The sequence below is a fragment of the Aggregicoccus sp. 17bor-14 genome (assembly GCF_009659535.1).
In the GTDB taxonomy this organism is placed as follows: Bacteria; Myxococcota; Myxococcia; order Myxococcales; family Myxococcaceae; genus Aggregicoccus.
The window spans coordinates 171,246-399,015 of sequence record NZ_VJZZ01000004.1 but is presented as its reverse complement, the minus strand read 5'-3'; the positions used below and the strand labels follow the sequence as shown (position 1 = coordinate 399,015).

Below are 227,770 nucleotides of genomic sequence, written 5' to 3'. Positions count from 1 at the left end.
CTACCAGGTGCAGCGCGCGGCGCTGAACCAGACGGCGGCCTCCACCGCGTGGGGCAATGCCACCCTGGGCGCGAGCAGCGTGGAGGCGGCCTCCCGCACGGCGAGCTTCTGCGGCAGCGCGAGCACGGACAACGTGGTGGCGGGCTTCTCGCTGGACGGCGCCACGAGCTGTCCCATGGCCTCGGGCCCCGCCCAGGACTTCGACTTCCGCCAGGGCCTGGAGGTGCGCTGCGGCCAGGATGCCGCCGGCAACTACGCGTGCCGGTACACGGACCTCTCGCAGCTCAACGAGCTGGGCGACACCAGCGTCACGCCCACGGCGGCACGCCTCGCAGAGCTCGGCCGCAACCGCTTCTACGGCGTGTGGGTCTACGGCAAGCGCTCGGACCGCATCTTCGACGAGGGGCTCATCGCGCAGGAGACGGGCAAGAAGACCGTGGCCCAGTTCGACGCCGCCCGCCTCACCGACCGCGGCGATGCCGCGCACCCGGCAGAGCTGGTGGACGTCACGCGCACGAGCTGCACGAGCACGAGCTGCTCGGGGAACGCGGGCGCGGAGACCGGGCTCGGCTGGTTCCTCGAGTACGAGGACACCGCCGGGGCGCCCACCGTGGCCTCGCTCGAGCACAAGACGGCCGGTGGCGCTGCGCTGCTGGGCAGCTGCGTGCTCTGGAGCACCGTGTACCCGGTGACCACGACCGCCACCTGCGCCGCTCCGGCCAACGCCCGCAGCTACGGGTACCAGGCGGACTTCGTGACCGGCCAGCCGAACTGCGCGCTGGGCTTCCTGCGGGCCGATGCGACCTACGATCGCCGCAAGGGGCGCGACGTGCTGGCCCCGCCTCCGGAGCCGGGCACCGCCATCCAGGTCTCGCGCAGCGGCCAGGTGCGCTACAGCGTGGCCTTCCTCGAGCCGGGCACCACCGAGGCGACCAAGTTCAATGTGAGCTCGGGCGGAGACCTCCTCCAGTCCATCTACGAGCTGCCCGTGTCGCGCGCCCTGCACGCGTGCCGCCACGAGGACCCGAAGAACTGCTACCCGGCGGCGCCCTGAGCGGGGCGCGGGAGGGCGAGGCGCGCTGACGCCCTCCTCGCGCTCAGGCGCAGCCGGAGCCTGCGGCCCGCGGCGGGACCGCGAGGCGCCCGGCACGGGCGCGCGGCCCGTACGTCGGGAATCCGCAGCGTGCGCCTCGGGAGCCTGCAGCGCGCGCTGTGGGAGGCCTCGGCATGCGCGGTGAGCGCCCGCAGGCCCGCACCGCGGGCGGCTCCCGCCGAGAGCCTCCCGGCGCCCGCCGAGGACTCGAACAGGAAGGGCGCGCCAGGGCGCACGCAGAGAAGCCCGGCATGGTGGATGCGGGGCCTCGCGCTCCGGCAGGAGTCTCCGTGGCGGCCCTGGCATTGCGCGCGGGAAGCCTCGTCGGGTGGCTTCGCCGTCTTGCGCGCAGGCAGAGCCCGGGCGTGAAGGCCGTCCCGGACTCGCGCCGGGCCGGGAGCCGGACGCAGTGGCCCCCGGACTCTCTGCGCAGACCGCAGTCCCGAAGGAGGGGCAGTGCCCGGTGGCGGGCGCGTGCGGCGGCCCTACCTACTCCGCGGCGCGCCCGGTCGGCGCGCCACGGAGCGGGGGTAGGTCAGTTGCAGTTCGTGCCGTTGTGGCGGCAGTCGTGCACGTTGCGCGGGACCTCGAGCCAGTGGATGGGGCCCATGAGATCGCCGGCGCCCACGGACACGGACATGGGCGGAGCGCCGGGCTCGATGGACACGCCGCTGTAGAGGATCTCGCCCGTGTTCGCGTTGACCGAGATCACCGGGGCCGGCTGCTGCGGCGCGATGTAGGTCGTGCGCTGCACGGAGCGGGCGGTCGCCGTGTAGGTGGAGCCACCGGCGGTGCCGCACGAGATGGCGCCGGTGATCGCATCGGCCTGGTAGATGTAGGCGGTGTCCGGAGGCAGCGTGGTCTGCCCGCACGCGATGGTGGTGTTCGCGTTCGGCACCAGCGTGTTCCACAGCACGCACCCGCCCAGCAGCAGCGCCGAGCTCGCCGTGCGCTCGTCGCCCACGTAGCTCGCGGTGTTCGCGTTGCTGTGGTCCAGGTACCAGCCGTCGTCGCTCGCGGAGGAGACCTGGCTCGCCGCGTTCTTGAGCGTCGAGTCCGACAGGGCGTAGTCGTCGTAGGTCTTGGCCTGCGTGGCCGTGGTGAAGCGCGCGCGGTTGCCCGTCGTGTCGAAGAGCTTCAACGAGTAGAAGCGCGTCTTCGTCACGGTGTTGGCCACCGTCTCGACCTTGGTGCCCAGCGGGCGGCCGGTGTCCACGGGACACTGGACGCCACCGTCCGTGCCGCCCCAGTCGCAGTACGCCGGCGCGGCGTAGGTCGCCGAGCCGCCGTCCAGCGTGGTGCTGCAGGTGATGCCGTAGTTGATGTTCACGTCCACCACGTCACTGCAGCTGGCGCTCGGGCTGCTGGCGCTGTCCTTGCTGAAGCTCCCCGACGGCACGTCCGTGGAGCCGGCATCGAGGCTCCAGCTCCCGGTGGCGTAGTGGCCGCTGGTGCCACCCGTGGGCGAGCTGCCGAACCGGTACTTCGTCGCCTGGACGGAGACGCTGCAGCCCTTGCGGATGCAGGCCGTGAGGTTCGCGAGGCCGCACGAACCGCCGTTCGGGTCCTTGATCTGGTCGCGGTTGCCCGAGCCCACGAGGATGCGCAGCTCGCCGGACGGCAGGCTCGCCACCACGGCGCGCTGGAAGAAGGGGCTGCGCTGCGAGTAGGAGCTGCCCTTGAGCTGCACGAAGGCGCGGGCGCCGTACCAGTTGGTGTACAGGCCCGCAGTGTTGGGCGTCCCCGGGGCCTTCAGGTTCATCACCCAGATCTGACCGCCGGTGTCACCCACCACGGCCAGGTCGAAGAGCCCGTCCTGGTCGCTGTCCACGAGCGAGGGCGGCGCGGCCACCGGCATCAGGCGCTGGCGCACCTCGTCCGTCCCCGCCCCGGCGTCGCTTCGGGCGAAGCGGTACACCTGCGCCCCGGTCCAGGCGTCGAGCATGTGGACCGAGCGGCCGCGCAGGTACGCGGGGTCGAAGCCGCCGCCCACCGCCACGATGTAGCGCTCGATGGCGGGGGTGGTGCCCACGCTGAAGGGCGCGGTCCCGGTGCCCGTGTAGGCCTGGGCGATGGGCCCGATCGGCGCGGCGCCCGGGCCCAGGTCGTTCCAGGACTCGCCCATCTCCAGCGACTCGGTGGTGCCCGGGGTAGGGGAGGACCAGAGGAAGCGCGGGGAGGTGGGGTCGGTGACGTCCAGCGCGAAGTAGCCACGGCCACCCTCGCGCTTGCCCACGATCGCCACGGTGTGGAACTCGTCCGCCTGCTTCAGGTTGTCCTTCGTGGTCGTGCTGCCGCTGCCGTCCGCCCAGATGTCGCGCACCATGGGCGTGCCGTCCACCAGCAGCTCGTGGCGCTCGCCGATGATGTAGCGGATGAGCTTGGGGAGCATGTCGGGCGGGATGAAGGCCCACAGCTCGTCGCCGGTGCCGAGGTCGAAGCTGCTCACGCCGCCGTCGGTGGTGGCCGCCTGGTAGTTGCCCGCGTTGAAGGCGTGCAGCATGCCGTCGTTGGCCGCGACCAGCACGAACTGCTGCCGCTGCGCCCACGTCGAGGCGTAGGAGTTGTAGGCCGCCACGCCGCCCGGCGTGAGCGTGGTGCTGTAGAGCGAGGGCACGCACTGGTTGATGAGGCCCGTGTCGCAGAGGAAGGTGGCCGCGGGCGGCGTCACCAGCACGGGCGTGGAGTGGAAGATGTCGCCGAGGATCTTGGGGCGCGCCCGCGGCGTGACGCTCCCGCCGTCCGCCAGCACCTGCAGCTGGCTCAGCACGTTCTCGCCATGCATGAAGCGGATCACGTCCGCGGTGCAGTCGTCGTCCGAGGTGTACGTGTGGCGCGTGAGCGCGCCGAGCGTCGTGCAGAGCTCGCCCTGGTACCCACCCAGCCTGAGCAGGGGCGTGATGTTGGCCCTGTTGGCAAAGGTGAAGTCCACGAGGCCGGTGCCGTAGCTGCCCACGCTCCCGCTGGGCGCGACCGTGAAGATGCGCCGGGCCGTCTGGGTGGTGGCGGCGCCGCCGTCCGCCGCCCCGAGCAGCGCCTCGGTGCGGGCGGTGAGGTTCGCGGAGGCCTCCCAGATGGGCGTCGCCGGGTAGTCGCCGCCGTCCGCCTTGGTCTTGATGGGCCAGCCGTTGGTGCCGTAGGGCTGGCTCGTGTCCAGCTCCACGAAGTCGCCGTTCGCGTTCTCACCCACGTACTTCCCGTTGCGGTCGCGCAGGTAGAGGTCCGCGCAGCTGCGGTTGCCGTTCGGGTTGAGGCCGCCGTCGGTGCCGTAGTTGGCGGCGGTGCAGCCGGCGGTGAACTCGTTGTACAGCTCGAAGCGGGTGAGCGTTCCGGACCACTGCGGGCCGTCCGAGGGGCGGAAGCGCGGGATGAACGCCGAGGTGGAGCCGCGCGTCTGCACCGAGGTGATGGCGGCGGCGGAGAACGAGGTGGCGCGCGAGATGATGCTCACCAGCACGTTCTTGATGTTGTTCTCCAGGTCCTCGAACTCGTCCGCGATGAGCGCGGACTGGGTGCCTCCCGCGGAGGCGATCTCGTCCAGGCCGAGCATCTCCCCGGCGGGGCTGCTGCGCTCGCCGATGCCCACCACGTAGGTCCTGATGCGCGGCGCCGGAGAGGCGCGCGTGTTGAGCCAGCGCGCCACGTCGTCCGCGAAGTCCATGTCGCAGGTATTGGTGGAGGACTGGCGGCTGCCCGCGCCCGTGATGCTCGAGAGCGCAGGCCAGGTCGGGTTGAGGAACTCGTTGCCGTCGTCCTCCGTGCCCATGCCCACCGTGGTGCACTGCTGCTCCGCGTTGCAGTAGCCCGGCAGGATGCCCAGGGCGTTCTTCGTGCAGCGCGGGTTCGCCGTATCTCCGCGCCCGTCGGTGAAGAGGACGATGAAGTCACCCGCGCAGCCGCCGGGGCAGGGGCCGCTGCTGCCGTTCGCCATGGCGGCGCCGGGAATGGTGGTCTGCGAGGCGCTGCTCGCCACGTACCAGCTGGAGGGCTGCCCATCCATGTACCAGCCCGTGTTGAAGAGCATCTCCGCCGTGGGGTTCGCGCTGCTCGCGTAGCTGAGCGAGTCGATGGCCCCGAGCTTCTGGTTCAGCGGACGGCCCTGGCCCTGGCAGGACTGGGGGAGCATCTTCTGCACCACCTGGCCGCCGGTGGCGCCGTTCGTGGCCACCACCGCCTCGCGCAGGGACGCGAGCAGCGGGCCGTTCACCAGGCGCTTGTAGGCGAGGCTCAACAGGGTCCACTTGGGCGGGTGGAAGCGCAGGAACTTGCCGGTGAACACGGCCTGCGTGGAATTGTCGGTCGGGTTGGGGACGGGGTTGATCCAGTAGCCGTTGCTGTCCAAGCAAGCGCGGCAGGCGTTCTTCTGCGACGAACCGCCGGCATTGGTGCACGCCGTGTCGAAGGTCTCACCCGCCGCCGAGCCGTTGGCCGGCCACGTGAGATAGCGGTAGGCGTTGCCCGGGGTGAGGCCATCGCTCTGGCCGCCGCCGCCCGCGTAGGTGGGGCCCGGGTCCGGGTAGCTGACGGTCGAGCTGTTCTTGTACGTGCCCTGCAGGGCCGCGGCACCCGTGGGCGGCGCCACGTTGGTGCTCATGAAGTAGGTGAGCCCGTTCAGGTACGTGTTCGCGCAGCCGGTGCCGGCCTGGCGGATGCTGTACATGCGGTGGGTGAACTGCTTCATCGACGCCTTGGCCGGGTAGACCAGCGTGACGTTGGTGTTGCTGCCCTGGGCCGAGGTGCCGGTGAAGAACTGGTTGTCACCGCGCTCGGGCGGGTTCGAGAAGAAGTCCAACCGCTCGACGTCGCGGTTCCAGCACGCGGTGTCGTCCTCGTTGGAGGCGAGCGCGGAGGAGGCGAGCAGCAGCGCGGCGGCGGCGGTGGTGAAGTGGAAGAGGCGTCGCATGGTGTCTGCCCTCACAGTCCGAAGCGGACCAGGTACTCGACTTCGCTCTGGCGGAACCCGCCGTCCGCGGTGCTGCCCGGCGCGCTACTCGAGCAGACCACCGTCATCCGGTACACCTGGCCGCCCAAGCCGGCCTTGGCGATGCGGTTGGACACGTCACTCACGCCGATCTGCGACTGCGCGGAGCCCGACGTGACGGCCACCACCGACGTCACCGTCGCCCCCGAGAGGTCATAGTGGCCGGTCGCCAGCGTGTGATCGTTCACGGACTCGCTGAGCGTCACCTGCGTGGGCGAGGCGCCGTAGGCGCTGAACTTGCTCATCAGCAGCTCGCGCGCGGTGTCCGCGCAGCTGACCGAGGCATCGTGGTGGCGCTTGGCCGAGACGGACTCGCCCTCGCTCGAGGCGCGGTTCGCGATGGCGAGCCCCACGATGGCGAGGACGAGGACCAGCATGACGGCGAGCAGCAGGGCCGAACCTCGCTCGGCCCGGCGCGCGCCCGGGAGGGGACTGCGCATGGGATACTCCAGGAACTAGAAGGTGAAGTTACTCCGCGATTCCATGTTGCGGAGCGAGACCTGGGTCTGGGCGGTGTAGAGCTTGCGGCCCTGGATCTGGACTGGGGTGGTGCGGTTCTCCGCGCCATCGAGCGAGTCGCCGGCCCAGGTGGCACCGCGGTTCGCGTCCGTGCGCACCGAGCGCAGCGTGAGGGTCACCCGGACGCCGCGCACGTTCGCCTCGTTCTTGGTGAAGCGGGAGAGGTCGGCGGCGGGGGTGGAGTAGGTGGGCGGGGCGTAGGTGGTCCCGCCCACCGTCACGCTGCCGTACGCCGGCTCCTCAGGGCCGCCGCTGTTTCCGATGATCCAGTCGGAGTTGGCGTCCGGGTAGTTGGTGACGCCGCCGGTCGGCGGCACCATGTAGGCCACCTGCATGTCCACCACGTTGCGCGCGATGGGCACCCAGTCGGCCTCGTCCACGCCGGTGGCGGGCGAGGTGCCGTTGAGGTCCAGGCCCGTGTCGAGCATGAGCCAGGGATCCGGGCTGCCGTTGGGCGTCGCCACGAAGTAGCGGTAGCGGTCCACGAGGAAGACGCTCGCGGTGACCGCGCCGTGGCAGTTGTCCGCCTTCAGGTCCGTGAGGTTGTTGTAGGGAGCGCTGTCGACGGTGTCAGGGGTCAGGGTGACCGCGGTCGCGCTGGCGCCCGCGGAGTAGCGCGCCGAGAGCGTGAGCATCACGGGCTTCGTGGCGCCCTGGCACATCACCTGGACGACGCGCCCCTTCTCCAGCACCTGGTTCGCGCGCAGGGTGATGGTGACGGTGGGGGTGGTGGCGGTGAGGTTCGCGCTGTCCACCGGCCACGCATTGCCCCAGTAGCAGCTGCCGGTGGCGCCGCCACCGGTCGAGGGGGCCGTGCAGGTGCCGGTGTTGCTCTCCATCCGGTAGCTGGGGTTTCGCGAGACGAAGACCAGCTCGTCGGGGCCATCGGTCTTGTCGCGGCAGGGCGCGGTGGGGCACAGGTACTTGAAGTCGAGCGCGTTGCGCGGGTCGATGCCCCAGCCGGCGCTGCGCAGCGAGGTCTCCAGCTGCAGCAGCGCGTCGCGGCTGGACTCGCTCGCCACGCGCGACATGTCCATCGCCTGCAGGTTCTTGTTCTGGCTGAGGAAGGCCATGGACGCCATGCCGATCGTGATGAACATGATCGACGAGGCGATGATCAGCTCCAGCAGCGTGAAGCCGCGGGGACGCGAGGGGCGAGCACTCATTGGAAGACGGCCTGGGGGTTGGGCTTGTAGGCCATGGTGGTCACCTGGCGGAAGCCGAGGCCGGGCTCCTTCCAGCGCACGATGATCTGGATGAGCTTGCCGTTGGCCTGGCCACCGCCCGTGAGGTTCGCGGCGTACACGTTCCAGTAGCGGGTGAACTCCGCCGTCCCGTCGCGGTCCGCGTCCAGGGCCAGGCCCCGGTAGTTCGCGGCCGTCAGCACGCTGTCGGAGAACTGCGGGGTGGGGCTCGGGGTCGCGGCGCGTCCCAGGTCCCAGCCGCTGGTGAGATTGGTGTCGGCGAGCGAGGTGATGGCGGTGCCGGGAGACAGCCGGCTGTCCGCGTAGGGCCAGCCCCGCATGTTCTCGGCGAGCTCCTGGGCGACGGTGGTGGCCTGCGCCATGCGCTTGTTGAAGACGTTGGCGCGCGACGTGATGATCTGCAGCGAGGCGAAGCCCAGCAGACCCACGAGCACCACGCCCATGGCGATCATGGCCTCCACCAGCGTGGTGCCGCGCTGGGCGGCAAGGCGGCGCGAGTGCGTGCTCATTGCTCGAAGACCTCGATGACACCGGAGCGCCGGATGACGGCCACCGTGAAGGTGCGGGTGAGGTTGCCGGTGGTGCCCTTGATGCTGAACTGCTGGCCGATCACCGTCGGCGAGGAGGCGGCGCTCGCTCCGGCGAACGAGGCCGCGCCGTTCGAGGTGAAGAGCACCGCGCCGAAGCCCGAGTTCGTGCCGGAGGACTTGCAGAAGCTGCACGAGGCCAGCGAGGCCCCCTGCGCCGTGGTGACGGGCACCTGGGCGAAGGGCGCCGGGAGCGCCGCGTAGGAGGACGCCGCGAAGCTCACGTCCGAAGGCAGCGTGCCGGACGCGAGCACCGTGCCGGGCGCGGTCGGGTCGAAGGTGTCCAGGTTGAAGCCGGCCGCGGGCGCCTGCACGCCCCACCACCGCTTGCCGGTGGTGTCCACGACGAACGCCGTGGTGATCCCGCGGCCCACCGCCTCGGCGCGCATGCGCCGCAGCGCCTGGGCCACCTCGGTGGTCGCGTTCGAGTAGGTGGCGCGCTTCTTCATGTTGCCGAGCGCGGCGTAGCTGAGCCCTGCGAGGGTCGTGACGATCGCCAGCGCGATGGCGATCTCCAGCAGGGTGAAACCGCGTTGCATCTGCACTCTCATGGCACTCAAGGTGCCTGCAAGAGTAGTGCACCCTTCAACATCACGGAAATCGCTGGCTTCCGCCCGCCGAGACCCCTCCCGAGCAGGCTACTTCTTGCGAGGTACGCAAACGTTGCGAGGTAGGCGCGGGCCCACAGCGTGCGCTGTTGTGCGCGCCGGGGTGCGCACCGCGCACGCAGCACTCAACGCGTGGCGAAGAGGTCGAAGCCCGCCTCGCGCAGCATCCGCACCACGGTGAGCATGGGCAGCCCCTGCACGTTCGTGCGGTCGCCCTCGAGCCGCTGCAGCAGCGCCTGCCCCCGCCCCTCCACGCGGTAGCTGCCCGCGCAGCCCTCCCACTCGCCGGTGTCCAGGTAGTGCTCCAGCTCCGCCTCACCCACCGGATAGAACGAGAGCAGGCTCACCTCCACCGCCTGCGCGGCGTGCCCCGGCCCCAGCAGGCACACCCCGGTGCAGATGGCGTGCGTCCGGCCCAGCAGCTGGCCCAGCTGCCTTCGCGCGGCCTCGCGCGTGGGGGGCTTCGCGAGCACCTCGCCCTCCACCTCCACCAGCTGGTCCGCGCCCAGCACCCAGGCCTGCGGGTGGCGCGCGCTCACCGCCTGCGCCTTGCGCTGGGCGAGCAGTCGGACGGCCTCTCGTGCGCCGAGGGTGGGGGAGACGGCCTCGTCCACGCCGGGCGCCTCGGTGCGGTAGGGCAGCCCCAGCCCGTCCATCAGCGCGCGGCGGGCAGGGGAGGTGGAGGCGAGGATGAGCTCACGCATGGTGGGACCTACCGTAATCGTGCAGGCGGCCGGCGCCAACGGAGCGAGGGGGCAGGCGCCGCGCGCCCGGCCTTCCCCCAGCTTTCCCCCATCGACGCGATGCCGTAGCCTGCCGGGCCCTATGTCGACGCGCCGGCTCCGCGGCCCTCTCACCACGCCCAGGCGTGCCCTCGCCCTCGCCCTGCTGCTCGCCGCGGCGGGCTGCCAGCGCACCCAGCCGGAGGCTCCCCGCGCGGCCGCCGCTGCCGTCCCCGCCGCGCCCGAGCGCACGACGCCCGAGCGCACGCCTGAGGTCCGCGAGCCCCCGCGCGGCGAGCCGCACCCGCACGTGCAGCCGCTCGCGGTGTGCAAGGACGGAGGCGCCCCGCCGCTCGAGGCCGCGCGCGCCCACTACGACGCCCAGCACTACGCCGAGGCGCTCAGCTGCGCGGCGCGCGCCGCGGCGCTCGAGCCCGACAGCGCGGACGCGCACGCCGAGCGCGGCCTCGCGCTCGCGGCGCTGGAGCAGGATGCCGAGGCGCAGCTCGCCTTCGCGCGCGCGCTCGCGCTGGAGCCGGGCAACACCAATGCGCTGTGGGGCGCGGCGCACCTGTACATCGTCCAGCTCGCGAGCAGCCGCGAGCACGACGAGCTGGGGCTGCTCTACGCCGAGCGCGGCCTCTCCGAGTCCGTGAAGCGCCCCGAGCAGCTCGCGGACTTCGCGCTGCTCGCGGCCATGGCGCTCAACGACCTGGGCCGCTCGGCCGAGGCGCTCGAGCGCGCGGCGCTGGTGCTCGCGCGCGAGCCCAAGGACCGCGAGGCCGCGTACGAGCGCGCGCTCGCGCTCTTCGAGCTGTGCCGCTTCAAGGAGGCCAAGGCCGCCTTCACCGCGCTGCTGGACGACCCGGAGCGCGGCGCCCACGCGCACCATCACCTGGGCCTGCTGCTCGAGCGCGAGGGGAAGCTGAAGGAGGCGCAGGCCCACCTGGACCGGGCCCGCGCGCTCTCCCCGGACGAGTTCCCCGCGCCCCAGCTGCTCGGCGTCCCGGAGTTCCAGGCGGAGGTGGCGCGCGCCGTGGCGGCGCTGCCCGCGGACATGCGCAAGGACCTGGAGGGCATCCCGGTCACGGCCGAGGACGTGCCGGCGGATGCGGACCTGCTCTCGGGCGAGCCGCCGCTCTCGCCCACCATCCTGGGGCTGTTCCGCGGCCCTCCGCTCGATGAGCCCTGTGACGGGAGCGAAAGTCCTTGCCGCTCGGTGGCCCTGTACCGCAAGAACCTGGCGCGCGCCGTGACCAGCCGGGCGGAGCTGCTCGAGCAGATCCAGGTCACGCTGCTCCACGAGGTGGGGCACCTGCGCGGTGAGGACGACGAGGAGCTCGCCGCGCGCGGGCTCGAGTGAGCGCGCCATGTCGAAGTACAAGAAGACCGCCCTCGCACCGGAGCAGCTGCTGCCCACGGTGAAGGTGAGCCCCAAGGGGGCCAAGGGCCTGCGGGGCGCGAGCCCCTGGCTGTACCGCACGGAGGTCGTGGAGGCCCCGGAGGCCCTGCCCCCGGGCGCCGTCGTCCGGGTGGTGGACCTGCAGGGCAACCCCATCGGGCAGGCCTTCCACGCGCAGAAGAGCCCGCTCGCGCTGCGCCTGCTCACCCGCCGGAGCGCCGCGCAGGAGCCGGTGGACGAGGCCTTCTTCGAGCGCCGCCTGCAGCTCGCGCTCGCCCGGCGCTCGGCCCTCGGCCCGCGCGACGGCGTGCGCCTGGTGCACGGCGAGGCGGACCTCCTGCCCGGCCTCTTCGTGGACCGCTACGGCGCGGGCCTCACGCTGCAGACCCTGAGCGAGGGCATGGACGTGCGCAAGGAGGCGCTCGCGCGCCACCTGCTCGCGCTCACCCGCGAGCAGGGCGTGACGCACGTGGTGTGCCGGGACGACGCGAGCGGGCGCGACTTCGAGGGGCTGCCGCGCGAGGTGCGGCTGCTCGCCGGCGAGGCGCCCGCGCGCTTCACCTACCACGAGGGGCAGAACCGCTTCGAGGTGGACCTGCTCGGGGACATGAAGACGGGCGCCTTCCTCGACCAGGTGGACAACCACCTGCGCGCCGGCGAGCTCGCGCGCGGCGAGGCGCTGGATCTCTTCAGCTACCACGGCGGCTTCGCGCTCTCGCTCGCGCGCCGCTGCAGCCGCGTGCTCGCGGTGGAGCAGGACGCCACGGCGGCCGAGCGCATCGGGCACAACGCCCGCGCGAACGCGCTCTCGAACGTGGAGGTGCAGCACGGCAACGCCTTCGACGTGCTGCGCACCTTCGCCCAGGGCGAGCCGCGCTTCGACACGGTGGTGCTGGACCCGCCGGGGCTCGCCAAGCGCAAGGAGGGGCTCGGCACGGCGCTGCGCGCCTACCACGAGCTGAACCTGCGCGCCTTCAAGTGCGTGCGGCCCGAGGGGCTGCTGGTCACCTGCTCCTGCTCGGGCAAGCTCTCACGCGAGGCCTTCGAGGAGATGGTGCTCTCGGCGGCGCACGACGCGCGCCGCAGCGTGCAGATCCTCGAGCGGCGCGGCGCCGGGCTGGATCACCCGGTGCTCGCGGGGCTGCCGGAGAGCGAGTACCTCAAGGCGCTCTACCTGCGCGTGCTCTAGCGGCCGCGCGCAGGGCGCTACTCGATCCCCAGCTCCTTGCGCAGCCGGCCCACCACCTTGAAGTACTCGGTGCGGCCGAAGGCCACGTTGAGGATGTGGAAGTCCTTCTTGGAGAGCCCCACGCACCCGAAGCAGTAGTTGCAGTCCGAGAGGTTGCGGCACAGCACCAGGTAGGCGCTGGTGCTGCAGTTCTCGCACTGGATGCAGTACGCGCACGCGTTGCAGCTCTTCGCGTCCGTGCAGTGGCTGCAGTTGTTGCACAGGGTGCAGCGCGTGCAGTGGGTGCACTGGTAGCAGCTGTCGCAGTCGGTGCAGAACATGCAGTTCGCACAGCGCTGGCAGCCCTCGCACGCGTAGGAGCCGGGGTTGCCCGGGTCCGCCGAGAACTGCTTCGCCAGGCGGCCGAACTGCTCGAGGAACTCCCGCTTGCCCAGCTGCGCCACCGCCGCGCGCGCCGCCTCCACGTCCGCTGCGGACTCCGTCGCCCGCGTCCCTGCTCCCTTGCCCGACTCCTTGACCACGGTGCGGTGCTCCTTTTTTACCTGCCCCCGAGGGCGATGGGGGCCTGCGCGAGCCGCGACAGACCCGGTAGATCCATGCGCTGCAGCACGGCGCGCGCCTCCGCCGTGGAGCTGAAGCCGTGGCCCGTCACGGCCACCACGAAGCGCTCGCCTACCAATAGCATCGCCTCCACGCGCCCGCTGTCGTCCGGGCGGTGGCTCACGTAGCCCACCGCGCTGTCGAAGAGCAGGGGGCGGGTGGGCAGCGCGAGCACCGGGAGCCCCGCGGCGAGGCGGCTCGCCTCGGCGGCCTGGGCCTGCTGCGTGGTGGTGCGGATGGACTCCGCGATGCGCGCGTACAGCGAGGTGTCCACGATGCGCACCGAGAGCTGGCGCGCGCCGCGCTCGCCGCCCGGCCCCAGCTCCCCGGCGTCCAGGGCGCTGCCCGCGCTGAACACCTGCTCGGCCTCGCTCACCCGCACCTCGCCGTAGCGGCCCGTGGAGGCCACGGCGCGCAAGGGGCGGAAGCCCTCGGGCGGGGGCGGCAGGAAGGCCTGCAACGTGCGGAAGGGCATGCAGCCCTGCTCCGCACCCGCGGCGCTCGCGGCCGCCGCCGCGCGCGAGGCGGCCGCCGCCACGGCGCCCGCGTCCGGGGACCCACGCAGGCCCAGGTCCTCGCCGGACGCAGCGCTGCGGCCGCACCCGGCGGCAGGGAGCAGCACGACACTGAGTACTGCCAGCAGCGCCTGCACGGGTCGGTGGTTGCGCACGGTGAAATCAAAGAGTATCCCGGGCCGCCGCGCAATGGACCTCTCGAAGCTCAATCCGCCACAGCGCGAGGCCGTGACCACCCTGCAGGGCCCCCTGCTGGTGCTCGCCGGGGCCGGCAGCGGCAAGACGCGCGTCATCACGCACCGCATCGTGCACCTGCTCAACGAGCGCCCGGGCAACATCCTCGCCCGCAACATCCTCGCCGTGACCTTCACCAACAAGGCCGCCTCCGAGATGAAGGAGCGGCTGGTGCACATGGCGGGCCCTCGCGCCCAGGGTGTGCTGGTGTGCACCTTCCACGCCTTCGGCGCCGAGGTGCTGCGCGAGGACATCCACCGGCTGGGGTGGCCCAGGAAGTTCGCCATCGCGGACATGGGCGACCAGCTGGCCATCATCCGGCGCGCCATGCGCGAGCGCAGCATCGACGACCGCGCCTTCGATGCGCGCAAGGTGCTCACCCTCATCTCGCGCCACAAGAACGCGGGCCAGGAGCCCCAGCCCAAGGGCCTGGGCCCGGACGGCGAGGGGATGGGGGACGACTACGATCTCATCACCCACCTGGTCTTTCCCCTCTACCAGCTGAGCCTCAAGGCGCAGGGCTCGGTGGACTTCGACGACCTGCTGCTCTTGCCCGCGCGCCTGCTGCGCGAGTTCCCGGACCTGCGCGAGAAGTACACCCGGCGCTTCCGCTACCTGCTGGTGGACGAGTTCCAGGACACCAACTACGCGCAGCTGGACCTGCTCACGCTGCTCGCGGGCGACAACCGCCACGTGTGCGCGGTGGGCGACGACGACCAGTGCATCTACAGCTGGCGCGGCGCCGAGGTGAAGAACATCCTGCGCTTCGACCAGTACTTCCCCGGTGGGAAGGAGGTCCGGCTCGAGCAGAACTACCGCTCGAGCCAGGTGGTGCTGGACGCCGCCAACGCCGTCATCGCGCAGAACCCCGAGCGCAAGGCCAAGCGGATGTGGACCGACCGCGCCGGGGGCCAGCGCATCAAGGTGGTGACCTGCCCCAGCGAGGAGGAGGAGGCGCGCTACGTCGCGCACGAGATCCTCAAGCACCTGTCCGCGGGCATCCCCGCGGACGACATCGCGGTGCTCTACCGCACCAACGGCCAGGCCCACCCCATCGAGGAGCAGCTGCGCGAGAAGGGCATCCACTACGAGGTGGTGGGCGGCAGCGAGTTCTTCGACCGGCGCGAGGTGAAGGACGTCATCGCCTACTTCAAGGTGATCGCGAACCCGCAGGATGAAGTGAGCCTGCTGCGCATCGTGAACGTGCCGGCGCGCGGCATCGGGGACGTGACCATGGAGCGCCTCGCCGCCTTCGCGCGGGTGAAGGGCGTGCGCCTGCCGGACGCCATGGCGCTCGCCGCCGAGTGCGAGGACCTGCCCACGGGAGCGGCCGAGAAGGTGGGCGAGTTCCTCGCCCTCATCGAGCGCTACCGCCAGGCCTACACGCGCGGCAACCTCGCCGAGACGACGCGCCGGCTGCTCGAGGAGACGGGCTTCAAGGAGGCCGCGCGCGCGCTCACCGCGAGCGCCACCGTGGCGGACCGCAAGCTCAAGAGCATCGACCAGGTGCTGACGTCCCTGGACAACTTCGAGAAGCGCGAGGGCAAGAAGGCGAGCCTCCTCACCTACCTGAACCGCCTCTCGCTCGACACGCGCCAGGAGGAGGAGGAGCTGCCCACGGGGGCGAAGCGGGTGACGCTGATGACCCTGCACTCGAGCAAGGGGCTCGAGTACCGGCTCGTCTTCTTCATCGGCATGGAGGAGGACCTGATGCCCCACGGCGGCATGCAGGGCGAGGCGCAGAACCTCGAGGAGGAGCGCCGCCTCTGCTACGTGGGCATCACCCGCGCCAAGGAGCTGCTCTACCTCACGCGCGCCGGCACCCGGGTGAAGCGGGGCAAGGAGGTGCCCCGCACGCCCAGCCGCTTCCTCCAGGACCTGCCGGACGAGTGCGTGGAGCTGGTGGACCTGAGCGCGCCGCCCCCCGGGCCCCCCACGGAGAAGGAGAAGAACTTCTTCGCGGACCTCAAGAGCCGCTTCAAGGCGAAGACGGGCTAGGGGGCAGGGGAGGGAGCGCCTCCTGGCGAGGGGCGGGATGAGCGCGCGCCGCCCACCTGTCCTTGACTTCCCGTCCCCGTCGTCCTATCTCGCCCGCTTTCCGCCCGCCTGCCCGGCTCGTCCAGTAGAGGGTCGGAGGGTTGGGAACAGCTTGCGGCCCGCTGAGGGAGGCGCCGCAGATTCAAGCAGTTCTAAAGGGAGTTCACGCAATGTCGCAGAGGACCTACAGCGCGAAGCCCGCGGACATCAAGCGCCAGTGGCACGTCATCGACGTGTCCGACAAGGTGCTCGGCCGCGCGGCCAGCCAGATCGCCACCCTGCTCAAGGGCAAGCACAAGGCCATCTACACCCCGTCGATCGACACCGGGGATCACGTGATCGTGATCAACGCGGCGCAGGTGAAGGTGACGGGCAAGAAGGAGCAGCAGAAGCTCTATCACCGTCAGCCGCGCGCCGGCTTCCCCGGTGCCCTGAAGACCACGAACCTCGAGAAGCTGCGCGAGCGTCACCCCGAGGACGTCATCATCAACGCCGTGAAGCGCATGCTCCCGCGCAACGCGCTCGGCCGCCAGATGATGACGAAGCTCAAGGTGTACGCCACCGACGCCCACCCGCACGCCGCCCAGAAGCCGGTCGCGCGCGAGGTCGAGGCTTAAAGCCCTCTTCGAGAGAGACGACAAAACACAATGGCTACCTCTACTTACAACGGTTTCTACGCGACCGGCCGCCGCAAGGAGTCCACCGCGCGCGTGTGGCTCAAGGCTGGCGCTGGCGTCATCACCGTCAACGGCCGCGAGCTCAACGACTACTTCGGTCGCGAGACCTCGAAGATGGTCCTCAACCAGCCCCTCGAGATCCTCGAGCAGAAGGGCAAGATCGACGTCACGGTGAACGTGAAGGGCGGCGGGCTCAGCGGCCAGGCCGGCGCCATCCGCCACGGCATCGCGCGCGCCCTCTGCGCCTTCAACCCGGAGTTCCGTCCGGCCCTCAAGAAGGCCGGCTTCCTCACCCGCGATGCTCGCGCGGTCGAGCGCAAGAAGTACGGTCAGCCGGGCGCCCGTCGCCGGTTCCAGTTCTCCAAGCGCTAAGCCGCTCGGGAACACCGAAGCTTCGGAAGTACGCCAGCGGCGGAGGCCTCCCTCGGGAGCCTCCGCCGTTGTGCTTTTGCGGGGCCGCTGTGTGCGCGGCTCCCACGGCGCGCCCGCGCCCATGCGGGTGCTAGAGTCCGCGGCTCCCCTCCTCACCGGGTCGAGCCGGAACGGCGTCATGGAACTGAACGAGATTCTGCAGATCGCGCTGCGCGGCGGCGCTTCGGACATCCACCTCAAGGCGGGCCTGCCCCCGATGTTCCGGGTGGACGGCAGCCTCGTGCCCCTCAAGGACGGCAAGCGGCTGCCTCCGGAGGAGGTGGCGCGCATGGCGTTCGGGATCATGAACGAGTTCCAGAAGGAGAAGTTCAAGAGCTCGAACGAGGTGGACCTCGCCTACGGCGTGCCCGGCCTGGGGCGCTTCCGCGTCAACGTGTTCCAGCAGCGCGGCACGATCGGCGCCGTGCTGCGCGTCATCCCCTTCAAGGTGCTCTCCATCAAGGAGCTGATGCTGCCGCCCAGCCTCGAGAAGATCTGCCTCGAGGAGCGCGGCCTCATCCTGGTCACCGGCACCACCGGCTCGGGCAAGAGCACCACGCTCGCGGCGCTGATCGATCACATCAACTCGCACGAGACCAGCCACATCATGACGGTGGAGGACCCGATCGAGTTCCTCATCCGCGACAAGCGCTCCATCGTGAACCAGCGCGAGGTGGGCGTGGACACCGCCTCCTTCAGCGTGGCGCTCAAGAGCGCGCTGCGCCAGGACCCGGACGTCATCCTGGTGGGCGAGATGCGCGACCTGGAGACCATCGAGACCGCGCTCACCGCGGCCGAGACCGGCCACCTGGTGCTCAGCACCCTGCACACGCTGGACGCCACCGAGACCATCAACCGCATCGTCTCGGCCTTCCCGCCCTACCAGCAGAAGCAGGTGCGCATCCAGCTGGGCAGCGTGCTCAAGGCGGTGGTCAGCCAGCGCCTCGTGCCGCGCGCGGACGGCAAGGGCCGCGTGGCCGCGGTCGAGGTGCTCAAGTGCACCACGCGCGTGAAGGAGCTCATCGAGGACAAGGACCGCACGAAGGAGATCCCGGACGCCATCGCCCAGGGCCACCAGACCTACGGGATGCAGACCTTCGACCAGTCGCTCATGCAGCTCGTGCGCAACGGCCTGGTCAGCTACGACGAGGCGCACCGCCAGTCGACGAACCCGGACGACTTCGCGCTGCGCTTCAGCGGCATCAGCGGCACCTCGGACTCCAAGTGGGACGACTTCGACGCGCGCGCCGGCGAGGCGCCCGCGGTGCCCGGCACCCAGGCCTTCGCCCAGCGCGGTGCTCCGGCGGGCGCAGCGCCCCCGGCCGCCGCTGCGCGCGCGCCGCTGGCCGGCGGGCCCATCCGCCCGCCCACCGGGCCCGCGGCTCCCGCGCGCACCATGACCCCGGCCGCGCCGCGCCCCGCAGCCCCCGCGCCCGCGGCCCCTGCGCCGGCCGCCGTGCCGCCTGCGCCCAAGCCGGCGGGCGCGGACGACTTCGAGATCGAGCGCTTCTAGCTAGGCGTCGTCGTCGCCCAGCTGCGCGCGCAGGCGCACGAGGCGCGAGGGGCCGACCAGCCCCTCGCGCGCGAGCGTCTGCAGCCAGCCCACGAGCGCGGCGAGAGCCAGGCCCTGGGCCTGCTCGTCCTGCCCCTCGAGCTCGCCCTCCACCACGGACTCCACGTGCTCGGGGTTGATGGGGGCGGGGCCGTCCTCCCACGCCGCGTTCACCAGCGCGCGCGCCATGCGCTCGCGCAGGGTGCGCGCCTCGGGCGTGGAGCCCTCGCGCGCGTACGTGTCCACCAGCCCGTCCACGCGCTCGCGGCTCAGGGACGCGAGCGCGGGCACCTCGCCCAGCGTCTCGAGCACGAAGTCCGCGTCGAAGTCCGCGCCCTCGTCGTCGTAGCCGAAGGCCTCCTCCAGGAGGATGGAGGCGATGAAGGCGTCCGTCTCCTCGTCGCTCGCGCCCTCGGTGCCGAGCGCGGCGCGGGCGCGCGCCACGGCGGGCCCCAGCCGCGCGTCCTCCGCGAGCGCGCGCACGGCGGCGTGCGCCGAGAGCAGCACGAGCGCGGCCTGGGTGTCCGAGGAGAGGTGGCGCGCCGTGCGCGAGCCGGTGAGCACCGCGCGCTGCTCGGGGTGGGCCTGGGCGGCGGCGGCGAAGAGGGGCTCGGGCCCCTCCAGCGGCTCGCCCGCCTCCAGCTTGCGCAGGGTGTCTCGGGCGGCGTCGGGGTCGAGGAAGCGGGCGAGGACGGGGTGCATGACAGAGGGGGCTGTTAGCACCTTGTGGGAGGGCGGTGTAGAGGAGCGGTGCATGGCGTCCGACGACTCACAGGATGACTCCCGGGAAGGCTCTCCGGACGGCGGCCCGCGCCGCCCGCGCGCGAAGCGGGCGCCGCCGCCCCCCTCGGGCCCCGAGGCGCTGCAGGCCGCGCAGGACGCCTGCCTGCGGCTGCTGCGCGCGCGCGCCCGCAGCACGCGCGAGCTCGCGCTCGCGCTGGAGCGCCGCGGCTTCTCCGAGGCCACCCGCGACGAGGCGCTCGAGCGGCTTCGCGGCTGGGGCTACCTGGACGACGCGCGCTTCGCCCGCGAGCGTGCCGGGGCGCTGCTCTCCCGGGGCCGGCTCGCGCCCGCGGCGGTGCTGCAGCGGCTCGAGGCGCAAGGGGTGGAGGGGGCGGCGGCGCGCGCGGCGCTGGGGGAGGCGAGCGCGGAGGCCGGCTTCGACGCCCGCTCGGCCGCGCGCGCGCTCCTGCAGAAGCGGCGGCTGCTGCCCGGCGCCGCCCCGCTCGGGCCGAGGGACCGGGCGCGCGCCGCCCGCCTCCTGCTCGGGCGGGGCTACTCCGAGGACCTGGTGAACGAGCTGCTCGGTGCGGGAGCGCTGGACCCCCCTGGCGGGGAGGATTAGCGTGTCGCCCCCGAACATGCGCACCCTCCGCCTCGCCCTGTCCTGCTGCTGTGCCCTCCTGCTCGCTGCCGGCTGCGCCAGCACCCAGCACGCCCCGGTCAACTTCACCCAGGACGCCCGCTCCAACCTGGACAAGGGCAAGGAGGCGCTCGAGGGCAAGGAGTTCGAGGAGGCGCAGACCTACTTCGAGGAGGTGCGCACCAAGTACCCCTTCCTCGAGGAGGCGAAGGAGGCCGAGCTGCTGATGGCCGACCTGGACTACGCCCGCGAGCGCTACGCCGAGGCGCGCGACCGCTACCAGGCCTTCGTGAAGGCGCACCCCTCGCACCCCAGCGTGGACTACGCCGCCTTCCGCGCCGCCACCACGCACCTCAAGGACATGCCCACCGAGATCTTCTTCCTGCCCCCGGCCTCGGAGAAGGACCAGGTGGAGGTGAAGGGCGCGTACGAGGCGCTGCGCGACTTCCTCAAGGAGTACCCGGGCTCCAAGTACGAGGGCGAGGCGCGCAAGCTCTTCGACGACGTGCGCCGCCGCCTCGTGGACCACGAGCTGTACGTGGCGCGCTTCTACGCGAAGCGCGACCGCTGGGCCGGCACCGCGCGCCGCCTCGAGGGGCTGCTCGAGGCCTACCCGGGCTCCTCGAAGGAGGAGGAGGCCTTCTTCCTGCTGCACGAGGCCTACGAGAAGCTGCACGACACCGCGCGCGCCCAGGAGACGCTGCGGCGGGTGCAGAGCCGGATGCCCGGCACGCCCGCGGCCGAGCGCGCCCGCAAGCTGCTGGGCGCGTGAGCGCAGCGCAGGCCTCAGCCCGAGCCGAGGCCCGGGCGCGCAGGGCAGGGCTGCTCGTCGGCGCGCTCGCGCTCGCGCTGCTCCTCCTCTCGCCGCGCCTGCTCTCGCTCTCGGCGGGGCCGCGCGCGGAGATCCTCACCGCCCTCAAGTCGCTCGAGCAGCGCGGGCTCGAGCTCTCCGTGCCCGGAAGCCCCCAGCCGCTGCGCTCGCGCACGGTGCACTTCAGCCGCCTGAGCGTGGGGCCGGCGGATGGCGCCGGGCCCCCGGGCGCCGCCGCGCTCGCCCGCGCGACGCTGGACTTCGAGGGGGCGCTGGGCGCGACGAAGGTGAGCTCGGTGGGCGTGGAGCAGGTGCCCTTCGCCCCGGGCGCCTCCGGGAGCGGGGGCGTCGCGCGCTGGCGCCCGGTGGCGAGCGCCGCGCCGCGGCTCGTGGCGGTGGTGGCCGCGCTCGAGGCGCGCCGCCAGGCGCTCGAGGCCGGAGACCGGACCCGGCTCGCCGCCCTCTCGGCCGGGGGCGCTCCGCAGGGCGCGGCCCCGAAGGCCTCCGAAGAGGCGCTCGCGCAGGTGCTCTCCGTGCAGGACCGCGACTACCGCGCCGAGGCCTGGTACGTGCGCCTCGAGCGCGACGAGGCCTCGGTGGGGGAGCACTGGCACCTCACGGGCTCGGCGCCCGGGGGCAGCCGGGTGGACCTGCGGGGGGAGCGCCGGCTGCTGCTCGTTCGCCGCGGCGAGGAATTCTTCTTTTCCCCCGGGGTCATGTAGGCTCACCCCCCTACCCAGCAAGGTCGGGACATGGACGAGGCGCTCAAGCAGTTGCTGACCCTGGGGCGGGGCTACTTCGAAAAGAAGCAGTACGCCCAGGCCGAGCATTACCTGTCGCAGTTCGTCGAGCAGAACCAGGCGTTCGCCGACGTCTACAACATGCTCGGCATCATCCACCACGACCAGGGCCAGTTCGCCCGGGCGCAGCGCGCGTTCGAGGCGGCGCTGCGGCTCAACCCCGCGTACACGGAGGCGGCGCTGAACCTGGCCGTCATCTACAACGACATGGGGAAGTACCAGGAGGCGAAGGAGGTCTACCAGGCGGCGCTCGCGCGGCAGAAGAGCGCCCCCGGGGAGATGGACCCCTTCGTGAAGGGGAAGATCGCCAACATGTACGCCGACATCGGCGACGTGTTCCTCTCCAGCGGCGTGTGGGAGCAGGCCATCGCCGAGTACCGGCGCGCGCTCGCCCTCTGCCCCCAGTTCGTGGACATCCGGCTGCGCCTGGGTGACGCGCTGCGCGACTCGGGCGCCCGCGAGGAGGCCGTGGCCGAGTTCGAGCAGATCCTCGAGCAGAACCCGGGCTTTCTCCCGGGTCGCATCCACTACGGCATTGCGCTTTACTCTGCGGGCAGGCGGGCGGACGCTGTCCGCGTCTGGGAAGAGGTGCTCCTGCGCAGCCCTGGCAACAAGAGCGCCGAGATGTACCTGAACCTCGTCCGGGACGTGAAGGACCCGGCCAAGGTGGAAGATGCAGGCTGATGGTTTCGGCGTAGCTCCTCTGGGGGTCACAGGACCGTGAACACTCTCTCCAGCTCGGCGGCGAAGGCCTTCGCGCTCAAGTTCATCTCCGGCAAGTACCAGGGCGGCGAGTTCCCCCTGAAGACGGAGAAGCAGATCGTGATCGGCCGCTCCAGCGAGCTGGACATGGTGCTCGTGGAGGACATGGTCAGCCGCAAGCACGCCAAGATCACCGTGGCGGCCAGCGGCATCACCATCGAGGACCTCGGCTCCACCAACGGGACCTTCGTCAACGGCGAGAAGGTGAAGCAGGCGCAGCTCAAGGAGGGGGACCGCATCCTCATCGGCACCTCCATCCTCAAGCTCGTGCAGCAGGGCGCGGACAGCGCCCACGTCGACGAGTCCATGGCGAAGCGCAAGCTGGAGGAGGCCGCCGCCGCCCAGGCCGCGCGCACCTCCACCAAGGCCTCGTCCATGACGGGCAAGATCGAGGAGATCCCACTTCCGGACCTCCTCCAGCTCTTCCACACCTCGAAGAAGAACGGCGTGCTCGTGGTCAACGACGCGCACGAGGGCCGCGTCTACCTGCGCCAGGGCCGCGTCTACTACGCCGTCATCGACGACAACCACGACCTCGGCCCCCAGAAGAGCTTCAACCGCATCGTCACCTGGGAGCAGGGCGACTTCGAGCTGCGCCCCGCCGAGGCGCAGGAGTTCATGGTGGAGCTGGACTCCTCCACCGAGGCGCTCCTGATGGACGCGCTGCGCCAGCTCGACGAGCTCAAGCGCATCCAGAAGGACCTGCCGCCGCCCGCCGCGCGCCTCGCGCTCGCGCAGCCGCTCAGCGCGCCCCTGCGCGAGCTGTCCCCGGTGCAGCTGGACGTGCTGCAGGCCGTGCACAACCACGGCGCGCTGCAGCCCGTGCTGGACCACTCGCCCAGCGACGACGTCGTCACCGCGGAAGCACTCGTGCACCTGATGAAGAAGGAATACGTGCGCGTGGGCTAGCGCCTGGGGTAGGGAAGGGGCATGGACAAGCCCCTTCCTCCCAAGCGCCTCACCGAGCTGAGTCACTGCGCGGGTTGAGCGGCCAAGCTCCGGCCCTCGGACCTGGCGCACGTGCTGCGCCACATGAAGACGACGAAGGACAAGCGCGCGCTGGTGGGCTTCGGCACCAGCGATGACGCCGCGGTGTACCGCGTGGCCCCCGGCATGGCGCTGGTCAACACGGTGGACTTCTTCCCCCCCGTGGTGGACGACCCGTTCCAGTTCGGCGCCATCGCGGCCGCCAACGCGCTCTCGGACATCTACGCCATGGGCGCGAAGCCCCTCTTCGCGCTCAACCTGGTGGGCTTCCCCAAGGAGCAGCCGCTCAAGGTGCTCTCGCGCATCCTCGAGGGCGGCCAGTCCAAGGCGGAGGAGGCGGGCATCCCCATCCTCGGCGGCCACTCCATCCAGGACCCCGAGCCCAAGTACGGGCTCGCCGTCACCGGCACGGTGCACCCGAAGAAGGTGCTCACCAACGCGGGCGCGAAGGTGGGCGATGCGCTGCTGCTGACCAAGCCGCTGGGCTCGGGCATCGCCACCACCGCCATCAAGCGCGGGCTCGCCTCGCGCGAGCTGACGAAGCGCGCGGTGGCGCTGATGAGCACGCTGAACCGCGCGGCCGGCGAGGCCTTCGCCTCGGGGAAGTTCCGGGTGAACGCGCTCACCGACGTGACGGGCTACGGCCTGCTCGGGCACCTGCTGGAGATGATGGAGGGGGCGCGCACGCGGGCGCTCGTGGACCTGGAGCGCATCCCGCTCATGGCGGGGGTGCCCGCGCTCGCGGCGCAGGGCGTGGTGCCCGGGGGCACGAAGGCGAACCTCGCGCACGTGGCGAAGCGGGTGCGCTTCCCCGAGGGCCTGCCGGAGGAGATCCAGTGGGTGCTCGCCGACGCGCAGACCAACGGCGGGCTGCTCGCGAGCGTCCCCGCGCGCGACGTGCCCAAGGCGCTGCGCGCGCTCGAGAAGGCCGGCGTGGAGGCCGCCCTCATCGGCGAGGTCATCCAGGGCCGCCCCGGCATCGACGTGCTGGGCTAGCTCCCCCGCCTGCCGGGTAGAAGAGCGCAGCCGTCCCCTCTCCCCCTGGGAGAGGGGGCGAAGAACCACTACCATCCGCCTCCCGTGCGCCTCGCCCCGCTGCTGCTCCTGCTGCTCGCCGTGCCCACCCTCGCCGCCGAGCGCCGCGCGCGCGTGGTGATCGACCCGGGGCACGGCGGCGCGCAGGACGGCGCAAAGGGCGCGAAGGGCTACGCGGAGAAGCAGCTCGCGCTGCAGCTCTCGCGCCGCCTCGAGGCGCAGCTCACGCGCCAGGGCGTGCAGGTGACGCTCACGCGCACGGGGGACAAGGACGTGCCGCTGCCGGAGCGCGTGGCGGCGGCGAACCGCGAGGCGCCGGACCTCTTCGTCTCCCTGCACGCGAACTCCATGCCCACGCGCTCCCTGCGCGCGCGCACCGAGGGCATCGAGACCTACTTCCTTTCCGCCTCGGCCTCCGGAGAGGCGGCGCGGCGCACGGCGGCGCGCGAGAACGCGGAGGCGCCGGCGCGCGCGAGCAGCGCGGGCCAGGACACGCTCTCGCGCATCCTGCAGGACCTGGTGCGCACCGAGGCGCACGCGGACGCGAGCCGGCTCGCCTATGCCGTGCACCCGCGGCTCATCGCGGCCACGCGCGCGTACGACCGCGGCGTGCAGCAGGCGCCCTTCTTCGTGCTGATGGGAGTGGAGGCGCCCGCCATCCTGGTCGAGGTGGGCTTCATCTCGCATCCCGAGGAGGGGGCGCGCCTGGCCACGGCCGCCTACCAGGAGCGCGTGGCGGGGGCCATCGCGCAAGGGGTGCAGGCCTTCCTCGAGGAGACGCGCCGTCGCGACGCAGGCGGGCAGCCGCCGCCGGTCGCGCGCGAGAGCGCGCCCTGAGGGGCGGCCCGCGTGTGCTACACACGCGCAGGCCACCCGCCACCCACCTGAGACAAGGAGTCCCCTCCATGCGGTCCTTCCAGCGCGGCGCGCTCGACCTGCGCCCGGTCACCCTCACTCCTGGCGTCTCGCGGCACGCGGAGGGCAGCGTGCAGGTGGAGTTCGGGCACACCCGCGTGCTCGTCACCTGCTCTACCGAGGAGCGCGTACCGCCGCACCTGATGGGCAAGGGCACGGGCTGGGTGACGGCGGAGTACGGGATGCTGCCGCGCGCCACGCACACGCGCAGCCAGCGCGAGGCGGCCAAGGGCAAGCAGACCGGCCGCACGCAGGAGATCCAGCGCCTCATCGGCCGCTCCATGCGCGCCGCAGTGGACCTGCAGCAGCTGGGGCCGCGCACCCTCACGCTGGACTGCGACGTGCTGCAGGCGGACGGCGGCACGCGCACTGCCTCCATCACGGGCGCCTACGTCGCCCTCGCGCTCGCGCTGCGCACGCTGAAGCAGAAGGGCACCCTCACCAAGAACGTGAAGCTGCTGCCGCTCGCGGCGGTGTCCGTGGGCGTGGTCTCGGGCGAGGTGCGCGTGGACCTCGACTACGACGAGGACTCCAACGCCGAGGTGGACCTGAACCTGGTGGCCACGGCGGACGGGCGCATCGTGGAGGTGCAGGGCACGGCGGAGCACAAGCTCTTCGACCGCAAGGGCCTGGACGCGATGCTCGACGGCGGGCTCGCCGCCATCGCGCAGCTGTGCGCCGCGCAGGCGAAGGTGCTGGGAGAGGGCGGATGAGCGCCCCCCGCGTGCTCTTCGCCACCACCAACGCGGGCAAGCTGCGCGAGCTGCGCGGGCTGGTGGGTGACGCGCTCGAGGTGCTGGGGCTCGCGGACGTGGCTCCCATCCCCGAGCCCTCGGAGGACGCGGACACCTTCGAGGAGAACGCCCAGCTCAAGGCGCGCGCCTACGCGAGCGCGAGCGGGCTGCCCGCGCTCGCGGACGACTCGGGGCTGTGCGTGGACGCGCTCGGCGGGCGCCCCGGCGTGCTCTCGGCGCGCTACGCCCCGGGCGACGACCGCGCCCGCTACGAGAAGCTCCTGCGCGAGCTCGCGGGCGTGCCGGAGGCCCAGCGCACGGCCTCCTTCCGCTGTGCGCTCGCGCTCGCGCAGCCCGGCGGAGGGGCCATCCAGGTGGAGGTCGGCGAGTGCCGCGGCGCCATCGCGCACGCGCCCCGGGGGACGCATGGGTTCGGCTACGACCCGGTGTTCCTGCTCGCGGACGGCCGCCACCTCGCGGAGCTGACGTCGGAGGAGAAGGGGAGGCTCTCGCACCGCGGCGCCGCCTTCCGCCTCATGCGCCCGCACCTGCTCGCCCTGCGGGGGGCCTGAACTTGCCTTGCCTCCCCGCGGCGGATGGGCGAAGAATGCCGCCGCCCCGCTGCTCGGGGGACTTCAGGGAATTTCATCGGGACGTAGCGCAGCCTGGTAGCGCACCTGCCTTGGGCGCAGGGGGTCGGAGGTTCGAATCCTCTCGTCCCGATTCGTCGTAGCCGTACGGTGTGAAACGTCGGGCTCCGGTAGCTCAGCTGGATAGAGCATCGGCCTTCTAAGCCGAGGGTCGTGGGTTCGAGTCCCGCCCGGGGCGCCACCGTTTCACCCCGAAAAGGGCTTGAACCGCCCTGGCATCCAGGATAGGGAAGCGCGCCCCGCTCCGCTGCTCGGGAGCTGGGTGCGAGTCGTGACGGCGGCCATAGCTCAACTGGTTAGAGCGCAGGACTGTGACTCCTGAGGTTACCGGTTCGATCCCGGTTGGCCGCCCTTCTTCGCCCCCTCTGCTTCGCCCACTCTCAAGCGCCTATAGCTCAACTGGATAGAGCATCGGCCTTCGAAGCCGAGGGTTGGGGGTTCAAGTCCCTCTGGGCGCGCAAAAAAGGCCGTGCGAGGGACTTCCCCGCACGGCCTTTCGTCTTTGCGCAGCCTGGCTACGCCCTGGGACTAGGCGTCCGCCTTCTGGCCCGTGCCGTTGCGCGCGGAGGGGCTGACGACGCGGAAGCGCAGGTGCGTCTCCGCCTCGAGCGCGGTGAGGTTGTCGCGGATGGCCTTGGCCCACTTCGCCTTGGGCTGCTCCATCAGCTTCTCGTGCGCGAGCTCGATGGTCTCGCTCAGCTCCTCGTCGCTCAGCTCACCCGCGGTACGGCCCTTGTGCGGGCCGAAGGCCACGATCGTGCTGCTGGTGGCGTTCGCCGCCTGGGCGCTGCCCTCGCCGTCGGCGGCCTGCACCTCGATGACCAGCTGCTGCGTGGGCTGCACCTTCTCGGCCTTCGCCGCAGGGGCAGGGGCAGGGGCCGCCGCGGCCGGAGCCGAGGAGAAGGAGGCCTTGCGCGAGCCGCTGCCCTTGCCGCCCAGCACCTCGTAGGGGGCGCTGTCCGCGGCGTCGTCGTTGGAAGCGGAGGCAGACGCCGCGGCAGGGGCCGGAGCCGCCGCCGGAGCGCTGCGCTCGGCGTGGGCCGCGGGCGCGGGGGCCGCGTCCACGAACTCCTCCGCCGGCATCTCCTCGCGCACGTAGAGCCCGCCGAAGGCCTCGGGGTAGGCCTTGCGCAGCGCCGCGACGCGGGCGCACTTCTCGATCATGGTGGTGGGGATCTTCGACCACAGGGGCGACTGCTGCACGTAGCCCGCGAAGTCCAGCCACACCACGACCGGGAGCTTGCCCTCGCGCACCACGCGGCTCCACGCGCCGGCGAGGCTGCCCTTGCGCTTGGCGGGGTTGAAGCGGTGGGTGACCTCGCCCTGGCCCTGGTCCACGATGATCTCGTCCTCGGCGTAGACCGCGGACGCCTGGATGCCCTTGAAGTCCGGGAAGCGCTCGGCGCGCGCGAGCATGCCGGCCTCGGAGGGCTGGAACTCGTACTTGGTGGTCCAGTTGGGGCGCTCGCGGGTGCCCGTGTTCGCGCGGCGCGCGACGCAGAAGGCCTCCTTGAGCAGGGGGTCCAGCCCCGAGCGCTTGCACTGCTCGATGAAGAGGGCGAACTCGTCGTCCCCGATGCCCTTGGGGCAGATGGTGCGCTTGATCAGCTCCACCCGCTCGCGGCTCCACGGGTTGTTCGCGGCGCTGCTCTCGGTCGTCTTGGTCTGGTCGCTCACGGTGCTTCTCCTCGGCCTGCTTCGATAAGGGCGAACGGTTGCCGCCCGCCCACGGGGACTGCTTCACCTGAACACGATTTCAGGTGGGGCAGTTGTAACGCGCGACCCTGACCTCCACTTCGCGCCGGCAGGCACGCGGATCAGTCCCGGCCGGGGAGCAGGCGGGAGAGCACGCCGCCCGCCGGGCCCGCGCGCGAGGGCAGCGGGACCGGGTGTTCAGAGGAGAAATGCGGGGGAACAAAAAAGGGCTTTGACAGGCCAACACGCGGCATGTAGAAGCCGCGCCGCACTTGCCAAGCAGCAACGGGAGCGTAGCTCAATTGGCAGAGCAATGGACTCTTAATCCATAGGTTGTGGGTTCGATTCCCTCCGCTCTCAAGACCGGGGCCCCCTCAGCGATGAGGGGGCCCCGGTGTCTTTTCGGGGTATAGAGCCCGCTGTGCGAAGGCACCGCGCAAGCACCCAGGGGCGGGTGGCGAAACTGGTAGACGCGCCAGACTTAGGATCTGGTACCGCAAGGTGTGAGGGTTCGAGTCCCTCCTCGCCCATCCCAGCTTGCTGGACGAAGTGCCTCTGCCGCCTCCCGTTTCGCGTTGACCGAAGGGTGCCTAGCTCCTATAGGCCGCACCCTCCAACGCACACCCGTTCCACCCCCCGTTTCCACACTGCCGGCGCCGCCCTTCGAGAGCGGACGCGTCAGGCGAGCGAGGCCCGTCATGAAGGTCCAGGTCGAAGAGCTCTCTCCCATCGAGAAGAAGCTCTCCATCGAGGTCGACTCCGCGCGCGTGAGCCAGGAGCTCAACCGGGCGTACACGCAGCTCGGCACGCAGGTGAAGCTGCCCGGCTTCCGCCAGGGCAAGGTGCCCCGCCGCATCCTCGAGCAGCGCTTCCGCGCCCAGGTCGAGAACGACGTGGTGCAGCGCGTGGTGCAGAGCGCCTACATGGAGGCCATCCGCGAGCACAAGGTGGACGTGGTGAGCCAGCCCCAGGTGACCCCGAAGGAGCTCAAGGCCGACCAGCCCTTCAGCTTCGAGGCGCGCGTGGAGGTGAAGCCCAAGGTGGAGGCCAAGGACTACGACGGCCTCACCCTGCCCAAGGTGGAGAGCACCGTCACCGACGGCGAGGTGGACGCCCAGCTGGAGAACATGCGCCAGAGCGCCAGCCGGCTCGAGCCGGTCGAGGGCCGGGACGTGGCGGCCGCGGGCGACTTCGCCAGCATCGACTTCGAGGCCACCATCGACGGGGCGCCCTTCCCGGGCTCCAAGGCCGAGGGCATCACCGTGGAGATCGCCCCCGGTGAGCTCGTGGAGAGCAACATCGCGCAGCTCGAGGGCGTGAAGGTCGGCACCTCGAAGGAGATCGACTACACCTTCCCGGCCGACTACCGGGTGGAGGAGGTGAAGGGCAAGACGGCGCACTTCCGCCTCGACCTCAAGGGGCTCAAGAAGAAGATCGTCCCCGAGCTCAACGACGAGTTCGCGAAGGACGCGGGCCTCGGCGCCACCACGCTCGCCGAGCTGAAGGAGAAGCTGAAGGCGGACCTCACGCGGGCGCAGGAGAACAAGGCCCAGACCGAGCAGCGCGAGGCGCTGATCAAGGCCCTGGTCGAGCGCAACCCCTTCGAGGTCCCCCAGGCCATGGTCGAGCGCGCGCTCGACTCCATGCTCGAGGGGGCGCTGCGCCAGATGGCGCGCTCCGGCTTCGACCCGCGCCGTCTGAACCTGAACTTCATGCAGATCCGCGAGGAGATGCGCGAGCGGGCCCTGCAGGAGGTCAAGGGCACGCTGCTGTTCGAGGCGGTGGCGCTGAAGGAGAACATCGCGGCCTCGGACGAGGAGATCGAGAAGAAGATCTCCGAGCTGGCGACCGAGAGCGGCCAGCCCGAGAGCGCCGTCCGCAAGTTCTTCAAGGACCCGGAGGAGCGCTTCGGGTTGAGCCTCCGACTGCGGGAAGAAAAGACCGTTGAATTCCTCAAGGCCCGGGCGAAGTATTCCTGAGGCCGCAGGCGTTCTGAGCGGTCCATCCCGCACCTTCAGCTGAGGTCCTCGCAATGCCCTTCATGCCCGTTCCCTACGTCATCGAGCAGACCCACCGCGGGGAGCGCTCGTATGACATCTACAGCCGGCTGCTGAAGGACCGGATCGTCATGCTGGGCACGGAGATCGACGACGACGTGGCCAACGTCATCGTCGCCCAGCTGCTCTTCCTCGAGAGCGAGGATCCGGAGAAGGACATCAGCCTCTACATCAACAGCCCCGGCGGCAGCGTGACCGCGGGGCTCGCGATCTACGACACCATGCAGTACGTGAAGCCCCCCGTGTCCACCATCTGCATCGGGCAGGCGGCGAGCATGGGCGCGGTGCTGCTCGCGGCCGGTGCGAAGGGCAAGCGCTACAGCCTGCCCTCCAGCCGGATCATGATCCACCAGCCGCTGGGCGGCGCGCGCGGTCAGGCCACGGACATCGAGATCCAGGCGCGCGAGATCCTGCGCATGAAGGCCAAGCTCAACGAGATCCTCGTCAAGCACACCGGCCAGACGATCGAGCGCGTGGAGAAGGACACCGACCGCGACTACTTCATGGGCGCGGCCGAGTCCAAGGCCTACGGCCTCATCGACCAGGTCGTCGAGCGGCGCACGCTCGTGCCCGGAGTTCCCGGCGTGGCCGGCCCGGGTGTTTCCGGACCCGGGGTCGCCGGGCAGACGGCCTCCGACAAGCGGCGCGAGTAGCCGCACCCCCGCACGGCCTCCTCGAGAGCCGGAGCCGCGGGAATGTGCCCCCGCGCCTCCGGCTTTCTAGCGTCCTGCGCCGTGAACGGGGGGCTTGTTAAGTAGAGCCCAGGTTCATGGACGCGCCGGACCCGGGCTGACTAGATTGGATTTTCGGGTGGGGCCCGGGGCGTTTCAGCTGCTTCGCGGCCATGGGGGCAGCGGGTCGGCGCAGGGTCAGAGGGCACTCAGATGGCGGGAAAGAACGTGGAGAAGCGAGACAACCAGACCCTCTGCTGCTCCTTCTGCGGCAAGTCGCAGAAGGAAGTGAAGAAGCTCATCGCCGGCCCCACCGTCTACATCTGTGACGAGTGCATCGGGCTGTGCAACGACATCATCGCGGAGGAGATCGACCGCGAGGAGTCCAAGGACACCAAGCTGCGCATCCCGCGGCCGAGCGAGATCAAGGCCATCCTGGACGAGTACGTCATCGGCCAGGACCGCGCCAAGAAGGTGCTCAGCGTCGCGGTGCACAACCACTACAAGCGCATCGAGTCCAAGGTCGCCATGGACGACGTGGAGCTGCAGAAGAGCAACATCCTTCTGCTCGGCCCCACCGGCAGCGGCAAGACGCTGCTCGCCCAGACGCTCGCGCGCATCCTCAACGTGCCCTTCACCATCGCGGACGCCACCTGCCTCACCGAGGCCGGCTACGTGGGCGAGGACGTGGAGAACATCATCGTGAACCTGCTGCAGGCGGCAGATCACGACATCGAGCGCGCCCAGCGCGGCATCGTCTACATCGACGAGATCGACAAGATCGCCCGCAAGAGCGAGAACCCGTCCATCACCCGCGACGTCTCGGGCGAGGGCGTGCAGCAGGCCCTGCTCAAGATCATCGAGGGCACGGTGGCGAACGTGCCGCCCAAGGGTGGCCGCAAGCACCCGCAGCAGGAGTTCCTGCAGATCGACACCACCAACATCCTCTTCATCTGCGGCGGCGCCTTCGGCGGCCTCGAGCAGGTGATCGAGCGGCGTCTGGGTGGCAAGAGCCTGGGCTTCGGCGCGGACATCCAGACGAAGAAGCAGCGCAACCTCACCGAGCTGCTCAAGCACGTGGAGCCGGACGACCTGATGAAGTTCGGGATGATCCCCGAGTTCATCGGCCGCCTGCCGATCATCACGGCGCTCGAGGAGCTGGACGAGCCGGCGCTGGTGAACATCCTCAGCCAGCCGAAGAACGCGCTGACGAAGCAGTACAAGAAGCTCTTCGAGCTGGACGGCGTGAACCTCAAGTTCACCGACGGGGCGCTCAAGGCGATCAGCCAGGAGGCCATCCGCCGCAAGGCCGGCGCCCGCGGCCTGCGCTCCATCCTGGAGAGCGCCATGCTGGACGTGATGTACGAGATCCCCAGCCGCAAGACCGCGCGCGAGGTGCTCATCAGCGAGGAGACCATCCTCAAGAAGAGCGAGCCCGTGGTGCTGCACGCGAACGACAAGGAGCTGGCCGAGCCGAAGAAGGAATCGGCCTAGTCCCATCCGTCTGCTGCTGATCGAGCGCCGGGCTCTCCTCACGGGGACCCGGCGCTTTTTTCATGCGCGCGCCCTCGAGTTGGGTATCTCCTCGGGGCACATGAAGCCCACGAACCGACTGCTGCTCGCTGGACTCCTCTGCCTCACCGCGTGTGCAGGCAACAAGCCCGCGCCCGAGACCGCCGAGGGAGGCGCCTCGAAGCTGGACACCGTGGCGCGCGCCCCGGTGGACGTGCCGGCCCCCGCGCCGCGCGACCACCTGGACTACCCGCCCACGCGCCGCGTGGAGCAGGTGGACACGCTGCACGGGCAGCAGGTGGCGGACCCGTACCGCTGGCTCGAGGACGAGAAGAGCCCCGAGGTGCAGGCCTGGATGAAGGCCCAGGACACCTTCGCCCGCGAGCGGCTCTCGCAGCTGCCCGGGCGGGACGCGCTCGCCCGCCGCTTCACGCAGCTGTTCTACGTGGAGTCCGTCACCCCGCCGGTGAAGCGCGGCAACCGCTACTTCTACCTGCGCACCCACAAGGACCGGGAGAAGGCGGTGCTCTACGTGCGCGAGGGCGAGGCGGGCGCCGAGCGAGTGCTGCTGGACCCCAACGCCTGGAGCAAGGACGGCACCGTGTCGCTCGGCGAGTGGGTGCCCAGCGAGGACGGCACCAAGCTCGCCTTCGCGCAGAAGCCCAACGCCGCGGACGAGGCCGTGCTGCACGTGCTGGACGTCGCGAGCGGCACCTGGAGCGAGCAGGACGTCATCGAGGGGGCGAAGTACGCGAGCCCCAGCTGGACGCCGGACGGGCGCGCCTTCTACTACGAGTGGCTCCCGGTGGACCCCGCCATCCCGGTGGACGCGCGCCCCGGCTACACCGAGCTGCGCCGCCACGTGCTGGGGCAGGATCCGAAGCAGGACGCCGTCGTCCACCCGCGCACCGGTGACCCGGGCACCTTCCTCGAGGCGGACCTGAGCCGCGACGGCCAGTACCTCCTCGTGAACATCCTGCGCGGCTGGAGCGAGAACGACGTCTACATGAAGCGCCCCCAGGACAAGGCCTGGCGGCTGCTCGTGAAGGGGCAGGGGGCGAAGTACCAGGTGCAGGCCTGGCAGGGGCAGCTCTACATCCTCACGGACGAGGGCGCGCCGAAGCAGCGCCTCTTCCGCGTGAGCGCGAAGTCGCCCGCGCGCGCCGCGTGGAAGGAGATCGTCCCCGAGGACCCGAAGGCGAGCCTGCAGTCCTTCAGCATCGTGGGCGGGCGCCTCGTGCTCGAGTACCTGAAGAACGTGGCGAGCGAGCTGCGCGTGGCGGGGCTGGACGGCGCGGGCGTGCGCGCGCTGCAGCTGCCCGGGCTGGGCGCGACCGCGGGGGTGAGCGGCCAGGAGGACCAGCCGGAGCTGTTCTACGGCTACAGCTCCTTCACCACCCCGCGCCAGGTGTACCGCACGCGCGTGGACCGCGCCGAGGCGCCCGTGCTGTGGGCGAAGGTGGAGCTGCCGCTGGATGCGAACGCGTACACCGCGGAGCAGGTCTTCTACGAGTCCAAGGACGGCACCCAGGTGCCCATGTTCCTCGTCTACAAGAAGGGCCTGCGCAAGGACGGCAACGCGCCCACGCTGCTCTACGGCTACGGCGGCTTCGACGTGAGCCTCACCCCGGGCTTCAAGTCGAGCATCATCCCGTGGCTGGACGCGGGCGGGCTCTACGCGGTGGCGAACCTGCGCGGCGGCGGCGAGTTCGGCGCCGAGTGGCACGAGGCCGGGCGGCGCGAGCACAAGCAGAACGTGTTCGACGACTTCATCGCCGCGGGCGAGTACCTGGTGAAACAGGGCTACACGCGGCCGCAGCGCCTCGCCATCAACGGCGGCTCCAACGGCGGGCTGCTCGTGGCGGCCGCCATGGTGCAGCGCCCGGACCTCTTCGGCGCGGTGGTGTGCGCAGTGCCGCTCATCGACATGCTGCGCTACCACCTGTTCGGCAGCGGGCGGACGTGGATCCCCGAGTACGGGACGGCCGAGCGGGCGGAGGACTTCGCCTTCCTGCGTGCCTACTCGCCCTACCAGCAGGTGAAGGAGGGCACGCAGTACCCCGCGCTGCTCATGCTCTCGGCCGACCACGACGACCGCGTGGACCCCCTGCACGCGCGCAAGTTCGTGGCCGCCATCCAGAGCTCCCCCGGGAACACCGCCCCGGCCCTGCTGCGCATCGAGCGCAACGCGGGCCACGGCGGGGCGGACCAGGTGAACAAGGCGATTGCGTCCAGCGCGGACATGTTCGCCTTCCTCTTCGACACCTTCGGCGTGACCGTGCCCGGGATGGACGGGTCTGCCTCGGGGAAGCAGGGAGATGGGGCCGCGGGTTCGCAAGCGGACGCTTCGGGTCGCTAACGGAGCGGCCGTACGGGTAGGGCCCACACGCCCTCCCTTGATGGCAGCAGCGCGTTCCCCCACCTTCACCCGGGAACGCTTCGAAAAATCGCCGTGTTATAGCAACCGTTCCGCTCGGTGAGCCTTCTGCCCACCGAGCGACTTTCCAGGGGCCCGCTGGCTCGCACCAGCCGGCCGTCTAGGTGGCGCGCGCATGTTCTTCGGACGAGACGACAAGAAGGATGCTCAGAAGCGGGGACTCACGGTGCCGTTGCTCCCCCTCCGGGACATCATCGTGTTCCCGCACATGGTCGTCCCGCTCTTCGTCGGCCGTGAGAAGTCCATCGCCGCGCTGAAGGACGCGATGGCCCACAAGGGCCCGGACGACAAGGCCGTCATCCTGCTCGCCGCGCAGAAGAAGGCGAAGACGAACGACCCGTCCCCGGACGACATCTTCCACTTCGGCACGCTGGGCCACGTCATCCAGCTGCTCCCCTTGCCGGACGGCACCGTGAAGGTGCTGGTGGAGGGCGTGCGCCGCGCGAAGGTGAAGCGCTTCCAGCCCAACGACGCCTTCTTCATGGTGGAGGTGGACGAGGTCGAGGAGCAGGTGGAGAAGAGCGTGGAGCTCGAGGCCCTGGTGCGCAGCGTGCACTCGGTGTTCGAGGCCTTCGTGAAGCTCAACAAGCGCATCCCGCCCGAGATGCTCATGCAGGTGGCGAGCATCGACGACCCGGCGCGCCTCGCGGACACCATCGTCGCGCACCTCAGCCTCAAGCTGAACGACAAGCAGGCGCTGCTCGAGACGGAGTCTCCTGCGAAGCGGCTCGAGAAGCTCTACGAGCTGATGCAGGGCGAGATCGAGATCCTCCAGGTGGAGAAGAAGATCCGCACCCGCGTCAAGAAGCAGATGGAGAAGACCCAGAAGGAGTACTACCTGAATGAGCAGATGCAGGCCATTCAGAAGGAGCTGGGCGAGCGCGACGAGTTCAAGAACGAGATCCAGGAGATCGAGGAGAAGCTCAAGAACAAGCGCATGAGCAAGGAGGCCACGCTCAAGGTCAAGAAGGAGCTCAAGAAGCTCCGGATGATGAGCCCGATGAGCGCCGAGGCCACCGTCGTGCGCAACTACATCGACTGGATCATCACGCTGCCCTGGTACGAGGAGACGCAGGATCGCCTCGACGTGGTCGAGGCCGAGAAGGTGCTGGACGAGGACCACTACGGGCTCAAGAAGCCCAAGGAGCGCATCCTCGAGTACCTCGCGGTGCAGCAGCTGGTGAAGAAGCTCAAGGGCCCCGTGCTCTGCTTCGTGGGCCCTCCCGGCGTGGGCAAGACCTCGCTCGCGCGCAGCATCGCGCGCGCCACGGGCCGCAAGTTCGTGCGCCTGTCCCTGGGCGGCGTGCGCGACGAGGCGGAGATCCGCGGCCACCGCCGCACGTACATCGGCGCGATGCCGGGCAAGCTCATCCAGAGCCTGAAGAAGGCGGGCAGCAACAACCCCGTCTTCCTCCTGGACGAGATCGACAAGATGTCCACCGACTTCCGCGGCGACCCCTCGAGCGCGCTGCTGGAGGTGCTGGACCCGGAGCAGAACCACAACTTCAACGACCACTATCTGGACATGGACTACGACCTGTCCAAGGTCATGTTCATCTGCACCGCGAACACGATGCACAACATCCCCGGTCCGCTGCAGGACCGCATGGAGGTGATTCGCATCGCGGGGTACACCGAGCCGGAGAAGCTCTCCATCGCGCGGCGCTACCTCATCCCGAAGGAGCAGGAGGCCAACGGGCTCGCGGACGCGAAGATCGAGATCACGGACCCGGCGCTCAAGACGGTCATCAACCGCTACACCCGCGAGAGCGGCGTGCGCTCGCTCGAGCGCGAGGTGGGCGCGGTGTACCGCAAGCTCGCGCGCGACCTGCTCAAGAACGGCAAGCGCGACGTGAGGCTGGACCGCAAGGCGGTGATGAAGCTGCTGGGCACCCCGCGCTACCGCTTCGGCATGGCCGAGCGCGAGGACCAGGTGGGCATCGTGACCGGCCTCGCCTGGACCGAGATGGGCGGCGAGATCCTCACGACGGAAGCCACCGCGATGCCCGGCAAGGGCAAGATGATCATCACCGGCAAGCTCGGTGAGGTGATGCAGGAGAGCGCCCAGGCCGCCATGAGCTACGTGCGCAGCCGCGCGGAGCGCTTCGGCATCGACCGCAAGGTGTTCGAGAACATGGACATCCACGTCCACCTGCCCGAGGGCGCCATCCCCAAGGACGGGCCCTCCGCGGGCGTCACCATGTGCACCGCGCTCGTCTCCGCGCTCACCCGCATCCCGGTGCGCAAGGACGTGGCGATGACGGGCGAGATCACCCTGCGCGGGCGCGTGCTGCCCATCGGCGGCCTGAAGGAGAAGACGCTCGCGGCGCACCGCGCCGGCATCAAGACCGTCCTCATCCCCAAGGACAACCGCAAGGACCTCAAGGACATCCCCAAGCGCATCCGCCAGGCGCTGCGCATCGTGCCGGTGGAGTTCGTGGACGACGTGCTGCGCGAGGCGCTGGTGCTCGAGAAGCCCGAGGAGTTCGGCCGCAAGGACGGCGCCCGCGGCGACAGCCTGAAGGCCTCGCCCGAGGCCCCCGCCGGCGCCCCGGCGTAATGCGTCCTCCCTCTCCCCCGGGGAGAGGGATTGAAGAGGCCGCCCGTGCCACCGCGCACGAGGCGGCCTTCGCATTTTCCATGCGGGCCGCGGTACAACGCTCCCGCCCGTGCGCCTCCCGCTCCTCCTCCTCGTCGCGCTCTGCGCGTGCCGCTTCCAGCCGGACGCGGGCGTGAAGGTGGTGGTGCCGGCGATGCCCACCACGCTGGACCCGAGCTACTCGGACCCCACCAGCTGGGTGAACTACCCGGTGATGCTCGCGACCCTGTACGGGCTGACCACGCTGCGCGCGGACCACACGGTGGCGCCCGGGCTCGCGGAGCGCTGGGAGCGCGAGGAGGACGCGGCAGGCCACGAGCGCTACACCTTCCACCTGCGCGGGGACGTGCGCTGGTCGGACGGGGTGACGCCGCTCACGGCGGAGGACTTCGCCTTCGCGTGGCGGCGCGCGCTGCAGGGGCGAGAGCGCGGCGAGATGGCGGACCTGCTGGGCGCCGAGCGCGTGCTCGCGCTGCAGGAGCAGGGCGCCGGCGCGCAGGAGGTGCAGCGGGCGCTCGCGCAGGTGGGGGTGAGGGCGCTCGATGCGCGCACGCTGCAGGTGACGCTCGCGCAGCCGCGCAGCTACTTCCTCGCGCGCCTCGCCAACGTGTACCTCTTCTTCCCGGCGCCCTCGGCCCTGCTCGCGGGCAAGGACCCCGAGAGCGTGCGCGACTACTACGACCGCCCGCGCGACGGGCACCCGCTCGCGCTGGGCCCGTGGCGGGTGGAGCGCTGGGACCGCGCGGGCGAGCGCGTGCGCCTGGTGAAGAATCCGCACACCGCCTTCCCGCCGCCGCTCGGGCCCGGAGAGCAGCAGCCCGCGGTGGTGACCCTGCTCAAGAGCGAGATCGGCCCCGCGCTCTACGAGCGGGGCCGGGTGGGCTTCGTCTTCGTGGACAGCGCGCTCGCGCTGCGCGGCGTGCCTCCGCCGGACCTGCGCCGCGAGCCGCTGCTCTCCACCTACTTCCTCGCCTTCAATACGCAGGCCCCCGGGCTCGAGGATCCGGCGGTGCGCCGCGCGCTCTCCGCGGCGCTGGACCGCGAGGCGCTCTTGCGCGGGCTGTTGCCGGTGGCGCGTGCCTCGCACACGCTCCTGCCCCCGGAGCTGCCCGGCGCGGCCACGGCCGAGGAGGCGGAGCAGCTCCCGCACTTCACGCGGGGCCAGGCGCTGCCTGCGCTCGCGAGCCTGAAGCGCCCCCTGCGGCTCGTGTACCGCTCGGGGGAGTCCTTCGTGCCGGAGGTGGCCATCGCGGAGCGCATCGCCGCGCAGCTCGCGCGCTACGGCGTGCAGGTGCGGCTCGAGGCGCGCTCGGACTTCTCGTCCGAAGTGGCGCGCCGCGGGCCCGACGGGCGGCGCACGTGGGACCTGTACCTGCGCAGGCTGGGCGCGGACTACGCGCACCCCAACACCTTCTTCACCCTCTTCGAGCGCGAGGGCAACAGCCAGACGGGCTGGGAGACGGCCGGGGGCGGAGAGCCCATGGCCCGCTTCGAGGCGCTGCTCGCCCGCGCGGACGCGGAGGCCGACGCGGGCCGCGCGCGCGCCCTCTACGCCGAGGCGCAGGCGCTGCTGCTGGGAGAGCAGGCCGTGGTGGCGCCGCTCTACCACCCGGACCGCTACTACCGCGCGCGCGAGTCGCTGCACGGGCTGACGGTGGACCCCTTCAACTTCCTCAGCCTGCGCGCCCTGCGCGAGAGGGCTCCGTGAGCGCGGCCCGCGTCTTCCAGCGCCTCGGCCGCCAGCTCGCGCTGGTGCCGCTCGTCGCGCTCGCCTCGTACTTCCTGATGGCGGCGCTGCCCCTCACGCTCGAGGACGATGCGAAGCGGCAGGTGTCCGCGGAGCTCGCGGCGAGCTACCGGCGAGACCTGGGCCTGGGCGAGCCGCTGGGCTTCCTGCGCCCCTGGCAGAAGCTCGTGCGCGGCGAGCGCCTGGGGACGAGCGCGCAGGGCGTCACGGGAGGGGAGCTCCTGGAGAAGCTCGCGGGCAGCGTGGGTGTGGGGGCGATTGCGCTCGCGCTCGCGCTCGCGTGGGCGCTGCCCTACGCGCTCGTGCGCGCGCGGCTGCGCCGGGGCCGCTGGGGAGCGCTCGTGGAGGCCGTGCCCGCGCTCGCCTTCGGCACGCCCGTGTTCATCCCCGCGCTGCTGCTCGCCCCCGCGGTGGTGGAGCGCGGGCACTACCTGCCCGAGCTGTGCGCAGCCCTGGTCATCTCCGTGTGGCCCGGCGTGCTGCTGGGCAGCCTGCTCGCGGACACGCTGCAGGGAGAGCTCGCGCGCGACTACGTGCGCACCGCGCGGGGCAAGGGCTTGAGCGAGGGGCAGGTGCTGCGGCGCCACGTGCTGCCCAACCTGCTGCCCGCGCTGCTCGATGCGCTGGGGCCGCTCGCCGTCGCGCTGCTCGCGGGCTCCTTTGCGGCAGAGCGGGTGTTCGGCCTGCCGTACTTCGGGCAGCTCTACGTCCTCGCCGTGCTGCAGAAGCAGGTGGCGGTGGTGGTGGTGACGACGACGGCGTTCGCGGGGATGGTGGCGGCCGTGGGGTTTGGCGTCGAGCTGGTGCGGCTGAACGTGGACCCTCGGGCGAGGGACGGGGAGGCGCAGGGATGACGCACATCCCTCACCCCGACCCTCTCCCAGGGGGAGAGGGAGGACCATGACGCGCGCGCGCGTGGGACTCGCGCTGTTGCTCGTGCTCGGGGTGGGGAGCTTCGTGCTCGCCCACTTCGCGCCGGGCGCGCTCGTGCAGCACTGCCCGCTGGGGATGGATCTCGTGCGCCCGGACCGCAGCGTGTGCGAGCTCGCCTTCGGTGGACTCTGGGTCTCGCTCGCGGTGGGGCTGTGCGCGGCGCTGGTGTCCACGGGGCTGGGGCTGCTCGTGGCGGCGCTCGCGCGCGCGGTGGGCGGGGCGGCGGAGCGCTGGGTGCTGCGGCTCGTGGACGCCTTCTTCGCGCTGCCGGACGTGCTGGTGGTGATGGTGCTGCAGCTGGCCGGCCAGTCGCTCGCGGATGCGTACCCGCGCGCAACGCCCGGCCCCTTCGGACTCATGGTGGGCTCGCTCGCGCTCATCGGCTGGGCGGGTCCCGCGCGCATGCTGCGCAACCGCCTCGCCACGCTCGAGGGGCAGGAGTTCGTCGCCGCCTCGCGCGCGCTGGGCGCCCGGGGGCCGCACCTGCTGCGCGTCCACCTGTGGCCCGCGCTGCGGCCCTTCGCGCTCGCGGTGTTCCTCAGCCGCCTGCCCGCGGCCATCCTCGCCGAGAGCACGGTGAGCTTCCTCGGCATCGCGCAGATGGAGCCCATGTCCCTGGGGCGCTACCTGGGCACCAGCTACGCCGCGCTCATGTACGAGGGCGGCACGCGGGTCGTGCTGCCGGCCTGGGGCCTGCTCGTCCTCCTGGTCCTGGGGGCCTCGCTCGCCGCGCAAGGGCTGCAGCGGGCCTCGCACGGCCGCTCCTGAGGCAGGGGAGGGGGTGCGCGAATGTGGGGCGATGAGGGGGAATTCCCCTGCTGCGGCGGGGATTTGACCTTCACTGCACACTCTTCACGCCCGAGAGACACCACCATGTCGCTGACCACCGACGAGACCCCCGTGATGACCACCGAGACCCCTCTCGAGCGCGACGACGGCCTGAAGCTCGAGCAGGTGCGCGGCTCGGTGCTGGTGGTGGAGGACGACCCCACCAGCCGCGAGATCCTCGTGGAGATGCTCTCCGGCTGGGGCTACGAGCCGATGCCGGTGGGCAGCGCCGAGGAGGCGGAGTTCGCCGTGCGCAACAAGCGCATGGACGCGGCCGTGGTGGACGTGTTCCTGCCGGGCCGCAGCGGCGCCACCCTCATGTCGCGCCTGCGCGAGAAGTTCCCCAACGCGGTCCTCATCGGCGTGAGCGCCATGTCGGACGCGGCGATGGCGCGCAAGTGCAAGGGCCTGGGCGCGGACCTCTTCATCGGCAAGCCGGTGATGCCGGAGCGGCTCGCCGAGGCGCTGCAGTCGAAGCACACCAGCTGGCACTGATGCGCCCGTAGCTTTCTGCTCGGTGCGGCCGCCCTTGCCCAGGGGGCGGCCTGCGGAGCGCCGCCCGGCCGCGCCGCCGATTGCGGCGGGGCGCCGGACGGCCGATGCTCCCTCTGTGAAGACGCTCGCGCCCGGCTTCCTGCTGGCCATGCCCCAGCTCGGCGACCCCAACTTCCACCGCGCCGTGGTGCTCATGCTCGAGCACTCGGAGGCGGGGTCGATGGGCATCGTCATCAACCGCGCCACCCCGCTCGCGCTCGGTGACCTCGCGACGGGCCAGGGGCTGCCCTGCGCCCCGGCCCGCGCGAAGGAGCCGGTGTTCCTCGGCGGCCCGGTGGAGCCGCAGCGCGGCTTCGTGCTGCACGACGACGCCGAGGTGGCCGAGAAGCACACGCTGCTGCCGGGCCTCTACCTCAGCGTCACCATGGACGCGCTCACCCCGCTGCTCAGCGCGCCGGAGGCCCGGGTGCGCTTCTGCCTCGGCTACGCGGGGTGGGGGCCGCACCAGCTGGAGCAGGAGATGGCGCAGGGCTCGTGGCTGTTCACCGAGGCCGCGCGCGCGCCCGTGCTCGAGCTGTCGCCGGACGAGGTCTGGGATTCCCTCGTGCGCCAGATGGGGGTAGACCCCGCGATGCTGGTGATGGGAAAGGGACTCAACTGATGCTGGACCCCGAGATGATCCGCCGTCGCATCGGCGCGGCGCTGCCCGAGGGCTCCGAGGTGCAGGTGGTGGACACCACCGGCACCGGAGACCACTTCGAGGCGCGCGTGGTGAGCAGTGCCTTCGTGGGCAAGGGCATGGTGCAGCAGCACCAGATGGTCTACGCGCCCTTGAAGGACCTGCTGGAGACCGGCGAGCTGCACGCGCTCGCGCTCAAGACCTATTCGCCCGAGCAGTGGCAGAAGCTCGGCGGCGCCCGCTGAAAAGCGGCGCATTCCCCGTTACGGAGAGACGCATGACCCCCGAGCTCAAGAAGCGCTTCGACGACGAAACGCGCAACCACAAGATCGTCCTCTACATGAAGGGCAACAAGCTGTTCCCCCAGTGCGGCTTCTCCGCCGCCACGCTGCAGGTCCTGGCGCCGCTGGGCGACGTGCACACGGTGGACGTGCTCGCCGATCCCGAGGTGCGCGACGGCATCAAGCAGTACACGAACTGGCCCACCATCCCGCAGGTCTTCATCAACGGGCAGTTCGTGGGCGGCTGCGACATCGTGCGCGAGCTGGCCGAGCGCGGCGAGCTGCAGCAGATGGTGGCCGCGAAGTAGCCCTCCCTCTCCCTCTGGGAGAGGGTCGGGGTGGGGGAAGCGGATTCCCCACCCCGCGCCCATGAAGAACGAGCTCCTCGATTCAGACGCGCCCCTCGCGCAGCCCGTCTCCGCCCCGACGGCGAACGCGGTCGCTCCGGTCGTGCCCGCCCCGGCCGTCGAAATAGACCTCGAGGACCTCACCCCCACCGCGAAGACGCCCACGCTGGTGGACCGGGTGCAGGCGTTTCGCGCGGCGCACGCGCGCGCGGAGATCGCGCTCTTCTTCTTCGCAGGCTTCGCGTGGGACGTGCTCACGCTGGGGCGCATCGACAGCGCGGCCACGCTGCTGCAGCAGGGCGGCTACCTGCTGCTGCTCGGCGGGCTCCTGCTGCTCGAGCAGCGCTGGGGCAACGGCGAGACGCCGCCGAGGCTCATCGCGCGCGTGCACCGCTTCAGCGAGGACGCGCTGCACTTCCTCTTCGGCAGCCTGCTCAGCTCGTACACGCTCTTCTTCTTCAAGAGCGCCTCGGGGCTCACCGCGTTCGCGTTCCTCGCGGTGCTCTTCCTGCTGCTGCTGGCGAACGAGCTGCCGCGCTTTCGGCGCCTGGGCCCGGTGGTGCGCGTCGGGCTCTACAGCCTGTGCGTGACCTTCTACCTCGCGTACCTGCTGCCGGTGCTGGTGGGCTTCCTGAGCAGCTGGCTCTTCGCCGCGGCGGTGGGGGTGGGGGCGCTCGCGGTCTGGGGGCTCTCGCGCTTCGTCGCGCGCTGGCGGGGGCGCCCCGCGGCGCTGCGGCGGGTGCTGGTGCCGGGGCTCGGCGTGCAGGCGCTGCTGCTCGGGCTCTACTTCGCGCGCGCCATTCCGCCGGTGCCGCTCGCGGTGCAGGACATCGGCATCTACCACGGGGTGGAGAAGCTGGGCGCGGAGTACCGGCTGCTGCACCTGCAGCCGAGCTGGAAGCTGTGGCACCGCGGGGACCAGGACTTCGCGGCGCGCGCGGGGGACCGCGTCTACTGCTTCGTGCGCATCTTCGCGCCCACGCGCTTTCGCGACCAGGTGTACCTGCGCTGGACCTTCGAGGACCCGCGCCGTGGCTGGGTGAGCCACGACGCGATTCCCCTCACCATCTCGGGCGGCCGCGACGAGGGCTTCCGCGGCTTCGCCTTCAAGCAGAACTACCAGCCGGGCCACTGGCGCGTGGGCGTGGAGACGGCGGACGGGCGCGAGCTCGGCCGCATCGACTTCACCGTGCGGCCCGACGAGAGCGTCGAGCCGCGCGAGTACGGCGTGAACCGCGGCTAGGTGTAGGCGGCGCTACTTCTTCGCCTTCCACACCCGCTTCATCCACGCCTCCACGTCCTTCACCTTGCGCGGGATGTCGGCCGAGAGGTTCTTGCAGCCGCGCGCGGTGACGACCACGTCGTCCTCGATGCGCACGCCGATGCCGCGGTAGCGCGAGGGGACGGTGAGATCGTCGAGCTGGAAGTAGAGGCCGGGCTCCACGGTGAGCACCATGCCCGGCTGCAGCTTGCCGTACTTGTAGGCCTCTTGGCGGGCCTGGGCGCAGTCGTGCACGTCGAGGCCCAGCATGTGGCTCACGTTGTGGAGGCTGTAGCGCTTGTAGAACTGGTGCTCGTCCTTGAGCGCCTCCTCGGCCGTGACCTTGAGGATGCCCAGGCGGTGCAGGCCCTCGGCGAGCACGCGCATGGCGACGCGGTTGGGCTCCATGAAGTCGTTGCCGGGCTTCACCGCGGCGATCGCCTGCTCCTGCGCCTCGAAGACGAGCTCGTAGATCTCGCGCTGCTCCTTGGTGAAGGTGCCGGAGATGGGCAGCGTGCGGGTGATGTCCGCGGTGTAGAGGCTGTTGCCCTCCACGCCGGCGTCCAGCAGCAGCAGGTCGCCCTTCTTGAGGGGCCCGTCGTTCTTGGTCCAGTGCAGCACGCAGGCGTGGGCGCCCGAGGCGGCGATGGTGCCGTAGCCCACGTCGTTGCCCTCCACGCGCGCGCGCAGGCCGAACACGCCCTCCACGGTGCGCTCGGTCTTCGCCTCGCGCAGCCCCGCGATGACGTCCTCGAAGCCGCGGAAGGTGGAGGCGATGGCGGCCGAGAGCTCCTTCACCTCCTGCGCGTCCTTGAGCAGGCGCATCTCGCTCAGCGCCACCGCGAGCGCCTTGTCGCGCTCGCTGGCCGCCGGCACCAGGCCGTCCACGCGCTCGGAGAAGCTGCGCAGCACGCGGGTGGGGCGGGTGGCGCCCTCGCTCAGCGAGCGCAGGAACGCGGGCAGCTCGGGAAGGCCGCGGGCCTCGTCGACGGCGTAACGCGCCTCGCTCTCCTTCACGCCGAGGCGCGGGCCGACCCAGAGCTCGCCCTTGTTGCGGTCGGTGTAGAAGGTCGCGTCCGAGCGGCCCGGGTTGGGCTCCACGAAGAGCAGGTCCCGGTGCCCGCCGCCCTCCTTGGGCTGCAGCACCAGCACGCAGTCCGGCTCCACGTTGCCGGTGAGGTAGTAGAAGTCCGTGCCCGGGCGGAAGCGGTAGTAGGTGTCGTTGCTGCGCACCTTCTCGTGGCCGGTGGGGATGACGAGCGTCTCGCCGGGGAAGAGCTTGGAGAGGGCGCGGCGGCGCGCGGCGAAGGCCTCGTGTCCCTTGAGCTTCGGGGGCAGCTTGCCGCTCGCCGGCTTCCAGCTCTTCATCATGAAGTCGAGCAGGGCGGGGGGCGGCGTGGAGTCGTAGCTGTTCGTCTTGGGCTGCTGCGGCTCGGACGTGACGGGCTGTTCGGTCGGGGTCGTCATGGGGATGACTCTCGAACAGCCCCCCGTGGGCTTCAAGTCCTTCAAGGCCGCAGGAGGGCCATCTGTCCGAGGAGCACCGGCACGGCCGTCTCCACCCGCAGGATGCGGGGCCCCAGGCTGAAGGGGACGAAGCCACGGGCCTGCAGCAGCTCCACCTCGAAGGGGACCCAGCCCCCGTCAGGCCCCACCGCCAGCACCCGGCGAGGGGGCAGGGGACCGAGCGCGTGCAGGCCCTGCGTGGCGGGAGGGTGGGGCAGCAGCCGCGCCGCGCGCTCGCGGGGGCCGAACACCCCCTCCAGCTCGTCCTCCACGAAGGGCCGGAAGCGCTCGCGCACGAGCACCTCGGGGGCCACCGTGTCGCGCGCCTGCTCGAGCCCCTGCTGGAGGAGGTCCGCGACGAAGTCCGGCGCGAGCACCTTCGAGTCGAAGTAGCTCTTCTCCACGCGCGCCGCGTTCACCAGCACCACGCGGTCCACGCCGAGCGAGGCCACCGCGGGCAGCACCTTCTTGAGCGCCTTGGGCCGCGGGATGGCGAGCAGCAGGTCGATGCCTGCGCGCGGCGGGGGCGGCTCGGTGAGGTCCACGCGCAGGCGCAGGAGGCCCGGCCGGTTCTCCAGCACCTCGCCCGTGCCCACGAGGCCGCCCAGGCGCCCCACCCGCAGCGCCTCGCCCACCTGCGCCTTGAGCACCTCGAGCGCGTGGGTGGCCCTTCGCCCGGTGAGGGACACGGTGCCGTCCGCGAGGAAGTCGTCGTCGTGCAGGAGGAGCAGGTTCATGGGCGAGGGGCAGGGGACGCCGGCCGGCCGAGCGACCGCCGCTTGCCGGCCCTGGCGACCCTGCCATAAAGCACGCCCCGTGCGCCCCCTCTGTCTTCGCTGCCGCCGCCCCCAGTCCACCTGCTACTGCGCCCACCTGCCGCAGCTGGAGACGCGCACCCGCGTGGTGTTCCTGCAGCACCCGCGCGAGGCCCGGGTGGCCATCGGCACGGCGCGCATGGCGCACCTGTCCCTGCCCAACTCGGAGCTGTACCAGGGCGTGGACTTCAGCGACCTCGAGCGGCTGCAGCAGCTGGCGAAGGAGCCCTCGAAGGTGGCGGTGCTCTTCCCCGGCGAAGGAGCGGTCGCGCCCGAGTCGCTGCGCGGCGCGCCGCCCGAGGTCCTCATCGTCATCGACGGGACGTGGAACCAGGCGAAGAAGGTGGTGGCGCGCAACCCGCTGCTCTCCCAGCTGCCGCGCGTGGGCTTCACCCCGCGCCGGCCGAGCAACTACCGCATCCGCAGCGAGCCCGCGGAGCACTGCGTCTCCACCATCGAGGCGGTGGTGGAGACGCTGGGCGCGATGGAGGGGGACTTCCCGCGCTTCGACACCATGCTCAAGGCCTTCGAGCACATGGTGGACACGCAGCTGCGCTACACCGAGGACAGCGACGCGCCCCCGCGCCGCCGCCTGCGCCGCGCGCCGCCGCGGGTGCTGCCCCAGCTGCAGGCGCTGCGCGACGCCCGCGAGCGGCTCGTGCTGCTCTACGCCGAGGCGAACGCCCACCCGGAGGGCGCCGGCCTCGAGCCCGAGCTGATGCACCTCACTGCGCGGCGGCTCTCGAGCGGCGAGACTTTCGAGGCGGTGCTCGCGCCGCGCCTGCCGCTCGCGCCCTCCACGCCCCTGCACCTGGACCTGGCCGAGGCGCGCCTGCGCGCAGGCGAGGCGCTGCAGCCCGCGCTCGAGCGCTGGAGCCACTTCCTGCGCCCCGACGACGTCCTCGCCGCCTGGGGGCCCTTCTCGCTGCAGCTGCTGCTGCGCGAGGGCGCCGGTCCCCGTGAGCTGATCGACCTGCGCCGCCTCTACACGCTGGTGCACAAGCAGCGCGCCGGAGGCGTGGAGGATGCCGCGCGCCGCAGTGCGCCCGTGCCCGAGGCCCCGTGGACCGGGGGGCGCGCAGGAAGGCGCATCGTGGCGACGGAGACCGTGGCGCAGACGCTGCTGGGCTCACAGCAGGAGACCCAGGCCCCCGCTGCGTGAAGTCCCTCCTTGGCCGCTACCCCGCGCGGGACATGCGCGCCGCGGCAGTGACGCCCGCAGGAGGCAGCGAGGGCGCGCCGCGGAAGCTGAACACGCGCCGCTTCACGCCGCGCACGAAGGCGACGATGCCGTAGCTGCCCATCAGCAGCGCGAAGCCCACCGCGAGCGCCGCGGGCAGGCCCAGCGTGGGGCCCGCGCGCTCGGCCATGCCGGCGATGCCCGCCCAGCCGTACACCACCGGGATGTGCAGCACGTAGACCCAGAGCGAGCTGCGCCCCAGGGGCGAGAGCCGGCGGCTCACGAGCCGCGGCATGAGGCAGAGGATGCCGAGCACCACCAGGCCCTGGCCCACGCGGTACGCCACGAGCCAGGCGCTGGTGGGGGCCCAGTTGGGCGTGACGAGGTGGGTGAAGAGCAGCAGCGCGAGGCCCACCGCGCTGATGGCGAGCGACTGCGGCCAGCCGGGCAGCAGCTGGCGCATCAGGTGCGCCGCGAGCGCGCCAGCGAAGAAGAAGCCCGCCCAGGGGAAGAGGGGGAACTTGGTCTCGGGCGAGCCGAGCGCGTTGCGCAGCACCACCGGCGCGTGCTCCGCGAGGCCCCAGACACCGCTGCTCACCAGCGGGATGCCCACCGCGAGCGCCGCGAGCACCAGGGTGCGGCTGAGCGGTCCGTTCGCGAACATGAGCGCCGCGGCGCCCACCATGAGGCTGATGCCGATGCAGGGCAGGGCATCGAAGGCGAAGAGGCGGGCGAGCAGCGGCTCACCCCAGCCCATCTGCAGCACCGCGCCCCAGCCGGGCCAGGCGAGCCCGTAGCCGAGCGCGAGCAGCAGCAGGCCGCGGCGCACGCGCTTGCCGAAGCTGGTGCGCGCCGCGTCCGGGTGGCTGCCGAGCGCCGCCACCACCGCCCAGCCGGCGACGAGCAGGAAGAGCGGCGCGGTGATGCCGCGCAGCTCCCAGTAGCGCTGCACCCAGTAGCCGGAGCGGGCGGAGGTGGAGAGCACCGCGTCCAGCGTGTGCCCGAGCACCATCGCCACCACGGCAAAGCCACGCGCGCCGTCGAGGCCGGGATGCCGGGGTGGAGGGAGGGGACCGAAGAGGCCGGGGGAGCTCACGGCACGGCAGCATATGTCCCTTTGTCCAGCTGTCTAAATCTCGCGAACCCGGGAGGGGTGTGTATGTAGGTTGAAGTCGCCCCTGCGGCTGAAGGTGGCGAGCGTGATTCCGGCCTGCTCGGCCACGTCGATGGCGAGGCTGCTGGCCGCCGAGACGCTCACCACCACGGGGATGCGCGCGACCGCGGCCTTCTGGAGGATCTCGAAGCTCGCGCGCCCGCTGATGGCCAGGAGCACGGGGCGCTCGGGCTCGGGGACGGGCCGGTAGCCGGGGGCACGGGGCGAGCGCACGCGGCCCGCGTGCACGAGCGCGCCCACCACCTTGTCCACCGCGTTGTGGCGCCCCACGTCCTCGTAGCCCGCGAGCAGATTGCCTGCGGCGTCGAAGGCCGCGGCCGCATGCACGCCGCCCGTGTGCTCGAACACGCGCTGCACGCCGCGCAGCCGCTCGGGGGCCTCGGCGAGCAGAGAGGCGGGGAGCGTGGGGCCCTCGGGGACCACGCCGCAGAGCGAGAGCAGGTCGTCCACGCTGCGCCGCCCGCACACGCCGCAGGCCGAGGTGGTGAGTGTGCCGCGCCGGGTCGCCTGCACGCGCTCGATGTCCAGCGAGAGGCCGGCCGCAGGGATGACATCGAGCACGTTGCCGTAGCCCTCCTCACCGGGGCGCCCGCAGTGGCTCACGCTGCCCACGTCGTCGATGGAGCGCAGCAGGCCTTCCGCGAAGAGGAAGCCCACGGCGAGCCGCGCGTCGTCGCCCGGAGTGCGCATGGTGACGGCCACGCTGTCGCCGTTCACGCGGATCTCGAGCGGTTCCTCGACGGCGACCTCGTCAGAGACCGCTGCCCCGGTAACTCCGCTGCGGACCCGCACCACGTCCCGCGCCGTCCACCGCATCTCGCGCTCCCTCTGGGAGGCCATCGAGCCCATGCCCATGCGTGTCATTTAGTTGCTCGCACTGTCGGAAATTAAGACGCGGACGGCAGTCGCACGAAAAAGTCGAAGTCGGAGCCCATCGGCGTTCGTCTCCCATCACCTGCCTGACGAGCAGGTAGGCATGCTCCGTCGAGTCGTCGCCGGATGAGCACAACACGATCAGCCTGGACCTGCTGAGGTTTGGCAAGATGGCCATGGAGGCCTGCTCGACGGATATGTTCAATCGGATCCTGCTGGTATGCGTTGGCAACATCTGTAGGAGCCCGATGGCTGCCGCGCTTGCCGCGAGCCGGTGGTCTTCTCTCCAGCCGTCGCTCGTCGTCGAATCGGCGGGAGTCTCGGCGCTCGTCGGGAGCCCCGCTGATCCGCTTGCGCAGGAGCTGATGCTCGAGCGCGGGATCGACATCTCCGACCACCGCGCCCGTCAATTGACGGCCCAGATGGCCCACGACTTCGAGCTGATCCTCGTCATGGAAGGCGGGCACCAGCGTGCGGTCGAGAGCCTTGCGCCCAGCGCTCGCGGCAGGGTCTTTCCGCTCGGGAAGTGGGGGCGCTTCGATGTGCCTGACCCCTATCGGAGGCCACGGGAGGCCTTCGTGGAGGCACTCGAGTTGATCGAGCGAGGGCTCGTCGACGTCGAGAAGCGGATGGGCCTCGCCCGGTGATGAAGCTACCGCGCGCTGTAGTCGCGCTGGGAAGAGTGCTCGCACTGCTCGTTGCACTCGACTCCCACGCGGCGGAGCGACAGCAGCCTGTCGAGCTCATCGCCGATGGTGATTTCCACGCCACGCTCCTGTCCCCGTGGCGCTACCGCCGCGTCTCCTCGAACTTCGGAGACCGCAGCGACAGCCCCACCGGCTCTTCGCTGCTTCTCCGAAGCGCCCCAGCGCCGGATGATCCCACCTGGGCGTGGGGCATCCGCCAGCTCCTACAAGGCTCGATCGAGGAGAAAGACGTCATCGTCTTCCGCGCCTGGATGCGGAGTCAGGATCGCGTTCGGGTCTTAGTGGTCATGGAGGACTCGAAGGAACCCTACCGGAAGGAGCTACGGCGCCTGCTGAGGCTGTCTCCCGAGTGGAAGGAGTACACGCTCGTCCTGAAAGCCTCCCGGGCATTTGCCAAAGGAGACGCTCAGCTCAACATTCAGCTCGGTCTCGATCGTGGCACGGCCGAGATCGCCACTGTGCGGCTGGAGAACTACTCCCGAGATCCCCACCCCGTCCCGCGCGAGAACGTGGACCCCTTCGGAGGCGAGGCGAACCCGGGGGACTGGCGGCCCGCGGCGCTCTCCCGGATCGAGAGGATTCGCAAGGGCGAGCTGAACGTGCGTGTTCTGGACCGTCGTGGGAAGCCGGTTCCAGGCGCTTCCGTCGAACTGAAGCAGCTGCGGCACCGCTTCCACTTCGGCACGGCCGTTGTCGCCCGCAGGCTCCTCGGCTCCGACCCGGACAGCGTGCGCTATCGCGCCGAGATCGAGCGGCTCTTCAACACGATCGTGTTCGAGAACGAGATGAAATGGGAGCGTGCGAGCCCCGCCCAGCTCGCAGAGGTGCAGCAGGCCGTAGCCTGGGCCAGAAAACGGGGGTTCGACATCAGGGGACATACCCTCGTGTGGGGGGACTACGCGCACAGTCCAGGCGTCAGGGGCCTGAGCAAGGAGCAGGGCCGGCAGCGCGTGGAGCAGCGAGTCCAGGGGGCCGTCGCCGCCATGAAGGGCCAGGTCTACATCTGGGATGTCGTGAACGAGGCGGTGGGAAGCACGGAGCTCTGGGAGGACCTGGGGTGGTCCCTGTTCCCGGAGACCTTTCGAATCGCACGCCGCGCCGACCCGGCAGCACAGCTCTGTTACAACGAGGCCAACCTCGCGAACCAGAGCCTTGGGGAGCGGCCGCTTGCGGTGGCTACCGAGCGGGTTCGCGCGCTCATCGCTTCAGGCGCGCCGCTGGACGTGATTGGCGACCAGGCACACATGTCCCTGCCGTTGACGCCCATTCGAAGCGTGCTGTCCATATGGGACGGGCTCGCCTCCTTCCAACGCCCGCTCGAAGTCACCGAGTTCGACGTGGCTGTCGAGGATGATCTGCTGCACGCGTCCTACGTGCGCGACTTCCTGACGGCTGCCTTCAGCCACCCCGCGCTCCAGGGCTTCACGCTCTGGGGGTTCTGGGAAGGTCAGCATTGGCTGGCCACGAAGGGGGGCGCGATGTTCCGGAGGGACTGGTCGAAGCGGCCAGCCCAGGATGCCTACGAGCAGCTCGTGCTGGGCGCATGGTGGAGCCGCGAACACCGAAGCACTGCGGCGGACGGGGTCGCTCGAATGCGCGTCTTCTACGGCACGCACGAGCTCGTCGTCGTCCACGGACGTGCGCGAGAGCGAAGGGTCGTAACCCTCGAGCCGGGCAAGGACGGAACCTTCGAGTTCCGCCTCTGAGCGACCCGCCACACGGGCGTCCGCTACGGCGTCCGCGTGTATTGCGCGAGCTGCGCCACCAGCGCCTCGTCGGTCGCGCTGCGCGCGGCCGCGGCTGACCGCTCCGTGCGCACCATCCCCGCAGCGAAGTGGGCGAGCACGGACCAAGGCTCGACCAGGTAGCGGCTGCCGAGGCGCTTGGGCTCGGCGAGAAGCCTTCCGAGCCACTCCAGCCCGAGGGCCCCCATCCAACGAGGCGGCGTGGAAATCTCGCCGGCGAAGTAGTCCATGAAGGCGCCGAGGGTCCAGATCAACTTGGTGTTGATCCGGTGGGCATTCTGGGCGACCCATCGCTCCTGGCGTGGCATCCCCATTCCGACCAGCAGCACGTCGGCTCCCGAGGCGTTGATCAGGCGGATCAGCTCGGCGCTCTCGGCCGAGTCCACGCTGTCATCGAAGTAGCCGTGATGGGTGTGCGCGACAAGGTCTGGCACGTCCGCGCGGAACGCTTCAACGGCGCGCTCGGCGACCCCAGGCTTAGAGCCTACGAAGAACACGCTGCGTCGGTGCTCCGCGCATTGCCGCAAGAACGGCACAATCCAGTCGAGGCTCGTGTGTCGGTGTTGGCGCCCGACGGGATAGCCCGCCACCTTCCCCATCCAGACGAGGGGCATTCCGTCGATGTGAACGAGGCGCGCTGTCTCGTAGAAGGCGCGCATCGCGGGATCCCGGTGGAAGAGGTAGATGCTGTGCAGGTTGTGATGACCCACCACGATTTGTCCCCGCACATCTGACAGCAGCGCGGGCAACGCCAGGAGGTGCCCTCGCTCGAGCGCCTGAACCCGCACGCCGGCGACATCGATGGTCACGTTGCTCATCGCCGTGCCTCCGGCATGGCCGACGCTCCCCGGCTCGGCCAGAGCTTCTCCGAGATGGCCGCGAACTCGAGGGGAGACACGCCATTGACGGCCATTGACGCGTCCTCACCTCGTCCGTAGGCGAGCCGCTTGAGCAGATAGGTGGGCGTCTTCACGGCCGCGAGCCCGCCGTTCAGGAGCGCCTTCCCATAGGCGCGCTCGCCCATCGCCATTCCCGCCGCCCGCAGATGGCGACGGAAAAGAAGCTTCTTCGGATCCATCAGGCGGTCGAGCGCCGGCGCCGCCTGCTCGAGCGTCGACGGTGACAGCTGCCACAGGTGGGAGAGCAGCAGGTGCTGCACGAAGAGCATGTTCCGTTCCTGCCTCTCCAGGTTGCTGCTGCTCACGCTTCCGGTGTTGAGGCGGAAGCCGACTGTGGGCTCGGGAATCAGCGTGATCTCGTGACGGAGCGCCATCCGCCACCACAGATCGATGTCCTCGATGTGCAGGTCGAACCGATACCCGCCCAGCGCCACCGTCTTCTTCACATTCAGGGTTACCGTGGGGTGGCAGATCGCAAGCAGGTAGCCCGCCCGGGTTGCCAGCGTGAGCTGCGCGGGGCTGCCGCGCGAAGTGCGGAAGGTTCCGAGGCTCCTCCCCGCGCCGGTGTAGTCCGCCGGCGAATAGAACATCCCGGAGTCCGGCCGGGACGTGATCGCTTCCATGATGCGCTGAAGCCGCTGCGGGTAGGCCACGTCGTCTGCGTCGTGGCGAACGAGCCAGGGAGTGCGTGCCTCCTCGAGCATCCGATTCAGCGTGCCCGTGAGGCCACGGTTCGGTTGGCGGATGAGCCGAATCCTCGGGTCTTCGATCTTGGACAGGAACTCACCACTGCCGTCGGTGGATCCATCGTCGATGGCAAGCAGTTCGAAATCCCGGAACGACTGGCCGAGCAGGCTCCGAACCGTCTCGGCCAGGTACGGCATCGCGTTGAAGACAGGCAGACCGATGGTGAGCTGTGGCATGGGCGTGTGTCACGACCGACGAGGGCGGGAGGGAAGGGCGCGTTCCTTGAGGCGGAGCGCGGCATCCCGCAGCGACCGACGGAGTGGCTGTGGCGCCACCCACCAGGTGAGGTAGAGCGCGAGGTCGATGGGCCGCGGGGATCCGTGCTTGGAGGCTGTCCGCAGGAGCGACCAGAACGACGACCAAGCCCGCTCACGAGCGGCAAAGGATCCGACCTGGGTGAGGACGAACGCGGCAAATGCCCACGGCGTGACGAGCTCGCGGTTGTTCGAGATCCACTCGAGCGAGTACTTCCAGTTGCTGCCCTGGCTGACGGTCGCCCGTCGCTCCTCGATGTGCCAGATCGCGAGCGGCTCCATGACCAGGTCGATCCCGACGCCTGGCTCTCGTGCCGCGCGCAACATCCAGTCCCAATCTTGATGCCTGCGCAGACCCACGCGGAACGGCACCTTCTGAAGCAGCACGCGGGGAATCAGCAGGGTGGATGTCTGAAGCAGTCCCTCGCCTTGCGTGAAGCTGCGGCGCGCGAGCAGGTACTCGCTGATGGGCTCTCCCGGCTCCGGCTTGCGACGAGGCCAGACTTGGTCGCCGGTGGGGCTGCGGGCAATCACCTGGCAGGAAACGACCGGCCTTCTGCAATCCATCTGGGACGCGAGCAGCAGCTGCCGCTCCAGCTTCGTCGGCATCCACTCGTCGTCGTCGTCCAGGAACGCGATCCACTCACCCTGTGCCATGTCCACGCCCGCGTTGCGCGCCTGAGCCCCGCCTACGGACTGGTCGAGCACCTTCGTACGCAGCCGGGGATCCTCGATTTGCCCCAGGGCCTGCTGCGTTGCCGAATCGGGGCCGTCCACGACGACGATGGCCTCCACCGCCGGGTGGCTCTGGGCCAGCACACTCTGCACGGCCCTCACGACGAGGCTGTGGCGGTTGCGGGTCGGAATCACGACCGAGACCAGAGAGGGAGAGCGCATGAGATTCCGTGGTTGCTTCAGGGCGCGTGAGCAGTGGGGAACGTCAGGTGCGGGCGAGGAAGAGGTTCCTCTTCACGCTGTTGCCTCGTAACTCATGCCCTGTCGAGCACTTCAAGGTAGAGCTCTTCGAGCTGGCGCGTCTGCGTCGCGAGGTCGAAATTCCCGGTGACGTGCTGCCTGCCTGCAACCGAGAACGCACGCCACATCGCGTCGTCCTGGAGCAGCCGGCAGAGGTACTCCGCAAGGAGCTCGTCGTCGTGGGCAGGGGCCAGCAGTCCAGTCCGCTCGTGCTTGACCGCCTCCGAGATCCCTCCTGTATCGAAGCTTACGACGGGCACACCCATCGCCTGGGCCTCGAGGAAGACGATGCCGAGCCCCTCGGCATCCCCCGAGCTGCCGACGATGCTCGGCACGCTGAATACGCGCGCGCGCTCCAACCATGCCTGGACATTCTCAGGAGCCTGGACGCCCAGAAAGCGATGCCGCAGGCCGAGCGTACGGGCCTGGGCCTCCAACTCCTGCCGCAAGGGTCCGTCTCCAATGACCACGAGCTCTACAGCCGGGAGTCGGGCCTGGACCCTCGCCATCGCGCGAATCAGGTGACCACAGCCCTTCTTCTCGACCAATCGACCGACGAACAGGACGATCGGCTCTCGCTCCTGCCCAGAGCGAGCCTTGAACCGCTCGGTGTCCACACCGATGTAGTGCACCCGGATTTTGTTCTCCGGAAAGCCGCGCTCGATCATGGCCGAACGGATGAATCGGGAGATCGCGACGAGCAGTCCTGCCCGCTCGCCGAGCTGGAACTTGCACCGGAGGAACCTGCGCTGGGTGTAGCTCTGCTGGAGGTACTCATCGCGAACCGTGACGTCGTAGCCGTGGAAGGTGACGACGAGGGGGCAACGGAGCCGACGGGCTACGCCCAGCGCTTGAACCCCGTCGGGGCCGAAGTGGGCGTGCACGAGCTGGGGCTGAAGGCGCTCGAGCGCGCGGAATAGCCTGGGGGCGGTTCCCACAAGCCTGAAGGCAACGCCGGCCAGGCTGCGCTCGTCTCGCGGGTGGACCACGAAGGTGCGCTCTGCCGGAGTCGGGAGCCCCCGCACGGCCTGGGCCCCGAGATAGACGGGGGTGAAGCGCCGCAGCGCCTCGGCCTGCTGGAGAATGAACGTCTCCGACGGGGGCAGCAGGCGGTCGCGGTAGATCAGCACCCTCGGCGCCAGCGTGCTGGTGCTGCCTCGGGTGGTCACAGCGGCTCTGCTCCTGGCTGCGGCATCGGGTTGAATCGCGGGGCCTCCACCCAGCGATTCCTCCGCCCGGCGACCCCCAAGGAGACGGCGACATAGAGAACCCAGAACAGGTTGTTCTGTCGCAGAAACAGTGTCTCGGTCAGGTTGTACGCGACCAGGAAAGACAGGAACAGCAGGGGCCACAGTCCTTGTGCGGAGCGCTCGTGGCGCGCTACCCGCGCCGCGTCGACGAATGTCGACAGGAGGCCCGCTACGAAGAGCGCGAGGCCCACGGCTCCCACGTCGAGCCAGAGCTCGAGGAACCCGTTGTGTGAGTGCCGCACCTCCCAGCCCGAGGCCTCGCGGACGGCATCGACCGCCCCTCCGAACCCCGCCCAGAACGCGCCGTAGCCGTATCCCAGCCAGGGCCTCAACTGAATGGCTTCCCAGACAGAGGGCCAGATGGCCGTACGGCCGGTGAGCGAGAGGTCGCGCCCCATTCCTCCGAGCACCAGCTCGAAGTTGATGGCGAGTGCCAACAGGGCAGAGGCCAAGAGGACGACACTCAGGACGAGGACCGGGACGAGTACGCTCAGCCTCCAGCGGAGGCACTTGTACAGAGGCGTGAGAAGGACGAGGAACACGGCCATCGACAGCGAGGTCATCGACCGCGAGAGCACGAGCACCACCAGCGCGAGCGCCGCGCAGGCTCGCCAGCGCCAACGCGCGCGGCCCGCGGCCCCCTGGATGGCCAGCGTGAATGCGGCAAGCACGCTGATGCGCCCCAGGATGTTCTTCTGCGCATAAACGCCCTGCCAGGCGCCTTCATGCAGCTCCCTGTCGATGCCATAGCTGGGCAAGAACAGCGCGAACACCACGCTGAGCAGCAGGCTCAGCACGAGGGCCTCTGAGAGCCGCTGCAGCAGCTCCCTCCCGTTGAAGCGTCCCGCGAGGTAGGCACCGAAGAAGGTGGTCCCCGCGAGGATCAGCGCCTTGCGGAACGTGAAGGAGCCATCGAGAGACCAGGCCGCCGAGCCAATGGACAGCAGCGTCAGCCCCAGCACCGCCTTCCCCCGCCTGAAGCCCCGGCGAACGGTGCGCCAACGCAGGACCACGAACGTGGCGGTCACGCCGTAGATGCCGAGCCAGAGCATCATCTGGACCGGATCTCCCTCGCTGCCCTGCGAGGATCCACCCTGCTTGAGGAGCGGGATGAGCGCCTCTCCCAGCAGCACGAGCACGAGCACGACGAAGAGATGCTCGGCCCGCCGCAGCAGGCTTCTGGCTGTCGAGCGCGGCGCGCGCGCGTAGGCCAGGGCGTGTGGTGGGGACCAAGACTGCCTCATGCGTCGAGCCTTCCGTTACGGTATCGGCCGGCATAGACCTGCTGCAGCCAGACTTCGAGCGTGGCGACGCGACACAGGTACTCGGAGTGGTCCTCCCCGCCAAAGTGTGCTGCAAGGCGAGCGCGAACCGTGTCCGCCGAGACGTACTGCGCGTGGAGCGCCTCGGGGTGGGCCAAGAGGCGCTCGAAGAGCTCGCGCGCAGGGGCCTGCCGGATCCACGTGGGATAGTCCGTGTAGGCCTGCAGACTCACCTGCTGCCCCGTGATGCGGCCCAGTTCCCGACGGAGGCGGCCCCGAACGCGCCCGACGAAGCGCAAGGGACGGGTGACGACCCCGGGCCAGCCAATGGGCAGTCCGGTGTTCTGCCAGGGGATGGAGCGAAAATACTCGGGGAAGTGGCGTAGAAGCATCCGCCGATAGACCCGGGAGTTCGAGAGCAGCGGCCGAGGGAGGGCATACGCTAGCTCCATCAACCGGTTGTCGAAGAACGGAAGGCGGTTGTGGAAGTAGTTGTTCGTGAGCCGCGTGCCCTCGTTGATCAGGCGGCGTCCGCGCTGGTCGATCTTCTCGGGCAGCGTCCAGCGCTTGTCACCGAGGTATGAGCCCCCGAGGACGGCGTCCCCGAGGAACCCGTTGAGGTTGACCGCGTAATGGCTGCGCTGCTCCTGCGCGGAGACCAGCGCATGCATGTGGAGCAGATCCGCCTGTCCGTCGGTCCACCAGACGCCTTCCAGGCGGTGCTCGAGCCAGTTCTTCGATGTCAGCTCGACGAAGTGGTGGGTGCTGCCCCTGGCCTGCGCGACTCGTCGGGCGATGAGGTCGTCGGCACAACCTCGCGTACCGAAGGTGACGGTGTGCACGCTGCGACCTGCGGGGACCGCAGCCAGGAGTGCGCGCGAGTCCAGCCCTCCACTCAGGCTCACCCCCACTCCCCCCTCGTGGAGGGAGTGCCGGGCAACGGCAGCACGGAAGCGACTTCCCAACTCTTCGGCGACCTCATCCTCGGTCTGCACCTCGCCGAGTGGGCGGATGTCGTCCCAGCCCCAGTACCGGGAGATGCTCGGCTCCTGCATGCCCGGGCCCCATGACAGGAACGAGCCTGCCCTGAGCAGCGTGACGCCGGAGAACCAGGTGCGCTCTCCCAGCAGGAACCCCTCTCTCAGGAACTGCTCGACCGACTCCGGGTCGATGCGGGGCGTGAACTCGGGAATCGCGAGGAGGGCTTTGGGCTCGGACGCGAAGGCGAGCCGCTCCCCCTGCCGCGTCCAGTAGAGCTGGCGCAGGCCGTAGCGATCTGTGACGAGGTGGGTCGCGCCACTGCGGAGATTGTGCAGGACCGCCGCGTAGATCCCATCGATCCGCTTCAAGAAGGCGAAGGTGGGGTCCGCGAGATACAGGGCGCCGAGAAGATCGGCATCGCTTTGCTCTGACTCAGCCAGAGGCTTCTTGAGCGAGCGGCGCAGCTCCACCTGGTTGTAGAGCTCACCATCCAGCCAGACCCTGACGTGGCTCACCGTCCGCGGCTGGCGTTCGAGCTGGATCGCTCCGGTGTGGACCCGCGCCACAGCGAGCGCCGGTGTGAGGAAGCCGGCTTCCTTAACGTGGTGCGGAAGGTGGGCAACCAGATCCTGCATGCGTCCGAGGACGAGCTCGTCATTCGGCGCAGGATCCCGCTGTGCAAAACCCACTAGGCCGGGCATGGACGGAGCTCTTCCTTGGTCTGACGGCGGGTCGCCCAGACGACGGCCCACAGCGCACAGGCCAGCAGCCCATCGCAGATGATGCTCGTCACCAGCGCACCCTTCCACGAGAAGCGCGGGATGAGGACCAGGTTCAAGGCCACGTTTGCCCCGGCAACCAAGACCTGAACGAAGCTTCGGCGTCCCTGGTAGCCAGCACCCGACAGCGCATCACCGGCGAGGTGATGGAGGGTCTTGAACACCGGGATGATGGCGAGCCAGCGCACGGTGATCGCCGTGGTGGCGAACTGCGGGCCGAGGATGTGCGGGATGAGCGGGCTTCCAACCAGGAGGGCACAGAAGATTCCGACGCTCACGGCCAAAGCCACCGGGAGCAGTCGCTTCACGAACGCGAGCGTCCCGGCCAGCCCATCCGCACCGTGCTTGAAGAAGCGCGCATACGACGAGTACAGCAACGACCTAATCGGGGTGAACGCGACGTCCATGATGCGGTATGCCGAAGCGTAGATGCCCGTTGCGTCGAGCGTGGAGAAGCGCGCAAGCAGCGTCTTGTCGATGTCGTTGTTGATCGTGTGCGCGGAGATGATGGTCGAGAAGTAGAGGCCCTCCCGCAGCTCGCTCCAACCTGCCAGACCCGCGAACCGGGCTCGCCCCAGCTCTCGTTTCACGACGAGCAGTCCGTAGGCCGCCGTGGCCACGGCACCAGCGAGGTAGAACCAACCCCAGAGGCTCGGGGTGGGGCTTCGGACCACCATCCCGAGAGTGCCGATCCCGATCAGTCGCGCCACGTTCAGCAGCACCTGCAGGTAGACCGTGCGCCCCATGCGCTCCACGCCCTGGAAGGCCTGGCTGGTGAGTTCCGCGATCCGCGCGAACAGGAGGTCGGAGATGGCGACTGCCAAGATGAGCGACGTGGGGACGGTGACCGGAAGGACGAGGCGAGCCACGATCGCCACCGCGACCGTCAGCGCAGTCCCGTAGGTGGCGGTGGTCGAGAGCGCGCTGCCCCAGGCAGCAGAGAAGTCATCCGGAGCGGTCGCAACCCGCTTGATCAGCAGGTTGCCCGCCCCGAAATTGGCGAAGGGCGCGAAGATGGAAAAGAGGGCGGTGGCTGCTGCGAAGGCGCCGTAGCCGTCGGCTCCGAGGAGCCGGGCAACGAGCACGAAGTAGGCGCCCTGGACAAGCACACGACTGCCCTGGCCGGCGAGGGCCCAGAGGGTATTGCGCGCCAGGCCGTCTGAACCCCAACGAAACATGTTTACGCTCTGACCGGGTTTATCAGGGACATCGCCGAGCAGCGGTGCCTCGTGACTGCTCAGCGGCGCTGTTCGTGCCCGCGAAGCACATTCTTCTCGAGCAAGTCCGCAGGCCGGGTGTTCGAGACGCCGCTAACACCTCGGGCCCGAGGTACGATTCCCTGGACCGCTCAGCGCGCTCCCTTGCCCAGCAGGACCGCGGGGATCGTCTTGAGGAAGATTTTGAGATCGAGCCCCAGCGACCACTGATCGATGTAGGCGAGGTCCAGCTTCATCCAAGTCGCGAAGTCGATCTGGTTGCGGCCGCTGATCTGCCAGGTGCAGGTGATGCCCGGCTTCACGGACAGGCGTCGGCACTGCCAGCGCTCGTCGTACTGCTTTACGTCGAAGAGCGGGCGGGGGCCGACCACGCTCATGTCTCCGATGAGGACGTTCCAGAACTGAGGCAGCTCGTCCAGGGAGGTCCTGCGGATGAAGTGACCGATGCCCGTGATGCGCGGGTCGCGGTCGATCTTGAAGACGGGCCCGCTCATCTCGTTCTGGCTCGCCAGCTCCTTCAGGCGCGCCTCTGCATCGACCACCATCGAGCGGAACTTCCACAGGCGGAACTCGCGCCCGTTGAGGCCCGTGCGGCTCTGGCTGAAGAAGACGGGGCCCTTCGAGGTGAGCTTGATGGCCACCGCGATCGCCCCGAAGACGGGCGCTAGCAGCACGAGCGCCGTGAGGCTCACGATGATGTCGAAGGCGCGCTTGAGCACGAGCTCGAGCGGCTTGCCCGGCGCAGACGTGAAGGAGAGCGACGGCACCCCGTCGAGCTCCGAGAATCCCACCCGCGCGAAGCGATTCGGGAGGAAGGTGAGGCACAGGCGCGTGTCGAGCCCCAGGTCCTCGGCGGCCTGGAAGGCGCTCTGCACCTCGAACAGCGCCGTGCGGGGGACCGCGAAGATGACCTCGTCCACGATCTCGCGACGGAAGATGGCCTCGCTGTCGGCGAGGATGCCGAGGCGGCGAACGCCCGGCGGCACCGGAGTGTCGTGCTCCTCCGTGACCAGCCCGACCAGCTCCGCGCCGTGCTCGGAGCGGGTGCGCAGCATGCGGCAGATCGCTTCCGCCTGGGCGCCGCTGCCCACCACGATCACCCGGTGCGCTTCCTTCGGCTGACCCCAGCCGAAGATGCGTTGGAGGAGGCGGAAGGCGAGCGTCTGGCAGAGCGCGCTCAGCACGTAGAGGACGATGAGGGGACGGCTCTGCTCCAGCTTGAGGAGGAACGCGAGCGATGCGAGGACCAGGCCCGTGTAGAGGGTCAGGCGGACGAGGTGCTTCGCCTCACGCCAGAGCGACAGCCGGCGCCCGGAGTAGAGCCCCGACCAGTATCCGGCGAATCCCCACACGGACACCGCCACCGGGACCATCAGCACGTGGGGCTGCAGGTTACCCAGGAGAGGGAAGCCACTGAGCTGCTCGCGCAGCTGGAACGCCAGCGCGAAGGCGCTCACGAGCAGGAACGCGTCAATCAACGCGGCGAGGAGACCAAAGGAACGGCTGATACGGCTCACGACATGACCCCCGAGCGACGGCGGAGCCAGCTGCGGCGGCACCCAGAGTGGAATGCCCCGGACTGGCAGATCGTCCGTGCTGCAACGAATGGCGACCGGCGTGTATAGGCAGCGCTGCGGGAGATCGTCAAGCAGGCAAGCATTTTGCGGTGTGAGTGCAAACCCTTAAATGTCGGCAGCTTAGATTGACTAATCGCAGGTTGACTTACAGTATGCGCCTGGATTGCTGGAATCCAGGCGCGCGCGCTCAAGTCGCCGACAAGTGGTGGAAAGTATGCAGGCGGCCCGCGCGCCGCACTGGCGGACTTAGCGGTACTCGTACTGGTAGTGATACCCGTACCGGCCCAACCCGTACCCCTCGGGGCGGACTGGCACGTCGTTGAAGACGAAGCCCTGAGGCCGGGTTCCGTTCTGCTCCATGCGGCTCACCGCTGCCGTCAGTTCGCGCATCGGATGCAGGCCCGATCGGATGACCATCAGGTTCACGCCTGCGAAGCGGGCGAGGATGGCGGCATCCGTGACGGCGAGGATGGGGGGCGCGTCGATGAGCACGACATCGAAGTCGGCCTGGAGCCTCCCGAGCAGATCCTTGAAACGCTCGCTCGCGAGAAGCTCCGAGGGGTTCGGTGGGAGGGTGCCGGTCGGTAGGAACGACACGTTGGGCGTAGGAGTGCTGCGCACCGCGGTCGCCATGTTCACAGCCCCTCGGATGAGCTCTGAGAGCCCCGAGTCGCGGCTGCCGCCGAAGTAGCGGTGGAGCAGTCCCTTGCGCATGTCGGCATCGACGAGGAGCACCCGCCGGCCCGCGTCGGCCAGCACGTGCGCGAGGTTCACCGACACGAAGGACTTGCCGACGCCCGGCCGGGGGCCACCGATCACGATCGTGTTGTTGTCGCCCTCGGCGAGCGCGAACTGAAGGCTCGTGCGCAGGCTGCGCAGGCTTTCGATCGCAAGGTCCGAGGGCTCCACCACCGCCAGCGGCTTTACGTCCGTGGCCCCCCGCTGCTGGGCGCGCACCAGCTCCTCCTGCCGCGGGCTATGCGGCAGGCTCGCGTACACCGAGATGCCGAGCGTCTGCTCGAGAAGCTCGGGGTCTTCGACGCCCTGGCGCAGCGCCTTGCGCAGGAAGGTGAGCGCGACGCCGAAGGCGAGGCCCACAAAGAGACTGCCTGCGAGGATCAGCACCTTCTTCGGGCTCACCGGCTTCGACTGGATGCTGGCGTGGTCGAGCACCCGTACGTTGCCGATGGTGCCGGACTTCACGACGTTCAGCTCCTGGGCCTTGTTCTGCAGGAGCAGGTACAGCTCGTTGGCCACCTTCACGTCTCGCAGGAGCCGCACGGACTGCAGCTCCGCCTCCGGCATGCCCTTGATGCGATCGTTGACCTTTGCTTGCTGGCCGCGCAGCTGCTCGATCTGCTTCTTGAGCGCGACCAGCGCGGGGTGGCTGTCCGTAAAGCGCTGCCGAAGCTCCGCACGTTGGAGCTCCAGCGCCGTGAGCTGCTTCTCGGACTCCACGGTCTGATCGACGATGGCCTGGGCCTCGAGGTTGAGGTCCACGGTGCCGCGCTTGGAGCGGTAGGCGTTGAGGTTGGCCTCTGCCGTGTCGAGGTTGCTCTTGAGCAAGGGGAGCTGCGAGTTGATGAACTCCAGCGTCTTCTCGGCCGTCTCGGACTTCCGGTCCACGTTCTGCTTCACGTAGACCGCCATCACGTGGTCCAGCGCGGTCGTGATCTGCTCCTCGCTCTTGCCCTCGAGCGCGAGCTCGATGATGCCCGTGTTCTTGGTCTTCTCGCTGACGCGCAGGTCCTCCTGGAAGTCCTCCACGGCTTCGGCCCAGGGCTTCTTCACCAGACGGAACTCGGTACCGGGGCGCGCCACCAGCTCGGAGATGAAGGCCTCCACCTCTGCGCTGCCGTCACCCGCGACCTGCTCCACCGACGAAGCAGCGAGCTTCCCCACCTGGCCCTTGAGCAAGAGCTCCCCGTCTGGACCGAACAGCTCGTACGCGCCGCCCTCGCCGGCCACGAGCTTGAGCTTCTCGTCCTCCAGGAGCTTCGGCAGCTTCAGGCGCTTCACCTGGATGCGCTCACCGCCCCACGCGAAGCGGGAGAGGCCGAGCACCGGCGAGGCCAGTTGCAGCTGCTTGTGGTGCCGCGCAATCGCCCGGCCCACGAGCGGGAAGTAGCGGGGCTCCGCGATCACGTCGAGTCGCAGCTCGTCCACCACGGTGGCGACGATGGAGCGCGAGCGGAGGATCTCCACCTCGGTCTCTGCGGGCGCCTCACCGGTGAACATCGCGGTGAGGTCTTTGAGGTCGTCCAGCCCTGCGCCCTTCTCCTCCACCTGCACGAGCGCGTCCGCGCGGTACACGGGCGTCGCGGTGAACGCGTAGAAGAGCCCAAGCGCGCTGAGCACGAGCGCAGCGGCGGCGATGAGCCAGCGGCCGTCGTAGAGCGTCCCGATGAGCTGCCCGAGATCGAGATCGTCGTCGTCGGGCTCGGGCGCGCGCCCGCGCGGCACCGCGTGCAGCGGCGCGTCGGCTCCGGGCTGAGACACTCTGGGCGACTTCGCGGGGGATGGGCTCATGGGCTCGTGCGGAGAGGGGGCAGCCGGGCGCAGCGCGCCAAGACCGCGCGCTGAACGCTTCAGCGCGCGGAACTATTCGGCGAAGGGTCAGGGGGTAGGGATGATCCCTGCCCGATTGGTCAGGTCGAACGACTGCCAGAGCAGCTGCACCGTGGGCAGCAGCTGACTGATGATGCGGTTCCAACGTGTGAGGTTGTGCGCCGACACGTACACCACGTCGTGCGGCTTCAGCTGGAACTGCACCGCGAGCAGCATGGCGTCCGCCGAGGAGGCGTCGAGCTTGTAGACGGTGGGACGCTGGAAGTCGCCGCGGATGACGTAGACCTTGCCCGGGTTGGAGGTGACGGGGTCGAAGCCCTCGGTGTCCCCGATGGCCTCCGCCAGTGACATCCGCCCCTTCACCATCAGGCGCGAGGAGGGACGGCGCACCTCGCCCAGCACGAAGATCTTGTTCCGGCTGCGGTCCGGCACGAACAGGATGTCCCCGTCCTTGAGCAGCCAGTTCTGCGACGTCGCGCCCTGCTCGTTGGTGGCCTGCAGGTTGAGCGTGTAGGTCTTCCCGTCGCGCGAGAGCACCACGTTGGAGAGGTCCGCCTCGGGAGTGGGCCCGCGCGCCTGCGCCAGCGCATCCAGGGCGCGCATCGGCACGTCCGTGATGGGCAGGGTGCTCGGAGCCACCACGTCGCCGGTGACCTGGACCTTGTAGCCCCGGAACGCGGCCACCCTCACGTCCAGCTGCGGCTTCTGCAGCACCTTTCCGAGCCGCTCGGTGAGCAGCGTGCGCAGCTCCGGCAGCGTCTTGCCGGCCACCTGCACCACGCCGACGTAGGGATAGAAGAGCGAGCCGTCCGCATTCACCGGGTGCCCGGTGGCCTCGGCAGGGCGGAACTCGCCCGCCGGGATGGTCAGCTCGGGATGGTCCCACACGGTGACGCTGAGCACGTCGCGGGGGGCGACGTGGTACTCGTAGGTCGCTGCGAGGTTGCCCAGCGGATCCGGGTTGGGCACGAGCTGCTGCTGGCGCTCGCGCAGCTGCTGGGCCAGCACCGCAGGGGTGATGGGCACCAGCGTGACGTTGGGCTCCGCCCCCTCGCGCTCGTCCTGCGTGCGCTCCCGCAAGGCCGTCTCGTCCATGCGCATGCCGGGGCCGAGCGCGCAGCTCGAGCAGAGCAGGAGCACCCCCAGCAGGAACTTCAGGTTCGCCACGTTCTCCGACTCCCTCGAGTTGCAGCACCCCGGGCGCAAGAAACCACCCGGGCGCGAAATCGTTGCCTCTGCAACAGGCGGCGCGTTCTCTCGCAGGCGGGCGCCAGGTTCAAGGAAGAACCGTTGATCGGGACTTGCCTGCCTCCCCAGCAACGGTTACCTGCAACCACCTGATTTCACGGGGAGCCAATTCGGGGCTTGCTCGATTGCCCGGGCTATACAGCACCCCGGCGGATGCGGTACCAGCGTCGCCCCATGAACATTTCCGTCATCGGCAGCGGCTACGTCGGCCTGGTCGCAGGCACTTGCTTCGCGGACTCGGGCAACGACGTGACCTGCGTCGACATCAACCCGCAGAAGATCGAGAACCTGAAGCAGGGCAAGCTGCCCATCTACGAGCCGGGCCTCGAGGAGCTCGTCGAGCGCAACGCGCGCGAGGGCCGCCTCTCCTTCACCACGGACCTCGCCGCGGCGGTGAAGCGCTCGCAGGTGGTGTTCATCGCCGTGGGCACGCCCGAGGGCGAGAACGGGGATGCGGACCTCCAGTACGTCCTCGCCGCCGCCGAGCAGATCGGCAAGGCGATGGGCCAGTACACGGTCGTGGTGAACAAGAGCACCGTGCCGGTGGGCACTGCCCAGAAGGTGCGCGACGTGCTCGCGCGCACGACGAAGCACCCCTTCGACGTGGTCTCCAACCCCGAGTTCCTCAAGGAGGGGGCGGCGCTCGAGGACTTCATGAAGCCGGACCGCGTGGTCATCGGCTCGGACAGCGAGCGCGCGCGCGCCCTCATGGGCGAGCTCTACGCGCCCTTCGTGCGCACCGAGAACCCCATCCTCTACATGGACCCGCCCTCGGCGGAGCTGACCAAGTACGCGGCCAACTCGATGCTCGCGACCCGCATCTCGTTCATGAACGACATCGCGGCGCTCTGCGAGAAGGTGGGCGCGGACGTGGACCTGGTGCGCAAGGGCATGGGCTCGGACAAGCGCATCGGCTACCCCTTCCTCTTCCCGGGCGTGGGCTACGGCGGCAGCTGCTTCCCCAAGGACGTGAAGGCGCTGGTCTCGACCGCGCGCGACTACGGCATCGAGTTCGATCTGCTGCGCGCGGTGGAGCGCACCAACGAGCGCCAGAAGCGGCTGCTGCTGGCCAAGGCCACGAAGCACTTCGGCTCGCTCGCGGGGCTGCAGGTGGGCGTGTGGGGGCTCGCGTTCAAGCCCAAGACGGACGACATGCGCGAGGCGCCGGCCCTCGAGATCATCGAGGGGCTGCTGGGCAAGGGCGCCCGGGTGGCCGCGCACGACCCCGTGGCGCAGGAGGTGGCCCACCGCAGCTTCGGGGACCGCATCCGCTACGCGGCCAATCCCTACGCCGCCGCCGAGGGGGCCGATGCCCTCTTCGTGGTCACCGAGTGGAACGAGTTCCGCCACCCGGACTTCGACCGCCTCAAGAGCCTGATGCGCAAGCCGGTCATCTTCGACGGCCGCAACGTCTTCGATCCGGAGAAGATGCGCGAGCGTGGCTTCACCTACTTCGGCATCGGCCGTCGCTAGGCGCGTGCACCACTCCCTGCGCTCAGCGTGCGTCGCCCTCGCGCTCGTGCTGAGCACCGGGGCCTCGGGAGCCAATGCTCCGGGGGCCTCGGCGCTCCTCGAGCCCTCGCACTGGGCCGTGCAGGCCGTTCAGCGCCTGCATGACCTGGGGCTCGTGGACGGCTACCTGCCCGCGCAGAGCGCGGTGCCCCGGGCCGTCGTGCGCGCCGCGCTCGAGCAGGCGCTGGCGCAGGCCCCCGAGCGGGTCCCCCAGGCGGCAGAGCAGGCCCGGGGCTACCTCGCGCGCTTCGATGCGGAGTTCCAGCCGCACGCCGTTCCGGGAGCAGCCGCAGTCGTGCTGCAGCAGGCGACGGGCTCCCTGGGGTATCGCGCGGCGGATGCGCGCTACGGCGTGGCCGTGCCCCAGCCCCGGCCCGCGTTCATGGCGCCCGTAGACCCGGGCCCTCCTCTTTCCCTGAGCGCGGGCCTCGCCGCGAACGTCACCTCCTACCTGGGGCTCGCGGCCGCGCCGGAGCTCGACGTGGGGGCGCTGAGGCTGCCTCGCTGGGAGGCGGTGGTGGCACTCAACCCCGTGTCCCTCTCCTTCGGGCGCGGCACCGTGGGGTACGGGCTGCAGGGAGAGCGCGGGTTCGTCGTCGCCGGCGGCCAGACCTTCGATCGCCTCGAGCTCGCGACGACGCGGCCACTCTCGCTTCCAGGCTTCCTGCGCTACCTGGGGCCGGTGGCCTTCGAGGGCTTCGTCAGCCGCCTCACCGAGGCGCGGCACGCGGGGGACCCTTTCTTCTGGGGAGGCAACCTCCGGCTCCAGCCGCACCCGCGCTTCACGCTGAGCCTGCAGCGGGCGGTCATCGTCGGGGGAGGCCGCGTCGATCAGGGCACGCAGCTCAACCAGGTCTTCAAGATGCTGTTCGGGACGAAGAACCAGCCCGAGAACAACGTGGCCGGGCTGAGCCTGCGCTGGCGCCTGCCGACGGAGACCCTGCTGCCCCTGACGACCTACGCGGAGTGGGGGATGGACGACCTGGGGGGAGAGCTCGAGGCCCCGGGGCTGCTCTTCGGCGTGCGCACCCCGATGCTTCCCGGTGCGCCCCGGGTCTCGCTCGGCGCCGAGTTCGCCTTCATCGGAGCGCTCTGCTGTGCCGTGGAGCGCCCCAGCTGGTACCTGCACTTCAACCACGTGGGCGGCTGGGTGATGCAGGACGCTCCCATCGGCCATCCGCTGGGAGGCGATGGTCGCGAGTACCGGGTCTACGCTTCTGCGGATCTGCTGGAGGCGCGCCTGCGCATCGAAGGGGACGCGCTCCTCCGCCAGCGCTTCTCCCAGAACCTCTACGCACCCCAGCGGGACGGGACGAGCGTCGGCGTGTCCTCGCGCATCTCGTGGCGCGTCACGGAGCGCGGGGAGCTCGGGCTCAGCCTCTCGGAGGAGCGGGGCAACGCCTGGCGCGAGGGCACCGTGCAGGGGCGTGCGGCGCTCTTCTTCTGAGCCCCGCGCGGCGATTGGCTACTTTGGCGGCCGGTCCAGCGACATCGCCGCCGTGCACACGTTCCCCATGAAGTAGATGCCCCAGGAGCGGTGCACGTCCGGGGTGTCGCAGTCGAGCAGGTCTACGCCGTGGTCCACCTGCGCGTAGAGCCAGAGGTCGCCGCCCACGAGCGAGCGCTCCTTCGCACAGGGGACGCCCACGTTGTCGAGGAACCACTGCTGGTCGTGGCCCACCACCTCGCTCGGGCCCTCGATGCCCTGCGCGAAGCTCTGGATGGGCCCGCAGCCCACCGCCGCGGTGAGGAGAAGCGCCCCGACTGCCACACCCCAATGACGAAACGCTTCGACCATCGTCCGCCCCCGGCCTGACTCCGGGCAGGGTGGGGTGCGGTCGGCCGCGCGGCATCGATCTCGCGCACCAGGTCAGTGCACGCCAAAAGACGAAGGGCCCGGAACCTTTCGGCTCCGGGCCCTTCTTTTTCAGCGAGGAGTACGGGACTTGAACCCGTGGCCTCCGGCGTGACAGGCCGGCGTTCTAACCAACTGAACTAACTCCCCAAGACTTCACAACGTGTTGATGGGCGGAACAGGGATTGAACCTGTGACCATCGCCTTGTAAGGGCGCCGCTCTACCGCTGAGCTATCCGCCCTGAGCCGCCGTGACCAACGAGGCGCCTTCTACAGAGGGGCTCCGGACCTGTCAAGCACGCGCGAACCGGGCCCCGAACTTTCCTTCCGCGTGCAGGTCTTTGCCACTTTGCGCACGCGCGGCTTCGGGTACAAGCAGCGGCGCTCGCGCTCCTCGTGTCACCTGAAAGGGGAGCAGGTGAGCGTGACGCACGGTGTGGGAAAGCCGATTCCCTCACCCCGGCCCCTTCCCATAGGGAGAGGGTACTCAGCCCTCCCGGAGAGCCCACTTCGTGAACGACCGACTCCTGCGCGCCGCCCGCCGCCAGCCCACCGACACCACCCCCGTGTGGCTGATGCGCCAGGCCGGGCGCTACCTGCCCGAGTACCGCGCCATCCGCGGCACCATCGCCTTCCTGGACCTGTGCAAGAACCCGGACCTCGCCGCCGAGGTCACGGTGCAGCCCGTCACCCGGCTCGGCGTGGACGCGGCCATCATCTTCTCGGACATCCTCATCCCGGTGGAGGCCATGGGCATCCACCTGGAGCTCGGGGACAAGGGGCCGCACTTCCCCAACCCCGTGCGCACCGCGGCGGACATCGAGCGGCTGCGGGTGCCGGACCCGGTGGAGGGGACCGGCTTCGTGGCCGAGGCCATCCGCCGCACGCGCAAGGCGCTCAACGACTCCGTGCCGGTCATCGGCTTCGCGGGCGCGCCCTTCACGCTCGCGGCGTACATGGTCGAGGGCGGCGGCTCCAAGAGCTACATCGTCATCAAGCGCCTGCTCTTCGAGCAGCCGAAGCTCGCGCACCAGCTCTTCCAGAAGCTCACCGACACGCTCATCCCCTACCTCAGGATGCAGGTGGAGGCGGGCGCCAAGGTGGTGCAGATCTTCGACTCCTGGGGCGGCGAGCTCAGCCCCTTCGACTTCGAGCGCTTCAGCCTCCCGTACCTCACGCGCATGGTGAAGGAGCTGCAGGCCACCGGGGTCCCGGTCATCGTGTTCGGGACCTCCATGTCCACGCACCTCGAGCTGCTCAAGCGCACCGGGGCGGACGTCATCGGGCTCGACTGGCGCATCCAGGCGGACGTGGGCCGGCGCATCCTCGGGCCGGACGTGGCGGTGCAGGGCAACCTGGACCCGCTGCACCTCTTCCTGCCGCGCGAGGAGCTCGAGGCGCGCGTGCGCGACATCCTCACCCGCGCGGGCAACGTGGGGCACATCTTCAACCTCGGCCACGGCATCCTGCCGCCCAGCGATCCGGAGGCCGCGAAGTTCGTGGTCGACTGCGTGCACCGCATCGGCGCGGAGCTGCGCGCGAAGTAGGGGAGGGCAGGGCAGATGGAGCGGCTCGACAACGTCATCCAGCCCTATGCGTGGGGCTCGCGCACGGCGATCGCCGAGCTGCAGGGCCGCCCCAGCCCCTCGGCGGGGCCCGAGGCGGAGCTGTGGCTCGGGGCCCACCCCGGGGCGCCCTCGCGCGTGTCGAGCGGCTCGCTGCTCGAGCACATCCGCGCCGCACCCGAGCGGGTGCTGGGAGCGCCGGTGGTGCAGCGCTTCGGAGAGGGGCTGCCCTTCCTGCTCAAGGTGCTCGCCGCGGACACGCCGCTCTCGCTGCAGGCGCACCCCAGCCTCGAGCAGGCGCGCGAGGGGCACGCGCGCGAGGACGCGCTCGGCGTGGCGCGCACCGCCGCGCACCGCAACTACAAGGACAGCAACCACAAGCCCGAGCTCATCTGCGCGCTCACCCCCTTCGACGCGCTGTGCGGCTTCCGGCGCGTGGAGGACACGCTCGCGCTGTTCGCCGCGCTCGGGGCCCAGCGCCTGGAGCCGCTGCTCGCGCCCTTGCGCGCCTCGCCGGATGCGCGGGGGCTCGCGCGCACCTTCGAGGCGCTGATGACGCTGCCCGCGCAGGCGCGCGGTGAGGCGGTGGCCGCGGCAGTGGAGGGCTGCGCGCGGCTCGCGGCCTCGGGCGGCCGCTTCGGGGCCGAGGCCCGCTGGGCGCTGCGGCTCGCCGAGCTCTATCCGGGAGACCCGGGCGTCATCGGCGCGCTGCTGCTCAACCTCCTGCACCTGCAGCCCGGTGAGGCCATCTACCTTCCCGCGGGCAACCTGCACGCGTACCTGCAGGGCGTGGGCGTGGAGATCATGGCCAACTCCGACAACGTGCTGCGCGGCGGCTGCACGCCCAAGCACGTGGACGTGCCGGAGCTCTTGCGCGTGCTGGACTTCCGCGCGGGGCCGGTGGCGCCGCTGCGGGCCACGTCCGACGGCGTGGGCGAGGAGGTGTTCGAGACGCCGGCGCCGGAGTTCCGCCTCTCGCGCCTGCAGCTGCGGCCGGGTGCGCGGGTGAGCCCGGCGCGGCGCGGGCCGGAGATCCTCCTGTGCACGGAGGGGGAGGTGCGCGTCTCGCTCGCGGGGCAGCAGCTCGCGCTCTCGCGCGGCGAGTCTGCCTTCGTGGCGGCGGACGAGGGCGCGTACTCGCTCGAGGGCCAGGGCGTGCTCTTCCGGTCCACGGTGGGCGAGCTGTAATCCCTCACCCCGACCCTCCCCCAGGGGAGCGCGGGCGTTGACGCGGTGCGGCGACGTGCTTAGAACCTCCCGTCACCCCGCAGTCGGGAGAGGCTTGATGGCACGCGAGAACACTCAGGGCCGCCGCAGGGTGGCCATCGTCCGCGGCTTGCGGACGCCCTTCGTGAAGGCGGGCAGCGCCTTCGCGCAGCTCACGGCGCTGGACCTGGGGCGCATCGTGGTCCAGGAGCTGGTGCAGCGGGCGGACCTGGATCCGCAGGAGATCGACCAGGTCGTCTTCGGCCAGGTCATCCCCACCCTGACCGCGCCCTCCATCGCGCGCGAGGTGGTGCTCGCGGCGGGGCTGCCCAAGCGCATCGAGGCCTTCACGGTGGCGCGCGCCTGCGCCACCTCCATCACCGCGATGACCTCGGCGGCGCAGGCGATTGCGCTCGGGGACGTGGACGTGGCGCTGGCCGGCGGGACCGAGGCCATGTCGGACGCGCCCATCTTCACCAGCCGCCCGCTCGCGCACGCGCTGGTGGCGGCCTCCCGGGCGCGCAGCCTCCCGGAGAAGCTCAAGCCCTTCCGCAAGCTGCAGGGCAAGGACCTGCTCCCGGTTCCGCCGGCCATCGCCGAGTACTCCACCGGCCTCACCATGGGGGAGAGCGCCGAGAAGATGGCGAAGGAGAACGGCATCAGCCGCGCCGAGCAGGACGCCATCGCGCTCGCGAGCCACCACAACGCGGCGCGCGCCTGGCGCGAGGGCCGCTTCGCCGACGAGGTGATGCCCGTAGTGGTGCCGCCCGCCTTCGACCAGGTCACCGAGAAGGACAACATCGTGCGCGGGGACACCAGCCTCGAGGCGCTGGGCGCGCTCAAGCCGGTGTTCGACCGCAAGTACGGCACCATCACCGCCGGCAACGCGAGCCCGCTCACCGACGGCGCCGCGGCGCTGCTGCTGATGAGCGAGGAGCGCGCGAAGGCGCTGGGCTACGAGCCGCTCGGCTTCCTGCGCTCCTACGCCTACGCCGCCACCGACCCCGGCGACCAGCTGCTGCAGGGCCCGGTGTACGCGGTGCCCACGGCGCTCGAGCGCGCGGGGATGACGCTCGGGGACCTGGACCTGATCGAGATGCACGAGGCCTTCGCCGCGCAGGTGGCGAGCAACCTCCAGGCGCTCGCCTCGCCCGCGTTCGCGACGAAGGCGGGTTGGAGCAAGCCGGTGGGCGAGGTGGACCGCACGCGCCTCAACGTGAACGGCGGCTCCATCGCGCTGGGCCACCCCTTCGGCGCCACGGGCGCGCGCATCGTGACCCAGGCGCTCCGCGAGCTGGAGCGGCAGGACAAGAACACCGTGATGTGCACCGTCTGTGCTGCCGGCGGCCTGGGCGCCGTCGTGATCCTGGAGCGTGCGTGATGGCGGCCCCGGCGGACTTCCAGTACGCGGTGGAGGACGGCGTGGCCGTCATCACCCTGGACCAGCGCGAGAGCCCCGTGAACACGCTCTCACCCGAGACGGGCGAGGCCTTCGCCCAGCTGCTCACCCGCGCGATGGAGGACGCGGCCGTGCGCGCCGTGGTCTTCACCTCCGGCAAGAAGGACGGCTTCGTCGCGGGCGCGAAGGTGGACTACCTGCAGACCCTCACCACGGCGGCCGAGGCGGAAGCCGTGTCGCGCCGGGCGCAGGAGGGCTTCGAACAGCTCGAGGCGGCCGCGAGGACGAAGCCCGTGGTCGCGGCCATCCACGGCGCGGCGCTGGGCGGCGGGCTCGAGTGGGCGCTCGCCTGCAGCTACCGCATCGCCACCGACAGCCCGAAGACGCAGCTGGGCCTGCCCGAGGTGCAGCTGGGGCTCTTGCCCGGCGCGGGCGGCACGCAGCGGCTGCCCGCGCTCACCGGCGCGCAGGCGGCCCTGGATCTCATCCTCGCCGGCAAGACGGTGAAGGCGCAGAAGGCGAAGAAGCTGGGCATCGTGGACGAGGTGGTGCCCGCGCCCATCCTGCGCGCGGTGGCCCTGCAGCGCGCGCGAGAGCTCGCGGACGGCACGCGCGTGCCCGAGCGCGGGACCGCCCCGGCGAAGGACTTCGGCGCGCGCCTGCGGGAGCTCGCGCTCGAGGACAACCCGGTGGGCCGCCGCGTGCTCTTCGAGCAGGCGAAGAAGCAGGTGCTCCAGAAGACCCGCGGCAAGTACCCCGCGCCGCTCAAGGCGCTGGAGGCCGTGCGCGTGGGCCTGGAGTCGGGGCGCGAGAAGGGGCTCGCCGCCGAGGCGCGGCTCTTCGGCGAGCTGGTGGTCTCGGACGTCTCGCGCCGGCTGGTGGAGGTGTTCTTCGCCACCACCGCGCTCAAGAAGGAGAACGGCACGAAGAACCCCGAGGCGAAGGCGCGCGAGGTGAAGCGCGTGGCGGTGCTCGGCGGCGGCCTCATGGGCGGCGGCATCGCGTACGTGGCGAGCGCAGTGCAGGGCGTGCCGGTGCGCGTGAAGGACAAGGACCTCGCCGGCGCGGGGCGTGCGCTCAAGCAGGTGCAGGGCGTGCTGGACGAGCGCGTGAAGCGCCGCTCGCTCACGTGGCGCGAGGCCGCGGCGAAGAGCTCGCTGGTCACGGCGGGCACCGACTACGCGGGCTTCAAGGGCGCGGACCTGGTCATCGAGGCGGTGTTCGAGGACCTCGCGCTCAAGCACCGGGTCATCGCCGAGACCGAGGCGGTAACGCGCGAGGACTGCATCTTCGCCTCCAACACCTCGAGCCTGCCCATCACCGAGCTGGCGAAGGGGGCGAAGCGGCCGCAGAACGTGATCGGGATGCACTACTTCAGCCCGGTCCACAAGATGCCGCTGCTGGAGATCATCACCCACGCGGGCACCGCGGACTGGGTGACGGCCACCTGCGTGGAGGTGGGGCGGCGCCAGGGCAAGACGGTCATCGTGGTGAACGACGGCGTGGGCTTCTACACCTCGCGCATCCTCGCCCCGTACATGAACGAGGCGGCGTACCTGCTCGCCGAGGGCGCGGACATCCGCGAGCTGGACCGGGCGCTCACGGACTTCGGCTTCCCGGTGGGCCCCATCACGCTGCTGGACGAGGTGGGCATCGACGTGGCCCACAAGGTCGGCCCCATCATGCAGGCCGCCTTCGGCGAGCGCCTCGCGGCGCCGAGCGGGCTGGACGCCGTGGTGAAGGACGGGCGGCTGGGGCGCAAGAACGGCCGCGGCTTCTACCTCTACGGCGGCAAGGGCAAGAAGAAGGAGGTGGACCCGTCCGTGTACGCGCTGCTGCCGCACGGTGAGAAGCGGGTGCAGCTGGACCGCCAGGAGATGGCCGAGCGCTGCAGCCTGCAGATGGTCAACGAGGCCATCCGCTGCCTCGGCGAGGGCGTGCTGCGCAGCGCGCGCGACGGCGACGTGGGGGCCATCTTCGGCCTCGGCTTCCCGCCCTTCCTCGGCGGGCCCTTCCGCTACGCGGACAGCTTCGGCGCCGACAAGCTGCTGCAGCGCCTCGAGCACCTGCAGGAGAAGCACGGAGTGCGCTTCACCCCGGCGCCGCTGCTCGTGGAGCTCGCGCGCGCCGGGGGTCGTTTCTACCCGGCGGGTGAGGGCTGACCGCGCGCGGCTCGGGCTGCGCAGGCCTTCCTCTCCGGAAGCCCTGCGCTCCCGGACGCTCGTTGGCGTCCCTCGCTTCGCAGGGGCTCTCCGCGTAGAGCGGGCCCGACTTGACTCGCCGGTCGAACATGGACGATTCAGCCAGACGTGAAACGTTCTCCGCTGTACGTCGTGGCGCTAGCGGTTCTGGCGGCGACCCTGGGCTGTGCAGTTGCGGCAGGTGTGATGGCGGCGCGCCGGCAGCTGCTGGGCGGGGCGCCGCTGCCGGGCCCCATCGACGCGGTGCTGGACGGCTGGGCGGGCTGGGACTCCAACTGGTACCTGCGCATCGCGCGCGAGGGCTACTTCTTCCACCCGGGCGAGCAGAGCTCGGTGGCCTTCTTCCCGCTCTACCCGCTGACGCTGCGCGCGGTCTCGGCGCTGGGGCTCGCGCCCATCGTGGCCGGGGCGCTCATCAGCCTCGCTTCGGGCGTGGGCGCGGTGCTCGTCTTCACGCGCTGGGCGCAGACGCGCACCTCGCCCGAGGCGGCGCGTGACGCGGGGCTCTTCTACGCCTTCTACCCCTTCGCCTTCTTCCTCTATGGGGTGGTGTACGGCGACGCGCTGTTCCTGCTGCTGGTGGTGAGCGCCTTCCTGCTGCTCGAGCGCGGGCAGCTGCTGCTCGCGGTGCTGGTGGCGGCGCTCGCCACGGCGGCGCGGCCCGTGGCGCCCGCGCTGGTGCTGGGGCTGCTCGCGCGGCGGCTCGAGTGGAAGCGCGAGCGCGGAGAGCGCTGGAGCCTCGTGGACGCGCTGCCGCTCTTCGCCGCCACCGGCTTCCTGCTCTACGTGCTCTACCAGGCGCGCGCCTTCGGCGAGCCCTTCGCCTTCGTGGAGACGCAAGGGGCCCCCGGCTGGGAGCAGGCGCCCGGCTGGCACACTTGGCTCAAGGTGGTGTGGTTCCAGCGCATGTTCCCGCCGCACTCGGCCGGCATCGCGGTGCGCCAGCTCGCGCACGCGGGCGTCACGCTGGGGGCGCTCGCGCTGGTGATCCCCACGGTGAAGCGGCTGGGCTGGGGCTACGGGCTGTACGCGCTCGCGGTGGTGGGGCTGCCCGCGCTCTCGAGCAAGGACTTCATGGGCATGGGGCGCTACCTGCTCGCCGCCTTCCCGCTCTTCCTCACGCTGGCGCTGCTCGTGCGCGAGCGGCCGCGGCTGCGCGTGCCCCTGCTCGCCGCGTGCGCCGTGCTGCTCGTCTTCCTCGCAGGCGCCTTCGGCGCGGACGTGTACGTGTCATGAACGCTCGTCTCCAGCAGGCCGTGTCGCTGTACCGCGCGCTCCCGTGGCGCGAGCGCTTCCACGTGGAGGCCCGGGCGAGCAGCGCGCCGCTCGCCTCGCTCGTGGCGCGCACCCCCGCGGGCCGCGTGGCGGACGTGGGCTGTGGGCACGGGCTGCTCTCGGCCCTGCTCGCGCAGGACTCGGCGCGCCGCCAGGTGGTGGGCGTGGACCCGGACTCGCGCAAGATCCACTGGGCGCGCCAGGCCGCCGGCGCGCTGCCCAACGTGAGCCTGCGCGAGGGGCGCATCGAGGACCTGCTGCCCGCGGAGGAGGGGCGCTTCGACGCCGTGGTGGTCGCGGACGTGCTCTACCTGCTGCCGGAGGAGGCGGCGCGCAGCTTCCTCGCCGCCGCCTTCCGCCTCCTCAAGCCCGGCGGCCGCCTGCTGCTCAACGAGGCCGAGGCGGACGGGGGCTGGCGCGCGCTCAAGTGGCGCGCGCAGGAGTGGGTGATGGTGCAGGCGCTGCGCCGCACCCAGGGCAGCGGCGCGCTGGGACTGCTGCCGCGCGAGGAGCAGGTGGCGCGCCTCATCGCAGCGGGCTTCCGGGTGGAAGAGGTGCGCAGCCTCGCGCGCGGCTACAGCTCGCCGCACGTGCTGTTCAACGCCCAGCGCCCTGCCTGAGGGCGAGCGCCGGCCTCCCGCGTGACGCGCGCGCGGCCGGGCGCTAGGGTCCGGGGCCTCGCGCCGCGCCGGAGCGGCGGTCGCCCGAGCGGCGGAGCGACGGAAAGAGGAGGACTGCGGAATGGGGCAGGTGGGGTGGCGCGTGGCAGCGGCGCTCGCGGGGCTCACGCTCGCCAGCTGCGGCTGCTCGAGCGTGGGCTGCACCGACGAGGTGCAGGTGCAGGTGGTGGACGCGGCCGGCAACCCCGCGCCCGCCTTCTTCGGCCAGGCCTACTTCGGCACGGTGACCATCCCCTTCCTGTGCGACGAGGCGCTGGAGCCGGGGCCGGGCTTCCTCTGCACCGCGCCGGGCGAGGTGCGCTTCTACGGGGTGAGGCCGGTGGCGTTCGCCGTCTCGCTGCAGGCGCCGGACGGTCCGCCCACGACGCAGACGCTGCGGCCCTCCCCCGAGGACAGCGAGCCCAACGGCGAGCGCTGCGGGGCGGGCTGCCAGCTCGCGCGCGTCAGCGTGCAGCTGCCGTAGGGCCTTCGCGCGGGAAGAGCGCGCCGTAGCTCGTCAGCGCGATGCCGCGGGAGGCGAGCAGCGCGCGCACCCGCGGGCTGGTGAGCGCCGCGAGCTCCGCCTCCCAGCCGTAGCGCCAGGTGGGGTCCTCGGGCACCTGCACCTCGCGCGAGCCCGGGTGGCAGCCCAGCTCCCAGTCGCCCTCGGGCAGCCGCTCGAGCACGCCGAGCAGGGCGGGCTCGGTGAGCCTTCCCGCCTCGAAGAGCCCCACCGCGCGCAGCCGCGCGACGTCCGCGGGCAGCGCCCGGGCGAGCCCCGAGAGCAGCGCCGTCTTGAGCGCGGGGCCGGGCGCCGCGAGCCAGCGCAGGCGCGGGCGCTCCTGCGGCCAGCGCACCGGGAGGCCCTCGGCGCGCGCGAGCGCGTGCACGGCCGCCGCCACGCCCGGCAGCAGGTGCAGGTGCTGGTGCGCATCCAGGTGGTCCACCTCCGCGCCCAGCGCCCGCGCGCGGGCGAGCTGCGCGGCGAGCTCCAGCGCCACCTCGTCCGTGCGCAGGCTCCCGCGCGCCCACGCCGCGCTCAGCTGCACCCAGCTCGCGCGAAAGCGGCCGCCGGGCGCGAGGCTCGGCACGCGCGCGGGCGGCGCCGCCGGAGCAAGGCGCGTGGTGAGGCACAGGTGCACGCCCAGGGGGAGCCCCTGCGCGCGCGCCCGCTGCACCGCGCCTTCCGCGCTGGGGCCGGTGGCGAGCAGGGTCGCGCTCGTCACCACGCCCTCGCGGTGCGCGCGCAGGATGCCCGCATCGATGTCCGGGTGCAGGCCGAGGTCGTCCGCGTTGACGACGAGGCGCCGGGTGGCCACGCGCGTGCCCGCCCTAGCCGTGGTGCGACTTGGGAGGCTGGCGCGCCGCGGCCGACAGGGGCGTCACGCGCGCGGGCAGGCGCACCGGGTGCTCGGGCATGCCGGGCCGGCGCGTCTCCGGGTACAGCTGCCACAGCTCCTGCAGCATCTTCTTGATCACCGAGGGGCTCGCCAGCGTGCTCACGCCGCGGGTGCGCGGGAAGTAGTCCACGCCCATCTGGAACACGCGGAAGCCCTTGTGGATGGCCTTGGTCACCAGCTCCGCGTCGATGAAGGAGCCCTGGCTCTTGAGCTCCACGGCCTCGAGCACGCGGCGGTGCACGACCTTGAAGCTGAAGTTCACGTCCTTGATCGGGATGTCGAAGAGGTTGCGGATGAGCAGGTTGTAGGCGAACGAGTAGACGATGCGCTTGAAGCCCTCGCTCGTGCGATCGAAGCGGAACGCGCAGATCATGTCCGCCTCCAGGTAGCTCATCAGGTGCAGCGCCCGCTCGAGCTCCTGCAGGTCGAAGGGCAGGTCCATGTCCGAGTACACGACCACGTCCTTCGTCGAGGCGCTGAAGCCGGTGCGCATCGCGCCGCCCAGCTTCAGGTTCTGCGCGTGCGTGATGACCCGCACCTGCGGGTGGCGCGCGGCGAGCGCCTCGGCGAGCTCCTTCGTGCGGTCCGTGCTCGCGTCGTTCACCACGATGATCTCGAAGTCGTCCGTGAGGCGCGGCAGCACCGCGAGCGCGCGCTGCACCGCACGCTCCACGTAGTCCTCCTCGTTCCAAGCCGGAAAGAAAAGGCTGATGCTGGGGGATTTCGACACGGCGGTGACTCCTCGGCGGTGCACGCAGGACGGCGCGGGCAGTGGGTAGCAGAGGGGGGAGTGGGCTGGCAACCGGCTCGCTCTGCTAGGCTCTCGCCCGTGGAACGGGGGAGCACCGCGTGAGCGCAGAGCCAGTCAGCCCGAAGTCGCTGCAGTTGCAGGTCACGGCGTCCGCCACCGTCCTGCCCGGGGCGGTCCTGATCGTCGACGACTCGCGCGCCGCCCAGGAGGGGCTCGCGGCGGTGCTCGCCGGCGCGGGCGTGGGCACCCGCAGCGCGGCGGACGGCGCCGAGGCGCTGCGGCTCGCGAGCGCGGGTGCAGGGGTCGACCTCGTCATCCTGGACCTCGGGCTGCCCGGGATGGACGGGCTGCAGGTCCTGCGCATGCTGCGCGCGAGCGAGCGGCTGCGCCACGTGCCGGTGCTGGTGCTCACGGCGCGCGGGGACCGCGAGACCCGGCTCGCCGCGCTGCGCCTGGGCGCCGACGACTTCCTGCCCAAGCCCTGGGACGCCGAGGCGCTGCTCGCGCGCGTGGAGCGCTGCCTCGAGACGAAGCGGCGCATCGACGCGCTCACCGCCCAGGCGGCCGAGCTGCAGAAGCTCTCCACCACGGACGGGCTGACCCAGGTCCACAACCACCGCCACTTCCAGGAGCGGCTGCGCGAGGAGTTCCGCCGCGCCCAGCGCTACGGCGACCCGCTCTCGCTCATCCTGGTGGACCTGGACCACTTCAAGGCGGTGAACGACCGGCACGGCCACCTCGCCGGAGACCGGGTGCTGCGCGAGGTCTCCGGGGCGCTGCGCCAGAGCGTGCGCGACACGGACCTGCTCGCGCGCTACGGCGGCGAGGAGTTCGCGGTGCTGCTGCCGCACACCTCCGTGGGCGGCTCGCTCACGGTCGCCGAGCGCATCCTGCGCGACGTGGGCGCGCTCGCCGTGGCGCTCGAGGCCGCTGCGCAGCCCGCCGGCGCGCCGGTGCCCCCGCTGCGGGTCACCGCCTCGGTGGGGGTGAGCGCCCTGCCGCACCGCTCCATCGGCAGCGCCGAGCAGCTGTTCCGCGCCGCGGACGAGGCGCTCTACCGCGCCAAGCGCGAGGGGCGAAACCGCGTCTGCCTCGCCTCCCAGGTGAGCCTGCTCGCCGAGCCTCCAGCCAGGGCTGGCTGACCCCCCCGACACGCCGGCCCGGGTCGAAAATGACCTGAAAGCCGACCCTGGGTGCGCGCTGACCCGGTAGCGCCTGTTCCTCAGGTACGGAAACACCCGGTAATTCAACCCCTTGGCATCAAAGGGGGAACCTGCGGAAGTGGCAGGCGGGTTGCAGTTGTTCTGGGCGGACTTCGGAGCGAGGCCCCGCGCGTGAACCCGGCTGCACCCCTGACAGATGCGCCCGTGGCGGCCCCCGGCTCGAGCAAGGGCCGCCTGCTGCTCGTGGACGACGAGGAGAACATCCTCAAGTCCATCCGCCGGGTGCTGCGGCGGGGGGACTGGGTCATCGAGACGGCGCTGGACGCGGAGACGGGCCTCGCGCTGCTCGAGCGCTTCTCGCCCGAGGTGGTCATCTCCGACTTCCGCATGCCCGGCATGAACGGGGTGGACTTCCTCTCCCGGGTGAAGGAGCGCAGCCCCCGCACGCAGCGCATCCTGCTCACCGGGCAGGCGGACCAGCAGGCGATCGAGGAGGCCATCAACTGCTCCGAGATCTTCCGCTTCGTGGCCAAGCCCTGGAGCGACAGCCACCTGGTGCTCACGGTGAAGAGCGCCTTCGAGCAGCACGCGCTGCTCGCCGAGAACGAGCGTCTCTACCGCGTCACCCAGGACCAGAACGAGGCGCTGCACCACCTCAACGCGGACCTGGAGACGCGCGTCGCGCTGCGCACGCACCTGCTCAGCGTGGCCAAGCGCGAGTGGGAGCTGTCCTTCGACTCCATCGAGCAGCCCATGGCGATCGTGCGCGAGAGCGACCGCACGGTGCGCCGCGCGAACCGCGCCTACGCGGCGCTCGCGGGTCGCCCCGTCACCGCGCTGCCCACCGAGGTGCCCTGCCACCAGGCGCTGTTCGGCCGCGAGCGCCCCTGCGAGGGCTGCCCCGTGCCGGCCGTGCGCGCGAGCGGCAAGGGCGAGCGCTCCGAGGTGCAGCACGCCGGGCGCACCTACGCCGTCAGCGCGTACCCCATGCCCAACGGGGACCGCACCGTGTGCACCTACCGCGACATCACCGACGAGCGCGAGATGACGCGCCGCCTGGTGGAGAGCGAGAAGATGGCCGCGGTGGGCCAGCTCGCCGGCGGGGTCGCGCACGAGATCAACAACCCCCTGGGCGGCATCCTCGCCTTCAGCCAGCTGATGAAGCGCGACGCGGGGCGCACCGCCGAGGACATGGAGAGCCTCTCGCTCATCGAGGAGAGCGCGCTGCGCTGCAAGCGCATCGTGGACAGCCTCCTCAAGTTCAGCCGCCGCAGCCGGGACGAGGACCGCCGCCCCTTCGACATCAGCCGCTGCTGCGAGGACGCCACCGTGCTCTTCAAGGCGCAGCTCAAGAGCAACCCCCGCGCGAAGCTGGAGCTGAAGCTCGCCTGCGGCCTGCCCGAGGTCCACGGCGACCCGGGCCAGCTGGGCCAGGTGGTGCTCAACCTGCTGCAGAACGGCCTCTACGCGCTGCCCCGGCAGGAGGGGCAGCTCACGGTCGAGACCGGCCAGGAGCTCGAGCGCGTCTTCGTGCGGGTGACGGACACCGGCAGCGGCATCGACAGCAAGCACCTGCCGCGCATCTTCGAGCCCTCCTTCACCACCAAGCCGCCCGGCGAGGGCACCGGCCTCGGGCTCTCCATCGCGTACCGCATCGTGGAGGACCACGGCGGCACCTTCCAGGTGGAGACGGAGCTCGGCAAGGGCACGCGCTTCACCGTCTACCTCCCCATCCCCCTCAAGGTGTCGACCCTGTCGCCACCTCCCGTATCGCAGGTCTGAAGCCGCACTCCCGGAACCAACAGCCATGAACAAGAACGCCAAGATCCTCGTGGTGGACGACGACACCGTCGTCCTCAAGGCGGTGACCCAGATCCTCCAGCGCGAGGGCTACCAGGTGGTGCCCATCGACGATGCGGTGGAGGGCCTCACCGCCGCCAAGGACCCGTCCGTGGACGTGGCCATCCTGGACATCAACATGCCCCACCTCTCGGGCATGGACCTGCTCAAGGCGATCAAGAGCGCGCGCCCCGAGGTGGAGGTGGTGATGATGACCGCCTACGCCACGGTGGAGACGGCCGTGGAGGCGGTGAAGGCGGGCGCCTACGACTACCTCACCAAGCCCTTCGAGAACATCGACGAGGTGAGCCTCACGGTGGCCAAGGCCGCCGAGCGCAAGCAGCTCAAGGACCGCACCCGCATGCTCGAGGAGCAGCTGGTGGCGAAGAACCAGTTCGAGGACCTCATCGGCCAGTCGAGCCAGATGCGCTCCGTCTTCAAGCTGGTGGAGACCGTGAGCTACTCCACCGCCACCGTGCTCATCCAGGGCGAGAGCGGCACCGGCAAGGAGCTGGTGGCGCGCGCCATCCACTACCGCAGCCCGCGCAAGGACAAGCCCTTCGTCGCGGTGAACTGCTCGGCCCTCACCGACACGCTGCTGGAGAGCGAGCTGTTCGGCCACATGAAGGGCTCCTTCACCGGCGCCACCGGCAACAAGAAGGGCCTCTTCGAGGCGGCCGACGGCGGCACCATCTTCCTGGACGAGATCGGCGACGTGCCCCCGGCCACCCAGGTGCGCCTGCTGCGCGTGCTGCAGGAGGGCGAGGTCAAGCGCGTGGGCGCCAACGAGTCCATCAAGGTGGACGTGCGCGTCATCGCGGCGACCAACGTGGACCTCGCCCGCGCGAAGGAGCAGGGGAAGTTCCGCGAGGACCTCTTCTACCGCCTCAACGTCATCGCCGTGCAGCTGCCCCCGCTGCGCGACCGCCCCGAGGACGTGCCCCTGCTCGCGCAGCACTTCCTGCGCATGTACTCGGACAAGCTCAAGAAGAAGCTCACCGGCTTCACCCCGCGCGCCATGGAGGCCCTCACCTGCAACCGCTGGACGGGCAACGTGCGCGAGCTGGAGAACGTGGTGGAGCGCGCCAGCGTGCTCACCAGCCACGAGGTGGTGGACGTGGACGACCTCTTCCCGGGCTTCCAGGGCCAGCCCCAGGCCGGCAGCAACGTGGAGGTCTTCAGCCTCTCGCACCTGCCCTACGCCCAGGCCAAGCGCCTCGCGATGCGCGCCTTCGAGCGCCGCTACCTCTCGGCGCTGCTCGAGAAGAACAACCAGAACGTCTCCAGCGCCGCGCGCGCCGCGGGCGTGGACCGCTCCAACTTCCGCCGCCTCCTCAAGCAGTACGAGGTCGCCGGCCGCAGCATGAAGATGGAGACGGACGACGACTCGATGGATGCCGCGAGCTGAGTCCGGAGTCCTCGCCCGGGAGAGGGGCTAGCCCTCCTCCCCCGGCTCCCGCGGCCGCGCCGCGAGCACGCGCTGGATCTCCTCGTAGCGCTGCCGCATCTGGGCCTCGAAGCCGTTGCTGCTCGGCGTGTAGAAGCGGCGCGCCTTGAGCGCCTCGGGCAGGTAGTCCTCGGGCACGTAGTTGCCCTCGAAGTTGTGCGGGTACTTGTACCCGCCGCCGTAGCCCATGCCCTTCATCAGCTGGGTGGGGGCGTTGCGCAGGTGCAGGGGCACGGGGAGCGCGCCCTCCTGCGTCACGGCGGCGCGCGCCGCGCCGTACGCGGTGATGACCGCGTTGCTCTTGGGCGCGAGCGCCAGGTAGGTCACCGCCTGGGTGAGCGGCAGCGCCCCCTCGGGCAGGCCCATCAGCTGGAAGGCGTGCAGCGCGTCCACCGCCACGCCCAGCGCGCGCGGGTCCGCGTTTCCCACGTCCTCGGAGGCGAAGATGACCATGCGGCGGAAGAGGAACACCGGGTCCTCTCCGGCCTCGAGCATGCGCGTCATCCAGTAGAGCGCGGCGTCCACGTCCGAGCCGCGCATGCTCTTGATGAAGGCGCTGACCACGTTGTAGTGCTCCTCGCCCCCCTTGTCGTAGAGCAGGGTCTTCTGTTGCAGCGCCTCCTCGGCGGCCTCGCGCGTGACGTGCGCGCCCGCGTGCCCCGCGGCCACCTCCAGCGCGGTGAGCGCCTTGCGCGCGTCTCCGCCGGCCGCCTGGGCGATGAAGTTCAGCGCCTCCTCGTCCACCTGCACCCGGCCCGCGAGCCCCTTGGGGCTCTCCATCGCGCGGCGCATCACGCGCACCAGCTCCTCCTCCTCGAGCCCGCGCAGGGTCACCACGCGGCAGCGGCTGAGGAGCGCGGCGTTGACCTCGAAGGAGGGGTTCTCGGTGGTGGCGCCGATCAGCGTCACCGTGCCCTTCTCCACGTGGGGCAGCAGCGCGTCCTGCTGCGCCTTGTTGAAGCGGTGGATCTCGTCGATGAAGAGCAGGGTGCGGGTGCGGTGCATGCGCCGGCGCTCCTGGGCGCGCGCCACCGTCTCGCGGATCTCCTTCACCCCGCCGAGCACCGCGGACAGGGACTCGAAGGCGCTGCCGGTGCTCTGCGCGATGACGCGCGCGAGCGTGGTCTTCCCGGTGCCGGGCGGCCCCCAGAGGATGAGCGAGGGCACCTGGTCCTGGGTGATGGCGCGGCGCAGGAAGCGCCCCTCGCCGGTGAGGTGCTCCTGGCCCACGAAGTCGTCCAGGGTGGTGGGCCGCATGCGCTCGGCGAGCGGGGCCGTGGCCTCCTGCTCCTTCTGGCCCGCGTGATCGAAGAGGTCCATGCCCCCTCCTATAACGCGCCCGTCCCACCGTCTGCGCAGGGACAGTGCCCGGGCTGTCCACCGGGAAAGGGGAGGCGGGCCGGGGGCGGGTGGATTAAGACTGCCGCTGACCGTGCAGACCCTGGCCCTCATCGCGAAGAAGGACAAGCCGGAGGCGGCGCAGCTCGCGCTGCAGCTGCGCGAGCGCTACCCGCAGCTCACCCTGCTCGCCGAGCGCGCCCTCGCGCACGCGCTGGGCTGGCCGCGCGTGGAGGACCGGGAGCTCGCCTCGCGCGCCGACCTCGCGGTGGTGCTGGGCGGGGACGGCACCCTCATCCACGCCGCACGCCTGCTGGGCGGCCGGGGCGTACCCATCCTGGGCGTCAACCTGGGCAGCCTCGGCTTCATGACCGAGGTGCCGGTGGAGGGGCTCTTCGAGCAGCTCGACGAGGTGCTCGCGGGGCGCTTCCGGGTGGACTCGCGCATGAAGCTGCGCTGCCGGCTGGTGCGCGCGGGCAAGCTCTGCCTCGAGGACGAGGTGCTCAACGACGTGGTCATCAACAAGGGGGCCCTCGCGCGCATCGGGGACCACCACGCGAGCATCGACGGCGTCTACATCACCACCTACAAGAGCGACGGCGTCATCGTCGCCACGCCCACCGGCTCCACCGCGTACTCGCTCTCCGCCGGCGGCCCCATCGTCCACCCCTCGGTGGACTGCATGGTGCTCTCGCCCATCTGCAGCCACGCCCTCACCCAGCGCTCCATCGTGGTGCCCGCCGAGCGGCTGGTGCGCATCGAGCTGGGGCCGAACACCGCGGACACCTACCTCACCCTGGACGGGCAGACCGGCCACGGGCTGCAGGGCGGGGACATCCTCGAGGTGGAGCGCTCGCCCAACCGGGTGAACCTCGTGCGCAACCCCAAGGTCGCGTACTTCTCCATCCTCCGGCAGAAGCTGCACTGGGGTCAGCGCTAGCCTGTCCAGCGGGCAGGCGGGCGCTGCGCTCGCACCCGCGGTGGCCCCGGACCCGCTCCGTGGAAAGCGTAGGCGCCAGGAGGGTGTGCCCATGGCCTGGCGTGACAACGGAAACGGCAACGAGCGGGACCTGCAGCGGCGCGGGGTGGCGCCGGAGCGGCAGGGCGAGGTGCCCCGTGCGCCCGAGCTGACGCCTCCGGGCAGCGCCGAGCGCAGCCGCTCGGACCTCACCGGCTACCGGCAGGACCGCGACGAGGAGCCCGAGGCGCGCCAGGGCCGCTTCCACCGCGCCGCGAGCCTGCGCCTGCTCACGCCCACGCTCTCGTACGAGCCGCGCCCGCCCGAGGGCCGCGCCGCGGAGCTGGAGCGCTGGGGCGGGGGCTGGCACGGGGAGCAGCCCTGGGAGCCGGACCCGAACCGCGCCGGGCGCGACCGCGCCGAGCTGCGCGAGCGCAGCCCCTCCCCGGGGCGCCTGGACGAGGGGGGCGACTTCTACGCGAGCGCGCCCACGCGCGCGGGCTTCGCCACGGCGTTCGCGGGGCGCGAGCGCGTGGAGCGCATGGCGGCCGAGGAGGCGCGCCTCGTGGAGCAGCTGCGCCGCGGCGGGCGAGGTGGGTCCGAGGCTCCGGGGCACGCGTTCACCTCGGGGTCCCGGGGCCTGCGCGAGGAGGGCAGCGTGCCGCGGCGCTGGCAGCGCGAGCCGCTCACCGCGCAGGAGGTCATGACCCGCAGCCCCCGCACCGTGAGCCGCGACAGCAGCCTGCAGGAGGCCGCGCGCCTCATGCGCGACGAGAACGTGGGCGTGGTGCCGGTGGTGGACCCGGGCGGGCGGCTGCTGGGGCTCGTCACCGACCGCGACCTGGTGGTGCGCGCCTTCACCGACCAGCGCAGCCCCGAGCAGTTCCGGGTGAAGGAGGTGATGACGGACGACGTGCACGCCGTCACCCCGGAGACCTCGCTCGTGGAGGTCATCGAGCTGATGGGCCGTCACCAGGTGCGCCGCGTGCCCGTGGTGGACCGCGAGGACCGACTGCTCGGCATCATCGCCATGGCGGACGTGGCCAACCGCGCCGACCAGGACGAGGAGCTGCAGCAGGCCCTCGAGCGCATCTCCTCGCGCCGCTCGTTCTGGAGCCGCTTCTAGGCCCTCCTGTGGGAGGCTTGGGCTCATGCCCAAGGCTCCCGCCAAGAAGCCCCGCGCGCCGACGAAGGACGTCAGCGAGCTGACGCCCGATGACCTGCGCGCGTTCCCCGTCTGGGAGTTCACGAACGAGGAGAGCGACGGCGACAGCGAAACCATGATGCGCGCCGTCCAGAAGCTTCCCGTGACCCACCTGGATGGACGGATCGTGGCGACCGAGGTGACCCTGGCGAACGGGACCCGGGTCTTCGCCACTCTGTCTAACGTGAGCGTGAAGAGCCCGCGCCAGACGCAGCAGTTCATCATGCTCTCGGTGCCGCGCGATGGCCGCACCTTCCACCTCGCGCGCTACTTCGACTTCGACGCGGCTGAGCGCGGCCCCGCAGCGCTCGCGCGTTTCCTGAAGCTGAAGCCGAAGGAGATCTTCCCCATCGCCTACGACCTTCGCAGCGTCTGCAAGGCGCGCTCTGCGGCGCTCGTGGGCCGCATCGAGCAGAAGCCGCCCGAGCGGCTCTCCGACGGAGAGCGGATGGACTTGCTCTTCGAGTAGGCGGCTACCCCCACCGGAAGATGCGCAGGGCGAGCGCCACCGTGAGGGCCCACTCGCTCTTGGGTCCCTCTTTCGGGAAGCTGGGGCGCGCGTCACGCCGCCGTCACCCCGGTGGCGACAGGGTGCGGGCGCATCGCAGGGCCGGAGCAAGAGGGGGGACGTCATGGCAGCCCACGATGGAGCGCTTCGAGGCGTGGCAGCGGGGCTCGCGCTCGCGCTGCTCGGCTGCGCCGGGGGCGAGGCGGAGCCGGTCTGCGCGCGCGTCACCTGGTCCGAGCTGCAGCTGGGCACGGCGGAGGACGACGTGGGCGTGGCGCTCGGCGTGGATGCGGCCTGCCACGTGTACGTGGCGGGGACCACGCGCGGCCGCTTCGAGGGTGCGCCGGAGGGCGCGCAGGGTGCGGAGGACGCATTCCTCCTGAGGCTCGGGACGGACGGGCGCCCCGCGTGGGTGCGCCAGCTGGGCTCTCCCGAGGCGGACACGCTCGCGGACCTCGCGGTGGATGCGGCGGGCGACGCCGTGCTGGTGGGCACCGCGCAGGGCGCGCTCCCGGGACGCAGCGCCTCTCCGGAAGGAGACCTCTACGCCGCGCGCTACGGCGCGGACGGCAGCCTGCGCTGGACGCGCCAGCAGGGAGGGCCGGGCACGGACCTCGGCATGGGCGTCGCGCTCGGCGACGACGGCCAGGTGTGCCTCTCCGGAGGCTCGGTGGCAGGGACCGGCAGCCTCGGAGCGCCCGCGCCCGAGCCGCGCGGCGGCACCGAGGCCACGCTCGACTGCCTCGATGCGCAGGGGCAGCTGCTGTGGCGCAGCGTCTACGGCACGGAGGCAGACGACTGGGGCCACCCGCTCGCGAGGGGGCCGGACGGCGCGCTCTACGTCGCGGGCGCCACCATGGGCGGCATGGAGGGGGAGGGCGCCGGCAGTACCGACGTGTTCCTCACCCGCTTCGGCCCGGACCACGCGCGGACGTGGACGCGGCAGCTGCGCACGCCGGACATCGACGGGCCCCTCGCGGTGGCGCTCGACGGCCACGGCGGGCTGTACCTGCTCGCCGTCTCCTTCAGCGACCTGCTGACGGGTGCGCTCGAAAACGACGGCGTGCAGAACGCCTTCCTCTTCCGCTTCCGCGAGGACGGGACGCTCGAGTGGGCGCGGCGGCTCGGGCGCGCGGAGGACGCCGCACGCGCGAGCGGGCTCGCGCTCGATGCCGCGGGAGGCGTGTACGTGGCGGGCACCACGCGCGGCGCGCTCGAGGGCGCACCGCGCGGAGGCAGCGACGCCTTCCTCGCGAAGCTGGACGCCCGGGGTGACACCGTCTGGGTGCGCCAGTGGGGCAGCCCCGCGGACGACGAGGCGCGCGACGTGGTGGTGACGCGCGCCGGCGACGTGCTCGTGGTGGGCAGCACGCGCAGCGCGGCGGGCGAGCGCGACGTGGTGCTGCGCCGCTTCGACACCGACGGCCGCTGAGAGGGAGGCGTCCCCCTCAGCGGCGCGCCCTAGCCGGGCAGGGGGCGGCAGGCCTCCTGCAGCTCGGCCACCGCCTCCTCGAAGCCCACGTCGTGCGGGTCCTCGCCGCGGCCGCGCAGCGACACCCGTCGGTGGGCGAGCTCCCGTCCGCCCACCACCGCCACGTACGGGATGCCCGCGCGGTAGGCCTCGACGATGCTGCGGGCGAGTGACTGCGCCCGCGGCTCCACCTGCACGCGCAGTCCCGCGGCCTCGAGTCGCGCCGAGAGCTCCCGCGCGTAGTCGCCCGCCTGTGGCCCCATGCCCACCACGGCCACCTGCTCGGGACAGAGCCACGGCGGCAGCGCGCCGCGGTGCTGCTCGAGCAGCACCCCGAGGAAGCGCTCCATGCTGCCCAGCAGCGCGCGGTGCAGCATCACCGGGCGGCGCCGCGCACCGCCCGAGTCCACGTACGCGAGGTCGAAGCGCTCGGGCAGCACGAAGTCCAGCTGCAGGGTGCCGCACTGCCAGGAGCGCCCCTGCCAGTCGCGCAGGACGAACTCCAACTTCGGGCCGTAGAAGGCGCCCTCGCCCGGCTGGTGGCGCAGCGCGAGCCCCGCGCCCTCCGCCGCCTCGCGCAGCGCGGCCTCCGCGCGGTCCCACAGCGCGTCGTCGCCTGCGCGCACCGCGGGCCGGCTGGAGAAGGCCACGTCCAGCTCCCCGAAGCCGAAGTCCGCGTAGAGCGCGCGCAGCGAGCCGCAGAAGCGCGCCACCTCCGCGGCCACCTGCTCCTCGCGGCAGAAGATGTGGCCGTCGTCCTGGGTGAACTGACGCAGGCGGAACAGGCCGTGCAGCGCGCCCGAGGCCTCGTTGCGGTGCACCAGGCCGAACTCCGCGAGCCGCAGCGGCAGGTCGCGGAAGGAGGGCAGCTGGCGGCGCACCAGCTGGATGTGCGCGGGGCAGCTCACGGGCTTGAGCGCGGCATGGCCCGGGCCTTCCGCGCCGCCCACGAGCAGCATGCCCTCGCGGAAGCTCTGCCAGTGGCCGCTGCTCTCCCAGATGGCCTGGTCCATCACCTGGGGGGTGCGCACCTCGCGGTAGCCCTCGCGTTGCACGTGCTGGCGCACGCGCTCCTCGAGGAGGCGGAAGAGGCGCATGCCGCGCGGGTGCCAGAAGACCATGCCGGGGGCCTCCTCCTGCAGGTGGAAGAGGTCGAGGCGCTGGCCGATGGAGCGGTGATCGAATTCGTCGAGCATGACGTACAGGCTCCTTTCGGGAGCGTGAGGGGCCATGCCGGAGGGGAGCGGTGTGTGAGGGACCACCTGCGCGCGCGCGCCCCGCCGGCAGCGGGCGGGGCGGGAAGGGGCGCGGGGTCCTCGTCAGTCGGCCGCGCGCACGCTTCCCAGCCCGCCCTTGCGGGTCGTGGTGGAAGTCGTGGTCGCGGTAGTGATGACGAAGCTCACGAGAGACAGGGTGCGGCGATGCGCGCCCGATGTCAACCTGCCCCCCTTCGGGAGCGGGGCGGCGGCGTCACAGCGTGATCAGCGCCTGCACCCGCGCGCCGCCGAGCCGCGCGCGCCCTGGCAGGAAGCCCAGCTCGGCGACGAAGCCGTAGCCCACCAGCTCGCCGCCCAGCCGCTCCACGAGCTTCCCCACCGCGCCCGCGGTGCCGCCGGTGGCGAGCAGGTCGTCCACCACCAGCACGCGCTCGCCCTTCGCGAGCGCGTCCTCGTGCAGCTCGAGCCCGTCCGTGCCGTACTCGAGCGCGTAGCGCTCCTGCACGCTGCGCCACGGGAGCTTGCCGGGCTTGCGCGCAGGCACGAAGCCCGCGCCGAGCGCGAGCGCCACGGGGGCGCCGAACATGAAGCCGCGCGCCTCGATGCCCACCACCTTCGTGACGTGCTCGCCGCGAAAGGGCGCGGAGAGCGCGGTGACCACGCGGGCGAAGAGGCGCGGGTCGGCGAGCACCGGCGTGATGTCCTTGAACACGATGCCCGGCTTGGGGAAGTCGGGCACGTCGCGCAGGCGGGCGGCGAGGTCGGCGGCGAGCTGGGGATCGATCACGCGTAGAGCTCCGGGTTCACGCAGTGGGGAGGCCTGCGGCCCGAGAGCGCCGCGAGCAGGTTGTCCACCGCCATCTGGGCCATCTTGCCGCGCGTCGCGTGGCTCGCGCTCGCGATGTGCGGCGCGAGCAGCACGTTGGGCAGCTGCAGGAGCGGGCTGTCCTGCGGCAGGGGCTCGGGGTCGGTCACGTCCAGCGCCGCGCCGCCCAGCCTCCCGCTCGCGAGCGCCTCCACGAGCGCCGCCTGATCCACCACGGGCCCGCGCGCGGTGTTCACCAGCAGCGCGCCCGGCTTCATCCGCGCGAAGTCCTCGCGGGAGAGCCACCCGCGCGTCTCCGGGGTGAGCGGCACGTGCAGGCTCACCATGTCGCTCTGGGCGAGCAGCTGCGCCTTGTCCACGCGCTCGAGCGCGAGTGTCCGCTCGAGCTCCGGCTGCGCGCTGCGCCCCACGTAGAGCACCCGCATCCCGAAGCCCGCCGCGCGCCGCGCCACCGCCGCGCCGATGGCCCCCAGCCCCACCAGCCCCAGCGTGGCCCCGTGCACGTCGGGCCCCAGCAAGAGCCCCGGCTCCCACGTCTTCCACTTCCCCTCGCGCACGAAGCGGTCCGCCTCGGCCACGCGGCGCGCGAGCGCGAGCAGCAGCGCGAAGGCGAAGTCCGCCGTCGTCTCGGTGAGCACGCCCGGCGTGTTGCCCACCGCGATGCGCCGGCGCGTGCAGGCCGCCACGTCGATGTTGTCGTAGCCCACCGCCACGTTGCTCACCGCGCGCAAGGAAGGCGCCTGCGCGAGCAGCGCCTCGTCCACGCGGTCGGTGAGCAGGGTGATGAGGCCGTCTGCCCCCCGTGCGCGCTCGCAGAGGAGGCCGTGAGGGGGCGGCAAGGGCCCGGGCCACACCTCCAGGTCCACCTGCGCCGCGAGCTGCGCGAGCGCGGTGCCAGGCAGCTGCCGGGTGACGAAGACGCGGGGCCAGTTGGGGGAGTGGGGGGAGGCGGAGGTCATGCGCCGGACATGCTCGCACACCTGCCTGCTGTGCGGCCGGCGAGGAGTGGACGGCTGCGGGGCGGCAGGCCGGGGGCGGCACAAACCCCTCGCCCAGAGGGGGGCGGCGTGTGTTATGCGCAGAGATTCCCTTTTCGCCGGGCGAGCTACGACGCGTGTCTTCGATTGCTGACAGCCGAGAACCCCTCAGTGCGCAGGACGGCCAGTGGCTGCGCGCCCTCAAGGCCGAGGTCCAGCCCACCACCTTCAAGAAGGGCCGCGAGTACGCGGAGAGCCGCCGCGTGAGCGCGCTGCAGCGCGAGGGCTCGACCATCCGCGCCCTCGTCGCCGGCTCCAACGGCGAGCGCTACGAGTCCTCGCTCGAGGTGGCCAACGGCCGCGCTACCTCCAAGTGCACCTGCGCCTCGTGGAACGCGTACGGGCCGCACTGCAAGCACGTGGTGGCCATGGCGCTCATCTACGCGGCGCGCTTCCGCATCCCGGGCGCCGCGGCGCGGCCCCAGCCGGTGGCCCGCGTGGCCGAGCCCGCTCCGAGCGACGACGCGCCCGAGGAGGCGAGCAACGACGACCCGATGGTGGACCTGCCCCCGGCCGCCGAGGCCGTCACGCTGCCGGCGCTCGCGAAGCTCGAGAGCTGGCTGGGGCTCTCCTCGCTGCCGGACTACGAGTTCCTCTACCGCCTCACGCCGTCCGGCGCGGGCGCGGTGGGCCGCCACTGGGTGGTGGACGTGCGGCGCCAGGACGCGCAGGCCAAGGGCCCGGTGCACGTGAAGCGCGTGCTGCAGGCGGGCACCCGCATCGCGCCCGCGGACGAGCGCGTGTTCCTCGTGCTCGCGAAGCACGAGCACCGCTACGACTCGCGCATCGTGCTCTCGGACGAGGACCTGGTGGACGTGCTGGACCTGCTGCGCCAGCGCCGCGTCATCTACCGCGGTACGCCGCTGGTCTTCATGGAGCAGGCGGCGCGCCCGCAGATCCGCCTCGAGTCGCGCCCCGACGGCGCGCTCGCGCGCATCGAGCTGCTCTTCCCCGACGGCAGCGCCCAGGCGATGAAGGACGTCATCCTGCTCGCGGGCCGGCGCACTTTCGTGCTCGCCGGGCAGAACCTGCACGCGGTGGAGCCGGACTTCCCGCCGCGCCTGCTGCGCAAGTGGCTGCTCGAGCCGAACATGGCCTTCCCCGCGGGCCAGCTCGACCGCGTGCTCACCTTCTTCGCCGCGCACCTGCCGCGCTTCCGGATGAGCCTCAAGGCGGACAACATCGACGTGGACGAGTCGGTGGAGCCGCGCTTCGTGCTCACGCTCGAGGGCAACCCCGAGAAGGTGCGCGCGCAGCTCGCCGCGCGCTACGGCCAGGCCACCGTGTCGGTGAGCCCCACCGCCACGCACCTCGGCTACGCGAGCGGCGTGGGCGGCGAGAGCCGCAAGCTCTACCGCCGCCGCGAGGAGCAGGAGCGCGCGGCCGGCAAGCGCCTCGTGGAGATGGGCTTCCGCTTCGATGCGCCCGCCCAGGCCTTCGAGGCCACGGGCGACGCCGCGGTGGAGTTCTGGGCGCGCGGGCTCGCCTCGCTCCCCGAGGAGTGGGAGCGCTACGGCGTGCAGGCGCCCAAGGTGCGGCTGCGCCCCAAGCTCAAGCCCCGCATCCGCGTGGGCATGAGCGGGGTGAGCTGGTTCGAGCTGGACGCGGAGTTCGTCACCGACGACCAGCAGGTGGACCTGGGCGCGGTGCGCATGTGGCTGGACTCGGGCCGCAAGTTCGTCCCGCTCAAGGACGGCTCCTTCGCGGAGGCCGACGTCGCCGAGCTCAAGCGCGCCGCGGACCTGCTCGAGGAGGCCGGCGCGCTGCCCGGTCGCAAGACCACGCGCCTGCCCCTGCACCAGGCGGTGGCGCTGGACCTGCTCGTCGACCTGGGCGAGTTCACCGAGGTGGAGACCAAGGCGCGCCAGGCGATGCTCGAGCTGCGCGACACCCAGGGCGTGCCCAAGGTGGCCGTGCCCGAGGGCCTGCAGGCGACCCTGCGCCACTACCAGGAGTCGGGCCTCGCGTGGCTGTGGTTCCTGCACCGCCACGGCCTGTCCGGCATCCTCGCGGACGACATGGGTCTGGGAAAGACCATCCAGGCCCTCTCCATGCTGCAGAAGGTGGCGAACGACGAGGGGCGCAAGCCCAGCCTCGTGGTCGCCCCCACCAGCGTGCTCGCCAACTGGGAGCGCGAGGCGGAGAAGTTCACGCCGGGCCTCAAGACCATGGTGTGGCACGGGCAGGACCGGCGCGAGCGCGCCGAGGACCTCAAGGGCATGGACCTGGTGCTCACCAGCTACGCGCTCGTGCGCCGCGACCTCGAGGAGCTGAGCGGGGTGGGCTTCCGCTACGTGATTCTCGACGAGGCGCAGAACATCAAGAACGCGGACAGCGCCACCGCGCAGGCGTGCAAGAGCCTGCCCTGTGACATGCGGCTCGCGCTCACCGGCACGCCGCTGGAGAACCGGCTCTCGGAGCTCTGGAGCCTCTTCGACTTCCTCATGCCGGGCTTCCTCGGCAGCGCCGAGGGCTTCAGCGACCGCTACGAGCAGCCCATCCAGGTGGCCAACGATCCGCTCGTGCGCGACCGGCTGCGCCGCCGCATCCAGCCCTTCATCCTGCGCCGGCTCAAGACCGAGGTGGCCAAGGACCTGCCGCCCAAGACCGAGACCGTGGCCTACTGCGAGATGGAGCCCGGCCAGGCGGCGCTCTACCGCGAGGTGCTCGAGGAGAGCCGCCGCAAGGTGAGCGAGAGCATCGAGAAGGTCGGCTTCAAGCGCAGCCGCGTGAGCATCCTCGCGGCGCTGATGCGGCTGCGCCAGGTGTGCTGCGACCCGCGCCTGCTCAAGATGCCGCCCGGAACGCTCCTGCCCTCCAGCGCGAAGCTGGACCGCTTCGGCGGGCTCGTCACGGACCTCATCGCTGAAGGGCACCGCGCGCTCGTCTTCAGCCAGTTCACCGAGATGCTCGAGCTGCTGAAGACCGAGGCGGACAAGAAGGGCACGCGCTACCTGTACCTGGACGGCCGCACCAAGGACCGCATGGGCAAGGTGGACGAGTTCAACCGCGGGGACGGCCCGCCGCTCTTCTTCATCAGCCTCAAGGCGGGCGGCACCGGCCTCAACCTCACCGCGGCCGACTACGTCATCCACTACGATCCGTGGTGGAACCCGGCCGTCGAGGACCAGGCCACCGACCGCACCCACCGCATCGGGCAGACGCGCGCCGTCATCAGCTACAAGCTCATCACCCGCGGCACGGTGGAGGAGAAGATCCTCACCCTGCAGAAGCGCAAGAAGGACCTCGCCGCCGGCGTGCTCAGCGCGGACGCGGACTTCGGCAAGCTGCTGAGCGAGCAGGACGTCGCGGACCTGTTCCTCCCCGAGTAGCCCTCATCGGGGCGGAAGAACTCCGCCCCCCTCCGCCGTTCCCCTGCGCGCCTCCTGCGCTCGAGCCCCCTTGCCCTGCGAGCCCTCGTCCGAGCTCCCGGGTGAACGCTTGTGCAGTGTCAGGGGCCACTGGTAGGGTGTTCAGTATCCAGGCCCACTGCGGCCAGACGGAGGGAAGCGGCGTGCTCACGGGCTTGCGCATCTCGAATGTGGCGGTCATCGAGGAGGTGGAGGTCGGCTTCGGTACGGGGCTGACCGTGCTCACGGGCGAGACCGGGGCGGGCAAGAGCATCCTGGTGGACTCGCTGGGGCTCTTGCTCGGCGGTCGCGCGGATGCGGACTGCGTGCGCGCGGGCTGCGACGAGGCCTCGGTGGAGGGCGTGTTCCTGCGCACCCCCGTGCTCGGCGCGCGCCTCGAGGAGCTGGGGCTGCCGGACCTGGGCGAGGAGCTCTCGGTGCGCCGGGTGGTGGGGCGCACGGGGCGCGGCAAGGCGTACGTGAACGGCGCGCTCGTCACGGTGGGCGTGCTCGCGCGCCTCATGCGCGGCGCGGTGGACATCGCCGGGCAGCACGAGCACGTGAGCCTCTTCGACGCCGCGCTGCACCGCGCGCTTCTGGACCGCTACGGCGACCTCTCGGCCGCGCTCACGGCCTACTACGGCGACTACGCGGCCCTGCGCGACGTGCAGGGGCGCATGGAGGCGCTCGGCGGAGACGAGACCAAGGTGCGCCAGCGCGCCGAGTTCCTGCGCTTCCAGCTCGAGGAGATCGTGCGGGTGGACCCCCAGCCGGGCGAGGACCTGGCGCTGGACGCCGAGCGCAAGCGGCTCGCCGGGGCGGAGAAGCTGCGGCGCCAGGCGGCCGAGGCCGAGGCGCTGCTGTGCGGGGGCGAGGACGGCAACGCGGTGGAGGTGGTGGGCAAGAGCCTCTCGCTCGTGCAGGAGGCGTTGAAGCTGGACGCCTCGCTCGCCCCGCTCGCGCAGAGTCTCGGCGGCGCGCTCGCGGAGCTGGAGGAGGCGGGGCGCGGGCTCGGGCGCTACGTGGGGGCGCTGGACGGCGACCCCGAGCGCCTCGCCGAGGTGGACGAGCGCCTGGATGCGATCAAGCGCCTGTGCCGCAAGCACGCGGCGCCGCTCGAGGCGGTGCTCGCGCGCCGCGGCGAGCTGGAGGCGGAGCTCGCCACGCTGGACAACCGGCAGGAGATCCTCGAGGAGCTCGAGGCCGAGCGGCGCAAGGCCGAGGCCCGCGCGCGCGCGAGCGGCACGGCCCTCTCCAAGGCGCGCAGCGCCTGCGCCCGGGACTTCGCGGCCGGCGTGCGCGAGGGGCTCTCGCAGCTCGCGCTGGGCAAGGCCGCCTTCGAGGTGCGCGTCACGCCCACGGAGACGCTGCGCCCCGAGGGCCTGGACGAGGTGGAGTTCTTCTTCAGCGCGAACCCCGGCGAGCCCTCGCGCCCGCTGGCCAAGGTGGCCTCCGGAGGCGAGGCCAGCCGCCTGCTGCTCGCGCTCAAGCGCGCGCTCGCCGGCAGCGACGGCTGCGGCTCCTACGTGCTGGACGAGGCGGACAGCGGCGTGAGCGGCGCGATCGCGGACGTGGTGGGGCGGATGATCCGCGACGTGAGCGGGCACCGCCAGGTGCTCTGCATCACGCACCTGCCGCAGGTGGCCGCCTACGCGGACGCGCACCTGCTCATCCGCAAGGACCTGCGCGGCGAGCGCACCGTGTCCGAGGTGGTCCCGCTCGCCGCGGGCGCCGAGCGCACGCAGGAGCTCGCGCGCATGCTCTCCGGCGTGGAGGTGACGCGCGAGGCGCTCGGGGCCGCGGAGGCCCTGGTGCGCGCCGCCCAGCAGCAGCGCGCCCGGCCCGCCGCCGCGCCGGCGCCCGCGAAGCGCGGCGCTCCGGGGGCGGGGCCTGCGCCCGTGCCGGCAGGGGAGGGGGGCGGCGAGCGGCGCCGCCTCCGGCGCTCCGCCTAGGCGCGCGGCTGCACCGGCGGCGACAGACAGGGCTGTAGCACTGTGGTCGCCGCCTTGCCCCGGCCCGGGGCCTCGCCTAGCATCCGGGGCGTGTCGACACCCGCAGGGCACGCCGCGGCCCACCGCATGACAGTCGTTTCCGCCGGCCTCACCGATGTCGGCCGCAAGCGGAACCACAACGAGGACAGCTTCCTCGTCGATGACGAGCTGCACCTGTACGTCGTGGCCGACGGCATGGGCGGCCACGCCGGCGGCGGCACCGCGAGCCGCATCGCGGTGGAGACCATCGACAAGGAGCTGCGCCGCGCGCGCGACTCCCGCGACAACCCCTTCGTCACCACCGCGAACCTGCAGGACTCCGCCATCCCCGAGGCCCTGCGCGCCTCGGTGGAGGCCGCCTGCCGCGCCATCTTCGCCGCCGCCCAGGAGGACCCCCGGCTGGCGGGCATGGGCACCACCGTCATCTCGCTCGTGGTGCACGACGACTTCGCCTTCTTCGCCCACGTGGGGGACAGCCGCGCCTACCTCATCCGCGGAGACCTCATCCAGCAGATCTCCGAGGATCACTCCCTGGTCAACGAGCAGATCAAGGCCGGGATGATCACCCCCGAGGAGGCGAAGCACTCGCGCTACAAGAACATCATCACCCGCTCCGTCGGCTTCGAGGAGGAGGTGCTGGTGGACGTGATGGGGCTGGTCGCCGAGCCGGGCGACACCTTCGTCCTCTGCTCGGACGGGCTCGCCAACATGGTCGAGGACCGCGAGCTGCTCGAGACCGTGCGCCAGGCGCGCTCGCTCGAGGAGGCCTCCCAGGCCCTCATCGACCTCGCCAACGAGCGCGGCGGCGACGACAACATCACCGCCATCGTGGTGCAGACGCGCGCCTAGCCGGGCCCGGTGGCCGCGGCCTGCCGCCGCGGGTCCTCCTCCTGGCCAGGGTCACCGTTCATTCCCCACCGGTCCCCACATCGTTTGAGTCCCCATTAGTTTCACACAGGTACGGGGATTGTTTACCTTGACACTGTTCAAGCCTCGGGGAAAGCTCCCGACCCCCCTGCCGAGGCTCTGCCAAGCGGCGGTTGGCTGACGGTCGTACGGGTCGCCTGGTGGGTGGGGGAGGTGTCGGGCGAGCGGGCGGGCCTTAGGTTCTGGGGCCTTGCGAGTCGAAGAGTCGGCAGTGGTCTGAGGAGGAGCCGTCAGTGGCGAACAAGTCCTACACCGTGATTCTGGTTCCGGATCACGACTCTCCGGTGAAGCGCTACCGGATCCAGAAGTCCTTCCTGGTCCAGGTGGGCATGGGCGTCATGCTCCTGGCTGGGCTGGGCCTGGGGGCCAGCGTCCACTACTTCTCCGTGGCGCAGGACGCCGCCGAGAACCGCATCCTGCGCGAGGAGAACCTCACCCTGCGCAGCCAGCTCAAGACGGTGCGCGAGCGCATCGAGCACATCGGCTCCACGCTCGACCGCGTGGAGCGCTTCGACCAGAAGCTGCGCGCGGTCACCCTGCTCAACGACCCGCAGCGCAACCTCGCCATGGGCCCCACCGAGGCGGCCCCCGGCACCACCGCCCCCGCGGCGGAGACCCAGTTCACCCAGCTGACCACCACCGAGTCGCCCAAGGCGCTGGTGGGGCGGCTGGACCGGCTCTCGGCGGAGGCCACCCGCCAGGAGCAGAGCCTGCAGGAGCTGCAGGCCTACTTCCAGGACCAGAAGTCGCTGCTCGCCTCCACCCCGTCCATCTGGCCGGCGCGCGGCTGGGTGACGAGCGACTTCGGCCAGCGCCTGGACCCGTACACCGCGGACCGGGTGATGCACGGCGGCCTCGACATCGCGGCGCCGCAGGGCAAGGAGGTCTTCTCGCCCTCGGACGGCACCGTGGTGTTCGCGGGGCTCGAGGGCGGCTACGGCAACGTGATCGTCATCGACCACGGCTATGGCATCAAGACGCGCTACGGCCACCTGGCGAAGATCAACGTGAAGGCGGGCGACCGCGTGAAGCGCGGCACCCCCATCGCCAACGTGGGCAACACCGGCCGCTCCACCGGCCCGCACCTGCACTACGAGGTGCGCGTGAACGGCATCCCGCAGAACCCGCGCAAGTTCATCCTCGAGGAGTAGCGAGGAACGCAGCGCGACGGCGCCCCACGGCCCGCCCGGGAGTCCCTTCGCGGACCCCTGCGCGGGCCGCGCGCTTTCCGGGGGGGCCTGCGCAGCAGGGCAGCTTCTGCCGCAGCCCGCTTGCGCGTCCGCCCAGGGGGCGGGCGCCATCGCGGCGCGCGGGCCCAGGGGTGGTGCGCCCACCGGGCCCCTCAGGGCGTGAGGGGCACCGCGCCCGCGAGCTCCAGCGTGCGCCGCTGCACCCCGCGCTCCCCGCCCATGCGCGCGAGCGCGAAGGCGCGCTCGAGCTCGGCCCACACCAGCGGCCCCAGCACCTGCCAGTGGGAGGGCGAGCGCACGGCGAGCGAGAGCTGCGCGAGCGTGAAGCCGGGGAGCTCCGCGCCTGCGGGCAGCGCCGCGCGCGCCGCCTCCGTGAGTGCTGCCTCGGCCCGCGCCGCTGAACCGTTGCCAGCGCCTTCATCGAGCTGCAGCCCGGAGCTGGGCACGAGCAGCGCGGCGAAGCAGTCGCCGTGCAGGCGCACCACGCGCGCGCCGGGGAAGGCGCCCTTCAGCGCGCCCACCACCCCGCGCAGCAGCGCATCTCCTGCCGCGAAGCCGTGCCGCGCGTTCACGTGGATGAGGCCGCGCACGTCCGCCACCAGCGCGTCCACGCGCCAGGCGTCGTGGTGGGCGTGGGTGGAGAGGTCGTACTCCTCCTTCAGCACCGTGCCCTGCAGCAGCGCGAGCGCGCCCAGGGCGCCCGTGGCGTCGGGCGCGCCGCGGCGCGCCTCCTCGGCCTCGAGCAGCAGGGTGAGCGCCGCCTGCACGGGCTCGCGCTCGCGCTGCAGCACGCGGGGAAAGAGGTTCACGAGGCGGTTCGCGGTGGCGTCGTCGAGTGGGTAGGGCATGGGAGGGGAAGGGCCTTCAGCGCCGGCGCGCGGTGACGGTGACCTCGTCGCGGTCGTGGTAGAGCTGGCGCACGCGCAGGCCCTGCCAGCCGCCGTCCTGCTCCAGCGTGTGGCGCACGCGGACGAGGACCGGGTTCTTGTCGTCCATGGGCAGCTTGATGTTCGCGACGAGCTGGTCCGCCCAGCCGCGCCGCCCCCACTTGGCCAGCAGCTGCGCGACCTCGAGCGGGCGCCAGGCCATGTCGCAGAAGAGCCAGTCCACCGGCTCCTCGGGCTCGTAGCTGAAGGCGCTCGCCTGCTCGTGGCGCACGCGCGGGTTGCGCGCGAGCTCGGGCAGGAGCTTCGCCGGGTCCACGGCGATGACGCGCGCGCCGCGCGCCACCAGCCGCTGCGTCCAGCCGCCCGGCGCCGCGCCCAGGTCCACGCACACGTCTCCGCGCGCCGGCTCCAGGGGCAGCGCGTGCAGCGCCTCCTCCAGCTTCATCGCGGCGCGGCTCGGCGCATCCGCCTCGCGGCGCATGCGCTGGCGGCCGCCGGGCGCGAGGCTCAGCGCCTCGCGCGCGGGCGCGCTGCCCACCGCGAGCAGCCCGGGCGCGAGCACCAGCGAGACCAGGAGCCCGCCCGCATCGCGCGCGCGCTCGGGCTCGGCCAGCACCCGGCCCTCCGGCAGCGCGGCCGCGACCGCGTCGCGCAGCGCCTCCGCCTCGGAGGCGAGGGGGTTCGCCGCCGCGGTGTCCGGGGTGAAGGCCTGCAGCGCGAAGGGCGCCTTGCCCACGGCGCCGAGCAGGCGCCCGGCGAGCAGCGCGGGCGCCGCCTCGGGCGCCGACGGAGCGAAGGCCTCCAGCACCCGCAGCCCCTGCCGGGCAAAGGCTGGCAGCAGCCCCGCCCGTACATCGCTCTCCACCAGGGCCTCCGCCACGAGGCGCGGGGCGGCGCCCGCCCAGGCGAGCTCCTCGAAGAGGTGCGCCTCGAAGCCCGCGCGGCAGGTCCAGAGGAAGCGCCCGGCGCGCGGCAGCAGTGGCTCGCGGGGGAGGGGAGGGGCGCGCACCCGCGGCGGCACCGGGGGCGGGCGCGCCGCCGAGGGGCCTGCGCCCGGAGCGGGCGCTGCGTGGTAGCCCTTGCGGGCCGAGGCGGCGCTCGCCGCGCGCTGCGCCCGGGAGGCGGGGCGGCGCTCGCCGGAGGGCGCCGGGGCGGGGCGCGGGCCCGGCTTGCCGCCCTTGCCCGGGCCGGCCTTTTGAGAGGGCCGGGAGCCCTTCGAGCGGGGATTTCGTTCGCGCGACATTGCCAAGGTGTTAATCCGCCTTAGTCTGGCCTGCCGCCCCGTTGGGCGGCCGGCCAGGGGGAATCGTTGAGGACCACTGCCGGTTTCGCACGTCTCCCCCGCCTCTTACATCTTCCGTCTCCGGGGATTTCCCTTCACTCGCCTGCCGCGTTCAGAGAATCTGCGCGCCAAGACACAGGCCAGAAGACACACGCCAGGCGAGCCTCGGCCGAGAGAGCCAAATCACATGATCGAGTGGACGCTGAAGAAGATCATCGGCACGAAGAATGAGCGCGAGCTCAGGAAGACGGGCCCCAAGGTAGCGCGCATCAACGAGCTGGAGAGCAAGATGCGGGCGCTCCGGGACGAGGACTTCCCTGCGGCCACCGCCCGCATGAAGCAGGAGGTCCAGAACGGCCGCCCGCTCGACGAGCTGCTCTTCGAGGCCTTCGCCCTCACCCGCGAGGCGGCCCGCCGCACGCTCGGCCAGCGCCACTTCGACGTGCAGCTCATCGGCGGCATGTTCCTGCACGAGGGCTGCATCGCCGAGATGCGCACCGGCGAGGGCAAGACCCTCACCGGCACGCTGCCCGCCTACCTCAACGCGCTCTCCGGGCGCGGCGTGCACATCGTCACGGTGAACGACTACCTCGCCCGCCGCGACGCGGAGCTGATGGGCCGCGTGCACCACTTCCTCGGCCTCACCGTGGGCTGCGTGCTCCACGACCTGAGCGACAAGCAGCGCCAGGAGGCCTACCGCTCGGACATCACCTACGGGCAGAACAACGAGTTCGGCTTCGACTACCTGCGCGACAACATGAAGTTCCGCCTGCAGGACTACGTCCAGCGCGAGCTGAACTTCGCCATCGTGGACGAGGTGGACTCCATCCTCATCGACGAGGCGCGCACCCCGCTCATCATCAGTGGCCCCACCGACGACACCACCGACAAGTACAAGCGCGTGGACGCGGTCATCCCCGGCATGGTGCCGGACCAGGACTACACCCTGGACGAGAAGGGCAAGAGCGTGGCCCTCACGGACGAGGGCATCGAGAAGCTGCAGAAGCGCCTCGGCATCGGGAACCTCTACGACCCGGGCGAGATCGAGACCCTGCACCACGTCGAGCAGGCCCTGCGCGCCCACACGCTCTACAAGCGCGACCGCGACTACGTCGTGAAGGACGGCGAGGTCATCATCGTGGACGAGTTCACCGGCCGCCTCATGGCGGGCCGGCGCTGGAGCGATGGCCTGCACCAGGCGGTGGAGGCGAAGGAGGGCGTCAAGATCGAGAACGAGAACCAGACGCTCGCCACCATCTCGTTCCAGAACTACTTCCGCATGTACTCCAAGCTCTCGGGCATGACCGGCACCGCCGACACCGAGGCCGAGGAGTTCGCGAAGATCTACAACCTCGACGTGCGCGTGGTCCCCACCAACCGGCCCATGATCCGCCGGGACCTGGACGACGTGGTCTACAAGACCGAGCGCGAGAAGTTCGAGGCGGCCGCCAAGGAGCTCAAGGAGCTGCACGAGAAGGGGCAGCCGGTGCTCGTGGGCACGGTGTCCATCGCCAAGAGCGAGGCGCTCAGCTCCTTCCTCAAGAAGGAGGGCGTGCCGCACAACGTGCTCAACGCCAAGGCGCACCAGCGCGAGGCGGACATCATCGCCCAGGCGGGCCGCAAGGGCGCGGTCACCATCTCCACCAACATGGCCGGCCGCGGTACGGACATCCTCCTGGGCGGCAACCCCGAGGTGCTCGCCCACAACGCCGTGGGCCCCGAGCCCCTGCCGCCCGAGCCCAGCAGCGACCCGGCCGCGCCGCCCGTGGACCTGACGGCGTATCAGGCGGCGCTGGCCGAGCACGCGCGCAGGTACACCGAGCTGCTCAACCAGTTCACCGAGCAGACCCGCGCCGAGCGCGAGGAGGTGCGCGCGCTGGGCGGCCTCTACATCCTGGGCACCGAGCGCCACGAGAGCCGCCGCATCGACAACCAGCTGCGCGGCCGCGCGGGACGCCAGGGCGACCCCGGCATGAGCCGCTTCTACCTCTCGCTCGAAGATGACCTGATGCGCATCTTCGGCTCCGAGCGCATCACGCTCCTGATGGAGCGCATGGGCATGCAGGAGGGCGAGGTCATCGAGCACAAGTGGCTCAGCCGCGCCATCGAGGGGGCGCAGAAGCGGGTCGAGGGCCACAACTTCGACATCCGCAAGAACCTGCTCGAGTACGACGACGTGATGAACCAGCAGCGGCGCACCATCTACAAGCTGCGCCGCAAGGTGCTCGCTGCCGGCGCCGGCATCCCGCTCATCGAGTACGAGGAGGACCCCAAGACCAAGGTCAAGCTGCGCACCGAGGAGACGGTGAGCTGGCAGGACTTCCAGGAGCTGGTCCTGGACGCGGTGGAGGACGTCATCGTCCGCATGACGGACGTGTACTGCCCCACCAAGAACCCGGACAGCTGGGACCTCGAGGGCCTGCAGCAGAGCGTGAAGGACTCGCTCAACGTGGAGATGAGCTTCACGCCGGCGGGCACCCGCGAGCACCTGCAGGAGCAGATCTTCGAGGTGGTGAGCAAGGTCATCACCCAGCGCCAGGAGGAGTTCGGCGAGGAGTTCCTGCGCTTCCTGCAGTACCGCTACCTGGCGACGATCGACGGGCTGTGGAAGGACCACCTGCTCGCCATGGACCACCTGCGCCAGGGCATCGGGCTGCGCGGCTACGGCCAGAAGGACCCGAAGCAGGAGTACAAGAAGGAGGGCTACGAGGGCTTCATGCAGATGCTCTCCACCATCAGCCACCAGTTCGTGGGCCAGCTGATGCGCGTGCAGAGCCGCAACGCGGCCGAGGAGACTGCGCGCCTGCAGCGGCAGATGGCGCAGAAGGCCGCCCAGGCGCACGAGGGCCGCGCGGACGCGGAAGGAAGGCCCCAGCCCGAGCCCCAGCAGCAGGCTCGCGCCGCCGCCGCCCCGCAGCCCGCCGCCCAGCGCGAGGGGCCCCGCGTGGGCCGCAACGACCCCTGCCCCTGCGGCAGCGGCAAGAAGTACAAGAAGTGCCACGGGGGCGGCGAGGCCACGGCCTAGCCCCCTGACCCTCGCCTGGCCTCCGGCCGGGCAGACCGCTTGCCGGGGCGTCCCGGGGCTGTAGGCCCCGGACACACGAAGCTTGCGGCGCCCGGAGGGGTTCTGTTAGGTACGCCGTCCGCTTCCGGGTCCCCCCGGGGGCGGACGCTGTTTTTTCACCCGAACCAAATACTCACACGTCCGTGTCCGGTGACTGGTGCTCCTACGGGATTCTCCGCAGAGGAGGGCCACCGGCGCAGTCCCAAGCGGGCGTGGCGGAACAAGAACCGAGAGAGACGACAATGGAAACGCAAGACACGCAGCAGCCCACCCAGGCGCAGGCCATGGCCGCCGCGAGCGGCATCACGATGAAGCAGCTGCTGGAGGCCGGCGTCCACTTCGGCCACCAGACCAAGCGCTGGAACCCGAAGATGAAGCCGTACATCTTCGGCGCCCGCAACGGCATCTACATCATCGACCTGCAGAAGACCGTCACCATGGCGCGCGCCGCGTTCCGCTTCGTGGCGGACGTGACCAGCCGCGGCGGCTCGGTCCTCTTCGTGGGCACCAAGAAGCAGGCGCAGGACACCATCGCCGAGGAGGCGCGCCGCGCCGGCCAGTTCTTCGTCACCAGCCGCTGGCTGGGTGGCACCCTGACCAACTTCAAGACCATCAAGCAGGGCATCGACCGCCTCAAGACGCTCGAGAAGATGGCCGAGGACGGCACCTTCGAGCGCCTCCCGAAGAAGGAAGTGGCCGGCCTGCAGCGCGAGCAGGAGAAGCTCGAGCGCAACCTGGGCGGCGTGAAGGACCTGAACAAGCTGCCCGGCTGCGTGTTCGTGATCGACCCGAAGAAGGAGCACATCGCGATCCACGAGGCGAGCCGCCTCGGCATCCCGGTGATCGGCGTGGTCGACACCAACTGCGACCCGGACAACATCGACTTCGTCATCCCCGGCAACGACGACGCCATCCGCTCCATCAAGCTCTTCACGAGCAAGATCGCGGACGCCTGCATCGAGGGCGCGGCCCGCTACCAGGCCTCCGGCGCCAGCGAGCGCGACCAGCAGGAGAGCCGCGACGAGCGCGGCGGCGGCCGTGACCGCGACGACCGCCGTGGCCCCCGCCGCGACGACCGCCGTGGCTTCGGCGGCGGCGACCGCGGTGGCTTCCGCGGCGCTGGCGACCGCGGTGGCAACGAGCGCCGGGGCCCCGTGGTGGAGATGAAGAACGCGCCGGCCGCTCCCGCGGCGGACGCGGCCCCCGCCGCCGACTCCGGCAGCGCCGAGGCGCCCACCGAGTAAGCAGTCTCCCGAGGGCGGCGCTCACCCGAGCGCAGCCCTCCCGAGTGCTCGGCCGGGCGGCGCTCCCCAGCGCCTCCCGGCCGTTTCCTTTTTTTCGATCCCCCTAGCAGCAACGGAGATGACGATGGCTGAGGTCAGCGCCTCGATGGTGAAGGAGCTCCGCGAGCAGACCGGCGCGGGCATGATGGACTGCAAGAAGGCCCTGGCCGAGAGCGGCGGGGACTTCCAGAAGGCGGCCGAGTGGCTGCGCAAGAAGGGCATCAGCCGCCAGGAGGGCAAGGCGGGCCGCGTCGCCGCCGAGGGCCTCATCGGCACCTACGTGCACGGCGGCAAGATCGGCGTGATGGTGGAGGTCAACTGCGAGACCGACTTCGTCGCTCGCAACGAGGACTTCCAGGCGCTCGTGCGCGACGTCGCGATGCACATCGCCGCCACCGCCCCCAAGTACCTGGACCGCACCGAGGTCCCCGCGGACGCGCTCGAGAAGGAGAAGGACATCCAGCGCGCCCAGCTCAAGGAGGCGGGCAAGCCCGAGGCCATGTGGGAGAAGATCCTCGTGGGCAAGCTGGAGAAGTTCTACGAGACCGTCTGCCTCGTGGACCAGTACTGGGTGAAGGACGACAAGAAGCGCATCCACGAGATGGTCACCGAGCGCGGCGCGAAGATCGGCGAGAAGATCTCCATCCGCCGCTTCACCCGCTTCCAGGTGGGCGAGGGCATCGAGCGCAAGAAGGAGGACCTCGCCGCCGAGGTCGCCAAGACGCTGGGCCAGGCCTAAGGCCTCCCCCGCAGTCGCAGCCGTCACAGCAGGGGCCCCTGCGGGCGTCCGGTCCTCCGGGCGCTCGGGGGGCCTCTGTGCTTTTCCCCGTCCGCTTCTGCCCACCTCCTCCGACTCGGAAGTTGAACGTTCCCGGAGCGGGGGATAGAAGCGCGAGCGATGGCTGACTCCCAGACCCCGCCCCGCTTCAAGCGCGTCCTCCTCAAGCTGTCGGGCGAAGCCCTGATGGGGGAGGGCAAGTACGGCATCCATCCCCCCACGCTCAGCCGCATCGCCTCCGAGGTGCGCGAGGTGGCGCAGGCGGGCGTGGAGCTCGCCGTGGTCATCGGCGGCGGCAACATCTTCCGCGGCGTGGCCGGCTCCACCGAGGGCATGGACCGCGCGAGCGCCGACTACATGGGCATGCTCGCCACCTGCATCAACGCCATGGCGCTGCAGGACGCGCTGGAGAAGCAGGGGCTGCAGACCCGCGTGCTCTCGGCCATCAAGATGGAGCAGATCGCCGAGCCCTACATCCGCCGGCGCGCCGTGCGCCACCTGGAGAAGGGGCGCGTGGTCATCTTCGCCGCGGGCACCGGCAACCCCTACTTCACCACCGACACCGCCGCGTCCCTGCGCGCCATGGAGATCAACGCCCAGGTCATCCTCAAGGCGACCAAGGTGGACGGCGTGTACAACGCGGACCCCAAGAAGCAGGCGGACGCGCGCCGCTACCGCACGCTCACGTACATGGACGTGCTGCGCCAGAACCTCAACGTGATGGACTCCACCGCCATCTCGCTGTGCATGGACAACAAGCTGCCCATCGTCGTGTTCGACCTCACCGCCCAGGGCAACATCGCGCGCGCCGTGCTGGGCAACGGCGACATCGGCACCACCGTGGGCACGCCCGAGACCACCTGGGCCTAGGCACAGCGCCTTCCTTCCTCACCCGAGCAGCAGCAGCCACCGGAGCTTTCCTGCCATGCACGAAGACGTCGTCTCCGAACTGAAGCAGCGCATCGACAAGACGCTCGAGGACCTCAAGCGCGAGCTGAGCAAGGTGCGCACCGGCCGCGCGAGCACCAGCATCCTGGACGGCATCCGCGTGGACTACTACGGCACGCCCACGCCGCTCAGCGGCGTCGCGAACCTCAACAGCCCCGAGCCGCGCCTCATCACCATCAAGCCCTGGGACAAGGGCACGCTCAAGGACATCGAGAAGGCCATCCGCGAGGCGAACATCGGGCTCAACCCGATGAACGACGGCGAGATGATCCGCCTGCCCTTCCCGCCGCTCACCGAGGAGCGCCGCCGCGACATCGCCAAGCAGGTGAAGAGCAAGGGCGAGGACCACAAGGTCGCCATCCGCAACGTGCGCCGCGACTCCAACGAGATGCTCAAGGAGCTCCTCAAGGAGAAGAGCATCACCGAGGACGACCTCAAGCGCGCCACCGAGCGGGTGCAGAAGGAGACCGACGCGGGCGTCGTCAAGGTGGACGAGATCGTGGCCAAGAAGGAGAAGGAGATCATGGAGGTCTGATGCGTCCCTGGGCCCTCGTCGCCGAGCCCTCTGCTCCGGTCGCCACGCTGCTCCGCAGCTTCCTGGAGGAGGCCGGCCTCGAGGTCACGGTCGTCACCTCCGCCGAGGAGGCGCTCGTGCGCGCGCGCGAGCGCGCCCCCGCGCTGGTGCTCGCCGCGGTGTCCGCCGCGCTCGACGGCGAGGCGCTGTGCCGCCAGCTCAAGGCGGCGCCCGCTCCTGCCCCCGGCGTGCTGCTCGCCTACGCGCCCGAGCTGGACGCGGGCCCCGCGGGCGGCGCGCGCGCCCGCGCCGAGGCCGCGCTCGCGGACGGCTGCGTGGTGGGGCCCCTCAAGCGCGCCACGGTGGTGAGCAGCTGCCGCCTCGTGCTCGCGCTCGCCGAGGCCCGCGCCCAGCTGCACGCCGCCCACGCCCAGCTGCTCGAGGCCCAGGCGCAGGCGGCCGAGGCGCGCGCCGCCGCGTCCGGCACGCCCGAGGGCAGCAGCACCGCCGCGGACTACGCCTTCCTCGAGCGCTTCCTCACCTTCGAGGCCCGCCGCAGCCGCCGCTACCGCTACCCCATCGCGCTGCTGCGCGTGGCGCTGGACGCGGGCAGCGGGGAGGCGGAGGCCCTCCCGGAGCCCCAGCGCGCGGCGCTCGCCGCCGCGATGCTCACCCGCGTGCGGGTGGGCGTGCGCGACATCGACCTCGCGGCGCAGGGGCCGGACGGCCACGTGCTGGTGTTCCTCCCCCACACGCCGCGCGAGGGCGCCTGCGTGGTGGCCGAGCGCCTGCGCGAGCGGCTCCAGGGCCTGCAGCCCCTGCCGGAGCCCGGCGCCGAGGCGCCGGAGCCCTCCTTCAGCGCGCCGCGCACCGCCTCGGTGGGCGTGGCCGTGTTCGAGCCGGCCGCGAGCCGCGCCCCGGTGAGCTTCCCCGAGCTGCTGCTGGCGGCCACCGCCGCGCTCGCGCGGGCCCAGGAGGCCGGCGGCAACCGCGTGGATGCGCCCGAGCGCACGGGGCGCCGCGACCGCATCTCGATGGGCTAGGGGGGGAGAGAGGCCGCGAGGCCTCAGTGCTCGGCGTACGCGAGCGGCTCGCCGCAGATGTCCTGCACCACCTCGGACACGAAGGCGAAGAGCTCCAGGCCCTTGCCCTTGTCGTCCTGCCAGCGGCCGCTCGCGGCGTCGTAGCTGAAGTGGATGCCCTGGCCCTTGCCCGCCACCCACACCTGGCGCACGGCGCGCTGGGTGTTGACGATGCACTTGGCGCCCGAGCGCGCGGTGAGCGTCACCATGTCCCCGGTGCTGTCCGCCTCCAGCACGTCCGGGTCGATGGCGTCCGCGGCCTTCAGGATGCGCTTGAAGGCGGCCGAGATGAGCTGGTTGTAGGGCGCTTCGTCCATCATGGCGGGCCCCGGCGTGCTGCGGGAGGGAGCCCCCAAGACCCAGGGGGCCTCAGGGATTGATGCTGTCCAGCACCTGCTGGCCGGGCGCGGCGTAGAAGAGGAGCCGCGCGGGCTCGGCGGAGGCCTCGGGGGAGCGCTCGAGCGCGATGACCGTGCCGGGGCTCACCGGCTTGGGGAAGGCCTGCATCCCGAGCAGGTGGGCGGCCAGGGCCCCCATCGAGGGCTGGTGCCCCACGAGCGCGAGGTGCTGCCCCGCGTGCTCGGCGAGCACGGACTCCACCGCCCCCACCGGCATGTCCGGCAGGAGGCAGCGGTGCGCCTTGAGCGAGCCCTCGTGCTTCGTGGCGAGCGAGAGGATCTGCGCCGTCTGCACGGTGCGCACCAGCGGGCTGGCGAGCACGAGCGAGATGGGCCCCATGCGCTCCGAGAGGGAGGTGAAGTGGGCCAGCGCCGCTTGGCGCGCCTTGGCGGTCAGCGCCCGCGCCTCGTCCCCCAGCCCTTCGGGGATCTCAGCGTCCGCGTCCGCGTGCCTCACCAGGAAAATCCTCAAAGTGCCTCCAGACTGGCTTCGGGGGTCGCCGTACCTACACGACGCCCGCCGACGCGGTCAAAGGTAATGCGCCAAATGTTCAGTGCCGCCGAGAGGGAAACCGGCTCTCCCGAGTGCGGCTTCTGACGCGCCCCGTCGCGCCCTTTCCTATACTCCCCGCCGAGGCCCCGGGGCAGGGGAAACACCCCGTCCTGCGGCACGAGAACACGCGCAACGGGAGTGGCACATGGATCGCAGCGGACGGGGCTGGAGGGGCGCGGTGCTGCTGGCGGGGGCACTCGCCGGGGTGGGGGCGCTCGCCGGGTGCTCCCGCGGGGAGCGGGAGGCGCCCGCCCCGGACGCCCGCGAGCAGGCGGCCCGGGCCGCGGACCGGGCGGATCAGGAGGAGGCCGAGGGGCCCTACACCGTCACCCCGGCGAAGCTGAACGCCTACGTGGGCTACCAGCGCGCCATGCTGCGCGTGCAGGCGGAGCTGGTGCGCGGCCTGGAGGGGCTCGCGGGGGGCGTCGCGGACGGGGGGGCGGGCGGCGAGGCCGCGAGCAGCGCCGCCGTGGAGCGCTCCATGGCGCTCATCCAGGCCAAGGCGCGCGCCGAGGCCCAGGCGCGCGAGGAGGCCGGCCTGAGCGAGGCGGACGTGAACGGGCTGGGGCGCATCGTCACGGACGTGGTGAGCCAGCGGCACCTGGCCCAGGTGATGCGCTACGACGAGGAGCTGCGCGCCACCGAGGCGCTGCGCCAGAAGCTGCCGCCCGCCCAGCAGCAGGAGCTGGAGCCCAAGCTGCGCGCGCTGCGCGAGCAGGATCAGACCCTGCGCGGGCTCGCCGAGGTGCGAAAGCGCTACGGCGACAAGAACGTGGACCTGGTGCTCACGCGCGAGGCAGAGCTGGAGAAGAACTACCGCGACATGCTCGAGGCCTACGGTGGAAGCCGGCGCTGAGAGGCCCCGGAAGCGCCCGCGCGCCCCCACGCCGCTGCCGACCTACGGCACGCTGCCCGCCGGCTGCCTGCTGCCGCTCTTCGCGCCCACGGTGCTCGCCACGCTGCTCGCGCAGCACGGCCGCTGGAGGCTCGCGCTGCCGCTCGCGCTCGCCGTGGCGGCGCTGGTCGCGGGGTGGCTCACCCTGCGCGCCCGGGTGCGCGCGGACCTGCGCGCGCTGCAGGCCGGGGGCAAGCGCGGCGTGCTGGTGCTCTCCGACTCTCCCGTGTGGGGGCCCCACATCGCCCGCGAGTGGCTGCCGCGTCTCGGGAGGGACTTCGCCGTGCTCGACTGGTCCGAGCGCGCCGGGTGGCCGGACAGCCCCGCCGCGCGCCTGTGGCGCAGGCTCAGCGGCCCGCGCCACTTCAACCCCGTGGTCATCCTGCTGCAGGAGGGCCGCGCGCCGCTCGTCTACGCCTTCTACCCCTGGTTCCAGGCGGCGAAGCACGGGGACGACGCGGGGCTGCGCGCGCTCGAGGCGGACCTCTTCGCGAAGCTCGGGGGCTAGTCCGGCTCGAGCGGCGTGAGCGGGCGCTGCTGGAGGAGGGCGGCGAGCTGGCGCACGTCCTCGCCCAGCGGGCGGTCCGGGGCCACCGGCGCTGCGCGGGCGCACAGGGTCTCGAGGAGCGCGCGGCCTGCGGGCGAGGCCGGGGCCGGGGCCGGGGCGCCGAGGTGCGCGGCCTGGCGCAGCGCGAGCGCGAGCGAGCCCTGTACGAGCGAGAGGCGCTCCGCCTGGCGCAGCGCCTCGAGCGCCGCCTGCGTGCCGAAGGGCACCACGTCCTGGTTGTGCCCGTTGGTGGGCAGGCTCTGGATGCTCGCCGGGCTCGCGTAGCGGCGCATGGCGGCGACCAGTGCGGTGGCCGCCAGGTTCACGCCGGCGAGCCCCGACTGCGCGCCGGGCTGCGCGGAGAGCAGCAGCGGCAGGCCGCCGTTGCGCGCGGGGTCCATCAGGAGATCCAGCTGGCGCTCGGCCAGGTTCGCGAGCTGGGTGAGCGCCGCGTTCAGCGCATCCGCGGCGAAGGCCACCTGCTGGCCGAAGAAGTTGCCCCCGTGGATGACCTCGCCCTGCTCGGGGAAGAAGAGCGGATTGTCGCTCACGCCGTTGAGGTCCGCCGTCACCACGCGCTCGGCGTGCTGCAGCGTCTGCTCCACGGCGCCCACCAGCTGCGGCGTGCAGCGCAGGCTGTAGGCCTCCTGCAGCGGACGGCCGCTGCGCACGCGCGCGCCCTGCAGCCGCTCCCTCAGCCGCAGCGCCACCGCGAGCGCGGGGCGGTGCCCCGAGGCGGCGAGCAGCGCGGGCGCGGCAAAGCCGTCGCCCGCGCCCAGCGTCTCGACCAGCAGCGCGGTGAGGTCGATGGCGGCGGACACCGCGCGCCGCGCGCTGCACACGGCGAGCGCCCCGGCGGCGGCCGTGAGCGAGGTGCCGTTCACCAGCCCCAGCGCGTCGCGCCCCTGCAGGGCAAGCCTGCGCAGGCCGGCGCGCTCCAGCGCCGCGGCCGCGTGCATGCGCTCGCGGCCGTAGAAGGCCTCTCCCTCGCCGCGCAGCGCCCCCACCGCGTGGGCAAGGGGAGTGAGGTCCCCGCTCGCGCCCACCGAGCCCCACTCGGGCACCGCGGGCGCGAAGGGCGTGGCGAGCGCGGCGCACAGGTCCTCCAGCACCTGCACGCTCACGCCCGAGTGCCCCTGCGCGAGCGAGCCCACGCGCGCGAGCAGCATCGCGCGGGCGAGCCGCGGCGGCAGCAGCTCGCCCTGGCCTGCGCGCAGGTGGTCGATGAGCCCCAGCCCCTGCTCTCCGGGGCTCGGCGCCGCCGCGTACGCCACGAGCGGCCCGAAGCCGGTGCTCATCCCGTAGATGGGCGTCCCCTGCGCGTGCTGCTCGAGCACGAAGGCCGCGCAGCGTGCGACGGCGGCGCGCACGGGGCCGGAGAGGCTCACCTCGAGCGGCTCCGCGGCGAGCTCCAGGTCCGCGGGCGTGAGGGGACGGGTGCGATCGAAGACGAGGCGGGGCGTCATGACTCCTCGAAGGACTGCTCGGTCATCTGCTCGAACAGCTGCTGCGCGCGCCGGCGCGACACCTTGCCGCTCGGGGTGGTGCAGGCGTTCCAGAACGCCTCGGGCATGAGGCGCGGGGGGAGGTGGGGCACGGGCAGCTCGAAGCGCGCGGGCTCCTCGCCGCGCGCGAGCGGCTGCACCCGCTCGCGCCCCGCGCCCACCAGCAGGATGCGCCCGCCGAAGGGAGCCTCGAGCGGCGCGGGGTTCACCATGCGCCCGTTGTCCAGCTTGAAGAGCTCGTCGCGCCGCCCCTCGAAGACGTAGCCGCCATGCGCCGCGCGCCCGAGGTCGCCGAGGGCGCGCCAGCCGTCCGGGCGCACCATGGGCTGCAGCGCTCCATCGACGAGGTACCCCAGCGCGAGGTTGTCTCCGCGCAGCAGCAGCTCGCGCAGCCCCAGCTCGCCGGGCGCGTCCAGCCGCAGCTCGCAGCCCACGGGCCGGCCGAGGAAGTCGTCCAGCTCCCACTCCCCCGGCTCGCCGAGCGTCGCACCCGGGGCGCACTCCGTCTGCCCGTAGCCCACGCGCAGCCGGCTGCCCACGAGCCGCTCGCGCAGCGCCCCGCGCACGGGCGCTCCGCCCACGATGCCGCCCTGCAGCGAGCGCAGCGCGCCCACCTCCAGCCGCTCCAGCATGCGCGGCACGGTGAGCAGGAAGTCCGCAGGCGCCTCCGTGAGGGCCGCGGGAAAGTCCGCCGCGGGCACCGAGCGCAGCTGCGCTCCCGCGAGCAGCCCGAGCAGCAGCTCCAGCGTGAAGCCGAAGGCATGGCTCCAGGACAGGTAGCCCGTGATGCGGGTGGAGGCGTCCACGCCGAGCAGCGGCCGGTGCGTGTCCACCACGTGCAAGAGCGCGCGCCCACCCAGCGCCACCGGGCGCCCCACGCCCTCGCTGCCACTGGTGAAGAGGATGACCGCGGGGGGCTCGCCCTGCATGGGTGTGACCGGGCTCTGAGGCGACACCTGCAGCCCCCGCTCGCCCAGCAGCGCCGCCGCGCCCGCGGCCTGCAGCCGCCCCTGCAGCGCGGCGCCCTCCAACGCGAGCGGGAGCGGCACGAAGGTGAGGCCCCCTTCGGCGCACGCGAGCAGCGCCGTGACGAAGGCGGGCCCGTTGGGCAGCTGCACCGCGAGCCGGTCACCGGGCTCGAGGCCCGCTTCGCGCAAGCTGCGCGCGAGCGCCCGGGCCTGCTCGCGCGGGTCGCGCACGGGGCGGCCCTGCGCGTCCTGCAGGTGCAGGGAGGGCACGCGCGCGAGGCGCTCGGCGAGGGAGGCGCCCGGAGGCGAGGGAGGGGAGGGGGGACTCATGCGCGTGGGGGCGGGGGCCACCCGCGGGGACTCTCACCCCGCAGGCCACGATAACAGCCCGGCGGGCAGGCGGCCCGGGTCCCCGGGTCAGGCGCCGGTGTAGGCGGCCACCTTCCCGGTTCCCCCCGGCGGGGGGACTGGGCAGGATGCGGCGACAGCGCAGTGCGTCGTAACGCCCCACCCGTACCCCGCAGAGGAGTGCACAGACCATGATCGGCTTCGAGCTTTCCGAAGAGCAGCAGGGCCTGCAGAAGCTCGCCCGCGACTTCGCTCGCGACGTGATTCGGCCCGCGGCCCCGCACCACGACGAGACGGGGGAGTGGCCGGACGCCGTGCTGCGCAAGGCGTGGGAGCTGGGCCTGGTGAACATCCACATCCCGGAGTCCGCCGGCGGCCTGGGCCTGGGCACCTTCGACGGCTGCCTCATCGACGAGGAGATGGGCTGGGGCTGCACCGGCATCGCCACGGCGATGACCGCGAACAGCCTCGCGCAGGTGCCGGTCATCGTGGCGGGCACCGACGCGCAGAAGAAGAAGTGGCTCTCGCCCTTCATCGACGCGCCCCTGCTGTGCAGCTACGCCGTCACCGAGCCCTCGGCAGGCTCGGACGTGGCCGGCATCAAGACCACCGCCGTGAAGAAGGGCGACAAGTACCTGCTCAACGGCCAGAAGATGTGGATCACCGGCGCCGGGCACGCGAGCTGGTTCTTCGTGCTCGCGAAGACCGACCCCACGGGCGCGCACAAGGGGATGACGGGCTTCCTCGTGGACGCGAAGAGCCCGGGCATCACGGTGGGCAAGAAGGAGAACAACATGGGCCAGCGCGCGAGCGACACGCGCGGCATCACCTTCGAGGACGTGGAGGTGCCGGCCGAGAACGTGCTCGGGCGCGAGGGCGAGGGCTTCAAGATCGCGATGAAGGCCTTCGATCACACCCGCCCGCTCGTCTCGGCGGCCGCGGTGGGGCTCGCGCGCGCGGCGATGGAGCACGCCATCGACTACGCGAAGGAGCGCAAGGCCTTCGGCAAGCCCATCGCGGACTTCCAGGGCATCAGCTTCATGATCGCGGACATGGCCGCCGAGGTCGAGGCCGCGCGCCTGCTGGTGTGGAAGGCCGGCTGGGAGATCGACCACGGCAAGCGCAACACCCTCACCGCCGCCATGGGCAAGAAGTGCGCGGCCGACTGGGCGATGAAGATCGCCACGGACGCGGTGCAGGTGTTCGGCGGCTACGGCTTCAACAAGGAGTACCCGGTGGAGAAGCTGATGCGCGACGCGAAGATCATGCAGATCTACGAGGGCACCTCGCAGATCCAGCGCGTGATCATCGCGCGCGAGCTCTTCAGCCGCTGAAGCCCCGCCTCAGTCGAAGGTGTAGGCGAGCACGTAGGCGTCCCGGTACACCTGCGTGCCGCCGAGCACCTCGGTGACGAAGCGCTGCAGCCGCGGGTCACCGTAGTGCGTGACGTAGTAGCGGAAGTGGTGCTCGCGCAGGAAGCCGCGCATCCGGGCCTGCTCCTCCGGGGAGACGGGCCCGTCCAGCTCGCGCAGGTCCTGCAGCGCGCGGTAGAGGCGCGACTGCACGAGCTCCGCCTCGGGCACCGGCACGCGCGAGAGGCGCGCGGCGGAGATGGGGTGCTCGTGCCACACCTGCTCGAACTGCGAAATGGGGTGCCCGTCCACGAACACCGCCACGTCCGGCGGCTCCGCCCGGATGCGGTCGAAGATGGCGCTGCGCGGCGGCAGCTGCGTGAGCGGGAAGGGGGCGGAGCGGTACTCGAGCGTGGGCACCAGCGCCACCGCGCCCGCGCAGGCGAGCCCCAGCGGCGCCGAGCGCCCCTCGCGCGCCGCCCACGCGCCGAGCTGCGCCGCGGCGAAGGCGACGAGCACGCCCAGGCTCAGCGTGCCCATCAGCGCGAGCCGCACCGGCATGCCGCCGCGGCTGAAGAAGGGCACCACCTGCTTGAAGAGGGGGTAGGGCAGGGGCAGCTCCACGCTCCAGGCGCGGCCGAAGGCCGTGGGCGGTGAGAGCAGGCAGGCGGCGGCGACGAGCAGGCCCAGGACGTAGAGGTCGCGCGCGGGGCCGCCCGCGCGCCACGGCCGCAGCAGCGTGACGACGAGCATCGCCGCGACCAGCAGCGGCGCCACCGGCAGCCGCGTCTCGCCGCCGACCGAGAGACAGGTGCCCAGCGACAGCAGCACGAAGCCTCCGCCGATGCCTGCCCAGCGCGCGGCGTCCGGCGCGCGCCGCCGCAGCGCGAGCACGGCGATCGCGAGCGTGACCCACCCGAAGAAGTAGCCGTTCTCCTCCATGTTGCCCGGCAGCCGCAGCACCTGCTGCTGCAGCTCGGAGGACAGGGTGGCGAACAGCGCGGAGGCGCGGTCGGGGAGCACGAAGCCCAGCAGGTCCGCGTAGTAGTCCGAGTCACCGTGGTGCGGGGACGTGGGCGGGGGGAAGGCGTGCGCGAGCAGCGCGAGGACGATGGGCGCCGTGCACAGGCCTGCCACCACCGCGGCCGCCGCGCCCCGGCGCAGCGTGGGGCTCCTCCACGCTCCGCGCGCGAGCAGGCCTCCCTCGCGCCAGCGCTGGGCCACGAGCCACGCCGCGCAGAAGAGCGCCACGTAGACGAGGTAGTAGTAGTCGCACAGGGCGAGGTACAGCGCCGAGAGCCCCAGGCCCGCGAGGTCGCGCCGCCGGCCGCCGTCCAGCCAGCGCAGGAAGAAGAAGAGGGAGAGCGGGAGGCCCTCGAGCGAGGCCAGGTTCACGTGCGCCACGGCGTGCGTGAGGTGGTAGCGCGAGAGGTTGAAGACGCAGGCCCCGGCGAACGCGGCCACCGCGCCCAGCGCGCCGGAGGTGCCGGCGCGCGCGAGCACGCTGCGCATCAGCAGCCACGCGGTGTAGCCGGTGAGCGTGAACGTGCCGAGGATGACGACGTTGTGCGCCCCCTCGGGCGGAAGCCACGGCAGGAGCAGCACGCCCCACGCCGTCTTCGCCGGCGCCAGGGTGTGCCAGTACATCTGCGCGCCCAGCGGCCAGTGCAGCAGCGGAGTCTCGAAGGGATTGTGCGGCGTGCTCCACAGCGCCCGGCGCATCCACCACAGGTGCCAGGCGTTCATCCAGGGATCGTCCAGGTGCCCCGCGATCCACCCGCCCCGCAGCGTCAGCGCGAGCGGCCAGGTGTGCCACACCCCGAGTGCCGTGCTCAGCGCGAGGACCCCCGCGTGCGTGAGCAGCGCGAGCACGCGGGTGCGCCGCGGCGCGGAGGGCGGCAGGGGCTGCGGCGAGGACGGGTCCTGCGGGGGCGCGGCGCGCGCGCCGACGGGAGCGGAGGGCACGCGGGCAGTGTGCCTCAGGGGCGCCGGGCCTCGATCAACATATTGTCCCCCAGGCTGATGGGGATGGGCAGGCGCGCGGGCGCCACCTTGCCGGCGAGGCGCGCGAGGGGCGCGAGCCACGGGAAGCTGGCGCCCGCCTTTCGCAGCAGGTACCCGGACGACACGATGTGCGTGTAGTCGACGGCGCGGGTCACCCGGAAGCCCACCTCCTCGAGCAGCGCGCCGAGCGTGGTGCGGTCGAAGTAGAAGAGGTGCATGTCCATGAGCCACGGCCAGTGCGCGCCCAGCAGGCGCGCGACGAGGCTGCCCGCATCGATGGTGGACAGGAAGATGCGCCCGCCGGGCCGCACGAGCCGGAAGGCCTGGCGCAGCTCCTCGCGCGGATCGGCGAAGTGCTCCACCACGTCCCAGAGCGTGAGCACGTCGTAGCTGCCCCCGCGCGCGGCGCGCTGCGCGAGCGTCTCGCCGTGCACCGTGAGCCCGAGGCTGCGCGCCTGCTCCGCGGCCCACCGCGAGAGCTCCAGCCCCTCGGCCGCGTAGCCGGCCTCGCGCGCCACGTCCACGAAGTAGCCGCAGTAGGCGCCCACGTCGAGCAGGCGCTGGCCCTCGCCGTGCGCGCCCACGTGCCGGAGCACGCGGCGGAAGGTGAGGTAGCGGTTGTCGCGCTCCGCCACGTAGAGCGGGTCCTCCACGTCGCGGTAGGCGCCCAGCAGCTCCTCTGCCTCGCGCAGCGGCCACTGGAACTGCAGCCCGCAGCTCTCACAGCCCCAGATGGGCGGATGGGTGCGGTGGCCGAAGCTCGTGCAGTTGTAGGCCGAAGCGTCCGGCGCCTGCGAGCCGCCCCGGGCCGGGTAGCGCAGCGCGAGGCGGCCGCCACCGCACAGGTAGCAGGTGGAGGGCTGCGCGGCGGGCGGGGGCAGGGGGCGCAGGGCGGCGGCGTGCGACATGCGGCGGCATGCTAGCCGCCCGTGCCGCGGGCCGCACGGGGGAGACTACGAGCGCTTGACGGGCGAGCGCCCGGGCGTCTTGCGGCGGCGGGTAGGCGCGGCGGAGGCCTTGGGGGCCTTGGGAGGCGGGGGCGGCGAGGCGGCCGCGGCCGCGCGCAGCCGCGCCACCTCCTCGCGCAGCTGCAGCACCTCGGCAGACAGCTGGGCGTAGCTGTCGCGCACGTGGCCGTTGAAGACCTTCTGGCGCTCCAGGGTCTCGTTGATCAGCACCTGGCAGCCCTTGCGGAAGGCCCACTTGGCCACCACCACCAGCTGGCCGGCGCCGCCGCGGTGGGTGTGCAGGGGCAGGGCGCGCGTGGGGTCTGCGTTCTCCTCCAGCGCGCGCAGGTTGTGGCTGAGCGGGTCCACCCGCGGCTCCACTCCCTCGTCCGGCAGGTCCACGGGCTCACTGGTGGGCAGCCCGCGCTCGCGCAGCCGCTCCTCGAGGCGCGCGAGCAGCTCGCGCGCCGGGATGTCGCGTCCCAAGAGCTTCATTGGCGTGTCTCCTTCAGGGGCTCGAGTGGGGTCTCGAGGATGCGGGCAAGCTCGCGGCGGTAGGCGGCCACCACCTTCGGCCAGGTGTGCGCTTGCGCGAAGCCGCGGCCACGGCGTCCCAGCGCCTCGCGCTGCTCGCCCACCTCGCGCAGGGCGCTGACGAAGCCCGGGTAGTCCGCGTACGCGCGCCCGCCGCCGCTGCGCTGCACCTGGCCCACCAGCACCTCGGAGCCGGCGTTCACCAGCACGGGCGTCGCGTGCGAGAGCGCCTCCAGCACCAGCAGCGAGAGGCTCTCGTAGCGGCTGGGCACCACCACGGCGAGCGCCCCGGCGAGCGCGTCGTGCTTCTCCTGCTCCTCCACGCGGCCCACGTAGCGCACGCCCTCGCCGGTGAGCCGCGAGCGCTCCATGTGCAGCGCCCCGGCGAGCACCAGGTCCGGCGCGTCCGCGTACTGGCGGCGCAGCAGGCGGTGGTGCGCGAGCAGCTCGGGGATGCCCTTGCCGGCCTCGATGCGGCCCACGTACAGCAGGTAGGGGCGGCTCAGCCCGTGCTTGTGCCGAAAGCGCCGGGCGCTGCCGCGCACCCGGTCCACCCCCACGCCCACCACCTGCGCGGGGGCGTGCGCGGGGTAGAGCCGGGAGAGGAGCGCCAGCTCCTCGGGCGTGTTGCACAGGAGCGCGCGCGGGCGCTCGAACACGTCGCGGAAGGCACCGAAGCGCAAGGGGGGCTCGTCGTGCGCGGTGGGCACCACCAGCGCGCGGCGCGCGACCATGGGCAGACCCCAGGCGGTGGGCGCGTAGAGGTAGGTGAAGAAGAGGACGCCGTCGTAGCGCGCGCCCTCCGCTTCCAGGTGGCGCAGGAGCCCCGGCGCCACCGGGCCCTGCTCGGCGAGCCAGCGCTCCTCGGTGAGCCGGTCGTGCGCGCGGGGACGGGCGAACAGCGTGCGCGAGAGCGCGTTGAAGGGGCGCATGTGGCGCACCCGCTCCACGGGAAAGCGCAGCACCCGCACCCGGCCGTCGCGATCCGGGCCCGGCGGGAACTCGTTCTCCCACGTGAGGTGATCCTTCGCGCAGGTGGTGAGCACGGTGAGCTCCCAGTGCGGCGCCAGGTGCTGGGCCACCTGCTGCGCGTGCCGCTCGGCGCCGCCCGTCACCTCGCCGTAGCGCTGCACCACGAGCGCCACGCGCGGCCGGCGAGGCGCACCGGCGGCGGCCCTGCGCCTCGGGCGAGGGGAGGCGGGCGCGGTGGGCTGGGAGAGCTCGGGCAGCGCGCGCACCAGGGCCGCCTGGGCCGCGTCCGCGGAGAAGTCGCGCAGCCGGCGCTGCTGCCCGGCGAGCACGCGCGCGCGCAGGGGGCCGTTCTCGCCCAGCTCGCACGCGAGCTCCGCGAGCAGCGCGTAGCGCTTCTCGTCGAAGGCCACTCCCGCGCCGCCCAGCGTCTCGGGCACCGCGGCGGCCGCGTACGCGAGCACCGGGAGCTCGGCGGCCATCGCCTCCACCAGCGGGACGCCGAAGCCCTCGTGCTCGCTCATGGAGACGAAGAGGTCCGCGGCGCGGTAGGCGGCCACCAGCTGCGCGTGCCCGAGGCGCCCGAGGAAGCTCACGCCCCCGGCCGCGTGCGCCTGTCGCTGCAGGGCCCGGAAGTAGCGGCTGCCCGGCTCGTAGCCGCCCACGAGCAGCAGGCGCGCGTCGGGCCGCAGCTGGCGCACCTCGGCATGCAGGCGTAGCAGGTCCTCCACGCGCTTGTGGGGCATCACCCGGCTCACGCCCAGCAGCGTGAGCCCCGGGCGCGCGAGGCGCGCGAGCAGCCGCGGGTCCGCGACGTCGCGCGCGAAGCGCTCCGGCTCCACGAAGAGCGGCACGGTGTGCACGCGCGCATGGCCCGCAGCGCGCAGCTCCCGCGCATTGAAGTCCGAGACGCCCAGCGCCACCTCCACGAAGGGCGCCATCGCGGCGAGCTGGGCCCGTCCCGCGGCGAGCTCTCCCGCGAGCCGCGTGCCCCGGTAGAAGCGCAGCGGGCTGATGTTGTGGAAGACCACGCCGCGGCGGCAGCGCAGGTGCATCAGCTGCCCACTCAGGGGCGAGCCGATGCCATGGTGGTAGAGGACCCAATCCTCCGGGGCAGGGGACAGCGCGCGCGCGGGGTGCGCGAGCGCGGCGTACCCGGAGGCCACCTCCCCCGCGTACAGGCCGCCCGCGTGGCCGAGCCGGCGCAGCAGCAGCTGCAGGTGCAGCGCGGCCTGGGCCGAGGCGTCTCCGGGCACGAAGCTGGGGATGAGCTGGTGGACGGCCATGGCGCCTGCCTGCGTATCACAGGCGCTGCGCGTGCTATGAGGCGCTCGTGCAGCCGCCTCTGCCCTCCCTGCCGCCGGTCGCGCTCGACGCGAGCCTCTGGGACGAGCCCACCACGGGCATCGGCCTCTACACCCGCTGCCTCGCCGGGGCGCTCGAGGCGCACGGCGTGGCGCTCGAGCGGCTCGGGGCCCGCGTCTCCGGAGAGGGGCCGCGCGGGGAGCTGGGGCGCAGCGCCTGGGTGCTCGGACGCCTGCCGCAGCAGCTGCGCGCGAGCCCCGCGCCGCTCTTCCACGCCCTGGGCAACTTCAACCTCCCGCTGCGCAGGCCCCCGGGCAAGCGGCTCGTGCTCACGGTGCACGACCTCATCCCGCTCACGCTCCCCCACAGCGTGTCCACGCCCTTCCGCTGGCAGTTCCGGCTGTGGCTGGGCCACAGCGTGGGGCTCGCGGACCGCATCCTCTGCAACAGCCGCCACACCGAGCGCGAGCTGCTCGAGCGCTACCCCGCCGCGCGCGGCAAGACGCAGGTGACGCCCCTGGGCGTGGACCACGTGGACGCGCACGCGGGCGAGCCCGCGCAGCCCACCGCGAGCTTCATCGACGCGCTGGGGCTGCCGCAGGACTACGTGCTGTACGCGGGCTCCCTGGACGTGCGCAAGAACGTGGGGCTGGTGCTCGATGCGCTCGAGCGCCTGCGCGCCGCGGGCCGCCCGGCGCCGCTGGTGCTCGCCGGGCAGCGCTGGTTCGGCTCGGGCAACGCCGAGGCCCGCATCGCGCGGATGAGGAGCGAGGGGCACGACATCCGCGCGCTCGGCTACCAGGAGGCGCCCGCCTTCTACGCGCTGATGCGCCGCGCCGCGGCCTTCGTGTTCCCCTCGCGCATGGAGGGCTTCGGGCTGCCGCCGCTCGAGGCGATGCGCCTGGGGGTGCCCACCATCGTCTCGGACGCGGGCGCCCTGCCCGAGGTGTGCGGGGACGGCGCGCTCGCGGTGCGCCCGGACGACGCGGAGGGGCTCGCCGCGGCGCTCGCGCGGCTCTTGCGCTCGAAGGAGGAGCGCCGGGCGTGGGCCGAGCGGGGCCGCGCGCAGGCGGCCGCCTTCACCTGGGCGCGCACCGCGGAGCTCACGGCGCAGGCCTACCGGGAAGTGCTCGGCGACGTCTCCGGGCGCGGCTAGGGCGTGGCCACCGCGACGGGCCGGCCCAGCGCGTCCGAGAGCGCCTCGGTGAGGGTGCGCTGCGGCCTCCAGCCCAGCGCCCGGGCGCGCTCCGCCACGCCCACCAGGCGCGGAATCTCCGCGGGCCGCAGGCGCGCGGGATCCAGCTCCAGGCGCACCGAGAGCCCGCTGAGCGCGAGCATCTCGTCGAGCACGCTGCGCAAGGTGTGCCCCTCGCCGCTGCACAGGTTGTAGGTCTCCCCGGCGCGCCCCTCGCGCAAGAGCAGCCGGTAGCCGGCGACCATGTCCCAGACGTGGGTGTAGTCGCGCACCGGGTCCAGGTTGCCCACGCGCAGCACCGGCTCGCGGTCTCCGCGGGCGATGGCGCGCAGCTGCGCGGCGAAGGAGGGCACGGCGAAGGTGGGCTCCTGGCCCGCGCCCAGGTGGTTGAAGGGGCGCGCCACCAGGACGTGGAGCCCGTAGCTGCGGTGGAAGAGGCCGGCCATCAGCTCGGCGGAGACCTTCGAGGCGGCAAAGGGGCTCACCGGCTGCAGGGGGCTCGCCTCGGTGGCGCTCACGCCCTCGGGCAGCGGGCCGTACACCTCGCAGGAGCTGACCACCAGCACGCGCGCTCGCGGGCAGCGGTCGCGCACGGCCGCGAGCAGGTTCGTGGTGCCCAGCGCATTGACGGCGAGCGCGCGCGCGGGGTGCGCGTGGCTCTTCACGATGGAGCCGAAGGCGCCCAGGTGGATGACGCCCTCGGGCTGCGTCTCGTCCACCGCGTCGCGCACCGCGGCCTCGTGCGTGAGGTCGACGTGGCGCGCGCTGCTGCCCAGCTCCGCGGCGCGCGGGCCGTGCAGCTCCACCACCTCGTCGCCCGCCTCGCGCAGGTGCGCGCACAGGTGGCGGCCCGCGAAGCCGTCCGCGCCGGTGACCAGGACCCTCATCGCGCGGGGGCTCCAGCAGAGGCGGGGCGGAAGGGGGAGGGGGGCATGGGCTGTACGGGCGGAGGAAGCCAGGGCCTTCTACCTGACGCTCCGCCACCCGCCAACCGTTCTCCATCCGGCGCCCGGCTTGCGATCACCCGCCTGCGACCCTAGACAGGTGTGACCCAAGGGAGGGCAGCGCGTGCGCATCCGCTCGGCAGTGTGGCTGACGACGTGTCTCCTGGCGGGAACGGCCGCTGCGCAGCTGCAGGTGCAGCCCACCGCCGAGACGGACGGCGTGGGGACCGGCGCGGTCTCCGGCGTCGCCTTCTGGCCCAACCCGTCGCGGCCCGAGCAGAGCCTGGTGCTGCTCGCGGACCGCAACACCGGGCTCTACGTGCAGGGGCTGAACGGGAGCAACCGCCAGTTCTTTTCGGGCGTGGTCACCGGCGTGGACGTGCACGACGGCTTCCGCTTCGGCACCGCCACCGTGCCGCTGGTGGCGGCGGCGGTGGACCCGGCGCTCTCGCTCTTCGCGGTGGTGGGCCAGCCGGACGGCGGCGCGAGCCTGCAGCAGCTGCGCACCGCGAGCTCCGACATCGGCAACGTGCGCACGGTGAAGCTGTACGCGAGCAGCGCGGATGGCCGCTTCTTCGCCTTCGTGGGCAACGAGCTGGGCCAGCTCCAGCAGCTGGAGCTGAGCGCGGAGCTGGACGGGGGCATCGCCGTCACCCCGGGCCGCCTCCTCTCCGTGCCGGGGCCCGCGCGCGCGGTGACGGTGGACGAGCGGGCGGCGGCGCTCTACGTGGCCGAGGTCTCCGGGCAGCTGTGGCGCTTCGACGCTGCACCCGAGGGCTCGGACGCGGGCAGCGCGCTGGACCTCGACGGCGGTACCCTGGGCAGCGCCGTGCAGGGGCTCGCGCTCTACGCGCTGGAGGACGGGCGGGGCTACCTCGTCTCCGCGAGCGGCACCTCGGGCACGAGCACCTTCACCGTGCTGGACCGCGACCCGCCGCACGCCGTGCGCGGCACCTTCCAGATCGCCGCGGACGGCGGCATCGACGCGGTGGAGACCAGTCTCGCGCTCGCGATCGACAGCGCCCCGCTGGGCACCGCCGCGGACGGCGGCTACCCGAGCGGCGTGCTGGTGGCGGTGGACGGGACGAACAGCGGCGGCGCACAGAACGCGAAGCTGGTCGCGTGGCAGTCCGTCGCGCAGGCCTTCACGCCCCCGCTCGCGACGCGCGCGGACGCCGGCAGCGGCGACGGCGGCACCGTGGACGCGGGCGCCCCCAGCGGCGGCGGCGGGGTGGTGCCCCCGGGCAGCGGCGGCAGCGTGCCGCCGGGCGGCGACGACGGGACGAGCTGCAGCTGCACCTCCAGCTCCGTGCCGGGCGCGGCCCTGCTCGCGCTGAGCGCCGTGCTGCTGCAGCGCCGCCGGCGCCGCTCCGCGCCCTGATCGCCGCCGGGGCCCGAGAAATCGGCTCCGCAGCGCTCGCAGGATCAGGAATGTTTCGCACTGCAACCCGTGGAGATCCCTGGTGAAACGGCTCCGGAGCCGAATTTTCGGCCCTGGAGCGGTTTGCAATGTCGGGGCGAGTCCATACTCTAGGGCCGCCGCGCACCGGATCGTCCGCCTGGGGCAGCTTTCGCAAGCGAAAGCCGCGGGGCGGTAGCACGCGCTGCTGCGGCGAGTGGAGGGAAACACATGCTTTACAAAGTCACCCCGATGATGGCGCCTCCGGCGCCTGAGAAGGCACCGGCGCGCGAGCCGGGGCAGCCGCGCAAGCGGCGCAAGTCCGCCGTCTACGACGCGGACGGGCACGAGGTGCTCATCTCGCTCATGTGCCTCAAGTGCAAGACGCTGCGCCCGCTGGCGCAGTTCGGCCTGCGCAAGATGGCGGATGGCGCCATCCGCAACCAGCCCTGGTGCCGCGGCTGCCGCTCGGGCGCCGGCACGAAGAAGCCCAAGGCGGGCGCCGAGGCGGCCGCGAGCGCGCCGGCGGAGCTGGCGGTGGCGGCCGAGGCCGCGACTCCCGAGCTGCAGGTGGTGGCGGCCGCGCAGCCTGCGCCCGCGCCCCTCGAGCTCGTCCCCGAGCCGCCCGCGCCCGCGCAGGCGCTGCAGGGCTAGCTCAGGCGCCCAGCCGCAGGCCGGCGGGCAGCGTGTCGCCCAGCGCGCGCGCCTCGTCCGCCGCTGCGAGCTCCACCACCTCGGTCACCATCCGCACCCAGCCCTCCGCGGCCTTCGCCTCGACGAGGGCCGCGCGCGTGCGCTCGCGCAAGGCCGGGTCCAGGTCGCGCGTGCGGTCTCCCGTGAGGCGCGCGAGCTGCGCCGCGGCGAAGGCCGCCCCGTCGATGCGCCCCAGCCCCAGCTCCAGCAGCAGCGCGAGCCAGGCCTCGGCGGCCTCGACCCCCACCACCTTGTGGCCGCTGCCGTAGAGCGGCACGCGCGCACCGAGCCGCCCCAGGGCCCACGCCCAGGGGCCGCCACTCCTGGCCTCGGCCCGCAGGCGCGCGGCGACGTGCCCGCCCAGCTGCTCCTTCTGCGCCGCCTCCAGGTGCTCGAGCGAGGCGGCGAGCCGCACCATCTCGTCCAGCCCCTCGGGCTGCACGCCTTTGGGCTTCGGCGCGTTCTTCTGGGGCTTCAGCTCCGGCGGCACGCGGCGCGCGAGGTGCGGCTCGAGGTAGGCGTAGAGCCGCGCGTGCTGCGCCTCGCTCAGGCCGCCGGCGATGCGGCGCCACATCACCCAGAACTCGATCCACACCGCCTTCTCGGCGTGCGCGTTCACCAGCGGCTCGAAGAGGGAGAAGGTCTGCTCGGCGCGCCAGGCGTCCAGCGGGTAGCCGAAGCCGGGGCGCAGCGTGTAGCCCAGCAGGCTGAAGAAGACGCGCTCGTGATCCGCCGAGCGGCGGCGCTTGGAGGCGCCCGCGTAGAGGCTGCTCCACAGCTCGCGCAGCACTGGCACGCGCCAGCCCTCGCGCGGGCCCAGCACGCCCTCGAGCGTGCGGGTGAGCTGCTTCACGTCCTTGAGGCCCACCGGCAGGGGCTTGCTGCCGTAGACGCGCTCGATGTCCTCCTTCGCCTCGGCGAAGCGCGCCGGCATGGACTCGGTGACGGTGAGCTCGTGCGTGCCGGCCTGCCCGCGCAGCTCGAACTCGAGCCGCCAGCGCTCGTCCGCCACGTCCGAGACGCAGGAGAGCTCCAGGGTGCCTATCTCGGTGAGCGCGGCCTGCAGGTGCACCGGGACCTCGGCCGCCTTGCCGGAGGCGCCCTTGAGCAGCGTGTGGATGGGGGGCAGGGGCTTGAGGTCCTCGGCGAGCGCGACCACGTCCCCGGGCTTGTCGATGCGGTCCGAGGTGGTGGACAGCAGCGCGAACTGCACGGGGCGCCCGAGCGCGAGCGTGAAGGGCTGCTGGCCCAGCTCCACGCTCTGCCCCTCCTCGAAGCCGCGCGGGATGAGGCAGAGGGCCTGCGGCTGCGTGTCCCCGGAGCCGGGGGCCGCCTCCAGCCGCACGTAGTAGGCGCGCGCCGCGCCGCCGCCGATGCGCAGGCCCAGGCCGCGGCGCACCAGCCCGTAGTAGGCCGCGCCGCGCGCCACCGCGAGCTCGAGCGACTCGTGGCGCAGGAGCGGGATGCGCGGCGCGCCCGGCCACCACGCGCTCACCGCGTCCAGCAGCCGCTCGGTGATGGCCGGCGAGTTGAAGACGCCGCCGTTGAGCAGCACGGCATCCGGGCGGGGCAGGGCGCCCGGCGCGTGCGGCTCGCCCAGCGCTGCGTGGCCCGCCTCCGCGTGCTGCTGGAGGAAGGCGGCGAGGTGGCGGGTGATGGCCGCGTCCTGCGCGTAGGGGAGCCCCAGCTCCTGCAGCGCCATGCGCGCCGCGCGCCGCGGGCGCTCGTCCGGGGCGGAGCGCGGCAGGAAGCCGTCCAGCACCAGCTGCTCCACCTCCTCGCGGGTGAGCTCGGTGGAGAGGCTCCCACCCAGCAGCCGGCTTCCCCCGGCCACGAGCGACACGCCGTAGCGCTCGGGGGGCGCCTCGCCCAGCAGCGACTCCTTCGCCACGCGCGCGGCCTGCAGCGCCTGCGTCCACTGGGTCGCGCCGAGGCGGCGGCCTCCGGCCGAGAGCTTCTCCTCCACCCGGCGCGCGAGCGCGGCGTCCATGTTGTCGCCGCCCAGCATCAGGTGCTCGCCCACCGCGAGGCGGCGCAGGATGGGCCCCTCGGGGGACACGCCCGCGTGCACCAGGGTGAAGTCGGTGGTGCCGCCGCCCACGTCCACCACCAGCACCAGCCGCACGCCCGCGAGCGCCTGGGCCAGGTCCGCGCGGTGTCGCGCGGTGAAGTCGTAGAAGGCCGCCTGCGGCTCCTCGAGCAGGGTGAAGCGCTCGAGCCCTGCGCGCCGGGCCGCGCTCACCGTGAGCGCGCGCGCCGCCTCGTCGAAGGAGGCGGGCACGGTGATCACCACCTCCTGCTGCGCGAGCGGCGCGTCCGGGTGCGCCGCGTCCCACGCGCGCGCCATGTGGCGCAGGAGCAGCGCGCTCGCCTCCACCGGGGAGAGCTTCGCCACGTCCGCTCCCGCGCCCCACGGGAGGATGGGCGCGCTGCGGTCCACGCCGGGGTGGCACAGCCAGCTCTTCGCGCTCGCCACCAGGCGCCCCGGCACGCGCGCGCCCTGCCAGCGCGCGAACTCGCCGACCACGGGAACTTCCTCCCCCCAGGGAAGGCGCAGGCTCTCGGGCGCGAGCTCGCTGCCGGCCGGGACATAGAGCGTGGAGGGCAGCAGCTTGCGCGGCGCGACCTCACCCAGGCCCACCAGCTGCTGCACGGGGAAGTCCTGCACGGGGGCCGAAGCCCCGCCGCGAGAGGGGTCCACCGCCGCGACGGCGCAGTGGGTGGTGCCCAGGTCGATGCCGACGATGTGCATGGGCGGGGGTGTCTACTCCTTCATGCGCACGTTGAGCTCGAGCTTCCAGCGGCCCGGGCCTTCCTTCTCGAGGCAGCGCAGCTCGAGCGTGCCCACCTCGGTGACGGCGGCCTGCAGGTTCACCGGGGTGAGGTCTCCGAAGGGGGCGGGGGTGCCGGGCAGCAGCGTCTCGATGGGCGCGAGCTCCTCGAGCTCACCGGCCGCGGCGGCCGCCTCCACGTCCTCCACGAAGGCGCCCACGCGGTCGTCGCGGCGCGTGCTGGAGGCGAAGAAGCGGAAGCTCGTGGGCTCACCCGTGACGAGCCCGAACTCCTGCGGCGGCACGTCCGCCTGCGTGCCCTCCTCCATGCCGAAGGGCGCGACGCACAGCGCCTTCACCGGCGGCTCCATGCCGGGCACCGCGGGCATCGCCGTCTCCACGCCCACGTAGTAGGCGCGCGCGGTGCCGCCGCGGATGCGCAGCCCGTGGCCCTGGCGCACCCAGCCGTAGTAGGCCGCGCCGCGCGCCACCGCGAGGTCCAGGTCCGCACCCTCCAGCTCCTTCGCCTCGCTGCCACCGTCCGCCGCGAGCCAGCTGTTGAGCACCTCGAGCACGCGGGCCTTGAGCGGCCCCGCCTTGAACACGCCGCCGTTGAAGAGCACGGCCGTCGGGTGGATGAAGCCCTTGCCGCCCACGTCCACCGGCGAGTCCGGGCTCTGGGCGAGCGCCTGCGCCTGGCGGGTGAGGAAGGCCGCGAGGTGGCGGGTGACGCCCGCGTCCTGCGCGTACGGGAGCGCCATCTGCGCGAGGCCGGTGCGCCGCTGCGTGCGCGGCAGCTCGGTCACCGGGATGCGGGGGAAGAAGCCGTCGGTGAGCACGCGGTCCAGCTCCTCGCGCGCGAGCTCCGTCTTCAGCGTGCCGCCGATGAGGCTGCTGCCGCGCCCGGGGATGGTGATGGGCGCGCGCGCGAGGCCCGGGTCCGCGTACAGCTGCTCCTTCGCGTGGCGGCAGCCGTAGGTGAGCGCATTGAACTGCCACGCGTCCAGCTTCTTGCCCTCCCCCGTCAGGCGCTGGTTGAGCGTGTGGGCGAGCGCGAGGTCCATGTTGTCGCCGCCCAGCAGGATGTGGTCTCCCACGGCGACCCGCGTGAGCTCCACCTCGCCGTCGCGCTCGCGCACAGTGATGAGCGAGAAGTCGCTGGTGCCGCCGCCCACGTCCACCACGAGGATGACCTCGCCCACGCGCATGCGCTTGCGGAAGCCCTCGCCCATGCTCTCCAGCCACGCGTAGAGCGCGGCCTGCGGCTCCTCGAGCAGCGTGACGTGGCTCAGGCCCGCGGCCTTCGCGGCCTCCAGCGTGAGCTCGCGCGCCGCCGGGTCGAAGGAGGCGGGCACGGTGACGATGACGTCCTGCTCGGCGAGGGTGCTGCCTCCGTCCGTGCCGAACGCCTGGTCCCACGCCGCGTGCAGGTGGCGCAGGTAGCGCGTGCTCGCCTCCAGCGGGCTCACCCGCTGCACCTCCGCCGGCGCCTGCCAGGGCAGCAGCGCCGAGCGCCGGTCGACGCCCGCGTGGCTGAGCCAGCTCTTGGCCGAGGAGACGAGGCGCGTGGGCACCTTCGCGCCGTGCGAGCGCGCGAACTCGCCCACGATGGGCGCGGTGGCCCCGGGCTCCGGGTTCCACGGCAGCGCGAGGCTGCCCGGGGGGAACTCGGGCGCCGCCGGCAGGTAGAGGAAGGAGGGCAGCAGGGGCCGCGCCTCCACGGTGCCGGGCGCGATGAGCTGGGGGACGGGGAGCATCGCCTGGGCGCGGCCGCGCGCCTCGCCCGCCTCCAGGTTGAAGTAGGAGACGGCGGAGTGCGTGGTGCCGAGGTCGATGCCGACTGCGTAGCGGGGCATGGGAGGAGGAGGCTCCTGAAGGGCAGGGGAGGGCTAGGGCAGCTCCACTTCGGCGGGCGCGAGCACGCGCGCATCCAGCGCGCCGCTCAGCTCCGGGAAGCGCACCGCGGTGGTGACCCAGCCGTGGTGCTTGAGGCTGCCGGCGAACGGGGGCTGGCCGGCCACGTTGCCGGTGAGCCGGATGCGCTGCGCATCGAAGCCCACCGGCACGCTCACGCGCGCCCCCTCCGACTCCTGCAGCACCGGCTCGAGCGCGAGGTACTGCTGCACCACCTTGCGGCAGCCCTCGTGCACGATGCGCGCGGCGGCGCCCACGTCCGCGTCCGAGAAGGCGGCCACGTCCTCCTGGAGGAAGTCGATGAGGCGGCCCTCGCGCTGCAGCATGCCCAGCACCGCGAGCCCCGAGGCGTGCTCCTTCTCGGGCGGCGGGCGGACGGGGGCGGCGGGAGCCTTGGGCGCGGGCGCCTTGTCGGGCAGCGCGGCCTTGGGCTGGAGCGTGGAGCCTGAGGGCAGCTGCGCGAGCGTGCCCTCGTCATAGGCGCGGCTCGCCGGCAGCACGGCCTGGGCGAAGGGGCGGGAGACGAGGACGCGCCAGAAGCAGAGGAAGGCGAGCCAGAGACGCGCAAAGAAGGAAAGCGAAGCCTGCTCGGTCATTCGCCCCCGATAACAAAGGGGGCGACCATTGCAACGCACTTGTGCCCACAACGCTCGACGCTGAAAAGCCGAAGGGCCCCAGTGTTTTGCACTGGGGCCCTTCGATTTTCAGCGTGGTGGAGGTGGACGGGATCGAACCGACGACCTTCGCATTGCGAACGCGACGCTCTCCCAACTGAGCTACACCCCCACAACTGGCACTGCGTGCTGCTGTCCTGCGGCGGGTTGGGTCCGTCGAAGGGAACCGCGAGATACCCAACGGCATTTCACCTGTCAAGGCGAGATGTGCAGCACCCGCATGCGGAATTGACGCGGCAGGGCGCGGGTGACATAAAAAATCCTCTTTTCCCGCGACCTTCCGCGGGCCTGCTGCACGCTGCTCCCCGCGCTCCCGATCGCTGCGCCATCTGCGTCATCAATGTCCACCACGCCCGCCAAGACGCTGAGTCCGGCCGAGCTCGCGAAGCTCGAGCATGCCTTTGCCTCCGATCCCTCCTCCGAGGCGTACCGGCCGCTCGCCGAGGCGTACCTCGGCATGGGCCGCTTCATGGAGGCGATGGTCGTCTGCAAGAAGGGCGTGAAGGCGCATCCCTCGCTCGCGAGCCCGCGCCTGCTGCTCGCCCGCGTGTACGCCGAGCAGGGCAAGGACAAGAAGGCCCTGGAGGAGGCGCTCGGCGCGCTCCAGGTCCAGCCGGCGGACAAGCACGCGCTGCGCTTCGCAGGGGCCCTGCAGCTCAAGACGGGCGAGGCCGAGGCGGGCCGGGCGAACCTGCTGCGCGCCTACGAGGCGGACCCCGCCGACCCCGAGACCCGCGCGCTGCTGGAGCAGCACCAGGTGGAGCCGCCGCGCGCCGCGGCCGCTCCCGTCGCCGCGCCCGCCCCGGTCGCCGCGGCTCCCGCGCCCACCCCCGCAGCGCCCCGCGCACCCCTCACCGGGCCGGGCGCTCCTCCCGTCCTGCTGCCCTCGCCCGCCGCGGCGCAGCCCGCTGCGTCGGCCAGCGCCTCCTCCAGCGCCTCCTCCAGCGCCTCCTCCAGCACGGGCGCCGCGCCCCGCACGAGCAGCACGGGCGCCGCGCGCGCGGTGGCCCCGGCCGCCGCACAGCCGCAGCGCCCCGCGCCCCGCCCGGTCGCCCGGGTGCAGGCGGAGGCCTACGACGAGGTGGAGGAGGACGACGACGACGCGCCCGGCAGTCGGCGCCGCCCGGCCCGCTCGTCCACGAGCCGCACCATGGCGCTGGTGCTGATGGTGGCGCTGCCCGTCTCGGTGGGCGGCTACTGGGCCTACGGACGCTGGAGCGCGCAGCGCAACTACAAGTTCACCAAGTACCTGCGCGAGGCGAGCGAGGAGCTGAAGCACGACTCCTACGACAGCTACCGCAAGGCCTCCGAGGCGGCCGACCACGCGCTCGAGGTGAACCCGGACTCCACCGCCGCCCACGGCTACCTCGCCTACGCCTACGCCATCCGCTGGGGTGAGCACGGCGGCGGCGACTCCGCGCGCCAGCTCGCCGAGGAGCACCTCGCGGCGGGCAAGAAGTCCGGCGAGGTGAGCAGCTACCTCTACGCCGCGGACGCGCTGCTCAAGAGCTACGCCGGCAAGGGCTCGGAGGCGCTCGGCGAGCTGGAGGGCCGGGTGAAGGCCTTCGACGCCCAGGACAAGGCGAGCCCGCTGCTCTACCTCACCCTGGGGCTCATCCAGACCAACGCCGGCGACCTCGAGCGCGCGCGCGACAGCCTCGAGCGCGCGCAGCAGCTCTCGCCAGACGACGCGCGCATCTACGCGGCGCTCGGCGCGCTCTACCTGCGGCGCGGCCAGGACAGCCAGGCGTGGAAGAACTACGACCTCGCGCTGCGCTACGAGAAGAACCACCCGGCGTCGCTGCTCGGCCGCAGCCTGCTGATGCTCGAGCAGGAGCAGCCCAACTACGAGCTCGCGGCGAAGATGCTCAAGACGCTGATCGACTCGGACCCGCCCCCGAGCCCCCGCCAGCTGGCGACCGCGCACCTCGCGCGCTCGCTGCTCGTCTCGCGCCTCAGCCGCGACCTGCCGGACTACAAGCCCGAGTTCCAGCAGAAGCTCTCCGCGAGCACCGGCGTGCCCCTGGACAAGGAGCAGGCGCGCGCGGAGGTCCTCAAGAGCGAGGAGACGGGCTTCGCGCTGGACCGCAGCAACCCGGAGCTGCTCGTCATCAAGGGCCGCCGCCTCGCGAGCGAGGGCCAGTACGACGCGGCCGCGGCGGAGATCCGCCGCGCCATCCAGATGGACGGCAGCCGCGCCCAGTACCACGTGGAGCTGGCGCGCGCGCTGATGGGCAAGCCCGGCGGCGAGGCCGAGGCCGCGCAGGCGCTCACCACCGCGCTCAAGACCATGGGCAACAGCCCCAAGCTGGTGCTGATGCTGGGCAACGCGTACCGGCGCCAGGGCAAGACGGCCGAGGCGCTCGCCGCCTACGACCGCGCGCTGCTGGACCCCAAGGTGAAGAACCCCGAGGCGCGGCTCGCCATGGGCAGCGTGTACCGCGAGCGCGGCGAGCTGGCGAAGGCCCAGGAGGCGCTCGAGCTGGCCAGCCGGGAGTTCGTGGGCCAGGGCGACCGCGTGGCCGCCACGCTCACCGAGCTGGGCCGGGTGCTGCAGGCCAAGGGAGACGTGGCCAAGGCCGACGAGACCTTCCAGAAGGCGCTCACCGCGGACGAGTCCTACGCGCCCGCCTACTACTTCTACGCGAGCTTCCTCGCGAAGGAGGGGAAGCAGGCGGCCAAGGCCCGCACCACGGCGCAGGAGTACCTCAAGCGCGATCCGAAGGGCGAGTTCGCCGCGGACGCCCAGCGCCTGGCCGAGTAGGCGCCGGATGTCCCGGACAAGGCAGGCTGATGGCCTGGGGGGAGCGGGCAGGCGCTGCCCGCTTGAACTCGGGAGCAGACCCTGGCTATCCACGCGCCGCAGAGCTCTGGCAGTCCTGCCGCTGGCTGGAGCGCACTTCCTGGAGGCAGCGTGAGCACCCGAGCCTTGAGCCTCTCCACCACCACTGCGGACCTCGTGTCGCTGACCAAGCCGCGGCTCTCGAGCCTGGTGCTGGCCACCACGGCCGGCGGCATGTGGCTCGCGCCGGGTGGGATGTCGCTCGCGCGGATGCTGGTGGCCATGATCGCGACCGCGGGCACGGTGGGCGCGGCCAACGCGTTCAACTGCTTCATCGAGCGCGACAGCGACCGCTACATGAGGCGCACCGCGAGCCGGCCGCTGCCCTCGGGGCGCATGGAGCCGGCGGTGGCGCTCTGGTTCGGGCTCTCGCTCGCGGCCATCTCGCTGCCCTCGCTGTGGCTCGCGGCGAACCTGCTCACCGCGGCGCTGGGGCTGCTCGCGCTGCTCAGCTACGTGCTGCTCTACACGCCGCTCAAGGCGCGCACCTCCGCCGCGATGCTGGTGGGCGCGGTGCCCGGCGCGCTGCCGCCCCTCATGGGCTGGACGGCCGTCACGGGGCAGGTGGACGCGGGCGGCTACGCGCTCTTCGCCATCCTCTTCCTCTGGCAGATCCCGCACTTCATCGCGATCGCGCTGTTCCGCAAGGAGGAGTACGCGGCGGCCGGGCTCACCTCGCTGCCGCTGGAGCGCGGGGACGAGTCGAGCCGGCTGCAGCTCCTGCTCTACACGCTCGCGCTCGTGCCGACGACGCTGCTGCCCTACCAGCTGCACATCGCGGGCGTGTGGTACCTCGGCGCCGCGCTGGTGCTGGGCGCGGGCTTCCTCGGCATCGCCGCGTGGGGCTTCTTCCGCCGGCTGGACAAGCCGTGGGCGCGCCAGACCTTCTTCTTCTCCCTGCTCTACCTCACGGGGCTCTTCGCGGCCCTGATGCTGGACCGCACCACCGTCTAGTCCTGTGTCCTCCCTCTCCCTCGGGGAGAGGGTCGGGGTGAGGGAAGTGCGCAGCTGCCGTGCATCCGTGTCACGCGCAGGGAGGGGACCAGGATGAGGACTCCGCGCCGCTGGAGCACCGCAGTCACCGCTGCACTGCTGCTGGGAACCGGGAGCTGCGAGAAGCCCGCGCCTGCCGCCCCCGCACCGAAGCCCGCGAGCCCTCCCGCCACTGTCCCCACCACCTCTGCCCGCGGCAAGGTGACGGGCACGGTGCGCTATGAAGGCGCCACCCCGCGCATGACGCGCATCAACACCGCGAGCGACCCTGCGTGCGAGGGCGCCGCGAGCGCGGAGCCGGCGATCGCGGTGCACGACGGCCTGCTCGAGAACGTGCTGGTGCGCATCAAGGGCCCGGTCGCAGGCGAGCCGGCGCCGAAGCCCCAGGGGCCGGTCGTCCTCGACCAGAAGGCCTGTGCCTACGTGCCGCGGGTGCAGGGCGCGCTCGCGGGGCAGGCCATCGAGGTGCACAACAGCGACCCCACGCTGCACGGGGTGCGCGTGCTGCAGGGCCCGGACTCGGTGCTCCAGGAGGTGCAGCCGCCCCAGGGCCCGCCGGTGAAGGGCGAGGTGCCGCGAGCGGCGGAGGTGCTGCGCGTGAAGTGCGACGTGCACCCGTGGATGCTCGCGTGGATCGTCGTCAGCCCCAGCGCGCACTTCGCGGTGACGGACGCCGCAGGTCACTTCGCGCTCGAGGGGCTCCCGCCGGGCACGTACACCGTGGAGGCCTGGCACGAGTCGCTCGGCACGCGCAGCGCCGAGGTGAAGGTGGCGGCGGACGGCGCCACCGAGCTGAGCTTCACGTTCAGCGCGGGCTAGGCGAGCCGCCCCTCGCACCGCCCCTCATCGATCGTCGTGGCGTGCGACTCAGGCGCTGCGCTGGCCAGGATGGCGCGCCGCTGCCTCCGCGAGCGCGCGCCCCACGGTGAAGCCCACGCACGCGCCGCCCCCGGCGCGGTTCTCCGCGAATGCGTCGCCGCCGTGCGCCTGCGCGATGCGCCGCACCAGGGTGAGCCCCAGTCCCAGCGAGCCGGCCTCCCCGCCGTGCTCGCGCCGGTAGAAGGGCTCGAAGATGCGCGTCTCCTCGCCCGGAGCGAGGCCGGGCCCCGCGTCCTCCACGCAGAAGGCGAGCTGGCCCTCGCGCTCGAGCACGCGCAGGGTGCGCGCGCCGCCGCCGTGCCTGCGGGCGTTGTCCAGCAGGTTCGCGAGCGCGCGCCCGAGCAGGGTGGCATCGCCCACGAGGCTGCCGCTCGCCGTCTCCACGCTCAGCGCGCTCGCCGGCAGGCTCGCGCGCTCGAGCGCCCGGCCCGCGAGGTCGCAGGCCTCCAGCGGCCGCGCGTTGAGCTGCCCGAAGTCCATGCGGGAGCTGGCGAGCAGCTCGCCCACCAGCGCATCCAGCTCCACCACCTCGCGGTCCACCTGGTCCACGGTGCGCGGGTCACCGCCCCGGTCGCGCAGCAGCTCCGCGAGCACGCGCAGGCGGCCCAGGGGGGTGCGCAGCTCGTGAGACACGGTGGCGAGCAGCTCGCGCTGGTCGCCCACCTGGCGCTCGATGCGCGCCGCCATGTCGTTGAAGGCCGTGGCGAGCAGCTGCACCTCGCCCGTGGCATGGCGGCCGAGCTGCGCGCGCGCGGAGAGCCTTCCCGCGCCCAGCTCACCGGCGGCCCGCACCAGCTCGGAGATGGGGCGTGCGAGCCCCCACGCAATCTTCCCCGAGAGCAGCCACAGCATCACGCCCGCGACGAAGAGCGGCAGCGCGACGCGCCACGGCTGGTGCGGGCGGTTGCGCCCGAAGCACATGTTCAAGGAGCCCAGGCGCGCGCCCTCGCGCGGCACGTCCAGCCTCACGTCCGCGTCGGGGCAGGCGGGCCCCTCGCGCTCGAGCAGGTGGCCCTGAGCGTCCAGCACCTCCACGTCCACCGCGAGCTCCTGCGCGAGCGAGCGGGTGAGGCGCGTGCGGGCCGCCGGGTCCTTCCAGGCCTCCGCGTAGCGCGCGGCGAGGAAGGCCTGGGCGCGGTTCGCCTCGCTGTGCCACGGGGAGGGGCCGGCGAAGAGGCTCATCACCGCCACCACCACCATGCCGGTGACGAGGATGGAGAGCCCGAACCAGACGAAGAGGCGGCGGTGCAGGTGCGCCCGCACGAAGGGGCCGAGCGCCCCGGCGCGCCGCCGGTGCAGGCGCCTCACCCGGCACCGTCCCGCGCGAACACGTAGCCCACGCCGCGCACGGTCTTGATGAGGCGCGGTGGGTCGTCCCCCAGCTTCTGGCGCAGGTGGCTGATGTGCACGTCCACCGTGCGCTCGCTCACCACGGTGTCGTTGCGGCCCGCCTCGCCCAGCAGCGCCTCGCGGGGGATGACGCGGCCCGCGCGCCGCACCAGCGCCACCAGCAGGTCGAACTCGAGCCCGGTGAGGTCCACCGTGCGCCCCTCCACCCGCGCCTCGCGCGCCGAGACGTCGAGGCTCACCGGACCCTCCTCGAGCCGCTCCGCGCTGCTCCCGGGCTGCGAGCGGCGCAGCACGGCGCGCAGCCGCGCCAGCAGCTCGCGGGGGCTGAAGGGCTTGGGCAGGTAGTCGTCCGCGCCCAGCTCGAGCCCCACCACGCGGTCGGTCTCGTCGCCGCGCGCGGTGAGCATGAGCACCGGGATGTGGCTCTTGAGCCGGATGCGCTTGCACACCTCCAGCCCGTCCAGCCCCGGCATCATCACGTCCAGCAGCACCGCGTCGTAGGTGCCCGCCTCCAGCGCCGCGAGCCCTCGCCCGCCGTCCGGCGCGTGGGCCACGTTGATGCCGTGCTGGCCGAGGTACTCGGCGAGCAGCTCGAACATGCGGGCATCGTCATCGATGAGCAGGACGCGCGTGGACATGCGGAGACTCTAGCGCGCCAGGCGGGGGCGGCCGCAGCCGTGCGCGCTGCCGGCGAGGATCGCCGCGAGCTCCTGGCGCTGCGCGGGCCGCAGCGCCTCGTGCACCCGCGCGAGCGCCCCCAGCGCCGTGCGCTGCAGCTCCTCGAGCAGCGCCGCGTGGCGCGCGAAGCGCTCGCGCAATCCCTCCGCGTCGAAGTGCTCCGCGCGCACGCTGGCGGCGGCCGCCTCGCGCGTGAGGGGGAGCTCGGCGCGCAGCTGCGCGAGCACCGCCTGCACCTCGGAGCGCACCTGGGCGAACACGGCCTCCTGCTCGGACGTGGTGTCCAGGCGGGCGAGCAGCCCGTGCCTTCCGCCGCGCCAGCGCCTGCCCCCCGCCCGGGCGCCCCAGCGCCTGCGGCCCACGCCCCGCGCCACCACCAGCACCGCGAACCCCACTGCCACCCCAGCGATGAAACCCACCATCTGCCTGCCTCCGGAAAAGGGATGCGCGAAGGGTAGGGAGGGGGTGTGAAGCGCTCGCCTCAGGGGGGTGAAGAAGTGTGAAGCGCGAGGAATGCCGAGGGCCCCCGGCACCGTTCTGAATGACGCATCCCGCCCCAGCCCCACCGGGCCCCGGGGGATCTTCGGACGGTCCGGAGAAACCCTGGCTCGACGTGGGACGACGGGCGCGTTAAGAGGGATGTCGCCGAGGCGAATGTGCGCCAAGGCAAGCGGGGATCCTCCTTCACCGGAGGGATTTGCCCCATGAAAGAAGAAGAACAAGCAATGGCAACTGGTACCGTGAAGTGGTTCAACGACGCGAAGGGTTTCGGCTTCATCGCGCAGGAGGGTGGCGAGGACGTGTTCTGCCACCACACCGCCATCCAGACGAACGGGTTCCGTACTCTGGCTGAGGGTCAGCGCGTGGAGTTCGAAGTCGCCAAGGGCCCCAAGGGCCTGCAGGCGCAGAACGTGCGCCCGGTCTAACGCGCACGTCGCTTCCGTTGGAAGCCCGAGGCCCGGTCTCCACAGCGAGGCTGGGCCTTTTGTGTTTTGGTCACAGAGCAGAAGGAGGCCACCGTGCCCCAGCACCCTGGAATGTCGAAGCGTCAGAAGGAACTGGCCCGTCAGGAGAAGGTGAAGGAGAAGGACGCCAAGCGCGAGCAGCGCAAGCGCGAGAAGGCGGAGAAGGGGCCCGCCGAGGACGGCGTGGATCCCGACATCGCGGGGATCGTGCCCGGGCCGCAGCCGCTGCCTGACGGCTTCGAGTGACACCGCGCCATGAGGCCCGCGTGCGTCCGACGCCCGCTCAACCCCCCGGGGAGTGAGCGGGCGTCGTCTTTGCGGGCTGCCGTGCGCGGCGCCTTCCTTAACTTGAGCCCCACACCCTCACAGGAAGGAACCCCCGATGGCCGGCACGCCCAAGGACGCCCAGAAGGACACGAGTGTCACCAAGGTGAGCTCGCAGTTCTCCCCCCGCGGTGAGATGGGCCAGAAGTACCTGGCGAGCGGCATCAAGCTGGGGATGCGGCTGTGGGAGGACGAGCAGCCGGGCGAGGCGAAGCCCCTCTCCGTCCGCGACTACGAGACGGTGGGCTACTGCCTCAAGGGCCGCGCGGAGCTGCACGTGGAGGGGCAGGTGCTGCTGCTCGGCCCCGGCGACTCCTGGGTCGTGCTCAAGGGCCAGAGCCACACCTACAAGGTCCTGGAGACCTTCAGCGCGGTGGAGGTGACGAGCCCCCCGGCCATGGTCCACGGCCGCGACGAGGGCGAGCGCGGCCGCCACGCGAAGGCCTGAAGCGCGTCCCCGCGCGCTCAGCCCTCACCCTCCGCCGCGGCACCGCGCCGGACGTGCCCGACTCCGAGCGGCACGACCTGCAGGTGACCCGCGGCTTCGTGCAGACCCTCGTGCAGGCGCACACCCGCGAGGGCCGGGTGGTGGGCGCGCCCTGAGGTCGGCCGGCTCCCCGCAGTGACGGGGCCTCGGCTCCCATGGGACAGTGCGCGCGATGCGCATCCCCGTTCGCACCGCAGCCCACCCGGAGCTGGAGCGGCACTCGCCCGTCGTCCGCGCCGTGCTCGTCCTCCTGGGGCTCGTCATCGCCCTGTTCTTCGGCACGCTCACGTACGTGGTGGTGGTGTGGTCGCATCCGCCCACGGCACGACCCTGGACGGTCGTCGGTCTCGGCCTGTTCTCCAGCACCCTCGCTGTCTACGGGGCCGGCCTCTGCTGGCGGGGCGTGCGCGGGTACTCGGTGGAGCGGCTCTAGGGCGCCCAGCGCCTCTACGATCGCTACGCGCCCTACGCGCTCGCCGTCACGTGGCCTGCCGGGCTCATCCTCTTCGTCGCGTTCCGGCCTGCGAGCTTCAGCCCCGCCTGGTTCCTGCTCACGACGTGGCTGGTGGCGCCGTTGCACCTCCTCTGCCACGAGCTCTCGCACGTCCTCGCGGGGCACCTCGTCGGGTTTCGCTTCGAGCGGCTGGCCGTGGGGCCGCTGCTCCTGTGGCGCGAGCGCGGCGCTTGGCGACTGGAGTGGACCCGCCTCGCGCTGCACCCGGGCGTCGACGGGTGGGCACGGATGGAGGTGCGCCCCGTGCGTCATCCGAGGCGCGCCATGGCCCTCTTCGTCGCCGGAGGCCCACTGGGGAACTTCGCCGCGGCCGGTGTCGCGCTGGCACTGCAGGGGGCCCTGGGCCACCGCGTGGGGCAAGGGGGCTCGCCCGTCGCGAGCTTCCTCGATGCCGTGCTCTTCCTGGGGGTCACGATCGGGCTGACCAACGTGGTGCCCTTCCGGATCCCCGGCAGCACCTTCGCCACGGACGGCCTGGCGCTGCTCCGGCTCGCGAGGGGGGAGAGGTTGGGCCCTCCTGGATTCGAACCAGGGACCAATCGGTTATGAGCCGACAGCTCTAACCGCTGAGCTAAGGGCCCTCGAGCTTTCCGCGAGTGCGTGAGTAACCCCGGCGGGGCCGCTTGCACAAGGGCGCACGGTGAGGAGCCGCTTCCCTCACCTTGACCCAGAAGGAGAGGGGACACTCACGCGCCACACCAGCCCCTTGTGCGCCACCTTCACGCCTTCGGCGCGCAGGCGCTGGGCCTGCTCGTGCGCCACCGCGGGCGCGAGCGTGTGGTCCGCGCGGATCACGCGCCACCAAGGGACATTCTGCAGCGTCCTCAGCTCGCGGCCCACGCCGCGCGCTGCGCCCGGGCGGCCTGCGTACAGCGCCACCTGCGAGTAGGAGCGCGTCTGGCCGCGCGGAATCGCGCGCACGGCGCGCGCCACGGCCTCGGGGAAGGGCAGGGGAGTGGGCTTCTTCGTCGCCATACCGAACCGACTCTAGAGAACGACGAAGCCCCCGGTCCACGAGGGAGCGGGGGCTTCGGGTGCTACCGGCTGCTCTCTTGCGGCCTAGCTCTCGACGAACGAGCGCAGGCGCTTGGAGCGGCTGGGGTGGCGCAGCTTGCGCAGCGCCTTGGCCTCGATCTGGCGGATGCGCTCGCGCGTCACCTCGAAGTCCTGACCGACCTCTTCCAGCGTGTGGTCGCTCTTCTCGCCGATGCCGAAGCGCATGCGCAGCACCTTCTCCTCGCGCGGCGTGAGCGTGGCGAGCACCTTGCGGGTCTGCTCCGCGAGGTTCATGTTGATCACCGCGTCCGACGGAGAGACCAGGCTCTTGTCCTCGATGAAGTCGCCGAGGTGGCTGTCCTCCTCCTCGCCGATCGGGGTCTCGAGGCTGATGGGCTCCTTCGCGATCTTGAGGACCTTGCGGACCTTGTCGAGCGGCAGCTCCATCTTCTCCGCGATCTCCTCAGGGGTCGGCTCGCGGCCGATCTCCTGCACGAGGTAGCGGCTGGTGCGGATGAGCTTGTTGATCGTCTCGATCATGTGCACCGGGATGCGGATGGTGCGGGCCTGGTCCGCGATGGCGCGGGTGATGGCCTGACGGATCCACCAGGTGGCGTAGGTCGAGAACTTGTAGCCGCGCTTGTACTCGAACTTGTCCACGGCCTTCATCAGGCCGATGTTGCCCTCCTGGATGAGGTCCAGGAACTGCAGGCCGCGGTTCGTGTACTTCTTCGCGATGGAGACCACGAGGCGCAGGTTCGCCTCGACCAGCTCGGCCTTGGCGCGCTCCGCCTTGCGCTCGCCCACGCGGATGGCCTCGTAGTTGCGGCGCAGCGCGTCCACGGGGAGGTTGGCCTCCTCCTCCACCTTCTTGATCTTGCGCACGGCGGTGCGCACGTCGCGGTCGAGCGCCTCGAGCTGCTCGGCGGTGACGTTGAGGCGCTTCTGGAGCTTCTTCGCGTTGAGCGGGTTGTCGCGGCTCTCGCGCAGCGCCGGGCGCAGCTCGCTCATGGGCACGCCGTTGCGGCGCTCGAGGTCGCGCAGCTCGTCCTCGGCCTTGTCCACGCGCTCGATGAGGCCCTTGAGGTTGAGCACGATGCGGTCGATCTGCTTCTTGTTGAGCCGCATCTCCTCCAGGACTTCCATCATCTTGGTGCGCAGGTCGCGCACCTCCTGGCGGATCTCCTTCTTCTTCACCTCGGTGATCTTCTTCTTGGAGGAGAGCTCCTCCTCCAGCGCGTCGCAGTCCTTGGCGAACTTGCGGATGCGCTCGATCTGCTTGCAGATCTGCTCGATCTTGTTCAGCTCGCTCTGCGCGAGCTGCTGCACGCCCTCCTCGCCCTCGTCCGCCTCGACCTCGGCGTTCTCGCCCTGGGCCTCCTCGGGCGCGTCCTTGATGACCTCGCGCACGCGCAGCTTGCCGGCCTTGAGCCGGTTGCCGATGTCGAGGATGTCCGCGACCGCGAGGCGGCACGCGAGCAGCGCGCGCAGCACCTCCTTCTCGCCGTCCTCGATGCGCTTGGCGATCTCCACCTCGCCCTCGCGGGTGAGGAGGCTCACGCTGCCCATCTTGCGCAGGTAGAGGCGAACGGGGTCGTTGCTCTTGCCGCCCGGCTCCTCCTCCTCCTTCTCCTCCTCCTCCTCGGAGTCCTTGGACTCCTCCTCCACGGCGACGGTGGGCTTCACCTCGGCGCCCTGGGCGGCCTTCTGCGCGTCGACGATCTCGATCTCGTTGTCGCCGAACATGCTCATCACGTCGTCGATCTGATCCGACGACACGATGTCTGCAGGCAGGGCGTCATTGACCTCGTCGTAGGTGAGGAAGCCCTTCTCGCGGCCAGCGGCGAGCAGGTCCTTGACCTCCTTGCGCTCGGCGATGGCCTCCTCCTCGACCTCGTCCTCCACCGCGTCCGGATCGATCTCGACCGCGGCGGCAGCCTCGTCGGCGGCCTCCTCGGGATCCACGTCGTCGCTGGAGGCCTGGGTGACGCCGCGCACCTTCTTGCGCAGGGTCTCGGTGGCCTCGGCGGTCTGGGCCGCGTCCGCCGCCGCCTTCTTCCCGGCCGCACTCCCCGCCTTCGCCTTCACCGTGGGCGCGACGGCGACGGGAGCCTTCTTCTTGGGCTCCTCCTTCTTCTTCGCCTGGGGCTTCACGGCAACCTTCGGGGGCTTCTGGGTCGGCATTCGGAAACTTCTCCTAGAAAAACAGGGCCTTGGCCTGCAGCGAAGCCGGCCGATCTACCGCAAAGTCGGGGTTTCTTACAAACGCGAACTCAAACCGGTTGCATCGGGCTCTTTGTTCCCGTTCCCGAGGGGACCATCTCTTCCTGAACCCGCTTGCGCAGGGCCAGTAGTTCGACCCGCTCCGAGACGAGGGCCCGGGTCTCCTCCGTCAGCTCGCTTGCTCCTGCCAGGGTGGCCGCCGTCTTCCTCAGGTGGGTGAGCTGCTCGTCGATACGGCGCAACTTGAGGCGGCGGCACACGGTGAGGAAGGCCGCCTCCAGGGCTTCGCCCTCTGTCGGCAGCTGGCGGGCGGCTGCCTCGAGGGGGCGCTTGAGCACCTCGGGCGCCTCGAAGAGGGCGTCCTCGGCGCCACCCCCCGATGTAGCGAGCGCGAGCACGCGGCGCAGCCCTGGATGCGTGAGCTCGTCCACGAGCCGGAAGCGGTCGCGCGCGAGCAGGCGCGGCTCGCGCAGCACCATGGCCACGTACCAGGCCTCCAGCGCGTCCGGAGGGCGCACCGGGGCGGCGCGCGGGGCGGCGGCACCCGAGGCGTCGGTGGTCCCGGGGGCGCCCTCACCCGGCTTGGGCACGGGCTTCACCTGGGGCGCCTTGCCCTTGAGCTCGGCCTCCAGCTCCTGGGCGGGCAGCCCGAAGTGGGCCGCCATGGCCCCGAAGAAGGCGGAGCGCACCAGGCCCACCTGGAGCTGCGCCGCCACGCCCCGCAGCCGCGCGAGCGCCGCCAGCTTCTCCTCGAAGGTGGCCTCGCGCCCCGCGGGCAGGATGCTGGTGAAGAGGTAGGCGGTGAGCGGCTGCGCGGAGGCGAGCAGGCGCTCGACCCCCTGGACCCCCTCGCGCCGGGCGAAGGTGTCCGGGTCATCCCCGGTGGGCAGCAGGCCCACGCGCGTGGGGGTGCCCGCGGCGAGCAGGGGGCCGGCGAGCCGCTCCACGGCCTTGAGCCCCGCCTCGTCGCCGTCCAGCAGGAGCACGAGCTCCTTGGCCTCGGCGCGCGCGAGCGCCTGCAGGTGCCCCGCGGTGAGGGCGGTGGAGCAGAGGGCCACCGCGTGGCGCACCCCGGCCTGGTGCAGGCCGATGGCGTCGAAGTAGCCCTCCACGAGGACCGCGCTCTTGCGCCGGCGGATCTCCTCGCGCGCCTGGTCCAGGGCGTAGAGCGTCTCGCTCTTGTTGTAGAGCCGGCTCTCCTTCGAGTTGAGGTACTTGGGCCCCTCGCGGCCGCCATCCTCGGAGGGCGGGGCGTTGGGGTCTGCGAGCAGGCGCGCGCCGAAGGCGATGGGGCGGCCCTCCGGGGCGCGGATGGGGATGATGACCCGGCTGCGGAAGAAGTCGAAGTAGCCCTCGCCGCGGCTGCGGGGGCTGATGAGGCCGGCCTTGAGCCCCCAGTCCGTCATGCCCGCCTTCTGCAGCTTGTCCGCGAGCAGGCTCCAGCCGGCCGGCGCCCAGCCCAGCCCGAAGGCGCGCACCGTCTCCTCGGAGAGCCCGCGCTCCTCCACCAGGTAGCGGCGGGCGCGTGCGCCCTCGTCGCTCCAGAGCAGGGCCTTGAAGTGCTCGGCGGCCAGGTCCGTGGCCTCTTTCAGCTGCTGGCGCTCGCGGGCGCCCGGGTCCTCGGCGCCCTCCAGGTCCACCCCGGCCTCGCGCGCGAGGTCGCGCACGGCGTCCAGGAAGGTCTTGCCCAGGTAGCGCTGGACGAAGGAGATGGCGTCGCCGCCCGCCTGGCAGCCGAAGCACTTGAAGCGGCGCATCTCCGGGGTGACGTAGAAGGAGGCGCTCTTCTCCTGGTGGAAGGGGCAGCGGCCCTTGTAGGAGCGCCCCGACTTCTTCAGCTCCACGTGGCGGGAGACCAGCCCCAGCAGATCCACGCGGGCGAGCACCTCTTCGATCTTGTGCTCCGGGATGGACAGGCCCCACTCCTCGAGCCCAGGGCACCCCCCGCGCGCACGGCGGAGGGACAGGCTTCCTCCCTAGCCCTTAATGGGCCCGCGCCCCGCACACAAGTTTCCCGCCCGCACCCGCCGTCTTGCGGGTGACGCAGCAGGCCATTGAACAGGGGAGCTGCCTCCGGGGCCGGATTCTCGGCCCCGGGAGCGCTTCGGGGCGGACTAGCCCAGCTTCGCGAGCGCGGCCTTCACCGCGTCGCTCACGGCCTTGCCCTCGGCGCGGCCGGCCACCTTGGGCTGCACGGCCTTCATCACCATGCCCATGTCCTTGGCGCTCTGGGCGCCGGACTCGGCCACGGCGGCCTGCACCAGCTGGGCGAGCTCGTCCGCGCTCAGCTGCTGGGGCAGGTAGCTCTGGAGGACGCCAATCTCCTGCTCCTCCTTCTGCGCGAGCTCGGGGCGGCCCGCGTCCTGGTACTGCTGGATGGAGTCGCGGCGCTGCTTGATGAGGGTCGCGATGACCTTCTGCACGCCCGCGTCGTCCAGGGCCTGGGCGCCCGGCTCGACCTCCTTGTACTTCACCGCGCTCTTGAGCATGCGCAGCACGCTGAGGGTGAGCTCGTTCTTCGAGCGCATCGCGTCCTTCAGGTCCGCGTCGATCCGCTCCTTGAGGGTGGCCATGGAGGAAGCTCCTGGGGCTGCTGTGGGGGAGGGGACTGCAGCTGCTGCTTCGGGGCCAGGGGGCAGCGCACCGTGTGCGCCGCCGCCCCGTCCACGCTGTGAAAGCGCCGCGACTAGTACGTCTTGCGGGCCTTCTTCACCGCGCGCTTCTTCGCCGCGAGGGCCTTCTTCTTCTTCTTCACGGAAGGCTTCTCGTAGTGCTCGCGCTTGCGGATCTCGGAGAGGATTCCAGCCTTCTCGGTCGCCTTCTTGAAGCGCTTGAGGGCGCTCTCGATGGACTCGCCGTCCTTCACTCGAATACCGGGCATGCAGTCACCTCCTTCCGCTTTGCGTCAAAGGGTTGGGGAAAAGCGCGGCGGATATGACCCAGAGGGGCCCAAAAGGCAAGGGAAGGCGGGGAAAAAGGCCTCCCCCGCGACGGGAGGGGACCGCAGCCCGGAGTGCGCCGGAGCGCCCGGAGCAGGGGGGAGCGCGGGGCCTGGCCGCCCGTGCGCCAGGCAGGGGCAGCTAGGGGCCGCTCACGCTGCGCGCGTCCACGCGGTTACGGCCCGAGTGCTTCGCGCGGTACAGGTAGGTGTCCGCGGCGCCCACCAGCTCCTCGGGCTGGGTGTAGCGCGCGTCCACCAGGGTGCTCACGCCCAGGCTGATGGTGACGTGCAGCGCGGCGCCGCCGAAGGTGAAGTCGGTGCTGGCCACCGCCTGCCGGCAGCGCTCGGCGCAGGCGAGCGCGTGGCCCTCGGGCGAGTCGCGCAGCATCAGGGCGAACTCCTCGCCGCCGTAGCGCGCGAGCACGTCCTCGGTGCGCACCGTGTCCAGCACCCGCTGCGCGATGCGCTGCAGGACGAGGTCGCCTGCGGGGTGGCCGTAGGTGTCGTTGATGGCCTTGAAGCGGTCCACGTCGAACATCACCAGCGAGAGCGGCTGGCGGTGGCGCAGGCAGTAGGCGAACTCCTTGCGCAGCGTGTCCAGGAAGTACTTGCGGTTGTAGAGCCGGGTCAGCGCGTCGCGGGTGGCGTTGTCGTAGATGCTGCGCTGGTACTGCTCCTCCAGCTGATCCTGCAGGCTGAACTTGAGCACCGTGTTGGAGCCGATCTGGATGCGGTCTCCGTCACACAGCTGCGCCGTGCTCACCCGCAGGCCGTTGAGGTAGGTGCCGTTGGTGCTGCCCAGGTCCACGAGCTGGAAGCGCCCCTCGCCGCCGCCCACCACCTTGGCGTGCTTGCGGCTGATGCCGTCGTCCTCCACCTGGAAGCCGGCCTCGCTGCTGCGCCCGAGCAGGGTCTCGGGCCCCTCCAGCTTGTGCATGCGCCCGATGCCCGCGGCGCTCTTGGCACTCAGCACGATGAGGTAGGCGCTCTGGCGGGCGGGGGCGGCGGGCCCCAGCAGGTCGCTGAACGACTGAACGCTCGTCTTCTCCTCGAAGGACCCGCCGGGCATCGTGCCGGCCATTCTAGGGGGCGGCCGCACGCGCCGGCAAACCGGCGCGCGCGCGTTTCTCAGTGCCGGCGCGTGCCCTGGCGGTGGCGCGGACCGCGCGGGGTGGGCTCGGGCAGGTCCGGGGTGAGCTCGCCCGCGACCGGGGTGGTGATGAACTGGGCGAGGCGGGCGGGGTCCTTGTGGTAGGCGAGCCCGTTCATCAGCTTCACCAGGGCGGCAGAGGGGGTCAGGTCCGCCCCACCGATGGCGCCCTCGGCGAGCGCGGCCGCGCCGGACTCGTAGAGGCGCAGGTCCACCCCGTTGCGGTGCGCCTGGCTGATGACCACCACCGGCACGCCGCGCGCGCGCGCCTGCTGGAAGAGCGGCTGCAGGCTGCGGCCCAGCTCCGGGGCGATGGGGAAGTTGCCCGCGCCGTAGGCCTCGAGCACCAGGCCCGCCACGTGCGGCAGCAGCGCGAGCGGCAGGGCGGGGTCCAGGCCCGGGAACACCTTGAGGAGGAAGACGCGGGGCTCCAGCCGCTCGTGCAGCGTGAAGCGGGCGCTCGGCCGCAGGCCGCGCTCGAAGTGGGTGCCCACCCCCAGGGTGCCCAGCACGGGGAAGTTGGGGCTCTCGAAGGCGTCGTACTCGGCCACCTTCACCTTGCGGGTGCGGTTGCCGCGGTACAGGTGGCTGTCGAAGCAGATGCTCACCTCGCGCGGGCCGTTGAGCGCGCTGAGCACCGCGTCGATGAGGTTGAGCCGCGCGTCCGTGCGGATCTCCCCCAGCGGGCGCTGGCTGCCGGTGAGCACCACGGGGCAGGGCAGCCCGCGCAGCATGAAGGAGAGGGCGCTCGCCGTGTAGGCGAGGGTGTCCGTGCCGTGCGTCACCACGCAGCCGTCGAACTGGGGCAGCCGGTGGTGCAGGTGCTTCGCCATCCGGGTCCACAGCTCGGGCTGCATCTCCGAGCTGTCCAGGTTGCTGAACAGCTCGAGCTCGATGTCCGCGAGATCGAAGAGCTCGGGCACGCGCGCCTTCAGCGTCTTGAAGAAGGCGGCCGGGCGCAGCGCCGAGGGGCGCCCGCCAGCCATTCCGAGGGTTCCACCGGTGTGCAGCAGCAGGACTTTGGGCATGGGTGGCCCCCTGACTGACAAAGCCGGCGTGGCTTTACAAGCCCTGGCTGCATCGCTAAGACCCGCGGCGTGCCCACCTCCTCCCCGAAGGCCCGGCTGATGCTCCCCCAGACGCTCTTCCAGATGCCGCGCGCGCAGGTGTTCTCCCTCGCCCTCACCACCCTGCTCGCGGCCGCCGGCTGCAGCAAGGCGACCCCTCCCGCCGTGCGCGACACCCCTCCGGCTCCGGCGGCCGCCGCGGCGAGTGGCTCGGCGGCGCCCGCCCCGGCCAGCAGCAGCAGCGACGGCCAGGGCGACGGCACCGGGGGCGCGGGTCCGCTCGCGAGCTACCCGGGCATGGACTTCTCCTCGCTGCCCGCGGACGCGCAGCGCGAGCTGGCCACGGTGCTCAGCGACGAGTTCTGCTACTGCGGCTGCCCGCACAGCCTGGGCGCCTGCCTCAAGGAGCACGCCCCCTGCCGCCACGCCAAGCGCGAGGCGCGCCTCGCCGCGAGCCTGGTGAAGGAGGGCGTGCCGGGCACCGAGGCGATCGTGGCGCTCAGCCGCTACTACGCCTCCTTCCGCGCCCCGCGCGTGCCGCTGCAGGTGGACGAGCGCCTGTGCCAGGGCAGCAAGAGCGCGCCCGTGACGATGGTGGAGTTCGCGGACTTCGAGTGCCCGTCCTGCGGCGCCGCGCACCCGCGCCTGTCCGCCTTCATGAAGAAGAACGGGGACAAGGTGCGCTTCTGCTACGCGCCGTACCCGCTGCCCATGCACCCCAACGCGCTTCCGGCCGCGCAGGCGGCGCTCTGGGCGCGCGACCAGGGCAAGTTCTGGGAGCTGCACGACGTGCTCTTCGAGAACCAGACGGCGCTGGGCCCGGACAACCTGCCCAAGCTGGTGCAGAAGGTGGGGCTCAACCCGGCCGAGCTGCAGAAGGTGCTCAAGGCGGGCACCTACCTGAAGGAGCTCGAGGGCTTCAAGGCGCTGGGCGCCAGCGCGAACATCCGCGGCACCCCCTCGCTGTTCTTCAACGGCCGCCCCTACGAGCTGGGCTACGCCGAGGACCAGCTGCGCCAGAGCGCCGAGGACGAGGCCGAGTGGCGCGCGAACAACGGCGCCTGGGCCGCGGACTAGGGCCGCGATGACGTCGCGCTTTCGCATCGATGCCTCCGGCCAGCTGGTCCCGGCAGAGCGCCAGGCCAGCCCGGCGCTCGGAGGCCGGGGGGACACCTATGCCCTGATGACCGGGGGCAGCGGAGATCTCCTGGTCTTCGCGCGCTCGCCCGCGCAGGGCGGCAGCCCGCCCTCGCCTCCGCGCGTGGTGCTCTCGGGGGATGCCTCAGGCTTTCCCATCTCGGACCTCATCGCCTTCCTCAGCCAGATGCGCTGGAGCGGCGTCATCCGCGTGCACGCGCCCGGCGGCGAGCGCTCGGTGATGCTGCGCGAGGGCGAGGTGCGCGGCGCCACCAGTGACGATCCCGCCGAGCGGCTCGGCGAGCTGCTCATCCGCCTGGGCTACGTGGAGCGCGGCCAGCTGGAGGAGACCCTGCGCGAGCACCCCCCCAGCAAGGTGGGCCGCGCGCTGGTGGAGAAGGGGCTGCTGCAGGCGCACGACCTGTTCAAGTGCGTCACCCACCAGGTGAGCGAGATCTTCCACGCGATCGTGCTGTGCCGCGAGGGCGCGTTCTTCCTCGTGGACCAGCCGGTGGACGACAAGGCAGGCCACACCATCCAGCTCTCCACCCAGAGCCTGCTGATGGACAGCATCCGGAAGATCGACGAGATGGCGCACTTCCGGAAGCGCATCCCGCACGGGCGGCTCTACGTCGCGCGCAAGCGCGGGAGCGACGGCAAGCTCGAGGAGGACGAGGACCGCGTGCTCGCCCTGCTCGACGGGCAGCGCACCCTGCTGGAGCTGGGCCGGCTCGCGCAGCTGGGCGAGTTCGACGTGACCAAGGTGGTGTTCCGGCTCCTCGAGGGCGGCTTCGCCTCGCTCTCCGAGCGCCCCCTCGCCTCCGCCCCCGCACAGGGCGACGCCGCGCGCGCCGCCGCCGCCCCCGCGCGCGCCCAGCCGCCGCGCAGCTCGACGCCGGCCGCCGCGGCGCCCGCCCCGGGCGCCCAGGACGCGCTCGCGGTGGTGCGCATCTTCAACTTCATCTTCCGCGAGATCCGCGACGAGGTGGCCAAGCAGGCCATGGACCGCGAGTTCATCGCCGCGGCGAACGCGGCGCTCGCGAACCAGGCCCTCTCGGCTTCGCCGGTGCTCGAGGGCCTGGGCTTCGCCGCGGACGGGAGCCTCCCCGAGGGCCGGCTCGTGGAGGCCTTCGAGCGCCACCGCGCGAGCCTCGGCAGCGAGCCGGTGGCCTCCTTCAAGCAGGCCCTGAGCGACGTGATGTTCTTCCTCCTCTTCCAGGCCGGAGAGCTGCTCGAGAGCCGCGCGGACGAGGACCTCGCGCGCCGGGTGAAGGAGCTGCTCGCGACGTTGGATGCCCCATGAGGGATGCGCCATGAGTGAAGTGCTGCCGCGCCTCACCGCGGACGTGCCAGGCTGCGGCGGCACCTTCAAGGTCAGCCCCGACGATTTCGAAGTGGAAGAGCTGCCTGCGTACCTGCCCTCGGGCGAGGGCGAGCACCTCTTCCTCTGGGTGCAGAAGCGCGGGCGCGACACGCGCGAGGTGGTGCGCGCGCTCGCGCAGGCGGCGGGCGTGCCCGAGGGCGAGGTCGGCGCGGCGGGGATGAAGGACCGCCAGGCGGTGACGCGGCAGTGGCTCAGCGTGCCGGCGCGCTGCGAGCCGCGGCTCGAGGGCTTCGCGCTCGAGGGCGTGCAGGTGCTCGAGCAGCGGCGCCACGGCAACAAGCTGCGCACCGGGCACCTGCGCGGAAACCGCTTCCGGCTGCGGCTGCGCGGCGTGCAGGACGTGGAGGCCGCGCGCGAGACCTTCGCGCGGCTGCTCGCCGAGGGGCTGCCCAACTACTTCGGGCAGCAGCGCTTCGGGCGCGCCGGGGACAACGCCGAGCAGGGGCGGAAGCTGCTCCTGGGCGAGCGGCTCGCGCGACGCCCGGACCGCTTCCAGCGCAAGCTCTACCTCTCCGCCTTCCAGTCGCGCCTCTTCAACCGCGCGCTCGCCGAGCGCCTGCGCTCGGGCACGCTCGCCACCGCGCTGCTCGGCGACGTGCTGCGCAAGGAGGAGACGGGCGGCCTCTTCGTGTGCGAGGCGCCCGAGGTGGACGGCCCGCGCGTGGGCAGCTTCGAGGTGAGCCCCGCAGGGCCACTCTTCGGGCCCAAGATGCCGCGCGCTGCGCACGCGGTGGCCGAGGCGGAGGCCGCGCTGCTCGCGGCGGAGGGCGTGAGCCTCGACGATCTCAAGACGCGCGGGGGCGGCGAGACGGAGGGCGGCCGCCGGGCCTACCGCGTGCGCCTGGGCGCGGCCGAGCTCACGCCGGAGCGTACGGCCGAAGGCGAGGACCTCTGGCTCGCCTTCGAGCTGCCGCGCGGCAGCTACGCCACCGAGGTGCTGCAGGAGCTGCTCAAGGAAGGCGCGGGCACGCTCGGCGCGCTCGGCGAGTAGGGCGCACGCGGCGCCCTACCGCCCAACCCGCCGCTACTGCTCGACGATGTTGAACTCGGTGCGGCGGTTCTCCGCGCGGCCGCGCGCCGTGGCGTTGGAGGACAGCGGCTTCGTCTCGCCGAAGCCCACCGCCTCCATGCGGCCCGGGTCGATGCCCCGGCGCAGCAGCTCGGACATCACCGCGTCCGCGCGGTTCTGCGACAGGCGCAGGTTCGCCGCGTCCGAGCCGTTGGAGTCGGTGTGGCCCTCGATGCGCACCTTCTTGATGAAGGGCGCGTCCTTCAGCGCCTGCGCCACGTCGTCGAGGATGGCGAAGCTGGTCTTGCCGAGGATGCGCGCGGAGCCCGAGGCGAAGTTGATCTGCTTCTTGATCTCGATGCGGTCGCGCTTGATCTCGACCATCTTGTACTTGCGCGCGCACCCGTGCTCCTCGGCCACGCCCGGCAGCTCGGGGCAGGCGTCCACGCGGTCGGGGATGCCGTCGCCGTCCTTGTCCTGATCCGGGCAGCCGAAGTTCTCGAGCGGGCCGGCCTGCAGCGGGCACTTGTCCGCGGTGTCCGGGCTGCCGTCCCCGTCGTTGTCGAGGTCCGGGCAGCCGTCCTCGTCCTGGAAGCCGTCCTTGTCCTCGGGCTCGGAGGGGCACTTGTCCTGCGCGTCCAGCACGCCGTCGCCGTCCTTGTCGACGATGGGGCAGCCCAGGTTCTGCATGGGGCCGGAGACGTCCGGGCACTTGTCCGCGCTGTCGACGATGCCGTCCTGGTCGTTGTCCAGCTCGGGGCAGCCGTCCTCGTCCTGGAAGCCGTCCTTGTCCTCGGCCTGGTCGGGGCACTTGTCGGCGGGGTCGGGGACGCCGTCGCCGTCGCGGTCCTTGGGGGCCTCCTCGGGGCAGCCGCCGTTGGAGGCGGGGCCCGCGGTGAGCGGGCAGCGGTCGTTGCCGTCCAGCACGCCGTCCTTGTCGTTGTCCGGCTCGGGGCAGCCGTCCGCGTCCTCGAAGCCGTCGCGGTCCTCGGCCTGGCTGGGGCAGGGGTCGTCCTTGTCGGGCACGCCGTCGCCGTCCGAGTCCGTCTCCTGGATCTTCACCACCTGCTGCGGCTGGGAGGACTGCGCGTTGCCCGGCTGCACGGAGGCGGGCACGGGCGCGGGCGCACAGGTCTTGGCCGCCGCGAGCGCCTTCTTCACGGCCTGGTCCGCGGTGCGGATGTGCTGCGAGGCGCGGTGGCTCGAGCCCTGGCTCAGCTCGCCGCGGGCGAACTCGAGGTTGGCCTCGGCGGTGGCGAGCTCCACGGGGGCGCAGCGCAGGGCGCCCGCGCGCCGGGCGCGCTCGGTGTCCGCCTGGATGACCTCGGCGTCCGCGCGGATCTTGCTGCCGCTCACGCAGGCAGGTCCGGCGAGCAGCGGGAGGAGCAGCAGGAGGGCAGAGGGAAGGCGTCGCGTCATGAGAGGGGGGCCCGGAGGGGAGCGGAGGGCGCGGGGCAGGGGAGCGCGCGCCGGGTCACGGTGCGGGAGGGGTGGACGGGGTCTCCGCGCTGGCCGCCGCGAGCGACTTCTCGCGCGCCTCGTTCGCGAACTTGCTGGCCTTCTCCGCGAAGTCCACGCCGGCCTGGAAGTCCGAGTAGCCCACCTCCTCGCGCGCCTTGCGCAGGTAGAGGTTGGCCGCCGTCCACTCGTAGGGGGCGTAGCGCTCGGCGTTCGCGGTGCGCGCCGCCTGGATCTGCACGTCTGCGTCCAGCAGGTACGCGGTGGACTGCACGGGACCGCAGCCCGCGAGCAGCGCGGCGGCGGCGGAGAGTCCCACCCACACAGGCTTCATCGGCATCGCACACGTCCAAGGTGAAACGGGCAGCGGGAAACCGGTCGGTCGTAGCAAGTGCCCTCCGGGGGGTCAAGAATCGCACGGGAGGGAGCAGGCGCGCAGGCGTGCTTTGACAGCCCGCGGGGCCGCTTGGTCATATCCCCGCCCCCCGTGCGCGCTCCGCTCCGCCCCTCCACGCCTCCCACCTTGTCCGCACTCGTGCTCGCGCTGCTCTTCGCGGCGCAGCCGGCCCCCGCGGCCGCGCCGGCCACGCGCCAAGCGGAGGCCGACGCACAGGTGGACCGCGTGCTCGCCGGCGAGGGGGTGGGCGCGGCGGTGAGCCGGCTGCAGTTCCTGGGGATGCAGGGCTACGCCGCAGGCAGGCTCGCGGACGCGGCGAGCGCCCCGAGCGAGCGCACCCGGCGCGACGTGGCCTACGCGCTCTCGCTGCTCGCGGCGCCCGAGGGCGAGCGCGCGCTGGTGCGGCTCGCGCGCGACCCGGACGGCGCCGTGAGGATGAGCGCCGCGCAGGGTCTGGGCCGCCTGGGGCGCCCGCACCCCGAGGCGCTGCTGCCCCTGCTCGCGGACCCCACCAGCGGCGTGCGCCGCGAGGCCGCGCGCGCGCTGGGCGCCCTGAACGATCCGCGCGCCGGCGCCGCGCTCTCGGCCGCGGCGCGCGCCGAGCCGGACCTGGACGCCCGCGCCGCGATGCTCGTCGCCGTGGGCCAGGCCTCCGATGCGCGCCAGGCGTCCTCGCTGCGGCCCTTCCTGCTGAGCAGCTCCGAGAGCACGCGGCTCGCCGCGGCGCGCGGGCTGGTGCTGCTCGGGGACCGCGCGGGGCGGGACTACGCGAAGGCGCTGCTCGGCTCGCAGGACCGCTTCGTGCGCCGGCAGGGCGTCTCGCTCTTCGAGGGGGTGCCCGCGGCGCGCGCGCGCCCGCTGCTGCACCCGCTGCTCGAGGATGCGGACCGGGGGCTCGCGGCGGCGACGGCGCGCGTGCTCTACCAGGGCGGCGAGCGCGCGATGCTGGACTGGCTGGTGCTCGCCTCGTGGAACGAGAAGTCCTCCTCCGCGCGGCTCGCCATCGAGCGCGAGCTGGAGCCGCTGCACCTGAGCGACGAGGCGCGCCGCGCGGCGCTGCGCCGCGCCGGGGTGGCGCCGTGAGCCCGGCTGCAGCGCTGCTGCTCTCGATGCTCGCGACGGGCTCCATGCAGGCTGCGGCGAGCGCACCCCGCGCCGCACCCGCGTCGGCAGCGCGCGGGGCTGCGGCGGCTCGCGTTGCGCTCGCCGAACCGCGGGGCGCCGCGCTTCCCACCCAGGCCCCCGCGACGGGCGTGCTGCCGCTGCCCGCGCCCAGTACCGCGCAGCGCTGGGCCTCGCTCGCGCCTGAGGAGCGCGCGCAGCTGCCCGAGCGCGAGAGCGGCCTGCCCCTGCGCGAGCGCCTCCTGCGCAACAGCGAGCGCTTCCTGGACACGCCCTACCTGCTCTCGCCGCTCGGTGAGGGGGAGGGCGTGGACCCGGACCCCACCTTCCGCCTGGACGCGGTGGACTGCCTCACCTTCGTGGAGGAGACGATCGCGCTGAGCCTCGCGCGCTCGCAGGCGGAGGTCCCCGCGCTGCTCGAGCGGCTGCGCTACGCGAGCGAGCCGCGCTACGAGGATCGCAACCACCTGATGGAAGCGCAGTGGCTGCCGAACAACCTGCGCAAGGGCTTCCTCGAGAGCGCCACCCGGCGCTACGGCGGCGCGGACGTGGTGCGCGAGGTGAAGGTGCTCTCGGATCTGACCTGGAGCTCGCGCACCAGCGCCGCGCTGGGGCTGCCGCGCGCGCGCCAGCCGCGCGGCAGCTTCGCCCTGGACGTGATCCCGCTCGCGCAGGTGATGGCGCACGCGCGCGAGCTGCCCTCGGGCACGCTGCTCGTCGTGGTGCGCGAGGACAAGCCGCTGATGCCCACGCGCGTGACGCACCTGGGCTTCGTGGTGCAGAAGAAGCGGCGCACCTACCTGCGCCACGCCGCGCGCAACGGCTACGGCCACGTGGTGGACGAGGACCTGGCGACCTTCCTCACCCGCAACAGCAAGTACACGCGCTGGCGGGTGACGGGGGTGAGCCTCTACGAGGTGCGCGTCCCCTCGGACGCGGCCTCGCCCTCGCAGACGGCGGTGCGCGCCGCGCCCTGAGGCCTCGCGCTAGAGGGGCGCCGCGGCCTGCGCGTCCAGGCCGCGCTCACCCTCGCGCTCCTCCTCCTCGGCCGCGAGCGAGGCCTCGTCCGCGGTGGCCTCGAAGCGCGCGCGCTCCTCGCGCAGCAGCTCCACGGCGCGCGCCAGCTCCGCCTCGGGCACGAGCAGCTCCCACCACGGCATCACCACGCCGGTGGTGAGGCTGTCCACGCTGCCGGCGCGGCGCGCGCGGGCGAAGGGGCTGAGGCCTGCCGCCTCGAGCACCTCGACGTAGCGCTCCGCGGTGAGGGGGTCCTCGGCGGTGCCCGCGCGCACGAAGGTGCGCGTGTCGCGCTCGCCCGGGATGGCCCGGCCGGTGGCGCGCATGGTCTGCGCATCCACCAGCGGCCTTCCGCGGCAGTCCGCGCACTCCGTGGCTCCATCCTGGTACTCCGACCCGCACTGCACGCAGTACTTCATCGAACACCCTCCCGGTCCGCAGACTCAGGAAAGAAGCTAGTGATGGTGCGCCGTCCAGGCGTCCCCACCCACCGCGGCTGCCAGCTTGTCGATGTCCACTGGTTTGCGGAGCACCACGTCGCAGGCCTCGGTGTCGGGGAGGGTGGCGTGGCCGGAGACGAGCACCACGCGGGCATCCGGGTGCAGGTCCTTCACCCGGCGGGCGAGCGCGGTGCCGCTCAGCCCGGGGAGGGTCTCGTCGGTGATGAGCACGTCCGGGTGCTCGGCCTCGAAGGCCTCCAGCCCGGCCAGCCCGTCGGCCGCCGTGCGCACGTCGAAGTCCACGGCCAGGATCTCGGCCAGCACCTCGCGGCTGTCCCCGTCGTCCTCGACCACCAGCACCTTGAGACGGTCGTGAGTGCGATCTCCCATGCGCAGAGCACAACCCCCCTTCGGGTGCGAAACGTCCACACATGGGCGGCGGGGCGCCAGGAATTCGAGGGCCGGCTGCAGGGCGGGCAGGGGAGCGGGGAACAAGCGCTGCTTCCCGTGCGCCGGGGGCTGCCCATGTTGTGGGGCGGAGGTGATGCCATGAAGGTGTTGCTGAAGGGAGTACACCTGTCCCTGTCGGACGGCGTGAAGGCGTACGTTCAGAAGCACCTGGTGGAGCCAATGGAGCGCTTCTACCAGGACGAGGCCGCCGAGCTGGAGATCCACCTCGGGGACTCGAATGGCCCCAAGGGGGGCGTGGACAAGGACTGCCGGGTGACCATGCGTCTGCCCGGGCTGCCGTCCGTCCACGTCGACGAGTCGGCAGAGACCATCCATCAGGCGATCGACGCTGCTCGCGACCGCCTGGAGAAGATCGTGAAGCGTCAGATCGAGCGGCGCCGGGACGAGCACCCCCACGCCGGTCTACCGGACGGCGCTCCCGGCGTGTAGCAGGCTGTGGCGCGGGGCGGGCGTCCAGGCACTTCGCCTGGCGCCCTGCCTCCTGTCCCCTGCGCCGTTCCTTGCTGGCCCAGAGCGGTGGAAGCTATAAGCGGGCATTTCCTCCCTCTGCGCAAAAGGACGGCGATGGCCCGCCTCAAGTTCCTCCTCTTCGCCCTGCTGGTGCTCGTCCTGGGCCTGGCGCACCTCCCGCTGCTCTCCGGCTCGCTGGGCGCGGGAGCGATCCAGGAGGGCACGGCGCACGCCGCGGCCGCGGCCGCGCGCCTGTCGAGCCTCGCGGATGCCCAGCGGCTCACCGTGCAGCAGCTCGCGCTGAAGCTCTCGGCGAACCCGGACCTCAGCGCCCTGGTGCGCGGCGAGCGCGGCCCCGAGGCGATGACGGCGCTGCGCACGGACATGGCCACGGGGCTCTCCCCGGCGCTGCGTGAGACGGCCGTGCTCGCGCTGCGCGCCCAGGGGCAGCTCACCCTCCTGCGCGGCACCGCGCCCAAGCCCTCCACGGAGGCCGGCGCGCTCAACGGCGCGGCGCTCGCGGCGATCGCCGACGAGGGCGGCAGCCTCAACGCCTTCGGCGAGCTGCACTTCTTCGTGCCGGTGCCCTCGCCGGATGCGCGCGGCGCCGGCACGCTGTTCGTGGGCCTGCCGCTGCTGCCCGCCGCGGGGCTCGAGGCCGCGGCCCAGGGCACCGAGGCGGTGGCCTTCGTCGCGGGCGACAAGATGCTCGCGAGCGCCGGCAAGAAGACGCTCGCGCAGGCGGGGCTCGCGGCGCTCAAGCCCGGCCAGTCCGGCGTGGTCTCGCGCGGCGCCATGGACCACTTCGGTCCCGTGCACCTGCCCCTGGGCACCCGGGGCGATCTGCTGGGCGGCGCCGCGCCGCTCTCGGTGGGCAGCCGCCAGACGCTCTCCAACAGCGCGCTCGAGGCCGTGGCGGTGGTGAGCACCGCGCCGGTGATGGGCGCGCTCGCGGGCTACCAGTCCACCGCGCTCACCGCGCTGCTGGTGCTGCTCGTGCTCTCGGCCATCTGGGCCTTCCTGATGGGCGAGCGGGGCGCGCGCGAGGAGGGCGCGACGGAGCGCCGCTCCGGCGGCAGCGACACGCTCGGCCTCTCGATGATGCCCTCGGCGCCGCCCCCCGCACACGCAGGCTTCGGAGGGCCCACCCCGGGCGGCCCCCTGTCCACCCCCAGCGCGCTGCCCCCGCTGCCGGGCGAGCCCTCCGCGGCGCGCAGCGGCCCCTATCCCTTCCCGCGCGGCGGCGATCCGCTGCCGGGCTCGGGCCCCTATCCCTTCCCGCGCGGCGGCGATCCGCTGCCGGGCTCGGGCCCCTATCCCTTCTCCGCGGGCGGCGGCGAGAGCGCCGCGGCCAAGAGCGGGCCCTACCCGTTCCCCACCGCGAAGGCTCCCGAGCCGCTGCCCACCTACAACTCGGGCGCCATCCGCTTCGAGTCCCCGCCGCCCGTGCCCTCCGAGCACACGCCGGCCCCGTATCCCGCGGTGCCGCCGCCTCCGCCCGCGGGCTTCGCGCCTCCCATGGGCAGCGGCCACGACTACGAGGACCAGCCCACGGCGGTGTACTCGCTGCAGCAGGCGCAGGACCCCTTCGCCGCCGCGCAGCCTCCGCCGCCGCCCCCGCCGTTCCAGGGCTTCCAGGACAGCGGCGAGGACAACCCGGAGGCCACCCGCGTGGCCACCATCCCGCAGGAGCTGCTGCTCGCCGCCGCGCGCCAGGAGCTCGAGGCCCCGCGCGCGAGCCCGCTGCCGCCGCCCCCCGCGTTCGCGCAGCCTCCGCCCGCGCCCGCCCCGGCCTTCGGCGGGCCGCTCACCGACGAGCAGCACTTCGAGGAGGTGTTCCGCGAGTTCATCGCCACGCGCGAGCGCTGCGGCGAGCCGAGCGACCCGGGCCTCACCTTCGACAAGTTCGTCGCGAAGCTGCGCAAGAACCGCGAGCAGCTGGTGCAGAAGTACGCCTGCCGCACCGTGCGCTTCCAGGTCTACGTGAAGGAGGGCAAGGCGGCCCTCAAGGCCACCCCCGTCAAGGACTAGGCGGAGGGCCTCGCAGCAGCGGCGCTACGGCGCGCTGCTGCGCGGCAGCACCAGGGTGAAGCGGGCGCCGGCTCCGGGCTCGCCGCCCACCTCGAGCCGGCCGCCGTGCTCCTGCAGGATGCGCGCGGCGATGGCCAGCCCCAGGCCGCTGCCGCCGGCCTTGGTGGTGAAGTAGGGCTCGAAGATGTGCGCGCGATCCTCGGGCGCCACGCCGGGCCCGGTGTCCTCCACCTCGAGCAGCGCGTCGCGCTCGCCCCCGCGCACGCGCACGTGGATGTCCCCGCCCGAGGGCATCGCCTCCTCCGCGTTCTTCACCAGGTTCACCAGCACCTGCGTGAGCTGGTCGCGGTCCGCGCGCGTGTGCACCCCCGGAGCGAGCTCCGCGTGCAGGCGCACCCCGGCGCGCGGGGAGGCGTAGAGCGCGAGCACCGAGCGCGCGAGCTCCGCGAGCTCCACCGGCGCGAGCTGGGGCTTGGGCAGGCGCGCGAAGCGGCTGAACTCGTCCACGATGCGCCGCAGCCGGTCCACCTCCTCGAGCACCACGCCGGCGCTCTCGCGAAACAGCCCCGCGAAGCGCGGGTCTCCGGTGCCCTGCGCCGCGAGCAGCGTCTCGAGCGACATCTGGATGGGGGTGAGGGGGTTCTTGATCTCGTGCGCGAGCCGGCGGGCCACCTCCTGCCACGCCGCGATGCGCTCGCTCGCCACGAGCCGGTCGGTGGTGGCCTGCAGCTCGCGCGTCATCCCGTTGAAGGTGCGCACCAGCTCGCCCACCTCGCCGCCCGCCTGGGCGCGCACCTCCACGTCGCGCGCGCCCTCGGCCACCTGGCGCGCCCCGCGGGTGAGCGCCTCCACCGGCCGGGTGATGCGCCCGGCCACCAGCACGCCCAGCAGCACCGCGAGCGCGAGCCCCGTGGCCGCGAGCAGCACGAAGGCGCGCAGCACGTCCCGCTCGGCCGCGAGCGCCCCGGCGCGGCTGAAGCGCAGCTGCACCTGCGCCACGCGGCCCAGCGGCAGGGCGCGCTCGGCCACCGGCGGCAGCGCGCTGCCTGCGCGCGCCACCGCCTCGTCACCGAGGAGGAAGGCCACCTCCGCTCCGCTCAGGCGCGCCAGGTGCGCCGCGAGCCCGTCGTCCAACAGCACCCCGCCCACCACCCACAGTCGCCCGCCCGTGCCCGCCACGGCCCGCGCGCTCACCAGCGCCGGCACGGGCCGCAGCCCCGCGGCCGCGCGCACCTCCACCCGCACCGGCACCGGGCCTTCCGAGGCGTCGGGCGCGGCGCGCGTCACCGCGAACAGCGCCGGGTCCACATCCCCGCGGCGCGCCGGCAGGTGGCCCGAGGAGAGGGTGCGCCCCTCGCCGTCCAGCAGCGCGAGCACCCCGAGGCCGCGGCTGCGCATCAGCTGCTCGGCCGTGTCCGCGCGAAAGCCTGCGCCGGGCCGCACCGCCTCCTCGCGCGCGAGGTCCTCGAGCGCCTCGCTCGCAGCGAGCTCGTCCACGGCGCGCGCCGCGGCCTGCGCCGAGCGCCCGAGCGACTCCTGCACCGAGGCGGTCGCGCTCTGCATCCGCGCGGCGAGCTCGCGCGAGAGCGTGGTGCGCAGCCGCGCGAGCGAGAGCGGCACCACCAGCGAGAGCGGCACCAGCGCGAGCAGCGCGAAGGCGAGGGCGAGCCGGGTGCGCAGCCTCATGGCGCCCCCGCTGGCTGCAGCCACGCCCCGGCGAGCAGGGCGAGCCCCTGGGCGTCCCACGCGAGCCCCTGCAGCTCGGGGCGTGCGCGCAGGGCGAGCCCCTGCGCGTAGAGCGGCACCAGGGGCACGGAGGGGGCGAGCGCCAGCGCCCGCTCGCGCGCCCGCGCATCGCGCGCAGCCTGGTCCGCCACCGCGCCCAGCCGCGGCAGCTCCACGCCGAGCAGGTCGTGCCGGCCGCCCGTGTCCAGCGCCACCGCGAGCGCGAGCGAGGGCACCGGGGGCAGCAGCACCGCGTGCAGCATCAGCTCGTAGTCGCCCGCTGCCCAGCGCGCGCGCAGGGCCGCGCGCGGCAGCGCCTGCAGTGCGACGGCGTAGCCGCGCTCGTACAGCTTCACCTGCAGCCGCTCGGCCACCGCGCGCTGGTCCGCGAGCTGCGCGTCGTAGAGCAGCGTCACGCGCCGGCCTCCCGCGCTCGCGGGCGGTGCGGGGCGCGGTGCGGCAGGCGCTGCGCCGGGGAGCGCTGCGGCGAGCGCCGGAGGCAGGAGTCCCGCCATGGGCTCGGCGGGGCCGCGCACGTACAGGCGCGTGAGGTCCACCCGGTCCAGCACGCTCTCCACCGCCTGGCGGAAGTCCGCGGGCACCCGGCGCGGGGAGAAGGCGAGGTAGGTCGCGTACAGCGCGGCGCCGCCGCCAGGCGCTCCCTCAGGGCCCGGGCCCCCCAGCGCCACCTGCGCCTCGCCCGTCCCGAGCCGCCGCGCGAGCTCGCGCTCCTCGGCGCGCGTGGGCACGACGGCGTCCAGGAAGGGGCGCCCCTCGGGCTGGCGCGGCTGCGCGGTCCAGGCGCCCGCGGGGGCCTGCGTGAAGGGCCCCGGCGCCTCGGGCGCGCCCAGCGCCGGGTGGCAGAGGGCGCGCTCCAGGTCGGGCCACGGGTAGGCCAGTGCCAGCGGCAGCGTGGCGCCCGTGGCCGAGAGCTTGCGGCCCTCGCCCTGCAGCGGCTGCAGCAGCGCGCGGTAGGGCGAGGGGGCCTCGGACCCGCTGAGCCGCGAGAGGGCGCGCGCGAAGGCGCTGGCGAGCGCGGGCGAGGGCAGCGTCACCTCGAGCAGCTGGGGCCGCGTGCGCTCGAGCTTCAGCGCGAGCACGGGCTGCACGGCCCCCTGCGCCGTGGGCAGCCGGCACATCGCGGAGGCGCCCAGCGCGCGCAGGGTGGCCTGCTCGGGCGTGTCCGCGAGCGCGGGGTCCGCGGGCGGCAGCGCGCCCGCGTGCGCGAGCGCGAGGGTGCCGCCGTAGGGCGGGCGGCCCGCCGCGTGCGCGGGGAGGGCCAGGCCCAGGGTGAGGGAGAGGAGGAAGGGGCGCAGGGTCACGGGGCCACCGGTCGCAGGAGGGTGAGCTCGGTGGTGCCATCCTCGAGCCAGAGGGCCACCAGCACCCCGCGCGGCCCCGTCCCCGGCTCGAGCCGCGCCGCCACCACCTGCAGCGCCCGCCCGCGCGCGAGCACCGCCTCGCCGCGCGGCGCGCCCAGGGCTCCGGAGCCGGGAAGGTCGAAGACGCGCAGGCGCTCCGGGGAGGGCAGGGGCGCGGGCTCGGTGGTGAGCAGCTCTGGTGCGCCGTCGCCGTCCACGTCCACGAGCGCGCTGCCCGCGCCCAGCCCCGCGAGCGCGCGCGGCGCGGCCCCGGGCGCGGCGTACAGGCTCGCCGCGCCATCCGGGTGCACGAGCACCAGCGGCGCGCCCCCGCCCGGCGCGAGCGCGGCCGTGACGAAGGGCGCGGCTGCCCGCAGCGGCGCCGGGCCCCACGCGAGCTCGGGTCCCACGAGCGCGCGGCCGCCCTCCTGCAGCGGCGCGCGCAGCGCCGCGTCCAGGGGCAGGGGACCTTCCAGCCGCGCCTGGGGGAGCAGCTGCGCCTCCTCCCCGGAAGCGGTCGGGGGCCCGAGCACCAGCGCCTCGCCGGCCTCGCGCGCGGCAGAGCGCGCGAGCAGCCGGCGCGGAGAGGCCTGGAAGGCGAGCGCGCCGAAGGGCTCGCGCGGGGGCGTGGCGGAGGGCGCGAGCGCGGAGAGCGCGTGGCGCGCGCGCACCTGGCCGCCTGCGTCCAGCACCACCACCTCCTCGGCCCCCGAGGGCAGCCGCACGAGCGCCGCCACCTCGTCGCGCCCGTCGCCATCCAGGTCCCCCGCGGCGAGCGCCCCGGTGCGGCCGGGGAGCTGCGCGAAGGGCGCGGCGAGCAGGCGCACGGGGCCGCGGTGTGGCGCAGGGGGGCCTTCGGCCGGGGCTGCGGCGAGCGCGAGCGCGGGGGCATCCGCGGGCACCGCGCGCGCGAGCGCTGCGGCGGGGGCGGGGGGCCGCGTGGGTGTGCGGCCCGACCAGAAGTTCACCCAGGTGCCCAGCAGGTCTCCGCGCGCGCGCACCTCGCCGGCCTCGAGCGAGAGCGCGAGCCGCGCGAGCGAGCGCAGGCCCTGCTCACGCGCGAGCGCCTCGGCGTCCTTCGGCGAGGGGGCCTCGAGCACCACGGGCGCGAGCCCCTCCAGGCGCGCGGCGAGCAGCGTGCCCAGGGCGCGCGCGAGCGCGGGCGAGGCGGCGGAGACGTGCAGCGCGAGCGGAGGCTCGGGGTGACGCGCGCGCAGCTCCTGGGCGAGCGCGTCCGCGAGCCGCTCCAGCGCGGGCGAGGGCGCAGGCTCGGCGCGCGGGGCCGCGGCGGCCCCGAGCGCGCACAGCAGGCTGAGGAGGGTGGCGGTCCGAAGCGCCCGGCTCACAGACCGCCCTTCTTGCCTTCCTCCAGGAAGAAGCGGTTCGGGTCCACCTGGCCGGGCGGGGGCGCCTCGGCGGTGGGCTGGGTGCCCTCGAGGAAGGGCTCCATGCGCCCCGGGATGCTGCTGCCGGCGAGCAGCCCCGTGGCGGGGTCCACGCGCACCAGCACCACGCCCTGCGGCGGGTCGAAGTCGCGCACGGGCAGGCCCTGGTGCGCGCCGCGCATGAAGTCCAGCCACACGGGGAGTGCCGCGCGCCCGCCCGTCTCGGTGGAGCCCAGGGGCGTGCCGTCGTCGAAGCCCACCCACGCGCTCGCGACGAAGTCGCGCGTGTAGCCGCTGAACCACGCGTCCTTGCTCTCGCTGCTGGTGCCCGTCTTGCCGGCGGCGGGGCGGTTGAGCTCGCGCACCGCCATGGCCGAGCCCTCCTCCACCACGCTGCGCATGAGCGAGGTGGCGAGGAACGCGACGGCCGGGGGCAGCGTCTCCTCGAAGGCGGGCTGGTGCTCCTCGAGCACCGTGCCCGCGGCGTCCTGCACCTTGAGCACCAGCAGCGGCTCGGCGTAGCGGCCGCCGGACTGCAGCGTCGCGTAGGCGTTGGCCTCCTCGAGCACGCTCACCTCGCCGGTGCCCAGCGCGAGCGTGAGGTTCTCGGGCATCGGCGAGCGGATGCCGGCGCGGCGCGCGAAGTCGATGACGGTGGCGGGGGTGATCGCCTCGATGAGGCGCACCGACACTGTGTTCTTCGACTTGCTCAGCGCGGTGCGCAGCGTCATCGGCCCCTCGAACTGGCGGTCGAAGTTCTGCGGCCTCCACAGCTTGCCGGTGTACGGGTCGCGGATGGCCTCGGGTGCGTCGTTCACCTGGGTGAGCGCCGTGTAGCGCCCGCTGCCCAGCGCGGCGGCGTAGAGGAAGGGCTTGAAGGAGGAGCCCGGCTGGCGCTTCGCCTGGGTGGCGCGGTTGAAGGGCGAGCGCGCGAAGTCGTAGCCGCCCACCAGCGCCACCACGTGCCGCGTCTCCGGGTCGATGGCCACGAAGCCGCCCTGCGCGCGCGGCACCTGGTCCAGCGTGGCCTCGAGCATCGCGGGGGAGGGCGTGACGCGCAGGATGCGCACGCGCACCAGCTCCCCGGGCTTCATCACGTCCGACATCTTCGAGGGCGCGGGCTTGCCCTTCTGCTTCGCCCACGCGACGGAGGAGAAGGCCACCTCCGCCGTCCGCCCCACCAGGTCCACGCGCGCGCGCTTGAGCGCATCGTCCACCTGCGTGACGTAGCCCACCACCTGCAGGCCTTCCGCCAGCGGCTTGAGGCTCACCGAGAGCGCGAGCCGCTCGTCCCCGGAGGGCAGTGCCGCGGCCTCCTCTTCGGTGAGCTCGGGCTTCTCCTCGTCGGGCTGCGCCGCCTCGGGCGGGGCGGCCTCGGCGAGCGCGGTGAGGTCCGCCACCGACTGCGCCTCTTGCTGGCGCTTGCCGCTCTCCTCGAGGCGCTGCGCGAGCAGCGGGCGCAGCGCGGCGTAGCGCTCGGGAGCCAGCGTGCCCAGCGCGCCGCGGTAGCCCTGGCGCCGGTCCAGCGCCTCCAGCCCGTTGCGCATCGCCTGGTCCGCGAGCGCTTGCAGGCGCGGCACCATGGCGATCTGCACGCGCAGGCCGCCGCGCAGCACCGCCTCCTCGCCGTAGCGCGCGAGCAGCGTGCGGCGGATCTCCTCCGCGTAGTAGGGGCCGGGCTGCGGGGGCGGGCGCGGCGCGAGCACGATGGGCTTGTCCAGCTCCCGGGCCACCACCTCCTGGGGCAGGAAGCCGTGGCGCACCATCTGGCCCAGCACGTAGCGCTGGCGCGCCTTGGCGCGCACGATGTTCGTCTCCGGGTTGATGCGGTTGGGGGACTGGGGCGTGCCCGCGAGCACCGCCGCCTCACCCACGCTCAGGTCCTTCGCGTGCTTGCCGAAGTAGTAGAGCGCCGCCTCCTCCACGCCGTAGCGGCGCTGGCCGAAGTTGATCTGGTTCACGTACAGGTTGAGGATCTGATCCTTCGTCAGCGCCGCCTCCACGCGCGGCGTGAGGATCCACTCGCGCACCTTGCGCGTGAGGCTGCGCTCCTGCGTGAGCAGCAGGTTCTTCACCACCTGCTGGGTGATGGTGCTCGCGCCGGACTTCTGGCTGCCGGGGATGAGGTTCTTCACGCCCGCGCGCACGATGCCCACGAAGTCCAGGCCCTCGTGCTGGTAGAAGTCCGCATCCTCCGCGGCGAGGAAGGCATTGCGCACGTGCGCGGGCAGCTGCGCGATGTCCACCAGCGTGCGCCGCTCCTCGAAGAACTCCGCGCACACGCTGCCGTCCGCGCACGTGACCTTCGTCACCTGCGGCGGGCGGTAGGTCTTCAGCGCCTGCAGCGAGGGCAGGTCGCGGCTGAAGTACGCGTACGCCGCCACCGCCGCACCCACCACCAGGAGCAGCGCCAGCGCGCCGGCGAGCAGCAGGCGCTTCATCCAGCGCAGGAGCGCGCCCTGCGACCGGGCGCGCGGCGGGCGCCGGCCGGGGGGGACATCGGACGGGGGAGGCGGGGACGGCGGCATCGCGCGGGCAGGACTTGCAGGGCTCATGGGCGGGGGGACAGGAGGTGGAGGTTAGACCGCCCGGAGGGGCAGGGGAACCGCTGCCCGGGCCTGCAGGCCCGGCGTTCGTCCAGCCACACGGCAGGATTCAGCCGAGGATCCCAGCGGGCGCGTCACTGGGCAGCATCGAAGGCGCCGTCCACCTGGGGCTCGCGGGGCACGCCGCGCAGGCCCGCCCCCTCGGCGGGCAGGCGTCCCGAGACGCTCGCCAGCTGGCCGAGGCGGGCGACGTTGAGCTGCGCCTTCACGTACGCGGGCGCGAGGTCCATGGCGGCGAGGTAGGCCGCGCGCGCCTCGTCGGTGCGGCCCGCGCGCTCCAGCGCCACGCCCAGGTTGTTCTGCACGTAGGCAACCTCGGGCAGCAGCTCGGCGGCGCGCGTGAGCACCTCGAGCGCGCGCGCATCGTCGTTCACCTGCAGGTAGGCGTAGCCCAGGTTGTTGAGCGCGTAGCCGTGCTCGGGGGCGAGCTCCACCGCCTGCTGCAGCCGCGTGATGGCGCGCAGCGGCTCGCCCGCGGCGAGGTGCGCGCGGCCCAGGGCCTGGTAGGTCTCGGCGTTCTCCGGGTCGCGCAGCAGGGCCTCCTCGCCGGCCTCCACCGCGCCCTTCGCGTCGCCCAGCGCGAGCAGCAGGCGCGAGCGCTGCATCAGGGGGAAGGGGTCCTCGGGGCGCAAGGCAGCGAGGCGCTCGTAGGCGAGGGCCGCGAGGGCGCGCTCGCCCACGCGCGGTGCGAGGCGGGTGAGCGCGAGCAGGGCCTCCTCGTCCGCGGGCGCATCCGCCAGCTCCCGGCGCACCTCGAGCAGCGCCGCCGCCACGTCGCCCTCTTCGCGCAGGTGGCGCGCTTTCTCCAGGTGGTCTCCGGCCTCGGGCGTCCACGACTCGGGGTCCTCGTGCGCGAGCGCGAGCGGGTCGGGCGGGGGCGCGGGGGGCGGGGCCGCGGCGGCGAGCTCCGTGCGAGGCCCGGCGTCCGGCGGGGCAGGGGGGCGCATCGCCTGGGGGGCGGGCGCACCGGCGCGCGGGGGCGTGCGGGCGCCGTCGCAGGCGGCGAGCGCGAGGGCGAGGCAGGCGGTGAAGAGGGGCTTGTTCATGGCGGCGCTCCTTCCGGGCGGAAGCGGGAGAGGGCTTCCGCAGGGAGGGATTGCGACGCGCGTGCCAGGGCCTCTTCAGAGGGGAAGCGCGCCGGTGTGGCCCGTGAGCCACACCCTGCGGCCACACCCGAGGGGCCGCGGGGTCAAAAAGCGTGGCAGGGGGCGCGGCCGCCGTGCGAGCGTCCCCTCCCCATGAAGATCGCGACCTGGAACGTGAACTCCGTGCGCGCCCGCCAGGGCCGGCTCGTCGACTGGCTCAAGAGCGCCCAGCCAGATGTGGTCTGCCTGCAGGAGCTCAAGTGCACCGAGGCGGACTTCCCCTTCGAGGCGGTGCGCGAGGCGGGCTACCACGCGGCCGTGCACGGGCAGAAGACCTACAACGGCGTGGCCATCCTCGCGCGCAGCGCGCCGCAGGACGTGGTGCACGGGCTCTCGGACGGCGTGGACGACACCCACGCGCGCGTCATCGCCGCCACGGTGGACGGCGTGCGCGTGCTCAGCGTGTACGCGCCCAACGGGCAGAGCCCGGACTCGCCCGCGTTCCAGTACAAGCTGCAGTTCTACGAGCGGCTGCGGCGCTACCTCGACACGCGCCACCGCCCGGACGAGCCGCTGCTGCTGCTCGGGGACTGGAACGTGGCGCCGGACCCCATCGACGTGTACGACCCCGCGGCCTGGGAGGGGCAGACGCTGTTCACGCTGGAGGAGCGCGCGGCCTTCCGCAAGCTGTGCGCCTTCGGGCTCGAGGACACCTTCCGCCGCCTCTATCCCGAGGTGCAGAAGTTCAGCTGGTGGGACTACCGCATGCTCGCCTTCCCCAAGAACAAGGGCGTGCGCATCGACCACATCCTCGCCACCGCTCCCCTGATGGCGCGCTGCCGCGAGGTGGACGTGGACCGCGAGACCCGGAAGGGTGCCCAGCCGAGCGACCACGCCGCCGTCTGGGCGCGCTTCGACTAGGGGCTCTGCTGCCCGGCTACCCTCCAGGTTCGAAATGAGGCCGGCGGGACGAGTTCCCGCCGGACCCGTGTTGTCCGCCGTTCTCGGATGCCGCCGTCCGCCGCGCATGGTGCGTGGCCGCGTGCCCGGCCCGACACGGGATCTGGATGACTGCAACGCCTCGCCCCACGCGCGCCCGGCTCGCGCGCTCGCTCCTCGGCTCGCTCACGACCCTCACCCTGCTCGGCCTGGGCGGCGGCCTCGCCGCCTGCTCGCAGAACGGCGGCGAGGTGGATGCTCCCTCCAACGCTCCGGGCACCGGCACGGGCCAGTCCCCGGCGAGCCCGGGTACCGGCACCGGCACCGGCACGGGGCAGAGCCCGGCGCCCGCGGTGAAGTACACGCGCGAGTGGGTGGTGTCGCCCGCGGGCAACGACAGCGGCGCGGGCAGCGAGGCGGCGCCCTTTCGCACCATCGGCAAGGCGGTGAGCGTGGCGGGCCCCGGCGAGCGCATCACGGTGAAGGCGGGCACCTATGCAGAGGCGGTCGCGCTCGAGGGCAACGTGCGCGCGGGCACCGCGGCTGCCCCCATCCGCCTGCAGGGCGAGGGGATGCCGAAGATCATCCCTGCCTCCGGCGGCTCGGCGCTCGTCACCATCGCCAAGCCCTACTGGCAGCTGGACGGCTTCGACGTGGACGTGAAGAGCCAGGCGCGCTTCGCGGTGGCCTTCACCGGCGCGACCACGGGCTCCTCCATCTCCGGCTCCGAGGTGCACCACGGCGCGCTGGGCGGCGGCATCACCACCTACGCGAACGCCACCGGCGCCACCATCGAGAACAACCACATCCACCACTTCGTGCGCTCGGGGCAGGACAGCCACGGCGTGGTCATCCAGCCCTCGAGCAAGAACATCACGGTGCGCAACAACCGCATCCACGACAACTCGGGGGACGCGGTCCAGTGCATCGGGCCCGAGGGCTTCAGCAGCCTGCCGCCCGCGGACGGCGTCGTCATCCAGGGCAACGAGATGTACGCGAACTTCGAGAACGCGGTGGACATCAAGACCTGCAAGAACGTGAAGGTGGTGAGCAACGAGATGCACGACTTCACCACCTACGGCGGCTGCGCGGTGGTGGTGCACATGTCCGCCTCCGACGTGCTGCTCGAGGACAACGACATCAGCAACGTGGGCAAGGCGATCGCGATCGGCGGCAACCACGAGGGCCCCGTCCCCACGCGCGTGCTCGTGCGCCGCAACCGCATCCGCAACGTGGTGAAGGACAGCACCCGCGACGGCGACGCCATCCGCCTGGAGAACTCCGAGGCGGCCCAGGTGGTGAACAACACGATGGTGGGCGTGGGCAACGCCGGCATCATGGTGGGCGGCGGCACCGGCGGCGCCACGAGCAACACCCAGGTGTTCAACAACATCGTGCAGGCGGCGATCGACCTGCAGGTGGGCTCGATGGCGCCCGGCCTGCAGGTGGGCGCGAACCTCTACGCGCCGCCGGCCGTGGTGCACAGCAGCGGCAGCCAGCTCTCGCTCGGCAGCTGGCAGTCGCAGGGCAAGGACTCGGGCTCCGTGGAGGCCGCGCCCGGCATCCCGGCGGAAGGCTTCACCCCGGGCAGCGCTGCGGTGGACCACGGCCGCAACGTGGGGCTCAGCTTCTGCGGCGCCGCGCCCGACATCGGCGCGGTCGAGACCGGCTGCTGAGGCGGGCGGGCGGAGGCGAAGGGCGGCTCAGGACTCGGCCGCTCCGCGCCGCAGGCCCAGCGCCTTCATCTTCTTGTAGAAGTGGCCGCGCTCCAGGTCGAGCAGGCGCGCCGCCTCGGTCACGTTGTCCTGGGTGTGGGCGAGCACGAACTGGATGATCTCCCGCTCGGCGTCCTCCACCTGGTCGCGGAAGGGCTTGTCCGCGCGCGGGCGGAAGCCGCTGCTCACCGGCTCTGCGGAGGCCTGCGGCGGGGCGGGGGAGGGCGGCGGCGCGGCGGAGAGTCCCTCGAGCGCGCGCAGCAGCGGGGCGGGGGGCGGGGGCTGGCCTGCGCGCGCGGGCGGCAGCAGCTCGCGCGCCTCGGCGCCGCTCACGCTGGGGCCCTCGCAGAGGATGGCGAGCCGCTCCACCAGGTTGCGCAGCTCGCGCACGTTGCCCGGGTAGTCGTAGGCGGCCATCACGGAGAGCGCCTCGGAGGAGAGCTGCAGCGGGCGCCGCCCGTTCTTCGCGCAGGCCTCCTGCAGGAAGCTGCGGATGAGGTCCGGCAGGTCCTCGCGCCGCTCGCGCAGGGGCGGCGAGTGGATCTGCACCACGTTGAGCCGGTAGTAGAGGTCCTCGCGGAAGCGCCCCGCGGCGATCTCCTGGGGCAGGTCCTTGTTCGTCGCGGCGAGCACGCGCACGTCCACCTTGAGCGTCTCGGCGCCGCCCACGCGCTCGAGCTCCCCCTCCTGCAGCACGCGCAGGAGCTTCGCCTGCATGGCGCTGGGCATGTCGCCGATCTCGTCGAGGAAGAGGGTGCCCTCGTGCGCGAGCTCGAACTTGCCGCGCCGCACGCTCACCGCGCCGGTGAAGGCGCCCTTCTCGTGGCCGAACAGCTCGCTCTCGATGAGCTCGTGCGGCACCGCCGCGCAGTTGAGCTTCACGAAGGGGCCCTGCTTGCGGCGCGAGTTCTGGTGCAGCGCGCGCGCGATGAGTTCCTTGCCGGTGCCGTTCTCGCCGGTGATGAGCACGCGGCCTTCGCTCGGCGCGGTGCGCCGGATGAGGCTGAAGATGCGCTCCATCGCGGGGCCCGAGCCCACCATCTGGTAGCGGCCCGTGCCCACCTCCGCGCGCAGCTCCGCGAGCTCCTCCATCGCCGCCTGGTGCTGGAGCGCGTTGCGCAGCGCCACCAGCAGGCGATCTCTCGCGATGGGCTTCTCCAGGAAGTCGCGCGCGCCCAGCTGGGTCGCGCGCACCGCCGTGTCGATGGTGCCGTGCCCGGACATCATGATGACCGGCAGCCCCGGCTTGAGCGCCTGCATCCGCTCGAGCGCGGTGAGCCCGTCCAGGTCCGGCATCTTCACGTCCATCAGCACCGCGTCCACCGGCCGCGCGCTCACCACGTCCAGCGCCACCTGCCCCGAGCTCGCGAGCTCCGTGCGATAGCCCGCCAGCTGCAGGCTCTGGTGAAGCGTCAGAAGAATGTTCTTTTCGTCATCGACGATGAGGACGGTGGCAGGCATCGGGCGCTGTCTCTCCGGGGCCGCGCACACCGCGGCCAGGCGGCCACAGTGCGCGGAAAAGGATTGGCGGTTCAAGGGCTTCGGGGCGCGTCGGGGCTGTCCAGTGCAACGCGCTTGCCGGGGGCGGTTTTGTTTTGACTCGTACCCTTCCGGGGGACTATCCGGTCCGCTCGACGCTGCCCTCTCGGGCGGCCTTATTCCCGGAGAGACACATGCGACGCATTTCTTTGGTGGCGGGGCTCGGACTTGCGCTGTTGGCGCTGACGGGCTGCCCGCCGTCCTACCCCAAGTGTGACAACGACAAGCAGTGCTCCGAGAAGGGCGAGGTCTGTGTCCAGGGCCAGTGCCAGGAGTGCGCCACGGACGCGAACTGCAAGGAGGGCTTCGCGTGCCAGGACAACAAGTGCTCGCCCAAGGCCCAGACCTGCACCAGCGACAGCGCGTGCGGCGCCGGCAAGATCTGTGAGGCGGGCACCTGCGCCCCCGCGCAGTGCCAGGACAACGGCGCCTGCGGCACCGGCAGCTGCCAGAACGGCCGCTGCGTGGCGAAGGCCGAGGGCACCTGCTCGAGCAACGCGGACTGCACCGACGGCCAGACCTGCCAGGCGGGTAAGTGCGCGGCGGACACCTCCGCGTCCTGCGACTTCTCGCCCGTGCGCTTCGGCTTCAACGAGGCCACGCTGAGCGGCGACGCGCAGAGCCGCCTGAGCGACATCGCCAACTGCCTCAAGGGCGGCAGCGGCAAGGTGACGCTCGCGGGCCACGCGGACGAGCGTGGCACCGAGGAGTACAACCTGCAGCTCTCCAACCGCCGCGCCGCCGCCGTGAAGCGCTACCTCGTGGACCTGGGCGTGCCGGCCGGCCGCCTGGAGACCGTGGGCTACGGCGAGAACCGCCCGGTGGCCCAGGGCCAGGACGAGGACAGCTGGGCGCAGAACCGCCGCGTCGAGTTCGTTCGCTAGGCGCGCTACACTGGGCGCGTCCATGGCTTCTCCTCAGCCTCCCACCGAGACGCGCCCGGAGCACCTCCTCTTCGCCTGCGGGGACCGCTGGTACGCGGTCCCCGCGCCCCTCGCCGCGGAGGTGGTGACCTTTCCCCCCCTCACCCGGGTGCCGGGTGCGCCCGCGCACCTGCTGGGGGTGTTCAACCACCGCGGCGAGGTGATCCCCGTGGTGGACCTGGGGCAGCTCGTCACCGGGGTGCCCCAGCCCACCGCCCGCGCCGTGCTCGTGCGCGTGGCGCGCGGGGTGCTCGGCCTCACCGCCAGCGCCGTGGACGACGTGGCGCCCGTGACGGGCAGCTTCGAGCCACAAGGTGCGAGCGGTGTCCACCTCCACCTGCTCGGCCCTGCACAGGCCGCCGACCGCAGCGTGCTGGTGCTCGAGCCCGAGGGGCTCTTCGACTTCCTCAGCCGCCGCGTGTAGAGAGGGCGCACGATCGCCTGCCCGGCTGCAAGGGGATGTTCCCAGCGGCGCCGACGGGATAGAGACAACTCCACCATGGGCAAGAAGGTCAGGGTGCTCGTCGTCGATGACTCGCTCATCGTCCGACAGCTCGTCAGCGAGGTGCTCCGGCTGGATCCGGACATCGAGATCGCCGGTACTGCCGCCAACGGCAGTGAGGCACTCGAGCGCCTCGCCGTCCTGAAGCCCGACGTCATCACCATGGACGTGGACATGCCCGTGATGGACGGCCTCACCGCCGTCGAGCACATCATGGCCGAGCGCCCCACGCCTATCCTGCTGCTCACCGGCGACCCCCGCTACCAGGCCCCCGAGCTCACCTACCGCGCGCTGGAGCTCGGCGCGCTCGCGCTGCAGATCAAGCCCTCCATCGACTCGGAGCCCGAGGCGTGGAACCTCGCGCGCGAGGTGAAGCTGCTGGCGAGCGTGAAGGTCATCCGCCACGTGCGCGGCAAGGTGCGCGGCGCGGGCGGCGCAGGGCTGAGCAGCGAGCCGCAGCTCGCGGCAGGGGGCATGGGCATCGTGGCGGTGGCCGCCTCCACCGGCGGGCCCCAGGTGCTGCAGCGCATGGTGTCCGAGCTGCCGCGCGACTTCCCCGCGCCCATCGTGATCGTGCAGCACATCAACGCCGCGTTCGCGGAGAGCCTCGCGACGTGGATGGGCAACAGCTCCAAGCTCAAGGTGCGCCTCGCCCAGGACGGCGATGCGCTGCATCCGGGCACCGTGCTCATCGCGCCCCCCGGCCAGCACCTCACCATCCCGTTCCGCGGCCGCGTCGCGCTGCAGAGCGGAACGGAGCGCGACGGGCACATGCCCTCGGGCACCGTGCTGCTGGAGAGCGCGGCTCGCGCCTACGGGCGAAGGGCCGTGGGCCTCATCCTCACCGGCATGGGCGCGGACGGCGCCGAGGGCATGCTCGCCATCAAGCGCTCCGGCGGGCTCACCCTGGGCCAGAGCGAGGAGTCCTGCGTGGTGTTCGGCATGCCGGGCGCCGCGGTGAAGCTCAAGGCCGTGGACCACCTCATCCACGCGGACGAGGTGGCGAGCACGCTGGTGCGGCTCGCGCGCGGCGAGAACCGCTAGAAGCGCCCCCGCCAGGAGTGCGTCGCCAGAAGTGCCCCAATGGCCGTCCGTTTTTTCCTAGGATGCGCCCCCATGACGCGCTCCTGCACCCGACTGCTCCCGGCCCTCCTCGCGCTCTCGCTCAGCGGCTGCTTCTACCCGGCCACCCGCGGCCGCGCGCTCGAGGACCGCGTGGACCAGCTCGCCAACGACAACGCGCGCCTCTCCAAGGACCTGGAGCAGGCGCGCGCCCAGCTCGCCACGACGCTGCCGCGCATCGACGAGAAGGTGGCCGAGGTGACGCGCGCGCTGGACAGCCTGGAGAAGGGCAGCCGGCGCAGCAGCGCGGACGTGGGCGTGCAGCTGCAGAAGACCGTGGAGGACCTCGCGCAGCTGCGCGGCCAGGTGGAGGAGTACCTCTTCAAGATCGGCCAGCTGGAGACGGCACTCGCCGCGCAGAAGGACGAGACCGACAAGCGCCTCCTCGAGCTGCAGGGCTCGGACGCGGTGAAGGCCGCCGAGGCCAAGCGCAAGGCCGAGGAGCTGCCCCGCCCCGCGGACAAGAAGGAGTTCCTGGACCTCGCGGACGGCAAGCTCAAGGACGACCCGGTGCTCGCGCGCACGCTGTACCGCGAGTGGCTCAAGAAGTGGCCGAAGGACCCGCTCGCGGGCCAGGCCCACTTCGGCCTCGGCGAGAGCTACGTGGCCGAGAGCAAGTGCCGCGAGGCCCTGCCCGAGTACGGCAAGGTGATGCAGGACTACCCCAAGGCGCCGTCCGCGCCGGACGCCTACCTGCGCGCGAGCGACTGCTTCCGCGAGCTGAAGATGGCGGACGAGTCGCGCCTCGCCCTGGAGGAGCTCGTCACCGCGCACCCCAAGAGCCCCGCCGCGAAGACCGCGAAGGCCCGCCTCGCCGAGCTGAACAAGCAGAAGCGCCCCGCGCCGGCGAAGAAGAAGTAGGCAGGAGGGCAGGCGAGCGGGTCGCCCGTCCAACCGCGCGAAACCCGGGCCCTCCTCGCGCATTCTACTGGAGCGGTCCCCGGCGCTTGTGCCTGCCGGGGGGGGCCGCTATAAGCCGCAGTCCACTCACGCGAGCCGGACCTCCCACAGCCGTTGGAAAGGGTGGGGGCAAGGCGCCAGGAGATGTCATGAAGCCCGAACTGCACCCGGTTTACCCGCCCTCGCGCGTCACCTGCGCCTGCGGCAACGTCATCGAGACCAAGTCCACCCGCGGCTCGTTCCAGGTGGAAGTCTGCAACAACTGCCACCCCTTCTACACCGGCAAGTACAAGCTGATGGACACGGCCGGCCGCATCGACCGCTTCCGCAAGAAGTACGAGAAGAAGGAGGCCGCTCCGGCCGCCGAGGGTGCCGCCGCCGCGGAGAAGAAGCCCGCCGCGAAGAAGGCCAAGGCCTAAGCGCCTCGCCTCTTGCAACAGTGTTGCAGTTCCCCGCGAGCCGGGCGCCCACAAGCGCCCGGCTCGTGGCGTTTCGGAGGGCCTTCTCGCGCGCCCCCCGCGTCAAGTTTTCGGGCGCTACAGACCAGAAATTCGACGTAGCACCGGAGCACCCCCACAGTTCGCGGCCTACCGACTTCCCGAGGGAGGCGTATGTCTGCGAACGCTGCTGCCACTGCCCTGAAGCTTGTCGACCGTCCCCTGCGCGAGTGCGAGTTCGCGCGCGGCGACGCGTACCGGCTCTACCAGGGCGACAGCGTGGCGCTGCTCAACCAGTTCGAGCCGCACACCTTCGACATGGTGTTCGCGGACCCGCCGTACTTCCTGTCCAACGGCGGCTTCACCTGCAAGGGCGGCAAGCGCGTTTCCGTGGCCAAGGGCGGCTGGGACGTGAGCCGCGGCATCGAGGACGACCACGCCTTCACCACCAAGTGGCTGGAGGCCTGCCAGCGCGTGCTCAAGCCCACCGGCACCCTGTGGGTGAGCGGCACGCAGCACGTCATCTTCAACGCGGGCTTCGCCATGCAGAAGCTCGGGTTCAAGCTGCTCAACACGGTCACCTGGTACAAGCCCAACGCCAGCCCCAACCTGAGCTGCCGCTACTTCACGCACTCCAGCGAGCTGCTCATCTGGGCGAGCCCCAAGCCCGCCTCGAAGCTGCAGCACACGTACAACTACGCGCGCATGAAGCAGGAGAACGGCGGCAAGCAGATGCGCGACGTGTGGAGCCTGCCCAAGGCCGGTGACGAGGAGCTCACGGCGGACGGCGAGGGCCGCGTCTGGAGCATGCTGTCTCCGCGCAAGGAGGAGAAGGCGCACGGCAGCCACCCCACGCAGAAGCCGGTGGCGCTGCTCGAGCGCATCATCGAGGCGAGCACCTCCCCGGACGCGCTCATCCTCGACCCCTTCAACGGCTCGGGCACCACGGGCGTCGCGGCGCTGAAGCACGGCCGCCGCTACGTGGGCATCGACATGGACGCGAGCTACCTGGACATCGCCCGCTGCCGGCTCGAGGCCCAGGCGGGGCGCTAGTGGAGCTGAAGTTCCTGCCGCACAGGGACGTGACCTTCCAGTCGCCCCTGCCGCCCGCCTGGGTGCGCGAGCGCATCTCCCGGAAGCTCGCGCCTCCCTCGGTGTTCCGCCTGTTCCGTCCCAAGGAGGAGTTCGTAGGCGAGGTGGACGGGGACACGTTCTGGTTCGCCCGCGCCAGGCGCGGTCGCCGGGAGTTTCCCGTCGTCCGGGGCCGCATCCTCGATGCTCCCCACGGGAGCACCCTCGAGGTGCGGATCCGGCCTCCCGCGTACCCGACCGCGTTCTTCCTCGTGGTCGCAACGCTCCTGGCCGCGATCGCGTGCATGCAGCTCGGGGTGGCGCTCGACCATCTCGCCCCGGTCGAGCTCGTATCGCTCGTCATCCCGGTTGGGTTCGCGGCGCTCCTCTACGCGCTGTTCTTCTACGACACCCCGTTCCAGATGGACTTCGCGGAGGCGTGGCTGCGCCACTGGGTCGAGGCGCCCCCTCTGCAGCAGCCCCCGTCCGCCCCCGAGCGCTGACCGGAATTCGGTCAGCAGTGTCGCGCGCCCGCGCACCCGCGGTGGAGCGCGCGTGCTCCACCCGCGCGTAGCGGACGCAGCAAGCCCGTGAAATCGCACAGGCGCCCACACTGGCTCGGCCCTTGCTGAAGGCAGCGGGCGCCCGGCGCGGCAGGAGCGCGCGCCGGCTGCACCCCCCTTCACAGCAAAGGATGCCTGCCGCATGAGCCAGAGCCTTCGTGGACGTTGGAGCCGCACGCTGGGTGGTCTCGTCTGTGCCGCACTGCTCGGGGCCTGTGGCGCGCCCTCGGGTGAGGAGCTGGTGCAGGACAGCCTCACGGACCTGCGCGAGGCGGATACCAGCGCCGTCACCGTGACCCTGGGCTCGGACAAGGCCGCCTTCGCGCTCTCCGACCGCGCCCTCGTCACCGTCACCCTGCGCAACGGGGGCGACCACGCGGTGCGCCTGCTGCGCTGGTTCACCCCGGCGGACGGCCTCGAGGAGCGCCTCTTCTCCGTCACGCGTGACGGCGAGGCGGTGGCCTTCGTGGGCCCGCACTACAAGCGCGCCGCCCCCACCGCGGCCGACTACGTGCGGCTCGAGCCGGGCGAGAGCCTGGTGCGCTCGGTGGACCTCGCCGAGGTCTACGATCTCTCGCGCACGGGCCACTACGACGTCCGCTTCGAGGTGGCCGCGCAGCACCTCAACGCCGCGGGGCCCCGCGCCCTGGGCACCGCGCGCTCCAACGCGCTCTCGCTCTGGGTCGAGGGCCGCGCGAGCGGCGCCGAGGCGCTGGAGCGCGAGGTCGCGGCCCAGGTGACGAGCCAGGTCTCTTTCACCGGCCGCTGTGACGCGACCCAGCAGTCCACGCTGCTGCAGGCGCTGAGCGCCGCGAGCAACTACTCGAACGCGGCCTCCAGCTACCTCGCGGGTACGCCCTCCGGCACCCCGCGCTACACCACCTGGTTCGGCGCCTTCTCCAGCAGCGGCTGGAACACGGCGAAGAGCCACTTCGTGGCGATCGCGGACGCGTTCAACACCAAGCCCGTCACGCTCGACTGCGGCTGCAAGAAGTCCTACTACGCGTACGTCTACCCGACGCAGCCGTACAAGATCTACGTGTGCCGCGCCTTCTGGTCCGCGCCAATGACCGGCACCGACTCCAAGGGCGGCACGCTCGTCCACGAGATGAGCCACTTCAACGTGACCGCCGGCACGGACGATCACGTCTACGGCCAGAGCGGTGCGAAGAACCTCGCCATCTCCGACCCCGCGGCCGCCCTCGACAACGCGGACAGCCACGAATACTTCGCCGAGAACAACCCCTTCCTGCAGTAGCCGCTGCGGATGCAGCACGGAGCGGGGGCGCTCGGGCGGGCGCCCCCGCTTTTCTTTTTGCATACGCGGGCCGCCTATGCGTCCCTCTGCGCATGTCCAAGCACATTGGCCGGAGCAGCCTCGCAGTCGCGCTCGCAGCAACCCTTTCCCTCGGCGCCTGTGCCTCCCGCAAGGAGGCCCCCGCGCCCGGCGCCGCGGACGGGGCGAAGCCGCCCACCGCGCCCGCTGCCGTGCCGCCGCAGGACGCAGGAACGGAGGCCGCCATGACCGGAGCCCAAGAGGCAGCGCCCCTGGAGTGCACCCTGAGCGTGGCGCCGCGCGTGAAGCAGGGCGAGCCCATGACCCTGCGCTTCCGGCTCACCAACCGCGGCCGCGAGACGCTCTACGTGCTGGACTGGCACACGCCGCTCGAGGGCCTGCGCTCGCGCATGCTCGAGGTGAAGCGCAACGGCGCCGAGCTGCCCTATCAGGGCCCGCTGGTGAAGCGCGCCGCCCCCACCGCCGACGACTACCGCGAGCTCGCCCCCGGCGCCTCGGTGGACGGCGAGGTGGACGTGGGCCTCGCCTACGACACCGCCGCGCCGGGCCGCTACGCGCTCGGCTTCCCGGGGCCGCTGATGGACGTGGCCCACGCGCGCTCTGAGGTGCCGCGCGAGACGCCCCAGCCGATGGCCGTGCGCTGCGCCCCGGTGGAGACGGAGCGCCTCTAGCTTCAGGGACTGGGCAGCGCCGCGAGCCAGCGCTCGAGCGCGTCCAGCTGCGCGCCCTCCAGGAGCCACTCATGCCCGCGCTCCGGCACGGTGCGTACCTGGAGCACCGCGCCCGCGCGCCGCAGCCGCCCCTCGGCTGCGCGCCACGGCCCCGCGCCCACGTCGCGCTCGCCGGTGAGCACGAGCAGCGGCGCGCGCGCGAGCACTGCGGGGGAAGCCTCGGGCGCGGCGATGGCGTCGCCGCGCGCATCCACCGGCGAGGTGGCCATGAGCACCGCGCCGCCCAGCAGCTCCGGATGGCCCTGCCACAGGAGCAGCGCGAGCTGGCCTCCGGCACTGAAGCCCAGCAGCACGGGGCGGCGCGCTTCCAGGCCGGGCTGCTGCGCGAGCGAGGGGAGGGTGACGCCCATCAGCCGGTTCGCCTCGTCGCTGCGCCAGCTGTGGAAGTCCTTGTCCACCGGCGTGAGCAGCGCGAAGCCGTGCCGGGCGAGCAGAGGCGCGAGCCGCGCGGCCGTCTCGTTGAGCGAGTGGCCGGATGGATGCAACCACAGCACGAGGCGCGCAGGACGCGGACCTTCGGGCAGATAGAGCCGGTACGCGAGCCCGCCCGGAGGCGTGCCGGAGAGCTCGCGAATCGCAGGCGCCGGCGCACGCGGGTGCGCACACCCCGCGAGCAACACCACCACCAGGCAGAAGCGGCGCATCCGTGTCCTCCCCCCTCCTCAACGACAGGGAGGCCGTGGGCGTATCCGTCCCGTCCGCCGCTCACGCCTTCGCGAGAATGGCCTCCACGCCCTGCCGCGCAATCGGATGGTACCGACTGCGGTTGCGCTCGAGCAGGTGGCGCGCGAGCGCGCGGTGCTTCCGCGAGGCGACCAGCTGCGTGTACAGGGGCTTGAGGTACTTCATGCGCCCCACCTCGGAGAGCAGTTGCTCCGTGCGGGCGACGGCGGGCCCGTAGTCCGCGCGCAGCGCTGCCACGAGCCAGGCCACGAGCACCTCGGAGTTGCGGCTCTGGGTGAGCCCGAAGCGCTCGTCCAGCTCCTTGAAGGTGGCGCGCGGCGTGGAGGGGGGAAGCCACTCGAGGTACAGCTGCCACTCCGTCGGAGTCCAGGCGCGCACCTGTGCGTCCGTCGGCACCTTGCCCGCGAGCGCCTTGAGCTGCTCGAGCCGCTCGGAGCGCGGGGAGGGCGCGCCCGTGGGGACGCCCGGCGCGTGCAGGTACGTGTCCGCATGCACCTGCGCGAGCGCGCCGGGGAGCTCCCGCTCCGTGAAGGCGACGAACTCCTCCGTGGTGAGTGCCTGGAAGCGGTAGGTCTCGAGATACCGGCGCAGGTACCCGTCGAAGCGCTCGCGCCCCACGGCCTCCTCGAGCGCGCGCAAGAGCAGGTAGCCCTTCTCGTAGGGCACCTGGCTGAAGGCCTCGTCCGGGTCCACGTGGGACAGGTGCGTGCGCAGGTGGGTGAGCTCGGGGTGGGCGCGGAAGTGCTCGAGTGCCTCGTCCAGCGAGCGCCGCCCCAGCGCGGCGTGCAGGCTCGCGACCTCGGGGCCCGCGAGCGCCTCGAGGATGCGCCGCTCGGCGAAGACGGTGAAGCCCTCGTTGAGCCAGAAGTGCTCGGCGCTCGCGTTGGTGACCAGGTTGCCCGTCCACGAGTGCGCGAGCTCGTGCGCCACCACGTTCACCAGGCTCTTGTCGCCCACCAGCAGCGTGGGGGTGAGGAAGGTGAGGCGCGGGTTCTCCATGCCGCCGTAGGGGAAGGAGGGCGGCATGGTGAGCAGGTCGAAGCGCTCCCAGTCGTAGGGGCCGAAGAGGCTCTCGGCGGCGCGCAGCATCGCGTCCACCCCCTCGAACTCCTCGGCCGCGGCCTCCAGCAGCTCGGGCTCGGCCCACACCCGCGAGCGCGGCCCCAGCTCCTTGGGCGCGAGGCTGCCCACCGCGAAGGCGAGCAGGTAGGGCGCGATGGGCTGCGGCATCTCGTAGTGCTCCACCGCCTCCACGCCCTGCTCCTCGCGCTTGAGGAAGCCCGCCGCCATCACCGCCTTGAGCGCCTTGGGCACGGTGAGCTCGGCGCGGTAGCGCAGCCGGATGCGCGGGGTGTCCTGCAGGGGCACCACGCTGCGCGCGTGGATGGCCTGGCACTGGCTGAAGAGGAAGGGGTGCTGGCCGCCGGCCGTCTGCTCGGGGGTGAGCCACTGCAGGGCGCTCGCGTGGGGACTCGTGCGGTAGTGCACCGTGAAGCGGCGCGTGCCCGTGGGCAGCTGCACGCGCAGCCGGCTGCCGAGGATGGGCTCGGGCGGCGAGAGCACGAAGGGCAGGGGCTCGCCCGCCTCGTCCACCACCCGGCGGATCTCCAGGTCGCGCGTGTCCAGGTCCAGCGGGCCGCCGCTGGGCTCCTTGAGGCTCAGCGTGGCCTGCGCATACAGCCGCTGCGTCCGGAAGTCGACGCGGGCGCGCCACTCCAGGTGCTCGGTTTCAGGCTGGGACGAATCGTTGAACGAGTGCGGGTCGAGGCGCGCCATGGGGTACTGCTTCTTCTAATCGTTTCGTCCCCGGGCGGTAGCCGGACTCGGTTGACTTTCGGGTCAAGAGCCTACATTCCTGCACTCCCCCAAGCCTTCTCGGGCCTCATTTCCCTCAGGGAGCCATTCAGATGACGACGCGGATCCGCAAAGTGGCAGTGCTGGGTGCCGGTGTGATGGGCAGCGGGATCGCCTCCCACCTGGCCAACTCGGGTGTGCGTGCGCTGCTCCTGGACATCGTCCCGCCCAAGGCGAACCCCGGCGAGGACACGGCGAGCAAGGCCTTCCGCAACAAGTTCGCGCTCGCGGCGCTCGGCAACCTGCGCAAGCAGAAGCCCAGCCCCATCATGAGCGAGCAGGCGCTGGGCTACCTCGAGGTGGGCAACTTCGAGGACGACATGGCGCGCATCGCCGAGTGCGACTGGGTCATCGAGGTGGTGAAGGAGGACCTCGCCGTGAAGCAGGCCACCTTCGCGAAGGTGGAGAAGCACCTGCGCCCGGACGCGATCATCTCCAGCAACACCTCGGGCCTCTCCATCACCGGCATGCTCGAGGGGCGCTCCGCGACCTTCAAGAAGCACTTCCTCGTCACGCACTTCTTCAACCCCGTGCGCTACATGAAGCTGCTGGAGCTGGTGGCCGGTCCGGACACGGACCCCGCCGTCCTGCAGCGCATCCACACCTTCGGTGAGGAGGTGCTGGGCAAGGGGATCGTGTACGGCAAGGACACGACCAACTTCATCGCGAACCGCATCGGCGTGTACGGGATGATGCGCACCATCGCCGAGATGCAGAAGGCGGAGCTGTCCATCGAGGAGGTGGACAAGATCTTCGGGCCGGCCATGGGCCGCCCCAAGAGCGCCGTGTTCCGCACCGCGGACATCGTGGGCCTGGACACCTTCACCCACGTGGCGAAGAACTGCTTCGACACGCTGACGAAGGACGAGGAGCGCGACACCTTCGCCGCCCCCGAGTTCCTGCAGAAGATGGTCGCCAAGGGCATGCTCGGCGACAAGAGCGGCGGCGGCTTCTACAAGAAGGGCAAGGGCGAGGGCGGCGAGAAGGAGATCCTCGCGCTCGACCTCAAGACGCTCGAGTACCGCAAGCAGGCCAAGGTGCGCTTCGAGAGCCTCGGCGCGGCGAAGGAGATCGAGAACGTCGGCGAGCGCATCGCCAGCGTGATGCGCGCCGAGGACAAGGCGGGCAAGTTCGCGGAGAAGGTGACGCTGGACGTGCTCGCCTACTCGAGCCGCCGCATCCCGGAGATCGCCGACGACGTGGTCAACGTGGACCGCGGCGTGCGCTGGGGCTTCGGCTGGGAGCTGGGCCCCTTCGAGACCTGGGACGCCTACGGCGTGCGCAAGGGCGTGGAGCGCATGAAGGCGCTCGGGATGAAGCCCGCCGCCTGGGTGGAGCAGATGCTCGCCGCGGGGCGCGAGAGCTTCTACGGCGTGGAGAACGGCCGCGACACCTACTGGGACATCCCCAGCAAGAGCGCCAAGCCCGTGCAGGAGAACGCCCGCACGCTGCGCGTGGAGTACCTCAAGCGCGGCAACAAGAAGCTCGCCGGCAACGACAGCGCGAGCCTCTGGGACATGGGTGACGGCGTCACGCTGCTCGAGTTCCACTCCAAGATGAACTCCATCGACGACGGCATCATCGCGATGATGAACACCGCCATCGAGGAGACGGAGAAGAACTTCCGCGGCCTGGTCATCGGCAACGACGGGAGCAACTTCAGCGCCGGCGCCAACATCATGGCCATGCTGTGGGCCGCGAAGAGCGGCGAGTTCGAGGCCATCCGCACCATGGCCAAGGGCTTCCAGGCGGCGAACCAGCGCATGCGCTACAGCCCGGTGCCCGTGGTGAGCGCGCCCTTCGGCCTCACCCTGGGCGGCGGCGCGGAGGCCGCCATGGGCGCCAACGCCATCCAGGCCTCGGCCGAGACCTACATGGGCCTGGTGGAGGTGGGCGTGGGCCTCATCCCCGGCGGCGGCGGCACGATGCAGCTGCTGCGCAACGTGTACGGCCCCTACGCGGGCGACAAGGACTTCGACCCGCTGCCCTTCCTCAAGAAGGTGTTCCTCACGATCGGCACCGCGAAGGTGGCGACGAGCGCCGAGGAGGCGCGCGAGTTCGGCTTCCTCAAGGACTCGGACGGCATCAGCGCGAACCGCGACCTGCTGCTCTCGGACGCGAAGGCGCGGGTGCTGGGCATGGCGAGCGCGGGCTTCCGCGCGCCGCGCCCCACGAAGTTCCGCCTCAGCGGCCCCAGCGGCGCGGCCACCATCGACATGCTCCTGTACGACATGGAGCTGAACAACCAGATCTCCGCCCACGACCGGAAGATCGGCCGCACGCTCGCCCGCGTGCTCACCGGCGGCGACACCAGCACCAGCGCGCTGCTCACCGAGGAGCAGCTGCTGGAGCTGGAGCTGGAGGCCTTCCTCAGCCTCATCGGCGAGGAGAAGAGCCAGGACCGCCTCATGCACATGCTCGAGAAGGGCAAGCCGCTGCGCAACTAGCCGCGGCAGACCGCATCCCACCCGTTACGGAAAAGCATTCCGGGAGAACAGACACATGCCCACTCGAGTCGTCATTGCCAGCGCCGTGCGCACCCCGTTCACGCGCGCCCACAAGGGAGAGCTGAAGGACACCCGTCCGGACACGCTCGCCGCGCACGCCATCCGCGAGGCGGTCAAGCAGGTGCCCGGCCTCAAGCCCGAGCAGATCGATGACGTGGTGCTCGGCTGCGCCATGCCGGAGGCGGAGCAGGGGATGAACGTGGCGCGCAACGCCGCGCTGCTCGCGGGCCTGCCGCAGAGCGTGGCGGGCGTCACCGTGAACCGGTTCTGCGCGTCCGGCACCCAGTCCATCGCCCAGGTGGCCCAGGCCATCATGGCGGGGATGATCCAGGTCGGTATCGGCGGGGGCACCGAGTCCATGTCCATGGTCCCCATGGGCGGCAACAAGGTGTCCGCGAACCCCGAGATCATGGAGAAGATCCCCGAGGTCTACACCTCCATGGGCGCGACCGCGGAGAACATCGCCACGCGCTACAGCGTGAGCCGCGAGGACGCGGACAAGTTCGCCTACGAGAGCCAGCGGCGCGCGGCCAACGCGCGCGAGACGGGCAAGTTCCGCGAGGAGATCGCCCCCATCACCGTGAAGGTGTTCGACGAGGACGGCAAGCAGCACACCGTCACCGTGAAGGACGACACCATCCTGCGCCCCGAGACCACGCTCGAGGGCCTGGCGAAGCTGCGCCCCGCCTTCAACCAGAAGGGCGTGGTGACGGCCGGCAACGCGAGCCCGCTCACCGACGGCGCCGCGGCGGCCGTGGTGATGAGCGAGGAGAAGGCGAAGGAGCTCGGGGTGAAGCCCCTGGGCTACTTCCTCGACTTCCAGGTGGCGGGCGTGCCGCCCGAGGTGATGGGCATCGGCCCGGTGCCGGCGGTGAAGAAGCTGCTCGCGAAGAACAACCTCAAGGTCGAGGACATCGACGTCTTCGAGCTCAACGAGGCCTTCGCCGCGCAGGCGCTGCACTGCATCCGCGAGCTGGGCATCCCGCTCGACAAGGTGAACCCCAACGGCGGCGCCATCGCCCTGGGCCACCCGCTGGGCGTCTCCGGCACGCGCCTGGTGGCCACCATCCTGCGCGAGCTCAAGCGCCGCAACGGCCGCTACGGCGTGGTGACCATGTGCATCGGCGGCGGCATGGGCGCCGCCGCGCTCATCGAGAACGCGAAGTAGTCCGCGCGGGCGCACTGCGCCGCCTGGACCCCGGGGCCCGCCCTGGCGCACTGCGCCAGCGCGGGCCCTCTGCTTTGGGGGAGGGGTTGGCTGGGCGCGCGGCGGGCTTGATATGACCGCAAGTCATGCGCGTCCGCCTTTCCCTGCTCACCCTGCTCTGCCCGCTCCTGGCCTGCGTGACGGCGATGCCGCCGGCGCGCCCCATCGCCCGGCCCGTCGCGTACAAGGGCTACTACGAGGCCTTCCCCTCGGGCATGCGGCTGGTGGTGTACGAGGACCCCGCCGCCACGCGCGCGACGGTGAACGTGTCCTACCGGGTGGGCGCCTCGGACGAGGGGCGCGGGCAGGAGGGCCTCGCACACCTGGCCGAGCACCTGGCCTTCCGCGGCCGGCCGGGCGGGCCCGGCGCCCCCACGATGGACAGCCGCCTCGCGGCGACGGGCGCCATCGTGAACGCCTTCACGAGCCACGACCAGACCGACTTCTGGACGCACGCGCCGATCATCCAGCTGCGCAGCGTGCTGCGGCTGGAGGCCCAGCGCATGCGCGACGCGCTGGCGAACGTGACCGAGGCGGAGTTCCTCGCCGAGCGCGACGTGGTCATCGCCGAGCTGCACGAGCGCGAGGAGGGTGACGAGCTCGGGGCGCAGCAGGCGCTGGTGCTGGAGTCGGCGCTGCCCGCGGGCCACCCCTACGCGCGCAGCGTCTCGGGCACGGTGCAGTCGCTGCGCGCGCTGCGGCTCGAGGACGTGCGCACCTGGGCCCAGACCTACTACCGCCCCGCGCGCGCGGTGCTGGTGGTCACCAGCCCGGTGAAGGGGCCGGAGGTGGGCGGGCTCGTGGCCTCGAGCTTCGGCTCGCTCGCCACCGGCAGCCACTCGGCGCCCGTGGAGCGCACGCCGCCGCCCCTGCCCGAGCGGCCCGCGGGGCCCCTGGTGGTGAAGCAGGCCCCGGTCAGTCACCCGCGGCTGTGGATGAGCTGGGCCGTCCCGGGCCGCTACTCGGGCCAGACGCCGCAGGCGCTCGCGGCCTCGGAGATCCTCTCCAGCATCATGAGCTACGAGCTGCTCTCCCTTCGCGTGAACGACAAGGTGCTCGGCTCGGACGCGAACGCGCTGGTGCTGGACGGGGCGACGCTCGTCCTCGCGAGCGTGGAGCTCGAGTCGCGCGAGGACGCGCCGAAGGTGATCGACAAGGTGATGACGGCGCTGCACACCCTGCACGACCGCGCCTACGGCGTGGACATGGCGATGAACGACGTGCGGGCCCGGATGGTGACGGACGCCTTCCTCGGGCTCGAGCAGCTGTCCACCCCGGACGTGGCCCAGTACCTGCGCTCGACCGGCAAGCCCGACTACGTCGCCGGTTGGCCCGCGCAGATCCGCGAGACGCTGAAGCACTCGCTCGCGCCCTACACCGAGAAGTACCTGACGGCCGATCGCGTGCAGACGCTGCTGGTGGTGCCCGACGCACGCGGCCCCTCCGTGGCGAGCGCCGCGAGCACCCGCGCGGCGGCGGGCGGGGGCGGCGAGCTGCACGGCGAGGACGCAGAGCTGCCGCCCACCGGTGAGCTGGACGTGCGCAAGGTGGCGCAGGCGCCGGGGCTGGACCGGGTGGAGCGCCTCACGCTGAGCAACGGCCTGCAGGTGGTGGTCGCTCGGCGCGGCGTGGTGCCGCTGGTGGATGCGCGTCTCGTCATCCGCACCCACGCCACGGGCACCGACGGCAGCGCCGCGGCGCTGCCCGCGCTCGCGCTCTATGCCTCCTGGCGCTCCACGGGCCGCCAGTACGCGGGCGACGTGGGCGAGACGGTGCTGCAGCGGGTGGACGAGGACTTCGTGCTCTACGGCGGCTCGGCCTCCTCGGGCAACCTGCCGCACCTGGTGGACGAGATGCGCCAGTGGGTGAAGAACCTGGACCTGAGCCGCTCCTCCTTCCGCAAGCTGCGCGACGCATTCGCGGACGGGCTCGCCTCGAACGAGGCGCAGCCCGAGTACCGCGCCGCGGTGGCCTTCCGCTCGCGCCTCTACCCGCAGCACGTGCTGGGCGCGGTGCCCACGCCCGAGCAGGTGCGGGCGCTGGACTACGGCGAGGCGGAGGACTGGCTCGAGCAGCAGATCCTCCCGAGCAGCGCCACGCTCTACCTCACGGGGGACGTGACGCCGGGCCCCGAGCTGCAGGCGCAGCTGGAGGGGCTGCTGGGCGGCTGGAAGGGCGGGGGCTCCACCGGGCCGCGGGCGCTGCTGCCTGCGCCCGCCGTCCCCGCGCGCCGCACGGTGCTGCTGGTGGACCAGCCGGGCGCCTCGCAGGCGGGTTTCCGCATCGGCCTGCGCGGGCCGAAGCTCGACGCCGAGCAGGAGGCCACGGCGGAGGCGCTCGCGTGGGCGCTGGAGCGCCGCCTCACCCGCGCGCTGCGCGAGAAGCAGGGCGTGACCTACGGCGTGCAGGTGGAGTCGCAGCCGCACGCGAGCACCTCGGCCCTGATGGTGAGCACGCGCGTGGACCGCGCCGCCGCGGCCCAGGCGCTCACGCTGATGCTCGGCACCCTCGGCGAGCTGGGCAAGGCGGGCGTGAGCGAGGAGGCGGCGGTGCGCGCGCGCTGGCAGGTGGCGAGCGACTACGACCTGCGCTTCGGGACCGTGAGCGCCGCGGCCGAGCACCTCACCACGCTCGCAGCCTCGCAGCTCCCCGCCGACTACTGGGAGCGCTACCCCGAGGCGATCGCGCGGGTGGACGCGGCAGGCATGCGCAGCCTCGCCGGCGCGCTGAACCTCGGCTCCGAGGTCGTGGTGGTGGTGGGCGACGTGGCCAGCCTCCAGCCCCAGCTGGAGGCGGCCGGCTTCCAGGTGGAGCGCCTTCCCGCGCCCGCGGGCAAGGCGACCAAGTCTGCGTCGCGCTAGCCCCTAGCCCTCGCGCTCCGCGCTCTCGGGCACCGGGATTCCCGCCATGCGCAGCACCCGCAGGGCGTTGGTGGTGTCCACCACGCCCTCGCGCAGGCGGTAGTCGAAGACCATCTGGCCCTGCTCCAGGTGGTCGCGGAAGTGCACGTTCACCACGTGGCTGCCGGGCTCGTCCGCGAGCGCGGTGAGGCTCAGGTCATGCGTGGTGACCCCGCCGATGGCCCCCGTCGCGAGCAGGAGCCGCAGCACCTCGCGGCTCGCCAGCTGGCGCTCGCGGGTGTTGGTGCCGAGCAAAATCTCGTCCAGCAGGAAGAGCGCGCGCCCTCCGGCGGCCTGCGCCGCATCGAGCACGCTCTTGAGCCGCTGCACCTCGGCGTAGAAGTACGAGACGCCGCGCTCCAGCGAGTCCTTCACCCGCATGCTGGTGAGCACCTGCATGCTGGTGAGCTCGAGGGCGCCCGCGCACACCGGCGCGCCCGCGAGCGCGAGCACGGTGTTGGCCCCCAGCGCGCGCAGCAGCGTCGTCTTGCCGGACATGTTGGAGCCGGTGACGAGCAGCGCGTGGCGCGGGGAGGGCAGGCTCACGTCGTTGAGCACGGGCGCCTCCAGCAGCGGGTGGCCGAGGCCGCGCGCCACCGCGCGCGCCTCTCCCTCCTGCACCTCGGGAAAGCTGAAGCCGGGCCGGTCGTGCGCGAGCCCCGCGAGACAGCCCAGCGCCTCCAGCTGCGCGAGCGCCTCGAACCAGCCGCGCACCTGCCGGCCGTGGTGCGTGCGCCAGCGCTCCAGGGCGAAGAGCGCGTGCACGTCCACGAGCGTGAGCAGGTTGAAGAGCGGGTGGAACTGGTTGTGGCGCATCTCCACCAGCGCGTACACGCGGCTGAAGCGCGCGAGCCGGTGCGAGACGGGCGGCCCCCCGTCCGCGCCCAGCCCCTCCTGCAGCCTGCGCAGGGCAGGGTGGGTGAAGGCTTGCGCCTCCACGCGCGCGAAGAGCGGCGCGTAGCGCATGAAGTCGCGCTCCCCCTCGCTCAGGGCCTGCGCCGCGGCGCCCAGCCTCCCGCGCGTGAGCAGCACCACCCCGAGCTGCAGCAGGAGCCCTGCCCACCACAGCCCGGGCGGCAGCACCCCGAGCCGCCCGAGCACGAAGGCGAGCAGGGTGAGCAGCGGCAGCACCAGGGCCACGGGCGGTGCCCAGCGCAGCGGGCCCAGCTCGGAGCTTCCCTCGGCCCAGGCGATGAAGCGCCCCGGGTCCGCCTTGTCGCGCGCCACCGCGTGCGCCTCCACGCACAGCTCCTGGCGGAAGGGCAGGAGCGGCGCGAGCTCGCGCACCGCGCCCTGGCGCTCGGCGACCTCGGCGGCCGGCGCGGGGCCGGAGAGCCAGGCCGCGAGCCGCGCCTCGCCGGCGCGGGTGGCCGTCTCGTTGAGGAGCTGGAAGAGGCTGCCCTGGCCGAACACGTCCAGGTCCGGCGCGTACAGGTGCGCAGGGGAGAGGAAGCGCTCCCCGCGCTCGGCGAAGGCGTGCCAGGCGCCGCTGAGCCGCGCGAGCCCGCGCTCGTTGAGCGCCACGAGCCTGCGGGCGCGCTCCTCGCGCAGGAAGACGCGGTGGTGCAGCGCGGCGAGCACGCCGTAGCCGACCAGCAGCGCCGCCGCGGCCGCCCAGCCGCCGCGCTTGGGCAGCCGCTCGAGCAGTACCAGCACCGCGCAGGCGGCGTCCGCCACGAAGGCGAGCGCCCGCGCGTTGGCGAAGCGCGCGCTCAGCCGGTCCAGGCGCGCGAGCTGCTCTTTCGCGGCCGCGAGGCGCGCGGTGTACACGGCGTGGGGGGAGGTCGGGTCTGAGGGGCTCAAAGCGCCCCATGGTCGGGCCCAACGCAGCAGCTGCGCAAGGGACGAAAGCGCGCGCCGCGCCCGAAAAATGCGAGGGCCCCGGCGGCCACCTGCGCGAGGGCAGGCGGCCTCCAGGGCCCGGGGTCCAGCGGCGTTCGAAGCGCTTCGGCCTACTTCTCCTTCGAAGCGATCTTGCGCAGCGCCTTCTGGTCGCGGATGCAGAGGATGCGGCCCACGTTGCCCAGCACGCCGTCGCGCTTCATCTCGTTGATGAGCGTGGAGACGAAGGAGCGGCTCGCACCGACCAGGTCCGCGAGGTCCTGCTGGGTGATGCCGCGCAGGTCGGTCTCGCCGCCGTGCGGGCAGCGCTCACCGTGGGCCTCCATCAGGGTGAGCAGGGTGTCGGCGAGGCGCGCGGGCACCTCCTTGAAGGTGAGCCCCAGCACGCGCTTGCGCAGGGCGCGGGTGCGCTCGGCGTAGGCGCGCACCACGTCCACCGCGAGCGCGGGGCGGGCCTCGAGCTGGGCGCGGAAGTCGCGGCCCTCGATGCTCCACACCTCGGCCTCGCCCGCCGCGATCGCCATCTCCTCGATGGGCGTGCCCTCGGGGCGGAACAGCTCGCCGAACAGGTCGCCGGGGCGCAGGATGCTGACCACCGAGCGGGTGCTGTTCTTGCCCAGGCGCATCAGGCGCACGCGGCCGCTCTTGAGCAGGTACACGCGGTCGCTGGTGTCGCCGGGGCGGTAGATGACGGAGTTGTGCGGGAAGGACTCGACCTTGAAGTAGCCCTTGAAGTCGATCGCTTCCTGGCCGGGGATCAGCTTGTTCGCCGTGACCATCATCCCGGAGCTGGTCGCCTGCAGCGGGGCGACGACGTTGGAACCGATGGGGCCGAGCGGACGATTGAAGCTGTGCATGGCGGAACTCCTTGGGTGGCAGCCGGAGAGGGAAGCGCTTACCGAACGCGTCTCTGGGCTTTCCAAGGACTGTGCCAATCCCAACGCATCCCGAGTTCATTCCCTGAACCCTGCAATGCTGGGTACTTAGCGCTACAGGCAGGTGGCCGAGCCCTCCCGCTGTCCAGAATGTGAAACAGAACGTTCAAACAGTCTGATCACTTCGAACGTTTCGTTCAATTCGGCGGGCTGTCTGTGGGGGGCAGGACAGTGTCTTCGGCCAACCCTGTTCGACGTCCTGGTGGGCGCGCCCGAGTCGGGCACGCCGCCGCCTAGGAGGCGTCCTTCGCCGGGAACGGGTGGATCTGGGCGCCGGCGTATTTCTGCAGCTTGCGCTCGAGCGTGGGGCGGCTGATGCCGAGGATCTGGCAGGTCTTGCCCTTGTGGCCGCGGGTGACGGCCATGGCGCGCTCGATGAGCAGGCGCTCGGCCTCCTCGAGCGTGGGGATCTGGCTCGCGTCGTCCACGGCCGGCGCGCTGAAGAGGGGAGCGCCCGGAGGGCCCGCGTGCGCGCCGCCCAGGGAGGACGGCTCGGCGCCCGGCTCCAGCGCGGGCAGGTGGTCTCCGAGCAGCACCTCCCCCGGGGCGAGCACCACCGCGCGGGTGAGCACGTTCTCCAGCTCGCGCACGTTGCCGCGCCAGGGCAGGCGGGTGAGGTGGGCGAGCACCTCGGGGGGCACGCGCGTCACGCGCTTGTGCACCTTCTCGTTGATGCGCTCGAGCAGGTGCTGCACCAAGAGCGGGATGTCCTCGCGCCGCTCGCGCAGCGGGGGGATCTCCAGGGTGATGACCTTGAGCCGCTGGTAGAGGTCCTCGCGGAAGCGCCCGCTCTCCACCTCCTCGGCGAGGTTGCGGTGGCTCGCGGCGATGACGCGCGCGCGCAGCTTCAGGCGCTTCACCCCGCCCACGCGCTCGAACTCGCGCTCCTGCAGCACGCGCAAGAGCTTCGCCTGGAGCATCAGCGACATGTCGCCGATCTCGTCGAGGAACACGGTGCCGTCCTCGGCCAGCTCGAACTTGCCGGGCTTGAGGCCGGTGGCCCCGGTGAAGCTGCCCTTCTCGTGGCCGAACAGCTCGCTCTCCAGCAGCGTGTCCACGATGGCCGAGCAGTTGATGCCGATGAAGGGCTTGGGCTCGTCGTAGGAGTAGTTGTGGATGACGCGGGCGATGAGCTCCTTGCCCGTGCCGCTCTCGCCGCTGATGAGCACCGTGGCGCGGCTGCTGGTGACCTTGCCGATCTCCTTCACCAGCACCTGCATCACGGGGCTGGTCCCCACGATGTCGCCGAGGCGCGCGGCGGCCGTCTCCACGCTCACGCTGGCGGCGCGGCGGCTCAGCTGCCGGTACTCGAGCGCCCGGTCCACCACCAGGTCCAGCGCGGCCACGTCCGGGAAGGGCTTGTGGATGTAGTCGAAGGCCCCCGCCTTCATCGCCCGGATGGTGGTCTCCATGTCGTGGTACGCGGTGACCAGGAGGATGCGGGCGTCGCCGCACAGCGCCTTCATCTCCTCGATGATGTCCAGGCCGGTGCGGTCCGGGAGCATCATGTCGAGGATGACCACGCCCGGCTGCGACTCCTGCGCGGCCTTCAGGCCCTCCGCGGCGTTGGTCGCGGTGACGACGTGGAAGCGCGGCGCGCCGTCGCGCTCGATGTCCTCGAAGTGCATCTTCAAGGACTCGAGCAGCGACTGGTCGTCGTCGACGATGAGCAGGGTCTCCATAGGGGCTCTGTCCAGAGGGCGCTGCGCCGCGGGCGATCCTTGAATCCTACGTCGAGAAGATGAGCGTGAACACCAGGCCGGGGGCCTGGCTTCCGGCCTCGAGGCCGTCCTCCGCCAGCACCTCGCCCCCCTGCCCGAGCATCACCCGACGCAGCGCGGCGAGCGAGAGCCCGGCGCCCCGGGCGACCCGCGAGCGGAAGGGCTCGAAGAGCACCGGCTGCTCCTCGGGGGGCAGCTCCGCCCCCAGGTCCTTGAGCCGCAGCGCCACCCGGCCGCCCGGCAGGGGCGCGAGCTCCACCTCGAGCGCGCTGTCCTCGGGCTGGCCCATGGCGACGTTGAGCAGCAGCTGGGCGAGCACGGGGCGCAGCCGCGCCGCGTCCACCCGCACGCGCGGCAGGCCGCCCCCCGGGGAGCCCTCGGCCTCGCCGGGCCCCTCCACCCGCAGCTCCACGCGCCGCTCGGCGAGCTCGGGCCCGACGAGCGCGCCCGCCTCCTGGACGAGCGTGCGCAGCGAGGTGGGCTCCAGGTTGGGGGCGGTGTCGCGCCCGTACTCGGAGAGGAGCCAGAGCATGCGCTCCATGGTGCGGATCTCGCGGTTCGCGATGCTCAGGCGGCGCCGGTCGCGCTCGCCCAGCGTGGTGTTCCGCGCGAGCGTCTGCACGGCCATCTTCACCGAGCTCAGGGGGTTGCGGATCTCGTGGCTCAGGTGGCTGGAGAGCCGGGCGATCTGCACCGGGGGGGCGCCGTTGAGCAGCCGGGTGAGGTTCATCACCCCGGCGCTCGCGCGGCCGCCGCCCTCCGCGCGCAGCACGAGCCGCAGGTGCGTCGGGTGCTCCTCGTCCTCCCATGCGGCCGCGGAGACGAACTCCACCGTGCCCTCGTCGCTCGCCTCGCGCGCCGCCTGGTCCAGCGCCCGGGCGCGCTCGGGCGGGATGCGCAGCGCCTCGTGCAGCGGGCGGCCCACGAGCGAGTCGGCGTCACGCCCCAGCGTGGCGACGAGCCCGCCCGAGGCGTGCGTCAGCGTCAGGTCCTCTCCCCAGCCCAGCTGGGCGGCGTGAACAAGGTGTGCGTCCATCAGGGGCACTCTAACGGCTCCCGCCCCGCCGGGCGCAGCTCCCCGAGCGCTGGGCGCGCCCTTCCGTCCTGTCCCGAGCGTTCCGCCCCCGCGGGGGCACCCCGGCTCCGAGGGGGGTAGGCCTTCATCCTCCCGATGACGGATGGAGCGCTTTGCGCGCTTTCCCTAGGGTCCCACCTTGCCCGCGACCGCCGGGGCGCCGCTTCCCAGCCTCTTCCTCCGCCGCACTCCCGCCGTATCCCCGAACGAAGGAGCCGACCATGAAGACCCCGAGCAAGAAGACCCTGCGCAAGAGCCGCGGCCAGGGCATGACCGAGTACATCATCATCGTCGCGCTCATCGCGATCGCCGCCATCGGCGTGATCACCCTCTTCGGCAACAACATCCGCAAGCTCTTCGGCCAGTCGGCCGACGCGCTCGCCGGCAACGCGAACGTGAAGAACGACGCGGACGCCCGCAAGCAGGAGCTGGAGAAGAAGCAGATGAGCAACTTCGGCGAGAACAACGCCTACTAGCGCAGCCGCCGCACGCGGGTGCCGAAGGGGGCCGCTTCCGGGATGCCGGGGCGGCCCTTTTCACGTCCCGGGCCCCGCGCGCGGCTATAGTCCCGGCCCACCATGGAAGGCCGCCTGCTGCTCAAGAACTGCGCTCTCTTCCGGGCCGACGGCCGGGTGCGCCGCGCGATGGCCGTGGTGGTGGAGGAGGGGCGCATCCACCAGGTGGCCCCGGACGCAGAGGTCCCGGTGCGCCCGGGTGACTGGGAGGTGGCCTGCCGCGGGCGCCTCCTCGCCCCGGGCCTGGTGGACTGCCACAGCCACCTGGTGTCCTCCCAGCTCCTGCCGCCCACCGGCGAGCTGCTGCTCAAGGGCCCCGCGGCGCGGCGTGCGCAGCAGGCGCGGCTCGAGGCGCTGCTCACCCCCGCGGACGTGGAGGCCCTGAGCGCCTTCGGGCTCGCGCGCGCGCTGCGCAGCGGCGTGACCCTGGCGGTGGAGCACCTCGCGTGTCCCTCGGACGTGGGCGGCGCGCTCGCGGCGCAGGCCCGCGCGGCCGAGCGGCTGGGGATGCGGCTCGTCACCGGGCCCTCCACGCACAGCCTCGGCGGGGCGGCGGCGGCCGAGGCCCAGGTGGAGGCGAACGCGGCCTTCGCGCGCGCCCAGCGCAGCCACCCGCGGGTGCGCGGGGCGCTGGGCTTCCACGCCTCCTCCAGCTGCGAGGACGCGCTGCTGCGCCGGCTGGGGCGGCTGCGCGAGGAGCTGGGCGCGCCGCTCGTGTTCCACCTCGCCGAGGACGAGGCGGACCTCACCGCCACCTTCTCGCGCTACGGCCGGCGCGTCGTCGCGCGGCTGGAGACCTTCGGGCTGCTGGGCGCAGGAAGCCTCGCGGCGCACGGGCGGGCGCTGGACCGCGCCGAGAGCGAGCGGCTCGCGCAGGGGCGCACCTTCCTCGCGCTCGCGCCCACCGCCGGCCTGGTGCAGGAGCCCGGCGGCGGCGGCCTGGACTCGCTGCTCGCGCGCCCGCAGCTGCTGGGGCTGGGCAGCGCGGGCTATGGCCACGTGAGCGAGTCCCTGCAGGCCGCCTTCGTGCTGCTGCTGCAGCAGGCGCGCGCCGGGCGGCTGCTGGACCCGGACGGCACGCTCGCGCAGCTGGCGGTGGAGGGGCCCGCGGAGCTGTGCTCCATGCTCTTCGGCGCTCCGAGCGGGGCGGTGGAGGAGGGGGCGCTCGCGGACCTCGTCGTCTACGACCTGGTGCCCACCGAGGACCCGGCCACCGGGCTGATGCCCTCGCCCCTGCTCGCGCTCGCGCGCAGCCCCGTCGCCTGGAGCGTGGTGGACGGGCGCGTCACCGTGCGCGAGGGACAGCTGCTGGGCGCGGACTTCCTCGAGCTGGCGCACGCTGCCGCACGGGCGCTCGAGGGGCTGTGGGCGCGGGCGCAATGAGGCCGCTGCCCGAGCGCCTGCAGGCGGCCCGCGCCGCCCGCGCTCCGCTGCTCGCAGACCCGCGCACCACGGCGCTGCGCCTGCTCAACGGCGAGGCGGACGGCGTGCCGGACGTGACGGCGGACGCCTTCGGGGACGGGGGCGCGCTGGTCGTCCTCAGCCTCTACCGCGACTTCACGCCGCAGGAGGAGGCGGCGCTCGTGGAGGCCGCCGTGGCGGCGTGGAGGCCGCGCAGCCTCTACCTCAAGCGCCGGCCGCGCGAGGCGCGGGTGGTGGCCAACACGCAGAAGGCGCAGCTCGCGCCGGAAGTGCCCGCGTGGGGTGAGGCCGTGGAGGCGCTCGAGGCCCGGGAGAACGGGCTGCAGTTCCTCATCCGTCCCGCGCAGGGGCTGAGCGTGGGGCTGTACCTGGACATGCGCGACACACGCGCGTGGCTGCAGGGGCAGGTCTCCGGGCGCACGGTGCTCAACCTCTTCGCGTACACCTGTGCCTTCGGCGTGGCGGCGAAGGCCGGGGGCGCGGCGCGCGTGCTCAACGTGGACGCGAGCCGCCGCGTGCTCGAGTGGGGCGAGGAGAACGCGCGGCTCAACGGCCAGGGCGTGGACCGCTACGACTACGTGGCCGGGGACGTGTTCGACTGGCTGGAGCGGCTCGCGAAGAAGGCGGAGCGCTTCGACGTGGTGGTGTGCGATCCGCCGTCCTTCGCCACCACGCGCAGCAGCCGCTTCTCCGCCGCGCGCGATTATGCAGCGCTCGCCGAGTCGGCGGCGAGGGTGGTGGCACCGGGTGGCAGGCTCGTGGCCTGCTGCAACCACGCAGGGCTGGAGGCGCGGCGCTTCGAGGCCCAGGTGCGCCAGGGCGCGCTGCAGGCGGGCCGCACGGTGCGCCCGGTGGCGAGCCTGGGGCCCTCGGCGCTGGACTTTCCGGAGCCTCCCTCCGCGCCCGCGGCGCTGAAGGTGCGCGTGGTGGAGCTGCCGTGAAGCGCTTCAAGCTGACGCTCGAGTACGACGGCACGGGCTACGTGGGCTGGCAGGTGCAGCCGAACGGGCCCTCCATCCAGGGCACGCTCGCGGGGGCGCTGGAGGCGCTGCTCGGCGAGCGCGTGGCGGTGGAGGCGGCCGGCCGCACGGACTCGGGCGTGCACGCGCTGGGGCAGGTGGCCTGCTTCAGCACGGCGCGCGAGCTGCCGCTCAAGGCGTACTGGATGGGGCTCAACGCGCACCTGCCGCCGGACATCGCGGTGGTGGCCGCGGAGGAGGTGCCGCTGGACTTCGATCCGCGGCGCTGGTCGCGCGGAAAGCGCTACCGCTACCGGGTGAGCAACCGGCGCTCGCGCTCGCCGCTGCGCCGCCACACGCACTGGGAGCTGTTCATGCCGCTGGACGTGGAGGCGATGCGCGCGGGCGCGCAGCACCTGCTCGGGCGCCACGACTTCTCGGCCTTCCGCGCGGCGGACTGCGAGGCGGCGCACGCGGTGCGCGAGGTGCGCGCGCTGGACGTGGAGGGCAGGGCAGGGGACGAGATCACCTTCACGGTGAACGGCACCGCGTTCCTCAAGCACATGGTGCGCAACCTCGTGGGCACGCTGGTGGAGGTGGGCCGCGGCAAGCGCCCGCCCGCGTGGGTGGGCGAGGTGCTCGCAGGAAGGGATCGCACGCGCGCGGGCATCACCGCGCCTGCGCACGGGCTCTCGCTGCTCGAGGTGTTCTACGGCGAGGGGCCGCATCCCCACGGCGCCGATGCCGACGAGGCGTGAAGACAGGGGTCCACAGGCTCGAGCCTGCACGCCTATCCCCTCTCCCCCTGGGAGAGGGAAGCGGACTGCTCGCCGTGCACCCCTGCCTGCCGGCCCCGGGAGCGAGTGCGTTAGACTCCCAGCCCGTGACGTCCCTCCTCTCGAGCATCGAGCCCCTGCGCGTGCGGCTGCGGCGCGCGCAGTTCATCTTCGGGTTGGGCGTACTGTCGATGGTGCTGGGCTCCATCGCCTCCGCGGGGCTCTCGCTGCGCCTCGGCCTGCGCGTGGCGGAGCTGCCGCAGGTGCTGCGCTGGGCGGTGGCGATCGGCGTGGGGGGGCTGTGGCGGCTGAGCTTCCTGCCGCTGCTGTGCTACGGCGCAGCGCGCGTGCTCGCCCTTCGCCCGCGCGCGACGGCCGTGGGCGCGGCGCTCTCGGGCGAGGCCTTCCTGCTCGCACTCGATCTCACCCGCGCCGGCGTGGCCGGACTGTGGACGAGCGCGCCGCTGGTGCTGGGGCGCCTGGGCACGCTCGCGCTCGGGATGTGGCTGAGCGAGCGCGCGGTGCAGGCAGGACGGCTCGCCGCCGAGGCGCAGGAACGCGCCGCCCAGGCCAAGGCCCAGGCGACGCAGGCAGAGTACGCGGAGTTCCTCGCGCGGGCAGAGGGGGCGCCCGCGGAAGACGTTAGGCCGTAGCGCGTGCCGAGCCGCTCTGGGGCTTGGTGGTGTCCAGCACCAGCTTGCCGAAGCTCAGCTTGTCGCCGGTGACGTCCACGACGATGTGGTCGCCCGGGGCGAAGTCCCCATTGAGCACCTTGAGGGCCAGCGGGTCCATGAGGTGCTTCTGCAGCGCGCGCTTGAGCGGCCGCGCGCCGTAGGTCGGGTCGTAGCCGCGCTCGGCGAGGAAGTCGCGGGCGCGGGGGCTGAGCTCCATCGTGAGGCGCTTGTCGGCGAGCAGCTTCTGGATGCGCGCGAGCTGCACCTCGACGATGTGCGCGATGTCCTGGCGCTTGAGCGGCTCGAAGATGACCACCTCGTCCACGCGGTTGAGGAACTCCGGGCGGAAGTGGCCGCGCAGGGCGTCCATCACGCTCTCGCGCGTCTCCTCGTCCAGGGTGTCCTTGCCGCTCATGCCCTCCTGCAGCGCGGCGGAGCCCAGGTTGCTGGTCATGATGAGGACGGTGTTCTTGAAGTCCACCGTGCGGCCCTGGCTGTCGGTGAGCCGGCCCTCGTCGAGGATCTGCAGCAGGATGTTGAAGACATCCGGGTGCGCCTTCTCGATCTCGTCGAAGAGGATGACCGCGTAGGGACGGCGGCGCACGGCCTCGGTGAGCTGGCCGCCCTCGTCGTAGCCCACGTAGCCCGGGGGCGCGCCCACCAGCCGCGCGACCGCGTGCTTCTCCATGTACTCGGACATGTCGATGCGGATCATCGCGCTGTCGTCGTCGAAGAGGAACTCGGCGAGCGCCTTGGCGGTCTCGGTCTTCCCCACGCCCGTGGGGCCGAGGAAGATGAACGAGCCGATGGGGCGGTTGGGGTCCTGCAGGCCGCTGCGCGCGCGGCGCACGGCGTTGCTCACCGCTTCGATCGCGGGCCGCTGGCCAATGACGCGCTTGGCGAGCCGCTCCTCCATCTTCACCAGCTTCTGCACCTCGCCTTCGAGCAGGCGCGAGACCGGGATGTGGGTCCACTTGGCCACCACCTCGGCGATGTCCTCCGCGTCCACCTCCTCCTTGAGGAACTTCTGCGTCTTCTGCAGCTCGGCGAGCTTCGCGTTGTGCGCGGTGAGCTCCTTCTCGAGCGAGGGGATGACGCCGAACTTGAGCTCGGCGGCGCGGTTGAGCTCGCCCGAGCGCTCGGCCGAGGCCTGGTCGTTCTTCGCCTTCTCGATCTTCTCCTTGAGCGAGCGGATGGCGTCGATCGCCTTCTTCTCCTCGTCCCAATGGGCCTTGAGCGTGCGGAACTGCTCCTGGAGCCCGGCGAGCTCGCGCTCCACCTGCTGCAGGCGCTCCACGCTGTGCGCGTCCGTCTCCTTGCGCAGCCCCTCGCGCTCGATCTCCAGCTGGGTGATCTTGCGGCGGATGTCGTCGATCTCGGTGGGCATCGAGTCGATCTCGATGCGCAGCCGGCTGCTCGCCTCATCCACGAGGTCGATCGCCTTGTCCGGCAGGAAGCGGTCCGCGATGTAGCGGTGGCTCAGGGTCGCGGCGGCGACCAGGGCGCTGTCCTGGATGCGCACACCGTGGTGCACCTCGTAGCGCTCCTTGAGGCCGCGCAGGATGCTGATGGTGTCGTGCACGCTGGGCTCGCCCACCATCACCGGCTGGAAGCGCCGCTCGAGCGCCGCGTCCTTCTCGATGTACTTGCGGTACTCGTCCAGCGTGGTCGCGCCGATGCAGTGCAGCTCGCCGCGCGCGAGCGCCGGCTTGAGCATGTTGCCCGCGTCCATGGCGCCCTCGGCCTTGCCGGCGCCCACCAGGGTGTGCAGCTCGTCGATGAAGAGGATGACTTCGCCCTCGGCGCTGGCCACCTCCTTGAGCACGGCCTTGAGGCGCTCCTCGAACTCGCCGCGGTACTTGGCACCGGCCACCATGGCGCTCAGGTCCAGCGTGATGAGCCGGCGGTTCTTGAGCCCCTCGGGCACGTCGCCGTCCACGATGCGGCGCGCGAGCCCCTCGGCGATGGCGGTCTTGCCCACGCCGGGCTCACCGATGAGCACGGGGTTGTTCTTGGTGCGGCGGCTGAGCACCTGGATGCAGCGGCGGATCTCCTCGTCGCGGCCGATGACCGGATCGAGCTTGCCCGAGCGCGCGGCCTCGGTGAGGTCGCGCCCGTACTTCTCCAGGGCCTGGTAGGTGGCCTCGGCGTCCGCGCTGGTGACGCGGCTGTTGCCGCGCACCTCCTTGATGCCGCTGAGCACGCGGTCGCGCGTGACGCCGCTCGCCTTGAGCACCTCGCCCACGCTGCCCTTGTCGTGGGTGAGCGCGAGCAGCAGGTGCTCGGAGGAGACGAACTCGTCCTTGAGCGCCTTGGCCTCGTCCTCGGCCTTGTCGAAGGTCTTCAGCAGCCGCTGGGTGAGGGTGGCTCCCTCGCCGCCCTGCATCTTGGGCAGCCGGGCGAGCGCCTCCTCGAGGCGCTGGGTGAAGAGCTTCGCGTCCGCGCCCACCTTGCGCAGCAGGGGCGGGACGATGCCGTCCTGCTGGGAGGCGAGCGCGAGCGCGAGGTGCTCGGGCTCGTAGTTGGGGTGGTCCGCGCGCCGCGCGAGCGCCTGCCCCTCCTGGATCGCCTCCTGGGCCTTCACGGTGTATTTGTCGAGTCGCATGGACCCAACGTAAGGGTCCTTCGACCCTTGGCAAGCAAGGCCAGGCGCCCCGGGTTGTCAGCGGGCGCGGGCAAGGGTATAGGCCCGCCCGCAAGTCCCCGGGGGGTACGACACTGGAAGCGCACGGCGGCTATCTCATACGCATCGACTCGTTCGCCGGCCTGGACCTGGCGGCGCTGGCGCGCGAGGCGCTCGCCGAGGACGGCGTGGTGCTGCCGGGAGACGGAGCGGGCTGCGGCCTGCTCGTCACGGTGAACCGGCGGCGCAAGGTGGTGCGGCTCGCCTACGACGCGCCCCACACCTACGGCCGGCGCGGCGCGCAGTGGTACGGGGCGCACCATGCGCTCGCGCGCACGCTCTCGCGCGTGGCGAGCGCCACCGTGCACGCCTACGTCTTCGACCCCGACGAGCGCGAGGAGGTCATCAGCTGGGGCAACGGCCGGCGCGTGGGCGGCGAGTGCGTGGTCTACGACGACGTGGAGCTGCCCGAGGAAATGGGGGACGGGGAGGGCGGAGAGGCGGAGGAGCGGGCCTTCGAGCGCCTGCGCGCCCGCTGGCCCCTGGGCCACCTCGCGTACGTCTACGGCCTCACGCGCGAGGAGCTGCTGCGCCTGCCGCGCGCCGAGGGGCTGCTGCTGCCGCTCGAGGTGCCGGCAACCTCCACGCTGAGCGAGGCGCTGGCGGGGCTGCTCGTGGTGCCGCCCGTGCGCGGGCTGGGGCCCGCGGGCAGCGCCGCTTCGTCCTCCTGAGCCGGCTCCAAAGCCGGCTCAGGTGCCGCCTCAGGCGTCGCGGCCGAGCTGCGGCTCCTGTGCGGCCACCAGGGCGCGCACCCGCTCGCTGCGGAAGTACTGCGCGAGCAGGAGGAAGAGGCCCGCCACCAGCGCGGTGTGCACCACGGCGGCGGCGGAGAAGAAGGCGGGCATCGCGGTGCGCACCTGCTCGGCGAGCGCGGGGTCCTTGAGGTCCGCGAAGCCCGGCATGCGGTCCATCAGCTCGGCGCCCACCGTGCCCATGCGCCGCCAGACGACGGCGAGCTGCGCGCCGTCCACCGTGCGCAGGAAGGCTGCGGCGAGCGCGGCGCGGCCCAGCAGCTGGCGCATGCCCTCGCGCGGGAGCATGCCGGCGCGGCGCAGCAGGTGGCCCGCGGCGCCGATGCACAGGAAGCACGCGCCCGCGAGCCCCACGAGGATGAGCGCGCGCGGCTCGCGCATGGGCTCGAGCGCGGACACCTGCGCCTCGAGCGCCCGGCGCTCCACCTCCGGATCCAGGCCGCTCGGCAGCTCGCGCGCGGCCGAGGCGGGGCGGCTCGCGTAGTCGCGCAGCTCGCCCAGGTGCGCGAGCAGCACCAGGTCCTGCAGCGAGCGGAAGAGGGTGAGCGAGGAGAGGACGAAGCAGACCAGCGCCGCCACCCGCACGCCGCGCGGGAGGCGGGGGCCGGGCGGGGGCGAGCGCTGCGGCGAGGAGGGCGTCACCGCTTCGGCGCCTCCTGCTTCGAAGCCTCGACATAACGAAGCCGCAGGTCGGTGAGCAGCTCCTGGAAGAACTGCTCCTCGTCCGGGGTGAGGTTGCCGCGGGTCTTGTCCTTCAGGAGCGAGAGCAGCTCCAGGCTCTGGCGCGCGAGCGGCAGGTTGCGCTCGGCGCGCCCCGTGTCCGGGTTGGGCGCCACGCCCAGGTGGATGAAGGCCGTGGAGGCCAGCCCGAGCACGAAGGTGTTGAACGCGATGGGCGCGTCCGACATCACGAAGGTCTCACCGCGGGTCGAGTCGCTCATGCCGTCTCGGAGTCCTCGTCGGACTCGTCCGCCTCGTCGTCCATGTCCTCGTCGTCGAAGTCCTCGTCGAGCATGGAGGTCTCGACCGGCGCGGCCTTCTCCGCCACGTCCGGCAGGCCCTTCACGTAGCGCTCGTAGGTCTTCTCGTCGATCTGACCGGTGCGCAGGTAGCGCTCGGCGGTGCGCTTGTCGATGTGCTTCGGATCCAGGGTGTCGGCCACGGATTAACTCCTCAGAATTGCTTGGAAAAGGGCGCGCAACCTTATAGCAGGACAGCGGGCTGTCAACGCCTGCCGCGCGCACCTGCCCTCCAGACCCGATGAACGCTCCCCCACCTCCCACGCTTCCCCGGGGCCTCTATGCCCTGTGTGACGACTCGCTGCGCCCCGAGCTGCCGCTGCCCGAGAAGGCGGCGCTGCTGCTGCAGGGGGGCGCGCGGGTGCTGCAGCTGCGCATGAAGCACACCCCGTTGCGCGAGGGGCTCGCCGCCGCGCGCGCCATCGCGCAGGCCTGCGAGCGGGCGGGCGCGCTGCTCATCGTGAACGACCGCGTGGACCTCGCGCTGCTCTCCGGGGCGCACGGGGTGCACGTGGGGGACGAGGACCTGCCGCCCGAGGCAGCGCGCGCGCTGCTGGGCCCCACGCGCCTCGTGGGCGTCACCGTGCGCAGCGCCGAGGGCGCACGCGCGGCGCGCGCCGCCGGCGCCGACTACGTGGGGCTGGGGCCGGTGTTCGCCACGCGCACCAAGGCGGTGCCCGCGCCGGTGCTGGGGCTCACGCGGCTCGCCGAGGAGGTGCGCGCGAGCCCCCTGCCGGTGGTGGCCATCGGCGGGGTGGGGCTCGAGAACATCGCGGACGTCGCCCGCGCCGGGGCGCACTGCGCCGCGGTGGCCTCCGATGCGCTGCTCGCCCGTGACGTGGCCGAGCGGGTGGGCGCGCTCGCGAGCGCCTTTGACAGGGGCGCCCTGGCGGCTAGCCTCGCGCGCTCCCGCCCATGAGACCGCCCCGCCCCCCGTACTCCGGCCCGCATCACGGCCCTGGTTCAGGCTCAGGCCCGCATCACGGCCAGCCGCCGCGCCGGCCGAACATCGGCATCACGCCGGATGTCTCCGCGCCGCGCCCCGACTCCGGCTTCGCCTACTACGAGCTGAAGGTCCCCTACGCGGACGCGGTGCTGCGCGCCGGGGGGCTGCCCTTCGTGCTGCCCTACGCCGAGGACCCCGGCTGCATCGAGGCCTACCTGGACCGCGTCTCCGGCCTGCTCGTCACCGGCGGCGCCTTCGACATCCCGGCGGAGGCCTACGGCGAGACCTCGGGCGAGGGCATGGGGCCGCTGAAGCACGGGCGCACCACCTTCGAGGCCGCGCTGATGCGCGCCGCGCTCAAGCGCAACATGCCGGTGTTCGGCGTGTGCGGCGGCATGCAGCTGCTCAACGTCGTGCTGGGCGGGAGCCTGCACCAGGACATCGGGCGCGAGGTGCCCGGCGCGCGCGAGCACGAGCAGAAGCACGACCGCAGCCAGCCGCAGCACCCGGTGGAGGTGAAGGACGGCACGCTGCTCGCGGAGGCCCTGGGCAAGGGCCCCATCATGGTGAACTCCACGCACCACCAGGCGGTGAAGCGCACGGGCGAGCGCGTGGTGGTGAGCGCCGTGGCCCCGGACGGCGTGGTGGAGGCCATCGAGAGCCCCGCGCACGCATGGGCCGTGGGCGTGCAGTGGCACCCCGAGCTGATGCTCAGCTCCATCCCCGCGCAGCTCGGCCTCTACAAGGCCTTCGTGCACCGCGCGCGCGAGAGCCGCCGCTAGGCCCGCGCGCACGCGCAGGCGCACGCGCCCCTACATCCCCCGAGCGCCGCCCGAGGCCGAGAAATCGGCTCCAGCGCGTGCGCACGCGCGGTGGGGCGCGAAAAAGGCGACTCCAGCGAAACACGCAAGCGCCTACATTGCGGCAGCTTCCGCGGCGCGTATGCTCCCAGCCGAATTCGCGCGCGGGCGGGCAGTGTTCCGGGCGCGCGAGCACACCCTCTGGAAGAGAGACACGACCATGAACATGCGAGGACTGTTTCGCGCGGCGCTGCTCGCGTCGGTGCTGACGGCAGCGGCGGCCTGCAGCGGTGGCGGAGATGGCACCGACCCGGTGGACAGCGGCACGCCCGATGGCGGCGGCCCCGTCATCACGCCCACCGCCACCGACTCGGACGGCGACGGCATCCCCAACTCCGTCGAGGACAAGAACGGCAACGGGCGCGTGGACGAGGGCGAGACCGACCCGAACAGCCGCGACACCGACTGTGACGGCCTGCTGGACGGGCCGAGCCAGGGGAGCATGAAGGGCGAGGACCAGAATGCCAACGGCACGGTGGACCCCGGCGAGACCGACCCCACCAAGCTGGACACGGACGGCGACGGCCTCACGGACGGCGTGGAGCGTGGCGTCACGCAGAACCTCGAGCCCTCGCGCTGCACCACCTTCGTCGCAGATGCGGATCCGGCCACGGTGAGCGACCCGACGAAGGCGGACAGCGACGGCGACGGGATGCAGGACGGCGCCGAGGACGGCAACCAGAACGGTAAGGTGGACCCCGGCGAGCTCGACCCCGGCAAGTCGGGGGACGCGAGCCCGCTCGTGGCGCAGGTGTGCAGCACCAACAACCTGAAGCCCGTCACGGTGAAGAAGCTGAGCGCACCGGACCTGACGCTGGGCCTGCCCTCCACGTTCTCGGACGCGGAGCTCAAGGACATGGTCGTGAGCAGCGCGGTGAAGGGCACCATCGGCTACGACCCGGACAGCAAGGTGGCCTTCATCGCCTACAAGACCGGCCAGGTTGGCACCTCGACCACGCCGGATAAGGACGAGGAGGGCCTGCGCGCCACCATCGGCGCCGGTGCACCGTCCACGCGCCAGAACTTCACAACCTGGGACGGCACCGCGGCAACGCAGGCGTTCTACGCGTCGACGGCGACCACGGACCTCGTCGCCTACGCGAACTCGCTGGCTACCTCCCTGGTGGGCTCGGGGGCCGGCGCCCTCACCGGTACCGCGGGCATCAGCGGCCCGTTCAAGATCCAGGCGGAGTTCGTGCACCGCTCGAACCAGAGCGTGATCGTGGTGCTGGCGATCAGCAGCGCGGCTCGCTTCGATGACGCATCGCTGCCGTCACGCCTCGTCATCGAGGACGTGGCCGGCGGCACGGGCCTCGCCCAGTACGTGGACACCAACTCGGTGCAGTGCGAGCCGTTCGTCACGGGCCGCGGCAAGGTGGACTTCCTCTTCGTCGTGGACGACAGCGGCTCGATGGCGACCTCACAGGACTTCCTCGCCAAGGCCGCCACGGACGTGGCGGCGAAGCTGGGCGCCTCCTCGCTGGACTGGCGCATCGGCATGGTCACGACCTCGTACACGACGTCGGGTGAGCCCAACACGAACGTCTTCCGCGGCTACACGACCAACATCGACCAGTTCAAGGCGTGGCTGACGCCCAAGGCGTACTGCGCCTCGGCTACTAACATGTGCGTCGTTCTCGGGACGGCGAACTCGACCAGCTGCACCTCCAACTCGCAGTGCACCGGTGGCACGCTCTGTGACACGGGCATTGGCAAGTGCGCGCCCATCAGCAGCACCCTCGCGAACACCACGTGCTCCGCGAACACCGAGTGTTGGGTAAATATCGATGGCACTCCCACCGAAAAGTCATTGGATGCGGCGCGCGAGGGCCTGAAATTTTCTTGCGGGAGCGTCGCTACCGGTGCTCAGAAGGCGCGCCCGGACGCCATCCCGGTGGTGGTGCTGCTGACCGATACGCGCGACCAGTCCACGGATTCGGTGGCGGCCTTCAACACCTTCTTCCAGACCGGTAACCCCGCCAACCAGTCCATCGCGGTGCACGGCATCATCTGCCCGCCGGACGGCGCTCGCTGTGACTCCCAGGAGGACAACACCAATCCGCGCCATGCTGACGTCATCGCGCAGACCAGCGGCGTGGTGGGCAGCATCCGCGATGCGGCGAACATCACCGCGACGATCAACGGCATCGTGGACAGCACCATCGCGGCCGCGGGCTACAAGCTCGCCAAGCCGCCCATCGGTGCCTCGGTGCGCGTGGGCCTGGAGAGCGTGACCAACCCCACCGCCTGCCCCAGCAACACGGACCTGCCTCGCAGCCGCGTGAACGGCTTCGACGTCAACGGCGTGAGCAAGACGCTCTCGTTCTACGGCGCCTGCCGCCCCGCCTCGACGGGCACGGGCAACGCGGCCGTCTCGTACCGCTACTGGGTGGACGGTAAGAGCGACCCGGACGGCAAGGCGCCGTGCTTCGAGGATCCGAAGTACGACCCGAACGATCCGGACCACTGCCAGGGCAAGCTCTCGTGCGACACCGCTACGACCAACACCTGCATCTGCAAGGCTCCGGTCGCGGGCTGCCCCAGCGGCCAGGTGTTCGACAACCGCACTACCGTGTGCGCCTGCGTGACGCCCATCGGCTAGCGCGCAGTGCACCCTCCGCCGTGGGGCCGCGAGACGGGCCCCACGGCAAGCGAAGACGCCCTCCTCTTTCCGCTGCGGAAGGGGAGGGCGTCGTCGTTTCGGGGGCGCTGGGAAAGGCTAGGAGGCCGAGCGCGCGCGCAGGGCCACGAAGTGGCGGTTCGCCTCGCGCAGCAGGTCCTCGCCCGAGTGCACGTTCGGGTGGGGGAACACGGCGCAGGCCACCCGCAGGGAGGCGGCCACGGGGCCGTTGGGGCCCTCCGCGCTCAGCTCGCGGGCGCGCGCCTCCAGGCGCTCGGCGGCCACGCGTGCGCCGGCGAGGTCCGTCTCCGGCAGCAGGACGATGAACTCCTCCACGTCCGTGCGGAAGAGCCGGTCCGCGCCGCGAAAGAGCGTGCGCACCGCGTGGGCGAGGTCCGCGAGCAGCTGGTCGCAGGCCACGCGCCCCACCTCGTGGCGCAGGCCGGCGTAGTCCTCGAGCCCGAAGAGCAGGAGCGCCGCGGGGCGCCCGTAGCGCCGCGAGCGCGCCACCTCCGCGTCCAGGCTGACCTTCAGCTGCGCGAAGGTGCCCGCGCCGGTGAGCGGGTCGATGGCGCGCAGGAGGCTCAGCTCCTCCTCGGCCGCGGCGAGCCGCTCGCGGTAGTCGCGCACGGTGAGGGCTGCGTGAATGCGCGCCTGCAGCTCGGTGAGCTTGAAGGGCTTGGTGACGTAGTCGTCCGCCCCCAGCTCCATGCCGCGGATCTTCCCGTCCATGTCCCCCATGGCGGTGAGCACGATGACGGGCAGCCCCCGCGTGGCCTCGGCCGAGCGCAGGGCCTGCAGCACGCCGAAGCCGTCTCGCCGGGGCATCATCAGGTCCAGGAGGACGAGGTCCGGCTTGCGCTCGGCGACGCGCGCGAGCGCCTCCTCGCCGTCTCCCGCCACCGCCACCTCGTGGCCCAGCGCGCCGCACAGGTCGCGCAGGAGCGCGCAGGTGACCGCGTCGTCGTCCACCACGAGGATGAGCCGGCCTGCGCCCGGAGCGGGCGGCGCGGGGGTACCGCCCTCGGTCACTGGAAGTCCCCCTTCGCCCGGCTCTCGAAGCGGGTGAACTCCGCGAGGAAGACCAGGTCCACGCTGCCGATGGGACCGTTGCGCTGCTTGGCCACCACGAGCTCCACCGGGATGGCGGTGGAGGAGCGGGGGGCGGCCTCCTCGCCCTCGGGCGGGTCCTCGCGGTGGATGAACATCACCACGTCCGCGTCCTGCTCGATGGAGCCCGACTCGCGCAGGTCCGAGAGCATGGGCTTGCCGCCCTTGCGCTCCTCCACCTTACGGTTGAGCTGGCTGAGCGCGATGATCGGCACCTCCAGCTCCTTGGCCAGCTGCTTGAGCGAGCGGCTGATCTCGGAGACCTCCAGCTGGCGGCTCTCCACCTTGCCCTTCTGGTGCATGAGCTGGAGGTAGTCGATGATGATGAGGCCCAGCCGGTCGTCCTTCTGCTTCAGGCGGCGCGCCTTGGCGCGCAGGTCGAAGGGGGACAGGCCGCCCGAGTCGTCGATGTAGAGCGGCGCGTTGTAGAGCGCGCCCGCCATCTCCTGGAACTTCTCCTCGTCGTGCGGGGTGAGGCGCCCGCCGCGCAGCTTCTTCATGTCCACGCGCGCGCTCGAGGCGAGCAGGCGCATGAGCAGCTGGTCCGAGGGCATTTCGAGGCTGAAGATGGCCACCGCGCGGTTCTCCTTGAGGGCCGCGTTGGTGGCGATGTTCATCGCGAAGGAGGTCTTCCCGATGCCGGGGCGCGCCGCGAGGATGATGAGCTCGCCGCCGTGCAGACCCGTGAGCTGCATGTCCAGGTCGACGAAGCCGGTGGAGAGGCCGGTCACGCCCGTGGCGGCCGCCTTCATCTTGTCCAGCAGGTCGAGCGTCTTCTCCATCAGCGCGGAGACGGGCAGCAGGTCGCCCTCGCGCTTCTTCTCCGCGAGGAGGAACACCTTGCGCTCCGCCTCGTCGAGCAGCACCTCGAGGTCGCCGGTGTCCGTGCTGGCGAGGTCCTGGATCTCCTTGCCCACGCCCGCGAGGCGCCGGCGCAGGGCCTGGTCCTTGACGATGTGCGCGTACTGGGTGGCGTTGGAGGCGAGCGGCACCACCTGGTCCAGCCCCATCAGGTAGCTGGGGCCGCCCACGTGGGACAGCTGCCCGCGCGTCTTCAGCTCCTCGGCGAGCGTGAGGTGGTCCACCTGGCGCGCGCTGCCGTCCAGGCCGAGCATCGCCGCGAAGATCTGCGCGTGCGCGGGGTGGCTGAAGTCGTCCGGGTGGACGACCTCGGCGATGTCCGAGATGAGCGTGTTGTCCTGGAGCACGGCGCCCAGCACCGCGCGCTCCGCGGCGAGATCCTCGTGGACCCGCCGCCCCTCCCGGCCCCCGTCGAGCACATTCAAGTTCTGCATGGCAGCCTCCCAGTGTAGCCGGGGCGAGCGACCCCTGCACCCTAGGGGGCTGCCTGCGGCTGCAGGACGCTGCAAGCCCCTGAAAGCACGAAGGCCGCCCCGGTCTCCCGGGACGGCCCTCGCTCGAAGCGGTGTGCGGCGCGAGGCGCTAGGCCTCGGGCGCGACCTCGACGTTGATCTTGGCGGTCACGTCGCGGTGCAGGCGCAGCTCCACGGTGTGCTTGCCCAGGGTCTTGATCGGCTCGGGCAGGTGGATGTGACGGCGGTCCACCTTCTGGCCGGCGGCGGCGAGCGCCTCGGCGATGTCCAGCGCCGTGACGGAGCCGAACAGCTTGTCCTGCTCACCCACCTTGCGGCGCAGGGTGACGGCGACGGCGCCGACCTTCTTGGCCTGCTCCTCCGCACCGGCGCGCAGCTTGGCGCTGCGCGCGCTCTGCACGGCCTGCTCGTGCTGCAGCTGGCGCAGGTTCTGCTCGCTGGCGAGCACCGCCAGCTTGCGGGGCAGGAGGTAGTTGCGGCCGAAGCCGTCCTTGACCGTGACGAGCTCGCCGGACTTGCCGAGGTTGTCGATGTCCTCTCGAAGAATGACCTTCATGTTCGTTCTCGATTCTTCCCGAAAGGGCGGGCGGGCTAGCCGACCAGCGCGTTGTAGGGGATGAGCGCGATGCCGCGGGCGCGCTTGATGGCCACCGCCACCTCGCGCTGGTGCTTCGCGCAGTTGCCGGAGATGCGACGGGGGATGATCTTGCCGCGCTCGGTCACGAAGTACTTGAGCGCCGCCTGATCCTTGAAGTCCACCTTCGCGCCCTTCTCGGCGCAGAAGCGGCAGACCTTCTTGCGGCCGAAGCCGCGCCCACCGCGCTTGTCGTCGTCCATGCCGCCGCCGCGGTCGTCGCGCCCGCCGCGGTCGTCGCCGCCGCCGCGCCCGCCACCACCGAAGCCGCCGCCGCCGTAGCCACCACCGCCGCCGCCGCCACCGCCGAAGGAGCGGCCACCGCCGCTCCCGCCGCCGCCGCCACCGCCGAAGGAGCGGCCGCCGCCGGTCCCAGTCGAAGTCGTCTTGTCCGTGCTCATGTGATTTCTCTCGTCAGAAGTTGTCGTGAAAGACCGGGGATGCCCTACGGCTCCTCGCCGGCCTCGTCGTCCTCACCCGCGGGCTCCTCGACGGCAGCCGTGGCGCGGAAGGGGGCGCCCTCGGCGCGCTCGTTCGCACCGGGCACGCGCGGCACCTCCTCGGTGTCGCCGGCCATCTTCACGTCCTCCTGGACGGGGCGCGTCTCGGGGTCCACCTCGTCGGCGAGCTTCACCGAGATGAAGCGGGTGACCTCGTCGATGTTGCGCAGGTTGCGCTCCACCTCGGCCACTAGGGCGTGCCCGCCGAGGAAGGAGGTGTGCACGTAGATGGCCCGGGGCTGCTTCGCCACCGGGAACATCGTCTTCTTCTTGCCCCAGATGGTGAACTTGAGGGCCTTGCCACCCTCGCGGTTGATGATGCCGCGGACGCGCTCCTTGAGCTTGTCCACGGTGTCGTCCGTCGCGTCGGGCTTGACCAGGAAGATGGTCTCGTACTCACGAAGCCGCTTGGCGGCCTGCGTCTCTGCCATGTTTCTCTCCCCTTGGGGTTGGTTGAGGGCCCCATGCACCGGCATGGAGCGGGAAGACGGTGGCGCGGGCCGAGAAAGGGGCCTGCGACCGGGGACGGGAAAACGGCGCGCCCGTCACCTTCGCGCTTCGTCCCGGGGGCGGAGGTGCCCTCGGGAAGCTGGAAAAGAACAGCCCCCGGGGCCGGAGGCTTCCGGGGAGGGGGGCCTTGTATGAGGGGGTGGGGCCCAAGTCAAGCCGGGCCGGCGCCGGATCAGGGCCGCCCTCACGCCTTGCGGTTGAACTGGTTCATCGCGCTCGCCAGCCCGTCGCGCGTCCAGGCCTCCGCCGCGTCGGCTGCCCGGTACAGCCCGTCCTCCAGCGACCGGCGCTCGCCGTCGTCGAAGTTGGAGAGCACGTAGCCCGCCACGCGCTCCTTGGCGTTGGGGCCCTGCGGCTTGTCGATGCCGAAGCGCAGCCGGTGGTAGCCATCCGTGCCCAGCAGCTGGGTGATGCTGCGCAGGCCGTTGTGGCCCCCGGCGCCGCCGCCCGCCTTGAGCTGCAGCCGCCCGAAGGGCAGGTCCAGCTCGTCGTGGATGACGAGCACGTCCTCGGGGGCGATCTTGTAGAAGCGCGCCGCCGCGGCCACCGAGCGGCCGGACAGGTTCATGAAGGTCTGCGGCAGCACGAAGAGCACCTTCTCGCCGCCCAGGGAGCCCTGGCCCACGTGGGCCTCGAACTTGCCCTGGCTGAGGCTCGCGCGCGCGCGGCCCAGCAGCAGGTCCACCACCATGAAGCCCACGTTGTGGCGGTGGCGCTCGTACTCGCGCCCCGGGTTGCCCAGCCCGCAGATGAGCTTCACGTGTGTCGCTCCGATTCAAAGAGAAGGGGCCGACCCCGCAGAAGAGGGCCGGCCCCGGGATGCTGAAGCCCTGCGAAGAAGGGGACTACTTCTTCGCGGGGGCCTTGGCCGCCGCAGGGGCCGCCGCCGCACCGGCCGCAGGCTTCGCACCGGCCGCAGGCGCCGCCGCACCGGCCGCAGGGGCCGCCGCCGCAGCAGCCGCCGCCGCAGGACCCGCCTCCTCCTTCTCGGGCGCGGAGACGACCGCGATGGTGTAGTTCACGTGGCTCTTGACCGTCACGCCCTTGGGCATGGTCATCTCGTTCACGTGCAGCGCGGTCGCGATCTTGAGGTGGGTGACGTCCGCCTCGATCTTCTCGGGGATGGAGCCGGGGAGCGCGAAGACCTCGATCTCGCGGCGGATCTGCGTGAGCAGGCCGCCGTCCGCGGTGCCGATCGCCTTGCCCACGAGCACGAGCGGGACCTTCACCTTCACCTGCTCGTTCTCGCGCACGTCGATGAAGTCCACGTGGAGGATCTCGCGGGTGACGGGATCCTGCTGGTACTCCTTGAGGAGCACCTGCTTGTCACCGCCCTGGGCCTTGAGCGTGATGACGGTGTTGAACTTGTGCGGGGTGTTGATCGCCGCGCGCACGGCCTTGGGGTCCACCGCGATGTGCAGCGGGGCCTGCAGGTGCTTGCCGTACACCACCGCGGGCACGAGGCCGGCAGTGCGCAGGCGGCGCGCCGCGCCCTTGCCAGCGCCCTCGCGTGCCTTCGCCTCGAGCGTGTTGGTCGCCATGGGGAAACTCTCTCTCTTTGGGTGCTGCGGGTGAGCCGCCGGTCTCTCCTGGCGCCCTCGGCATCCCACCCCGATGGTGGGCCCCGAAGACGGCGCCGTGCGGACCGGCAGCGCTGGCGGGCACACATGCCAGCGGGCCTGCCCCGAGTCAAGCCGGGCAGGGCAGGGGGGCGGGCGCCCGGGCGCCCGGGCCGTGCCTAGACGAAGAGCGAGCTGAGGGAGTCGGCGCGGTGGATGCGCGCGATCGCCTCGCCGAAGAGCCGCTCGGTGGTGAGCACGCGGATCTTCTTGCACGCCTGGGCGGCGGGGCTGAGCGGCACGGTGTCCGTGAACACCACCTCCTCGAGCTCCGAGTCGGTGATGCGCTGCACCGCGGGGCCGGAGAGGATGGGGTGCACCGCGTACGCCACCACCCGGCGCGCGCCGCGCTCCTTGAGCGCCTTGGCCGCCTGCGCGAGCGTGCCCGCGGTGTCCACCATGTCGTCCACGAGGATGGCGTCCTTGCCGCTCACGTCTCCGATGAGGTTCATCACCTCGGAGGAGTTGGGGCGGGGGCGGCGCTTGTCCACGATGGCCAGCGTGCAGCCGATGCGCTTGGAGTAGGCGCGCGCGCGCTCCACGCCGCCCGCGTCCGGGCTCACCACCACCACCTCGCCCGGCTCGGGGAACTTCTTCTTCAGGTCCTCGAGGAACACGGGGCTGCCGTAGAGGTGATCCGAGGGGATGTTGAAGAAGCCCTGGATCTGCCCCGCGTGCATGTCCATGGAGACCACGCGCGTGGCGCCCGCGACCTCGAGCAGGTCCGCGATGAGCTTCGCGGTGATGGGGGTGCGCGGCGCCACCTTGCGGTCCTGGCGCGCGTAGCCGTAGTAGGGGATGACCGCGTTGATGGAGCCGGCGCTCGCGCGCTTGAGCGCGTCGCACATGACGAGCAGCTCCATCAGGTTGTCGTTCGCCGGCGGGCAGGTGGACTGGACGATGAAGATGTCCTGGCCCCGCACGTTCTCGCCGATCTCGACCTGGATCTCGCCGTCCGAGAAGCGCCCCACCTGCGCCTTGCCGAGCGGGCGCTTGAGGTAGTCGCAGATGCGTTGAGCGAGGGCCGGGTTGGAGCTACCGGAGAAGACCTTGAAGTCGCGCGGCTGCATGGGCCGCCCCCATAGCCCGGGTGGGCCCCAAAGGGAAGTCTCTGGCTCAGTCCGGCTCTGCGGCGACGTCGCGCGGCAAGTCGTGGGGCAGATCGACCAGCGCCGCCGCCAGCCCCGCGGCGAGCGGCGAGGCGGCCAGCTGGGGCCGGGTGCCGGTGTGGCGCGCGTACTCGTCCAGGATGGCGCGCTCCATCTGCAGGCGGGTGTCCGCGTTGAGCGGGTGCGCGATGTCCTTGTACGTGCCGTCCTTGCGCCGCTTGGCCGGCATGGCGATGAACAGCCCGGTCGCCCCGTGGATGACCTTGAGGTCGCGGATCACGAAGCAGCCGTCCAACGTGATGGTCACGTAGGCCTTGAGCTTGTCCTCGTCCACCGGAAACACCCGCACGTCGGTGATGTTCATCGGTCCCCCTCCCCGCGACTGCTGACGGACGCAGGAAGGAGAGCCTGGGCCAAGGTAGGATGCGATTGCAAGCCGCCCCCGGCGCTTCTGTCAGCGCCCGCCCGAGAGCAGCGAGTGCGCGAGGAAGGCCAGGTGGTAGAGGTTGATGAGCAGGTAGAGCCCGGCGCCCGCGCGCAGCGCCCAGCGCGCCATGCGCTGCGCGTGGTGCAGGCACAGCAGCAGGACGCCCGTACCCACGATGGCGAGCTTGACGCCCATGAAGAGCACCGGCGAGCGCTCGTAGGCCAGGCGCATCAGGGGATTCAGCTCCTCGGCCACCCCCATCTGTAAGAAGGTCAGGGTGAAGAGCCCGTCGCTCAGGTTCAGCAGCAGCAGCGCCACCGCGGCCCCGACGTACGAGGCGCCCGAGAAAGTCCCTGCTGCTGCGATGTTGAAGCGTCTGGTTCCCGCCGTCGTCGCCACGTCGCCCCCCGCGCCCACCCCTGCACCCCGCCCCTGCTCCGGGAGCGCATTCAAGACTCCTGCCAGGGGTGGCCGGAGGCGGGGCGGGGCCCCACGGTGGAAACGTTGACGGAGCGGGCCGCGTGGCCGAGAGTGTCCGCCCCGCTTTTCCTCCACCCCCTAGCCCCGGCGGCCCTTTCCCGTGCACCAATTTCCCAGCGACATCGGGTGGATAGAGGTGGTCTGCGGCTCGATGTACTCGGGCAAGACCGAGGAGCTGATCCGGCGCGTGAAGCGCGCGGCCTGGGGCAAGCAGCGCGTGCAGGTGTTCAAGCCGCGGCTGGACAACCGCTACGACGACGTGGCCGTGGTGAGCCACTCGCAGCTCAAGATCAGCTCCACGGTCATCGACCGGGCGGAGGAGATCTTCCGCCACCTGCGCCCGGACACGCAGGTGGTGGGCATCGACGAGGTGCAGTTCCTCGGGCCCGAGGTGGTGGCCGTGTGCGAAGCGCTCGCGGGGCGCGGCCTGCGCGTCATCTGCGCCGGGCTGGATCAGGACTTCCAGGGCAAGCCCTTCGAGCCGGTGCACCACCTGCTCGCCGTGGCCGAGTACGTGACCAAGCAGCTGGCCATCTGCGTGGTGTGCGGCAATCCGGCCAACCGCACCCAGCGCCTGGTGCAGAGCGAGGAGCGGGTGATGGTGGGCGCAGCGGGCGCGTATGAGGCGCGCTGCCGCAAGTGCCACGTGCCCGAGGCGGCCGAGGCCACGCCGCAGACGCTCGAGCTGTTCAAGGACTGAAGGAGCGCCCATGCGCGACACCCTCTACGCCGACATCCCGTTCGCCCTGAGCGAGATGCCCCACCGCTACGGCCCGCAGGTGCACCTGGTGGGCAACCCCTTCCTGCTCAGCCAGCTCGCCACGCTGTGCGCGAAGGGCACCGTGCAGCCGCAGATCAACCGCCTGGTGGCGCTGCTCTACACGGACCTGATCAAGACGGTCATCAACGCGGAGTTCCCGCGCAAGAGCGTGACCATCCCCACGCGCATGATCGACAGCACCCCGCAGGCGCTCTACCAGGGGCAGGTGATCGACCCGCACGTGCGCGCCGTCACGGTGAACATCGCGCGCGCGGGCACGCTGCCGAGCCAGGTGGCCTACGATCTGCTCAACGTGACGCTGGACCCGGAGCTGGTGCGCCAGGACCACATCATCATGAGCCGCATGCTGGACGAGGCCGAGACGGTGGTCGGCTCGAGCATCGGCGGGGCGAAGATCGGCGGGGACGTGGACGACGCCATCGTGCTCTTCCCGGACCCCATGGGCGCCACCGGCGGCAGCCTCTGCACCGCCATCTCGCTCTACAAGGACAAGGTGCCCGGCAAGGCGCGGCGCATCCTCCTGCTCAACCTGATCGTCACCCCGGAGTACCTGCGGCGCATCACGCAGGAGCACCCGGACGTGGCGGTCTACGCGCTGCGGCTGGACCGCGGCATGTCCCCTCCCGAGGTGTTCGGCACCGTGCCGGGCACGCACTGGGAGAAGGAGCGCGGGCTGGATGAGCGGCAGTACATCGTCCCCGGTGGCGGCGGCTTCGGGGAGATCATGAACAACGCATACGTCTAGGTGGAACACCCCGTGGCCTTCTTCGAGCAGGACGTCGGCACCCTCATCGATTCCCAGAAGCTCCAGGCGCGCATCCGCGAGCTGGGCGCGCAGATCACCCGCGACTACCAGGGCAAGGAGCTCACGCTGCTCGTGGTGCTCAAGGGCAGCGTGTTCTTCGCCACCGACCTGGCCAAGTGCATCGACCTGCCGCTCACGCTCGAGTTCCTCGGGGTGAGCAGCTACCAGGGCGGCACCGAGACCACCGGCGAGGTGCGCATCACCCTGGATGCGACCAAGCCCATGGCCGGCAAGCACCTGCTGGTGATCGAGGACATCATCGACACCGGGCTCACCATGAGCTTCCTGCTCGAGAACCTGCGCAGCCGCCACCCGGCGAGCCTCAAGGTCGCGAGCCTCCTCGAGAAGCCCAGCCGCGCGCGCACCCAGGTGCCCATCGACTACAAGGGCTTCGTCATCGACGACGTGTTCGTCGTGGGCTACGGGCTCGACTTCGGCGAGAAGTACCGCAACCTCCCGTTCATCGGCGTGATGAAGGGGAAGTAGCGCCGCAGCCTTCCGGTCCGGAGGCACGCCGACTGCCACGTCCGTGGGCAGACGAGCCTGCGCTTTCCCTGGCACGCCGGGCCCCCGGACCGCACCTTGTCCTCCTCGCCCGGGTGCTCTCTCGAAGAGCGCTCGGGGCACACACCCTCCTGGAGGATGCATGGCGACTGCGGCACGGACGGCAGGTGAGCGGGTGAAGCTGGGGCGTGAGGGCCCCGAGGTCTCCCGGCTCTGCCTCGGAGGCAACGTGTTCGGCTGGACCCTGGACGAGAAGGGCTCCTTCGCCGTGCTCGATGCCTTCCTCGAGGGCGGCGGCAACTTCATCGACACCGCGGACGTGTACTCGTCCTGGGTGCCGGGTAACCAGGGCGGCGAGTCCGAGACGCTGCTGGGCAAGTGGATGGCGTCACGCAAGGTGCGCGAGCGCGTGGTCATCGCGACGAAGGTGGGCTCGCCCATGCCCACGGGAAAGGGCCTCGGTGCGGCCCACATCCAGCGCGCCTGTGACGACTCGCTGCGCCGCCTCGGCGTGGAGCGCATCGACCTCTACTACGCGCACCGCGACGATCCGGACACGGCGCAGGAGGAGACCGCGAAGGCCTTCGACGCGCTGGTGCGCGCGGGCAAGGTGCGCCAGCTGGGCGCGAGCAACTTCGACGCGGGGCGCCTCGCCTCCGCGCTGGAGCTCTCCCGAAAGCTCGGGCTCGCCCGCTACGCGGTGCTGCAGCCCGAGTACAACCTCGTCTCGCGCGACTCCTTCGAGGGCCCGCTGCAGCAGCTGTGCGAGCGCGAGGGAATCGCCGTCGCGCCGTACTTCGGCCTCGCCGCGGGCTTCCTCACCGGCAAGTACCGCGAGGGCCAGCCACCCCCGGACACGAAGCGCGCCGAGGGCGTGATGAAGCGCTATGCGAACCCGCGCGGCTGGCGCGCGCTCGCGGCGCTCGAGAAGGTGGCGAAGGGGCGGGGACAGTCGCTCTCCCAGACGGCGCTCGCGTGGCTCGCCGCGCAGCCCACCGTGACGTCGCCCATTGCGAGCGCCACCAGCCCGGAGCAGGTGCGCGAGCTGCTGGGCGCCTTCCGCTCACCGCTCTCGGGCGAGGAGCTGCGGCAGCTCGCCGAGGCCACCCGGTAGGGGAGGGGGCTCCCGCGTCGCAGGGCAGGGCTGGTAGGCTCGGGGAGTTGCTGCTTTCCCTTCTTTTCCCTGTGTGAAGCCATGTCCCCGTCCTGCCGCTCCGGCGCGCTCCTCTGCGCGCTGCTCGTCCTCGCCTGTGTGACCCCTGCCGACCGCGCCCGCGACCTGGTGCGCCGGGGGCAATACACCCCGGCGCTCCAGCAGTACGACCAGCTCGTCGCGCAGCACCCGGGTGACGCCGCCCTCGTCGCCGAGCGCGACCAGGCCCGCCGCGCGGCACTGGTGGATCGCGTGCGCCGGGCCTCCACCCTGCGCGAGGCCGGCAACGAGGCGGGGTCCATCGAGGTCCTGCGCGAGGCGCTCTCCCGGCGCGATGCGTGGGAGCCCTCGCTCGACGCGCTGACGCGGGCGCTGCTCGCGAGCGAGCTCGAGGCCCAGGGCCGTGCCCTGCGCGAGGACGTGCTCGGGCGCCTCAAGTCCGGCGGCCCCCTGCGCGCCGAGCGCGCGCTCGCCGCGCACGCCGAGGCGCTGCGCATCGCGGAGCTCGCACCGGTGGGCGAGGCGCTGGGTGCTTCGATCAGGGCCGCGGGGCAGGAGACCTGCGCGGCGCTGCAGCGCGATCCCGGCCTGCAGGGCCCCTACGGCACCTGGTGGGTCGCGCGCTCCTGCGCCCACTGGCAGGTGACGCTCGCGCCGGTGGCGCTGCCGGGCCTCATGGGAGGCCTCTCCCTGGATGGGGCCCTCTCGGGCGCCCCGCCCGCGCCGCTCGAGCGCCTGGGGCAGGTGTTTCGCAGCTCGCCCTGGTACGACGCGTCCGCCGCGGACGTAGCGCACGCGCGGCTCTCGGGGCGCTACACCGCACAGCTCACGCGCACGCAGGTCACCGCGCAGCACGCCTACTCGGTGATGGTGCCCTACACCGATCGCGAGTCCTACCAGGAGTCGCGCCAGGTCCCGTACCAGGCCACCGAGAGCTACACGGAGCAGGTCCCGTACACGACGAGCGAGTCGTACAGCTACTCGTGCGGGAGCAACCGCACCTGCACCGGGAGCCGGCCGGTGACCCACTACCGCACCGAGTACCGCACGCGCCAGGTCACCCGCTACCGCACCGAGTACGAGACCAAGTGGCGCGACGTCACGCGCCACCGCTCCGAGGCGCGCGTCTACAGCTTCCCCGCGGAGAAGCTCACCGCGGACTACGCCGCCGAAGCGCTGCTCACCGTGGTGCTCGCGGCGCGCGAGGCGGAGCCGCTGCAGCTCGAGGCGAAGGGTGAGCTGCAGCGCAGCGAGCTCGAGTACGCCGAGTCCAACCCCGCCATGAACCTGGCGCCGCATGCCTCCACGCTCCCCGCAGGGCCCGTGTGGGTCGAGGGCGTGTATGGCGAGCTGGAGGCGCGCCTGCGCAGCGCGCTCCAGGAGCGCTGGGCCGCGGCGCACTGCCAGCAGCCGCGCTACGCGCTGGAGGATGCGGCGCGCTGCGCGTACGGCGCCAGCGCGCCTCCCGCCGCCGTCGCCCAGGCCCTGGCCTCGGCGCTGGGCGAGGACCCCGAGCACCTGGACGCGCTGCGCGGCCGCTGAAAAGCACACGGGCCGCAGCCTCCCGTTCGGAGGCTGCAGCCCGCGGATTCCCCAAGGGGGAGGGGACGGTGGCTAGAACGCCTCGTCGAAGGTGACGTTGCCCGTGACGCCCACCTGGTAGGCGGAGACGCGGCGCTCGAAGAAGTTGGTGAGCTCCTGCACGTCCTGCAGGTCCATGAAGGCGAGCGGGTTCTTCACCCGGAACATCGGCGACATGCCGAGCATCTGGAAGCGCTGGTCCGCCACGTACTGGAGGTACTGGCGCATCTCGCCCACGCTGAGGCCCGCGACGCCGCCCGAGAGCAGGTCCTGCGCGAACATCGTCTCGCAGTCCACCGCCTCGTTGATCATCGCCATCACGTCCGCCTGCATCCCCGCGTCGAAGAGGTCCGGCTCCTCCTCGCGCATCACGCGGATCGCCTCGAAGGCGAAGCTCATGTGCGCGCTCTCGTCGCGGAACACCCAGTTGGTGCCCGCCGCGAGCCCGTTGAGCAGCCCCTTGCTGCGCAGGAAGTACACGTACGCGAAGGCCGCGAAGAAGAAGAGCCCCTCGATGACGCCCGCGAAGCAGATGAGGTTCAGCAGGAACTGACGGCGGTCCGCCTTCGTCTTCAGGCTGTGCAGGTTCTGGATGCTGTCGATCCACTTCATGCAGAACTGCGCCTTCGCGCGGATGGACGGAATGTTGTCCACCGCCGCGAACGCCTTGGCGCGCTCCTGCGGGTCCGGCACGTAGGTGTCCAGCAGCGTCAGGTAGAACTGGACGTGGAGCGCCTCCTCGTAGAGCTGGCGGCTCAGGTACATGCGCGCCTCGGGCGCGTTGATGTGCTTGTAGAGGTTGAGCACCAGGTTGTTCGAGACGATCGAGTCGCCCGTCGCGAAGAACGCCACCAGCCGGTGGATGAGGTGGCGCTCCGCGTCCGTCATCTTCGAGCGCAGGTCCACCAGGTCCGTGGAGAAGTCCACCTCCTCCACGGTCCACGTGTTCTTGATGGCGTTTCGGTACATCTCGTAGAAGGCCGGGTATGCCATCGGGCGCAGCGTGAGGTTCATCCCGGGGTCGAGCAGCATGGTGTTCACGTCCTTCTAGGTGAGGCTGGAGGGCAAGAGGGGCCGCCGCGGTTCACGCAGCGGCCCCTGGAAATGCGTCACGGTGGTGACGGCTCTACTGGCAGGCCTCGCAGGCCTCGGGGTTCTCGAGGCTGCAGGCGATCGCCTCGGCGTCCGCGAACTGCTTCGGGGCGGGAGCCGCGGCGGGCGCCGCCTGGGCGGGGGCCTGCGTGGGCGCGAGCCCGGTGGGTGCGGCCTGCGTGGTGCCGGAGGCGATGGTGGTCTTCGCGATGCGGGTCGCCGGGCGGCTGCGCAGGTAGTACGTGGTCTTCAGGCCCTTCTGCCACGCGTACATGTACATGGAGCTGAGCTTGCCGATGTTCGGGCTCTCCACGAACAGGTTGAGGCTCTGGCTCTGGTCGATGAAGGCGCCGCGGTCGGCCGCCATGTCGATGAGCGAGCGCATGGGGATCTCCCACGCGGTGCGGTAGATGGCGCGCAGCTGCTCGGGCAGCTCGGTGAGGTCCTGCACGCTGCCTTCCGCGAGCTTGATGCGGTTGCGGATGGACTCGTTCCACAGCCCCAGCGCCTGCAGATCGCGCACGAGGTAGCGGTTCACCTGGAGGAAGTCACCCGAGAGCGTCTCGCGCTTGAACAGGTTGCTCACCTGCGGCTCGATGCACTCGTAGCAGCCCGCGATGGAGGCGATGGTCGCCGTGGGGGCGATGGCGATCATCAGCGAGTTGCGCAGGCCGCTCTTCATGATGCGCTGGCGCAGCGCGTCCCAGCGCGCGGTGTCCTCGGGCACCACGCCCCAGTGGTCGAACTGCAGCTCGCCCTTGGCCGCGCGCGTCTCCTTGAAGGCGGCGTGGGGACCATTCTGCTCGGCGAGCTCGCAGCTCGTGGTGAGGGCCGCGAAGTAGATCTCCTCCTGGATCTTCTTGCCCAGCGCGCGCGCCTCGGGCGCGTCGAAGGCGAGCTTGAGCTGGAAGAAGACGTCCTGCAGGCCCATCACGCCCAGGCCCACCGGGCGCCAGCGGCGGTTGGACGCCGCGGCGGTGTCGATGGGGTAGTAGTTGAGGTCGATGACCTTATCGAGCTGCCGCATCGCGAGCCGCACGTTGGCCGCGAGGCGCTCGAAGTCGAACTTCCCGCTCACCACGTGGCGGCCGAGGTTCAGGCTGCCCAGGTTGCACACCGCCGTCTCGCTGTTGCTGGTGACCTCGAGGATCTCCGTGCACAGGTTGGACAGGTGGATGACGTTGCCGGGGGCGCCGGTCTGGTTGCTCTTCTTGTTGCTGTGGTCCTTGAAGGTCATCCAGCCGTTGCCGGTCTGGGCGAGCGTCTTCATCAGGCGCGCGTAGAGCTCGCGGGCCTTGAACTTCTTGACCGCGAGGCCCTTCGCCTCGGCCTCGAGGTAGGCGCTCTCGAAGGCCTCACCGAAGAGGTCGGTGAAGTGCGGGACGGCCTTGGGGTCGAAGAGGCTCCAGTCGCCGTCCTGCTCCACGCGCTTCATGAAGAGGTCCGGCACCCAGTTGGCCAGGTTCAGGTTGTGGGTGCGGCGCGCCTCGTCGCCCGTGTTCTCGCGCAGCTCGAGGAAGTCCTCGAGGTCCGCGTGCCAGGTCTCGAGGTACACGCAGCACGCGCCCTTGCGCTTGCCGCCCTGGTTCACCGCGGCGACCGACGCATCCAGGGTCTTGAGCCAGGGAACGATGCCGTTGGAGTGGCCGTTGGTGCTCTTGATGAGGCTGCCGCGCGCGCGCACCCGGTGGTACGCCACCCCGATGCCTCCGCTGAACTTGGAGAGCATCGCGATGTCCGCGTAGCGCTGGTAGATGGCGCTCAGGTCGTCCTGGGGCGAGTCCAGCAGGAAGCAGCTGCTGAGCTGCTCGTGGCGGGTGCCCGAGTTGAAGAGGGTGGGGGAGGAGGGCAGGTACTCGAGCGAGCTGAACAGGTGGTAGAGCTCGATCGCGTCCTTGGCGTTCTCCGTCAGGGCGCAGGCCACGCGCAGGAAGAAGTCCTGCGGGGTCTCGATGACCTCGCGGGTCTGCGGGTTCTTGAGCAGGTAGCGGTCGTAGACCGTGCGCAGGCCGAAGTACTCGAAGAGGTCGTTGCGCGAGGGATCGATCGCGCTGTTGAGCTTGCGGCTGTTGGTCTGCACGAACTGCAGCAGCCGGTCCGCGATCAGACCGTGGCGGTGCCCGGCGGCGACGGACTGGCTGAAGGAGTGGATCTCCTGGTTGCTGACCTCCTTCTGGATGAAGGTGGACAGCAGGCGGGCGCTGAGGCGCGCGTACTCGGGCTCCTCCACGATGAGGGCGGCGGCGGTCTGGATGGAGAGGCTGTCCAGCTCGCGCGTGGTGGCGCCGTCGTAGAGCCCGCTGATGGTCTTGGTGGCCACGCGCATGGCGTCCACGCGGCTGAGGCCGAAGCAGTTGCGGCCCACCGCGCGGACGATCTTGTTCACGTCCACGGGCTCGGAGCCGCCGTTGCGCTTCTTGACCCGCATCATCGTGGGCAGCACCTCGTTCGGCGGCGAGGTGAGGGCGAAGGAGTCAGCGGCGGCAGCGGTGGCGGGCTTCACAGGCGACTCGGCGTTCACTCGGACTTCTCCTGGCATGGCGACGGACTTCCCCCGGGCATAGGCCCGCCTTACAGGAGCCTACAGGAGGCCCCCGTCATGACTCGGCAATGGCTCGCCGTGCGCCACTCCACGCGAGTGGAGGTGCGGTCACATGTCGCGTCGGACGCGACCTATCGATGAAGTTTTGGGCTGTGGCGGAGGGCGGGCTTCAGCAGCAACGAAGCGCAAGGTATGGGGCCCACCCTGACCTGTCAACGCTAGATCTGGGGGTTTCCGGCGCGGGCGCTGGCCCTTGAGTTGCAATCTACGATCACGTGGCAGGGGCGTCAGTTTTTCTCCCACTGACGCCCGGAGGACAGTGCCGCGGGGCCGGATTTCCGGTCCCACGGAAGTGTCCGCAAGCCCCCTCAGGGAGCCCGCGAACCCCCGTCACCGACCGCGCCGGGACCGGCCGCGGAAGGGCCCTGGGCGGGCGCTGGCGCGACCGCAGGCGAGCCCCCCGACCCGGAGGTGGGGGCTGTAGCACCCTGTGCCGCGGACGGGGGTGGGGCGGCTCCAGGCGCCTGGGCCGGGCTCTCGCCAGAGCCCGGGTTGGAGCCCGGCGCGGGGGCCTCGGCGCTTCCGTGGACGGCGGCCCGCAGCGCCTCCTCGAGCTTCTCGGCCGCGGGGCCCACGCGGGTGATCATGGCGTTGGCGCTGTCCGCCTGGCGGCCGCGGTTCTCCGCCGCGAGCTTCAGCTGGCCCAGGGCCTCGGCGATGTCCCGGCGCGCCTCGTCCAGGCGCTGGCGGGCCTGGTAGTAGGCGACGTCCGCCTGCATCTTCTTGAGGCTGAGGCGCTGCTCCTCGGTGAGGCCGCTGAGCTTCTCGGCGCGCCGCAGGTAGGTGAGCCCCTCGTCCAGGCGCGCGGGCTCGTCCGAGGCGACGCGGGGCCGGGCGAGCGCCTCGAGCACGCCGAAGAGGGCGCGGTCCAGCTCGTCGCGGTCCGAGAAGCGGCGCTCGAGCAGCCCCTGCACCTCGCCGGCGGGCACGGCGAGCGGGGCGTAGGCGTCCGCGAGCCGCGCGTCGCCGGGCGTGTAGGGCACGGCGCCGAAGGGGAGCATGCGCCCCTTGAGCACCACCAGCTGGCCGTTCTCGTGCGCGAGCCGGTAGGTGCGGCTGTTGAGCTGCGAGAGGAGGAAGAGCACCCCGCCCGCCAGCGCCAGGACCACGAGCGTGACGAGGAAGCGGGTGAAGGTGCGGCCGGCGCGGTGTCCGAAGCTCTGCGACTGGTACGCGTCCATCGTGTGGTCTCCCGGTGCCTGCTCCCCCTACGTGCGGACTGACGGCGCCATTTCCTCGGGCCCTTTCCTTGGGGCCCCACAACCCCCGGCTATACTCGAACAGTCGACCATGCATCCCACTTTCAGGCGCCTGGGGCCCAGTGAACTGCTGCCCCGCTACATCTTCGCGGAGAGCCTCTTCGCCCGGCGCCGCGTCCTCGAGGTGGGAGCGGTAGCGAGCACCGGCGGCGAGAGCGCGCGCTTCCTGCTCGAGCGCGGCGCGCGCGCCGTGGTCTCGGTGGACGAGGACCTCGCCGCGGTGGAGGCCGCCCAGCGGCAGCTCGGCTCGGCCACCCTGCGCTTTCGCCCCGGCGTCTTCGAGGACTTCGAGCCGGGCAGCTTCGACGCGGTGCTCGTCGCGGACCTGGCCCCCTACGTGCGCGCCCCCGCGCTGCTCGAGGAGCTGGTGCGGCTGCTCGCGCGCGGCGGCAGCCTCGTGGGCGGCCTGCGCAACGCGGGCGGCCTCGCGCTCGCGCAGCTGATGGAGCCGGAGGAGGGCGCCCCGCCCACCTACGGCCAGCTGCTGGACGCGCTCTCGTCCCACTTCCCGCACGTGGAGACCGCCACCCAGAGCCCGCTGCTCGGCTACCAGCTCGCGTTCGAGCGCGGCGAGGGGCTGCAGGTGGACGGCACCCTGGCCCGCAGCACCGAGGCCGCCTACTTCGTGGTGGTGGCCAGCCGCGAGCCCCTGCGCGCGGTGGACCCCACCTGGGTGCAGCTGCCCCCCGAGCCGCTCGCCTTCACCCGCGGGCGCCTGGACGAGGTGGCGGGGCGCGCGCGCAGCTGGGAGGAGCGCAGCGGCAAGCTGAAGGAGGCGCTCGCCCGGGTGCGCGCCGAGGCGGACGGCCACGCCGCGGCGCTCGCCGCCCTGCAGCCGCAGCTGGAGGCGGCGCGCGAGGACGTGGCGCGCCTCACCGCGCAGCTGGAGGGCGCGCGCGGCACCCCCGAGCTCTCGCGCGAGCGCGACGAGCTCGCGGCCCGCGTGCGGCGCGGCGGCATCGAGCTGCAGGTGGCGCGCGAGCGCGCCGCGGACCTCGAGCAGCGCCAGGGCGCCCTGCGCCTGGAGCTGGAGGCCGCCCAGCGCGCCCAGGCGGAGGCCGGCGTGCAGGTGCTCGCGGCCCAGGAGTCGCTGCGCCTGGAGCGCGCGCGTGCCGCCGAGGGCGCGAGCGCGCTGGAGGCCCTGCGCACCCGGCTCACCCAGGCCTACGAGGAGGCCCGCGGCGCGCAGGAGGCGGCGGACGCCGAGCGCGAGGCGCGCACCCAGGACCGGGTCCAGGCCGAGCGCGCGAGCGCCCAGGCCGAGGACCGGCGGCTGCAGCTGGAGGCGGCGCGCGAGCGCGAGCTGCGCATGGCCGAGCAGTACTCGCAGGCGCTCGCGGCGGTCGAGCACCTGAAGCAGGCCCGGGTGCAGCTCGAGGCCGATGCGCGCAGCGCCACCGAGGCGCTGCTCACCCGCGAGGCGGAGCTCGCCCGGGTGCAGCGCACGCTGGACCTCGCCGAGTCGCGCGCCCAGGCGGCCGAGGCCTCGCGCCAGGCCGCCGAGGTGCAGCAGCACTCCGGGCTCTCGGAGCGGCGCGCCCTGGAGACGGAGCTCGAGTCCGCGCGCGCCACGGCCGCCCGCGCAGTGGAGGAGGCCGAGGCGCTGCGGCGCTCCGCCGAGCAGGCACGCGCGCTCGCCGCCTCGCTCGAGGAGGCGCTCGCGCAGGAGCGCAGCCGCGCGGAGGCCGCCGAGGCGCAGCGCTCCGAGGAGGCGCTGGAGGCCGAGCAGGCCACCCAGGCGCTGACGGCGCAGCTCGAGGCGCTCGCGGCCCAGGTGCAGGAGGCCCGCGCCCGGGGCGCGCAGCGCGCGGCGCTCGACGCGCAGCTGCAGGCCCTCTCCGCCCAGCTCGAGGAGGCGCGGGAGGCGGGGAGTGCGCGCGAGGCGCGGCTCGCCGAGCTCGAAGAGGAGCGCGGCGCGCTCGAGGCCCGGCTCCTCGACGCCGACGCAGCTCGAGGTGCGCTCGAGGAGCGGCTCGCCGCTGCCGACGCGGCCCAAGGTGCATTCGAGGAGCGGCTGGCGGCTGCCGACGCGGCGCGCACCGCGCTCGAGGGGCGGCTCGCCGCCGGCGACGAGGCCCGGGCCGAGCTGGAGGGCAGGCTCGCGGCCGCCGCCCAGGACCGCACCGCTCTGGAGGAGCGGCTCTCCGCAGCGGACGCGTCGCGCGGCGCCCTCGGCCTCGAGCTCGAGGCGCTGCGGGAGCAGGCCACCGCACTCGCGTCCGAGCGCAGCGCCGCGGCCGGGCTGACCGGGACCCTCGAGGCGCAGCTCTCCGAGGCGCAGGCCCGGGCGGCGGAGTTGGAGCGCGCGGCCGCGCAGGCGCAGGAGAGCGCCGGGGCGCGCATCGCGGCGCTCGAGGAGGCGC

At 72.1% G+C, this 227,770-nt stretch carries 195 protein-coding genes and 10 tRNA genes (2 of these 205 only partly in view); 113 read left to right on the top strand and 92 right to left on the bottom strand.

Annotated elements, in window-relative coordinates; translation table 11 throughout:
• On the top strand, positions 1-1,054 hold the 3' end of the coding sequence (locus tag FGE12_RS10460; protein WP_153866228.1) for a PilC/PilY family type IV pilus protein. It extends 3,431 nt beyond the left edge of the window; only the last 1,054 of its 4,485 coding nucleotides appear in the window; its start codon lies off the left edge, out of view; the stop codon is at positions 1,052-1,054.
• 574 nt (positions 1,055-1,628) lie between these two features.
• Here FGE12_RS10460 and FGE12_RS10455 read toward each other — a convergent pair.
• From FGE12_RS10455 to FGE12_RS10430, 6 genes are all read right to left on the bottom strand, one after another.
• Positions 1,629-5,996: a pilus assembly protein gene (locus tag FGE12_RS10455; protein WP_153866227.1), complete on the bottom strand. Its 4,368-nt coding sequence runs from the start codon at positions 5,994-5,996 to the stop codon at positions 1,629-1,631.
• Between the two features lie 11 nt (positions 5,997-6,007).
• Complete coding sequence (locus FGE12_RS10450) at positions 6,008-6,514, bottom strand: hypothetical protein (protein ID WP_153866226.1); 507 nt, start codon at positions 6,512-6,514, stop codon at positions 6,008-6,010.
• Positions 6,515-6,529: 15 nt separating this feature from the next.
• A complete protein-coding gene (locus FGE12_RS10445) occupies positions 6,530-7,759 on the bottom strand; it encodes a prepilin-type N-terminal cleavage/methylation domain-containing protein (protein WP_153866225.1) in 1,230 nt (409 codons plus the stop codon).
• Positions 7,756-8,307 carry a hypothetical protein gene (locus FGE12_RS10440; RefSeq protein WP_153866224.1) on the bottom strand — a complete coding sequence of 184 codons (552 nt, stop codon included), beginning with the start codon at positions 8,305-8,307 and terminating at the stop codon, positions 7,756-7,758. Before FGE12_RS10440 ends, FGE12_RS10445 begins: the two co-directional genes overlap by 4 nt.
• Positions 8,304-8,924: a Tfp pilus assembly protein FimT/FimU gene (locus tag FGE12_RS10435; protein WP_194797766.1), complete on the bottom strand. Its 621-nt coding sequence runs from the start codon at positions 8,922-8,924 to the stop codon at positions 8,304-8,306. The genes FGE12_RS10440 and FGE12_RS10435 overlap by 4 nt, the downstream gene beginning before the upstream one ends.
• Positions 8,925-9,118: 194 nt before the next feature.
• Positions 9,119-9,697 (bottom strand): nucleoside triphosphate pyrophosphatase, encoded by a 579-nt coding sequence (locus FGE12_RS10430; protein ID WP_153866222.1) that lies wholly within the window; start codon positions 9,695-9,697, stop codon positions 9,119-9,121.
• A 121-nt stretch (positions 9,698-9,818) separates the two neighbouring features.
• On the opposite strand from FGE12_RS10430, the gene FGE12_RS10425 reads away from it, so the two are divergent.
• Both FGE12_RS10425 and FGE12_RS10420 read left to right on the top strand, forming a co-directional pair.
• Positions 9,819-11,078 carry a metallopeptidase family protein gene (locus FGE12_RS10425; protein ID WP_153866221.1) on the top strand — a complete coding sequence of 420 codons (1,260 nt, stop codon included), beginning with the start codon at positions 9,819-9,821 and terminating at the stop codon, positions 11,076-11,078.
• A 7-nt stretch (positions 11,079-11,085) separates the two neighbouring features.
• Complete coding sequence (locus FGE12_RS10420) at positions 11,086-12,306, top strand: class I SAM-dependent rRNA methyltransferase (protein WP_153866220.1); 1,221 nt, start codon at positions 11,086-11,088, stop codon at positions 12,304-12,306.
• A gap of 17 nt (positions 12,307-12,323) precedes the next feature.
• On the opposite strand, the gene FGE12_RS10415 is transcribed toward FGE12_RS10420, so the two are convergent.
• Together FGE12_RS10415 and FGE12_RS10410 are read right to left on the bottom strand one after the other, a co-directional pair.
• Complete coding sequence (locus FGE12_RS10415; protein ID WP_370458952.1) at positions 12,324-12,827, bottom strand: caib/baif family protein; 504 nt, start codon at positions 12,825-12,827, stop codon at positions 12,324-12,326.
• Positions 12,828-12,844: 17 nt separating this feature from the next.
• On the bottom strand, positions 12,845-13,576 hold the full coding sequence (locus FGE12_RS10410) for a hypothetical protein (RefSeq protein ID WP_153866219.1): 732 nt from the start codon (positions 13,574-13,576) through the stop codon (positions 12,845-12,847).
• A gap of 34 nt (positions 13,577-13,610) precedes the next feature.
• On the opposite strand from FGE12_RS10410, the gene FGE12_RS10405 reads away from it, so the two are divergent.
• The 4 genes from FGE12_RS10405 (at position 13,611) to FGE12_RS10390 (ending at position 18,293) form a co-directional block, all read left to right on the top strand.
• Entirely contained in the window at positions 13,611-15,653 is a 2,043-nt protein-coding gene (locus FGE12_RS10405) for an ATP-dependent helicase (protein WP_153866218.1), read from the top strand.
• A 209-nt stretch (positions 15,654-15,862) separates the two neighbouring features.
• Positions 15,863-16,309, top strand: a complete 447-nt coding sequence (rplM, locus tag FGE12_RS10400; protein WP_153866217.1) for a 50S ribosomal protein L13 — start codon at positions 15,863-15,865, stop codon at positions 16,307-16,309.
• A gap of 30 nt (positions 16,310-16,339) precedes the next feature.
• Positions 16,340-16,741, top strand: coding sequence for a 30S ribosomal protein S9 (gene rpsI, locus FGE12_RS10395; protein ID WP_153866216.1), 402 nt, complete (start codon positions 16,340-16,342; stop codon positions 16,739-16,741).
• Between the two features lie 178 nt (positions 16,742-16,919).
• Entirely contained in the window at positions 16,920-18,293 is a 1,374-nt protein-coding gene (locus FGE12_RS10390; protein ID WP_153866215.1) for a type IV pilus twitching motility protein PilT, read from the top strand.
• On the opposite strand, the gene FGE12_RS10385 is transcribed toward FGE12_RS10390, so the two are convergent.
• Complete coding sequence (locus tag FGE12_RS10385) at positions 18,294-19,034, bottom strand: hypothetical protein (protein WP_153866214.1); 741 nt, start codon at positions 19,032-19,034, stop codon at positions 18,294-18,296.
• A 52-nt stretch (positions 19,035-19,086) separates the two neighbouring features.
• Between FGE12_RS10385 and FGE12_RS10380 the strand changes: the two genes are divergently transcribed.
• The 13 genes from FGE12_RS10380 (at position 19,087) to FGE12_RS10320 (ending at position 26,847) form a co-directional block, all read left to right on the top strand.
• On the top strand, positions 19,087-19,677 hold the full coding sequence (locus FGE12_RS10380) for a regulatory protein RecX (RefSeq protein WP_153866213.1): 591 nt from the start codon (positions 19,087-19,089) through the stop codon (positions 19,675-19,677).
• 16 nt (positions 19,678-19,693) lie between these two features.
• Positions 19,694-20,467, top strand: coding sequence for an outer membrane protein assembly factor BamD (locus FGE12_RS10375; RefSeq protein WP_153866212.1), 774 nt, complete (start codon positions 19,694-19,696; stop codon positions 20,465-20,467).
• On the top strand, positions 20,464-21,228 hold the full coding sequence (locus tag FGE12_RS10370) for a hypothetical protein (protein WP_370458951.1): 765 nt from the start codon (positions 20,464-20,466) through the stop codon (positions 21,226-21,228). The genes FGE12_RS10375 and FGE12_RS10370 overlap by 4 nt, the downstream gene beginning before the upstream one ends.
• Before the next feature lie 30 nt (positions 21,229-21,258).
• The gene (locus FGE12_RS10365; protein WP_153866211.1) at positions 21,259-21,990 is read left to right on the top strand and encodes a lipopolysaccharide assembly protein LapB; all 732 of its coding nucleotides are present in this window, start codon (positions 21,259-21,261) and stop codon (positions 21,988-21,990) included.
• 36 nt (positions 21,991-22,026) lie between these two features.
• Positions 22,027-22,977 (top strand): FHA domain-containing protein, encoded by a 951-nt coding sequence (locus FGE12_RS10360; protein ID WP_194797765.1) that lies wholly within the window; start codon positions 22,027-22,029, stop codon positions 22,975-22,977.
• 21 nt (positions 22,978-22,998) lie between these two features.
• Positions 22,999-24,051: a selenide, water dikinase SelD gene (selD, locus tag FGE12_RS10355; protein WP_153866210.1), complete on the top strand. Its 1,053-nt coding sequence runs from the start codon at positions 22,999-23,001 to the stop codon at positions 24,049-24,051.
• An 84-nt stretch (positions 24,052-24,135) separates the two neighbouring features.
• Entirely contained in the window at positions 24,136-24,927 is a 792-nt protein-coding gene (locus FGE12_RS10350; protein ID WP_194797764.1) for an N-acetylmuramoyl-L-alanine amidase, read from the top strand.
• Between the two features lie 68 nt (positions 24,928-24,995).
• Positions 24,996-25,718, top strand: coding sequence for a ribonuclease PH (gene rph / locus FGE12_RS10345; RefSeq protein WP_153866209.1), 723 nt, complete (start codon positions 24,996-24,998; stop codon positions 25,716-25,718).
• Positions 25,715-26,311, top strand: coding sequence for an RdgB/HAM1 family non-canonical purine NTP pyrophosphatase (rdgB, locus tag FGE12_RS10340; protein ID WP_153866208.1), 597 nt, complete (start codon positions 25,715-25,717; stop codon positions 26,309-26,311). The genes rph and rdgB overlap by 4 nt, the downstream gene beginning before the upstream one ends.
• 77 nt (positions 26,312-26,388) lie before the next feature.
• A tRNA-Pro gene (locus tag FGE12_RS10335) sits at positions 26,389-26,462 on the top strand.
• 31 nt (positions 26,463-26,493) lie between these two features.
• A tRNA-Arg gene (locus FGE12_RS10330) sits at positions 26,494-26,570 on the top strand.
• Positions 26,571-26,666: 96 nt separating this feature from the next.
• Positions 26,667-26,740: transfer RNA gene (locus FGE12_RS10325), tRNA-His, on the top strand.
• Positions 26,741-26,773: 33 nt separating this feature from the next.
• Positions 26,774-26,847, top strand: a tRNA-Arg gene (locus FGE12_RS10320).
• Between the two features lie 70 nt (positions 26,848-26,917).
• Here FGE12_RS10320 and bet read toward each other — a convergent pair.
• Positions 26,918-28,066, bottom strand: coding sequence for a phage recombination protein Bet (gene bet, locus FGE12_RS10315; RefSeq protein WP_194797763.1), 1,149 nt, complete (start codon positions 28,064-28,066; stop codon positions 26,918-26,920).
• Between the two features lie 305 nt (positions 28,067-28,371).
• Between bet and FGE12_RS10310 the strand changes: the two genes are divergently transcribed.
• The 15 genes from FGE12_RS10310 (at position 28,372) to FGE12_RS10240 (ending at position 43,913) form a co-directional block, all read left to right on the top strand.
• A tRNA-Lys gene (locus tag FGE12_RS10310) sits at positions 28,372-28,444 on the top strand.
• A gap of 88 nt (positions 28,445-28,532) precedes the next feature.
• Positions 28,533-28,614 (top strand) — tRNA-Leu (locus tag FGE12_RS10305).
• A gap of 168 nt (positions 28,615-28,782) precedes the next feature.
• Positions 28,783-30,063, top strand: a complete 1,281-nt coding sequence (tig, locus tag FGE12_RS10300) for a trigger factor (protein WP_153866207.1) — start codon at positions 28,783-28,785, stop codon at positions 30,061-30,063.
• A 53-nt stretch (positions 30,064-30,116) separates the two neighbouring features.
• A complete protein-coding gene (gene clpP / locus FGE12_RS10295) occupies positions 30,117-30,794 on the top strand; it encodes an ATP-dependent Clp endopeptidase proteolytic subunit ClpP (RefSeq protein ID WP_228530694.1) in 678 nt (225 codons plus the stop codon).
• 231 nt (positions 30,795-31,025) lie between these two features.
• Positions 31,026-32,306 (top strand): ATP-dependent Clp protease ATP-binding subunit ClpX, encoded by a 1,281-nt coding sequence (gene clpX / locus FGE12_RS10290; RefSeq protein ID WP_153866206.1) that lies wholly within the window; start codon positions 31,026-31,028, stop codon positions 32,304-32,306.
• Positions 32,307-32,406: 100 nt separating this feature from the next.
• The gene (locus tag FGE12_RS10285) at positions 32,407-34,683 is read left to right on the top strand and encodes a prolyl oligopeptidase family protein (RefSeq protein WP_194797762.1); all 2,277 of its coding nucleotides are present in this window, start codon (positions 32,407-32,409) and stop codon (positions 34,681-34,683) included.
• Positions 34,684-34,876: 193 nt separating this feature from the next.
• The gene (gene lon, locus FGE12_RS10280) at positions 34,877-37,321 is read left to right on the top strand and encodes an endopeptidase La (protein WP_153866205.1); all 2,445 of its coding nucleotides are present in this window, start codon (positions 34,877-34,879) and stop codon (positions 37,319-37,321) included.
• A gap of 193 nt (positions 37,322-37,514) precedes the next feature.
• Positions 37,515-39,068, top strand: a complete 1,554-nt coding sequence (locus FGE12_RS10275; RefSeq protein WP_153866360.1) for a peptide ABC transporter substrate-binding protein — start codon at positions 37,515-37,517, stop codon at positions 39,066-39,068.
• Complete coding sequence (locus FGE12_RS10270; RefSeq protein WP_370458950.1) at positions 39,065-39,961, top strand: ABC transporter permease subunit; 897 nt, start codon at positions 39,065-39,067, stop codon at positions 39,959-39,961. Before FGE12_RS10275 ends, FGE12_RS10270 begins: the two co-directional genes overlap by 4 nt.
• A gap of 46 nt (positions 39,962-40,007) precedes the next feature.
• A complete protein-coding gene (locus FGE12_RS10265) occupies positions 40,008-40,808 on the top strand; it encodes an ABC transporter permease (protein WP_153866204.1) in 801 nt (266 codons plus the stop codon).
• Positions 40,809-40,913: 105 nt separating this feature from the next.
• Positions 40,914-41,363: a response regulator gene (locus FGE12_RS10260; protein WP_153866203.1), complete on the top strand. Its 450-nt coding sequence runs from the start codon at positions 40,914-40,916 to the stop codon at positions 41,361-41,363.
• A gap of 115 nt (positions 41,364-41,478) precedes the next feature.
• Complete coding sequence (locus tag FGE12_RS10255; protein WP_194797761.1) at positions 41,479-42,024, top strand: YqgE/AlgH family protein; 546 nt, start codon at positions 41,479-41,481, stop codon at positions 42,022-42,024.
• The gene (locus FGE12_RS10250) at positions 42,024-42,287 is read left to right on the top strand and encodes a BolA family protein (protein ID WP_153866202.1); all 264 of its coding nucleotides are present in this window, start codon (positions 42,024-42,026) and stop codon (positions 42,285-42,287) included. Before FGE12_RS10255 ends, FGE12_RS10250 begins: the two co-directional genes overlap by 1 nt.
• Positions 42,288-42,319: 32 nt before the next feature.
• Complete coding sequence (gene grxD / locus FGE12_RS10245) at positions 42,320-42,631, top strand: Grx4 family monothiol glutaredoxin (RefSeq protein ID WP_153866201.1); 312 nt, start codon at positions 42,320-42,322, stop codon at positions 42,629-42,631.
• 61 nt (positions 42,632-42,692) lie between these two features.
• Positions 42,693-43,913, top strand: coding sequence for a DUF2914 domain-containing protein (locus FGE12_RS10240; RefSeq protein ID WP_153866200.1), 1,221 nt, complete (start codon positions 42,693-42,695; stop codon positions 43,911-43,913).
• 12 nt (positions 43,914-43,925) lie between these two features.
• Here FGE12_RS10240 and FGE12_RS10235 read toward each other — a convergent pair whose 3' ends face one another.
• Complete coding sequence (locus FGE12_RS10235) at positions 43,926-45,398, bottom strand: aminopeptidase P family protein (RefSeq protein WP_153866199.1); 1,473 nt, start codon at positions 45,396-45,398, stop codon at positions 43,926-43,928.
• Positions 45,399-45,439: 41 nt separating this feature from the next.
• Complete coding sequence (locus FGE12_RS10230) at positions 45,440-46,174, bottom strand: 16S rRNA (uracil(1498)-N(3))-methyltransferase (protein WP_153866198.1); 735 nt, start codon at positions 46,172-46,174, stop codon at positions 45,440-45,442.
• Positions 46,175-46,253: 79 nt separating this feature from the next.
• Between FGE12_RS10230 and FGE12_RS10225 the strand changes: the two genes are divergently transcribed.
• On the top strand, positions 46,254-47,414 hold the full coding sequence (locus FGE12_RS10225) for a tRNA-uridine aminocarboxypropyltransferase (protein ID WP_370458949.1): 1,161 nt from the start codon (positions 46,254-46,256) through the stop codon (positions 47,412-47,414).
• A gap of 16 nt (positions 47,415-47,430) precedes the next feature.
• On the opposite strand, the gene FGE12_RS10220 is transcribed toward FGE12_RS10225, so the two are convergent.
• Positions 47,431-48,528 (bottom strand): acyltransferase family protein, encoded by a 1,098-nt coding sequence (locus tag FGE12_RS10220; protein WP_370458948.1) that lies wholly within the window; start codon positions 48,526-48,528, stop codon positions 47,431-47,433.
• A gap of 33 nt (positions 48,529-48,561) precedes the next feature.
• Entirely contained in the window at positions 48,562-49,446 is an 885-nt protein-coding gene (gene fdhD, locus FGE12_RS10215) for a formate dehydrogenase accessory sulfurtransferase FdhD (RefSeq protein WP_228530693.1), read from the bottom strand.
• A 203-nt stretch (positions 49,447-49,649) separates the two neighbouring features.
• Here fdhD and FGE12_RS10210 point away from each other — a divergent pair, with 203 nt between their 5' ends.
• Positions 49,650-50,126: a low molecular weight protein-tyrosine-phosphatase gene (locus FGE12_RS10210; RefSeq protein ID WP_228530692.1), complete on the top strand. Its 477-nt coding sequence runs from the start codon at positions 49,650-49,652 to the stop codon at positions 50,124-50,126.
• Positions 50,127-50,161: 35 nt separating this feature from the next.
• Positions 50,162-51,892: an endo-1,4-beta-xylanase gene (locus FGE12_RS10205; RefSeq protein WP_153866196.1), complete on the top strand. Its 1,731-nt coding sequence runs from the start codon at positions 50,162-50,164 to the stop codon at positions 51,890-51,892.
• 23 nt (positions 51,893-51,915) lie between these two features.
• Here the strand turns inward: FGE12_RS10205 and FGE12_RS10200 are convergent, their stop codons facing one another.
• From FGE12_RS10200 to FGE12_RS10155, 10 genes are all read right to left on the bottom strand, one after another.
• Positions 51,916-52,749 (bottom strand): WecB/TagA/CpsF family glycosyltransferase, encoded by an 834-nt coding sequence (locus tag FGE12_RS10200; protein ID WP_153866195.1) that lies wholly within the window; start codon positions 52,747-52,749, stop codon positions 51,916-51,918.
• Positions 52,746-53,753, bottom strand: a complete 1,008-nt coding sequence (locus FGE12_RS10195) for a glycosyltransferase family 2 protein (RefSeq protein WP_153866194.1) — start codon at positions 53,751-53,753, stop codon at positions 52,746-52,748. The genes FGE12_RS10200 and FGE12_RS10195 overlap by 4 nt, the downstream gene beginning before the upstream one ends.
• Before the next feature lie 9 nt (positions 53,754-53,762).
• Entirely contained in the window at positions 53,763-54,701 is a 939-nt protein-coding gene (locus FGE12_RS10190; protein WP_370458947.1) for a glycosyltransferase family 2 protein, read from the bottom strand.
• A gap of 119 nt (positions 54,702-54,820) precedes the next feature.
• Positions 54,821-55,975 carry a glycosyltransferase gene (locus FGE12_RS10185; RefSeq protein WP_370458946.1) on the bottom strand — a complete coding sequence of 385 codons (1,155 nt, stop codon included), beginning with the start codon at positions 55,973-55,975 and terminating at the stop codon, positions 54,821-54,823.
• On the bottom strand, positions 55,972-57,300 hold the full coding sequence (locus tag FGE12_RS10180; RefSeq protein WP_153866192.1) for an O-antigen ligase: 1,329 nt from the start codon (positions 57,298-57,300) through the stop codon (positions 55,972-55,974). The genes FGE12_RS10185 and FGE12_RS10180 overlap by 4 nt, the downstream gene beginning before the upstream one ends.
• Entirely contained in the window at positions 57,297-59,000 is a 1,704-nt protein-coding gene (locus FGE12_RS10175) for an asparagine synthase-related protein (RefSeq protein WP_153866191.1), read from the bottom strand. The genes FGE12_RS10180 and FGE12_RS10175 overlap by 4 nt, the downstream gene beginning before the upstream one ends.
• On the bottom strand, positions 58,988-60,256 hold the full coding sequence (locus tag FGE12_RS10170; protein WP_153866190.1) for an oligosaccharide flippase family protein: 1,269 nt from the start codon (positions 60,254-60,256) through the stop codon (positions 58,988-58,990). Before FGE12_RS10170 ends, FGE12_RS10175 begins: the two co-directional genes overlap by 13 nt.
• Positions 60,257-60,426: 170 nt before the next feature.
• Entirely contained in the window at positions 60,427-61,773 is a 1,347-nt protein-coding gene (locus FGE12_RS10165; protein WP_194797759.1) for a sugar transferase, read from the bottom strand.
• Positions 61,774-62,118: 345 nt separating this feature from the next.
• Positions 62,119-64,371: a polysaccharide biosynthesis tyrosine autokinase gene (locus tag FGE12_RS10160; RefSeq protein WP_370458945.1), complete on the bottom strand. Its 2,253-nt coding sequence runs from the start codon at positions 64,369-64,371 to the stop codon at positions 62,119-62,121.
• Positions 64,372-64,488: 117 nt separating this feature from the next.
• A complete protein-coding gene (locus tag FGE12_RS10155; RefSeq protein ID WP_370458944.1) occupies positions 64,489-65,607 on the bottom strand; it encodes a polysaccharide export protein in 1,119 nt (372 codons plus the stop codon).
• A 255-nt stretch (positions 65,608-65,862) separates the two neighbouring features.
• Here FGE12_RS10155 and FGE12_RS10150 point away from each other — a divergent pair, with 255 nt between their 5' ends.
• Together FGE12_RS10150 and FGE12_RS10145 are read left to right on the top strand one after the other, a co-directional pair.
• Positions 65,863-67,161 carry a UDP-glucose/GDP-mannose dehydrogenase family protein gene (locus FGE12_RS10150; RefSeq protein ID WP_153866187.1) on the top strand — a complete coding sequence of 433 codons (1,299 nt, stop codon included), beginning with the start codon at positions 65,863-65,865 and terminating at the stop codon, positions 67,159-67,161.
• 118 nt (positions 67,162-67,279) lie between these two features.
• A complete protein-coding gene (locus FGE12_RS10145; RefSeq protein ID WP_194797758.1) occupies positions 67,280-68,647 on the top strand; it encodes a capsule assembly Wzi family protein in 1,368 nt (455 codons plus the stop codon).
• An 18-nt stretch (positions 68,648-68,665) separates the two neighbouring features.
• Here the strand turns inward: FGE12_RS10145 and FGE12_RS10140 are convergent, their stop codons facing one another.
• The 3 genes from FGE12_RS10140 to FGE12_RS10130 all read right to left on the bottom strand — a co-directional run bounded on the left by FGE12_RS10140 (position 68,666) and on the right by FGE12_RS10130 (position 69,297).
• Positions 68,666-68,971, bottom strand: coding sequence for a hypothetical protein (locus FGE12_RS10140; RefSeq protein ID WP_153866185.1), 306 nt, complete (start codon positions 68,969-68,971; stop codon positions 68,666-68,668).
• Positions 68,972-69,131: 160 nt separating this feature from the next.
• Positions 69,132-69,205, bottom strand: a tRNA-Asp gene (locus FGE12_RS10135).
• Positions 69,206-69,225: 20 nt separating this feature from the next.
• Positions 69,226-69,297: transfer RNA gene (locus tag FGE12_RS10130), tRNA-Val, on the bottom strand.
• Positions 69,298-69,567: 270 nt separating this feature from the next.
• Between FGE12_RS10130 and hemE the strand changes: the two genes are divergently transcribed.
• From hemE to FGE12_RS10095, 7 genes are all read left to right on the top strand, one after another.
• On the top strand, positions 69,568-70,602 hold the full coding sequence (gene hemE / locus FGE12_RS10125; RefSeq protein WP_194797757.1) for a uroporphyrinogen decarboxylase: 1,035 nt from the start codon (positions 69,568-69,570) through the stop codon (positions 70,600-70,602).
• A gap of 15 nt (positions 70,603-70,617) precedes the next feature.
• Positions 70,618-71,808, top strand: a complete 1,191-nt coding sequence (manA, locus tag FGE12_RS10120; RefSeq protein WP_153866184.1) for a mannose-6-phosphate isomerase, class I — start codon at positions 70,618-70,620, stop codon at positions 71,806-71,808.
• Positions 71,809-71,905: 97 nt separating this feature from the next.
• Positions 71,906-73,207: an acetyl-CoA C-acyltransferase FadI gene (fadI, locus tag FGE12_RS10115; protein ID WP_153866183.1), complete on the top strand. Its 1,302-nt coding sequence runs from the start codon at positions 71,906-71,908 to the stop codon at positions 73,205-73,207.
• Positions 73,207-75,387 (top strand): fatty acid oxidation complex subunit alpha FadJ, encoded by a 2,181-nt coding sequence (fadJ, locus tag FGE12_RS10110; protein ID WP_153866182.1) that lies wholly within the window; start codon positions 73,207-73,209, stop codon positions 75,385-75,387. The genes fadI and fadJ overlap by 1 nt, the downstream gene beginning before the upstream one ends.
• Positions 75,388-75,612: 225 nt before the next feature.
• A complete protein-coding gene (locus tag FGE12_RS10105) occupies positions 75,613-76,662 on the top strand; it encodes a mannosyltransferase family protein (RefSeq protein WP_153866181.1) in 1,050 nt (349 codons plus the stop codon).
• On the top strand, positions 76,659-77,321 hold the full coding sequence (locus FGE12_RS10100) for a class I SAM-dependent methyltransferase (RefSeq protein ID WP_153866180.1): 663 nt from the start codon (positions 76,659-76,661) through the stop codon (positions 77,319-77,321). Before FGE12_RS10105 ends, FGE12_RS10100 begins: the two co-directional genes overlap by 4 nt.
• A 121-nt stretch (positions 77,322-77,442) precedes the next feature.
• On the top strand, positions 77,443-77,844 hold the full coding sequence (locus tag FGE12_RS10095; RefSeq protein WP_153866179.1) for a hypothetical protein: 402 nt from the start codon (positions 77,443-77,445) through the stop codon (positions 77,842-77,844).
• Here FGE12_RS10095 and FGE12_RS10090 read toward each other — a convergent pair.
• Entirely contained in the window at positions 77,825-78,679 is an 855-nt protein-coding gene (locus FGE12_RS10090) for a ChbG/HpnK family deacetylase (RefSeq protein ID WP_194797756.1), read from the bottom strand. The two genes, FGE12_RS10095 and FGE12_RS10090, sit on opposite strands and share 20 nt — an antisense overlap.
• A 13-nt stretch (positions 78,680-78,692) precedes the next feature.
• Entirely contained in the window at positions 78,693-79,490 is a 798-nt protein-coding gene (locus FGE12_RS10085) for a glycosyltransferase family 2 protein (protein WP_194797755.1), read from the bottom strand.
• Between the two features lie 119 nt (positions 79,491-79,609).
• Between FGE12_RS10085 and FGE12_RS10080 the strand changes: the two genes are divergently transcribed.
• The 3 genes from FGE12_RS10080 to FGE12_RS10070 all read left to right on the top strand — a co-directional run bounded on the left by FGE12_RS10080 (position 79,610) and on the right by FGE12_RS10070 (position 83,921).
• Complete coding sequence (locus FGE12_RS10080; protein ID WP_370458943.1) at positions 79,610-80,653, top strand: diguanylate cyclase; 1,044 nt, start codon at positions 79,610-79,612, stop codon at positions 80,651-80,653.
• Positions 80,654-80,845: 192 nt separating this feature from the next.
• Positions 80,846-82,456: an ATP-binding protein gene (locus FGE12_RS10075; protein ID WP_370458942.1), complete on the top strand. Its 1,611-nt coding sequence runs from the start codon at positions 80,846-80,848 to the stop codon at positions 82,454-82,456.
• A 25-nt stretch (positions 82,457-82,481) separates the two neighbouring features.
• Positions 82,482-83,921, top strand: a complete 1,440-nt coding sequence (locus FGE12_RS10070; protein ID WP_153866178.1) for a sigma-54 dependent transcriptional regulator — start codon at positions 82,482-82,484, stop codon at positions 83,919-83,921.
• A 27-nt stretch (positions 83,922-83,948) separates the two neighbouring features.
• Here FGE12_RS10070 and FGE12_RS10065 read toward each other — a convergent pair whose 3' ends face one another.
• On the bottom strand, positions 83,949-85,280 hold the full coding sequence (locus FGE12_RS10065) for a replication-associated recombination protein A (protein ID WP_153866177.1): 1,332 nt from the start codon (positions 85,278-85,280) through the stop codon (positions 83,949-83,951).
• Positions 85,281-85,392: 112 nt separating this feature from the next.
• Between FGE12_RS10065 and FGE12_RS10060 the strand changes: the two genes are divergently transcribed.
• The 4 genes from FGE12_RS10060 (at position 85,393) to FGE12_RS10045 (ending at position 89,400) form a co-directional block, all read left to right on the top strand.
• On the top strand, positions 85,393-86,238 hold the full coding sequence (locus FGE12_RS10060) for an NAD(+)/NADH kinase (RefSeq protein ID WP_194797754.1): 846 nt from the start codon (positions 85,393-85,395) through the stop codon (positions 86,236-86,238).
• A gap of 91 nt (positions 86,239-86,329) precedes the next feature.
• The gene (locus FGE12_RS10055; protein WP_153866175.1) at positions 86,330-87,382 is read left to right on the top strand and encodes a CBS domain-containing protein; all 1,053 of its coding nucleotides are present in this window, start codon (positions 86,330-86,332) and stop codon (positions 87,380-87,382) included.
• 25 nt (positions 87,383-87,407) lie between these two features.
• Entirely contained in the window at positions 87,408-87,929 is a 522-nt protein-coding gene (locus tag FGE12_RS10050) for a hypothetical protein (protein WP_153866174.1), read from the top strand.
• A gap of 163 nt (positions 87,930-88,092) precedes the next feature.
• Positions 88,093-89,400, top strand: coding sequence for an SBBP repeat-containing protein (locus FGE12_RS10045; RefSeq protein ID WP_153866173.1), 1,308 nt, complete (start codon positions 88,093-88,095; stop codon positions 89,398-89,400).
• Positions 89,401-89,429: 29 nt separating this feature from the next.
• On the opposite strand, the gene thrS is transcribed toward FGE12_RS10045, so the two are convergent.
• From thrS to FGE12_RS10030, 3 genes are all read right to left on the bottom strand, one after another.
• Positions 89,430-90,635, bottom strand: coding sequence for a threonine--tRNA ligase (thrS, locus tag FGE12_RS10040; protein WP_153866172.1), 1,206 nt, complete (start codon positions 90,633-90,635; stop codon positions 89,430-89,432).
• A 274-nt stretch (positions 90,636-90,909) separates the two neighbouring features.
• Positions 90,910-91,440: an adenine phosphoribosyltransferase gene (locus tag FGE12_RS10035; protein WP_194797789.1), complete on the bottom strand. Its 531-nt coding sequence runs from the start codon at positions 91,438-91,440 to the stop codon at positions 90,910-90,912.
• A complete protein-coding gene (locus FGE12_RS10030) occupies positions 91,440-92,441 on the bottom strand; it encodes a D-glycerate dehydrogenase (RefSeq protein WP_153866171.1) in 1,002 nt (333 codons plus the stop codon). Before FGE12_RS10030 ends, FGE12_RS10035 begins: the two co-directional genes overlap by 1 nt.
• A 155-nt stretch (positions 92,442-92,596) precedes the next feature.
• Here FGE12_RS10030 and FGE12_RS10025 point away from each other — a divergent pair, with 155 nt between their 5' ends.
• From FGE12_RS10025 to FGE12_RS10010, 4 genes are all read left to right on the top strand, one after another.
• Positions 92,597-95,851, top strand: a complete 3,255-nt coding sequence (locus FGE12_RS10025; RefSeq protein WP_194797753.1) for a DEAD/DEAH box helicase — start codon at positions 92,597-92,599, stop codon at positions 95,849-95,851.
• Positions 95,852-96,033: 182 nt separating this feature from the next.
• Complete coding sequence (recN, locus tag FGE12_RS10020) at positions 96,034-97,821, top strand: DNA repair protein RecN (RefSeq protein WP_194797752.1); 1,788 nt, start codon at positions 96,034-96,036, stop codon at positions 97,819-97,821.
• Between the two features lie 126 nt (positions 97,822-97,947).
• Entirely contained in the window at positions 97,948-98,709 is a 762-nt protein-coding gene (locus tag FGE12_RS10015; RefSeq protein WP_153866170.1) for a Stp1/IreP family PP2C-type Ser/Thr phosphatase, read from the top strand.
• A gap of 311 nt (positions 98,710-99,020) precedes the next feature.
• A complete protein-coding gene (locus FGE12_RS10010) occupies positions 99,021-99,938 on the top strand; it encodes a M23 family metallopeptidase (RefSeq protein ID WP_194797751.1) in 918 nt (305 codons plus the stop codon).
• A gap of 191 nt (positions 99,939-100,129) precedes the next feature.
• On the opposite strand, the gene FGE12_RS10005 is transcribed toward FGE12_RS10010, so the two are convergent.
• Entirely contained in the window at positions 100,130-100,825 is a 696-nt protein-coding gene (locus FGE12_RS10005; protein ID WP_153866168.1) for a GGDEF domain-containing protein, read from the bottom strand.
• 16 nt (positions 100,826-100,841) lie between these two features.
• Positions 100,842-101,873, bottom strand: coding sequence for a 23S rRNA (cytidine(2498)-2'-O)-methyltransferase RlmM (rlmM, locus tag FGE12_RS10000; RefSeq protein ID WP_370458941.1), 1,032 nt, complete (start codon positions 101,871-101,873; stop codon positions 100,842-100,844).
• Between the two features lie 460 nt (positions 101,874-102,333).
• Between rlmM and secA the strand changes: the two genes are divergently transcribed.
• From secA to FGE12_RS09970, 6 genes are all read left to right on the top strand, one after another.
• Entirely contained in the window at positions 102,334-105,171 is a 2,838-nt protein-coding gene (secA, locus tag FGE12_RS09995; protein ID WP_153866166.1) for a preprotein translocase subunit SecA, read from the top strand.
• Between the two features lie 281 nt (positions 105,172-105,452).
• On the top strand, positions 105,453-106,454 hold the full coding sequence (gene rpsB, locus FGE12_RS09990) for a 30S ribosomal protein S2 (protein WP_153866165.1): 1,002 nt from the start codon (positions 105,453-105,455) through the stop codon (positions 106,452-106,454).
• Positions 106,455-106,578: 124 nt separating this feature from the next.
• Positions 106,579-107,232, top strand: coding sequence for a translation elongation factor Ts (gene tsf, locus FGE12_RS09985; protein WP_153866164.1), 654 nt, complete (start codon positions 106,579-106,581; stop codon positions 107,230-107,232).
• A 159-nt stretch (positions 107,233-107,391) separates the two neighbouring features.
• The gene (gene pyrH, locus FGE12_RS09980) at positions 107,392-108,141 is read left to right on the top strand and encodes a UMP kinase (protein WP_153866163.1); all 750 of its coding nucleotides are present in this window, start codon (positions 107,392-107,394) and stop codon (positions 108,139-108,141) included.
• A gap of 55 nt (positions 108,142-108,196) precedes the next feature.
• Positions 108,197-108,754, top strand: coding sequence for a ribosome recycling factor (gene frr, locus FGE12_RS09975; protein WP_153866162.1), 558 nt, complete (start codon positions 108,197-108,199; stop codon positions 108,752-108,754).
• Positions 108,754-109,776, top strand: coding sequence for a response regulator (locus FGE12_RS09970; protein ID WP_153866161.1), 1,023 nt, complete (start codon positions 108,754-108,756; stop codon positions 109,774-109,776). The genes frr and FGE12_RS09970 overlap by 1 nt, the downstream gene beginning before the upstream one ends.
• A gap of 23 nt (positions 109,777-109,799) precedes the next feature.
• Here FGE12_RS09970 and cyaY read toward each other — a convergent pair whose 3' ends face one another.
• Positions 109,800-110,135 (bottom strand): iron donor protein CyaY, encoded by a 336-nt coding sequence (gene cyaY / locus FGE12_RS09965; RefSeq protein ID WP_153866160.1) that lies wholly within the window; start codon positions 110,133-110,135, stop codon positions 109,800-109,802.
• A 49-nt stretch (positions 110,136-110,184) separates the two neighbouring features.
• The gene (locus FGE12_RS09960) at positions 110,185-110,685 is read right to left on the bottom strand and encodes a histidine phosphatase family protein (RefSeq protein ID WP_153866159.1); all 501 of its coding nucleotides are present in this window, start codon (positions 110,683-110,685) and stop codon (positions 110,185-110,187) included.
• A 226-nt stretch (positions 110,686-110,911) separates the two neighbouring features.
• On the opposite strand from FGE12_RS09960, the gene FGE12_RS09955 reads away from it, so the two are divergent.
• Both FGE12_RS09955 and FGE12_RS09950 read left to right on the top strand, forming a co-directional pair.
• Entirely contained in the window at positions 110,912-111,622 is a 711-nt protein-coding gene (locus FGE12_RS09955) for a hypothetical protein (protein WP_153866158.1), read from the top strand.
• Positions 111,606-112,169: a hypothetical protein gene (locus FGE12_RS09950; protein WP_153866157.1), complete on the top strand. Its 564-nt coding sequence runs from the start codon at positions 111,606-111,608 to the stop codon at positions 112,167-112,169. Before FGE12_RS09955 ends, FGE12_RS09950 begins: the two co-directional genes overlap by 17 nt.
• Here FGE12_RS09950 and hutH read toward each other — a convergent pair.
• Together hutH and FGE12_RS09940 are read right to left on the bottom strand one after the other, a co-directional pair.
• Entirely contained in the window at positions 112,166-113,674 is a 1,509-nt protein-coding gene (hutH, locus tag FGE12_RS09945; protein ID WP_153866156.1) for a histidine ammonia-lyase, read from the bottom strand. The genes FGE12_RS09950 and hutH overlap by 4 nt on opposite strands.
• Entirely contained in the window at positions 113,671-115,011 is a 1,341-nt protein-coding gene (locus tag FGE12_RS09940; protein WP_153866155.1) for an AMP-binding protein, read from the bottom strand. The genes hutH and FGE12_RS09940 overlap by 4 nt, the downstream gene beginning before the upstream one ends.
• Positions 115,012-115,220: 209 nt before the next feature.
• Here FGE12_RS09940 and FGE12_RS09935 point away from each other — a divergent pair, with 209 nt between their 5' ends.
• Positions 115,221-116,363: an acyl-CoA dehydrogenase family protein gene (locus FGE12_RS09935; RefSeq protein WP_153866154.1), complete on the top strand. Its 1,143-nt coding sequence runs from the start codon at positions 115,221-115,223 to the stop codon at positions 116,361-116,363.
• A gap of 9 nt (positions 116,364-116,372) precedes the next feature.
• Here the strand turns inward: FGE12_RS09935 and FGE12_RS09930 are convergent, their stop codons facing one another.
• The 4 genes from FGE12_RS09930 to FGE12_RS09915 are packed head-to-tail and all read right to left on the bottom strand — an operon-like array spanning position 116,373 to position 122,121.
• On the bottom strand, positions 116,373-118,346 hold the full coding sequence (locus FGE12_RS09930) for a hypothetical protein (RefSeq protein ID WP_370458940.1): 1,974 nt from the start codon (positions 118,344-118,346) through the stop codon (positions 116,373-116,375).
• 14 nt (positions 118,347-118,360) lie between these two features.
• Positions 118,361-119,293, bottom strand: a complete 933-nt coding sequence (locus FGE12_RS09925; RefSeq protein WP_228530691.1) for a class I SAM-dependent methyltransferase — start codon at positions 119,291-119,293, stop codon at positions 118,361-118,363.
• Positions 119,294-119,338: 45 nt separating this feature from the next.
• Complete coding sequence (locus tag FGE12_RS09920; protein ID WP_153866153.1) at positions 119,339-119,827, bottom strand: hypothetical protein; 489 nt, start codon at positions 119,825-119,827, stop codon at positions 119,339-119,341.
• Positions 119,824-122,121, bottom strand: coding sequence for a glycosyltransferase family 4 protein (locus tag FGE12_RS09915; protein WP_153866152.1), 2,298 nt, complete (start codon positions 122,119-122,121; stop codon positions 119,824-119,826). Before FGE12_RS09915 ends, FGE12_RS09920 begins: the two co-directional genes overlap by 4 nt.
• Positions 122,122-122,168: 47 nt before the next feature.
• On the opposite strand from FGE12_RS09915, the gene FGE12_RS09910 reads away from it, so the two are divergent.
• The gene (locus FGE12_RS09910) at positions 122,169-123,296 is read left to right on the top strand and encodes a glycosyltransferase family 4 protein (protein ID WP_370458939.1); all 1,128 of its coding nucleotides are present in this window, start codon (positions 122,169-122,171) and stop codon (positions 123,294-123,296) included.
• Here FGE12_RS09910 and FGE12_RS09905 read toward each other — a convergent pair.
• Positions 123,293-124,222: a GDP-mannose 4,6-dehydratase gene (locus FGE12_RS09905; protein ID WP_153866151.1), complete on the bottom strand. Its 930-nt coding sequence runs from the start codon at positions 124,220-124,222 to the stop codon at positions 123,293-123,295. The genes FGE12_RS09910 and FGE12_RS09905 overlap by 4 nt on opposite strands.
• A gap of 181 nt (positions 124,223-124,403) precedes the next feature.
• On the opposite strand from FGE12_RS09905, the gene FGE12_RS09900 reads away from it, so the two are divergent.
• On the top strand, positions 124,404-125,660 hold the full coding sequence (locus FGE12_RS09900) for a phytase (RefSeq protein WP_153866150.1): 1,257 nt from the start codon (positions 124,404-124,406) through the stop codon (positions 125,658-125,660).
• 249 nt (positions 125,661-125,909) lie between these two features.
• On the top strand, positions 125,910-126,332 hold the full coding sequence (locus FGE12_RS09895; RefSeq protein ID WP_153866149.1) for a hypothetical protein: 423 nt from the start codon (positions 125,910-125,912) through the stop codon (positions 126,330-126,332).
• Position 126,333: 1 nt separating this feature from the next.
• On the opposite strand, the gene FGE12_RS09890 is transcribed toward FGE12_RS09895, so the two are convergent.
• The 4 genes from FGE12_RS09890 to FGE12_RS09875 all read right to left on the bottom strand — a co-directional run bounded on the left by FGE12_RS09890 (position 126,334) and on the right by FGE12_RS09875 (position 131,842).
• Entirely contained in the window at positions 126,334-129,123 is a 2,790-nt protein-coding gene (locus FGE12_RS09890) for a hsp70 family protein (RefSeq protein ID WP_153866148.1), read from the bottom strand.
• A gap of 12 nt (positions 129,124-129,135) precedes the next feature.
• On the bottom strand, positions 129,136-130,998 hold the full coding sequence (locus FGE12_RS09885; RefSeq protein WP_153866147.1) for an Hsp70 family protein: 1,863 nt from the start codon (positions 130,996-130,998) through the stop codon (positions 129,136-129,138).
• A 33-nt stretch (positions 130,999-131,031) separates the two neighbouring features.
• Positions 131,032-131,652 (bottom strand): DUF2760 domain-containing protein, encoded by a 621-nt coding sequence (locus tag FGE12_RS09880; protein ID WP_153866146.1) that lies wholly within the window; start codon positions 131,650-131,652, stop codon positions 131,032-131,034.
• Between the two features lie 114 nt (positions 131,653-131,766).
• Positions 131,767-131,842: transfer RNA gene (locus tag FGE12_RS09875), tRNA-Ala, on the bottom strand.
• Positions 131,843-132,070: 228 nt separating this feature from the next.
• Between FGE12_RS09875 and FGE12_RS09870 the strand changes: the two genes are divergently transcribed.
• The 3 genes from FGE12_RS09870 to FGE12_RS09860 all read left to right on the top strand — a co-directional run bounded on the left by FGE12_RS09870 (position 132,071) and on the right by FGE12_RS09860 (position 136,384).
• Positions 132,071-134,494, top strand: a complete 2,424-nt coding sequence (locus FGE12_RS09870; protein ID WP_153866145.1) for a tetratricopeptide repeat protein — start codon at positions 132,071-132,073, stop codon at positions 134,492-134,494.
• Between the two features lie 150 nt (positions 134,495-134,644).
• Positions 134,645-135,526 (top strand): heme o synthase, encoded by an 882-nt coding sequence (gene cyoE, locus FGE12_RS09865; RefSeq protein ID WP_194797750.1) that lies wholly within the window; start codon positions 134,645-134,647, stop codon positions 135,524-135,526.
• 93 nt (positions 135,527-135,619) lie between these two features.
• Entirely contained in the window at positions 135,620-136,384 is a 765-nt protein-coding gene (locus FGE12_RS09860; RefSeq protein WP_153866143.1) for a carboxypeptidase regulatory-like domain-containing protein, read from the top strand.
• 48 nt (positions 136,385-136,432) lie between these two features.
• Here FGE12_RS09860 and FGE12_RS09855 read toward each other — a convergent pair whose 3' ends face one another.
• Genes FGE12_RS09855 through FGE12_RS09845 form a run of 3 tightly spaced genes read right to left on the bottom strand, consistent with a single transcriptional unit; the run spans position 136,433 to position 138,894 of the window.
• The gene (locus FGE12_RS09855; protein WP_370458938.1) at positions 136,433-137,752 is read right to left on the bottom strand and encodes an ATP-binding protein; all 1,320 of its coding nucleotides are present in this window, start codon (positions 137,750-137,752) and stop codon (positions 136,433-136,435) included.
• Complete coding sequence (locus FGE12_RS09850) at positions 137,749-138,432, bottom strand: response regulator transcription factor (RefSeq protein WP_153866142.1); 684 nt, start codon at positions 138,430-138,432, stop codon at positions 137,749-137,751. Before FGE12_RS09850 ends, FGE12_RS09855 begins: the two co-directional genes overlap by 4 nt.
• Before the next feature lie 9 nt (positions 138,433-138,441).
• Positions 138,442-138,894 carry a periplasmic heavy metal sensor gene (locus tag FGE12_RS09845; RefSeq protein ID WP_153866141.1) on the bottom strand — a complete coding sequence of 151 codons (453 nt, stop codon included), beginning with the start codon at positions 138,892-138,894 and terminating at the stop codon, positions 138,442-138,444.
• A 303-nt stretch (positions 138,895-139,197) separates the two neighbouring features.
• Between FGE12_RS09845 and FGE12_RS09840 the strand changes: the two genes are divergently transcribed.
• From FGE12_RS09840 to FGE12_RS09830, 4 genes are all read left to right on the top strand, one after another.
• Positions 139,198-139,398 (top strand): cold-shock protein, encoded by a 201-nt coding sequence (locus tag FGE12_RS09840; RefSeq protein WP_153866340.1) that lies wholly within the window; start codon positions 139,198-139,200, stop codon positions 139,396-139,398.
• A 111-nt stretch (positions 139,399-139,509) separates the two neighbouring features.
• The gene (locus tag FGE12_RS30005; protein ID WP_194797749.1) at positions 139,510-139,683 is read left to right on the top strand and encodes a hypothetical protein; all 174 of its coding nucleotides are present in this window, start codon (positions 139,510-139,512) and stop codon (positions 139,681-139,683) included.
• Positions 139,684-139,819: 136 nt separating this feature from the next.
• Positions 139,820-140,209 (top strand): cupin domain-containing protein, encoded by a 390-nt coding sequence (locus FGE12_RS09835; protein ID WP_153866140.1) that lies wholly within the window; start codon positions 139,820-139,822, stop codon positions 140,207-140,209.
• Between the two features lie 211 nt (positions 140,210-140,420).
• Positions 140,421-140,681, top strand: coding sequence for a hypothetical protein (locus FGE12_RS09830; RefSeq protein ID WP_153866139.1), 261 nt, complete (start codon positions 140,421-140,423; stop codon positions 140,679-140,681).
• Between the two features lie 589 nt (positions 140,682-141,270).
• Here FGE12_RS09830 and FGE12_RS09825 read toward each other — a convergent pair.
• The 8 genes from FGE12_RS09825 to FGE12_RS09790 all read right to left on the bottom strand — a co-directional run bounded on the left by FGE12_RS09825 (position 141,271) and on the right by FGE12_RS09790 (position 149,100).
• Positions 141,271-141,343 (bottom strand) — tRNA-Ile (locus FGE12_RS09825).
• A gap of 76 nt (positions 141,344-141,419) precedes the next feature.
• Entirely contained in the window at positions 141,420-141,737 is a 318-nt protein-coding gene (locus FGE12_RS09820; protein ID WP_153866138.1) for an MGMT family protein, read from the bottom strand.
• An 84-nt stretch (positions 141,738-141,821) separates the two neighbouring features.
• Complete coding sequence (rpoD, locus tag FGE12_RS09815; RefSeq protein ID WP_153866137.1) at positions 141,822-143,942, bottom strand: RNA polymerase sigma factor RpoD; 2,121 nt, start codon at positions 143,940-143,942, stop codon at positions 141,822-141,824.
• 89 nt (positions 143,943-144,031) lie between these two features.
• Positions 144,032-145,897: a DNA primase gene (gene dnaG, locus FGE12_RS09810; protein WP_153866136.1), complete on the bottom strand. Its 1,866-nt coding sequence runs from the start codon at positions 145,895-145,897 to the stop codon at positions 144,032-144,034.
• Between the two features lie 198 nt (positions 145,898-146,095).
• Positions 146,096-146,554 carry a GatB/YqeY domain-containing protein gene (locus FGE12_RS09805; RefSeq protein WP_153866135.1) on the bottom strand — a complete coding sequence of 153 codons (459 nt, stop codon included), beginning with the start codon at positions 146,552-146,554 and terminating at the stop codon, positions 146,096-146,098.
• Between the two features lie 113 nt (positions 146,555-146,667).
• Positions 146,668-146,862 (bottom strand): 30S ribosomal protein S21, encoded by a 195-nt coding sequence (rpsU, locus tag FGE12_RS09800; protein WP_153866134.1) that lies wholly within the window; start codon positions 146,860-146,862, stop codon positions 146,668-146,670.
• A gap of 199 nt (positions 146,863-147,061) precedes the next feature.
• Entirely contained in the window at positions 147,062-147,991 is a 930-nt protein-coding gene (locus tag FGE12_RS09795) for a GGDEF domain-containing protein (RefSeq protein WP_228530690.1), read from the bottom strand.
• Positions 147,992-148,050: 59 nt separating this feature from the next.
• On the bottom strand, positions 148,051-149,100 hold the full coding sequence (locus FGE12_RS09790) for an asparaginase (RefSeq protein ID WP_153866132.1): 1,050 nt from the start codon (positions 149,098-149,100) through the stop codon (positions 148,051-148,053).
• Positions 149,101-149,169: 69 nt separating this feature from the next.
• On the opposite strand from FGE12_RS09790, the gene FGE12_RS09785 reads away from it, so the two are divergent.
• From FGE12_RS09785 to truD, 3 genes are read left to right on the top strand one after another with little or no spacing between them, the layout of a single operon-like run.
• Positions 149,170-150,216, top strand: a complete 1,047-nt coding sequence (locus tag FGE12_RS09785) for a DsbA family protein (protein ID WP_370458937.1) — start codon at positions 149,170-149,172, stop codon at positions 150,214-150,216.
• Between the two features lie 7 nt (positions 150,217-150,223).
• Positions 150,224-151,579, top strand: coding sequence for a DUF4388 domain-containing protein (locus tag FGE12_RS09780; protein ID WP_153866131.1), 1,356 nt, complete (start codon positions 150,224-150,226; stop codon positions 151,577-151,579).
• A gap of 10 nt (positions 151,580-151,589) precedes the next feature.
• Positions 151,590-152,651 (top strand): tRNA pseudouridine(13) synthase TruD, encoded by a 1,062-nt coding sequence (gene truD, locus FGE12_RS09775; RefSeq protein ID WP_153866130.1) that lies wholly within the window; start codon positions 151,590-151,592, stop codon positions 152,649-152,651.
• A gap of 33 nt (positions 152,652-152,684) precedes the next feature.
• Here the strand turns inward: truD and FGE12_RS09770 are convergent, their stop codons facing one another.
• Positions 152,685-154,088 (bottom strand): OmpA family protein, encoded by a 1,404-nt coding sequence (locus FGE12_RS09770; protein ID WP_153866129.1) that lies wholly within the window; start codon positions 154,086-154,088, stop codon positions 152,685-152,687.
• A 55-nt stretch (positions 154,089-154,143) separates the two neighbouring features.
• Entirely contained in the window at positions 154,144-154,467 is a 324-nt protein-coding gene (locus FGE12_RS09765) for a DUF4398 domain-containing protein (RefSeq protein WP_228530689.1), read from the bottom strand.
• 183 nt (positions 154,468-154,650) lie between these two features.
• Between FGE12_RS09765 and FGE12_RS09760 the strand changes: the two genes are divergently transcribed.
• Together FGE12_RS09760 and FGE12_RS09755 are read left to right on the top strand one after the other, a co-directional pair.
• Entirely contained in the window at positions 154,651-155,607 is a 957-nt protein-coding gene (locus FGE12_RS09760; RefSeq protein ID WP_153866128.1) for a HEAT repeat domain-containing protein, read from the top strand.
• The gene (locus FGE12_RS09755) at positions 155,604-156,623 is read left to right on the top strand and encodes an N-acetylmuramoyl-L-alanine amidase-like domain-containing protein (protein WP_370458936.1); all 1,020 of its coding nucleotides are present in this window, start codon (positions 155,604-155,606) and stop codon (positions 156,621-156,623) included. Before FGE12_RS09760 ends, FGE12_RS09755 begins: the two co-directional genes overlap by 4 nt.
• A gap of 9 nt (positions 156,624-156,632) precedes the next feature.
• On the opposite strand, the gene FGE12_RS09750 is transcribed toward FGE12_RS09755, so the two are convergent.
• The gene (locus tag FGE12_RS09750; protein WP_153866127.1) at positions 156,633-157,082 is read right to left on the bottom strand and encodes a DUF2007 domain-containing protein; all 450 of its coding nucleotides are present in this window, start codon (positions 157,080-157,082) and stop codon (positions 156,633-156,635) included.
• Positions 157,083-157,118: 36 nt separating this feature from the next.
• Positions 157,119-157,493 carry a response regulator gene (locus FGE12_RS09745; RefSeq protein ID WP_153866126.1) on the bottom strand — a complete coding sequence of 125 codons (375 nt, stop codon included), beginning with the start codon at positions 157,491-157,493 and terminating at the stop codon, positions 157,119-157,121.
• A 159-nt stretch (positions 157,494-157,652) separates the two neighbouring features.
• Here FGE12_RS09745 and FGE12_RS09740 point away from each other — a divergent pair, with 159 nt between their 5' ends.
• Together FGE12_RS09740 and FGE12_RS09735 are read left to right on the top strand one after the other, a co-directional pair.
• A complete protein-coding gene (locus FGE12_RS09740) occupies positions 157,653-158,003 on the top strand; it encodes an HPF/RaiA family ribosome-associated protein (RefSeq protein ID WP_153866125.1) in 351 nt (116 codons plus the stop codon).
• A gap of 135 nt (positions 158,004-158,138) precedes the next feature.
• Positions 158,139-160,055: an MXAN_5187 family protein gene (locus FGE12_RS09735; RefSeq protein ID WP_153866124.1), complete on the top strand. Its 1,917-nt coding sequence runs from the start codon at positions 158,139-158,141 to the stop codon at positions 160,053-160,055.
• Between the two features lie 24 nt (positions 160,056-160,079).
• Here the strand turns inward: FGE12_RS09735 and FGE12_RS09730 are convergent, their stop codons facing one another.
• From FGE12_RS09730 to FGE12_RS09710, 5 genes are all read right to left on the bottom strand, one after another.
• On the bottom strand, positions 160,080-161,741 hold the full coding sequence (locus FGE12_RS09730) for an ATP-binding protein (protein ID WP_153866123.1): 1,662 nt from the start codon (positions 161,739-161,741) through the stop codon (positions 160,080-160,082).
• The gene (locus FGE12_RS09725) at positions 161,738-163,102 is read right to left on the bottom strand and encodes a peptide ABC transporter substrate-binding protein (protein WP_194797747.1); all 1,365 of its coding nucleotides are present in this window, start codon (positions 163,100-163,102) and stop codon (positions 161,738-161,740) included. The genes FGE12_RS09730 and FGE12_RS09725 overlap by 4 nt, the downstream gene beginning before the upstream one ends.
• Positions 163,099-164,487, bottom strand: a complete 1,389-nt coding sequence (locus tag FGE12_RS09720; protein ID WP_194797746.1) for a VCBS repeat-containing protein — start codon at positions 164,485-164,487, stop codon at positions 163,099-163,101. The genes FGE12_RS09725 and FGE12_RS09720 overlap by 4 nt, the downstream gene beginning before the upstream one ends.
• Positions 164,484-166,967 (bottom strand): penicillin-binding protein 1A, encoded by a 2,484-nt coding sequence (locus FGE12_RS09715; RefSeq protein WP_228530688.1) that lies wholly within the window; start codon positions 166,965-166,967, stop codon positions 164,484-164,486. The genes FGE12_RS09720 and FGE12_RS09715 overlap by 4 nt, the downstream gene beginning before the upstream one ends.
• 239 nt (positions 166,968-167,206) lie before the next feature.
• Positions 167,207-168,178, bottom strand: a complete 972-nt coding sequence (locus FGE12_RS09710; protein ID WP_153866122.1) for a tetratricopeptide repeat protein — start codon at positions 168,176-168,178, stop codon at positions 167,207-167,209.
• 192 nt (positions 168,179-168,370) lie between these two features.
• Between FGE12_RS09710 and xth the strand changes: the two genes are divergently transcribed.
• A complete protein-coding gene (gene xth / locus FGE12_RS09705; RefSeq protein WP_153866121.1) occupies positions 168,371-169,138 on the top strand; it encodes an exodeoxyribonuclease III in 768 nt (255 codons plus the stop codon).
• A 146-nt stretch (positions 169,139-169,284) separates the two neighbouring features.
• The gene (locus FGE12_RS09700; protein WP_153866120.1) at positions 169,285-170,832 is read left to right on the top strand and encodes a nitrous oxide reductase family maturation protein NosD; all 1,548 of its coding nucleotides are present in this window, start codon (positions 169,285-169,287) and stop codon (positions 170,830-170,832) included.
• Between the two features lie 27 nt (positions 170,833-170,859).
• Here the strand turns inward: FGE12_RS09700 and FGE12_RS09695 are convergent, their stop codons facing one another.
• Positions 170,860-172,332 carry a sigma-54 dependent transcriptional regulator gene (locus FGE12_RS09695; protein WP_153866119.1) on the bottom strand — a complete coding sequence of 491 codons (1,473 nt, stop codon included), beginning with the start codon at positions 172,330-172,332 and terminating at the stop codon, positions 170,860-170,862.
• Between the two features lie 212 nt (positions 172,333-172,544).
• Here FGE12_RS09695 and FGE12_RS09690 point away from each other — a divergent pair, with 212 nt between their 5' ends.
• The 9 genes from FGE12_RS09690 (at position 172,545) to FGE12_RS09650 (ending at position 179,896) form a co-directional block, all read left to right on the top strand.
• Complete coding sequence (locus FGE12_RS09690) at positions 172,545-173,294, top strand: OmpA family protein (RefSeq protein WP_153866118.1); 750 nt, start codon at positions 172,545-172,547, stop codon at positions 173,292-173,294.
• A 22-nt stretch (positions 173,295-173,316) separates the two neighbouring features.
• Positions 173,317-173,757 (top strand): chemotaxis protein CheW, encoded by a 441-nt coding sequence (locus FGE12_RS09685; RefSeq protein ID WP_153866117.1) that lies wholly within the window; start codon positions 173,317-173,319, stop codon positions 173,755-173,757.
• A 75-nt stretch (positions 173,758-173,832) separates the two neighbouring features.
• Positions 173,833-174,879, top strand: a complete 1,047-nt coding sequence (gene cheB / locus FGE12_RS09680; protein ID WP_153866116.1) for a chemotaxis-specific protein-glutamate methyltransferase CheB — start codon at positions 173,833-173,835, stop codon at positions 174,877-174,879.
• A 72-nt stretch (positions 174,880-174,951) separates the two neighbouring features.
• Positions 174,952-175,818: a tetratricopeptide repeat protein gene (locus FGE12_RS09675; protein ID WP_194797744.1), complete on the top strand. Its 867-nt coding sequence runs from the start codon at positions 174,952-174,954 to the stop codon at positions 175,816-175,818.
• Positions 175,819-176,006: 188 nt separating this feature from the next.
• Positions 176,007-176,276 (top strand): 50S ribosomal protein L31, encoded by a 270-nt coding sequence (gene rpmE / locus FGE12_RS09670; RefSeq protein ID WP_153866114.1) that lies wholly within the window; start codon positions 176,007-176,009, stop codon positions 176,274-176,276.
• 192 nt (positions 176,277-176,468) lie between these two features.
• A complete protein-coding gene (locus tag FGE12_RS09665; RefSeq protein WP_153866113.1) occupies positions 176,469-177,347 on the top strand; it encodes a site-specific DNA-methyltransferase in 879 nt (292 codons plus the stop codon).
• Positions 177,347-177,868, top strand: coding sequence for a hypothetical protein (locus tag FGE12_RS09660; RefSeq protein WP_153866112.1), 522 nt, complete (start codon positions 177,347-177,349; stop codon positions 177,866-177,868). The genes FGE12_RS09665 and FGE12_RS09660 overlap by 1 nt, the downstream gene beginning before the upstream one ends.
• Positions 177,869-178,070: 202 nt before the next feature.
• A complete protein-coding gene (locus FGE12_RS09655) occupies positions 178,071-179,186 on the top strand; it encodes a M35 family metallo-endopeptidase (protein ID WP_153866111.1) in 1,116 nt (371 codons plus the stop codon).
• Between the two features lie 263 nt (positions 179,187-179,449).
• A complete protein-coding gene (locus FGE12_RS09650; protein WP_228530687.1) occupies positions 179,450-179,896 on the top strand; it encodes a protease in 447 nt (148 codons plus the stop codon).
• Positions 179,897-179,898: 2 nt separating this feature from the next.
• Here FGE12_RS09650 and FGE12_RS09645 read toward each other — a convergent pair whose 3' ends face one another.
• Positions 179,899-180,600, bottom strand: a complete 702-nt coding sequence (locus FGE12_RS09645; RefSeq protein WP_153866109.1) for a S9 family peptidase — start codon at positions 180,598-180,600, stop codon at positions 179,899-179,901.
• A gap of 61 nt (positions 180,601-180,661) precedes the next feature.
• Positions 180,662-182,416 carry a M1 family metallopeptidase gene (locus FGE12_RS09640; protein WP_153866108.1) on the bottom strand — a complete coding sequence of 585 codons (1,755 nt, stop codon included), beginning with the start codon at positions 182,414-182,416 and terminating at the stop codon, positions 180,662-180,664.
• 131 nt (positions 182,417-182,547) lie between these two features.
• Here FGE12_RS09640 and FGE12_RS09635 point away from each other — a divergent pair, with 131 nt between their 5' ends.
• The 3 genes from FGE12_RS09635 (at position 182,548) to FGE12_RS09625 (ending at position 189,069) form a co-directional block, all read left to right on the top strand.
• The gene (locus FGE12_RS09635) at positions 182,548-184,941 is read left to right on the top strand and encodes a 3-hydroxyacyl-CoA dehydrogenase/enoyl-CoA hydratase family protein (RefSeq protein WP_153866107.1); all 2,394 of its coding nucleotides are present in this window, start codon (positions 182,548-182,550) and stop codon (positions 184,939-184,941) included.
• A 55-nt stretch (positions 184,942-184,996) separates the two neighbouring features.
• Entirely contained in the window at positions 184,997-186,169 is a 1,173-nt protein-coding gene (locus tag FGE12_RS09630) for a thiolase family protein (RefSeq protein WP_153866106.1), read from the top strand.
• A gap of 125 nt (positions 186,170-186,294) precedes the next feature.
• Positions 186,295-189,069 (top strand): pitrilysin family protein, encoded by a 2,775-nt coding sequence (locus tag FGE12_RS09625; protein ID WP_153866105.1) that lies wholly within the window; start codon positions 186,295-186,297, stop codon positions 189,067-189,069.
• A 3-nt stretch (positions 189,070-189,072) separates the two neighbouring features.
• Here the strand turns inward: FGE12_RS09625 and FGE12_RS09620 are convergent, their stop codons facing one another.
• The 4 genes from FGE12_RS09620 to FGE12_RS09605 form a co-directional block, all read right to left on the bottom strand.
• Positions 189,073-190,938, bottom strand: coding sequence for a DNA mismatch repair protein MutS (locus tag FGE12_RS09620; RefSeq protein WP_370458958.1), 1,866 nt, complete (start codon positions 190,936-190,938; stop codon positions 189,073-189,075).
• 122 nt (positions 190,939-191,060) lie between these two features.
• A complete protein-coding gene (mrpC, locus tag FGE12_RS09615) occupies positions 191,061-191,807 on the bottom strand; it encodes a Crp/Fnr family transcriptional regulator MrpC (protein WP_153866103.1) in 747 nt (248 codons plus the stop codon).
• A 311-nt stretch (positions 191,808-192,118) separates the two neighbouring features.
• On the bottom strand, positions 192,119-193,567 hold the full coding sequence (locus tag FGE12_RS09610) for a sigma-54 dependent transcriptional regulator (RefSeq protein WP_153866102.1): 1,449 nt from the start codon (positions 193,565-193,567) through the stop codon (positions 192,119-192,121).
• A gap of 46 nt (positions 193,568-193,613) precedes the next feature.
• Positions 193,614-194,642: a sensor histidine kinase KdpD gene (locus FGE12_RS09605; RefSeq protein ID WP_153866101.1), complete on the bottom strand. Its 1,029-nt coding sequence runs from the start codon at positions 194,640-194,642 to the stop codon at positions 193,614-193,616.
• 260 nt (positions 194,643-194,902) lie between these two features.
• Here FGE12_RS09605 and FGE12_RS09600 point away from each other — a divergent pair, with 260 nt between their 5' ends.
• From FGE12_RS09600 to FGE12_RS09580, 5 genes are all read left to right on the top strand, one after another.
• Positions 194,903-195,157 (top strand): hypothetical protein, encoded by a 255-nt coding sequence (locus FGE12_RS09600; protein WP_153866100.1) that lies wholly within the window; start codon positions 194,903-194,905, stop codon positions 195,155-195,157.
• Between the two features lie 102 nt (positions 195,158-195,259).
• On the top strand, positions 195,260-196,579 hold the full coding sequence (locus tag FGE12_RS09595; RefSeq protein ID WP_153866099.1) for an amidohydrolase family protein: 1,320 nt from the start codon (positions 195,260-195,262) through the stop codon (positions 196,577-196,579).
• Entirely contained in the window at positions 196,576-197,559 is a 984-nt protein-coding gene (locus FGE12_RS09590; protein WP_153866098.1) for a class I SAM-dependent rRNA methyltransferase, read from the top strand. Before FGE12_RS09595 ends, FGE12_RS09590 begins: the two co-directional genes overlap by 4 nt.
• The gene (gene truA / locus FGE12_RS09585) at positions 197,556-198,335 is read left to right on the top strand and encodes a tRNA pseudouridine(38-40) synthase TruA (RefSeq protein WP_194797743.1); all 780 of its coding nucleotides are present in this window, start codon (positions 197,556-197,558) and stop codon (positions 198,333-198,335) included. Before FGE12_RS09590 ends, truA begins: the two co-directional genes overlap by 4 nt.
• Positions 198,336-198,460: 125 nt before the next feature.
• Entirely contained in the window at positions 198,461-199,006 is a 546-nt protein-coding gene (locus FGE12_RS09580; RefSeq protein ID WP_153866097.1) for a hypothetical protein, read from the top strand.
• Here FGE12_RS09580 and clpB read toward each other — a convergent pair.
• A complete protein-coding gene (gene clpB / locus FGE12_RS09575; protein ID WP_153866096.1) occupies positions 198,996-201,632 on the bottom strand; it encodes an ATP-dependent chaperone ClpB in 2,637 nt (878 codons plus the stop codon). The two genes, FGE12_RS09580 and clpB, sit on opposite strands and share 11 nt — an antisense overlap.
• 209 nt (positions 201,633-201,841) lie before the next feature.
• Between clpB and FGE12_RS09570 the strand changes: the two genes are divergently transcribed.
• Positions 201,842-202,381, top strand: coding sequence for a hypothetical protein (locus FGE12_RS09570; protein WP_370458935.1), 540 nt, complete (start codon positions 201,842-201,844; stop codon positions 202,379-202,381).
• 30 nt (positions 202,382-202,411) lie between these two features.
• Here the strand turns inward: FGE12_RS09570 and FGE12_RS09565 are convergent, their stop codons facing one another.
• From FGE12_RS09565 to FGE12_RS09555, 3 genes are read right to left on the bottom strand one after another with little or no spacing between them, the layout of a single operon-like run.
• Entirely contained in the window at positions 202,412-203,104 is a 693-nt protein-coding gene (locus tag FGE12_RS09565) for a hypothetical protein (RefSeq protein WP_194797742.1), read from the bottom strand.
• The gene (locus tag FGE12_RS09560; RefSeq protein WP_153866095.1) at positions 203,101-203,403 is read right to left on the bottom strand and encodes a DUF1844 domain-containing protein; all 303 of its coding nucleotides are present in this window, start codon (positions 203,401-203,403) and stop codon (positions 203,101-203,103) included. The genes FGE12_RS09565 and FGE12_RS09560 overlap by 4 nt, the downstream gene beginning before the upstream one ends.
• Entirely contained in the window at positions 203,400-203,624 is a 225-nt protein-coding gene (locus tag FGE12_RS09555; RefSeq protein ID WP_194797741.1) for a hypothetical protein, read from the bottom strand. The genes FGE12_RS09560 and FGE12_RS09555 overlap by 4 nt, the downstream gene beginning before the upstream one ends.
• A 98-nt stretch (positions 203,625-203,722) precedes the next feature.
• On the opposite strand from FGE12_RS09555, the gene thiE reads away from it, so the two are divergent.
• From thiE to cglD, 3 genes are all read left to right on the top strand, one after another.
• Positions 203,723-204,400 carry a thiamine phosphate synthase gene (thiE, locus tag FGE12_RS09550; protein WP_153866094.1) on the top strand — a complete coding sequence of 226 codons (678 nt, stop codon included), beginning with the start codon at positions 203,723-203,725 and terminating at the stop codon, positions 204,398-204,400.
• Entirely contained in the window at positions 204,397-205,209 is an 813-nt protein-coding gene (locus tag FGE12_RS09545; protein WP_153866093.1) for a gamma-glutamyl-gamma-aminobutyrate hydrolase family protein, read from the top strand. Before thiE ends, FGE12_RS09545 begins: the two co-directional genes overlap by 4 nt.
• Positions 205,210-205,447: 238 nt before the next feature.
• Positions 205,448-207,889 carry an adventurous gliding motility lipoprotein CglD gene (gene cglD / locus FGE12_RS09540; RefSeq protein WP_153866092.1) on the top strand — a complete coding sequence of 814 codons (2,442 nt, stop codon included), beginning with the start codon at positions 205,448-205,450 and terminating at the stop codon, positions 207,887-207,889.
• A 117-nt stretch (positions 207,890-208,006) separates the two neighbouring features.
• On the opposite strand, the gene FGE12_RS30910 is transcribed toward cglD, so the two are convergent.
• From FGE12_RS30910 to FGE12_RS09490, 10 genes are all read right to left on the bottom strand, one after another.
• Complete coding sequence (locus tag FGE12_RS30910; protein WP_153866091.1) at positions 208,007-208,939, bottom strand: response regulator; 933 nt, start codon at positions 208,937-208,939, stop codon at positions 208,007-208,009.
• On the bottom strand, positions 208,936-210,312 hold the full coding sequence (gene dnaB / locus FGE12_RS09530; RefSeq protein WP_153866090.1) for a replicative DNA helicase: 1,377 nt from the start codon (positions 210,310-210,312) through the stop codon (positions 208,936-208,938). Before dnaB ends, FGE12_RS30910 begins: the two co-directional genes overlap by 4 nt.
• A 148-nt stretch (positions 210,313-210,460) precedes the next feature.
• Positions 210,461-210,907: a 50S ribosomal protein L9 gene (rplI, locus tag FGE12_RS09525; RefSeq protein WP_153866089.1), complete on the bottom strand. Its 447-nt coding sequence runs from the start codon at positions 210,905-210,907 to the stop codon at positions 210,461-210,463.
• Between the two features lie 35 nt (positions 210,908-210,942).
• The gene (gene rpsR, locus FGE12_RS09520) at positions 210,943-211,386 is read right to left on the bottom strand and encodes a 30S ribosomal protein S18 (protein ID WP_153866088.1); all 444 of its coding nucleotides are present in this window, start codon (positions 211,384-211,386) and stop codon (positions 210,943-210,945) included.
• 44 nt (positions 211,387-211,430) lie between these two features.
• Complete coding sequence (gene rpsF / locus FGE12_RS09515) at positions 211,431-211,916, bottom strand: 30S ribosomal protein S6 (RefSeq protein ID WP_153866087.1); 486 nt, start codon at positions 211,914-211,916, stop codon at positions 211,431-211,433.
• Between the two features lie 263 nt (positions 211,917-212,179).
• Entirely contained in the window at positions 212,180-212,755 is a 576-nt protein-coding gene (gene pth / locus FGE12_RS09510; protein ID WP_194797740.1) for an aminoacyl-tRNA hydrolase, read from the bottom strand.
• Positions 212,756-212,840: 85 nt separating this feature from the next.
• Positions 212,841-213,536 carry a 50S ribosomal protein L25/general stress protein Ctc gene (locus tag FGE12_RS09505; protein ID WP_153866086.1) on the bottom strand — a complete coding sequence of 232 codons (696 nt, stop codon included), beginning with the start codon at positions 213,534-213,536 and terminating at the stop codon, positions 212,841-212,843.
• A 197-nt stretch (positions 213,537-213,733) separates the two neighbouring features.
• On the bottom strand, positions 213,734-214,684 hold the full coding sequence (locus FGE12_RS09500; protein ID WP_153866085.1) for a ribose-phosphate pyrophosphokinase: 951 nt from the start codon (positions 214,682-214,684) through the stop codon (positions 213,734-213,736).
• A 46-nt stretch (positions 214,685-214,730) separates the two neighbouring features.
• Positions 214,731-215,087 (bottom strand): septation regulator SpoVG, encoded by a 357-nt coding sequence (gene spoVG, locus FGE12_RS09495; protein ID WP_228530686.1) that lies wholly within the window; start codon positions 215,085-215,087, stop codon positions 214,731-214,733.
• A 90-nt stretch (positions 215,088-215,177) separates the two neighbouring features.
• The gene (locus FGE12_RS09490) at positions 215,178-215,468 is read right to left on the bottom strand and encodes a DUF5658 family protein (RefSeq protein ID WP_370458934.1); all 291 of its coding nucleotides are present in this window, start codon (positions 215,466-215,468) and stop codon (positions 215,178-215,180) included.
• Between the two features lie 262 nt (positions 215,469-215,730).
• Between FGE12_RS09490 and FGE12_RS09485 the strand changes: the two genes are divergently transcribed.
• From FGE12_RS09485 to FGE12_RS09465, 5 genes are all read left to right on the top strand, one after another.
• Positions 215,731-216,330: a thymidine kinase gene (locus tag FGE12_RS09485; RefSeq protein ID WP_194797739.1), complete on the top strand. Its 600-nt coding sequence runs from the start codon at positions 215,731-215,733 to the stop codon at positions 216,328-216,330.
• 10 nt (positions 216,331-216,340) lie between these two features.
• Positions 216,341-217,156, top strand: a complete 816-nt coding sequence (locus FGE12_RS09480) for a uracil phosphoribosyltransferase (RefSeq protein WP_153866084.1) — start codon at positions 216,341-216,343, stop codon at positions 217,154-217,156.
• A 12-nt stretch (positions 217,157-217,168) separates the two neighbouring features.
• The gene (gene hpt, locus FGE12_RS09475; RefSeq protein ID WP_194797738.1) at positions 217,169-217,702 is read left to right on the top strand and encodes a hypoxanthine phosphoribosyltransferase; all 534 of its coding nucleotides are present in this window, start codon (positions 217,169-217,171) and stop codon (positions 217,700-217,702) included.
• Positions 217,703-217,862: 160 nt separating this feature from the next.
• Positions 217,863-218,834, top strand: coding sequence for an aldo/keto reductase (locus FGE12_RS09470; protein ID WP_153866083.1), 972 nt, complete (start codon positions 217,863-217,865; stop codon positions 218,832-218,834).
• 81 nt (positions 218,835-218,915) lie between these two features.
• Positions 218,916-220,415, top strand: coding sequence for an EMI domain-containing protein (locus tag FGE12_RS09465; protein WP_153866082.1), 1,500 nt, complete (start codon positions 218,916-218,918; stop codon positions 220,413-220,415).
• A gap of 72 nt (positions 220,416-220,487) precedes the next feature.
• Here the strand turns inward: FGE12_RS09465 and FGE12_RS09460 are convergent, their stop codons facing one another.
• From FGE12_RS09460 to FGE12_RS09450, 3 genes are all read right to left on the bottom strand, one after another.
• On the bottom strand, positions 220,488-221,486 hold the full coding sequence (locus FGE12_RS09460) for a ribonucleotide-diphosphate reductase subunit beta (protein ID WP_153866081.1): 999 nt from the start codon (positions 221,484-221,486) through the stop codon (positions 220,488-220,490).
• A gap of 94 nt (positions 221,487-221,580) precedes the next feature.
• Positions 221,581-223,977, bottom strand: a complete 2,397-nt coding sequence (locus tag FGE12_RS09455; RefSeq protein WP_228530715.1) for a ribonucleoside-diphosphate reductase subunit alpha — start codon at positions 223,975-223,977, stop codon at positions 221,581-221,583.
• A 479-nt stretch (positions 223,978-224,456) separates the two neighbouring features.
• Positions 224,457-225,329, bottom strand: coding sequence for an IF-2 protein (locus tag FGE12_RS09450; protein WP_153866079.1), 873 nt, complete (start codon positions 225,327-225,329; stop codon positions 224,457-224,459).
• A 109-nt stretch (positions 225,330-225,438) separates the two neighbouring features.
• On the opposite strand from FGE12_RS09450, the gene FGE12_RS09445 reads away from it, so the two are divergent.
• A protein-coding gene (locus FGE12_RS09445; RefSeq protein WP_153866078.1) for a methyltransferase domain-containing protein crosses the window boundary here: on the top strand, positions 225,439-227,770 show its 5' end (the start). It continues 2,579 nt past the right edge of the window; the window shows 2,332 of its 4,911 coding nt (coding positions 1-2,332); the start codon lies at positions 225,439-225,441; its stop codon lies beyond the right edge, outside the window.

Bases quoted from the DNA above. Each gene is read 5' to 3' on its own strand.
- FGE12_RS10455 (WP_153866227.1), bottom strand. From the start codon at position 5,996: ATGCGACGCCTCTTCCACTTCACCACCGCCGCCGCCGCGCTGCTGCTC.
- FGE12_RS10450 (WP_153866226.1), bottom strand. From the start codon at position 6,514: ATGCGCAGTCCCCTCCCGGGCGCGCGCCGGGCCGAGCGAGGTTCGGCC.
- FGE12_RS10445 (WP_153866225.1), bottom strand. From the start codon at position 7,759: ATGAGTGCTCGCCCCTCGCGTCCCCGCGGCTTCACGCTGCTGGAGCTG.
- FGE12_RS10440 (WP_153866224.1), bottom strand. From the start codon at position 8,307: ATGAGCACGCACTCGCGCCGCCTTGCCGCCCAGCGCGGCACCACGCTG.
- FGE12_RS10435 (WP_194797766.1), bottom strand. From the start codon at position 8,924: ATGCAACGCGGTTTCACCCTGCTGGAGATCGCCATCGCGCTGGCGATC.
- FGE12_RS10430 (WP_153866222.1), bottom strand. From the start codon at position 9,697: ATGCGTGAGCTCATCCTCGCCTCCACCTCCCCTGCCCGCCGCGCGCTG.
- FGE12_RS10425 (WP_153866221.1), top strand. From the start codon at position 9,819: ATGTCGACGCGCCGGCTCCGCGGCCCTCTCACCACGCCCAGGCGTGCC.
- FGE12_RS10420 (WP_153866220.1), top strand. From the start codon at position 11,086: ATGTCGAAGTACAAGAAGACCGCCCTCGCACCGGAGCAGCTGCTGCCC.
- FGE12_RS10405 (WP_153866218.1), top strand. From the start codon at position 13,611: ATGGACCTCTCGAAGCTCAATCCGCCACAGCGCGAGGCCGTGACCACC.
- rplM (WP_153866217.1), top strand. From the start codon at position 15,863: ATGTCGCAGAGGACCTACAGCGCGAAGCCCGCGGACATCAAGCGCCAG.
- rpsI (WP_153866216.1), top strand. From the start codon at position 16,340: ATGGCTACCTCTACTTACAACGGTTTCTACGCGACCGGCCGCCGCAAG.
- FGE12_RS10390 (WP_153866215.1), top strand. From the start codon at position 16,920: ATGGAACTGAACGAGATTCTGCAGATCGCGCTGCGCGGCGGCGCTTCG.
- FGE12_RS10385 (WP_153866214.1), bottom strand. From the start codon at position 19,034: ATGCACCCCGTCCTCGCCCGCTTCCTCGACCCCGACGCCGCCCGAGAC.
- FGE12_RS10380 (WP_153866213.1), top strand. From the start codon at position 19,087: ATGGCGTCCGACGACTCACAGGATGACTCCCGGGAAGGCTCTCCGGAC.
- FGE12_RS10375 (WP_153866212.1), top strand. From the start codon at position 19,694: ATGCGCACCCTCCGCCTCGCCCTGTCCTGCTGCTGTGCCCTCCTGCTC.
- FGE12_RS10365 (WP_153866211.1), top strand. From the start codon at position 21,259: ATGGACGAGGCGCTCAAGCAGTTGCTGACCCTGGGGCGGGGCTACTTC.
- rph (WP_153866209.1), top strand. From the start codon at position 24,996: ATGCGGTCCTTCCAGCGCGGCGCGCTCGACCTGCGCCCGGTCACCCTC.
- rdgB (WP_153866208.1), top strand. From the start codon at position 25,715: ATGAGCGCCCCCCGCGTGCTCTTCGCCACCACCAACGCGGGCAAGCTG.
- tig (WP_153866207.1), top strand. From the start codon at position 28,783: ATGAAGGTCCAGGTCGAAGAGCTCTCTCCCATCGAGAAGAAGCTCTCC.
- clpP (WP_228530694.1), top strand. From the start codon at position 30,117: ATGCCCTTCATGCCCGTTCCCTACGTCATCGAGCAGACCCACCGCGGG.
- clpX (WP_153866206.1), top strand. From the start codon at position 31,026: ATGGCGGGAAAGAACGTGGAGAAGCGAGACAACCAGACCCTCTGCTGC.
- FGE12_RS10285 (WP_194797762.1), top strand. From the start codon at position 32,407: ATGAAGCCCACGAACCGACTGCTGCTCGCTGGACTCCTCTGCCTCACC.
- lon (WP_153866205.1), top strand. From the start codon at position 34,877: ATGTTCTTCGGACGAGACGACAAGAAGGATGCTCAGAAGCGGGGACTC.
- FGE12_RS10275 (WP_153866360.1), top strand. From the start codon at position 37,515: ATGCCCACCACGCTGGACCCGAGCTACTCGGACCCCACCAGCTGGGTG.
- FGE12_RS10265 (WP_153866204.1), top strand. From the start codon at position 40,008: ATGACGCGCGCGCGCGTGGGACTCGCGCTGTTGCTCGTGCTCGGGGTG.
- FGE12_RS10260 (WP_153866203.1), top strand. From the start codon at position 40,914: ATGTCGCTGACCACCGACGAGACCCCCGTGATGACCACCGAGACCCCT.
- FGE12_RS10250 (WP_153866202.1), top strand. From the start codon at position 42,024: ATGCTGGACCCCGAGATGATCCGCCGTCGCATCGGCGCGGCGCTGCCC.
- grxD (WP_153866201.1), top strand. From the start codon at position 42,320: ATGACCCCCGAGCTCAAGAAGCGCTTCGACGACGAAACGCGCAACCAC.
- FGE12_RS10240 (WP_153866200.1), top strand. From the start codon at position 42,693: ATGAAGAACGAGCTCCTCGATTCAGACGCGCCCCTCGCGCAGCCCGTC.
- FGE12_RS10235 (WP_153866199.1), bottom strand. From the start codon at position 45,398: ATGACGACCCCGACCGAACAGCCCGTCACGTCCGAGCCGCAGCAGCCC.
- FGE12_RS10230 (WP_153866198.1), bottom strand. From the start codon at position 46,174: ATGAACCTGCTCCTCCTGCACGACGACGACTTCCTCGCGGACGGCACC.
- fdhD (WP_228530693.1), bottom strand. From the start codon at position 49,446: ATGGCCTCCCAGAGGGAGCGCGAGATGCGGTGGACGGCGCGGGACGTG.
- FGE12_RS10210 (WP_228530692.1), top strand. From the start codon at position 49,650: ATGGCCATGGAGGCCTGCTCGACGGATATGTTCAATCGGATCCTGCTG.
- FGE12_RS10200 (WP_153866195.1), bottom strand. From the start codon at position 52,749: ATGAGCAACGTGACCATCGATGTCGCCGGCGTGCGGGTTCAGGCGCTC.
- FGE12_RS10195 (WP_153866194.1), bottom strand. From the start codon at position 53,753: ATGCCACAGCTCACCATCGGTCTGCCTGTCTTCAACGCGATGCCGTAC.
- FGE12_RS10180 (WP_153866192.1), bottom strand. From the start codon at position 57,300: ATGAGGCAGTCTTGGTCCCCACCACACGCCCTGGCCTACGCGCGCGCG.
- FGE12_RS10175 (WP_153866191.1), bottom strand. From the start codon at position 59,000: ATGCCCGGCCTAGTGGGTTTTGCACAGCGGGATCCTGCGCCGAATGAC.
- FGE12_RS10170 (WP_153866190.1), bottom strand. From the start codon at position 60,256: ATGTTTCGTTGGGGTTCAGACGGCCTGGCGCGCAATACCCTCTGGGCC.
- FGE12_RS10150 (WP_153866187.1), top strand. From the start codon at position 65,863: ATGAACATTTCCGTCATCGGCAGCGGCTACGTCGGCCTGGTCGCAGGC.
- manA (WP_153866184.1), top strand. From the start codon at position 70,618: ATGGAGCGGCTCGACAACGTCATCCAGCCCTATGCGTGGGGCTCGCGC.
- fadI (WP_153866183.1), top strand. From the start codon at position 71,906: ATGGCACGCGAGAACACTCAGGGCCGCCGCAGGGTGGCCATCGTCCGC.
- fadJ (WP_153866182.1), top strand. From the start codon at position 73,207: ATGGCGGCCCCGGCGGACTTCCAGTACGCGGTGGAGGACGGCGTGGCC.
- FGE12_RS10105 (WP_153866181.1), top strand. From the start codon at position 75,613: ATGGCGGCGCGCCGGCAGCTGCTGGGCGGGGCGCCGCTGCCGGGCCCC.
- FGE12_RS10100 (WP_153866180.1), top strand. From the start codon at position 76,659: ATGAACGCTCGTCTCCAGCAGGCCGTGTCGCTGTACCGCGCGCTCCCG.
- FGE12_RS10095 (WP_153866179.1), top strand. From the start codon at position 77,443: ATGGGGCAGGTGGGGTGGCGCGTGGCAGCGGCGCTCGCGGGGCTCACG.
- FGE12_RS10070 (WP_153866178.1), top strand. From the start codon at position 82,482: ATGAACAAGAACGCCAAGATCCTCGTGGTGGACGACGACACCGTCGTC.
- FGE12_RS10065 (WP_153866177.1), bottom strand. From the start codon at position 85,280: ATGGACCTCTTCGATCACGCGGGCCAGAAGGAGCAGGAGGCCACGGCC.
- FGE12_RS10055 (WP_153866175.1), top strand. From the start codon at position 86,330: ATGGCCTGGCGTGACAACGGAAACGGCAACGAGCGGGACCTGCAGCGG.
- FGE12_RS10050 (WP_153866174.1), top strand. From the start codon at position 87,408: ATGCCCAAGGCTCCCGCCAAGAAGCCCCGCGCGCCGACGAAGGACGTC.
- FGE12_RS10045 (WP_153866173.1), top strand. From the start codon at position 88,093: ATGGCAGCCCACGATGGAGCGCTTCGAGGCGTGGCAGCGGGGCTCGCG.
- thrS (WP_153866172.1), bottom strand. From the start codon at position 90,635: ATGCTCGACGAATTCGATCACCGCTCCATCGGCCAGCGCCTCGACCTC.
- FGE12_RS10030 (WP_153866171.1), bottom strand. From the start codon at position 92,441: ATGACCTCCGCCTCCCCCCACTCCCCCAACTGGCCCCGCGTCTTCGTC.
- FGE12_RS10015 (WP_153866170.1), top strand. From the start codon at position 97,948: ATGACAGTCGTTTCCGCCGGCCTCACCGATGTCGGCCGCAAGCGGAAC.
- FGE12_RS10005 (WP_153866168.1), bottom strand. From the start codon at position 100,825: ATGCCCTACCCACTCGACGACGCCACCGCGAACCGCCTCGTGAACCTC.
- secA (WP_153866166.1), top strand. From the start codon at position 102,334: ATGATCGAGTGGACGCTGAAGAAGATCATCGGCACGAAGAATGAGCGC.
- rpsB (WP_153866165.1), top strand. From the start codon at position 105,453: ATGGAAACGCAAGACACGCAGCAGCCCACCCAGGCGCAGGCCATGGCC.
- tsf (WP_153866164.1), top strand. From the start codon at position 106,579: ATGGCTGAGGTCAGCGCCTCGATGGTGAAGGAGCTCCGCGAGCAGACC.
- pyrH (WP_153866163.1), top strand. From the start codon at position 107,392: ATGGCTGACTCCCAGACCCCGCCCCGCTTCAAGCGCGTCCTCCTCAAG.
- frr (WP_153866162.1), top strand. From the start codon at position 108,197: ATGCACGAAGACGTCGTCTCCGAACTGAAGCAGCGCATCGACAAGACG.
- FGE12_RS09970 (WP_153866161.1), top strand. From the start codon at position 108,754: ATGCGTCCCTGGGCCCTCGTCGCCGAGCCCTCTGCTCCGGTCGCCACG.
- cyaY (WP_153866160.1), bottom strand. From the start codon at position 110,135: ATGATGGACGAAGCGCCCTACAACCAGCTCATCTCGGCCGCCTTCAAG.
- FGE12_RS09955 (WP_153866158.1), top strand. From the start codon at position 110,912: ATGGATCGCAGCGGACGGGGCTGGAGGGGCGCGGTGCTGCTGGCGGGG.
- hutH (WP_153866156.1), bottom strand. From the start codon at position 113,674: ATGACGCCCCGCCTCGTCTTCGATCGCACCCGTCCCCTCACGCCCGCG.
- FGE12_RS09940 (WP_153866155.1), bottom strand. From the start codon at position 115,011: ATGAGTCCCCCCTCCCCTCCCTCGCCTCCGGGCGCCTCCCTCGCCGAG.
- FGE12_RS09935 (WP_153866154.1), top strand. From the start codon at position 115,221: ATGATCGGCTTCGAGCTTTCCGAAGAGCAGCAGGGCCTGCAGAAGCTC.
- FGE12_RS09925 (WP_228530691.1), bottom strand. From the start codon at position 119,293: ATGTCGCACGCCGCCGCCCTGCGCCCCCTGCCCCCGCCCGCCGCGCAG.
- FGE12_RS09920 (WP_153866153.1), bottom strand. From the start codon at position 119,827: ATGAAGCTCTTGGGACGCGACATCCCGGCGCGCGAGCTGCTCGCGCGC.
- FGE12_RS09915 (WP_153866152.1), bottom strand. From the start codon at position 122,121: ATGGCCGTCCACCAGCTCATCCCCAGCTTCGTGCCCGGAGACGCCTCG.
- FGE12_RS09905 (WP_153866151.1), bottom strand. From the start codon at position 124,222: ATGAGGGTCCTGGTCACCGGCGCGGACGGCTTCGCGGGCCGCCACCTG.
- FGE12_RS09895 (WP_153866149.1), top strand. From the start codon at position 125,910: ATGCTTTACAAAGTCACCCCGATGATGGCGCCTCCGGCGCCTGAGAAG.
- FGE12_RS09890 (WP_153866148.1), bottom strand. From the start codon at position 129,123: ATGCACATCGTCGGCATCGACCTGGGCACCACCCACTGCGCCGTCGCG.
- FGE12_RS09885 (WP_153866147.1), bottom strand. From the start codon at position 130,998: ATGCCCCGCTACGCAGTCGGCATCGACCTCGGCACCACGCACTCCGCC.
- FGE12_RS09880 (WP_153866146.1), bottom strand. From the start codon at position 131,652: ATGACCGAGCAGGCTTCGCTTTCCTTCTTTGCGCGTCTCTGGCTCGCC.
- FGE12_RS09870 (WP_153866145.1), top strand. From the start codon at position 132,071: ATGTCCACCACGCCCGCCAAGACGCTGAGTCCGGCCGAGCTCGCGAAG.
- FGE12_RS09860 (WP_153866143.1), top strand. From the start codon at position 135,620: ATGAGGACTCCGCGCCGCTGGAGCACCGCAGTCACCGCTGCACTGCTG.
- FGE12_RS09850 (WP_153866142.1), bottom strand. From the start codon at position 138,432: ATGTCCACGCGCGTCCTGCTCATCGATGACGATGCCCGCATGTTCGAG.
- FGE12_RS09845 (WP_153866141.1), bottom strand. From the start codon at position 138,894: ATGGTGGGTTTCATCGCTGGGGTGGCAGTGGGGTTCGCGGTGCTGGTG.
- FGE12_RS09840 (WP_153866340.1), top strand. From the start codon at position 139,198: ATGGCAACTGGTACCGTGAAGTGGTTCAACGACGCGAAGGGTTTCGGC.
- FGE12_RS30005 (WP_194797749.1), top strand. From the start codon at position 139,510: ATGTCGAAGCGTCAGAAGGAACTGGCCCGTCAGGAGAAGGTGAAGGAG.
- FGE12_RS09835 (WP_153866140.1), top strand. From the start codon at position 139,820: ATGGCCGGCACGCCCAAGGACGCCCAGAAGGACACGAGTGTCACCAAG.
- FGE12_RS09830 (WP_153866139.1), top strand. From the start codon at position 140,421: ATGCGCATCCCCGTTCGCACCGCAGCCCACCCGGAGCTGGAGCGGCAC.
- FGE12_RS09820 (WP_153866138.1), bottom strand. From the start codon at position 141,737: ATGGCGACGAAGAAGCCCACTCCCCTGCCCTTCCCCGAGGCCGTGGCG.
- rpoD (WP_153866137.1), bottom strand. From the start codon at position 143,942: ATGCCGACCCAGAAGCCCCCGAAGGTTGCCGTGAAGCCCCAGGCGAAG.
- FGE12_RS09805 (WP_153866135.1), bottom strand. From the start codon at position 146,554: ATGGCCACCCTCAAGGAGCGGATCGACGCGGACCTGAAGGACGCGATG.
- rpsU (WP_153866134.1), bottom strand. From the start codon at position 146,862: ATGCCCGGTATTCGAGTGAAGGACGGCGAGTCCATCGAGAGCGCCCTC.
- FGE12_RS09795 (WP_228530690.1), bottom strand. From the start codon at position 147,991: ATGCCCGGCGGGTCCTTCGAGGAGAAGACGAGCGTTCAGTCGTTCAGC.
- FGE12_RS09790 (WP_153866132.1), bottom strand. From the start codon at position 149,100: ATGCCCAAAGTCCTGCTGCTGCACACCGGTGGAACCCTCGGAATGGCT.
- FGE12_RS09780 (WP_153866131.1), top strand. From the start codon at position 150,224: ATGACGTCGCGCTTTCGCATCGATGCCTCCGGCCAGCTGGTCCCGGCA.
- truD (WP_153866130.1), top strand. From the start codon at position 151,590: ATGAGTGAAGTGCTGCCGCGCCTCACCGCGGACGTGCCAGGCTGCGGC.
- FGE12_RS09770 (WP_153866129.1), bottom strand. From the start codon at position 154,088: ATGACGCGACGCCTTCCCTCTGCCCTCCTGCTGCTCCTCCCGCTGCTC.
- FGE12_RS09765 (WP_228530689.1), bottom strand. From the start codon at position 154,467: ATGCCGATGAAGCCTGTGTGGGTGGGACTCTCCGCCGCCGCCGCGCTG.
- FGE12_RS09750 (WP_153866127.1), bottom strand. From the start codon at position 157,082: ATGAAGTACTGCGTGCAGTGCGGGTCGGAGTACCAGGATGGAGCCACG.
- FGE12_RS09745 (WP_153866126.1), bottom strand. From the start codon at position 157,493: ATGGGAGATCGCACTCACGACCGTCTCAAGGTGCTGGTGGTCGAGGAC.
- FGE12_RS09740 (WP_153866125.1), top strand. From the start codon at position 157,653: ATGAAGGTGTTGCTGAAGGGAGTACACCTGTCCCTGTCGGACGGCGTG.
- FGE12_RS09735 (WP_153866124.1), top strand. From the start codon at position 158,139: ATGGCCCGCCTCAAGTTCCTCCTCTTCGCCCTGCTGGTGCTCGTCCTG.
- FGE12_RS09730 (WP_153866123.1), bottom strand. From the start codon at position 161,741: ATGAGGCTGCGCACCCGGCTCGCCCTCGCCTTCGCGCTGCTCGCGCTG.
- FGE12_RS09715 (WP_228530688.1), bottom strand. From the start codon at position 166,967: ATGAAGCGCCTGCTGCTCGCCGGCGCGCTGGCGCTGCTCCTGGTGGTG.
- FGE12_RS09710 (WP_153866122.1), bottom strand. From the start codon at position 168,178: ATGAACAAGCCCCTCTTCACCGCCTGCCTCGCCCTCGCGCTCGCCGCC.
- xth (WP_153866121.1), top strand. From the start codon at position 168,371: ATGAAGATCGCGACCTGGAACGTGAACTCCGTGCGCGCCCGCCAGGGC.
- FGE12_RS09700 (WP_153866120.1), top strand. From the start codon at position 169,285: ATGACTGCAACGCCTCGCCCCACGCGCGCCCGGCTCGCGCGCTCGCTC.
- FGE12_RS09695 (WP_153866119.1), bottom strand. From the start codon at position 172,332: ATGCCTGCCACCGTCCTCATCGTCGATGACGAAAAGAACATTCTTCTG.
- FGE12_RS09690 (WP_153866118.1), top strand. From the start codon at position 172,545: ATGCGACGCATTTCTTTGGTGGCGGGGCTCGGACTTGCGCTGTTGGCG.
- FGE12_RS09685 (WP_153866117.1), top strand. From the start codon at position 173,317: ATGGCTTCTCCTCAGCCTCCCACCGAGACGCGCCCGGAGCACCTCCTC.
- cheB (WP_153866116.1), top strand. From the start codon at position 173,833: ATGGGCAAGAAGGTCAGGGTGCTCGTCGTCGATGACTCGCTCATCGTC.
- FGE12_RS09675 (WP_194797744.1), top strand. From the start codon at position 174,952: ATGACGCGCTCCTGCACCCGACTGCTCCCGGCCCTCCTCGCGCTCTCG.
- rpmE (WP_153866114.1), top strand. From the start codon at position 176,007: ATGAAGCCCGAACTGCACCCGGTTTACCCGCCCTCGCGCGTCACCTGC.
- FGE12_RS09665 (WP_153866113.1), top strand. From the start codon at position 176,469: ATGTCTGCGAACGCTGCTGCCACTGCCCTGAAGCTTGTCGACCGTCCC.
- FGE12_RS09655 (WP_153866111.1), top strand. From the start codon at position 178,071: ATGAGCCAGAGCCTTCGTGGACGTTGGAGCCGCACGCTGGGTGGTCTC.
- FGE12_RS09650 (WP_228530687.1), top strand. From the start codon at position 179,450: ATGACCGGAGCCCAAGAGGCAGCGCCCCTGGAGTGCACCCTGAGCGTG.
- FGE12_RS09645 (WP_153866109.1), bottom strand. From the start codon at position 180,600: ATGCGCCGCTTCTGCCTGGTGGTGGTGTTGCTCGCGGGGTGTGCGCAC.
- FGE12_RS09640 (WP_153866108.1), bottom strand. From the start codon at position 182,416: ATGGCGCGCCTCGACCCGCACTCGTTCAACGATTCGTCCCAGCCTGAA.
- FGE12_RS09635 (WP_153866107.1), top strand. From the start codon at position 182,548: ATGACGACGCGGATCCGCAAAGTGGCAGTGCTGGGTGCCGGTGTGATG.
- FGE12_RS09630 (WP_153866106.1), top strand. From the start codon at position 184,997: ATGCCCACTCGAGTCGTCATTGCCAGCGCCGTGCGCACCCCGTTCACG.
- FGE12_RS09625 (WP_153866105.1), top strand. From the start codon at position 186,295: ATGCGCGTCCGCCTTTCCCTGCTCACCCTGCTCTGCCCGCTCCTGGCC.
- mrpC (WP_153866103.1), bottom strand. From the start codon at position 191,807: ATGCACAGCTTCAATCGTCCGCTCGGCCCCATCGGTTCCAACGTCGTC.
- FGE12_RS09610 (WP_153866102.1), bottom strand. From the start codon at position 193,567: ATGGAGACCCTGCTCATCGTCGACGACGACCAGTCGCTGCTCGAGTCC.
- FGE12_RS09605 (WP_153866101.1), bottom strand. From the start codon at position 194,642: ATGGACGCACACCTTGTTCACGCCGCCCAGCTGGGCTGGGGAGAGGAC.
- FGE12_RS09600 (WP_153866100.1), top strand. From the start codon at position 194,903: ATGAAGACCCCGAGCAAGAAGACCCTGCGCAAGAGCCGCGGCCAGGGC.
- FGE12_RS09595 (WP_153866099.1), top strand. From the start codon at position 195,260: ATGGAAGGCCGCCTGCTGCTCAAGAACTGCGCTCTCTTCCGGGCCGAC.
- FGE12_RS09590 (WP_153866098.1), top strand. From the start codon at position 196,576: ATGAGGCCGCTGCCCGAGCGCCTGCAGGCGGCCCGCGCCGCCCGCGCT.
- clpB (WP_153866096.1), bottom strand. From the start codon at position 201,632: ATGCGACTCGACAAATACACCGTGAAGGCCCAGGAGGCGATCCAGGAG.
- FGE12_RS09560 (WP_153866095.1), bottom strand. From the start codon at position 203,403: ATGAGCGACTCGACCCGCGGTGAGACCTTCGTGATGTCGGACGCGCCC.
- thiE (WP_153866094.1), top strand. From the start codon at position 203,723: ATGAACGCTCCCCCACCTCCCACGCTTCCCCGGGGCCTCTATGCCCTG.
- FGE12_RS09545 (WP_153866093.1), top strand. From the start codon at position 204,397: ATGAGACCGCCCCGCCCCCCGTACTCCGGCCCGCATCACGGCCCTGGT.
- cglD (WP_153866092.1), top strand. From the start codon at position 205,448: ATGAACATGCGAGGACTGTTTCGCGCGGCGCTGCTCGCGTCGGTGCTG.
- dnaB (WP_153866090.1), bottom strand. From the start codon at position 210,312: ATGCAGAACTTGAATGTGCTCGACGGGGGCCGGGAGGGGCGGCGGGTC.
- rplI (WP_153866089.1), bottom strand. From the start codon at position 210,907: ATGAAGGTCATTCTTCGAGAGGACATCGACAACCTCGGCAAGTCCGGC.
- rpsR (WP_153866088.1), bottom strand. From the start codon at position 211,386: ATGAGCACGGACAAGACGACTTCGACTGGGACCGGCGGCGGCCGCTCC.
- rpsF (WP_153866087.1), bottom strand. From the start codon at position 211,916: ATGGCAGAGACGCAGGCCGCCAAGCGGCTTCGTGAGTACGAGACCATC.
- FGE12_RS09505 (WP_153866086.1), bottom strand. From the start codon at position 213,536: ATGGCGACCAACACGCTCGAGGCGAAGGCACGCGAGGGCGCTGGCAAG.
- FGE12_RS09500 (WP_153866085.1), bottom strand. From the start codon at position 214,684: ATGCAGCCGCGCGACTTCAAGGTCTTCTCCGGTAGCTCCAACCCGGCC.
- spoVG (WP_228530686.1), bottom strand. From the start codon at position 215,087: ATGAACATCACCGACGTGCGGGTGTTTCCGGTGGACGAGGACAAGCTC.
- FGE12_RS09480 (WP_153866084.1), top strand. From the start codon at position 216,341: ATGCGCGACACCCTCTACGCCGACATCCCGTTCGCCCTGAGCGAGATG.
- FGE12_RS09470 (WP_153866083.1), top strand. From the start codon at position 217,863: ATGGCGACTGCGGCACGGACGGCAGGTGAGCGGGTGAAGCTGGGGCGT.
- FGE12_RS09465 (WP_153866082.1), top strand. From the start codon at position 218,916: ATGTCCCCGTCCTGCCGCTCCGGCGCGCTCCTCTGCGCGCTGCTCGTC.
- FGE12_RS09460 (WP_153866081.1), bottom strand. From the start codon at position 221,486: ATGCTGCTCGACCCCGGGATGAACCTCACGCTGCGCCCGATGGCATAC.
- FGE12_RS09455 (WP_228530715.1), bottom strand. From the start codon at position 223,977: ATGATGCGGGTCAAGAAGCGCAACGGCGGCTCCGAGCCCGTGGACGTG.
- FGE12_RS09450 (WP_153866079.1), bottom strand. From the start codon at position 225,329: ATGGACGCGTACCAGTCGCAGAGCTTCGGACACCGCGCCGGCCGCACC.